Here is a 227770-nt window from a genome sequence, read left to right as displayed (position 1 = left end):
CCGACGATGGTGCCGGTGGTGCCGTCGTCCCGCTTGCAATAATAGCGTCCGTCGCGGTCGCGGTAGATTTCTTCATTGTCGCGGATCGGACGGCGTTGGTAGCGGGGCGGGCCGCGGCGGTCGCCGGGGCGGTCATAGCCGTAGCTGCTGCCGTAATTGTCCGATGCACAGGCGCCCAGCGGCAGCATGGCCAGCAGGGCGACGGCGAGGATGGGTTTGCGCATGGCCTGTCCTTGTTCCTTTGCCCCACAAAAGAGGGCCGCCCGCCGGCCGCCGAGAGAGGGGGGATATGGCGGCGGACGGGCGGCGACCGGCGGCAAGCGGGGGGATATGCCGCCGGAACCGGACAATGAGAAGATCAGTGCGCCAGCGGGGCGGCCGGGCTGGTCGTCGGGCTGATCACCGGGGCGGTGTCGGCGCGCTGGGCGTCCAGGTTCGCCTTGGCATCATGATAGCGGGCGACCAGGTCGTCCTTGAATTCGGTCAGCTTGCCGTCGTCATACAGCTTCTTGCCGACATAACCGGCGATGGCGCCGAAGATCAGGGTGCGGATCATGGGAAGTGCTCCATTTTTTGGGGTTCGGAGCATTAACCGGCAGGGTGCGGGGGAGTTCCGCAGAAATATTGCGCCGCGCCATCGCCGCGACGGGGCGAGCGGCGATCGCCGTCAACTGATCTGTTCGCCCCGTTCGCGGCGGGCGCGGTTGGTGTCGATCAGGTCCTGGCGACGCGCCATGCCGAGAAAGGCGGCTTCGGAACGCAGGCAGCGGTCGCGGACATTGTCCAGCGTGGCGGCGGCGGCTTCGTCATGCGCCCTGGCGGCGAGAGCGAGATAATCGGGGCCGGCCATGGACATGCTCCTGCAAGATAAATGGCCGGACGCCATGAGAGCGACGCCCGGCCGGCCCGCGCCGCCGCGCCCCCGAAAGGAACGCGACGGGGGCCAGCGACCGGGTACGGCAGGCCGAAGCCCGCCGCACCACGGGCCGCTTATTCGGCGTGGGCGATGTTCACAGCCGCCATCTTGCCGCGACGATCCTGTTCCAGATCATAGGTGATCCGGTCCTTTTCACGCAGCGTGGCAAGGCCCGCACGCTCGACGGCGGTGATGTGAACGAACGCGTCCGGGCTGCCATCGTCGGGAGCGACGAAGCCATAGCCCTTGTCGGCGTTGAAGAATTTGACGGTTCCGGTGATGCTCATGAAGAATTCCTTCTTTCGATGCGGCGCGTCCAACGCGGACGAGCCGGGTTGCTAAGGGGCAGGGAAAGAAGGAGATAGGGAGCCGCAAAGCACCGAAAGACCTGTCGATTTGCGACTGTAGCCACACCCATATAGGGCAGCGCCGGGCAAATAGCAAATCGCGTCGTGCAGACAGGCGTGCGGCGCGGTCAGCCGGGGCTGGCGGCGACGCCGGAAGAGGCCCCGGCACCCGCCATCGCGCCCGCCATGCCGCCCGCCGCGACGAAGCCGAAATAGGCGTCGCGCACGCGGGCGGCGGCGACTTCATAGGGGCGGCGCTCGTCCGCCTGCCGCTGCGCCAGGGCGTCCATTTCCTCCGCCGTCAGGTCGCGTTCGTAATAATCGATTTCATAGACATCGTCCTCCTGGTCGCCGGTGAAGCCGGGCGGCGCGGGATAATCGGTGCGCCAGGCGTCGCGATCCTCATCATACCAGACGCCGCGCAGCCGGGTTGCGGCCTGATCGGGCGGCAGGGTGGCAAGATTGACGAGCGGTTCGGGGCGAAGTTCACACCGTTCCTGGGTGCCGTAAAATAGCGGTTTCTGCGCGCCCTGGAGCGGCAGGCGGGCGGCGATGAACAAAGCGACCGAGGCGGCGGGGGAGAGGATGGCGGCGCTGTCCTCCACCAGCGGATCGGGCAGGTCGGGGGGCGCGCCGTCGAGCATATGCGCGTCCTCCATCGTGCGGGCCGACGGTTCGGCACCGGGACGGGGGAGGTCGAGCCGCTCGGCTTCGTCGCGCGCCTGATCGTCCGGGCAGATCAGGTCGAGAAAGGCGACGAAATCCTGCGCCACGACACGGGCGAGCGCGGCGTCGGACCCTTCGGGCGGCGAGTCGGCCATGCGATCGAGCCGCGACAGCATCGACATGGCGAGGCGGTTGTCGTGGCGGTGGCGGGTGACTTCGACATTGTCCGCGTCGCGGCGGATCGTGTCGGTGCAGCCGGTGATGGCGCGCGCCAGCAGATCATCGGCGAGGCGCGCGCGAGCGATGAGGATCGCCGCGTCCCAGCCCAGGCGAAAGGCCGCGCCGTCGCGGCGGATGCGCAGCGTATAGGCCGCGCGCGGGGTGATGCACACCGCTTCGCAGGCGAGGCGGACGACGCCGGTGGCGGCCAGGGTTTCAAGAAAGCGGCGCTGCCGCGCGGGGCTCCAGCCATCGACCCGGATTTGCGGGTGCGCGGTGGGGAGGATAGGGTCGTGATAGGACATAGGTCGCGTGCCTCCGGCTAAAGGGTTTGCCGGCAGGGTAGGCAGATCGGGGGCGTGTAGGACAGAACAAAATGAGAACGATGGGCCGCCCGGCCCGCGTGCGGCGGGCCGGGCGGCGTTTGGCGGCGATTATTGGGTGAACATGTTCTTGTCGGTGACGACCAAGTTGGTGACGCCGCAATAATCGACCGGGCTGTTGAATTCGCTGGCGTCGGCAAAGACGATGCGGGTCTGGACTTCGCAGCGTTCGTCGCCCGCGAAGAATTTGAGCGCGCGGGTGGTGGCGGGCTTGACCGGCAGTTTGAGCCAGTCGTTCGACCAACTGCCATCCTTGCGCTTGGTGAAGAACTGGATCGCGTCCACCGTCGATTTGTTGACGAGGATGAAGGCATTGTCGTCGCCGTCATTGGCGCGCGCGGCGGGCGCGGCCAGCAGCAGGGCGGCGGCGAGCGTGGCGGCGGTGGTGCGGAATGTCATGGTTGGTCCCTCCCCGTTTCTGGCGCGCGAGCGGAGTCGTGGCCTTGGGTCAAGGGGTTAGCGGCTGTCGGGGGAGGGGGCTAGGGATATTGTTGGCGGGTGTGTTTGACCGCCAATATCTCGATGATGTCGTGGACGCGGTATATGATGACATAATTGGGTGTCACCAGCGCTTCGCGCGTGCCAGGGACGCGGCCTGTACGGTACATATAGGGATGATCGGGCAGGCGCTCAGCGACATGGCGGATGGCGTTGCCGATACGGTCAGCCGCCAGCGGATTATGTGTCTCGATGAAATCGACGATATTTTCCAGATCATCCAGGGCCTCGTCGTGCCAGATGAGCGGGAGCATCAGTCTTTCTTGCGCCGATCGATGATGGCCTGCATCCGTGCCATGGCCGCGTCATGCGGGATTCCGGGCCGGTTGGATTTCATGCGCGCTTCGACCGTCGCACGGAACCAAGCGTCATAGGCTTCCGCCTCTTCGGTCGTCGCGAACTCGGACTCGATGGGGGTGAGTTTGGTCATGGAGGGAGGTTATCAGCGAACCAAATTTGTGTCGATTAAAGAATGCAAATTGTAAATGCAATTAAAATTCTAAGTATACGGCAATGGGATCAAGAACAATTTCGCCTGATGACGGTCCAGCAAATGCATCTTCAACGCTATGCATATGCTCGCTTAAAACTCGAATGGCCTTCTTTATATTATCTTGATCTCCAACATTGTTAATATCTCTCGTAATTATATGATCTTTCACCTGTGTAACTGAACCAACAACTGTAAAGTGTTTATGCGGCAATCGTGAATATTTTTGAATTAAAATTGTTTCATTCTCTCTCAAAAATTCGCGTTTTAATGGAGCAGTAAACGAAAATGACGGAAAGGTCATTTCAATTTCGAGCATTCCATTAAGACCAAATTCTATCAAAGTAGACAAGCTACTCAACAGCTTTTGATCCATCTGCATACCCTCTGCTTTAGCTCGATTTTTTAAATCATTATCAGATGGAAATTTCCCGAGAGATTTTTCGGATAGAGATTGAAAATTTATAGCAGTATAAAGTGCCAAACCGATGCTGTTAAAATTGGATACAAGAGCATTGGTTGCTCTCGTGTCATTGATTTTTGTTTGACCGCAGACCTTTAAAAACGGAAGATCTAATATCTCTTGTTCAAATGTGACATTCTGAATCATTTTCGATTCAGATATTTTATCCTCAAATATACTGTATGCATGATCTTCTAGAAACCTTAATTCCGTAGTTGCTCTAGATTCTTTAAATATATCGGCAAGCGTCCTTCCGCTGCCAACCGGCCCTTTTTGTTCGGCACTAGTCTCGTTGTTGCTTTGTTCGGAACGAACTACAAAATCGGCAACACCCTCAAACATTTGAGAAGAAAACGAACGTAATTTATCAGAATCAAGATAGATAAAATTCCGCATTACCGTTTCCTCCGATTCTTTATATAATTATTGTAGTATTTTTTGCGAGTATGAAATATCGACCAGATGCTACCAACAGCACCTGATATACTTGCTATACCTAAGATAATTTCCGGGATATGATGGATTAATTTCATTGAACAATCCCATTTGTATCTCGGAATGGTTTTCCATTAGTTCTATAAAATACCGAAAAGCTAAGCATAAACGAAACTAAACTTAGTAAAATCGACATTATTTTTATTGATTTATAATTTATAATATCAATTTTTATTATAGTTGTGAACATAAGAAGGCTATAAATGACGATAAAAATTGATGAAAGCCCATTATGAACACTTTTCCATCTTCTATCATATTCATCCAAACTATTGACTTGATGAATATTTGAAACGTGAAGAACTAAGCCAAAGGCTATCAAATCACTCACGGCGATTGGATCAACGCCGGAAGTAGATACAATCCACACGCAAAGCCGTGAAAAAACCGGGACCAACCCGATCAGGCACGTGTAGATTAGCCAATTTACCGTATGTTCGCTCACAGAACGAGCTTATGATTTTGGGATAGTTTTAAAAGCATAAATTACTCCGCCGCCAAAGCCTCTAAACCCAGCAGCGGCGCGAGATACCGCCCGGTAAAGCTCCGCTTCTCCTTCGCGACCTTCTCCGGCGTGCCTTCCGCCACCACCTCGCCGCCCTTCACGCCGCCCTCCGGCCCCATGTCGATGATCCAGTCCGCCGTCTTGATGACGTCCAGATTATGCTCGATCACGACCACGCTGTTGCCCTGGTCGACCAGCGCGTGGAGGACTTCGAGCAACTTTCTCACATCCTCGAAATGGAGGCCCGTGGTGGGTTCGTCCAATATATAGAGGGTGTTGCCGGTGGCGCGACGCGAGAGTTCCTTGGCGAGCTTGACGCGCTGGGCTTCGCCGCCGGACAGGGTGGTGGCCTGCTGGCCGACCTTGACATAGCCCAGGCCCACTTCGGCGAGCATCGCCATCTTGTCGCGGATCGGCGGCACGGCCTTGAAGAATTCCACCGCATCCTCGACCGTCATGTCGAGTATGTCGGCGATGCTCTTCCCCTTGAACTTCACCTCCAGCGTTTCGCGATTGTAGCGCGCGCCGTGGCACACGTCGCAGGTGACATAGACGTCGGGGAGGAAGTGCATCTCGATCTTGATGAGGCCATCGCCGGTGCAGGCTTCGCAGCGGCCGCCCTTGACGTTGAAGCTGAAACGGCCGGGCTTGTAGCCGCGCGCCTGGGCTTCGGGGAGGCCGGCGAACCAGTCGCGGATGTTGGTGAAGGCGCCGGTATAGGTGGCCGGGTTGGAGCGCGGGGTGCGGCCGATGGGCGACTGGTCGATGTCGATCACCTTGTCGCAATGGTCGAGGCCCGTCACCTTGTCATGCGCGCCCGCGATGATGCGCGCGCCGTTCAATGCGCGGGCGGACGCGGCGTAGAGCGTGTCGATGGTGAAGCTGGACTTGCCCGATCCCGATACGCCGGTGATGCAGGTGAAGGTGCCCAAGGGGATCGACGCGGTGACGCCGCGCAGATTGTTGGCGCGGGCGTTGTGGACGGTGAGTTTCTTGCCCGACCCCTTGCGGCGCCTGGCCGGCACGTCGATGCGGCGGGTGCCGTTGAGATAGTCGGCGGTCAGGCTGTCCTTGTGGGCCAGGATTTCGGGCAGCGTGCCCTGCGCGACGATGGTGCCGCCATGGACGCCCGCGCCCGGCCCCATGTCGACGATATAGTCGGCGGCGCGGATCGCATCCTCGTCATGCTCGACCACGATGACGCTGTTGCCCAGGTCGCGCAGGCGCTTGAGGGTCACGAGCAGCCGGTCATTGTCGCGCTGATGAAGCCCGATCGAGGGTTCGTCGAGGACGTAGAGCACGCCCGACAGGCCGCTGCCGATCTGGCTGGCGAGGCGGATGCGCTGGCTCTCGCCGCCCGACAGGGTGCCGCTGGTGCGGTCGAGGTTGAGATAATCCAGGCCGACATTGTTGAGGAAGCCCAGGCGCTCCACGATTTCCTTGAGGATGGCGCGGGCGATCTGGTTCTGCTGGTCGTTCAGCTTGTCGGGCATCGCGGTGAAGAAGGCGAGCGCGTCCACGACCGAGCGGCTGGTGGAGAGGGAGATGTCCTCCCCCGCGATCTTGACCGCGAGCGCTTCGGGCTTGAGCCGCGCGCCGCCGCAGGTTTCGCAGGGCATGGCGGTCTGATATTTGCTCAGTTCCTCGCGCATCCAGGCGCTGTCGGTTTGCAGCAGACGGCGATTCAAATTGCCGATGACGCCCTCGAACGCCTTCTTGACCTCATAGCTTTTCTTGCCGTCCTGGAAGCGCAGGGTGACAGGCTTGCCGCCGGTGCCGTGGAGGATGATGAGCTTCACCTCGCCGGGCAGGTCGGCCCAGGGGGTGTCGAGGCTGAACCCGAACTCCTTTGCGAGGGAGCCGAGCACCTGCATATAATAGGGGCTGGGCGGGTTGGACTTGGCCCAGGGGACGACCGCGCCCTTTTTGAGGGAGAGCGCTTCGTTGGGGACGACCAGTTCGGGGTCGAACAGCATCTTTTCGCCGAGGCCATCGCAGGCGGGGCAGGCGCCCTGCGGCGCGTTGAAGGAGAAGAGGCGCGGTTCGATCTCCGCGATGGTGAAGCCGCTGACCGGGCAGGCGAATTTTTCGGAAAAGACGATGCGGTTGGCGGGGATGCCGCTATTCTTCATCTTGCCGACGGATTCCGCTTCATCCGCGCGGCCCGGCACCACGCCGTCGGCCAGGTCCACGAAGGCGAGGCCGTCGGCCAGCTTGAGCGCCTGTTCGAAACTGTCGGCCAGCCGGGTGCCCATGTCGTCGGACACGGCGAGGCGATCGACCACGACTTCGATGTCATGCTTGTATTTCTTGTCGAGCGCGGGCGCATCCTCGATCTCATAGAGTTCGCCGTCGATGCGGACGCGGGTGTAGCCCGCCTTCTGCCATTCGGCCAGTTCCTTGGCATATGAGCCCTTGCGCCCGCGCACGACCGGAGCGAGCAGGTAGAAGCGGGTGCCTTCGGGCAAGGCCGCGACGCGATCGACCATCTGGCTGACGGTCTGGGCGCTGATGGGCAGGCCGGTGACGGGGCTGTAGGGAATGCCGACGCGCGCCCACAGGAGCCGCATATAGTCGTAGATTTCGGTGACGGTCGCGACGGTGGAGCGGGGATTGCGGCTGGTCGTTTTCTGTTCGATGCTGATCGCGGGGGACAGTCCCTCTATATGCTCGACATCGGGCTTCTGCATCATTTCCAGAAACTGGCGCGCATAGGCGGAGAGCGATTCCACATAGCGGCGCTGCCCCTCCGCATAGATGGTGTCGAAGGCGAGGGAGGATTTGCCCGAACCGGACAGGCCGGTGATGACGACAAGGGCATCGCGGGGCAGATCGACATCGACGCCCTTGAGGTTGTGCTCGCGCGCGCCGCGGACGGAGATGTGGGTGAGACTCATAGGGTCGTTCTTTATTTGTTCAGAGGGGACGGGGCAAGGGGGTGCGCTCAAGATGGCGCGCCGTTTCACGCGCGCAAGATGGTCGTTTGCGCCGAAGCGAGATTGACGATCAACGTCCTGATGCTATTTTTGCGCCTGATTCTGGGGGATTATTAGATGGCAAAATATATCGGCACGGGAGCCGACGATCTTCTTCAAGGCGATTATGAAGATGATCGAATTGCGGGTTATGGCGGCAGCGACACGTTGAGCGGCAGCTATGGGAACGATTTCCTGTTCTCCGCCGATATGAATAGTGATTTCTATGGCTTCTTTACGTCGTCGAGCAAACTTCTGTTTGACGCGGGTGCAGAGACCGACCGCCTGAATGGAGGTGCAGGGAACGACATTATTTTTGCCGGTTACAATGATATTGTGGATGGTGGCAGTGGCGAAGACCGCCTTTTTCTTAGCCTAATCGGCGCATCAAGTGGTGTCACCATCGCTTTTGGATATGATGAAGTTACTGCTATCGGAACGGGCAGTTTCAAAGATATAGAGTATGTCGATTGGCTTGAAGGCAGTAATTTTTCAGACAATATAGACTTTACCTATCTGGACGAAAACCAAGTCATTTACGCTATGGGTGGAGATGATCACGTCATCGGTGGACTTGGCACCTATTATATGTCTGGCGGCAACGGTGACGATTATCTCGAAGCCAGAGGGTCAACTAGGCTTTTGGGAGGCGCTGGAGATGATACGTTGGTTGGAAAGCGTTCAAGCGTCGCCATGGGCGGTGCCGGCAACGATCTGATTTACTCGACCTATCAAGCCTATGGCGGTTCAGGCAGTGACTATATTGCCGGCGGAGAAAAGATTTACGGCGAGGACGGCGACGACGAACTTCATGCTGCAGATCAGTTTGGCTACTCGCGGGGCGCTTATATATTCGGCGGAGCGGGCGCTGACCGCATTTTTGGGGGTGATTACGACGACTGGATGGCCTCTGGTGAGTTCGTCGCGCAGAATGTTTCGGCCTATCCCGATTTGAGCACCGAAAAGGACAGGCTTGTTGGGGGGGCAGGCAATGATGTTCTGTCGATCGGATTTGGTGATGATGCAGACGGCGGCGACGGCTTTGACACGCTCTACCTTTCGCTGGGCGGCGCAAGCGCTGGTGTGACGTTCAACTCGATCGGGATTACGGGCGCCGCGCCTTTCCTGTTCAGCGGCAGTACCATCAAGAATATCGAGAAACTTGTTTATCTTCGCGGGTCGGAGTTTGACGATAGACTGACGATCGCCGTTCAGGCTGATCCGATCAAGGTCGAAGCCGGTGCGGGGAACGATATTGTCGAATGGGAGAGCAACTCGGTCAACCTGTCCGGCGGAGACGGCCACGACCTGTTCCTTGCGGCTGGCTCCGGCGCCATTATTGATGGCGGGCAAGGTAACGACACCGTCGATTATCGCAAGGCAGCGGCTGGTGTAACGGTATCGCTGCTGGCGGGGACAGGTGGTGCTGGCGATAGCTTGGCAAATGTCGAGAATGTAACGGGTTCGGCGTTCGACGACATATTGACCGGGGATTTTGGCATCAACCGTATCGACGGCGGCACCGGGGCCGATACGATGACCGGTGGCGCGGGCGACGACACCTATTATGTCGATGATGCTGGCGATGTCGTTATCGAGAATGACGGCGAGGGGTATGACAATATCTTCGCCAGCGCCAGCGTGGACGCTTCGGGCAATTTCGTCGATTATATCTACCTGACCGGCAGCGCGAACGCCAATGTCACTGGCAATGGTCTGAACAACATCATTCGCGCCAATGCCGGCGACAATGTGCTGAACGGCGGCGCGGGCATCGATCAGTTGAGCTATTCGATCGCGACGAGCGGCGTCACCATATCGCTCGCGGCGGCCGGGCCGCAGGCGACGGGTGGATCAGGCACCGACACGGTCAGTAATTTCGAGAATATCGAAGGGTCGCTCTACAGCGATCATTTGACCGGCGATGCCGGCAACAATGTGATCGATGGCTGGCATGGCGGCGACACCATGGCGGGGCTGGGCGGCGACGATATCTTCCTGGTCGACCATGTGCTGGACAATGTCGTCGAAGTGCCCGGTCAGGGCTACGACACGATCTACAGCGCCGTATCCTACAGCCTGGAAGGGCGCGATGTCGAAATGCTGGTGCTGTCGGGCAGCGGTGCGCTGAATGCGACCGGCAATGCCAGTGCCAACACGCTGATCGGCAATGACGATGCCAATATGCTGGACGGCAAGGGCGGCGCGGACCTGCTGGTCGGCGAGGGGGGCGACGATGCCTATGTCGTGGACGGCGCCGGAACGCGGGTGATCGAGACGGCGGGCGAGGGCTATGACAGCGTCAGAACCAGCGTCGACCTGAACCTTTCCGGCCAGTCGATCGAGGCGGTCAGGATGCTCGGAACGGCGCGTGTGCTGGTCGGGGGCAATGTCGACAGCCGGATCGTCGGCAATGACGGCGTCAACCTGATCCTGGCGGGCGCGGGCGACGATCGCGTGTTTGGCGGTGCGGGCGATGACCGGATCGAGGGGGGCGCGGGGCGCGATTATCTGGATGGCGGGGCGGGCGTGGACAGCCTGAGCTATGAACATGCCGCCGCCGGCGTGGTGGTGTCGCTGGGGATCGACGGCGCGCAGAACACGCGCGGGGCGGGTGTCGATGCCGTGACCGGGTTCGAGAATATCCGGGGGTCGGCCTTTGCCGACCGGCTGACGGGCGATGATCATGGCAATGTGATCAGCGGGCTGGACGGCGCGGACGTGATGATCGGGCTGCTGGGCGACGATGTCTATTATGTCGACAACGCCGGCGACAAGGTCGTGGAGAAGGTTGGCGGCGGTTATGATACCGTATTCGCCGTCGTGGACTATCGACTGGTCGGGAATGTCGAGGCGCTGACGCTGACCGGGCGGGGCAATATCGATGCGACCGGCAATGGCCAGGACAATGTGCTGACCGGCAATGCGGGGAACAACCGGCTGAATGGCGGCGCGGGCGCGGACATGATGATCGGCAAGGGCGGGGACGACATTTATCATGTCGCCAGCGCGGGCGATGTCGTGGTGGAGCAGGCGGGCGAGGGGCATGATCTGGTGATCAGTTCGGTGGCCTACACGCTGGGCGACCATGTCGAGGATCTGCGGTTCGTCGGCGGCGAGAATCTGGTCGGCCATGGCAACGCGCTGGCCAACGACATGCGCGGCAATGCTGGCAGCAATACGCTGTGGGGTGGCGCGGGCCATGACGTGCTGACCGGCGGGGCCGGCGGCGACAATTTCGTGTTCGACACGGCATTGGGCGCGGACAATGTCGACAGGATCACCGATTTTTCGGCCACCGACGATCATATCAGCCTGTTCCGGTCGGCCTTTGGCGCATTGGGCGGCGAGAACGGATCGCTCGCATTCGGGGCGTTCCAGACGGGCGCGGTGGCGCTGGAGGCGGACGACCGCATCCTCTTCGACAGCGCGAGCGGCAATATCTTCTACGATGCCGATGGCAGCGGCGCGGGCGCGGCGGTGCTGTTCGCGCAGGTGACGCCGGGGCTGACGCTCAGCAATGTCGATTTTCTGGTGCTGGGCTGACGCATTGCGGGCGGCGGCGCGCATCGCGTCGCCACCCCGCCATGTCGTTCATGGCTGGATGAGCGCCGTTCGTCTGTCGCCCATGCCGCCGGGCGGCAGGGCGCAACCGATCATCGAAGCGGCGGCGCGCGGGCGCGGCATGGCGCTATGCTGGCCGTCATGAGCAGAGAGGCAGCCGCCCGTTAAGGGATGGTTCAGCGCCGATGGCGTCGTCTCTGCCCTGATATATCGCCCGATCCGAGTGCCCGACAGCGCCTGGATACGCCCCCGGCCCTCCCTTGCGCCGGGGGCGTTTTCATATCCGTGCGGCATCGCCCGATTCCCGATTTCCGTTACGGCAGCATGTCGTTTGCGGCGGCGGCCATGTCGTTCGTCGCGCCGTTCGTCCGGTCCGGTCGGCGCTTCGTCGTCCCATCGGTCGTTGGCCGAGCAGGGTCGCCATCGGTCGAAGCGGGCGGGCGGGCGATGGACCGCTCCGCTAGAGAGGATGGGCGAACGGGACAGGCGCCGACCCCGACAGACCCCCGGCTCCCCCGTTCGCACCCGGTGCCCCGTACAGCCCCCCTTGGCGGCGCGCCGGCGACAACAGATTTTGAGGAGATAAGCCCATGTTCGTTTCGTCCAAATGCGCCGCCATCCTGGCGTCCGTCGCCCTGGCTGCCACCGGCGGCGCGGCATCCGCGCAGGAATTCCTGTCCAACGGCCGCACCGCCGAGGTGCGCCATGGCGATCTGGACCTGACCAAGGCCGCCGATCAGCGGCAATTGCGCAGCCGCATCGCCCGCGCCGCCAGCCGAGTCTGTGCCTCGACCGACCTGTCGACCCAGATGGCCTGCCGCGCCCAGGCGATCGCCCATGTCGAGGCGCCGATCAGCGCCGCCATCGCCCGCGCCGAAACGCAGGAACGCTATGCCGATGCGAGCACAAGCCAGGAGGTGCGGCCGGTCGTCGGCAACTGATGCCGCGTCGGTGATGCCTGCGTGACAAGAGGCCCGGCGGGATGCCGGGCCTTTTTGCGTGGGGTGGTGCAGCGGCTTAAGGCGGGATGACGGCAGATCGACCCGCGCCGTCCTTGCCGCGCTGCGCTTGCAAGGACGAAGCAAACCCGTGTCATCGCGCCTAGCGCCCGGTCATCGCCCGCGCGTTGGCGAGGAAGGTGCGGCCGATGCGGATTTCCCCGCCATCGGCCAGCGCCGCGAACCAGACGCCGCTGCCATCGTGCCGCAGCCGGGCGATATGGTCGCGGCGGACGATATGGCTGCGGTGCAGGCGCACGAACTGCTGGGGGTCGAGCCGTTCCTCCAGGCTGCTGATCGTCTGGTGCAGCAGATAGCTGTGCGTTCCCACATGCAGGCGCATATAGTCGCGTTCCGCCTCGATCCGGTCGATCTGGTCGGCGGCGATGCGGATCAGTTCGGAACGGTGCGGCACCCAGAATTCCTCCGCCCATTCGGGCGTCGCTGCGGCCGGGATGGCCGGGGCGTCGCCGGGCGAGGGGTGACGCAGCGCGGCTTCGACCCGGTCGACCGCGCGGGTCAGACGGTCATGCGCGACGGGTTTGAGCAGATAGTCGACCGCGGCGAGATCGAACGCTTCCACCGCGAACCCCTCGAACGCGGTGACGAAGATGATGGCGGGGCGGATGCCCATGCGCCCCACCGCGCGGGCGACGCCGATGCCGTCGAGCAGCGGCATGGCGATGTCGAGCATGACGAGATCGGGCCGCAGCCCTTCGATCAGGCGCAGCGCCGCTTCGCCGTCGGTGGCGGTGCCCACGAGCGCGATGCGCGGTTCGCGCGCGCACAGCATCTGGAGCCGTTCGACCGCGAGCGGTTCATCGTCGACGATCATGGTGCGGATGGACATAGGTTCAGCAGCCCCGGCGGATGATGGGGAGGGTGAGCAGCACGGAGAAGCCGTCGCCTTCACGCGGACCATAGACGATGGTGCCGGAATCGCCAAAGCGGGCGCTCAGCCGGTCGCGGACATTGGCCAGGCCGATGCCGCTGCCCGCATCGCCCGCGCCCGGCGGATTGTCGCCATTATCGGCGACCGCGATGTGCATCAGGTCGCCATCCTCGCGCGCGGTGATGGTGATGGTGACGGGGCTGGAGGTGCGCGACACGCCATATTTGATCGCATTTTCGACCAGCGGCTGGAGGATCAGCCCCGGCACGCAGGCGCCCATCAGCGCGGGCGGAATGTCGATCACCGTCACCAGCCGGTCGGGGAAGCGCACCGCTTCGATATCCAGATAGAGTTTCTGGAGATGCACTTCCTCCTCCAGCGGCACATCGTCGAGCGGATCGCCGGTGAGGCTGGTGCGGTAGAAGTTGGAGAGCGACATGATCATCTTTTCCGCCTCGTCCGGGCGGTTGCGCATGACCAGGGTGGAAAGCGAATTGAGCGTATTGAACAGGAAATGCGGATTCACCTGATAGCGCAGGGACCGCAGTTCGGCCTGCTGCGCGGCCTGTTCCAGCCGGGCGGCGCGCCGTTCGGTGCGCCGCGCTTCGCTGGCGTAGGACAGCGCAAGATAGAGGCCGGCCCAAGCGGCGAGGAAGAAATAGCGGCTGATCGCATCTTCCACGATGGAGATGAGGACATAGCCATGCTCCGCCATCTTCTTCTTCGATTCCGCATCGGGGAAGAGGGTGACGGGATCATAGACGTTGAAGATATAATAGTTGGCGACCGCCATCGCCAGCGCGAAGGGCGCGGCGAGCGAGAAGGCGGCGACGATGCGGACGGCGAGCGGCCTGCCGTCGAAACGGCGCAGGACAAGGTAGAAAATCCAGGTGACGATGATGCCGATCGTCGCCACCACCATGCGCCGGGCGGCCAGTTCCCATTGTGCGTCGAAGCCGATCACGGCCGCGCGCAGGCTGACGATGACGGTATAGAATAACCAGAAGCCCAGTATGGAATAGAGCGCGATCGACGGCGCCACGCCGCGTTCGCCGTCTTCGGCAATATCGTTCATCCGGCCTGTTTACGCGCGTGGGGCGCAAAAGTCTCCAGGCCGCATCGTTGCTGGTCGAACCTGCGTGCATGTTGGTCGAAGCGGGAACCGGGCGACGGGGCCGTCCGTTGATCGGGAAAGGGCGCGGAAGCCCTGAAGGAGAGAGGCCATGACCGACAAGACCAACCACCGTCCCAACAGCCGCGAGGAAGCCGGCGATGCCCGCGAAAGCGACGCGCAGGACCATGTGCTGGACAATGAGGAGAAGCTGGAAGAGGGGTTGAAGGATTCGATGGATGCATCCGATCCGCCGTCCTCCACCAAGCCGGGCGATCATGGCGAGCCGGTGCCGTCCTCCGGCTTCCGGGAGGAGGACCGATAGCAGCGGCCCCAAAGCTATGATATATTGGCGGCGGTAGAGCGAAACCGCCGCCTGTTTGAGAGGAGCATGCCCCCTATGCCGACATCCGCCACCCCCGCCATCGAACGGATCGCCCGTGTTCTGGCCGGTCGCCATCTGAGCCTGAACGGCGAGGGCAGCGATCCCCATGCGGCCGGCGCGGTGGATGCGGCCTGGCCGGCCCATGTCGATGATGCCTATGCGATCTTGTCCACCCTGCGCGAACCCGACGCCCATATGGCGCAGGCCGGCGACGTGGGCGTGTGGCGGGCGATGATCGGCGCGGTGCTGGAGCGCCGGCCGAGCGCGTGACGCGGGCCATGATATTGGCGGGATCGCGGGGCCTGCGCCGGCGGCGCCACTGACGGCGCAGGCGCCACGCATTTCGTCATGGAGGCCGGCCGTCATAGAGACTGGCCATCACAGGCCGGGCATCACAGGCCGGGCGGTCACGCGAACGCCCGATAGGCCGATATAACCGGCCCCTTTGATCGTCCTTCGCATGGTCATGGGGCCGGGCGGGCAGTCAGTCCGGCAATCCCAGCGCTTTGACGATATCGTCCCAGGCCGCCAGCTTGAAATTCTGCGCGGCTGCCCCGTTGTGGCCGTCCTGCGCCACGAACAGCCCGCCGGGATAGGCCGGGCCGAAATCGCCCGGCATCAGGTCGATGCCGTCGGTTTCCTCCGCCCCGCCGATGGCCCCATCGACCACGCGGAAGCGGCCGACATAGCTGTCGTCGCGCAGGCGGTAGGCGACATAGGCATTGTCGCCCTGGCTGGAGACGAGGACATAGCCGTCCTTTTCACCCATGGGCGCGATCGCGACGCCTTCGGCATCCATCACCAGATTCCTGCCGTCGGCCGCCGCGATTTTGACCGGCGTGGTCGATCCGGTCGCGCGCGCGTCGAAGCGCCAGAGGCCGACATCTTCCTCCGCCACATAGAGGATGCCGGTGCGGTCGTCGACGGCGCAGCCTTCGGACTGGGTGCCCAGTTTCAGGGTACGGACGATGCGGCCGGCGGGCGTGGTGCCGGCGGTGTCGAGCGCGACCTGGTTGATGGTGCCGTCCTTCAGCACGATGAAGGCATAGGTTGTGGCGGCGTCGCGGTAGAGGCAGACGCCATAGGCTTCGCCCGCGCCGCCATCGACCTTGCCCAGCGCGGTCAGCCTTGCGGTGGCGGGGTCGAGGCGGAAGAGGGCGAGTTTGGCGTTGGCGATGGCGTTGCGGTCGCTGGCGACGACGAGGATGCCGTCCTGCCCGCCGATGGCCACATGATCGCGCAGGTCGACATTGTTGACCCGGCCGGCGTCGAGGAAGCTGCGCGTCCTGCCATCCAGGCCATAGACATACAGCCCGGCCTTCTTGTCGGTGCCCACGATCAGGCTGGCGGCCGGATCGGCGGGGTTGCGCCAGATCGCCGGATCGTCCGCCGCATCGGCATTGCCGGTGCCGACCGGGGTGGTTTCACCGCGCGCCGTGACCGGGACGGCGGGGGTGGCGTTGGCGATGCGGACCGCGACGGGCATTTCCGTTTCACTTACGGTACAACCGGCAAGTGTAATAAAAGTGAAACAGGAAATCATTGAACTGTAATATACATTACGCATGGCGGTCATGAATAGCTCCTAGCGGCCCTTCTGACGGGTCAGATACAAGAAACGACCCATTGGTCAATTTATCTCTTATTCAACAGGGGGCGTATATGGTCGCGAATAAGTGGCTCATGCTTGGTTGCGCATCGTTGGCGCTGATTTCTTCTCACGCTGTTGCACAGGCGCCTGCCGACAATGATGAAATCGCCAGGAGCAATGGTCCGATCACCCAGGCGAGCGACATCGTCGTCATTGCCGGCATCGGCTATCGCGATCGCACCGACACGCCCGAACCCGTGCTGAAATATGGCACCGACTATTTCCAGCGGTTCGAGCCGCTGACCGCCGGCGATGCGTTGAAGCGCGTGCCGTCCGTCACCTTCCTGTCCGACGTGATCGAAAGCGACGCGCCGCAGATGCGCGGCCTGCCGCCGGGCTATACCCAGATCCTGATCAATGGCGAGCGCGTGCCCGGATCGTCGGCGGACCGCAGCTTCTTCATGGACCGCATCCCGGCCGAGCTGATTTCCAGCGTCGAGATCGTCCGGTCCTCGTCCGCGCGCCGGACCGGCGACGCGATCGCCGGCACGCTCAACATCAACCTGCGCGACGGCTATGAACTGAATGGCGGCTATGTCCGCGCCGGTGGCCTGGTCTATGACGACAATGAACTGGAGCCGAGCCTGGGCTTTGTGTGGGGCGGCGAAGTCGGGCCGGGCCGCCTGTTGCTGGGCGGCAATTTGCAGGGGCGGCACAACCCCAAGACGAAGGCCAGCCTGCGCTACAAGGATTCGCCGGAGAATGTCGCGGACTATGCGACCGAAGAGTTCGACAATCGCGAGGACCAGACCGACACCCGCGATGGCAAGGATTACAGCTTCAACGGCACCTACGAAATCGACGCGGGCGACACCAATTTCAAGCTGAACGGCTTTTATGTGAAAACCGACCGCACCGAGGACGAGCGCAGCTTCGAATATAATCGGGCGACTGGAGTCCATGGCCCTGCCGATGTCGGCGAGGATGACGACACCGCCAAGCTGCTGAGCGATAATGCCAATGTCGCGAAAATCGATCAGGAGAATTTCTCGATCGACGGCAAGCTGACGCAGGACTGGTCGGCGGGCAAGACCTCGCTGCGCGTGGGCTATGCCAAGTTCATCGAGGATCGCCGCGAAACCGAATATGAGATCGGCTTCAAGGTCGAGGAAGCCGGTGATGAGCCTGAGTTCGAGGGCGCGCTGACGCAGACGAACATCAAGGATCAGGAATTTTCCGTCAAGCTGGAGCATGAAATCCCGCTGGGCGAGACGATGAAGTTCGTGTTCGGCGGCTTCTATCAGGACAAGGTGCGTCGCACCGGCATCTTCGAGGCCGAATCGGACGATAATGGCACGGCCGGTTTCGACTGGAACCAGTTCGACCGCAATCCGACCGAACTGGCTGGCCCATTCGGGGAACTGGAAGCGATCGACGGTGGCGACAGCCGCATCAAGGAGCAGCGCCGCGACGCCTTCGCCCTGGTCGAGGGCGACAATGGCAGCCTGAAGTGGGAAGCGGGCGTGCGCTACGAGCACACCAAGGTGCGCGTCACCGACTATACGGTGGATGCCGACATCGCCAGCCAGACCAACAGCTATGGCAAGTTGCTGCCTTCGGCTTCGTTCAAGCTGTCGCTGACCGACCATGACCGGATCATCGGATCGGTCGCGCGGACGCTGCGCCGTCCGCAGTTCGACTATATCCTGCCGTCCACGCTGGAAGAAGAAGTGGGCGACAGCGATCTGCTCGGCAATCCGCGGCTCGACCCGGAAAGCGCCTGGGGCTTCGATATCGGCTATGAGCATCGCATGGGCAGCCGCGGTATCCTGGGCGTCAATGTCTTTTACCGCGACGTGAAGGATCTGATCGAACTGACCAACACGGGTGAAGAAGGGTCGGAAGGCGAGGGCACCTTCGTCTATACGCCGGTGAATGTCGGCAACGGCAAGGTCTATGGCGTCGAGTTCGACCTGTCGACCGACCTGGGCTTCATCGGCCTGCCCAATACCGGCATCTTCGGCAACGCATCCTGGCTGGACAGCGAAATCACCGACGCGCTGGGCAAGCGCCGGTTCAACAACCAGTCGGAATATGTCTATAATTTCGGCTTCATCCAGGACTTCCCGACCTTTGGCGCGGCGTTCGGCGCGACCTATCGCAAGCAGGGCGCGGCCTATAGCCGGGTGATTTCGGAAGAAGTCACCACCCGTTATGGCGCGGAACTGGAAATATTCGTGGAAAAGCGGTTCGGGAAAAAGTTCACGATCCGCGCGGTCGGCTCCAACCTGCTGAACGGCGCCAAGCGCGAGGCGTTCAACAAGTTCGACAATCTGGCCGACCAGATCGATCGCAAGTTCGACGAATATGAGCTGGAAAGCGAGAAGGCCGGGCCGGTGTTCCAGGTCATGGCGCGCATGGCCTTCTGATCCGGTCCAACCTGATCCTGGAAAAGGCCCGATCCTGCAAAAGGGCCGTGCGCTGCGCGGCCCTTTCTTGTGCGTCAGCGCGCGATGTTGAGATAGGCGGCGACGGCGTCGGCATCGTCGCCGACCATCTCGACCGCTTCCTCCAGTTCGTCGCGGGTGACGCCGAAACGGTAGGTCCAGTACAGCACGGCCGCTTCGCACTCCAGCGCGACGCGGCCGTCATCCTGATTGTCGGTCATGGCGCTCCTTCTGTCCCGTGGGACAGAAAGAAACGCATAAATGGCCGGGCTTTTCCGCTTCCCTTTAGGACAGGTTGGCGTTCAGTTCAGCGGGCTGCCGGCCCAGTTTCTGAGTTTGGCGTAGAGCGCGGCGATGACCCCTGCAAAAAGCAGAATGGTCAGCGGCACCGCCCAATCGCTTTCGCCGACCAGCGCGAGCGGCGCGTTGCTGTCAGTGCTGGCGACAATGCCGGCGAAGGCGACGCCGAACAGGCTTTCGCCCACGATGAAGCCGGTCGCCATCAGCACGCCCATGCGCTCGGCAAATTCGGGGTGCGCCTGGCGCAGCGCCCAGCGATTATAGACATGGCCGATCAGCGCGCCGACCGGGATCAGCAGGGTCAGCGCCATCGGCAGATAGATGCCCATGCCGACCGCGAGCGGGGGCAGGCGCAGCTTCCCCGCCTTGCCCAGCAGTTCGTCGATCAGGATGACGACCGCGCCGATCCCCGCGCCGATGCCGATCAGGCCCCAGTCGAGATCGCCGCCCAGCACGCCCTTGGCCAGGGCGGAGATCAGCGCGGCCTGCGGCGCAGGCAGGGCGTTTTCCCCCGCGCCCGGCGCCCCGGCAAAGCCGAAGGCGCTGTTCAGGAGGTCCAGCACCGGCGGGATGACGAGCGCGCCGAAGATGACGCCCAGCACCAGCGCGACCTGCTGCTTCCACGGTGTCGCGCCGACGAGCTGGCCGGTCTTGAGATCTTGCAGATTGTCGTTGGAAATGGTGGCGATGCCGAACACGATGGCGGTGGTGAAGAGGGCATAGGCGATCAGCGCCTGCGTTTGCGCCGGGTCGTTGCCGCCCGACCCGTAAATGGCGGCCAGCATCAGCGACGCGCCCAGCACGGCAAGGATGCCGACGCCCGAAATCGGGCTGTTCGACGCGCCGATCAGGCCCGCCATATAGCCGCAGACAGAGGCGATGACGATGCCGGCGACCAGCACATAGGCCAGCGTCAGGCCGATGACGGGGACCGGATTGGCGGCGATCGGCCCGCCCTGCGCGAAGATCCAGAGCAGCACGGCGATGGGCAGCAGGGCCAGGATGATGGTGCCGCCGACGATGGAGATGGGCAGGTCGCGTTCGGTAATGTCGAGGTCGGCGGCATGGCCCGCCTTGCGCGTGGCATTGGCGGCGAGCGCGGAGCGGATGCCGCTGACGATGGGGCCGAGAATCTTGAGCAGGGTCCAGATCGCGGCGACGCCGATCGTGCCCGCGCCGATGAAGCGCGCCTTCATGCGGAAGGTGGTGCCGACCAGATCGGCAAGGTCCGCGCCGACGGGGACGGGCGTGGTGAGATAGGGGACGATGCCGATCCAACTGATGAGCAGGCCGATGAACATGGCGACGCCGACCGACAGGCCGACCAGATGGCCGACGCCGATCAGCGCCATAGAGAAGCTGGTCGATACCGAGGTCGCCCCTGCGCCGAATTTGAAGAAGGTCGCGGCTTCCTCCGCCAAAATCCTGGTCTTGGCGATGATCGAGAAGCTGGCGGCGGCGAGCGCGCTGGCGAGGATGGCGGACAGGCCGCGCTTGTTTTCTTCCAGCCCTTCGCGGGAACCCGCGCCGACTTTGAGCACTTCGGCGGCCGCGACGCCTTCGGGATAGGGGAGGTCGGAGCCGGTCACGAGCGCGCGGCGCAGCGGCACCGAATACATCACCCCCAATATGCCGCCGGTGGCGATGGTGAAGGCGCTGAGCCAATAGGGAAAGCCCTGCCACCAGCCGATGATGACCAGGCCGGGCAGCACGAAGATGATGGCGGACAGCGTGCCGGCGGCCGAGGCGATGGTCTGGACGATGTTGTTTTCCAGGATCGTGCCGGTCGAAAACAGGCGCAGCACGGCCATGGAGATGACCGCGGCGGGGATGGAAGTGGCGAAGGTCAGGCCGATCTTGAGGCCCAGATAGACGTTCGCCGCCGTAAAGACGAGGGTGATGAGCGCGCCGAGAATGACCCCGCGCAGTGTCAGTTCGGCCATCGGCTGGCCGCCTGCCCCCATGCCTGCTTTTGAGATTGTCACCCTGTCATCCCCTTGCCTTTATGTGCCGCTTGAAGCGTCTGGTAATAATGTTGCTTGGCCGTGGATCAATCGGAAAGTGGTTCAGGAGGCGCTTTCGCCCGCGCCGGGGGGTGAAACGCGGTCGAGCCAGGCATCGACCAGCGCGGTCCAGCGCTGATAGCCGCGCCCGTTCATGTGCAGCCCGTCGGGGCGGAAGAGCGAGGCGTCCGGCAGGCCGTCCGGCGCCAGCAGCGCGCTGCCGACATCAAGATAGGCAAAGCCCTCCTTCCTGGCGCGGCCGGCGATGGCGGCGTTCACCTCCGCCATTTTCGGGCTGAGCGTCCAGCGCATCGGGCTGGGCTTGAGCGACAGGCAGGCGATGGCGGCGCGCGGATAATCGGCCCGCAGCTTGCCGATCAGGGTCAACAGGTCGCGTGTGACGGCCTGGGGCGTCACGCCGGCGGCGAGGTCATTCTCCCCCACATACAGGATGATCGCGCGCGGGGGGAGCGGGGGCAGCAGGCGCTTGTAATAATGCAGCACATGCGCGGTGGTCGCCCCGCCAAAACCGCGATTGACCGTATCGATATCGCGGAAACTGCCCGCTATGTCCCACAGGCGGATGCTGGAACTGCCCAGGAACAGGGTGGCGTCGCGGACCGGCGCACCGGCGCTGTTCGCCCTGGCAAAGGCCGCGATCTCGTTGGAGAAGGGGAAGGCCGGATCGGCGTTGGGAGCAGCGGCCGGCGGGGCCGCCGCCGCCGGCAAGGCGCAGGCAAGCAGCAGCAGCGCCGCGACAGCGCGCCGCAGGCGCTGGCCCCTAGTGGCGATGGCGCGGGCGCAGGCGATATTTGCCATCGGCATAGCCGCCGAACATGCCGGCGATGGCGGGATGGTCGACCGGCTCGTTGCTGTCGTCGGCGACCAGATTTTGCTGACTGACATAGGCGACATAGCTGGATTCGCCATTTTCAGCCAGCAGATGGTAAAATGGCTGATGCTTGTCGGGGCGCGCGCCCTCCGGGATCGCCTCATACCATTCCTCGCTGTTGGCAAAGACCGGATCAATGTCGAACACGACGCCACGGAAGCCGAACATGCGATGCTTGACCACATCGCCAATGCTGAAGCGGGCATGGACGATCGGTGGGGCGGTGATTCCGGCGCCGAAAATCTGAATCGTATCTTTCATCCGTTCAATTTAGGATGCCGCGGCGCGGACACAAGAAAAATACCGGGCTGGCCCCTTGGCAAGCATGATTTCATTCGCTAGTGGCCGCCCCTCGACCGGGAACGCCGCGCTTGGTGAAGCGCTTCGCGAACCTTCTGCGGAGAGGTGGCAGAGTGGTCGAATGCACCGCACTCGAAATGCGGCGTGCCCGCGAGGGTACCGTGGGTTCGAATCCCACCCTCTCCGCCACTTTGCAACCAGCCTGGATACGCCTCCCGCCGCCGCCTTCCAGCCGGATATGCGGGATGTGGTGCTGGTGACATCGCGGCGTATCAGAGCGTGAGCCGGATCGGGCGCAACCTGGCCGACGCCATCGCCTTCGCACGCAGCCGCTGGGGTCGGCGTCAGCAGATCGACATGCAGCCCTGACGGCCTGCAAATGGCGGTTTCTCGCGCTTCCGGTGCTTATCTGCTTTGAGTGGGCTGCGTTGAGGCGAAGTGCGTGACTCGTTTCAACGGTCACGAAAAATCACCATTTCACCTGCGGTGGCCTGCGGCCCGGCTCGTCATCATCTGAATGTCATCCCGCCCTCGTCCGGTTTCCCTGCAATGAAGTCCCGGATGACCCGCATCCCGCGCGGCTTGTCCGTATCGCCTTCCAGCGCCGAGTGGCCGGACGGGAGCGTCACCACCGATAGCCGGTCGAGCGGCACCGCGTTGTGCGTGAAGGCGTAGCGCACGCCCAGCAGGGGAATGACGAGGTCGTAATAGCCGCCGATCAGCAGCGTCCGCACCTGCGGGCGATCGCGCATCAGCTTCGCGATATTGCCGGTGACAGACCAGGCGGCGCCTGACACCAGCGTCAGCGGCGACCAGTCCCAGTTGAAGTTCACGTCTGCCGCCAGCGCATAATATTCGCGCGCCGTGGGCACCTTCAGTTCGTTGCGCAGATAATCGCCCATCGGCTGCGAGACGATGAAGTTGGACTTGGCCGGCGTGATCAACGGATCCTGGCCCGCGTCCGGGCGATCGGGGTTGATCGGCTTTGCCGGTTCTGGCGCGGCGATGCGGACATCGAACCGGCTCGCGATCCTGCCGGACACCAGCGTTTCCAGGAACTGCTGGAGGTCGACGCGCAGGTCGGCGGCCTCGATCGCGGATTGGGGCCAGCCGATCAGGGGAGCCAGTCGCGCCGCCATTGCCGCGCGTTCGGCGGCGGGCAGCGCCGAGCCCTGCTGCAAGGCCAGCGCATAGTCGGACTGGGCGAACGCGCGCGCTTCCTGCCACACCTGATCCACGGTGCGCCGATCGTCGGGGCGCCTGCGATGATGCCATGCGGCGACCGCCATCGTCGGCAGTCGATTGATCGCCTGCTGATCGTCCGGCTCCGCCAAATCCAGCAGGGGCGAGACAAGGATCAGCCCCTGGACGTTCAATCCGTCCATCGCCTTGGCCATGACGCCCAGCCGATAGCCGCCATAGCTTTCGCCCGCGATGAAAAGCGGCGATGCCATGCGCCCGTTCGCGCCCAGCCATTCGCGCACCAGCGTCAGCACGGCGGCCGCGTCTCCTTCGAAGCTCCAATAGGGCTTGCCCCCATCCGCGCGCAGCGGGCGGCTGAAGCCGGTGCCGACGGGATCGATGAACAGCAGATCCGCCATATCGAGCAGCGTGTCGGGATTGTCGCCCGGTTCCTGCTTGCCGGCCGCGTCGCGCTCGCCCAACCGGCGCGGGCCGAACAGGGTGGAATGCAGCGACGAAGAGGATACACCGGGGCCGCCATTGAAGAACAGCGCCACGGGCCGGTTCGCATCGCCCCCATCGCGGACATAGGCGGTGGCGGAGATGGTGGCCTGCGGGGTGCCGTCCGGGCTGCGGAGCACGGTTTCGAACCAGGTCGCGCGATAGGCGATCGCGCCCCGTGGCGTCGTGATGCGATGGCTTGTGGTGACGGCCCTGAGCGGTCCGTCGGGGGCCACGGGGAATGCGTCGGCCCGCGCCGGTGGCGTCTGCGCGACCGCATCGGTGGCGCCCATATGCACCATCATGGCGACCGTCACCGCGCCAGCAAGCCGCTGCATCGACACCGACGGCAGGGCGATGGCGGCGAGGAACCGGGCGATCATCCATGGCTGCTTCATATCGTTTCCCCCATTCGATCATCCCGGACACGGATGCGCCGGACGGCGTAACAGTCCGTCAGTGGCATGGCTCCAGCGCGCGCTGCGTTTGACCGGACACAGGTTGCGCACGCCAGTTTTTGTTTTCGCATCGTTTTTGGCGGAAAACCGGACGCCACTTTCCCGCACCATGCTTTAGCTGGCAATATGATGCAAATCGCGCGCAATCTTCCGGTCCGGGCGCAATCCTTTTGCTGGCGGCATCCTGCGTGGACGGCGCGCCATGCCAAGATGGCTTGACCGGGGCGGGTCGCTTGGCGAAAGCAGCGCCACCTGCCCCGTCAAGGACCATCAACCATGTCCGTTGCTTATCTGAACGGCGCTTTCCTGCCGCTTGCGGATATTCGCATCTCGCCACTCGATCGCGGTTTCCTGTTCGCTGACGGCATTTATGAAGTCGCCGCCGTGATCGACGGCAGGCTGGTGGACAGTGCCAGCCATCTTGCCCGGCTGGAACGCTCCACCGCGGCGATCGGCATCACGCTGCCCCTGTCGCTGCCCGCCATCGAGGCGGTGCAGAAGGAACTGGTCGCGCGCAACGCCCTGGCCGAGGGCCTTGTCTATCTCCAGATCACCCGCGGTGCGGACATGACACGCGATTTCATTGCCCCCGCCGGCCTGCAACCGACCCTGTTCCTGTTCGTGCAGGACAAGCCCTTTCTCGACGTGCCCGCCGTGCGCGACGGCATCGCTGTGGCGACCATGCCCGATCTGCGCTGGGCGCGGCGCGACATCAAGAGCGTCGGCCTGCTCGCCCAGGCGATGGCCAAGCAGGCCGCCAAGGACGCCGGCGCGCAGGAGGCGTGGATGGTCGAGGACGGCTTCGTCACCGAAGGCGCATCCTCCACCGCCTTCATCGTCACCGACGAAGGGATCGTCACCCGTCCCTACAGCCAGGCGGTGCTGGCCGGCTGCACCGGAGCGGCGCTGGCCGCGCTGGCGCAGGAAAGCGGCATCGCCGTCATCCGCCGCCCCTTCACCGTCGCCCAGGCGCTGGCCGCGAAGGAGGCGTTCATCACCAGCGCGTCGACCCTGTGCCAGTCGGTCGTGCGGATCGACGGGCAGGCGATCGGCGACGGCACGCCCGGCCCGGTCGCGATGCGGCTGCGCGCCCTCTACATCGATTTTGCCCGCGCGACGGCGGTGTGAGGGATTTGACTCCATAATGGAGGAATGTTCATTCTTTCCTGGCCCGATCGCGGATTGCCTCCGATACGGTCGGGCCACCGCGCCGGACCGGATGCAAAGCGGACAGGAAAAGGCGGGGGCAAGCGCCGCCCTTGCGCCTGTTGCTCCACCTTGCATCCACAATGGCTGATGATCGGGCTGAACCGATCCGTTCTTGCTTTATTCTTGGGAACGAAGCTAGAACGGGAGTTGGACCATGATGGAAGATTTTTCCTACCCCATGCCTGCGGGCGGTACGGCGGAGCCGATTGCGCCGCGCGACACGCGCGCCGGGCTGCTGGTGGTGGCCGACTGGATCGACGCGGACGAGATCGCGCCGGTGGCGGACGCAGCCGGGCTGCGGCTGCTCGACGTGACCGGACTGGAGGAGGCATCCGCCCGGCTTGACCGGCAGAGCCAGTGCGACACGCTCCTGCTCTTCTGTCCGGCCGCGACGCCGCTGCTGGAACGGTTGCTGGTGCAGGTCGAGACGCAGGCGATCCAGACCGGCATGGCGGTGATCCTGGTCGCGGGCTGGGATACGGTCGAACTGGCCTTCGCCTGCCTCCGCAGCCCCTACACCCAGTTATTGTGCGAACCCGACCGCACCGAACTGGCCGCCGCGCTGGTGGCGGCGGGGGAGCGCCGTCCGCTGTCCGGCAGTGTTCATGAAGCCGGGCGCGAAAGCATCCGGCTGGAGCAGTTGAGCGAGGAGGTCGGCCGTCTTGCCCGCACCATCGACGCGCTGACCCAGCGCGCCCACGCCTCCCCCAGTTTCGACCTTGGCCCGCGCATTTCCGACCGGCCGAGCGATTATATCGGGATGCCCGCGCTCGCCCCGATCGGCACCCCGCTCCAGAATGCGGAGAAGGCCGTGCCGTCGATCACCGCGCAGCAGGTGCGTGACCTGTTGCGGGCGCGCCGCATCCGCGCCGATTTCCTGCCCGGCGACCTGTTCGCCGATCCGGCCTGGGACATGTTGCTCGACCTGCTCGCCGCCCGGCTGGAACAGGAGCGGGTGTCCGTCTCCAGCCTGTGCATCGCCGCCGCCGTGCCGCCCACCACCGCGCTGCGCTGGATCAGGACGCTGACCGACAAGGGCCTGGTCAAGCGCCATGCCGACCCGCATGACGGCCGCCGCGTGTTCATCGCCCTGGCGCAGGACACCGCCGACGCGCTGTTGCGCTGGTTCGGCGCCAGTCGCCGTTTCCTCAGCACCTGACGCGCCACGCGCCGGTCGATGCAGGGGCAAGTTCTGGTCGGGACCATGTCGGGAGTCTAGGTTCCCTTCTGTTCCGCGAACGCCCTGTTGACGGGAGTGAAAAATCGCCTAAAAGCGCCGGAATTCCCTACGGGGGCGATTAGCTCAGTTGGTAGAGCGTCTCGTTTACACCGAGAATGTCGGCGGTTCGAGCCCGTCATCGCCCACCATGGTTCGGTCCGTCAGGGCCGGGGACCCAGGCCCCGGATGGCCATTGGGCGCGGGCATGGAGGGATTTACGCCCTGCGCCTTTGCGCTCGTCCCTTTCAGGCGGCCTTGCCCTTCAGCGCTTTCTGCCGCCGCCGCTGTACCGATGAGCCGATGCCCATCGATTCGCGATATTTGGCGACGGTACGGCGGGCTATGTCCATGCCCTTGGCGCGGAGCAGGTCGACCAGCGTGTCGTCCGACAGGATCGCCTGCGGATCTTCAGCGGCGATCAGCGCCTTGATATGGCTCTTGACCGCTTCGGCCGACACCGCGCCGCCTTCGCCGCCGGACGCCGCGACGCCGCTGGTGAAGAAATATTTGAGTTCGTAGAGGCCGCGCGGGCAGGACAGATATTTGTTGGAGGTGACGCGGCTGACCGTGCTTTCGTGCATCCCGATCGCGTCGGCGACGGCGCGCAGGGTCAGGGGCTTGAGATGCGCGACGCCTTGGCGGAAAAAGGCTTCCTGCTGGCGCAGGATTTCGCTCGCCACCTTGATGATCGTCTTTTGCCGCTGGTCGAGCGCCTTGACCAGCCAGTTGGCGCTGGCGAGGCAGTCGGCCAGCCACGCCTTGGCCGTGCGGTCCTGCCTGCCCATGGACAGTTCGACATAATAGCTGCGGTTGACCAGGATGCGGGGCAGGGTGGCGCTGTTGATCTCTATCGCCCAGCCGTCGCGGGTCGGGCGTATGAACAGGTCGGGCGTCACCGGCGCGGCGCTGGTCCGCGCGAACCGGAGGCCAGGCTTGGGATCATAGCCGCGCAGTTCGGCGATCATGTCGGCCATGTCCTCCTCATCCACGCCGCAGATGCGGCGGAGCTGGGGCAGCGCACCCTTCGCCAGCAGATCAAGATTGGCGAGCAGCCGCGCCATGCAGGGATCGTAGCGGTCAGCCTCCTTCGCTTGCAGCGCGAGGCATTCGGACAGGCTGCGCGCGCCGACGCCGGTGGGGTCGAAGCCGTGGATGACGCCCAGCACCCGTTCGACATCATGGAGCGGCACGCCGAGCGCATGGGCGGTCGCCAGCAGGTTCGCCTCCAGATAGCCGGCGTCATCGATCTGGCCGATCAACTGGATCGCGATGATGAGGTCCATGGCGCCCAGCGCGGCGCGGGCCTGGTCCAGCAGATGTTCCTGGAGGCTGGCGTCGGGCGCGGCGAAACTGTCGAAGTCGGGCGCATCCTCGCCATAGCGGCCTGACAGCGCATCCATGCCGCCACCGCCTCCAGGGCCGTCAAAGGCCGCGCGATCGGCCGGGCCGTCGTCGATGAAGATGTCCGCGCCTGCATCCACGTCGAGCGGGCTGTCCGCGCCGCCCAGCCCCTGCGCGATCAGATCGTCGCTGGCCCCGGTTTCGGCGGCGAGCGTGGGGCGATCATCCGCCCGGTCGATGCCGTCGGGGGCAGGGGGAGCATCATTGCCGCCGGCCTGTTCAAGCAGCGGGTTTTTTTCCAGTTCGCCCGCGACGAACGCCTCGATCTCCAGATTGGACAGCGTCAGCAGCTTGATCGCCTGCTGAAGCTGCGGCGTCATGACGAGCGACTGGCTCTGCCGTATGTCCAGGCGTGGGCCAAGCGCCATTATCGCGCTCCCCGGTCACGAAGGAGAGGCCGCCCTGTCTGCATATCAGAGCTGGAAATTCTCGCCCAGATAGAGGCGGCGGACGTCGGCGTTGGCGACCAGTTCGGTCGGGCTGCCGGCGAACAGCACCTGACCATCATAGATGATGCAGGCGCGATCGACGATTTCCAGCGTCTCGCGAACATTATGGTCGGTGATGAGCACGCCGATACCCCGCGTCTTGAGCTGCTTCACCAGATCGCGGATGTCGGCGATGGATAGCGGGTCGATGCCGGCAAAGGGTTCGTCCAGCAGCACGATCGAGGGGTTGGCGGCCAGCGCGCGGGCGATTTCGCAGCGCCGCCGCTCACCCCCCGACAGCGCCATCGCGGCCGAATCGCGCAGCCGCGCCAGGCCGAATTCGGACAAAAGCTGTTCCAGCCGGGCGGCCCGCGCCGCCTTGTCCGGTTCGGCCAGTTCCAGCACCGCGCCGATATTCTGCGCCACCGTCATGCCGCGGAAGATGGAGGTTTCCTGCGGCAGATAGCCCAAGCCCAGGATCGCGCGGCGATACATGGGCAGGTTGGTGATGTCCTGCCCGTCGAGCACGATGCGGCCATGGTCGGGGCGCACCAGCCCCATGACAGAATAGAAGCAGGTCGTCTTGCCCGCGCCATTGGGGCCGAGCAGGCCGACCACTTCGCCCTTGCCCACGGTCAGCGACACATCGGACAATACGACCCGCTTGTCATAGCTTTTGGCGATCGAGATGACCGAAAGCCCGTCGCCCACTTCATGCGGGATTTGCGGGCGGGACCGGGTCCGGTCGGGGGTCATCAGGTCGTCCATGCATCTTGTCCTTGCGGCCGTTTGCGCAGGCGTCCGTCCATCCAGGAACGCGCGCGGCATTTGGCAAGCTTTGTGCATGGGAAATGCGTCGGGGCAAGGAGAAAATGGCGGGATGGGCGCGCATTCCGCTACCCCTTCCCATCATCGCCTGCCCCGCCAGCCGCCGGGGGCAGGCCATGGATCGTCAGAGTAACCGAACAACGAGTGGAACAGCTTGCGCGCGTTTGAGGGGATTGCGCACCGGCAGGGTGAAGGGCGCGGCGCCGATTTCGAATATGTCGCCTTCTTCCGGCACGATGCCGTCGCTGAACGACAGGGTCGCGGTGCCGAAGAAATGGACATGGACGTCACCCGCGCGGCGGAACAGGCCATATTTGAAATGATGATGTTCCAGATTGGCGAAGCTGTGCGACATATTGGCTTCGCCCGACAGGAAGGGTTTTTCCCAGATGACTTCGCCGTTGCGCAGGATGCGGCTTGATCCTTCGATATGATCGGGCGGCGTGCCGACCAGCAGTTCCGGGCCAAGCGCGGCCTGGCGCAGCTTGCTATGGGCGAGCCAGAGATAATTGTGCCGTTCGGTCACATGGTCGCTAAATTCATTGGCGAGGGCGAGGCCGAGGCGATGGGGGGTGCCGTCGTCCCCGATGATATAGATGCCGGCCAGTTCCGGTTCCTCGCCGCCATCCTGGGCGAAGGCGGGCATGGTCAGCGGCTCGTTCGGCCCGACCAGTTGCGACCCGTCGCCCTTGTAGAACCATTCGGGTTGCTGGCCGGTTTCGCCGGGCGCGGGCTTGCCACCCTCCAGCCCTTCCAGGAACATGCGCATCGAATCGGTCTGCTTTTCGGCGGCGGCCGCCGCGCGGTGCATCTTGTCGCGCCCCTCGGCGGAACCCAGATGGGTCAGGCCCGTGCCGGTCAGCAGCAGATGCGCGCCATCCTCATGATCGATCGGGGCAAGCAGGCGGCCTGCCGCGAATTCGGCGACGATGTCGATGGCGTCGCCCCGGCCAGCGGCCTCGACCGCGGCGGACAGGCTGATCTTCCGCGCGATCGCGTGCAGCGCCAGCGCGCGGATGCTGGTGAAGCCGGGCACGACATGCGCGGTGTCGCCCTGTGCGGCGATGACCGTTCGATCGCCATGGTCCGAACGATGCTGCAACAGGCGCAATGTCATGAAAACTTTCCTCCCGCGCGCCGGGCCGGGCGCGCAATCCAGATCAAAAGGCGTTGTGCCGCGCGCCCGGACAGCCGATCCGAAGGGGCGGGCGGTGGCGATGGTTTTCTCCAATTACTCCGACATATTGCAGGAAGATGGTAATGGCAATGCTTCTATTGTAGCGATAGCCACGCCTTGGCAGGGTGAGGCGAGAGGAATGGACATGGGACAGGAAGATCCGTCCTTGCACGGGGATCAGGCGGGCATTGGCGACGGCGCCAAGGCGGTTCGGGGGCCGGGCAGGCGGCTGCACGGCGCCATCGCGCACAAGCTGGGCATGGCGATCCTGTCCGGCCATTATGCGCCGGGCGATGTGCTGTCGGGCGAGGTCGCCTTTGCCGAGGAACTGGACGTTTCGCGCAGCGCCTATCGCGAGGCGATCCAGGTGCTGACGGCCAAGGGGCTGGTCGAAAGCCGGCCCAAGGCGGGCACCCGCGTGCTGCCGCGCCACCGCTGGAACCTGCTCGACCCCGACGTGCTTGGGTGGGCCTTTGCCGGGGAGCCGGATATCCAGTTCGTGCGCGACCTGTTCGAACTGCGCGCCATCGTGGAGCCGGCCGCCGCGCGGCTGGCGGCGCAGCGGCGCGACAGGGAGGATCTGCGCATCATGAAGGATGCGCTGGCCGCGATGCGCCGGCACACGCTGGCGACCGATGCGGGGCGGGCGGCCGACCGCGATTTCCACAACGCGATCCTGCACGCGACCCGCAACGACGCGCTGATGGTGCTGGCCGCCAGCATCGGCGCGGCGGTGAACTGGACGACGCAGTATAAGCAGCGCGCCCGCGCCCTGCCGCGCAACCCGATCCCCGACCATGTGCGGGTGTATGACGCGATCGCGGCGGGGGATGCGGCGGGCGCGGCCGAGGCGATGGGCGTGCTGGTCGAGCTGGCGCTGGAGGATACGGCGAGCGCGATGGGGGGCTGATCCTGCCCTGCACGGGGAGGCATGAAAAGGGCCGGAGCGGACATGCCGCTCCGGCCCTTTTTGCGCCACGGATGCTTGCCCCCGGCCTTATTCCGCCGCGACCTGCTGGTCGGGCAGCGCATGGGTCGGCTTCGATCCCCAGAGCGCGTAGAAGAGGATGTAGAGTTCGCAGGCGGCGGTCAGCAGGAAGCTGGTCTGGAGGCCATAATGGTCCGCGAGCCAGCCCTGCACCACCACCAGCGCGCCGCCGGCGATCGCCATGATGAGCAGGCCGGAGCCTTCCTCGGTCAGCGGCCCCAGCCCCTTGATGCCGAGGGTGAAGATGGTCGGGAACATGATCGAGTGGAACAGGCCGACCAGGATCAGCGACCACATGGCGACCGGGCCGGTGGTGAACACCGTGACCAGCATGACGACGAACGCGCCGATCGAGAAGGCGGCAAGGACATGGCCCGCATCGAATTTCTGCATGATCGCGGAACCGGCAAAGCGGCCGACCATCATCCCGCCCCACAGGAAGGTAAGGTAGCGGCCTGCCTGCTCATGGGTCAGGTTGGCGATATCGGGCTGGCTGACGAAATTGACGAACAGGTTGGCGACGCCGATCTCCGCGATCAGGTAGATGAAGATCGCCGGGATGCCGAACACCAGGTTGCGATGGTTCCAGAGCGAGTGTTTCTTGCGTTCTTCCTTGTTGTGGCGCTGCGTCGCATTGCCCATGGCGGGCAGGGGGAAGCGGGCGATGACCACGGCGAGCAGCACCAGCACGATGGCGACGAGCACATAGGGCAGAATGACCGATTGTGCGTCGGCCAGCCGTTCCGCCTGTGTCAGCACGACATCGCCCTGCGCGGTGCCGCCTTTTGAGCGTCCGAGAATCAGGTACGCCCCGAACAGCGGCGCCAGCATCGTGCCGGCCGAGTTCATCGCCTGAACGAGGTTGAGGCGCGACGAAGCGGTTTCCGGCTTGCCGACGACCGCGACATAGGGGTTGGCCGCGACCTGGAGCAGGGTGATGCCGCTGGCGATCACGAACAGCATGGCCAGGGTCACGCCATAGGAGGGGATGGACGCCGCAACCGTCATGCCCAGCGCCCCTGCCGCCATGACGAGCAGGCCGATGACAAGCGACTTCTGATAGCCGACCCGCTCGATCAGCTTGGCCGACGGGATCGACGCCACGAAATAGGCGATGAACCAGACCGATTCGATCAGCGTCGTCTGGGTGTAGCTGAGGTCGAACACGCTGCGCAGATGGGGCAGCAGCGTGTTGTTGATGACGGTGATGAAGCCCCACATGAAGAAGAGGCTGGCCAGCAGCGCGAGCGCGGGGCCGTAGCGCGTGCCGGGATTGTGCGATGCGGGCGCCGCAGCGCCTGACGAGATCGGTCCTGCCATTCATCCTTCTCCAGTGCAGTTCCGGCAGCAGACATCCATCAAGGGTTGCGCCTCTATTATTTGTAGGAGTATATATCCCCCAAAGGCTCGTCAATGGGCGCAACCTGCGGGAGGATATTCGTGCGGAAGGCCATTATATCGAATACAACGTTGTCATGCGCGATGCTGTTCGCCTTGGCAAGCGGGACGGCGATCGCCGCCGATGCCAGCCGCGCACCCGCCGGGACCGCCAATGGCGCGGCGGTCGAAAGGATCACGCTGAAAAACGGGACCGGCGTGTCGGCGACCATCCTGACCTATGGCGCGACGCTCCAGTCCCTGTCCGGTCCCGACAGGGAGGGCCGGATCGCGGACGTGCTGCTGGGCTATGACGATCTGGCGGGCTATGTCGACCATCCCAATTATTTCGGCGTGACCGTGGGCCGCTATGCCAATCGTATCGCGGGGGGCAGGTTCAGCCTGGACGGCAAAGCCTATCAGCTTCCCCTGAACGACAAGGTGAATTCGCTGCATGGCGGCGGCAAGGGATTCGACAAGCAGGTGTGGAGGGTCGTGTCGCTGAAGAGCGGGCCCACCGCCAGCCTGGTGCTGGCGCTCACCAGCGCCGATGGCGATGCGGGCTATCCCGGCACGCTGGACGTGACCGTCACCTATACGCTGGACGAGGCGGGCAATCTGGGCATCGCGTTCGATGCCAGGACCGACAGGCCCACCATCGTCAACATGACGAACCATGCGATCTTCAACCTGGCGGGGGAAGGGGCGCCCGACGGTGCGCTGGGGCACAGGCTGACCATTCCGGCCAGGGCCTATACCCCGGTCGACGCCAACCTGATCCCCACTGGCGCATTGCAGCCGGTGGAAGGCGGCGTGTTCGATTTCCGCGCGCCCCGTCGCGTGGCCGACGGCATTCGTGACGGGCGCGACCCGCAGATCGTCGCCGGGCGCGGCTATGATCACAACTGGGCGCTGGACAAGGGGGCGACGAAAACGCCGGAACTCGCCGCGCGGCTGGAGGACCCGGCATCGGGGCGCGTGCTCGACGTGCTGACGACCGAGCCGGGGGTGCAATTTTATACCGGCAATTTCCTGGACGGCACGCTGGTCGGCAAGGGTGGCCACCTGTATCGCATGGGTGACGGCATCGCGCTGGAACCGCAGAAATTTCCCGATGCGCCCAACAAGCCGAATTTCGTGTCGGCGCGTGTCGACCCCGGCAAACCCTATCATCATGCGATGGTCTATCGCCTGTCGGTGGCGCGCTGACGCCGCCATGGCGGTTTTCTGAGGGTGGAGAGCAAGGGATGATAGCGCGGGAGTGATGGCGCGAGGGGGGCGATCGGGTCGCTGGCCCCCTTATTTCTGCCTGTCGCATAAAGATGGTTGCACGCGATGCGCGAATCTCCTAAATCGCCGGGACAGCGTTGCCATGCCTCTCCAAGCAAGGCGGCGCTGCGATCCCGGACGGTCCACTGGCGAACTGCACGCGCCATGGCCGTTCGGGACGATTTTTGCGCTGCCGCTGCCGCCCCCGCCCGACCGATCATCCACCCGATGGCAGGCCATGATGCTGCCAGCGGCGCGCGACCGGCGCCGGCTTCCACAATCCCGGTCCCATCAGCAGCAAGGCTGTCCCCGCGCTGGCGCTCAGGACGCAGAGGACCGCCAGCAGGAACTGGGCCGGGGTGGTCGAGGGTGACGCCCGCACGAGCCGGTGCAACCAGGCGCCTTCCGGCCGGAGGCTCCAGAGCAGCGCGAGGCCCAGCAGGCGCGCGCCGATTCGCGCGGTGAGAGAGGGACGCCAGTGCGTCATAGGATCGCCTCCATGCGACAGGGGAGGCACGCCATCTACCGATGGCCGCATAGCTATTCGAGAGGAGAAAAAGCGCCGATCCGTTGGAATATCGTAGGAATTTGACGGCAATTCCCGGAATCATATGGAAATACTATGCGACTGGGGCATTCCTCCTATGGAAACTGTATGCCGGTCCATGGCATCGCACGGACATGAACGAAGAAATCGACAGGGCCATGCCCGCCGCCGATGCGCAGCCCCATGGCGGGACGCCGCAACAGGGCCTTGCCCCGTTGGCGCTGGGCGCGCTGGGCGTCGTCTTTGGTGATATCGGCACCTCGCCGCTCTACGCGCTCAAGGAAAGTTTCGTCGGCCACCATCCGCTGGCGGTCGATCCGCTGCATATCTATGGCGTGCTGTCGCTGATCTTCTGGACGATGACGCTGATCGTCACGGTCAAATATGTGTTCATCGTCATGCGCGCGGACAATCATGGCGAAGGCGGCAGCATGGCGTTGCTGGCGCTGATCGGGCGGCGGCTGGGGCCGTCGCGCTGGACGCCGTGGATCGCGATGCTGGGCGTGCTGGCGACCGCGCTCTTCTATGGCGATGCGATCATTACGCCTGCCATTTCGGTGCTGTCGGCGGTGGAGGGACTGACCGTGGTGCAGGCGAGCCTGACGCCGCTGGTGCTACCGATCGCGATCGCCATCCTGGTCGGGCTGTTCCTGATCCAGCGCCATGGCACGGCCAGGGTCGGCGCGCTGTTCGGGCCGGTGATGGTGGTCTATTTCCTGGTGCTGGCCGCGCTCGGCATCTTCAACATCGTGCGTCATCCCGACATCATCGCCATTGTGAACCCGCTCTGGGCGGTGCGTTTCTTTGCGTTCGATCCGGGGCTGGCGTTCCTGGCGCTGGGGTCGGTCGTGCTGGCGGTGACGGGGGCGGAGGCGCTCTATGCCGATATGGGCCATTTCGGGCGCAAGGCGATCAGCATCGCCTGGCTCTATGCCGCCTTTCCCTGCCTGTTGCTCAACTATCTGGGGCAGGGCGCGCTGCTGCTGGACGAACCTGCCGCCGCCGCCAATCCCTTCTTCCTGATGGCGCCGGAATGGGCGCGGCTGCCGCTGGTGATCCTGGCGACGATGGCGACGATCATCGCCAGCCAGGCGGTGATTTCGGGCGCTTTCTCCGTCACGCAACAGGCGGTGCAACTGGGTTTCCTGCCGCGCCTGCGCATATTGCACACCAGCGCGTCGGCGGCCGGACAGATCTATGTCCCGCTGGTCAATGTCGCGCTGCTGATCTTCGTCATCCTGCTGGTGCTGAGCTTTGGCAGCTCGACCGATCTGGCCGCGGCCTATGGCATCGCCGTCACCGGCACGATGCTGATCACCGCCTGCATGGTCGGCGTGCTGACCTTTAGCGTGTGGCGCTGGCACCCGCTGGTCGCGGGCGGCGTGACCCTGGCCTTCCTGATCGTGGACGGCGCCTATTTCGCGTCCAACGCGACCAAGATTCCCGATGGCGGCTGGTTCCCGCTGCTGGTCGCGGCGATCGCCTTTGTCGGCCTGACCACCTGGGCGACCGGGCGGCGGATCATGCGCGAGCGGCTGCGCGACGGGGCGATGGAGCTGGACCTGTTCATCCGGTCGACCAGCGGATCGCTCAAGCGCGTGCCGGGCACCGCCATCTTCCTGTCATCCAGCACCGACGGCGTGCCGCCCGCGCTGCTCCACAATGTGAAGCACAACCGCATCCTGCACGAACGCAACATCATCCTGACCGTGCGCACCCAGGGCGTGCCCCATCTGCGCGAGGAGGGACGGACCGAACTGACCCCGCAGGGCGAAGGCTTTTACCGGCTGGTGCTGAACCATGGCTTCATGGAGGAGGTCGACATTCCCGCCGCGTTGAAATCGGTGCAGGATTGCAGCGGGCCGATCACGGTCAAGGACAGCAGCTATTTCCTGAGCCGCCAGACGCTGATCCCGTCGTCCCGGCCCGGCATGGCGATCTGGCGCGAAAAGCTGTTCGCCTGGATGATCCGCAATGCCGAAAGCCCGATGGAGTTTTTCAAGCTGCCGGTGAACCGGGTGGTCGAACTGGGATCGCAACTGGAGATTTGAGGGCGGGCGTCAGGGCTTGCGCCGCCAGCGCCGGAACAGCGATACGCCCAGAAAGCCGCCGCCCACCACCACCGCGATGACCCCGCCCGCCGACGCCAGCGCCCAGGCGCCGGCCGCCAGCAGGCCCGTCAGGAAATCGACGATGATCAGGGTGAGGTGGATCATGCCAGGGGCGGCGCGGCAGTCGATCGTTGCACCGCACCGCGCAGTTTCAGCCTGGCTGAAACGATCAATTCCCCAATTCCCTGGCTTCCTGATATTTCAGTTCCAGAAAACGGTTCTGGGTCGCCAGCTTGTCCAGGTCGCCGCTGGCCAGATGTTCGCTCATCCGGCCAATTTCGGCGTCGATCACCGCCAGCCCGTCGATCAACTGCTTTTCGGGCACGCGGCCATTGCGTTCCTCGCGCCGCAGGGGCTGGGGGATCGACTGATAGCCTGTGACCAGTTCGGGCAGATGGTCGGCCAGCAGCCGGCGGATTTCCTGCGCGGCCGGTTCCTGCTCGTTCAGCCGCTCAAGCTGGGGCGCCAGCATTTCCAGCTTCACGCCGATGCTGTCGACCAGCGTGATCGCCGGGGCGGGCAGCGCCTTGCGCTGGTTTTCCAGCCAGATTTCGGTCTTGAGCGGCAGGGCGGTCAGTTCAGTCTGGGCCAAAGCCTCCGTCCTGACCCTGCTTTCGGCGGGCATCAGCGCGATCAGCAGCAGCGCGGCGATCATCACCCCCAGCGCGATCATCACCCCGGTCACGCCCAGCGGCAGGATGAAGCCCGCCACCGCGCTGCCCAGCACCACCGCCAGCACCGCCCAGAAGGCATATCTGACCTTGCGCAGCAGCCCGGCATTGCGGCGCTGCCGCGCGCGGGTGGACAGGCTCTGCCCGCGTTCGCTGTGGCGGCGCAGAACGGCCTCGGCATCGGCCAGGACGCGGTCGGAGCGGCTCATTCTTGCCTCCCCGCCATGTGGTGGAGCAGGCGCATCACCCCTCGATCGCGCTCAGCAGGGGATTGTCGGCGCGAACCTCCTTTGCCGCCTGCGCCTGTCCTTCGGCGCGGGCGATATAGCCCTTGGACTTTTCGACCTCGTTCGACAGCGTGTTCACCGTCGTTTTCATATTCTCCAGCGCCTTCATCTTGAAGCTGTCGATATTGTCCATCGTATCATAGATATTCTGGAACGCGCGCTGGAGCGTCTCGATCGGGATGGTGCTGGACGCGGCCTGCTCGTGAATCTGTGCGGTCTGGCTTTTGAGCAATTCGCCGGTCCGGTCGATCATGTTGGCGGTGGTCGTGTTGAGCGCGCTGATCTGTTCCAGCACCAGCCTCTGCCCCACCAGCGCCTGCGCCACCGTCACCGCCGTCCGCAGCGCCGCGACGGTCGTGGTACTGGCGCGGTCCACACCCTTGACCAGTTCGACATTATTCTTCTTCACCAGGTCGAGCGCCAGATAGCCCTGCACCGTCACCGCCATCTGGGTCAGCAAGTCCTGCGTGCGCTGGCGGATGTAGAACAGCGCGCTCTCGCGGATCGCCTTGGCCTTGGCCGGATCGGTCGCGTCCAGTTCCAGCGCCTTGGATTCCAGCCGGGCGTCCATCGTCTTGCTGATGTGGATCATCTGTTCCAGACGACCCATGGTGGCCCACATATTCTGCCGTTCCACGTCGATCGCGGCATTATCCTTGATCAGCGTGTCCTTGCCGCTGGCAAGGCTCCCCAGGATGGAATTGATGTGGCTCTGCGCGCTTTTATAGCCGTCGAAATAGTCGCGCATCTTGTTGCCGAAGGGGATGATGCCGAACAGCTTCTTGGGCGCCATCAGGTTGCCGCGCTTGCCGGGGTCCAGATCCTCCACCGTGCGGCGCAGTTCGGCAAGGTCCGCGCCGACCTTGGTATCGCTGTCCATCGCGCGCACCGGGCGGTCGAGGAAGCGGTTGGAGTGGCCGGCGGCCTCGGCGATTTCCTTGCGCCCCATATTGGTGAGCTGGTCGACGCGCGCGCCGAATTCCGGCGAATTGGCGTCCTGCGCGACCAGATCGGCGACGAAGGCATCGACCTTTTCGTCGAGCTTGCTGCGCTTTTCATCCTCTATGGGGACGAGGCCCGCCGCCTTTTCCGGCGCGACCACGGGCACCGGATCGGGCGCGGTCAGGTTCAGCATATCGGCGGTAGCGGTTGGCGCGGTCGAAGCCATGTCATCTCCCAGAAGCCCAAAGCGGCCCTTTCCACTGTCATATGTGCATAAAACAGTCGGGCCGCAAGTCTGCGCAAAGTCTCTCGCCCCGCTATAAAGCCTCCCCCCGCGCCATTGCAATCGTCCCGCGCCCGGTTAGCATGGCGGCAGGACCAGGGAGTAGGCATGAAACAGGAACAGGATGCGGCGCTGGTCGCAGCGGTGGCGGCCGATCCGCGTTACCGGGCGCTGGTGGCGCGGCGTGCCCGGCTGGGCTGGTGGCTGTCGGCGGTCATCTTCGTCGCCTTCGTCGCCTATCTGCTGCTGATCGCGTTCGACAAGGCGTTGCTGGGCGCGCCGATCGGGGATGGCGTGACTTCGATCGGCATCCCGATCGGCCTTGGCCTCATCCTGCTGGCGATCGCGCTGACCGGCCTCTATGTCGCCCATGCCAACCGCCATCATGACGCGCAGATGGCGCATATCCTGAAAGATCATCGCGCATGAGGGCGATGATCGGGCTGATCGCCCTGTTGCCCGCGCCTGCCTTCGCCGCCGCGCTGGAGGGGGAGGCGCAGCGCCAGCCGACCAACTGGGTCGCGATCGCCATGTTCGTGGCCTTTGTCGGGCTGACGCTCTGGATCACCAAGGTGGCGGCCGCGCGTACCCGCACCGCGTCGGATTTCTATACCGCAGGCGGCGGCATCACCGGCTTCCAGAACGGCCTTGCGATGGCGGGCGATTATATGTCGGCGGCCTCTTTCCTGGGCATTTCTGCGCAGATTTTCAACGATGGCTATGACGGGCTGATCTATTCCACCGGCTTTCTGGTGGGCTGGCCGATCCTGCTGTTCCTGATGGCGGAGCGGTTGCGCAACCTTGGCCGCTATACCTTTGCCGATGTCGCTTCCTACCGCTTCGCCCAGCCGCCGGTGCGCAGCTTCGCGGCGATCAGCACGCTGCTGGTGGTCAGCTTCTACCTCGTCGCGCAGATGGTGGGGGCGGGGCAGCTTATCAAATTATTGTTCGGCCTGCCCTATGCGCTGGCGGTGGTGATGGTGGGCGGGCTGATGATGCTCTACGTCCTGTTCGGGGGGATGCGCGCGACCACCTGGGTCCAGATCATCAAGGCGGTGCTGCTGCTGGGCGGGGCCAGCTTCATGGCGCTGATGGTGCTGGCCCAGTGCGGGTTCAGCCTGGAAACGCTGTTTGCCCGCGCGGTCGAGGTCAAGACGCAGGCGGCGCTGGCCGACGGGGCGAGCGCGGCGCAGGCGGCAGAGCAGGGGCGGTCGATCATGGCGCCGGGCAATTTCATCAAGGATCCGGTGTCGGCCATTTCCTTCGGCCTCGCGCTGATGCTCGGCACGGCGGGCCTGCCGCATATCCTGATGCGCTTCTTCACCGTCCCCGACGCGAAGGAGGCGCGCAAGTCCGTGCTGTGGGCGACCGGATGGATCGGCTATTTCTATATCCTCACCTTCATCATCGGTTTTGGCGCGATCGTGCTGGTGGGGACGGACGCCAGCTATCTGGACGGCGAGGGCGCGTTGCGCGGCGGCGGCAATATGGCGGCGATCCATCTGGCCCATGCGATCGGCGGCAATGCGTTCCTGGGCTTCATCTCGGCCGTTGCCTTCGCCACCATCCTGGCGGTGGTGGCGGGGCTGACGCTATCGGCGGCCTCGGCGGTCAGTCATGATCTTTATGCGACCGTGTTCAAGCATGGGAAGGCCAGTTCCGCGGACGAACTGCGGGTGTCGCGCCTCACCACATTGGCGCTGGGCGCGCTGGCGGTGCTGCTGGGGCTGGTGTTCGAGAAACAGAATGTCGCCTTCATGGTCAGCCTGGCCTTCGCGCTGGCGGCGTCGGGCAATTTCCCGGTGCTGATCCTGTCGCTGCTGTGGGGCGGTTGCACCACGCGCGGCGCGGCCTGGGGCGGGACGATCGGGCTTCTGACCGCCTTCATCCTCACCCTGCTGTCGCCGGCAGTGTGGACCACGACCTTTGGCCTGGGAGTCGCGCCCTTTCCCTATAGTTCGGCGGCGATCTTCTCGGTCCCGGCGGGCTTCATCGCCATCTGGCTGATCTCCCGGCTTGATGGCAGTCCGCGCGCGGCGGTCGACAAGGCCGGTTATCCGGCGCAGCGGGTGCGGGCGGAAACCGGCATCGGCGCATTTGCGGCCAGCGACCATTAGGGCGGGCGGCGCGCAATGACGCAGCAAATTTACGTCATCACCTGAATGTCGATCGGCCCTGGCGTTCTGGCTGTACGCCCGGCCGGCCCAGTGCGGGGACGGTGCGGGCCGCGTCCTCCGGCGTGACGCCCGGCGGCGGTGCGGCGGCGACCTGTTCTTCCCCGCGCATGATCCGGCCCGCCCGCCTGATCGCGCCGCGCAGCCGCGGATAAATGCCGCAGCGGCAGATATTGGTGATCGCGCCGTCGATGTCCGCGTCGCTGGGATCATTGGTCCGGCGCAGCAGCACGGATGCCGCCATGATGATGCCGGGGATGCAGTAACCGCATTGGGAGACATTGTCGGCAGCGAACGCCTGTTGCAGCGGATGGCCGCGATCGGGCGACAGCGCCTCGATCGTGGTGACGAAGCGCCCTTCGGTCTTGCCGATCGTCACCTGGCACGATCGCACCGCTTCCCCGTCAATGTCCACGGTGCAGGCGCCGCAATCGCCGGTGCCGCAGCCATATTTGGTGCCGGTCAGGTTGGATGCATCGCGCAGCGCCCAGAGCAGCGGGGTTTCCGGGTCCATGCGATATTGCACCGGCCGGTCGTTGACGGTGAACTTGGTCACGCCGCCTCGTCTTCCTCGGCCTCGACCTTGTGGTAGAGGACTTCGTTGCGGACATGGATGATCTTCGACCCCAGCCGGATTTCCAGGATGAAGGTGGCAAAGCCGCCGGCCTGCAACAGCATCGACAGGCTGAACAGGATGGCGATGGCGCTTCCCAGATGGGCGTCGAGAAGATTTCCGGCGAACAGCAGGATGACGACAAGGCAGACAGCGCAGGCGGACGCGACCGAGAGGAAGATCGAGGCATTGACCACGCTCATCCGCCGGTCGAGCACGCGGATTTCCCCGACCATCCGGTCATGCTCCTTGCCCCGCGATGTGAGTATCAGTTGCTCAACAGACCGTGCGCGGTCGATGATCCGGGCGAGGCGGCCGACGCAGACATTGAGGAACGCGCCGATACCCGCCAGCAGGAACACCGGCGCGAGCGCGAGCTGGATGGTCTGCGCGACCTGGCTGACCTGGGGCAGGGGGATCATGGTCATGCCCGCATTCCTAACAACCACTGGACGAGGAAGAAAGCGGCGATGCCGGTGATCGGCATCGTCAGTATAAGCCATGGCACCAAAGGCCCCCTTGCGGCGCAAGCGGTGTCGGGCGGGCAATCGCCAATAGCGTGAGCGATCAACAGGAGAAGTCGAGCCAGCATCACAGGCGGGCGCCGCGATGCAGCCGCAGCGCCCGCCCGCCTTGTCCGGCCGGTAGTTCAGGCCACGTCCTTGGCCGGCGTGTTCACGCCCATGGACTTGAGATACGCCTTGATGTTGCGCGCCGCCTGCCGCAGCCGCTGCTCATTTTCGACCATGGCGATGCGGACGAAGCCTTCGCCATCCTCGCCATAGCCCACGCCCGGCGCGACCGCGACCTTGGCATGGGTGAGGAGCTGCTTGGAAAATTCCAGCGAGCCCATCTCTTTCAGCGCGGGCGGCAGCGGCGCCCAGCAGAACATCGACGCGCGCGCGGGCGGAATGTCCCAGCCCGCCCGGCCGAAGCTTTCGACCAGCACGTCGCGACGCTTGTGATAGAGCAGCCGGTTCTTCTCGACAATGTCCTGCGGCCCGTTGAGCGCGGCGCAGGCCGCCGCCTGGATCGGGGTGAAGGCGCCATAGTCGAGATAGGATTTCACCCGTGTCATCGCCGCGATCAGCTTCTTGTTGCCGACCGCAAAGCCCATGCGCCAGCCGGCCATGGAGTAGGTCTTGGACAGCGAGGTGAATTCGATCGCGACATCCTTGGCGCCCGGCACCTGGAGGATGGAGGGCGTGGGGTTGCCGTCATAATATAGTTCGGAATAGGCCAGGTCGCTCAGCACCCAGACCTTGTTCTCCTTCGCCCAGGCGACCAGCCGCTCGTAGAAAGCCAGGTCGACCGTTTCGGCGGTCGGGTTGGACGGATAATTGACCACCAGGATCGACGGGCGCGGCACGGTGAAGGCCATGGCGCGGTCGAGCGAGCGGAAATAATTTTCGTCCGGGGTCGTGGGCACCGACCGGATCGTCGCGCCCGCGATGATGAAGCCGAACGTATGGATCGGGTAGCTGGGATTGGGGGCCAGCACCACGTCGCCCGGCTCTGTGATCGCGGTGGCGAGGCTCGCCAGCCCTTCCTTCGACCCCATGGTCACGACGACCTCGGTTTCCGGGTCGACCTCCACGCCGAAGCGGCGGGCGTAATAATTGGCCTGCGCCTTGCGCAGGCCGGGGATGCCGCGCGACTGGCTATAGCCATGGGCGCTGGGTTTTTGCGCCACCTCGATCAGTTTCGCGATGACATGGTCGGGCGGCGGCAGGTCGGGATTGCCCATGCCCAGGTCGATAATATCCTCTCCCGCGGCCCGCGCGGCGGCCCGCATGCCGTTGACTTCGGCGATGACATAGGGCGGCAGGCGCTTCATGCGGTAGAATTCTTCGGACATTATAGGGGCTTTCCTGAAAGCTCTCTGTAGGGAATAGTGTATGACGCGCCGCTGGCGTGTCACATACCGGCTATAACCCGCCAGGTTGCGACGCGCCAGTGAAAGCGGCGCATCCGCGCGATGCCAGGAGGAGCAAGGTGGCCATGGATAAAGCCGATGTCATGGAGCCGCATCTGCCGACCCTGGAGCAAATGCAGCAATGGACGGATGTTCTGGGCCGCGCCCAGCAACTGATGCTGGAGCAGGCGGCCGGCGCCGCCGGGCAGGCATTGCCCTTTGACCCGGCCATCGTCGCGCGCATCCAGACCGGCTTTGCCGATGAAGGGCTGGCGCTGTGGCAGCGCTTCCTCGATTCGGGCGGCCTGTTGCGCGACCAGCCCGACGCCGTGCCCGCGACCAGCCCGGCGGCGCGCAAGGACCGGCGCTTTGCCGACCCGGCCTGGACCGAGCATCCCTTTTACGACCTGATCCGGCAAAGCTATCTGCTGGTGTCGGACTATATGATGAAGCTGGCCGATGCGGTCGACGGGGTGGATCCCCGGCAGAAGGCCAAGCTGCGCTTTGCCACCAGCGGCCTGCTTGATGCGATGGCGCCCAGCAACTTTCCCTTTACCAACCCGCAGGTGGTGCAAAAGACCATCGAGAGCGGCGGCGAGAATCTGGTCAAGGGTTTGAAGCATATGCTGGCTGACCTGGAGAAGGGCCAGCTTACCCACACCGATGGCACCCTGTTCGAACTGGGACGCAATATCGCGGCGACGCCGGGCAAGGTGATCCATGAAACACCGCTGTACCAGTTGATCCACTATGCCCCGTCGACGGAAACGGTGCTGGAAACGCCGCTCATCATCTTTCCGCCCTGGATCAACCGCTTCTACATTCTCGACCTGTCGCCGGAAAAGAGCTTCGTCAAATGGGCGGTCGATCAGGGGATCAGCGTGTTCCTGGTATCGTGGAAATCGGCCGACGCTTCCATGAAGGATCTGGTCTGGGACGATTATATCCTGAAAGGGCAGATCGACGCCATCGACACGGTGCGCGACCTGCTGAAGGTGAAGGCTGTCCACACGATCGGCTATTGCGTCGCCGGCACGACGCTGGCCGCGACGCTGGCCCTGCTTGCGGCGCGGGGGGAGGCGGACAAGGTGGCGAGCGCGACCTTCTTCACCGCGCAGGTCGATTTCAGCCAGGCCGGCGACCTGACCCTGTTCGTCGATGACGAGCAGATGAAGATGGTGGAGCAGCTATCGTCGAACGGGTTTCTGGATGGGCGCTACATGGCCGCGACCTTCAACCTGCTGCGCGGGCGAGACCTGATCTGGAATTATGTCGTCAACAATTATCTGCTTGGGCTGGATTATCCGCCCTTCGACCTGCTTTACTGGAATGGCGACACCACCAACCTGCCGGCGCGGTGGCACCTTGACTATCTGACCCGGCTGTATCGCGACAATCTGCTGGTGGTGCCCGGCGCGATCAGCATCGACGGCACGCCGATCGACCTGACCCGCATCCAGACGCCCGCCTATGTCCAGGCAGGCAGGGAAGATCATATCGCACCGCTGGAAAGCGTGTGGAAGATGACCGAAAATCTGTCTGGCCCCACCCGTTTCCTCCTTGCCGGATCGGGCCATATCGCCGGCGTCATCAACCCGCCCGCTGCGGGCAAATATCAATATTGGGCCTGCGATACGGCACAGCCCTCGCTGGATGCCTTCGTTGCCAATGCGAAGGAAACAAAGGGGAGCTGGTGGCCGGACTGGCGGGCATGGATCGAGGCGCTCGATTCGCGCCATGTGCCGGTGAAGGGTGGCCGGGTGCCGGGCAAGGGCAGGCTGAAGCCGATCGAGGATGCGCCGGGGCGCTACGTCAGGATGCGCTGAGCCTGTTCCCGCGCGGCCTTGCGCCGGGCTGAAACCTGTCTGCGACGAGCCGCAGATGGCACTTTTGTTGCACTGCACAATAAGCCTTGCAAAGGGCCTGCGGACACTGTATTGTGCACTGCAACAAATGGAGAAGGTCATGGCCGTTACGCCCAAGACGCCGAGAAATGCGCCACGCAGCAAGGCAGGTGCGACGACATTGTCAGCCAGCGAGGCGCTCAAGGCGGCCGAAGCGGCGATCAGTGAACCTGCCGGCAAGGCGCCTGCGCCCCGCAAGGCGGTTTCGGCGGCGGTCAAGCCGATCGACACCAATCCGCAGAAGGCGCCGACGCCCGCGCCCACGCCTGCGCCGACCCCTGCTCCGACGCCGACGCCCGCTCCCACGCCCTCGTCCCTGACGGAAAGCGTGGAAAGCCAGGCCGATCCCGTCGCTCTCGTGGCCGCCACGATCGCGGGGGATGCCGCGCCCGAATCTAGGATTACAGAGAGCCTGACCGAAAAGGCCGAAACCATTGCGACCCAGCCGCTGCCCGCAGAAGGAACCAAGAGCATGACCGACGTGATCGAAACCGGAAAGAAGTTCGCCGAAGAAACCAAGGCGAAGCTCGAAACCGCCTATGCCGATTTCAACGAAAAGGCGAAGGCCGGCGTTGAAAAGTCGACCAAGGCGATCGAGGAACTGAGCGACCTGGCCAAGGGCAATGTCGAAGCGCTGGTGGAATCCGGCAAGATTGCCGCCAAGGGCATCGAAACCATGGGGCAGGACGCCGTCGATTACAGCAAGAAGAGCTTCGAAAAGGCGACCGCCTCTTTCAAGACCTTCTCGACCGTCAAGACGCCGACCGAATTCTTCCAGCTCCAGAGCCAGTTGCTGTCGAGCAGCTTCGACGAGTTCACCAAGGAAGCCGCCAAGAGCAGCGAAGCCTTCATCAAGCTGGCCGGCGATGTCGCCCAGCCGCTGACCGCGCGCATGACGCTGGTGACGGACAAGGTGAAGTCGCTGGCCGCCTGAGCCTTCCCGACCCCTATGTCATAGCGCAAGGGCGCCGTTCCCATCCAGGGGACGGCGCCCTTTGCGTCAGGCTATATGCCCTTTGCCAACCCGGCACGACATGGCCCCCCTTTGCCAGGGCAGGGTTGGCAAACCCCAGGATCGTAGTCCGGTCAGGTTGAAATATCGCCGCTGCCGGTTGAATGGGCCGACCCACCCTCTTGCCTTGCGCCGGTAAATCGCCATATCCTCGACCATCATGAACAGTGTCACCACCGCATCTGCATGGTCCGTCAAGATGGCGGGCCGGGATCAGGACGATCAGGGCGAAGGCCCCGGCGGGCCGAATGTCGGCATCGCGACCCGGACGCGCACCCGCACCAAGAAGCCGTCGCTCTACAAGGTGCTGATGCTCAATGACGATTATACGCCGATGGAATTCGTCGTGCATGTCCTGCAAAGTTTCTTTCGCATGGACATGGAGGAAGCGACTCGCGTGATGTTGCATGTGCATCAGCGCGGCGTCGGCGTGTGCGGCATCTTCAGCTATGAGGTCGCCGAGACGAAGGTGAACCAGGTGATGGATTTCGCCCGGCAGAACCAGCATCCGCTGCAATGCACGCTGGAGAAAGCCTGATCGCGCCCTGTCCGTGACCGGGGCCTGCATGCTGGCATTGGCCGCATGGGACCGGATCGGCAGCGCAGCACCCTGTCCATGAAAGTTCCCGCGCCTGAACGGGGCGCGCTTTCCCGGTTTCCTGATGCGCATAACCGTCCTAGACAGGATGTGTGAGCGAGGAGAGCGCAGCCGGTATCCATGACCTGGCCGTTATCGGCGGCGGGGTGAACGGCTGCGGCGTTGCCCGCGATGCCGCCGGGCGCGGCGCGCGCGTGCTGTTGCTGGAACGGGGCGATCTTGCGCAGGGGACATCATCCGCCTCGACCAAGCTGATCCATGGCGGATTGCGCTATCTGGAGCATGGCGAATTCGCCCTGGTGCGCGAATCGCTGATCGAGCGGGAGCGGCTCTGGACAATCGCGCCGCACATCATTCATCCGATGCGCTTCGTCCTGCCCTGGACCAAGGGGCTGAGGCCGCGCTGGTTGTTGCGGCTGGGCCTGTTCCTGTACGACCATATCGGCGGGCGGCATGCCCTGCCGGCGACGGAGGCGATCGATCTGCGTCGCCACCCGGCGGGGCTGGCGCTCAAGCCCGGTTTCGGCCCGGCCTATGGCTATTCCGATGCCTGGGTCGATGATGCCCGGCTTGTCCTGCTCAACGCGCGCGATGCCGCCGATCGGGGTGCGGATGTCCAGACCCGAACCCATGTCGAGCGGCTGGAGCGCGTCGGCGACCATTGGCGGATCACGGCGCGCGGGGCCGGGGGCGAGACGTGCCTGTTCCGCGCCCGCGCGGTCGTCAATGCAGCGGGACCGGCCGTGCTCGACCTGCTCGATCGCGCCGGTTGCCGGAGCGCGCGCCATATGCGGCTGGTGCGTGGATCGCATATCGTCGTGCCGCGCCTGTTCGATCATGACTTCGCCTATTTTTTCCAGTTGCCCGACGGCCGCATCTTCTTCGCCATTCCCTATGAACGCGCCTTCACGCTGATCGGCACGACGGATCGCGACCATCGGGACGGTGTCGATCCGGTGACGGCGAGCGCGGAAGAAATCGCCTATCTGTGCGAAGGCGCGAATCGCTATTTCGTCCGGGCCATCACGCCCACCGATGTCGTGTGGTCCTATGCCGGAGTGCGGCCGCTGATCGATGACGGATCGAACCGGCCCGAAGCGGCGACGCGCGGCTATCGGCTGGAACTGGACGAGGCAGGCGGGCAGGCCCCTTTGCTCAGTGTCTTTGGCGGCAAGATCACCACCTATCGTCATCTGGCGGCCGGAGCGGTGGATCAGCTCCAGCCATATCTTCCGGCGCTGAGCGGCGGGGACTGGACGGCGCGCGCGCCATTGCCCGGCGGCGATTTTCCCAAGACGGGCCTGGCCGCGGTGATCGACCGTCTGGCGGGCGACTATCCGTTCCTGGCCCCCGCGACTGTGGACCGGATCGCGCGCGCCTATGGCACGCAGGCGTGGGACTGGCTTGGCGCTGCCACTGACAGGACCGGGCTTGGCGCGGATTTCGGCCATGGCCTGACCGAAGCGGAAGTGCGCCACATGATGGTGCGCGAATGGGCGCGGACCAGTGCGGACATACTCTGGCGGCGGAGCAAGCTCGGCCTGCGGCTGGATGCGGCGCAGGTCGCGCGGCTGGATCAATGGCTGGAGGAACAGGCATGAGCGAGCGTCATCTGCTGGTGCTGGATGCGGGGACGACATCGACGCGGGCGATGCTCTATGCGCCCGGCGGTGAACGGGTCGCGACGGCCCAGGCGCCCTTGAGCCAATATTATCCCCGTCCCGGCTGGGTCGAACATGACGCCGACGAAATCTGGGCGCGGACGCTGGATTGTGCCCGCCAGATCGTGGACCAGGCCGGTGGCGCGGACCGGATCGCCGCGATCGGGATCACCAACCAGCGCGAAACGGTGGTGGCATGGGACAGGCGGAACGGTCGGCCGCTGGCCAGGGCGATCGTCTGGCAGGATCGGCGCACGGCCAGCCAGTGCGCGCAGTTGCGCGCCAGCGGGCATGAACCGATGATCCAGCAGCGCACCGGCCTGATCGTCGATCCCTATTTTTCCGCGACCAAGATGCGCTGGCTGATCGACCATGTGCCGCAGGTGGCGGAGGCGGGGCGCAATCTTGCCTTTGGCACGGTCGAGAGCTGGCTGATGTGGAAGCTGACCGGCGGCATGCATGTCAGCGATGCAAGCAACGCCAGCCGCACCCAACTCATGGCGCTGGCAGACGCGCGCTGGGATGCGGATCTTTGCGCGCTGTTCGGGGTGCCGCAACAGGCATTGGCCGAAATCGTGGACAATGCCGGACCATTCGGATTCAGCCAGAAGGCGCTGCTGGGTGGCGCGATCGCGCTTTGCGGCCTTGCTGGCGACCAGCAGGCGGCGACGATCGGGCAGGGATGCCTGGCATCCGGCGCGGTCAAGGCGACGCTGGGCACCGGCGCCTTCATCCTGGCGTCGACCGGAGAGGCGCTGCCGCTGTCCCGCAACCGTCTGCTTGGCACCTTGCTCTGCCAGATTGGCGGCCATCGCCATTATGCGCTGGAAGGATCGATCTTCGTTGCCGGCAGCCTGATCCAGTGGCTGCGCGATCAATTGGGGTTGATCGCGGCGGCCGCCGACACCGATGCGATCGCGCGGTCCGTGCCCGACAATGGCGGCGTCTATCTGTTGCCGGCCTTGTCAGGGCTGGGCGCGCCGCACTGGCGGCCGGAGGTGACGGGCAGCATCAGCGGCCTGACCCATGGTGTCGGCCGGGCGCATGTCGTCCGCGCGGCGCTCGAATCGATCGTGCACCAGGTGCATGATCTTGCAACCGCCTTTGCCGCCGATGGCGTTGCGTGGCGGATATTGCGCATCGATGGCGGGATGAGCGCCAATGACTGGATTGCGCAGGACATGGCCGACATGCTGGCGTTGCCGGTGGAGCGGCCCGCCGATGTCGAAACGACGGCGCGGGGCGCAGCGATGCTGGCCGGCGTCGGTGCGGGCATGTTTGCGACATTGGCGGAGGCCATGGCGATGGTGCCCGGAAGGGATCGTTTCGATCCGGCGCTGCCCGATGAAGCGCGTGACCGGCGGCTGGCCGGCTGGCACCGGCTGATCGCGCAGGGCGTGCGGGCTGATCCTGTCGCGACCGGCTGACTATCCTGCCTGTCGCCCGAACCATTCGTCCTGTCATGTGCATCACAAGGACGGGAAAGATAATAAATATTAAGGATGAAGCCTTAGCCCAGTCGCACCATGTTGCGGCCCGCCCTTCGTCATCCTTCCCTGCTCGCTTCGATCGCGACCGGCTGCGTCTATTTCGTGGCGGCGTCGGCCGCGCTGTTGCTGTCGCGCTTCGAGGGCGGGCTGGCCTTCATTTGGGTCGCCAATGCCTTTTTGATGGCGGAATTGCTGACCTCGCGCACCAGTTACTGGCCGCGCACCCTGATGGTTTGCGCCGTCGCGAGTGCTGCGGCGACCGCGTTGTTCGGCATGGGCCTGATGGCGGCCGCGCCGATGGCGGTGATCAACATCCTCGAATCGCTGATCGTGGCGCTGCTGTGCCGTCGCTTCGTGCCTGATCATCGTGTGACCGGATCGATCCGGTCGCTGGCGATATTCATTCTGGCCCTGACCGCCGTTGCCGACACCGTGACCGGACTGTTGGCGGCCGGGGTTGCCGCAAGCCTGACGCCGGTGCCGTTCGCCGCCTCCTTCTGGCAATGGTACACCGGCCATGCGCTGGGCGGCCTGACCTGCGCGCCGATCCTGATCATGCTGTTGCAGGGCGAACTGGGGCGCTGGCTGCGCAAAACGCCGCGGCATGGCAAGGTGGAGACGGTTGTGCTGCTGGCGCTGTTCGCGCTCAGCACCGTCCATATCTTTTATTGGGCGCGCTATCCCATGCTGTTCGCGCCCTTGCTCCCGCTGGTGCTGATCGCCTTTCGCGTCGGCCAGATGGGGGCTGCGGCATCGATCATCCTGCTGGCGCTGATCGGCGGCACGGCGACCATGTCCGGTGTGGGACCGTTGACGATCATCCCGGTACCGCCGGGCGACCGGGTTCAGTTTTTCCAATTCTATGTCGCCCTGAGTTTCCTGCTCAGCATGCCGATCGCGGCGGAGCTTCATGCCCGCCGCCGTCTGTTCCGCATGCTGGAGGAGAGCGAGACGCGGTTCCGCGCGATCGCCGAACATAGCGGCGATATCGTGCTCAACATCAGCGTCGCGGGGCTGATCGAATATGCATCGCCCTCCGCGCATGAGCAGATCGGCTGCGCGCCCGAACTGCTGGTTGGACAGTCGGCCGCCAACCTGGTCGATCCACAGGATCGCGCGGTGGTGATCGCCGCGCACCGCCGCGCCCTGATCCAGCCTGGAAGCATCCACAAGGTGGAGTTTCGCCCGCTGGTGTCGGCAGGCGATCTCGACTGGTGCGAGATGGTGACGCGCGCGGTGGTCGATGAACATGGCGAGCCGAACGGAGTCGTCAGCACGATTCGCGACATTTCCCGGCACAAGGCCCGCCAGAGGGCGCTGCAACAGGTGGCTGCGCGCGATTCGCTGACGGGCGCGGACAGTCGCCGCGCCTTCCTCGACAAGCTGGATGCCGAGATCCAGCGGACACGGATCGGTGCGCGTTCCAGCCTGCTGCTGATCGACATCGATTATTTCAAGGCGGTCAACGACCGTTTCGGCCATGGTGCGGGCGATCAGGTGTTGAGCGCGTTCGTGGCGCGATTGCGGCCCGGCCTGCGTGGCGTCGACAGTATCGGTCGCCTGGGCGGCGAAGAATTCGCCATATTGCTGGCGGACAGCGACATAGACAGGTCGAGCCTGGTGTGCGAGCGGCTGCGCATCTTGCTGGAAGAGCCGATAACCGTGGGCGGCGGACAGGCGATCCGCGTTACCTTCAGTGCCGGGCTGGTCGAGTTGAAGGGCGATGCCGACCGGTCGGTGCTTCTGGAAGCGGCGGACAAGGCGCTGTACCGGGCGAAGCATAGCGGCCGCAACTGCCTGCGCCTGGCCGCCTGATACAGACCGCTTTGATCAGAACCCGTTCGTCGTTGCACGCGCATGGGTCAGATCAACGCCTTCCGGCATAATGCACCAGTCTTTTGCCCGTTCGCTGTCCGTAATCTGTAATGTTATGTTGTAACTTATGCTGGCCTGCCCTATGTAGCGGCGACCATGAGAGTGACTTTGCGCCATGCCCTTCTGAGCGGTCGGATCGACCGCATAGCCATTGCGCTGTCGGGGCTGTGCGTCGCCCATTGTTTTGCAACCGCGGTGATATTGGGATTATTGGCGTCGGCCGGTGGCATTTTTGAAAGCCCGATTTTCCATGAAGTCGGACTGGTGCTGGCGATTGCGCTGGGCGCGATCGCCCTGGGCCATGGCGCGGTCATCCATGGCTATATGATGCCGGCCGCGATCGGATCGCTGGGCCTGGGCGTGATGGCGGGGGCGATGACCATGGACCATGGCATGCAGGAAAGCGTCTATACGCTGATCGGCGTCGGTATATTGGCGCTGGGCCATGATCTCAATCATCGGGCCGGGCGTTAGGCTGCGTTGCAACAGGGGCCTGTCGGTCTGGCCCGTCAGCGTCACAAGCCCTTATGATTGAGGCGATGTTCCCCCTTCACCCAGCGCACGGTGCCGGTGCTGGCACGCATCACCACGCTTTCGGTGGTCAGCTTGCCGCCAGGCAGCCGCTTGACCCCGTTCAGCAGCGACCCGTCGGTCACGCCGGTCGCGGCGAAGATGCAGTCGCCCTTCGCCAGTTCCTTGAGGTCGTAGATCTTGTCGAGGTCGGTGATGCCCCATTTGCGGGCCCGTGCTTTTTCATCCTCATTGCGGAACAGCAGCTTGCCCTTGAACTGGCCACCCACGCAGCGCAGGGCGGCGCAGGCGAGCACGCCCTCCGGCGCTCCGCCTGATCCCATATAGATATCGATCGTCGTTTCAGGGTCGCTGGTCGCGATCACCCCCGCCACGTCGCCATCGGGGATCAGCATGATGCCGCAGCCGATCGCCCGCAATTCGCCGATCAGCCTCTCATGACGCGGCCGGTCGAGCACGCAGACGATCAGATCGTGCGGATCGACCCCCTTGGCACTGGCCACCGCCTCGACATTTTCCCGCACCGACCGATTGAGGTCGATCGTGCCTTCGGGATAGCCCGGCCCAATCGCCAGCTTTTCCATATAGACATCGGGCGCGTTCAGCAGCCCGCCTTCCTCCGAAATGGCGAGCACGGCGAGCGCGTTCGGTCCGGCCTTGGCGGTGATGGTGGTGCCCTCCAGCGGATCGAGCGCGATGTCGATCTTCGGCCCGGTGCCGATGGCGTTGCCGACCTTTTCGCCGATATAGAGCATCGGCGCCTCGTCGCGCTCCCCTTCGCCGATGACGACGGTGCCGTCCATGTAGAGATCGTTGAAGGCAAGGCGCATCGCCTCCACCGCGGCGGCGTCCGCCGCTTTCTCGTCACCCCGGCCGATCAGTCTGGACGCGGCGATGGCCGCCGCTTCCGTGACGCGGACCATTTCCAGGACCAGGACGCGATCGAGAGTCGAGCTTGCCTGCACCATGACTTCCTCTGCCTATTCTTATGATCCGACGCGATAGGAGGTCGTTCCTGCCTTGTCGAGCGAGGACGACAGATTGGCCGTCGGAGCCCTGGTCCCGAAGCGACGGGGTTGTCCCGCGCATTGCCGCCTGGCCCCTGGTATGGGGACGGGCAGCAGCGATCCCACATCAGTCGAGAATGTGCATCACCATCGGTGTGTCGAGCAGGCTGTCGGAACCGGCCAGCCGTTCCAGGGCGTCATGGACGCAGCGTTCTTCGCCCGCATGGGTGACGATCGCGACCAGAACCCCGTCGGCCTGATTCGCGCCGCGCTGGATCATGCTTTCGATCGACACGCCAGCGTCGCGGGTGGCGGCGGCGATTTCGGCCAGCACGCCGGGGCGGTCCTGCACCTTGAAGCGCAGATAGGTGCGGCCGATGCGCGCGCCGGCATCCGCCACATTTTGCGGCGACAGGGCCGCGACCGGCATGGCGAAAGCGTCGCCATATTCATCGCGCGCCACGTCGATCAGGTCGGCGACCACGGCCGAAGCGGTCGGGCCGTCGCCCGCGCCACGCCCCTGGAAGAACAGGCGACCGACGAAATTCCCCTCCGCCACCACGGCGTTGAGGGAACCATCGACATGGGCGAGCGGATGGTCGAGCGGCACCAGCATCGGGTGGACCCGCTGGAACAGACCTTCTGGACCATTTTGCGCCATGCCGACCAAGCGAATGCGAAAGCCCAATGCGGCGGCTTCGGCGATGTCGGCGGCGATGACGTGGCGGATGCCGGTGGTCGCGACCGCGCCGAAATCCAGCTCCGTGCCGAACGCCAGGCTGGCGAGGATGGTCAGCTTGTGCGCGGCATCGACGCCGTCAATGTCGAAGCTGGGGTCGGCTTCGGCATAGCCCAGCTCCTGCGCTTCCTTGAGCACCTCGTCAAAGGCGCGGCCTTCCTTCTCCATGGTGGTCAGGATATAATTGCAGGTGCCGTTGAGGATGCCATAGACACGGGCGATCTCATTGGCTGCGGCGCCTTCGCGCATCCCCTTGATGACCGGGATGCCGCCCGCGACCGCCGCTTCATATTTGAGCGCGGTGCCGCCCTGTTCGGCCAGGCGGGCGAGGTCCAGGCCATGATGCGCCAGCATCGCCTTGTTGGCGGTGACGAACGGCTTGCCCAGCGTCAGGCACTGGCGCGCCAGGGTCAGCGCCGGGCCGTCCGCGCCGCCTATCAGTTCCACCACCACATCGACATCGTCGCGCGTCGCCAGCGTCGTCATGTCGTCCACCCATTCATAGGGCGACAGGTCGACGCCGCGATCCTTGCTGCGGTCGCGCGCGGAGATGGCGACGATCTGGATCGGGCAGCCGGCGCGACGGGCGATCAGGTCGCCATTGGTGTTGAGAAGGCGAATCACCCCTCCGCCCACCGTGCCGAGGCCGACAAGCGCGACACGCAGCGGGGCATGGCGGTGCAGATTGGTCATGGCGGCTTGCTTTCCCTTGCGGCAGACAGATAAACGCCGCGCTGATAGCGGGCCGCGCGCGCCTGTCCAAGCAAAAGCGGGGGCGTGCCGCCGCTTTGGCGTGAATCAGGCCGGCCCGCGCGTCCGGCCACAGGGACCGAGCGCCTGGATCACCACGCCATAATCGGCACGCGCTGCCTCCGCATCGGCCACCGGCAGGGTGCGGACAGCGCGGGCGGGCAGGGCGGCGGGCAGGCTGCATGCCAGTCGATACCAGAGCAGGCTGCCCGGTTCGGGCGGGCGGGCGGCTTCATCCACGATCTCGCCCAGCGCGACCGCCCAGCGCGGGGCCTGGCCGGGGCGGCGCAGGACCGACAGCGACACCGGATCGCCATTTTCGGTCCGCAGGAAAATCTGCGTCTCGCCCTCGCCCTCGATCGTGCCTGCGACATGGAAGGCGTCGCCCAGGCCCAATATGCGTGGCGGCGCGTCGGGCGCGACCAGCGCCGACAGGATCGCCTTCACCCGGCTGCTCTCTTCAGGCGTTGCCGCGATCTGTGCGTCGGGCGCCACCAACTGAAGTTCGCCGGGACGGGTGCCGGGCCGCGCGAACAGGATGACCTGCGCCTTCTTATATCTGGGCAATTTGCCCCGCGCGTCGGTCGGCGCATCATATAAATAGGTGACAAGGGGGCTGATTCCCGATTCGCCGCGAATCAGGCCGGTCACGTCCGCTTCGACAAAAAGGCGCTTATGCCTGGCCGGGACGGTTCCGGCCTGGTCGGGCGTCAGGACGATGATGTTGCGGATACGCACATTGGCTACCAGCGGCGCACGGTCCGCCAGGTCCACGATGTCGGCGTAGGACAGGGTGCGCGATGGTTGCGCTACCATCCGTTCGCTCTGCGCAAAGGCAGGGAAAACTGCGGGCGATGCGGCAGAAATGAGGCACGCCATGCCGAGTTTCAAGAGGCGGATGGGGGATTTCATGAGCAGCTTCGTCCTATGGTTTTAGCTCGTGGCAAGGATGTCACAGGCAAGTCATTCCGATATGAAATGGTAACCGCAAATGAACATATCGATAAAGCGTTTGCGTGCCACGATGCGCCGCGATAGGAGTTTCCGCGGTAGCAAATATGCGGTTAGGGGCCAAAGGTGGTCGGGGTAGCCCGGCCAGCTAGGGTCGTTTTTGGCTGATTTGTATAAACCACTGGTAAGATGAGTTAAGGAGTGTCGTTGCCGAATGGCCTATGCTGACCACTCGCAAGGATCGAGTCGCACGATATCGATCGTCATCGTCGCCCTGATTCACGCTGTTCTCGGCTATGCCTTCGTCACTGGTCTTGGCATGAAATATGTCAAAAAGGCGGCGGAACAGCTGAACGTGATCGACGTGAAGGAGGAGCCCCCGCCACCGGACGAGGAGCCGCCGCCGCCGCCGCCAGACCAGCCGGTCGAGCCGCCGCCGGTCGTCGCGCCCCCGCCGATCGTCCAGACGCCGGCGCCCGCGCCGCCGATCCAGACCGTGAGGACGCCGCCCCCGATGTTCAACCCGGTTCCGGTTGCCGCGCCACCACCGCCGCCACCGGCTCCACCGCCGCCGCCGCAGGCTGCAACGCGCGCTTCGCCGCGCAGCGCACCGGGCAGTTGGTTGAGCGATGCGGATTATCCGAGCCGTGCACAGCGTGAAGAACGTTCGGGCACCGCTGGTTTCCGTCTGGAAATCGGCGCGGATGGCCGGGTGACCAACTGCACCATCACCTCATCGACCGGCCATGCCGACCTCGATGAAGCGACCTGCCGCCTGTTGCCGAAGCGTGCGCGCTTCAAGCCGGCCAAGGGGTCTGATGGTGCGGAAATGCCGGACACCTATAATGGCCGCATCACCTGGCGCCTGCCGGAATAATCGAAACAGGGAGGGTGCGCGCCCGGCGCCGCCCGTCCCACGCTTGATCTCATTGAGAGGGAAGTCTTGAACATGTTGATGTATCTCGCAGCCGCGGCTCCGAAGCCGGAAAACCCCTATGGCCTGATGGAAGCCCTTGAACAGGGCGGCACCATCGCCTGGACCGTGTTCCTCATCCTGTGCGCCATGTCGGTCGGCACTTTCTATATCCTGTTCACCAAGCTGATCGAACAGCAGAAGGTGATCAACCAGGGCAAGAAGGTGCGTGCCACCTTCTGGCGCGCCGGTTCGCTCAAGGAAGCGTCGGCCAAGCTGGAAAAGAATTCGGCCTACAAGCAGATCGTCGACGACGGCATCAAGGCCCAGGAAGAGCATAGCAAGCTGAAGGACCCGGTCGAAGCCCATGACTGGCTGCACGGTTCGCTGGCCCGTTCGGAAGCCGCGATCAATTCGTCGCTGGGTGGCGGCCTCGCCTTCCTCGCGACCGTCGGTTCGACCTCGCCGTTCATCGGTCTGTTCGGTACGGTTATCGGCATCTATCGCGCGCTGATCAAGATCGGCGCTGCCGGTCAGGCCTCGATCGACGCCGTTGCCGGCCCGGTCGGTGAAGCGCTGATCATGACCGCCCTGGGTCTGGCCGTCGCCGTTCCCGCGGTGCTTGCCTACAACTTCCTGCAGCGTCGCAACAAGTCGATCGCCGAACAGTTGAACGGTTTCACCGTCGACCTGCTGGCCTATCTGGTTTCGGACGGCGCCGTGAAGCCTTCCGTTTCCGCCGCGCCGGCTGTGGCAGCCAAGCCGGCTGCTGCGCCGACCAAGGCCTGATCGGCTTAAAGACTCCGGTACGGGAACCGGGTGGCGGCTGCGACCGCCCGGTTCCCCGCCGGACGTGGGCCTCGCGAGACGAGGCGCCATCGACACCAAGGTTAGGATAGTATCAATGGCAATGAGTGTTGGCCCCGGCGGCGGTGACGACAAGCCCTTGTCCGACATCAACACGACGCCGCTCGTCGACGTCATGCTGGTGTTGCTCATCATCTTTCTCATCGCGGTCCCTGTCGTGGTTCAGACGGTCGAGTTGCAACTGCCCAAGGTTGCGTTCGAGCCGACCACGACGAAGCCGGAAAATGTGTCTCTTTCGGTTACGACGGCGTCCGACGGCAGTTGTGCGGTTTTCTGGGGCATGGCTCCGGTCAGTTCGAGCGAACTGCTCGACCGGGCGGTTGCCAAGCTGGAAGCGGATATCAAGAAGGCTGGCGGCGTCGAGAATATGAAGCCTGAGGATCTGCCCGAAGTGCATATCCGTGGCGACATCAACGCACCCTATCGTTGCATCGGCGGCACCATCTATACGATGCAGCGCGCCGGTTTCCCGAAGGTGGGCTTCATCTCCGAGCCGGAACCCGGCACGACGACGACCCGCCTCTGACCGGCTGATTAAGGAGATTTCGCTATGGCCATGAGCATGGGCTCCGATGAAGGTGAGCCGATGATGGAAATGAACACGACGCCGTTGATCGACGTCATGCTCGTTCTCCTCATCATGTTCATCATCACCATTCCGATCCAGACCCACGCGGTGAAGATCGACCTGCCGCAGAACGCGCCGCCTACCGACAGCGTGATCGACCCGGTGAAGAACAAGGTCGCCATCGACGCCGGTGGTGTCATCACCTGGAACGGATCGTCGATCGACCTGCTGACCCTGCGCCAGTATCTGCAGCAATCGCTGCGCTTGCCGGTCGAGCCGGAACTTCAGTTCCAGCCGAACGCGCAGACCCGCTATGTCGTCGTCGACGAAGTGCTGGCGGAGATCAAGCGTGCAGGCGTGACGAAGCTGGGCTTTGTCGGCAATGAGCAATATGGCAATTTCTGACCGCTGAAAGCCGTCGCATCCGTCCGGGGCAAGACTTCCCGGTTTTCCGGGCGATGCGACGGATCAGCCATCAGAATGCCGACAGACAAGGGCTGCCTTCGGGCGGCCCTTTTTTGTGTGCGCCTTTTTCATGGGGCGCTGGGTGCGATGCCGGGGTTATTGCCCCGTCTTAACATTTTGCTTACCGCCATGGTCGATGATGCGCGGACAAGCGACGCGATATTCGGGCCATGGGTGCAGAACGACAGACAGAATATGATCGGAAGGCAAGGGCGGCCGAGCGGCGCCATGTGCAGATTCCGGTAAAGGTCCGGCGACCGGGGGAAACCTGGTTCAGCAGCGGGATCACGGACGTGTCGGTTACAGGTTTCCGTCTGCAGAGTTTCATGAAATTGTCGGTCGGCAGCGATATCTGGATCATGCTGCCAGGGTTTGAGGGCCGGCGCGCGCGGGTGAACTGGACTCGTGCGCATGAAGCGGGCTGTGCGTTCGAACGGCCGCTCCATCCCGCCATCCTGGATCATGTCGTTCGGACGAGCCTGGCTGCTGCGACCCGCTGATCCACCGTCGGGGGATTGTCAGCCGTCCACATGATCCTGGAATTGCAGGCTGGCGAGGCGGGCGTAAAGGCCGCCCTGGGCAACCAGCGCGGCATGATCGCCCTGTTCCACGATCCGTCCTTCGTCCATCACGATGATCCGGTCGGCCGCACGGACGGTCGCCAGCCGATGGGCGATGACGATCGTGGTGCGCCCCTGCATCAGGCGTTCGAGCGCATCCTGCACCAGCCGTTCCGATTCGGCATCCAGCGCGGAAGTGGCTTCGTCCAGCAGCAGGATCGGTGCATCGCGCAGGAGGGCGCGGGCAATCGACAGGCGCTGGCGCTGGCCGCCCGACAGGCGTGCGCCGCCTTCGCCCATGTAGCTGTCCAGCCCGTCCGGCAGGGCGCGCAGGAAGCCTTCGGCATTGGCAGCGCGGGCGGCTTCCCATATCTGGTCATCGCTGGCATCCCAGCGGCCATAGCGCAGATTGTCGCGTGCCGAGGCGGCGAAGATCACGCTGTCCTGCGGCACCATGGCCATCATCGTGCGCAGATCGGCGGGATCGGCATCGGTCAACGGCACGCCGTTCAGGCGGATGCGGCCCGAATCGGGATCGTAAAAGCGTAGCGCCAACTGGATCAGGGTCGATTTGCCCGCGCCCGACGGGCCGACCACCGCCACCGTCTCACCCGGTGCGACATCGAAGGAGACACCATGGAGCGCGGCCTGATCGGGGCGGGTCGGGTAATGGAAATGCACATCGTCGAAGGTGAGCCGGGCGCCATGCGCGCAGGCGGGCAGAGCGACCGGGCGGGCGGGCGGCAGAATGTCCGGCACGGCGGTCATCAATTCGTCCAGCCGGCTTGCGGCCCCCGCGCCGCGCAGCAGGTCGCCCCAGCTTTCCGACAGCGAACCGAACGCGCCCGCGACCAGGCCGCCGGTCAGCACGAAGGCGGCGATGCTGCCGCCCGACAGGCGGCCGGCGGCAACATCAAGCGCACCCTGCCACATGACGGCCGTGATCGATCCGAAAACCAGGGCGATGACCACTGCGGTCATGATCGCGCGCAGGCGGATGCGCTTGCGCGCGGTGGCGAAGCCCGCATCGACGGTCGCGTCGAACCGGGCGGCTTCGCGCGCCTGCTGCCCGAATGCCTGGACGATCTTCATCGCGCCCAGGACTTCGCTGGTGATGCTGCCCACATCGGCCAGCCGGTCCTGACTGGCGCGCGACAGGCCGCGGACGCGGCGGCCCAGGCTGATGAGCACCAGCAGGATGAGCGGAATGCCGAGCAGCAGCAAGGCGGCGAGCTTGGGCGCGAGGACGAAGAGATAGGCGAGGCCGCCAATGCCGGTGACGAGGTTGCGCAACGCGACCGAGACGGTCGATCCCACCACCTGCTCGACGATCGTGGTGTCGGCGGTCATGCGTGACGCGATTTCCGACGGCCGGTTTTCCTCGAAGAAGCGGGGCGCCTGCCGCAGCAGATTGGCCTGGGTGGCGCTGCGAATGTCGGCGACGACGCGCTCGCCCAGCCAGGACACGAAATAGAAGCGCAGCGCGCTGGCGGCGGCGAGCACCAGCACGATCAGCAGCAGATATTCGAACCAGCGGCTGATATCGCCACCGCCCATGAAGCCCTTGTCAATGACAAGGCGAAAGCCACTGGGGATGCCGAGCGTCGCCGCCGAAGAGACGATCAGAGCCGCCAGCGCGGCCGAAATCCGGCCGGGATAATGGCGCGCAAACCGCCACAGCATCGCAAGGCTGCCAAGTGCGGGGCGCGTGCGGGCACGGGGGGCGGGTTGCGGGGCATCCTCCATGGGCGGCGCTTAGCAGGCCACCCGGCCCGCCTCAATGGGACTTGCGCCGCCATGGGGCAATCAGTCCCCCGGCGCGATCGTGCCCGCCAGTTGCATGATGCGCCGTGCCTCACCCTGGCCGGTCAGGGCATAGGCCATCGTGCCCTGTTCCCAGTAAGCGATCGTTTCCCCCGCCCGGCGCGCCATCAGCGGCGTCGCTTCGGCCGGGGTTTCGGCGCGATCGGCGAAGAGGGACAGCGCCTCTCCCTGGGGCGTGGTCACACTCATGGCGATGGCCGGGCTGTCGGCTGTGGGGAAAAGCTGCGCGTCGGTCACGCGCCATCCGGCGGGCAGCGGCGGCAGGATGATTCCGGTCGAACGCTCGATTTCTTGCGCATCGAAGCGGGCGCTTTCCACCTGAGAGGCCATCGTCTGGCGCAGCAGCCCGGCGCGGCGCGATGCGGCGGCTTCATCCAGGAAGCTGCTGGCCTGCGCGGCCTGCGGAAATTCGCCCAGCGTACCGCGCGCGATCCAGCCGGTGGCGACCAGGGCGGCGATGGCGGCGACGCGGCCCAGATGGCGCCAGGTGCGGCCATCCTCATTGTCGTTGGCGACCGGCTGGCTGGTGTCGCGGCGACGACCGACCAACGTGCCCTTGGTCCCGTCCTTCATCAGGCGGAAGTCGATATGCGGCCAGCGCTGCCGCCAGCGCCGCGCGACCATGCGCTCGCCGGGGCGGGCGGCATCATCCAGCAGCACGACGCCATCGGGCGAGAGGCGGGCAAACAGGCTGTCGGCCGCGCCACGCACCAGCGGATGCACGCTCCAGGGCGGCCCGTCGATGATGATGAGGTCGATCTGGTCGGGCAGCCGGTCGATCGCATACCAGCGGCCGGGCCAGTCCGCGCTTTCATGGGTCAGCGGCGCATGGCGAATGTCGACATCCAGCGCATGGTCGGCCAGCCATTGCCGGGTCGCGTCGACAAAGCCGCCATGCTGGTCGAAACTGTGCAGCCGCCCGCCACCATGCAATTGCAGCGCGCGGGCCGCGATGAGGGAGGATGCGCCCGCGCCCAGTTCCACCACATGGGCCGGGCGCAACCGGGCGATTTCCCGAACGATATGGCGCAGGAAGCCGACATCGGCCTTCCAACTGCCCAGATGGGGCAGGGCATCATGGGCGAGGCCCAGTTCATCGAGCAAGGCCCGCTTGTCCGCCGGTCGCCCGCCCGACAGGCTGGCGAGCAGCCAGGGCCAGCCGATCGCCCCGAAGGTCAGGCGCCAGGCCGTGTCGGACAACCGGCGGCGCAGATCGCTATCGACGGGCTGCGCCTCATCCAGGGGAAGGAAGCCGGTCAATTCGCGAGATGTCACGGGGAAAGATGCTCCTGTTGCAAAGGCGGGCTATGCCAACGATCCTGTTTCACGCATATGACGCCGATCGATATGGTCAAATGATGACGCAGGAAAGCCCGATGATCCGTATAATTTCCGCGACGGTCGAACGTTGGCCGGTCGCGGGCGCTTTCATCATCAGTCGCGGCGCCAAAACCCATGTCGACGTGATCGTTTGTACCGTAAGCGATGGCACATATGTCGGGCGGGGGGAAGGCACGGCCATCTATTATGAAGGCGAAAGCGCGGAGAGCTGCGTCGCGGCGCTCCATGCCTATGCCGGGCCGCTGGAGCGGCAGGCGCTGCTGACCCGCATGCCGCGCGGCGCGGCGCGCAATGCGCTCGACTGCGCGCTCTGGGACCTGGAGGCAAAGCGGGCGGGTATGCCGGTCTGGCAACTGGCGGGGCTGGCCGAACCGGAGGCGCTGCCCACCGCCTTCACCATCAGCCTGGGCGATCCGGCGACGATGGAGGCGGATGCGCGGGCAGCGGCCGGACGGGGCTTCGCTTTGCTCAAGTGCAAGCTGACCGGCGAGGGCGACAGGGCACGGATCGCCGCCGTGCGCGCGGGGGCGCCGCACGCCCGGCTGATCGTCGATGCCAATGAAAGCTGGCATGACATGGACATCGCGGCGGAGGCGGCGGCGCTGGCGGCGCTGGGCGTGGAGATGGTCGAGCAGCCGGTACGCCATGGCGACGAAGCGCGGCTGGCCGCGGTGCGCGCGCCGTTGCCGCTGTGCGCCGACGAAAGCTGTCACACCCGCGCCAATCTCGACCGGCTCAAGGATTTCGACGCGGTCAATATCAAGCTCGACAAGGCGGGCGGGCTGACCGAGGCGCTGGCGCTGGCAAGGGAAGCGCGTGCGCGCGGTTTTCGCATCATGGTCGGCTGTATGCTGGGCACGTCGCTGGGCATCGCGCCCGCCGCGCTGGTGGCGCAGGGGGCGGACTGGATCGACCTGGATGGCGCGCTGCTGCTGGCGGAGGACCGGGGCGGCGGGCTGGCGATGCGCGACGGGCTGTTGCAGCCGGGGTCGCTGTGGGGGATGGGCTGAGCGTTTCGCTCAGGAAAAATAATTCTGCCTTGTGGAAAAGTCTCTTTCCTACAGCGCTCCTTCACCCATATCTAGAACAAACCAAGAACAATTGATCGAATCGCCCGGTGACGGTGCCAGTTCGCTTTGGCTCCAAACTCTTGGGATGAACTGTCGCGCATGTCGCAGTTCATGAACGGGATTCATATTTCAGGAGGCAGGTCATGCATAGCTATTCGTCATCATCAGTTTGTAACGATGGTATTGAAGTAGATGCCAATAATTTGAGTATCCTATTCTACCGCATGGGCACGAGTGAACTGCAATCGGTTTATGCGGATTCGGCTAAGGATGTCACTTTGCCTAATCCTGTCGGGCCGGAATCGACGGGAGAATGGCCATCTATCTTCCTCGATGTTTCCAAAATGTATCGGGTCGTGCTTCAGGATGGACATGGAACGACGTTGATCGAAGCCGATCCCTATCTGCCAGGTGTCGTCGATGGTCTTGTGGCAGAATTTCAGACGGCGGGTTTTCTCAACACCGCGCGCGCGATTGCGATGCCTTTTGCAGATGTTGCATCTGCCCTCGATGTGTTGGCTGACGGCGCTTATTTTTCCGTGATTACCGGCTGTCATCGCGCCGTCTATCGCAAAAATGACTGCAAGGCGGAGCTGCTGTATAGCTGTCCTGTGCCTGCCGAACTGGCTTCCTGGGTCATGGATGCCGCCGGCGGGAAGAGCAGCGGGACGGCTGGCGTCGAGACCAAGTCGTTTCTGAGCGCGCCTGTGTTTACGGTCATCTTGGATGCGCCAGCGAACGGCATGGTTGATGCCGGGCCGGATATTCAGGAACTTCATGATACAATTGCGGCGGAAATAGCGGCCGGGGACTATCCTACCGTCATAGTGCAGGTTCCACAGGGCGTGTATCTGATCGATAGTCCGGTAGTTATCGACAAATGTGCAATGCTTTTCGTCGGTACGGGATTTAACGTTGGTCCTGACATCAAATCTGGCACCTGGTTCAAGGTTACTGATCCGAACATTACACCGTTCACATTCAAACGGCTGCAGGTAAGTCCAGACGTATATGATTACCCGGTGCGCGGTTCAGGTTTCAGTAACGTGGCTTTTTTCCAAGAGCATAATGAAGATTTATCGGGAACTTGGTCACCGACTAATTATCCGCATATCATAAAATGCGATAACATGCTTGGAGAATTCTTCATTGAGAATGTTTACGCTCTCCGATGCAATCAATTCCTGAATTCCGTAAGCTCCGGGAGGCTCCGTGTTAATGGCCTATACGGACAATTTTTCAAAAATATCGTCACGATCGACGATAGCCAGGATGTGCCCCATATAGTTGGTGTTCATGCATGGACTTACTGGAGCAATCATAATAAGATCATGAGCTACCAGCAAGAATCGACGGATTTCTTTATATTCGGTAGGGTCGATACTCCATTTGTTGATCGCATATTTTGCCTTGGTGGCCGATCTCTCTTTCATTTTAAGACAGGCTCTGGTTCAACGAGCAAATTCACTGCGGGCAGTATAGTTGCTGATTTTTGTCAGTACGGCCTTTGGATCGAGAGCAACGGCTTCACCGGGGATATCGCAGCCCTGAACAGCCAGCATGAGAGCGTGACCGATCATGGCGTTCCGCTTGCGGGAGCCTACAGCGTCTACGCGCCTGCCAACAGTGACTCCGGTAACGGCCCAAGGTTTAGCATTGCGGGGCATCATGTCCAGGCGGTTCCCGGCGCGGCAATCAAAGTGGAAAAGGCAAATGGCGTCGTAGACATCGGTCGGGCCTATTATGAACGTCTCAACCAGAGCGGAGGCAGCGGTGCGACTGATGTCGTGACGGGATCGGTCGTCCGCTTTGCCATTCCGCCGACGATCGACAATAGCGGAAGCTGTCCTCTTGTCAGCACAGGATCAGCGGCAGCTGAACAATCGATCATGCAGAAAGTGCCGGCGCAGGCTGTCAATTATTTGCAGGCGTCGGCGGCCATCGCCGGTGCCCCGGCTTCGCTTCAACCGATAGGAACAGATACCGACATCGGCGTGGATGTTGCGACCAAGGGGGGAGGCCTGGTTCGCCTAAGGGCTAATGGCAATACCGTTGCGCGTTTCGGCCATATCGCCAACGGCGATACGAGCCTTCTGGTTCGCAAGGGGGTATCTTACGTCGAAATTAAGGCGGAAGGAGCGACCAACGGCGACATGGTGATTTCGCCAACCGGCGCGGGATGTGTGTGGATTCCCAACGGCGGCTGGAATACGCAGCATCTAAGGCTTGGTGCTTACCACATGTGGGTTGATACGTCAGGCAAGTTGCGGATCAAGAATTCTGCTCCGACATCCAGCACCGATGGGGCGGTTGTAGGTACGCAGAGCTGATATGTGCCGTAAGTATAACAGTGTCGAACAAATCTTTGAGCTCCCGGACAAGTCCGGGAGCTTTTTTGTAATGACCGTGGTGCCTTGCCCTATTGCCAGTGGCTTTTTACGCGCATGCTCAACCCTGGCTCCCTACCGGATGCACTTCCGCATAGGGCATGATCGCCCGCCCGTCGGGTGCGGCGGTGAAGCTGGTCTGGGTGGGATAGGCGAACTCGATCCCTTCGGCGTTGAACTTTTTCCAGATGGCGAGGCCGATGCGGTGGCGCATCATGAAATAATCATGATGGTCGGGGTCGGGCACGTCGAAATTGAGCTGATAGTCGAGGCTGCTGGCGCCGAAGGCGATGATGCCGGCGTTGACGAAGATCAGCCCTTCCGCCTCGACGATCTCTTGCAGCATCGCCGGGATCGCCTCCGCTTTTTCTTCCGGCGTCTGGTAGATGATGCCGATCGCGTAGGTGACGCGGCGCTGGGTCAGGGTCTGGAGGCTGGTGATTTCCTTTTGCAGCAGATTGGCGTTGGAAATCACCTTCTTCTCGCCGCTCATGGCACGCAGCCGGGTGCTTTTGAGGCCGATCTTTTCGACCCGTGCGGTGGTGAGGTCATAGGTGATGATCTCGCCCCGGCGGAAAGGCTTGTCGAAGATGATGGAGAGCGCGGCGAACAGGTCGGAGAAGATGCCCTGCGCGGCGAGGCCGATGGCGATGCCGCCGATGCCCAGGCCCGCGACCAGGCCGGTGACGTTGACGCCCAGATTGTCGAGCACCACGATCGCTGCGATCGCGAACAGCGCGAAGCTGACGAGGAGGCGGATGAGGCCCATGGCGTTGGCCAGCGTTTCGCCCCCGCCATCTTCGGCCAGCGTCTTGCGCTCGATCAGGCCCAGGATGATCTCGCGCGCCCACAGCGCCGCCTGCAATACGGCGGCGATGGTGAAGAGGAAGGCGACGGTGCGGTGGAGCGAGGCAGGCGCGTCGGCATAGCCCACCACCAGCCGGGCCGCGACCAGCACCATGAAATAATGGGTGGTGCGCGCCGCCGCGCGGCTGAGCACATTAGTGTAGCCGAGTGCGTCGCCGCGTTCGCCGCGGTGGCGCTTGCCCAGTTCGCGCAGCGCCGCCAGCCCCAGATAGATGAGGATGGCCGCGCCGACCGCAATCAATATCTGCACATAATGGACCTGAAACCAGGCGATGGTGCTGTGCCACATTTCGGCGAGGTTGGGCGCCTTTACCTGGATGGCGGGGAGGGAGGTGTCTTTCTTGTCAGCCATGGGTCCGTTTTGCTGAATCAGGCCGCGACCGCAAGGGGCGTGCAGGCCGCGATGGAATCGAGGAAGGCGATCAGGCCGCGTTCCTCGCGCGTCAGATAGCGGGTCCGGCGCGGCAGGCGCAGCCCGGCGCGCCAGTCATCCTGCCCGTCCTTGCACAGGGCGATGAGGGCGGGGTGGATATAGCTTTTGCGGCTGATCGCCGGGGTGTTGCCCAGCGCCCGCGCGACCGGATCGAGCAATTCCTTCATCGAGACATGGCCGGTAGCGAGTGCTTCGAACGCGATGGTGGACGCGCCCCAGGTGCGGAAATGTTTGGCGGTGAAAGGGCCGCCCATGGCATCGGCGATATAGGCGTTGACGTCACTTGATGTGACCGGGCGGGCATTGCCGTCCTCATCCAGATATTGGAAAAGATGCTGGCCGGGCAGATCCTGCATCTGGCGCACGAAGCGCAGCAGGCGGGTGTCGGTGATCGTCTGCTGCTGTTCCTTGCCCGACTTGGCGCGAAAGCGCAGCGTCAGCGACCGGCCGTTCAGGTCGACATGACGGCGGCGCAGCGTGGTCGCGCCGAAACTCTTGTTGGTGGTGGCATAATGTTCGTTGCCGACACGCAGCTTCGCCAGGTCGAGCAGGCGCACGACCGCGGCGATGGTGCGGTCCTTGCGCAGCCCGCGCCGCGACAGGTCGGCCTCCAGCCGGGCGCGCAGTTTCGGCAGGGCGCGGCCGAAATCGGGGCAGCCGGCATATTTTTCCGCTTCACGCGCGGCGCGAAAGTCCGGGTGATAGCGATATTGTTTGCGGCCGCGATCATCATAGCCGATCGCCTGGATATGGCCAAAGGGGGAGGGGCAGAACCAGCAGTCGCGATAGGCGGGTGGCAGGGCGATGGCGTTCAGCCGGTCGATTTCGTCCCGGTCGGTGATGCGGCGACCATCCGCGTCCCGATAAGCCCAGCCGTGCTTCAGTGCGCGGCGGGTGATTCCGGCAACCGTATCGTCCGCATGCAGGATATTGCTGTTGGCCATCTTGTCCTTCTCATGGCCGAAAACCCGTCGTTCATCGCTTCGTTCCGCAACTTCCCCGGTGGCTGTCGGTTAGGGCCTCTCCCCCCATGAAGGAGTCATCCATGCCCGCAATCACCGAAAGTCGCATCCTGATCGTCGCAACCGACGGGTTCGAGCAATCCGAACTGTTCGATCCGCGCCAGGCCCTGCTGGACGCCGGAGCGGAGGTCGTTCTCGCCTCGCCCGATATCCAGCCGATCCAGGGCATGAAACATGACGAGAAAGGCGACAGCATCACGCCCAACATCATGCTGGAGGCGGTGAGGGTCGAGGAATATGACGGGCTTGTCCTGCCCGGTGGCGTTGCCAATCCCGACACGCTGAGGACGGATGAGAGGGCGATGGAGATCGTGCGGGCGTTTGTCGAAGCGGGCAAGCCGGTTGCCGCGATCTGTCACGCGCCATGGCTGTTGGTGGAGGCCGGCGTGGTGGCGGGCCGGACGGTCACGTCCTGGCCTTCGGTCCGCACCGACCTTCGCAATGCAGGCGCCAAGGTGGTGGATCAGGCGGTCGTGGTCGACGGCCCCATCATCACCAGCCGCAAGCCTGACGACATTCCTGCCTTCGTTGAAGCGTTCAAGGCCGCAATAAGCGAAGCACAGTCGATAGCGGCCTGACTGGCGCTCCGCTCAAATGCCAGGGCATGATCGGACGGCGCAAGACCGACAGATGGGCCAGCGTCCATAGCATGCAGATCGTGAAGCCCGGCGCGGCAAAGGGCCGGGCTTCCGGGAAATACAGGGCTGTGGCGGCCGCGGACAGGCCGCCGCCCAGCGCAATCGCCAGGGTGCGCGGTTCCCCATCGGGGCCGCGCAGCCAGACCATGCAGGCCATCACCCCGGCAAGGAAGCTGGCGACGAGGTGCAGCATGGCCGGACCCGGCAGGCCCGCCGCAGCGATCAGCAGCATCAGGATCGCGACGGTAGCCGGCAGCGTCCGCCGGCAAAACAGCAGGGTGCCAAGCGGATAGGCAAGCAGTTCGCAGGCCAGGGCGGCCAGCATGATGGCTATGGCGAGGTCGGCACGCCCGGCGATCAGGGCAACCACGGCAGCCGCGACCCAGCGGATGAGCCGGGCAGGCGCCATGCGGATATGACTGAACCAGTCCCGGACGCCTGGACGCAGGGTGAAGCGGCGATCGGCGAGCCGCAATTCGAAGCCGCCGACCAGCAGCAAGGCATCGATGCCCCAGGGCAGCAGGCCGGGAGCGACCATGGGGGAGGCGAGCAGCAGTCCGAGCAGCAGGCCATGAGCCAGGCCCAGCGCGCGCAATTCACCGTTCATGCCACCGCACCCTGACGCGCGACGAGCGTGGCGGCAAGATCGCGTTTGGCGGCAGTCTTGCGCAGCCGGGTAAGGTAGGTGTCCAGCCCGATCTGGAGCGCGAGCATCATGAAGATGAACGGCTGGTAGGCGATGCCCACGAACAGCGATCCGATCATGTAGGTGACATGGCCCTGTTGCAGTGCGGAGGCGTAGGGCGCGATCCAGGCTTCATCGGGGCCGTCGCGCTTGCGGTAGAAGCGACGGATCGATTCGGTGCGGATGAAGCAGATCAGGTGGATCAGCACCCAGAGGGCGAAACCGAAATAGCCCTGTTCGCCCAGCATTTCGAAATAGGCGCTGTGATAGGCGCGGCCCTTGTCAGTGACGAGGCGGCGTTCGACGCGCGTGCCGCCGCCATCGGTGATGGTGCTCTGGGCGAAATAGGTGAAGCTGTTCTGGAGATAATTGTCGAAGCCGCCGCCGCCTGGATGGGCCTTCACATAATCGAGCGTCCACATCCACACGGCGACGCGGGTGGCGGCGCTTTCGTCGCCCTGGTGGTTTTCGATCGTCTGCATCCGCTGGGTGAAGCTGGCGGGCAGGAAGGGGATGGAGGCGAGCGCGGCCACCGCGATGAGCGGGCCGTAGATGAATTTGCGCTTCGACCGCACCAGCATCATGCCCATCAGGATGACGAGGCAGACGAGGCCGGTGCGCGCTTCCGTACCGATCGGCATCAACATGCAGGCGAGGCAGAGGGCGTAGCAGAAACCCTTCACCCGCCAGTCGGGCGGGAAGATGGTGCCATGATTGGTGAGCCAGAGAATCAGCGGAATAAGAGAAATGGCGACGCAGGAAATGATGCTGCCTTCGTAAAGACCGCTGTTATTTTCCACCATCAGGTTGAGCACGCCATAGCCGCCGCCCGACAGGGCGGTTTTCATGCCGCCATTGATGATGATGGTGCTGGCGCACAGGATCATGAACACGGTCAGCGCCTCGATCCGCAGCCGGGTGCGCAGCACCAGCGGCAGGAATATGCCGGCGATGATCGCTTTCCACACCCAGTTCCATTTGGTCAGCGCTTCGACCGGGAAGTCGGCGGTCATCGTGGTGTAGCCGCACCAGGCCACCAGAATCAGCATCAGCCCCTGTCGCGCCGAGAATCGGCAATCCTTCTTGTCATCGAGCAGCAGCCAGGAGCCGACCATGGCGGCAAAGGCCATGGCGGAAATGGGAATGGCGTTGAGCAGCACATAGGAGAGCCGTTGCGGCGAGACGATGTCGATATAGCAATAGACCGCGACCAGCAGGAACGGCCGGCGCAGGCCCATCAGCCCGAACACGCCCAGAAAGGCGAGGAAGAAGAGGTCACGCATCCTGCCGTGGCCCCGCTGATTCTGGGCTGCCCGGCTCTGGATCGCGATCGAGATCGGCGCGCGGCAACAGGCGCCACGCGGCGAGCAGGATCACGCCATGGCTGATCAGCAGGGAGAGAGCGTCGATCATCTGGCCTTCGTCCCTAACGCGACAGAGTTGACGGGCCGTTAAACCTTTTCCGGCAGACAGATGAGGCTATGACTCGCATCCTCCATGTGCTGGACCACAGCCTCCCGCTGCACAGCGGCTACACCTTTCGGACCCGCGCCATCCTGCGCGCGCAAATCGCGCAGGGCTGGGAGGTGCGCGGTATTACCGGGCACCGCCATGTCGCGCAGGGACCGCTGGAGGAGGTGGTCGACGGCCTGACCTTCCACCGCACGCCCGGCGCCCCGGCGGAGGGCAATCCGCTGATTCGCGAATGGCGCGACATTTCCGCCCATGCCGACGCGATCGACGCGCTGGTGCGGCAATGGCGGCCCGATGTGATCCATGCCCATTCGCCGGTGCTCAATGCCCTGGCGGCGCAGAAGGTGGCGAAACGCCATGGCCTGCCGCTGATTTACGAGATTCGCGCCTTCTGGGAAGATGCCGCCGTCGGCAACGGCACCGGGACGGAGGGCAGCCCGCGCTACTGGCTGACGCGCCAGCTCGAAACCCATGCCGTGCGGAATGCCGACGCGGTGGCAGTGATCTGCGAGGGGCTGCGCAGCGACCTGATAGCGCGCGGGATCGACCCGGCCAAGATCATCGTGTCGCCCAATGGCGTCGATCTGGACCAGTTCGGCACGCCCGTGGCGCGCGATCCGGCGCTGGCCGCCAGATTGGGGCTGGCGGGGGCGGACGTGGTCGGCTTCATCGGCAGCTTCTATGATTATGAGGGGCTGGACGACCTGATCGCCGCGATGCCGCGACTCGTGCGTGCCCGGCCGAAGGCGAAGCTGCTGCTGGTGGGCGGCGGACCATGCGAACAGGCTTTGCGCGATCAGGCGATGGCATCCCCCTTCGCCGATCATATCATGTTCGTCGGCCGGGTGCCGCATGATCAGGTCGAACATTATTATGCGCAGGTCGATGTGCTGGCCTATCCGCGCAAGGCGATGCGGCTGACCGATCTGGTCACGCCGCTGAAGCCGCTGGAAGCCATGGCGCAGGGCCGGCTGGTCGCCGCGTCGAGCGTAGGCGGCCATCGCGAACTGATCGCGGACGGCGTGACCGGCACCCTGTTCGCGCCCGACGATCCGGCGGCGATCGCCGCGGCGCTGGCGGGCCTGTTCGCCGACCGCGACAATTGGGACGGGCGGCGCGCTGTGGCGCGCGCCTTCGTCGAGCGCGAGCGTAACTGGTCGTCAAACATTTTGCGTTACGAACCTGTTTACCAGCGGCTGCTGGCGCATCCTGACGGGGCGCGGGCGGCGGCCTGAACTGATTTTGGGAACCATCGTGTCAACAGGCGTTCGCAGCGGGAGAGGCAGGATATTGGCGGTGCTGGGCGGCCTGGCCGTCGCATTGCTGGTGCTGTGCCTGCCGGTCGGGCTGATCGAGACGATCGTGGCGTCCAGCGGCCTGAGTGAAGCGGTTCCGGCTGCCGCGCCGCCGCTGGGGATGACGGCCCGGCTGATCGTGGCGGGGTTCGCCGGGCTGATGATGATGGGGTTGATGGGTTTTACCCGCCGCACGCCACAAGAGGTGTCGGCCAGGGACGATGAACAGGGCCAAGACGAACAAGGGCGCATCAAGAGCGCCCAGGGAGCAAAGACTATGGGTTTCGCCTTCTCCAAGCTGACCGCCATGGCCCGCAGACGCGCCGTGCCGGTCGATGTGCCGGAAACGCCGTCGCTGCGCCGCGCCGATGCCCATCCTGATGCACCACCGCGGCCACCGATCTTCGCCAGTCGCGATTTCGATGGGGTGGATATTTTTGCGCGGCCTCAAGCGGGTCGCCGCTCGCTGGTGGCCCATCGCGAGACGGAGCCTGAAGCCGTGTTGCCGACTCCCGGTTTTGTCGCCAGTTTTGCCGCGCCCAACGCGCCTATGCCGCTGGCGGATGAGGCATTGCCGCAGCCTGCATTCTTGCGCCCGGCGGCGCCGTTCGCGCCAATAGCCGATCCGATGGATATGGAGGATGAAGGGGATGAGGCGAAATGGGAAGCGGTAGCGCCCGCGCCCCCGCCCCCGCCGGTTGAGCCACGTCTGGCACCGCTGCCGATGCGTGCGCCGACGCAGGGCCTGTCCGTCCTGCAATTGACAGAGCGGCTGGAGCGCGGCCTGGCGCTGCGATCGCGCGTCAATCCGGCCCAGGCGGCCAGCCATGTGATTGCCGACATGCCGGTGGCCGCTGCCGTTCCGGTGCGCGAAGAAGTCGCCCGCGATACTGATGAAGCGTTGCGTGCCGCGCTGGGCGCGCTGCGGACCATGGCCGGGCGGCGCTGAAGCCGCCCGTCATCCTCTTCACCAATCCTCGATCGTCAGCGCGGACAGGTCCAGACAGGCGTGATCCATGCCGACATGGCCTTCATCCAGGCTGATGTCGGCAACGAAATGCCCCGACAGCGGCCATTGCACCGAGTCGAGATCCTTGGTGAAGGCCGCACAGCGACCAAGATAGTCCGGGCCATCGATACGCAGCCGGATGACATGGCGACGGCCTTCAAACAGGGCGCTGGCCCAGGGCCGGCTGGTCGCCCGTTCGATCGTGGCGGGCAGGCCCGCCCGTGCAAGCAGCAGGTCGAGCAGCCGGGGCAGCGGGTCGCCTTGGCGATTTCCTATTCCTTTATTTCGGATCAGGTTGGATTCACCGAATCCGTGATGAATACTTGTCATTGCCCGATGCTCCTGCGATATGTGTTCATGAAATGTTCTATCCGTCTCCGCACCCTGTCGCCCGGTTCGCGCCCCAGTCGCAAGTCGAACACCAGCCGTGGGTCGCGCGCGCAGTCGCGCCCGAAGCGGGTGGGCGCTATGTTGAAATCGCGCAGAAATCGTTCGATGGTGGGCAGCAACATTCGCCTCAATCTCCCTTCGTTCTGCGACTCGCCGGGTGCGAATCGATAGGCATATTCCTATCTCTGTTCCATTTTCCTACTTGTCTAGGAAAATTCCTATCATTATGGATGCGATATGGATGAATCACAGCAGGCCCGGATCGCGCTGGATCGGCTGATTGCCGATCGAGGGGAAAATTATGCCGATCTGTCGCGGCTGATCGGCCGCAATCCCGCCTATATCCAGCAATTCATCAAACGTGGAACGCCGCGCAAACTGGATGAGGATGATCGTCGCGTGCTGGCGCGCTATTTCGGCGTACCCGAAGCGATGCTGGGCGGTGCCGGGGCTGAAGGCGCGACGGCGTCACGCCTGCGCGCCATGCCATCGGTGGTGGCGGTGCCGCGCCTGGCGCTGGGCGCTTCGGCGGGCAGTGGCACGCTGGACGAGGATGAGCGGGCGGCCGGGGTGATGGCGTTCGACGCACGATGGCTGCGCCATCTGGGTGTACGGCCGCAGCGCGTGTCGATCATCCGTGTCGATGGCGAATCGATGGCGCCCACGCTCAGCGATGGCGATGACATCATGGTCGATCATGACGATGCGGCGGAACGGTTGCGCGATGGCGTCTATGTGCTGCGGCTGGACGGGGTGTTGATGGTCAAGCGCATTGCCATCGGGCCGCTGCGCGGCCGTTTCAGCGTGATCAGCGACAATCCCCATTATCCCGACTGGACCGATATCGATCCGGTGCTGGTCGATATTGTCGGCCGGGTCGTCTGGACAGGGCGACGGTTGCACTGAGCCGCCAGCATCCCCATTCAGGCTGGGTGCAACCGGGAGAATCTGATTGAACGACAATGGGGCGGTGATTGCCAAGGCGATCGCATGGCGCGGTGCGCGGCTTGCGCTGGCGACGGTGGTGTCGACCTGGGGATCAGCCCCGCGCCCGCGCGGCAGCCATATGATCGTGCATGAGGATGGCCGGTTCGAAGGCAGTATTTCAGGCGGTTGCGTCGAAAGTGACGTGCTTCAGCGCGCGGCTGAGGTGATTGCCGGTCGGGCGGCGCATGTCCAGACTTATGGCGTGGCCGATGGCGATGCCTGGGAAGCCGGCCTGCCCTGCGGCGGCGAGATCGCGGTGCTGGTCCAGCCGGTGGGGGAGGGCGGCTTTGCGTCCGCCCTGTTCGACCGGATCGCGGAAGGCAACGCGCGGGGCCGGGCGGTCATACTGGCCACTGACCTGGCGCAGGGCGTGACCCGCGCGCAGGGGGGCGAGGGCGATTTCCTCAACCGTTATGATCCGCCGCGCCGGTTGCTGATCGTTGGGGCGGTGCAGATCGCCCAAAGCCTGGCGCCATTGGCGCAGGCGATCGGCGTGACCCCGGTGGTCATCGATCCGCGCGCCCGATTTCTGACGGCGGAGCGCTTCCCCGGCGTGACGCTGGATGATCGCTGGCCCGATGCGGCGGTGGCGGCCTGGCATCCCGGCGAAGCGACGGCGGTGGTGACGCTCAGCCACGACATCAAGATCGACGATCCGGCGCTGGCCGCGGCATTGCGTGCGCCGACCGGCTATGTCGCGGCGCTGGGATCGCGCAAGAGCCATGCTGCGCGGCTGGAGCGGCTGGGCGCGATGGGCTTTGCGGCGCACGACCTCGCCCGGATCGACGGGCCGGCGGGGCTGGACATCGGGGCGGTCGGCGCGGCGGAGATCGCGCTGTCGATCGCGGCCGGCATGGTCGCCGGGTTCAACGCCCGGCGTTGACAATCAAGACCGCCCCCTGCCGCAAGGGATGGGCAGGGGGCGCATCCCCTACGCTGTCGGGCACAAAGGACCGCCGCGCCCTAGCAAAGCGACTGGACAGATCAATAGCGCATAGGGCTGATTTGTGAAATTTCCTGTCGCTATATGGTGTTTTACAGTCGTAATATTGCAATGTGGCGCATCGCATTTCATCCACGCAATTCTGCCAGCTCAATCAAAGTGCTGTTTTATAAAAGTTTTTCAGCAGCAGCGGCCACCATTCTTGCCGCCATAGCGGGCTTCCTGCCGGTCGCGGAAAAATTGCGTGCGATTCATTGCTGGCTGGCCCGGATGATGCTGGGCCATGTGGCGCAGATAAGCGTCATAGTCGGGCAGCCCGACCATCAGCCGCGCGGTGCGGCGTAGCGTGTCGAGCAGGCCGCTCATTCCGCCGGCACCAGTTGCGAAGGGATTTCCCGCGCGGTCGGTGCGGCGACCCGGCGCGCGGCAAGGCAGGTCCGCACTGTGAAGAACAGGATCGCGATCACCACCGCCAGGAAGATCGCGACCAGCGCCGCGTCGACCCGGTCGTTGAAGATGATGCGCCGCATTTCCGCCATCGACCTGGCCGGTGCCAATATGTCGCCAGCCTCCGCCGCCGCACTGAATTTGCGGGCATGGGCTATGAAGCCGAGCTTGGGATCGGCCGAAAAGAGCTTCAACCAGCCCGCCGACAGGGTGCAGACCAGCAGCCAGGCGGTGGGCAGCATCGTCACCCAGGCGAAACGGTCCCGCTTCATGCGGAAGAGGACGGCGGTGCCGAGCATCAGCGCGATCGCGGCCAGCATCTGGTTGGAGATGCCGAACACCGGCCAGAGCGTGTTCACGCCGCCCAGCGGATCGGTGACGCCCTGATGCAGGAAGAAGCCCCATGCCGCAACGGTGAGCGCCGTGGCGATGACGCCGGGGGCCATGCTTTTGCTTTGCTTGAAGGCCGGGATGGCCAGCGCGATCAGATCCTGCAACATGAAGCGCCCCGCGCGCGTGCCCGCGTCCACGGCGGTCAGGATGAACAGTGCCTCGAACAATATCGCGAAATGATACCAGAAGGCCTTCATCGCCGGACCGCCGACGACATGGGAGAATATCTCCGCCATCGCCACCGCCAGCGTCGGCGCGCCGCCCGCGCGGCTGATGATGCTCTGTTCGCCGACATCCTTTGCCGTCTGGGTGATGAGGTCGGGCGAGATCGGGAAGCCCATGGCGGTGACGGCGGCGGACGCGCTGGCAGCGTCGGTGCCGATCAGCGCGGCGGGGCTGTTCATCGTGAAATAGATGCCGGGGTCCAGGATCGACGCGCCGACCAGCGCCATGATCGCCACGAACGCCTCCATCAGCATCGCGCCATAGCCGATCGCGGGCGCATGACCTTCGCTGGCGATCAGCTTGGGCGTGGTGCCGCTGGAAATGAGCGCATGGAAGCCGGACACGGCGCCACAGGCTATCGTGATGAACAGGAAGGGGAAAAGGCCACCGGCCCAGACCGGGCCATTGCCGCCGACGAACTGGGTGAGGGCAGGCATTTTGAGCGGCGGGGCCATGATGACGATGCCGATGGCCAGCGCGGCGATCGCCCCGATCTTGAGGAAGGTCGAAAGATAATCGCGCGGTGCCAGCAGCAGCCAGACTGGCAGGACAGACGCGACCGCGCCATAGCCGATCAATATCCAGCAAAGCTGGACCGGCGTGAAGGTGAAGGCCGGACCCCAGACGGGCGAGGCGGCAATCGCCTGTCCATAGACGATCGCGGCGAGCAGGCCGACAAGGCCCAGCAGCGACACTTCGCCGATCCGCCCCGGCCTGATCCAGCGGGTATAGGCGCCCATCGCCATGGCGAGGGGCACGGTGGCGGCGACGGTGAACATGCCCCAGGGACTTTCAGCCAGCGCCTTGACCACGATCAGCGCCAGCACGGCGAGGATGATGACCATGATCATGAAGGCGCCCAGCAGCGCGATCGTGCCCGCTGCCTGGCCCATTTCCATGCGGATCAGTTCGCCCAGCGATTTGCCGTCGCGGCGCATGGAGATGAACAGGACCATGAAATCCTGTACCGCGCCCGCCAGTACGACGCCCGCAATGATCCACAGGGTGCCGGGGAGATAGCCCATCTGTGCCGCCAGCACCGGCCCGACCAACGGCCCCGCGCCCGCAATCGCGGCGAAATGATGGCCGAACAGCACGGTGCGGTCGGTCGCGACATAATCGAGGCCATCGGCGCGACGGACGGCCGGTGTCGGTCGCGCCGGATCGAGCCGCATCACATGGCGGGCGATGAAGAGCGCATAATAACGATAGGCGACCAGGAAGCAGCAGAGCGCCGCGACCACGATCCACAGTGCATTGACCGCTTCGCCGCGCGATACCGCGACCACGGTGAGGGCGATCGCGCCAATGATCGCGGTCAATATCCAGGGTAGGTGCCGGGTCACATGCGCTCCAGAGCGATTGGGGTAGGTCGGCACCCTAATCCCCCATGTCCGAAACACAACCGCCTAGCGACGCCGGAACGGCCAGTCGGTGACGCCACTGGCCCAGAGCGCCCACCATATCAGGACCGGCTGCAACGCCAGTCGCGGGCCGTGATACCACCAGCTTAAATGAACGCCACCCAGGGGAATATCGTTCAATGCGTGATTGATGTTCGCCGGCCAGACACACAGCGCATAGAGCGCCAGACCCATGCCCGCCGCTTTGCGCAGGCGTGGCGCCATCAGCCCTGCCGCCCCGGCAATTTCCGCCAGTCCGGTCAGGAGAATGACGGTGGCAGGGAAGGGCACCCAGCCCGGCGTGATGGCCATGAAGCCGCCGGGCGACCGCAGATGCGCCACGCCCGCAATCAGATAGGCCAGCGCCAGCAGCCACCGCGCGATCCGCCGGGCGCGACTCTCGCTCACCGCTTGCGCACGAATTCCGCGCGCAGCACCAGCCCCTTGATGCCGTCATATTTGCAGTCGATTTCCTGCGCGTCGCCGGTCAGCCGGATCGACTTGATCAGTGTGCCGCGCTTCAATGTCTGGCCCGCGCCCTTCACGGTCAGATCCTTGATCAGCGTGACCTGATCGCCATCGGCCAGCAGGTTGCCGACTGAATCGCGTACCTCGACGCCATCATTGTCGGTGTCGCTGTCGCGCTTGCCGCCCGCCTGGGCCGGGGTGATCCACTCACCGCTGGCTTCGTCATAGATATAATCTTCATCGGCCATGGCCATGTGCTCCTGTTCGCGCAGTAGGCCATAGGCGTCATGGCGGCCAAGCGCCAGCGATCAGCCGTCTAAGATCAGCCGCCTAAGATCAACCGCCCAAGATCAACCGACCGTGACGGCTTCCAGCACCGCCGCGCGCAGTTCCGGCAGACCCATGCCCTTTTCGCTCGACGTGGCGATGATGTCCGGGTGCGCGGCGGGGCGCTTGCGGATCGCGTCGGCGGTCGCCTGCGTCACGGCGGCGAGCTCTGATGCCTTGATCTTGTCGCTCTTGGTCAGGACGATGCGATAGCTGACCGCCGCGCCGTCCAGCATGTCGAGCATGTCATTGTCGACATCCTTGATCCCATGGCGGCTGTCGATCAGCACCAGCGCCCGCTTGAGCGAGGCGCGGCCGCGCAGATAGTCGTTCACCAGGAACTTCCATTTGCGGACAATATCCTTGGGCGCCTTGGCATAGCCATAGCCGGGCATGTCGACCAGGCGGAAACGCAGCGGATCGCCGACATCGAAGAAGTTCAGTTCCTGCGTCCGGCCCGGTGTGTTCGACGTGCGGGCCAGGCCGTTGCGGTTGGTCAGCGCATTGAGCAGCGAGGATTTGCCGACATTGGAGCGGCCGGCAAAGGCAACTTCGTTCACGCCCATATCGGGCAGGAAATCCAGCGTCGGCGCGGATTTCAGGAAGGCGATCGGCCCGGCGAAGAGCTTGCGCGCGTCCTCGATCAGGTCGTGGTCGGGTTGTTCGGTCATGATCTCTCTTTCATCCTCCCCTGCAAGAGGAGGGGGACCGCCGGCGAATGGAGGGCGCGCGTCCTGTCATGCGCGTCACACCCCTCCGTCTGGCCTGTGGCCAGCCACCTCCCCTGCAAGGGGAGGATGACGGTTATGGTCACTTCGCCGGCACCGGGGCGCTTTGCACCGGATGCTTGCGATAGAGCCACCATTGCTGCGCCATCGACAGGCAGTTGTTGGTAATCCAGTACACCAGCAGGCCGGCGGCAAAGGGCGCCATGATGAACATCATCATCCACGGCATGATCGAGAAGATCTGCTGCTGCATGGGGTCCATCTGCGCGGGGTTCAGCTTGAACTGGAAATACATGGATATGCCCAGCAGCAGTGCGAGCACGCCGATCGCCAGGAAGGCGGGCGGCTGGAAGTCGAGATAGCCGAACAGGTTCAGGATATGCGCCGGATCAGGCGCGGACAAATCCTTGATCCACAGCACGAAGGGCTGGTGCCGCATTTCGATCGTCAGTTGGAGCACCTTGTAGAGGGCGAAGAAGATCGGGATCTGGATGAAGATGGGCAGGCAGCCGGCGAGCGGGTTGACCTTTTCCTGCTTGTACAGCTCCATCATCTTGACCTGAAGCTGCTGCTTGTCGTCCTTATATTTTTCCTGGAGCGCCTTCATCTTGGGCTGCACCGCGCGCATCGCCGCCATGCTGGCAAACTGACGCTGGGCGACGGGGAACATGATGGCGCGGACCACGAAGGTCAGGCAGATGATCGCCACGCCGAAATTGCCGATATGTTCAAACAGCCAGTGGAGCAGCGCGAAGATCGGCTTTTCGAACCAGTAGAACCAGCCCCAGTCGATCGCGCGGTCGAACAGGGGGATGCCGGCGTCCTGATAGGCTTCCAGTGTCTTGACTTCCTTGGCGCCGACAAACAGCCGCAGCGTCTGCGTCGCTGCCTTGCCGGGGGGCAGCATCGTGGAACCCAAGGCGACATCGGCCTGATATTGGGTGCCGGCGCCTTTGCGGAACTGGCCGGCGAAATCGCCATCGGCGGCGGGGACCAGCGCGGACAGCCAATATTTGTCGGTAAAGCCGATCCAGCCGCCCTTGGACTGGAAGCTCTGGGTCGACGGCCCCTCGTCCAGATCCTTGTAATTCACGTCATAATTGGCCGCGCCGTTGAATACGCCCATGGGGCCGACATGGATGGTCCAGGTGTCTGGATCCTTGGGGATGCCGGTGCGGCTGATATAGGCATAGGGCTTGACGCCGATCGCGCCGGCGGCGGTGTTCGACACCTTCTGCGCGGCGGTGATCATGTAATTGTCGTCGACCGACAGGCGGATTTCGAACAGTTGGCCCGCACCGTTGTTCCATGTCAGCGTGACGGGCGTGGTCGGGGTCAGCGCGCTGCCCCGCGCGGTCCAGAGCGTGTCGCGGGTCGGGGTCTTGAGCCCTTCGCCCTGCCAGCCGAAGCCGGCGAAATAAGCGTCCTGCGTGCCCGACGGACTGTAGAGGCGGACCGAGGGGGAGTTCTTGTCGATGGTGTCCTTGTAGGTCGGCAGCACGATGTCGTCGATGCGCGCGCCCTTCAGGTTGATCGATCCGACCAGCTTGGGCGTGCGGATGGCGATGCGCGGGCTGTCCTTCAGCACCAGCGCACGGTCGCGAATCACGGCCGGGCCATCGGCGGCGTCGGTGCCGGGGGCTGCGACCGGCGTGGTCTTGCCGCCTTCGATCTTCGTGACCGGCGGGTTGGCGGCCGGAAAGACATAGTGCGAGACATAGGGCCAGCCGAACAGGATCGCTGCGGTCAGCAGCACCGCCAGAATGATATTCTTCTTGTCGTCCACTTGGTTCGGCTCCGCCGTCTTATATCTGTGTCAGGGGACCGGGTCGTAGCCCGACCCGCCCCATGGGTGGCAACGCATTAGCCGCTTGAACCCCAGCCAGCTACCCTTGATCGCGCCATATTTGCGCACTGCCTGAATCGCATATTCCGAACAGGACGGGGCATAGCGGCAGGTGGGGGGCAGGATGCGCGAGGGACCAAGCTGCCATCCGCGCGCGATCAGGATGAGCAGCCGGGCGATCATGGCGTTTCGCCTGTACGGTCTTGCGTCCTGGAATCTTGGCCTTCGTGCTCCCGCTTTCGCGGGAGAACGGCGGCTTTCGCCGTGGGCTTGCCCTTGCCCTTGTCCTTGCGCGATTCGCGCGGCGGATCGACCGGCCGGCTCATGATCTTGCCCAGCGCCTTGGCCAATTCCGCGCGCAGCAGCGAAAAGTCGCGCTCGATGCCGCCGTCGCGGCCGATCAGCACATGGTCGGCCCCGGCCACGCCATGGACCGGCAGCAGTGCGCGCGCCAGGACGCGAAAACGGCGCTTCATCCGGTTGCGGATGACAGCGCCGCCAACTTTTTTCGTGACCGTGATGCCGTATCGCATCGCCGGGTCGCCGTCGCCGCGCTCGCGCACCAGCAGGACAAAGCCCGGCATAGGGGCACGGCGTCCGCGATTCGCCGCCAGAAAATCCGCGCGCCGGACCATCATGGCCGGCGCAGCAGCATTTTCAGGCGTTGAAATCAGGCGCTCAGGCTCTTGCGGCCGCGCGAACGGCGCGCGCGGATCACATTGCGGCCACCGGGGGTCGCCATGCGGGCGCGGAAACCGTGACGGCGCTTCCGAACCAGATTGCTCGGCTGAAAAGTGCGCTTCATCGTTCATTCCTCAAAACAAATAGAGAATCAGGCGTGACAAAAAAGGGCCGCCAAAACAGCGGCCGCCAGTCAGGGGCCGTCCGATAAGGAAAAGGGGTAGGTAAGTCAATGGCGGGATGCGCCTGGCTCACACGCTTCGCAGCACCCCTCGCCTTTCCTACTTCCCCCGTGCGCTCGCGACGCCGGCCTTGAGCGCGTCGAAGCCGACCGCACCGTTCAGCAACTGGTCGCCAATGATGAAGGTCGGGGTGCCGGTGGCCTGCAATTTCTGCGCAAGCGCGATGTTGGACTGGATTTCGGCATCATATTTGCTGGACGCCATCGCCGATTCGGCTTCCGATTTGGTGATCCCGGCCTTGGCTGCCGCCGCGATGATCGTGTCGCGCGTTACCTTGCCCGCGCCGTAGAGCGCCATATGATAGGACATATATTGCCTGCGTTCCGCGGCCAGCAGCGAGACTTTGGCCGCATCGGTGCTTTCTTCCGACAGGATCGGCAGTTCGCGATAGACGACCTTCACTTTTGGATCATCCTGCACCAGTTTGGCCAGATCGCCGAGCGAGGCGCGGCAATAGCCGCAGGCATAGTCGAAAAATTCGACCACGGTGACATCGGCATTGGCGGCGCCTTCCCACGCCCCGGCATAGGGGGTTTCGAGCGCGCTGCGGCTGGCCGCGATCGTGCCCGACATCCGCTTGGCCTGAAGCTTCTCCACCGCCTGCGGGATGATTTCGGGATGTTCCAATATATAGTCGTGGACGATCTTCTCGATCGCAGCCTTGTCGGTCGCCGTGACGGCGGCAGGGGCCTGTACGGCAAGCGCGGCGCCGGCGGCGGCGATGAGGGCGAAAGCGCCAAGGGTCATTTGGATCGTCCTGTTGGAAAGGGCGGCGCGAAAGGTCGGCCGGTTCTGGTCGGTCATGTTATCGTTTCTTCCGCTGCTGCTCGATCGCGGCGCGCGACACCATCGCTATGTCCTGCGCGCGCAGATAGTCAACCGTGCCGGGTTTCAATCCCTGCATGGCGGCGTCGGCGCTGCGCAGCGCCATCGGATATTGGCCGATCATCTCATAGCGTTCCGCCGTTGCCAGGGCGGCGCGCGGACTATCCCCGCGCCGTTCATAGACGACGCCCAGTTGATACCAGGCGAAGGGATTTTCCCGATCACGCTGGACCGCCATGCGCAGCACCTGTTCGGCCTCGGCAAAATTCGCTTCATCCTCGGTCGCGATCAGCGCGTGGGACAGCAGCACGGAAATAAGTGGCTGGTTGGTCAGCTTCACGGCTTCGCGCAGCGGGGCAATCGCCTCGGCAGGCTTGCCGCTTTCCAGCAGGATCTGGCCCTTGAGTTCCAGGAAATAGGGATCGTGCGGCGCAGTGGCGAGCAGCGCATCGGCTTCGCTCAGCGCCTTTTGCGGATAGGCGCTTTTATGCCAGGCATAGGCGCGGGCGTAATGGGCCGGGAGCGACTGGTCGCTTTCGGGATATTTGATGAGGGTCTGGGCCGGTTCCGACACGAAGCCGACGAGCTTTGCCTTGATCCGTTCGAACCGTGCCTCCAGCGCCGGATCGACCGGCCGGGTCCAGGCGGGGTCGACCTCATAGACTTCGCGCAGCACATTGATGCGCTCGCCCGACAGCGGATGGGTGCGGCCGTAGCTATTGTCCTGCGGGATAGCGAGGCGATATTCCTGATTTTGCAGCTTCTTGAAAAATTCGAGGCTCCCCCGGCCGCTGATCCCGGCGGTGTGGAGATAGCGTGCACCGGCAAGATCGGCGGAACTTTCCTGCGCGCGCGAGAAGGCAAGATATTGGGTCATCGCCGCCTGCTGGCCCAGGCCCATGATCCCCATGCCCGCTTCCGCGCCACCGGCCGCGATGGCGGCGGCGCCCAGTACCAGGCTGAGCAGGGTGACGCTGGTGGCTTCCTTGATGCCGTCAGTGCGGATGACATGCCCGCCCTCGATATGGCCCAGTTCATGTGCGACCACGCCCTGCAACTGGTTCACATTGTCGGCCTGGGCGATCAGCCCGCTATGCACCCAGACATATTGGCCGCCCGCGACGAAGGCGTTGATCTCCGGGTCGTTGATGACCATGACCTGGACATTTTTCGGCTCCATGCCCGCCGCCTTGACCAGCGGGCCGGACATGTCGGCCATGAACGCCTCCGTCTCCGCATCACGCAATATCTGCTGGGCGAGGGCGGGGCGGGCCGTGCAGGCGAGCGAGGCGAGGATCAGCGCGCAGAGCTTGAGCGAGTGCCGCATCAGGCGGGACCATGAAAGAGAGGGGGGCGGGCCGACACATTTGCGTGGTGCGCGCGCAGCCCTGAACCTGCGGTTAAGCGCTGTGCAACGCAAAGCGCCGCTGCGCGCCGGGGGGAAGCCGGAGTGCAGCGGCGCTTGTGCATGATCCCGTACGTTCCGGCTTATTCGCCGAAGGTCCGTTGCCACCAGCCACGGCGCGGCGCGCCTTCTTCGGCGTCGCCCTGGCTTTCGGTTTCGGCGACGGGCGCCTGGGCGATCGCTACATCGGCTGCGGGTGCAACCTCTGCTTGCGCTGGCGCGACGACCGCTTCGACGTCTTGGGCCACAGCATCGGTGGCTTCGACTTCAGCCTTCTTGCGCCGGGTGCGCTTGGGCTTGGCCGGTGCTTCGGCTTCGGCGGCGGGGGACGTAGCAGGAGCCTCCTCCACGACGGCCTCCACCTTCTTGCGCCGGGTGCGCCTGGGCTTGGCCGGCGCTTCCTCCGCAACGGTGTCGACCGGCTCCGATGTTTGGGCAACTGGCTCCGCGACGGATTCGGTCGCCTCGACTTCGACCGCCGGTGCGTCATCCACCTTCGCCTTGCGGGCGCGGGGACGCCGGCGGGTCTTGGGGGCGTCCTCGGCGGGGAGATCATCGACCGGCGTGGCTTCGACGACCGGCTCGGCAACGTCCGCTACCGGCTCGCTATCGGTTGCTTCGTTTTCGGGCGTCAGGGCTTCTTCACCCCCTTCGCGCCGACGACGGCCGCCCCGGCGACCGCGACGGCCACGACGGCGGGCGCCGCCTTCGTCCTCACCAGCGTCGGTTGCCGCTTCGACAGGCTCTTCGCCGGTGGCCTCTGCGGCGACGGCGGCGTTCTCATCCTCATCCGCTTCGTCAGACGCTTCGGTCGAGCCGTCCTCCGTGCGATGTTCGTCGCGCTGGCCGCCACGGCGGCGACGGCGACGGCGACGGCGACGGCCGCCATCGCGGTCCTCGCCCCGGTCGCCCCGGTCGGCGCGCTCTTCGCGTTCAGGCGTGGCTTCGGCCTCTTCGGCCTCTTCTTCCGCTTCTTCCTCGTCCTCGACGACATCGAAATCATCGTCGTCCGCGGCGAGCGGGGTATAGTCGACCACGCGTTCGGGCCGCGGGCCGCTGGCCTCGACCGACATGCGCGCGCCCTCTATCTCGCCATCGGGCAGGATCGCGATGGTCACGCCATAGCGCTGTTCGATCTCGTCCAGCTCGCGGCGCTTGTTGTTGAGGACGTAGAAGGCCGCTTCCTGGCTGGCGCGCAGGGTGATGAGGCTGCCGCGACCACGCGCCGCTTCCTCTTCCAGCATGCGCAGCGCGCCGAGGCCCGCCGACGATGCGGTACGGACGAGGCCGGTGCCTTCGCAATGCGGGCACTGGCGGGTCGATGCTTCCAATACGCCGGTGCGCAGGCGCTGGCGGCTCATTTCCATCAGGCCGAAGCCCGAAATGCGGCCCACCTGGATGCGGGCGCGATCATCCTTCAGCGCCTCCTTCATCGCCTTCTCGACCTTGCGGATGTTGGAGTTCATCTCCATGTCGATGAAGTCGATGACGACGAGGCCCGCCATGTCGCGCAGGCGCAACTGGCGCGCGATTTCCCGCGCGGCTTCCAGATTGGTCGCCACGGCGGTCTGTTCGATGCCATGTTCGCGGGTCGAGCGGCCTGAGTTGATGTCGATCGACACCAGTGCCTCGGTCGGGTTGATGACCAGATAGCCGCCCGATTTCAACTGGACGACCGGATTGTACATCGCCGCCAGTTGTTCCTCGACGCTTGCGCGCTGGAACAGGGACACAGGATCCGCATAATATTTCACCCGGCGCGCATGGCTGGGCATCAGCAGCTTCATGAAGTCCTTGGCGGCCTTGTAGCCATGCTCGCCCTCGACAATGACTTCCTCGATATCCTTGTTGTAGATATCGCGGATTGCCCGCTTGATGAGGTCGCTGTCATTATGGATCAGCGCGGGCGCATCGGACTTGAGCGTCTGTTCGCGAATCTCGTCCCACAGGCGGGCGAGATAGTCGAAGTCGCGCTTGATTTCAGGCTTGGTGCGCTGAAGGCCGGCGGTGCGGACGATGCAGCCCATGGTCGAAGGCAGCGCCATTTCGGCGATGATCGTCTTTAACCGCTTGCGGTCGGCCGCGTTGCTGATCTTGCGCGAAATCCCGCCGCCATGGCTGGTGTTGGGCATCAGCACGCAATAACGGCCGGCGAGCGACAGATAGGTGGTCAGGGCCGCGCCCTTGTTGCCGCGTTCTTCCTTGACGACCTGGACCAGCAGAACCTGGCGGCGCTTGATGACGTCCTGGATCTTGTAGCGGCGGCGCAGTGCCATGCGCTTGCGGCGCAGTTCGTCGGCAGCTTCGTCGCCGGCCTTGTCGCGCTTGCGACGGCCGCCCCTGGCGGCTTCGGGCGCCTCGCCCTCGACCACTTCCTCATCATCATGATGGTGGGTCGCTTCGACCACTTCGACGCCGTCCTCGCCATGATGACCTTCATCCTCGTCATCATAGTCGGCGCGCAGCGCGGCCTCTTCCTCGGCATGTTCGCGCTCTTCGCGCAGCAATGCCTCGCGGTCCTCGCGCGGGATCTGGTAATAGTCGGGGTGGATTTCGCTGAACGCCAGAAAGCCGTGGCGGTTGCCGCCATAATCCACGAACGCCGCCTGGAGCGAAGGCTCCACGCGGGTCACTTTGGCCAGATAGATATTGCCCTTGAGCTGCTTGTGCTCGGCCGATTCGAAATCGAATTCCTCGATCCGGTTACCCTTGACGACCGCGACACGGGTTTCTTCCCGGTGGCGCGCATCGATCAGCATACGCATTGTCATGTAATAGTCTCCGGCGTGGACGGGCTGCGGCACAGGGCCGCGCCGCCACGCGATAGTGAAGGGACGGCCGGGCATGCGCCGATAAGGGCGCGGCGGTCGGCATCGTCCGGGTTTCAAGGAAAAAGTGCGCGTCTGCTGCGTCGGCAGGGCCGGACAAGTCGCCGGGCCGCACCATCCACGCCGCTACACCCGTGACCGGGGCTAGCGTGGATGGAAATTCATGCCTCATGCAGCGTCAACCTGTTTGCATCATTGGCGAAGGTGCGATTTCGCGCCCGCCAATGCCTATCTCATTGCCCTGAAAGCCTGCCTTACTATGGGCAGACCTGTCAGGAATAGCGATGGGTAGCAGCCAAATACCATAGGGGCAACGGCTGCGCGAAATATTATGTCGAATCTGTGGCGGCGTCCTGTTGTCCGCCTTTCATGCTGAAGTCGTCGTTAACCGTCTCATTTTACGCGACTCAAACGGGCGATGCTTAATCGGGGATTCAGCGTGGGGACGCTCTGGACGGATCATCGTCATGAAATTTGGCTGGACGGCCGAAGCCCATGGGTTGCACAAGCGGCGCATGTTCCTTGGCCTTGCCCTTGCAGGCATGATCGTCGCCGCGCCCGGTAGCGCGGGCGGCATTGCCGGCGTCGATGTGCGGGACGATCATGTCGTCGTGCGCTTCGATGACCGGGTGAACGGGGCGTCGGCCTTTTTGCTGGATTCGCCACGCCGGATCGCGCTCGACATCGACGGCGCGCAGATGGGGCGTGGCCATTTCGCGCCGGGCAGGGGCAGCATTTCCGCTGTCCGTCAGGGGCAGTTGAATGACGATACGGCGCGGGTCGTGCTGGACCTTGCCAGTCCGGCGACGCTTGGCGACCCGCAGATTGCGGCGGACGGGAAATCCCTGAGCTTTTCACTCCAGGGGGTTTCGGATCTGCGTTTCCGGTCGGAAGTCGGCAAGGGGCGCACCCGTTTCGATGCGCCCGCCGACATGGCGGCGCGCCCGCAAAAGCGCATCCATTCGATCAGCGTGCCGATCCCGGCCGCCGCGCGCGGCATCGCCCTGCCCCCGGTTGAAGGCGCACAGGATGGCGCGCGACCGCTGGTGGTGATCGACGCCGGCCATGGCGGGCATGATCCAGGTGCCATCAACAAGGAGAATGGCAAGCGCGAGAAGGATGTGACGCTGGCCATTGCCCAGGCGATTCGCGACCAACTGGTGAAGTCGGGCCGGGTGCGCGTGGCGCTGACCCGCGACGATGACAAGTTCCTCGTGCTCCAGGAACGCTATGGCATCGCCCGCAAGCTGGGCGCGGACCTGTTCATTTCGGTCCATGCCGACGCGGCGGAAAATACCGAAGCGCATGGCGCGACCGTCTATACATTGTCCGAAACCGCATCCGACCGGGAAGCGGCGCGGCTGGCGGCGCGGGAAAACAAGGCCGACATCATCAACGGCGTCAATCTGGGCGGCCAGTCGGGTGATGTGTCATCGATCCTGATCGACCTGACCCAGCGCGAATCGATGAACATATCGGCGAGTTTCGCCCGGCTGTTGCAGCGGGAGGCGACGCCCTTCGTACCGTTCCGCAGCACCTATCACCGCTTCGCTTCGCTGATGGTCCTCAAGGCGCCCGACACCCCATCGGTGCTGTTCGAAACCGGATATATCAGCAATGCCGACGACGCGGCTTTCCTGTCGTCGCGTGAGGGGCAGGGCAAGATCGCCCGCGGCGTCGCCCGCGCGATCGAAGTCCATTTCGCCCGCAAGCTGGCGATGCAGGGCGGCCCGGCGGGAGGGTGATGCAAAACATCCTTCCTTGCCCGGAGGGTGAATGGAAGTGCCGACCTGAAACTATAGCCACTGGCCTTGGCGCTATTTTGACCCTAGAGCCTCTTCCCCATGGAAGAGGCCCGTTCCGAAACCGCCCAGACCTCAATCGCCTATCGCCTGCGTCGCGACGCGGGCGGTATTTTCGGACGCCTGCGCCCCTTGTGGCAGCGCCGCTGGTTCCGCTGGGCGTCGATCCTGCTGGGCGGCTTTGCCCTGTTCTGTGCGCTATTCTGGCTGATCTTCGCGCGCGGCCTGCCTGACGCGGCGACCCTGCTGGAATATGAGCCGCCGCTGCCGACCATTGTGCGCGACATCAATGGCCAGCCGGTCCACAGCTATGCCCGCGAACGCCGGGTCCAATTGCAATATAGCGATTATCCGCCGCTGCTGATCCGCGCCTATCTGGCGGCGGAGGACAAGACCTTCTTCGACCATCATGGCGTCGACTTCCCCGGATTTGCCGGCGCGGTGTTCGACTATGCCAGCAAGCTGGGATCGGGCCAGCGCGCGCGCGGCGGCTCCACCATTACCCAGCAGGTGGCCAAGAACCTGCTGATCGGCGACGAATATTCGCCCACCCGCAAGGTGAAGGAGATGATCCTGGCGTGGCGCATGGAAAATGTGCTGAGCAAGCAGCAGATTCTCGAACTCTACCTCAACCAGATATTCCTCGGTCGTAACGCCTATGGCGTGCAGGCGGCCGCGCGCGCCTATTTCGACAAGGATGTCGCCGACCTGCAACTGCCCGAAATGGCCTATCTCGCCATTCTGCCCAAGGGGCCGGCCAATTATCGCCCCGAAAGCGAAACCGGCCATGCCCGCGCGATCGACCGGCGCAACTGGGCGCTGGGTGAAATGGAGAAGAATGGCTGGATCACCACTGCCCAGCGCGACGCGGCGATCGCCATGCCGCTCGGCACCGTCGCTGCGCACGGCTCCAGCTTCGATGCGCGTGCCGGCGGCTATTATATGGAGGAGGTGCGTCGTCGCCTGATCCAGCAGTTTGGCGAGAAGGCGGCGGACGGTCCCAACAGCGTCTATGCCGGCGGCCTGTGGGTGCGCAGCCCCTATGACCCGGTGGTCCAGGAAAAGACGCAGGATGCGCTGCGCAACGGCCTGCTGCGTTTCGACGCCGGGCGTGGCTGGTCCGGCCCGGTCGGCCAGATCAACGTCGCCAATGGCTGGGAACGGGAGCTGGCGGCCAGCTATATCAGCGTCGATTATGCCAGTTGGCGGGTGGCGGTGGTGATCAGCCGCTCCGCGTCGGACGCGCAGATCGGTTTTGCCGACGGCAGCACCGGCACGCTGCCCGCCGGCGCCGCGCAGACCCCCTATCGCAAGACCGGCGGCCCGGCTTTCTCCGCCATGAAGCCCGGCGACCTGATCGTCGTCGTGCGCAACGGATCGACCTGGGCGCTGCGCAACATCCCCGAAGTGTCGGGCGGCATGATGGTGGAGGATGTCCACAGCGCCCGCGTCCGCGCGATGCAGGGCGGCTTCGATTCGCGCCTCTCCTCCTACAACCGCGCGACCCAGGCGCTGCGCCAGCCCGGCTCCACCATCAAGCCGTTCGTCTATGCCGCCGCGCTCGACAATGGCATGACCCCCGCGTCGATCATCGTCGATGGTCCCTTGTGCGTCTATCAGGGCGCGGGGCTGGGGCAGAAATGCTTCCGCAACTTCTCCGGCGGCAGCGCGGGTCCGCAAACGATGCGCTGGGGCGTCGAACAGTCCCGCAATCTGATGACCGTGCGCGCCGCCAGCCAGACCGGCATGGACCGGGTCGTGCGCACGATCAGGAATATGGGGATCGGCGACTATCAGCCCTATCTCTCCTTCGCGCTGGGCGCGGGCGAAACGACGGTGGAGCGGATGGTCAACGCCTATGCCACGCTCGCCAACCAGGGCCGGCAGATGCCGCCCAAGCTGATGGACTATGTGCAGGACCGGCGCGGCAAGGTGATCTGGCCCGAACGCTGGCGGCCGTGCGAGGGGTGCAACATGGCGAACTGGGATGGCAAGCCGATGCCCCGCTTCGGCATGGAGGGCAAACAGGTGATGAACCCGATGACCGCCTATCAGGTCGTCCACATCACCGAAGGGGTGATCCAGCGCGGCACCGCGACCGTGCTGGCTGACCTGGATCGCCCGTTGTTCGGCAAGACAGGCACCACCAACGGCCCGACCAACGTGTGGTTCGTGGGCGGATCGCCCGACATCGTCGCGGGCGTCTATATCGGCTATGACCAGCCGCGCAGCCTTGGTGGCTGGGCGCAGGGCGGGCGGATCGCCGCGCCGATCTGGAAGGCGGCGATGGCGCCGATTCTGGAAACCATGCCCAAAACGCCGTTCATCGCGCCTGCGGGTATCCGCATGGTCGCGATCGACCGCCGGTCGGGCAAGCGCGTCTATGGCGCCTGGCCCGGTACCGACGCCAAGCCGGCCGTTATCTGGGAAGCGTTCAAACCCGAATCCGAACCCCGCCGCTCTATCCGCAAGGAAGAAGCCGAAGCCCAGGCCAAGGTCGCCGAAAGCCGCGCGGCCCGCGCCACCGCCCGCACCCGCCAGCGCAGCGACAGCGATTTCCTGGAAGGGCAGGGCGGGATTTATTGATCGCTTGTCGAATTGCTGTTGGCAATCAACCGGGCAGGAACATGATGATAGAGGTCGGTGCCTTATACTGAAAATTCGGCGAAAGCGCGCAGTCTTGCGGTGCCGCGCCATAGGCGGCCTTGTCGATACAGCTCAAAGCGGATGCGATGTTCGTCATCAACGCGATTCGTCCGACGCCTACCGTACGGGCTGTGCCGTTCCCGCCCTTGGACTCAGCAGCGGTGCTTATATCTCGCTGGAACAGAAGCTGGCCGTTATCGATTCGGGTTAAGCTCCATCCCATGGTGACGCTGGCACGGCTTGAGAAGGAAATCTTGAATGGCGCATCCATATCGATCCAGCGTGGCGACAAGCGAACCTTGGCTTCGGCGATGGTCGGAGCCAGCATGTTCAGCTTGTCCATCGTTTCGCGCAGCGCCTTCTCAAAGCTGGATCGCTTTGCCGCGCCGGTCAGACCCAGCGTTGCTTTCGCGCCGACAACACCGGGCATATCTGCAACCGGCTCCAATGCTATGCGACGATAAAGCGGGTGGTCTGGTGACAGTGCTTTGGGAACCGACGGAGAGAATGAAAACCCGATAGGCGACAACGGCACATCGTCGGATGCCAGTGCCGATTGCGGAGCCAGGGCCAGAATGGCGAGGATGGGGAGAATGCGCATTCGCTGGCTGCTATCGGCCACACATTGCCATGCCTTTGCGGAATATCATTAACGCGTACGCCAACTGCCTTTTGGCCTCTCTTCTGAAGAAAAGCACTGGAACCGTTCGGGCTGAGCCTGTCGAAATCCTGTTCTTCTTGACGAAAAGCGATTTACTCAAGAAAGGACGGCCTTTCGACAAGCTGAGGGCGAACGGCTAGAGAGCCTTCCCTTTCGGGCCGAGTTTTTGGAGACTTCCCATGCGCGCCGAAGCGCAGCAATATATCGACCGTATCGACGCCGCGCTGGACCTGCTGCGCCGCTTCCTAGACTGGGACCGCGCGCTGCGCCGGCTGGACGAACTGAACGCGCGCGTCGAAGATCCGACCCTGTGGGATAATGCCAAGCTGGCGCAGGAGGTGATGCGCGAGCGTACCCGGCTGGAAAGCGCGATCGGCGCGACTCGCGCGATCGAGGGCGGCAAGACCGACAATGCCGAACTGATCGAAATGGCAGAAGCCGAAGGTGACGAGGAGATGGTGAACGAAGCCATCGCGTCCCTGAAGGCGCTGGCCGACCAGGCGGACGAGGACAAGATCAAGGCGCTGCTGGCTGGCGAGGCCGACGCCAGCGACACCTATCTGGAAATCCATGCCGGCGCTGGCGGCACCGAAAGCCAGGACTGGGCCGAAATCCTGTCCCGCATGTATCGCCGCTGGGCCGAACGGCGCGGTTACAAGGTGGAGCTGGTCGATTATCAGGCGGGTGAAACGGCGGGCATCAAGTCCGCGACCTTCCTCATCAAGGGCGAGAATGCCTATGGCTATGCCAAGACCGAAAGTGGCGTTCACCGCCTGGTCCGCATCAGCCCCTATGACAGCGCTGCGCGCCGCCATACCAGCTTCTCGTCCGTCTGGGTCTATCCGGTGATCGACGACAATATCGATATCGAGGTCAAGGAATCCGACCTCAAGATCGACACCTATCGCGCGTCGGGTGCGGGCGGGCAGCACGTCAACACCACCGACTCCGCCGTCCGCATCACCCACGTCCCTTCGGGTATCATCGTCGCGTCGCAGAATGACCGCTCGCAGCACAAGAACCGCGCGACGGCCATGAACATGCTCAAGGCCCGTCTGTACGAGGCCGAACTGCGCAAGCGCGAGGAGGCGGCCAACACCGACTATCAGGCTAAGACCGAGATTGGCTGGGGCCATCAGATCCGTTCCTATGTGCTGCAACCCTATCAGTTGGTGAAGGATCTGCGCACCGGCGTCACCTCGACCGCGCCCGACGATGTGCTGGATGGCGCGCTCGATCCCTTCATGGCCGCCGCCCTGTCGCAGAAGGTGACGGGCGAATCGGTCGATGTGGAGGATGTCGATTGATGATCGCGCGGGTGGTTCTGGCGGGCGCCCTGCTCCTGCTGGCTGCCTGCGACCCATGGAGCGGAGGCAAGGAGACCGAACGGCCCGCCGCCGCGCAGGATTTTCCGCGCGCAGACCGCCCGGTCGCGCCGATCGTGTCGACCCGCTGGTCGAGCGAGGAGGCGCGCGACCGCGTCAATGAGGCGGAGGATATCATGGACCGGGCGGGCATCCGTCCCGGCATGACCGTGGCGGATATCGGTGCGGGCGAGGGTTATTATACCGTCCGTCTGGCAAAGCGGGTCGGCCAGGATGGGCGGGTGCTGGCCGAGGATATCATGCCCGAAGTGATCGAGGCGCTGTCGCGCCGGATCACGCGCGAAGAATGGGACAATGTCAGCCTTAGGCTGGGTGCGCCCGAAGATCCGAAACTGCCTGAAAACAGCTTCGACCGCATCCTGATGGTGCATATGTATCATGAGATCGCCGAACCCTACGCCTTTCTCTGGCACCTCAGTCCCGCGCTGAAAAAGGATGGCGAACTGATCGTGGTCGACGCTGACCGGCCGACCGACCAGCATGGCACGCCGCCGCGCCTGCTCGCCTGCGAACTGGCTGCCATGGGTTTCCGTATGGAGCAGTTGACGCCCCGGCCCACAGCCGGCGGTTATCTCGCCCGCTTCCGCCGTATCGCCGCGCGGCCCGACCCTGCCAATATCGTGCCCTGCGCCTTTCACGGCTGAAACGCAGCGCGCCTTGTCGTCAACCCTGGCCGCTGCGGCGCATGATAGGCACCGGCGCGCCCTGTAGAAGGGCAAGGCCCAAGTGGCCGCCGGCACCTCTTTTCGCGCTGCGCCGCCTGCCCGCAAGACGCCAAAACACGCTTTCACTGGCGGCATTTGGCCCTATATGGTCGACATGACTGACCAGCCGACACCCATGCCTGCCCTGGCCGATCTTCAGGAAGACTATGCCTTTCTCGACGCGGACGATCGCTACCGGCTGTTGATCGACCTGGGCCGTGAACTGGAGCCGATGCCCGACGCGCTCAAGACCGATGCGACTTTGGTGCGGGGCTGTTCGGCGGCAGTGTGGGTCTATCCCACCGTGCTGGAGGATGGACGGCTGCACTTTCTGGCCGACAGTAATGCCGCGATCACCAAGGGGATCATCGCGCTGGTGTTGCTGGCCGTACAGGACCGCAGCCCGGCAGAGATCGGGGCAACGGACATTGAGGGCGCGCTGGCGCCGTTCGACCTGAAAAATCAGCTCAGTTCCAACCGGACGCAGGGCATTCCCAACATGATTGCGCTGATCCGCGACACGGCTGGTCGCTACGCGGGCTAGGGGGCGAGCAACTTCACGGCCGGTGAAACATTGTCCTTCCATACTCTTATGGAAGGAGAAAGGCGATGCGCGCCATCCTGATGATCGCGGCGACAATGACGGTGACGGCCTGTGCCGATCAATCCGAAGGACCGACCCAGCGCGAGACGATCGGCCAGGTATGGAAATATGAGGGCGGCGAAAGCGGCACTGGAGGCAAGGTCGCCAAAGTCGCCTATATCGGCAGCGTCAATAGCGTGCCGACCATGACCGCGCCGGACACATTTTCAGTGCTGCTGGTCCAGCCGCTCAAGCAAGGCGGGGCCGACGTAACGGTGAAGCTGGTCGGTGCGCCCTTCACCTGCGACCTGTCGGACTGCCGGGTCACTGCCACCACCGACGACGGCAGGCGGCATGCATGGCAGGGGCGGATGGCCACCAATGATGATGGCATCGCCATTGCGCCCTCGCAGGGGGCCTATGATGTGATCAGGGACGCAAAGCGCGTCAAGATCGACCTGGTGGTGGACGGGAAGGCCGGCACCGCCCCGTTCGTGTTCAATGTGGCGGGGCTGGATTTGAAGGGGTGAGGCGCCCGACAAAAGACTTCGCGCCCGCAAAGGCGGTTTACTCCTGCAAAGATACGCCAGGGCTGCGCGGGTCCGCCGCACCCACCCAACGGCCATCTTCTGTCCGCTCGGCGGCGTTGGCCTTGAGGCCCATCCGGTTGACGCTGACGCGATGGCCGAGTTTTTCCAGGGGGGCTTTCATCGCCTCCAGTGACGTGCCCTGTTCCAGCACCAGCCCGTCGCCATTGAAGAAGATGAGGCCGTGGGCGATCGATTCCTGGGCGGACAGGCCCCAGTCGAAATGCGCGATCAGTGCCTTGGCAACCTGCATGATGATGGTCTTGCCGCCTGCCGCGCCGACGGTGAAAATCGGCGTGCCGCTGGCGTCGTAAACGATCGTGGGAGACATGGAGGAAAGGGGGCGCTTGCCCGGTTCCACCCGGTTGGCGACCGGCGCGCCATTTTTTTCCGGGGTGAAGCTGAAATCGGTCAGTTCATTGTTCAGGATCACGCCATTGGCGACCAACTGGCTGCCAAAGAAACTTTCGATGGTCGATGTCCAGGCGGCGATGTCGCCGTTGCGGTCCACCGCGACGAAATGGCTGGTGCCGCTTTCGGGGTGGGGCAGTGACGCGGTGCGCGGCTGCGCGCCGGGCGGTGTGCCGGGCTGATATGTGGTGAGCGCCTTGTTGAGGCGAATGAGCGATGCGCGCTGTTTCAGATAGGCAGGGTCGATCATGCCACTGACCGGCACTGTGACGAAATCCGGGTCGCCCAGCCATGTATCGCGATCGGCATAGGCCAGTTGCATCGCTTCGCCGATGACATGCCAGGAACGGGGATCGTCCTTGCCCCATCGGGCCAGCGGGAAACGCTCGACCATGCCCAGGATTTCCAGCACGGTGACGCCGCCCGCCGATGCCGGCCCCATGCCGCAGACGGTGTAGATACGATAAGGACCGCAGACCGGCTTGCGGTGCTTGGCCTGATAGCCGGCAATGTCCGCTTCTGTCATCGGGACGGGGTTTTTGGGTGCATGGGTGACGGCATCGCTCAGCAGCTTCGCATTCTCGCCCGTGTAGAAGGCGTCCGGGCCTTCCGCCGCGATGCGCTTGAAAAGCGCGGCTAGCGGGAGGTTTTTCAAGGTGGTGCCGACCGGGGGCGGGGCGCCGTTGATCCAGAAGAGCTTCTGTATTGCCGGAAAATCAGCCCAGACGCCCTGCGTCGCGCGCAAGGCGGTGGCGGTGCGCTCGCCAAGCTGAAAGCCGTCCTCTGCATAGCGGATCGCCGGCTGAAACAGGTCTGCCCAGGGGAGCTTGCCCCACTTTGCATGGGCGTCCCACGCCAGGCGCAGATTGCCCGGCACCCCGGCCGAATAGCCGCCCGGCCAGGCGTCTCGGAAAGGCAGCGGCTTGCCGTCCGGTCCCATGAAGCGATCGGGGCGTGCCGCCGCCGGCGCCGTTTCACGGCCGTCGATCGAATCCAGCAGGCCGGTCGTGCCGTCATGATGCATAAGGAAGCCGCCGCCGCCAATGCCGCTATTATGCGGCTCCACCACGTTCAGGGTCAGCATCATCGCGATCGCCGCGTCAGTGGCGCTGCCCCCCTTGCGCAATATCTCCTGCCCCGCCTGCGCCGCGCGTGGATCGGCGGCGGAGACGGTGGCGTTGGTCGATACCGGCGCGCGTGCGGCGGCGGGCAGGGGCGACAGGGCGAGGAGGGCGAGTGTGGCCAGGTGGCCGGAAAGGCGGGCGATCATGGCCATCACCCTAGTCAATGCGTTGCGCGCCGCAACCCTTCGGATCGGGTCAGGTGTCGACGCCGATCAAATCGGTGATGTTTTTCACCCCGTCACGGGCCATGAGGTGTTTGAGACCCTTGTTGATGCGCCGCGCCAGATAGGGGCCTTCATAGACCAGGGCGCTGTAAAGCTGAACCAGCGAGGCGCCGGCACGGATGCGCTGATAGGCCTGTGTGGCGGTGGCTATTCCGCCGACGCCGATCAGCGGTACGCGCGATCCGAGCAGGCGGTGAAAATCCCTGAGCCGTTGATGCGACAGGTCGAGCAGGGGCGCGCCTGACAGGCCGCCTGTTTCTGCGGCATGGGCGGAGCGGAGGGCGGGCCGCGAAATTGTGGTATTGGACACGATCAGCGCGTCGACCTGATGATCGAGGCAGGCCATGGCGATATCCTCGACATCGGCCGGTTCCAGATCGGGCGCGACCTTGAGGAAAATGGGCGTTCGGTCCGCGCCGCGTGCGCTCATCACGGCAGAGAGAAGTGCGTCCAGCGCCGAGCGATCCTGCAACGCGCGCAGGCCGGGCGTGTTGGGCGAGGAGATGTTGACCGTGAGATAATCGGCCAGCGGGGCCATGACGCGCACGCCGGTGACATAGTCGGCGATCCGGTCGGCCGCGTCCTTGTTCGCGCCGATATTGATGCCGATGACCGGGCCTTTGCCGACGGGGCGGCGATAGCGGGCGATGCGGTCGGCCGCCGCACCCTGGCCGCCATTGTTGAAGCCGAAGCGGTTGATGACCGCGCGGTCCTCCGCCAGGCGGAACAGGCGCGGTTGCGGATTGCCCGGCTGGGCGAGCGGGGTCAGCGTGCCCAGTTCGGCAAAGCCGAAGCCCAGGCCGTGCATCTTGTGCGCGACACGGCCATCCTTGTCATAGCCTGCCGCCAGCCCGACCGGGTTGGGAAAGCATATTCCCGCCACCTCGCTCTGCAGCAGGGGATCTGGATTGAGGGGCGCGGCGGTCGGCATCATACGCAGCGCGGCGATCGACAGATTATGCGCGCGCTCTGCTTCCAGCGTGAAGATCAGCGGGCGGAGGAGGCGGTAGAACATGGAGCGGCTATGCCAGTGGCGCAACGATCCGTCGAGTCGCTGTTGCACCATCGCAACAATGACAGGCGCCATCTATTTCATGACAGAAAACGTCATGAATGAGACTGTTTGCTGCCCGAAAATGTCCGATCCATCCAATAATATGCCCCCGATTCGGGCGTAAAGCCCTCCTGCGACCCGAAGGCTCTTAGGCCCATGGCCGAATGAGACCTTTTACTGACCCGGCGGGTAAAACCGCCGGGTCATTTTTATTCCGGTCCCGATACAAGGACATAAAAGTTACCGATCGTTAGCCATAGCTCTTGCGTGGTGCGACTGTTGGCGCATAGTGACGGGCGACGGGGTGAAGAAGATGGGGTCGCATCACATCGACATGGGCGGCGGCGCAGTGGCGCTGCCCGATGAGCGTGGGCCGCTTTCCTATACGGTCGCGGCGGCGCAGGGGCCGGTCGGTCTGCGTTATTTTGCCCCGCCTGCTGATCTGCGCGCCTATTTCGGATCGCTTTATTATTTCACCGTGTCGGCGGATCACTATGCCGATGCCACCCGCGCCGATGTGCCGCAATTGCGTTTCATGCTGGAGGGCGGTGGCGACTATCATTTTCACGACGGGACCGTCATGGCCACGCCGCCGGTATGCCTGTTGGGTCCGACCATGGGTGCGACCCGTTTCCAGCTCGACCGGCCATCGCGCGTTGTGGGTATTTCCCTGCTGCCGGCGGGCTGGGTGGCGCTGCATGGTGACGACGCCAGTGGACTGGCGGACCGGCTGTGCGACCTGGCGGCCGTGCGTGGTCCGGCCTATGACGCGCTGCTGGAACGGTTGCGCGGGCTGGACGATGACGCCGATGGGATGGCGGAATTGTGCTGGGCCGAACTGGGCAAATTGCTGCGGCCATTGCGTCCGGCGATCTGGGACTTGCTGGCAGCGATTGACGCCTGGCTGATGGATGAGGGGTCGCCGCGGATCGAGGCGTTGGTGGAGACGACCGGCCTGTCGCCGCGCCAGCTTGCCCGGCTCGCCAACAAATATTATGGCGCGCCGCCCAAGCTGCTGGCGCGCAAATATCGTGCGTTGCGTTGTTCGGCGCGGATCGCGCTGGATGGGGAAAGCTGGCAGCAATTATGCGACGAGGGCGGTTTTTATGACCAGTCGCACTTCATCCGGGAGATCAAGCATTTCATCGGCCTGACTCCGCACCAGTTGCAGACCGAGCCATCGGCTGTGGCGCAACTGACGTTGTTGCGCCGATCGCTGGGTGGCGATGTGGCGGTGCTGAACCGATTGAGCTGAGAGGCACGGAATCGCGCTCATATCCGCTCGTTCTAGGCTTGCCGGACGGCTGCATCGTCTCAAGGACAGATGGTGGCTTCGGCAGGCTCAGCCCGAAGGGATGTCTTCGAAGCGCGTTGTCCTACGCCTTTTCAAAGCAAAAATATCTTGATTCAGGGGATGCTTGCGACCACATGCGGCCAATCGGATGGAATCGGTCCGATTTGAGAATGGTTCGCAATTGATATGAGATTATCGAGCTTTGCCGACTATGCGGTCGTATTGATGTCCGCTGCGGCCCGCCATTGCGGGGGCGTGCGGATGAATGCGACGACGCTGAGCGCCGAAACCGGCATCCCGTTGCCCACCGCGCAGAAGCTGGTGAGCCGGCTGTCGGCCGCCGGGCTGCTCGAATCAAGCCGGGGCACGGGCGGCGGCGTGCGCCTGTCACGCCCGCCCGCCACGATCACGCTGGCCGATGTGGTGGAAGCGGTCGAAGGGCCGATCGCGATGACCGCCTGCAACGAACTGGGCGCGCATGATTGCAATCTGGAAACCGACTGCCGCATCCGCCCGCATATGAACGTGGCCAATGAAGCGATCCGATCCGCCCTGGCGGGCGTCACCATCGCCAGCCTTAGCAGAGAAATGGCATGACCGAACAAGCAACGACGGTTCGCAACCAGGAAGCGCAGGAGGCGGCCGATCGCGCCTCCACCTACGAACATGGCTGGTCGTCGGCGATCGAGCAGGATTTCGCGCCCAAGGGGCTGAACGAGGACACGGTCCGCTTCATCTCCGCCAAGAAAAACGAGCCGCAATGGCTGCTCGACTGGCGGTTGAAGGCGTTCGCCCTGTGGAAAAGCATGACGCCGCCCGACTGGGCCAAGCTGAACGTGCCGCCGATCGACTATCAGGACGCCTATTATTATGCCGAGCCGAAGAAGAAGGCGGAGCTGGACAGTCTCGATCAGGTCGACCCGGAAATCCTGGCCACCTACAAGAAGCTGGGCATCCCCATCGCCGAGCAGGAAATGCTCGCCGGGGTGAAAGGCAGTCGCCGGGTCGCGGTGGACGCGGTGTTCGACTCGGTGTCCGTCGCCACCACCTTCCGCAAGGAGCTGGAGGAAGCTGGCGTCATCTTCCGCTCGATCAGCGAAGCGGTGCGCGAATATCCCGACCTGGTGAAGAAGTGGCTGGGCAAGATCGTGCCGATGCACGACAACTACTTCGCCACCCTGAACTGCGCGGTCTTTTCCGACGGGACGTTCGTCTACATTCCCAGGGGCGTGCGTTGCCCGATGGAATTGAGCACCTATTTCCGCATCAATGCGGAGAATACCGGCCAGTTCGAACGCACCCTGATCGTCGCGGATGAGGGCAGCTATGTCTCCTATCTCGAAGGCTGCACCGCGCCGATGCGCGACGAGAACCAGTTGCACGCCGCCGTCGTGGAACTGGTCGCGCTGGATGATGCCGAGATCAAATATTCTACCGTGCAGAACTGGTATCCCGGCGATGCGGACGGCAAGGGCGGCATCTATAATTTCGTGACCAAGCGCGCGCTGTGCCAGGGCCGGAACAGCAAGGTGTCGTGGACCCAGGTGGAAACCGGGTCGGCGATCACCTGGAAATATCCGTCCTGCGTGCTGAACGGCGAAAATAGCGTGGGCGAATTCTACTCGGTCGCACTGACTAACAATATGCAGCAGGCCGATACTGGCACCAAGATGATCCATAACGGCAAGGGGTCGCGATCGACCATCGTGTCGAAGGGGATCAGCGCGGGCCGCAGCAACAACACCTATCGCGGCCTCGTCCGCGTGGCGCCCGGCGCGGAAGGGGTGCGCAACTTTACGCAGTGCGATAGCCTGCTGCTGGGCGACCAGTGCGGCGCGCATACGGTGCCCTATATAGAGGTGCGCAATCCATCAGCGCAGATCGAACATGAGGCAACGACGAGCAAGATCAGCGACGACCAGCTCTTCTATGCCATGCAGCGCGGCCTGGACGCGGAAAGCGCCGTCGGCCTGATCGTCAACGGCTTCGCCCGCGAAGTGCTGCAACAACTGCCGATGGAATTTGCGGTCGAGGCGCAGAAATTGCTGGGGATTTCCTTGGAAGGCAGCGTGGGGTGACGCGAAATGCCGCCATTGCGAGTGATATTACTGTGCTTCTGGCAATGATGATTGCAGGGCCGATGATCGGATGGTTTTTCGTGAAAGGCTGGAAGAATGGACTGGTCGAAACCCGCTTTGGCAATTTCGTTAAGTCCGAGCGACCAGCCGCCTTTTGGCTGTCTATGATATTCTATGGCGCTGGCCTTCTGGTCGTAACTGCCGGCACCGTCATGGTTTTGGCTGACCTTTTTGGAAGCTTCGTAGACTGAAAAGCAAATTTGAGAAGTTGAAGGACTGAGACTTGAGCGACGAAGACGATATTCAGGATGCCCTCGCGGATTTCGCGGAGGATGTCGGCAATGGCCAGTCATGGACCGCCGCGATCCGTATCCTGACCGAGGATTATGAGCTGGAAGAGGGCGAGCTGGAGCCGCGCGCCCGCGCCGATTTCGGCGATCTCGACACGTTCGAGGCGCAAAGCCGCGACGCCTTGCAGAAGGCCGATGCGGCGATGACCGAGAAGCTGCGCAAGGACAAGGCGTTCCATAAGGCCAAGGCGCCCAACCTGGCCCGCATGGGGCCGGTCAGCGAGTTCGTCGTCGCGCTGCTGGAAAAAGGCCCGCCTGAAAAGGACGCCGACTGGTGGCCCTATATGCCGATCAAGCGGCATATCGACACACTGTTCCCCGCGCCCGGCGATGTGCGCGACATGGCGTTCTGGACCGCGCGGACGCTCCAGCGCGCGCATGAGGGATAAGAGATGCTGACGATCGACAATCTGACCAATGAAATCGGTGGCAAGGCGATCCTGAAAGGTCTGTCGCTCACGATCAACGCGGGCGAAATCCATGCCATCATGGGACCGAACGGCGCAGGCAAGTCCACGCTGGCCTATACGCTGGGCGGACGCCCCGGATATGAGGTGACGGGTGGCAGCGCCATGTTCGAGGATGCGGACCTGTTCGACATGGCGCCGCATGAGCGCGCGGCAGCCGGGCTGTTCCTGGGCTTCCAATATCCGGTCGAAATTCCCGGCGTGTCGAACCTGCAATTCCTGCGCGAAAGCCTCAACAGCCAGAAGCGGGCGCGGGGCGAGAAGGAGCTGAACGGCGGCGAGTTCATCCGTCTGGCCAAGGACAAGGCCGGGCTGCTGGGCCTGGACATGGACATGCTCAAGCGGCCGGTGAATGTCGGCTTTTCGGGTGGCGAGAAGAAGCGCGCGGAAATGGTGCAGATGGGGATTCTCGATCCCAGGCTGGCGATTTTGGACGAGACGGACAGCGGCCTCGACATCGACGCATTGAAGATCGTGGGTGCGGGCATCAATGCCATCATGCGCAAGCCCGACAAGGCCGTGCTGCTCATCACCCATTATCAGCGGCTGCTCGATTATGTGAAGCCGGACTATGTGCATGTGCTGGCCGGTGGCCGGATCGTAAAGTCGGGCGGGCCGGAACTGGCGCTGGAGCTGGAACGTGAGGGCTATGCCGAGGTCGTGGCGGCGTGAACGCTCTCGCCCTTCCGACGCGCAGGGATGAAGCCTGGCGCTATAGCGACCTGGACGCCGTCGCCGCCATCTGGCCGACCCCCGCGCCGACGCGGATCGACGTGGGCGCGGGCGGGAACGCGCGCCATCATCTGTTGCAGGACGCAAGCGACGGCGCGGCGGCGGTGCATGATTATGTCATCACCATTGGCGATGGCGCGCGGTGCGATTTCCACGTGCTGAACATCGGCGGCAAGCTGGGGCGGGTGACGTTCACCGTCACGCTGGGCAGCAACGCGCATTTCGGGCTGAACGGTGCGATCATCGGCGGCGGCGACCAGACGCTGGAGATCATCACCAGCGTCACCCACGCCCAGCCCGATTCGACCAGCGGCCAGACGATCCGCTCGATCCTGGGCGGTCGCGCCACTGGCAGTTACCTCGGCAGCATCAATGTCGCCCGCGATGCGCAACGTACCGATGCCTTCCAGTCGGTCAAGGCGATGCTGCTGGACCGGACGGCGACCGCCAACGCCAAGCCGGAGCTGGAAATCTTCGCCGACGACGTGAAATGCGCGCATGGCGCGACGGTGGGCGAACTGGACAAGGCGGCGTTGTTCTACATGGCGTCGCGGGGGATGGACCCGGCGACTGCCAAGACGCTGCTGCTGCGGTCCTTCGTCGCGGGCGTGTTCGACGATGTGGCGGACGCGGTGGTCAGGCAAGCGCTGGAGGCGGCGGCGATCGCCAAGCTGGAGGCGCTGGTATGAGCGCGACATTGGCACCTTCGGCGCTGCGCCTGCGCGACGATTTCCCCGGTGTGGGCGACTGGCATTATCTCGACAGCGCCGCCACCGCGCAGAAGCCCAACGCGGTGATCGACGCGATCGCGCGCGCCTATGGTCCCGATTATGCGACGGTGCATCGCGGCGTCTATGAACGCTCGGCGAACATGACGCTGGCCTATGAAGCGGCGCGGCGGAAGGTCGCGACCTTCATCGGCGCGGCGAGCGACAGCGAGATCGTCTATGTCCGGGGCGCGACCGAGGGGATCAACCTGGTCGCGACATGCTGGGCGGGGACGCAGCTCCAGGCGGGCGACCGCATCCTGCTGTCGACCCTCGAACATCACAGCAATATCGTGCCGTGGCAGATGGTGGCGGAAAAGGTCGGCGCGCATATCGATGTCGTGCCACTGACCGGCGATGGGCGGATCGACCTGGACGCGATGCGGGCGATGATCACGCCACGCCACCGCATGGTGGCGCTGGCCCATGTGTCCAACGTGCTGGGCAGCGTGCTGGACGTGCGCCGCGCCGCCGATATCGCGCATATGGTGGGCGCCAAGATATTGATCGACGGGTGCCAGGCGGTGCCACGGCTGGCGGTCGATGTGGCGGCGATGGACTGCGATTTCTACGTCTTTTCCGCGCACAAGCTCTATGGCCCGACCGGCATCGGCGTGCTGTGGGGGCGGTCCGAACTGCTGGAGGCTATGCCGCCCTATCAGGGGGGCGGGTCGATGATCGACAAGGTGACGTTCGAAAAAACCACCTACGCCCCTGCCCCGACCCGATTCGAGGCGGGGACGCCGCATATCACCGGCGTGGTGGGTCTGTCGGCGGCGATCGACTATGTGCAGGCGATCGGGCTGGACGCCATCCACGCGCATGAGTGCGCGCTGGTGGCCAGAGCGCGGGCAGCGCTGGAGGGCATGAACAGCATCCGCCTGTTCGGGCCGGACGACAGCGCGGGCATCCTCTCCTTTGCGGTCGAGGGGGTGCATCCGCACGATGTCGGCACCATATTGGATGAAACGGGCGTCGCCATAAGGGCCGGGCATCATTGCGCGCAGCCGCTGATGCGCCATCTGGGCGTGGAAGCGACGGCACGGGCCAGTTTCGGCCTTTATAGCGATGAGAGTGATGTGGATGCGCTGGTCCATGGGCTGGAGCGCGTGAGGAAGATTTTCGGATGACGCAGGAACGCAAGATCGTGGTGGAAGAAGTGGATGCGGTGGAAACCCCGCCCAAGGCGCGCGTCGAGGATGTGGCGGAGACCGCGCCGCGCCAGCGCGACTATCTGGACGGGTTCCTGGCGCAGAAGCCGGTCGAAGCCGCTGCCGGTGAGCCGGGCGGCAATCTCTATGACGGGATCATAGATGCGCTCAAGGAAATCTACGACCCTGAAATCCCGGTCAACATCTATGATCTGGGGCTGATCTACGGCGTCGATGTTACCGATGACGGCCATGCCGTCGTCACCATGACGTTGACGACGCCGCATTGCCCGGTCGCCGAATCCATGCCGGGCGAGGTCGAACTGCGCGTCGGCGCGGTGCCGGGGGTTGGCGATGCGCAGGTCAATCTCGTCTGGGATCCGCCATGGGACCCGCAGAAGATGAGCGACGAGGCGAAGCTCGAACTGGGGATGCTGTGATGACAGACGTGCAGACCAAGACCCGCGCCCGTCCCGCCGCCGTCATCCTGACGCCGAGCGCACAGGCACGGATCGCCGACCTGATGCGCCAGGCGCCCGACGGGACGATCGGGGTCAAGCTGTCCACCCCCAAGCGCGGCTGTTCGGGCCTGGCCTATTCGGTCGACTATGTGACGCAGGAAGCCAGGTTCGATGAGAAGATCGAGACGCCCGGCGGGGTGCTGTATATCGACGGCGCATCGGTGCTGTACCTGATCGGATCGACGATGGACTGGGTGGAGGATGATTTCACCGCCGGTTTCGTGTTTGCCAATCCCAACGCCAAGGGTAGCTGCGGCTGCGGCGAGAGTTTCACGGTTTAGGGCGCAGCACGGAAGGTCGGTTGCAATGCCCCATCTGCTTGTCATCGGCATGGGCTATACCGCATCCCGCCTTGCCCTGCGCCTGCGGTCGCAAGGGTGGCGGGTGACGGGCATTCGTCGCGCTGCTCAGGCCGATATGCTCGCCTTCGATGACGAGCACGCCGTGTGCGCGGCCATTGCCGATGCGACCCATATCCTCTCCTCCGTCCCGCCTGAGGGGGATGCAGACCCCGTCCTGACCCGCTATGGTGTCGCCATAGCCGCGGCACCCGCTGTCTGGAGCGGCTATCTCTCCTCCACCGGCGTCTATGGCGATGCGGCCGGCGCCTGGGTGGATGAGGGCAGCCCGGTGGGCTTTGGCCGGCGGTCGGCGCGGGTGCGGGCGGATGCGGATTGGGGCGCGTTGCGGGCCGACATGCGCCGCTTTCGCCTGCCGGGCATTTACGGGCCGGGTCGATCGGCGCTCGACCGGGTGCGTGAGGGGCGGGCGCATCGCATCGACCTGCCGGGCCAGATATTCAGTCGCGCGCATGTGGACGACATCGTCGCAGGCGTGATCGCGTCGATCCGGGGTGGGCCGGCGGGTATTTACAATCTGTCGGACGACCTGCCCTGCGCCCAGAACCGACTGATCGAGGAGGCCTGTGCGATACTGGGCCGGTCGCTGCCGCCGCTCCAGACGATGGAGGAGGCGCAATTGTCGCCGATGGCGCGGGGCTTCTATGCCGAAAATCGCCGCGTCGCCAATGGGCGGGCGAAGCGGTTGCTGGGCTGGGTGCCGCTTTATCCCACCTATCGCCAGGGTTTGCGGGCCTGCGACTGAGGCGTTCATCGCGTGGTTTACGGCTTGTTAACCGCGCCTGTCGATGAGGAAGGCATTGCTTCACAAGGGATGCCGCATGACCTGCATTGACAAGAGCTTTGCCGCCCTCAGCCACCGGATGCGCGCCATGGGCGCGCCGGGGCGGGCGGCGACGGCCCATGAGCCGATCGCCAGCCTGATCGACAAGCTCAACGCCGCCAAGCTGCGTTACCAGCCGGGCGCGCGCTAGAGCGGTTTGCGATCCGATTGCATCGGATCAACCGCTCTGGATTATCGATTTTACGCGATTTCCGAGTCATCAGATGATTCCATCTGATTAGAAATCGCTCTAAGCCGCCTTGGACCGCAGCGCGATGGCCATGCCCGCGATCGCCAGCAGTGCGCCGACGATCGACAGGGTGGACCAGGCATAGGCTTCCACCAGAGTCGAGATCAGCATCGCGATCACCGGGATCAGCACGCTGGTATAGGCGGCGCGGCCCGCGCCCATGCGCTGGATCAGGGTGAAGTAGAGCGGGAAGGTGACGACCGATCCGGCAAGGCCGAGCCAGCCGACGCCCGCTATATAGCCCCAGCGCATGTCGAATTGCGGCGGACCGACGGTGGCCCAGGCGAAGGCGGCGTCCACCCCCGCGCCGATCAGCATCGCCCAGGCCAGCACCGCCAGCATCGGCAGGCGGCGGGCGATTTCCATCCCCTGCATGACATTGGCGGCCGATGCGCTCAGCAGCCCGGCGATCGAGAAGGCCACGCCCAGCAGCACCATGTCCGGGTGGGCCCCGGCAGTTTCCAATGGGGCGGCGCGATATTCGTGCAGCAGCATCAGGATGATGCCAGCCACCGCAACCACCGATCCGCCGATGAAGGCGCGGCTGACGGGCTGGCGGAAGATGAGGAAAGCAAGGATCGAATTGGGAATGAGCAGCATCGCATAGATCACCGCGACGACGCCGGAAGTCAGATAATGCTCCGCCCGATAGACGAAGTTGAAGTTCAATACGAACTGGGCGATGCCAAGCAGGGCGGCGTAGAGCAGGCCGCTGCGCCCGATATGGAGCGGCACGCCGCGCCATCTGGCAAAGGCGGCCATGGCGATGCCGGCGAGGAGGAAGCGGTAGCAGACCGACCAACTGGCGGGCACCGATCCGATCTGGTCGCGGATCACGATCCAGGTCGAACTCCAGATCAGGGTGACGAGGATGAAAGGGATGACGACCCCGCCCTGCCTGTCATCAGCCATGGTCAAGGGCTTTCAGCGCCTGTGCCAGCGGGGCGACGCTCTGCGCGTCCTGCGACCAGTTGGTGACGAGCCGGGCGGCGCCGTCGCCCCAGTCGTAAAAGTCGAAGCCCTGTGCGCGCAGCCGGGCGGCTTCGTCGGCGGTCAGCCGGACGAACAGCTCGTTCGCTTCGACCGGATGCAGCAGGCGTTCCGCAACGCTGGCGGCCAGCGCCTGCGCCGCGCCATTGGCGGCATGGGCGTTGCGCAGCCACAGGTCGCCTTCGATCATGGCGAGAATCTGCGCGGCGAGATAGCGGCCCTTGGAAAAGAGATGGCCCGATCGCTTGCGCCAGCGTGCTGCGTCGGCCGCGCGGGCTGGCGCGGCATCGCCGAAGAAGAGCAGCGCTTCGCCCACCATGCCGCCATTTTTGACGCATCCGAAGCTGAGCGCATCGACGCCAGCGCGCCATGTGATGTCGGCGGGCGTGCAACCCAGATGCGCCACCGCATTGGCGAAGCGCGCGCCGTCCATGTGAAAGCCCAGGCCATGACCCTTGGCGATATCGCCCAGCGCGGCGACCTCTGCGGGGGTGTAGGCCCGGCCATATTCGGTGGCGTTGGTGATGCTGATCGCGCGCGCGGGCGATTGATGCACGTCAGGACGGATCATCCTGAGCCGGGCGGTCACGCTGTCGGGCGTCAGCTTCGCACCGTCGCCAGGCAGCGGCATCAGGGTTGCGCCATGGGTGAAGAAACCGGGCGCGCCACATTCGTCGATCAGGATATGCGCTTCTTCATGGCAGATGACGCCGCCATAAGGCGGGCAGAGGGTGGCGAGCGCGATGCTGTTCGCCGCCGTGCCGGTGGCAAGCCACAAGGCCCGGACCGGGGTTTCGAACAGGTCCGAAAAGGCGCCGTCCAGCCGTGCGCTCCAGCCGTCGCCGTCATAGCCATGGTCGGCACGGTCGGCGGCTGCGATGGCGGCCATGACTGCGGGGCAGACGGGGGTGGCGTTGTCGGAAAAGAAATGCATGGCTCCAGCGATAGCGAGGCCGCCGGGGCGCGGGAAGAGGCCAGCGCGGCGCGGCTGGCCCTTTTTGAACAGGAATGGGTCAGTATATATGACCCATTGTTTCATTGACGGCTCTGTGACATAGGCAGCCGCATTCGAGCCATATATAAGGAGACTCACCATGGCCGCCGAGCAGACGTCGCGCTTCACCGTCACCCGCAACAGCCAGGCTGTGGCGGCGGACCAGCGTGCGGTGCTGCTCGAAGATCCCGGTTTTGGCCGGCTCTTCACCGACCATATGGTGACGATTCGCTATACCGAAGGCCAGGGCTGGCACAGTCACAAGGTCGAGCCGCGCGCGCCCTTCATGCTCGATCCCGCCTGTGCCGTGCTCCATTATGCGCAGGAAATCTTCGAAGGGATGAAGGCCTACCGGCTGGAGGATGGCAGCATCGCCATGTTCCGCCCGGAGGAAAACGCCCGCCGTTTCGCGGAGTCGGCCGAGCGCATGGCGATGCCCGCGATCCCGCAGGACCTGTTCCTGGAAGCGGTCGAGCAATTGGTGAAGATCGACGCCGACTGGATTCCGACTGGCGAGGGCAGCCTTTATCTGCGCCCGTTCCTGTTTGCGAGCGAGGCGTTTCTGGGCGTGCGGCCGTCGAACGAATATATTTTCTGCGTCATCGCCTCGCCCGCCGGCGCCTATTTCAAGGGCGGGAAGAAGGCCGTGACGCTGTGGGTGTCGGAACATTATACCCGCGCGGCGCGCGGCGGCACGGGCGCGGCCAAGTGCGGCGGCAATTATGCCGCGTCGCTGGTCGCGCAGAAGGAAGCGACCCGGCAGGGTTGCGACCAGGTGGTGTTCCTGGACGCGGCCGAGAACAAATGGGTCGAGGAACTGGGCGGCATGAACGTCTTTTTCGTGATGGAGGACGGGTCGATCGTCACCCCGCCACTCACCGGGACGATCCTGCCGGGCATCACCCGCAACTCGATCATCACGCTGGCGCGCGCCAAGGGGCATGAGGTGCGCGAGGAACCCTATAGCTTCGCCCAGTGGCGGGCCGACGCTGCGAGCGGCAAGCTGCGCGAAGCCTTCGCCTGCGGCACGGCGGCGGTCGTCACCGCGATCGGCACGGTCAGGAGCACGGACGGCGAGTTCACCATCGGCAATGGCAATGGCGGGCTGGTGACGGAAAGCCTGCGCGCGGAGCTGACCGGCATCCAGCGCGGGATCGTGGCCGATCCGGCGGGCTGGGTACGGACTGTTTAATCGCGTATCATCGACAAGGGGAAGTCGAGGGGAAACCCGGCTTCCCAATCCCTGGCCGAGCGCCTAGATAGCGTGGCATGGAACGCTTCGATGTCGTCATATTGGGGGGCGGGCTGGTTGGCCTGACCCTGGGGATCGCACTTTCGGGCCATGGCGTGCGCTGCGCCGTGATCGACCCGGCCGATCCGGTTGCGACCACTGCCGCCGGGTTCGATGGTCGCGTGTCGGCGATCAGTTCCACCAGCTATGCGATGATGAACGCCATCGGCGTGGGCAGGCATCTGGAAGGCAAGGGCTGCCCGATCGACCGTATCTGGGTGAGCGACGGGCTGGAGCCGGGCGCGCTCGATTTCGCGCCGGATGCGGACGATGGCGTGATGGGGACGATGGTGCCCAATCGCGACCTGCGCGTCGCACTGGCGCAGACGGCGGCGGAGGCGGAAAATCTGACGATCTTCCAGCCCGATCGCGCGATCCATGTCGATCGCAATGTCGATGGGGTGACGCTGACGCTGGCGGGCGGGGCGACGATCCATGGCGCGCTGCTGGTCGCGGCGGAGGGGCGCAACAGCCCGACGCGCGAAGCGGCGGGGATCAACACCACCCGCTGGCAATATAAGCATACCGCCATGGTCACGGCGATCGACCATGCGGTGCCGCACGCCAATACGGCCTATGAGATTTTCTATGTCGGCGGGCCGTTCGCGCTGCTGCCGATGCAGCCGGGCACACGGTCTGCGGTCGTGTGGACGGTGCCGACAGACCAGGCGCCGGCAATGATGAAGCTGGGCGAGCGCGCCTGGCTGGCCGAGGCGCAGAAGCGGATCGGCGGTTTCCTGGGCGAGATTACGCTCGCAGGGCCGCGCTCCTCCTATCCTCTGGGCTTCCACCATGCCGCGCGCATCACCGACACCCGCCTCGCGCTGGTCGGCGACAGCGCGCACGCCATCCATCCGATCGCGGGGCAGGGGGTCAACCTTGGCTTCCGCGATGTCGCGGCGCTGGTCGAGGTGCTGGTGGAGGGTATGCGGCTGGGCCTCGATCCGGGCGATGCGCAGTTGCTGGCACGCTACCAGCGCTGGCGCGGGCTGGATTCGCTGATGACCAGCGTGGCGATGGACGGTCTGGTGCGGCTGTTCGACGTGCCCGGCAAGCTGCCGTCGCTGGTGCGGCGCGCGGGGCTGGCCGCGGTGCAGCGCAGCGGCGCGCTCAAGGGGCGCTTCATGGCGGAAGCGCGCGGGCAGTCGGGGGCGTTGCCAAGGCTGCTGACGGGCGAGATGGTCTAGTTATGGTAGCAGGGGCTGCTACCGATCAGACCACTGGGAGCCAGAACCATAACATGGCTACATCCTTTGTGCGGTGATCTTGCCGCGTAACAGAAGGAGTAGACAAGTGAGTTTCGTAGATGCGTGCATCGCCCTTGTGGTGATGATCGCCTTTGCGACCTTGATCCTCAAGATCGTGGAGGTTTCGCGCTCCAAATAAGGTGTGCGACGGACAGGGGGCGGGCGGCAACCCGCCTCCTGAACGAGCGAACCCCCGCCACGGCAATGACGGGGGTTCTGTAACGAAGGCTGACGCATTCGTTTCGTAGAATGCAGATATAGGCCCGAACCGCTAAAAATTCAACCTGTCACAGCATCCGTCGCAGCACATTGTCCTTCAGCACGAGATGATGGCGCAGCGCCGCGCCGATATGAACGAGGATCAGCGCCGCCCAGGCGAAGCCCATGATCTCATGCCCTTCGCCCGACAGGTCGACGATGGCGTCGCCCTTCGTCACCGCGAATTTGGGCACGTCGAACAGGAAGAACCAGTTGAGCGGCCGCGTGCCGGCCGATGTCATGATCCAGCCCGACAGCGGCACCAGGATCATGAAGGCGTAGAAGAGCGCATGGGTCGCATGGGCCGCGCCTTTTTCCCACGCCGGCATCGCGGCGGGCAGGCGCGGGGCCGGGTGGCCGATCCGCCAGCCGATCCGCACCAGCGTCAGCACCAGCACGGTCAGCCCGATCGATTTGTGCATCGGCATCACCGCCCAGTCCCTGGGCAGTGCGTCATGGCCGATGCCCAGCGCGAGATTGGCGATGATCAGGACCGCCATGATCCAGTGCAGGGCACGGGCGAAGGTGGTGTAGCGGTCCATGATGGCTCCCTTGCGGCTTGTTGTGCCTAACCCTGACGATTGGCGACCAGATTGTCCACCACGGACGGGTCGGCCAGCGTGCTGGTATCCCCTAGCGCCTGCGCCGACACTTCGCCCTCCGCAATCTTACGGAGGATGCGGCGCATGATCTTGCCAGAGCGGGTCTTGGGCAGGCCGGGGGCGAACTGGATCGCATCGGGCGTGGCGATCGGGCCGATTTCGGTGCGGACCCATTTCACCAGCGTCTTGCGCAGGTCATCGGTCGCTTCCTCGCCGCTGTTGAGCGTGACATAGGCGTAGATGCCCTGCCCCTTGATATCGTGGGGGAAGCCGACGACAGCCGCTTCGGCCACGCTTTCGTGCAGTACCAGCGCGCTTTCGACCTCCGCCGTGCCCATGCGGTGGCCTGATACGTTGATGACATCGTCGACGCGGCCGGTGATCCAGTAATAGCCGTCGGCGTCGCGTCGCGCGCCGTCGCCGGTCGTATATTTGCCGGGGAAGGTGGTGAAATAGGTCTGGAAGAAGCGGTCATGATCGCCCCAGACGGTGCGCATCTGGCCGGGCCAGCTCCGTGCGATGACGAGATTGCCTTCGGCCGCCCCCTCCAGCACCACGCCTTCGCCATCCACGATCTGCGGCACGACGCCGGGCATGGGGAAGGTGGCCGAGCCGGGCTTGAGATCGGTGGCGCCGGGCGTGGGCGCGATCATCGCCGCGCCGGTTTCGGTCTGCCACCAGGTGTCGATGATCGGGCAGCGGCCTTCGCCTACCACGCCATGATACCAGCGCCAGGCTTCCGGGTTGATCGGTTCGCCCACCGTGCCGAGCAGGCGAAGCGATTTGCGGCTGGTGGAATGGACGAAACCGTCGCCCTCCTTCATCAGCGCGCGCAGCGCCGTGGGGGCGGTGAAGATGGTCTGCACCTGATGGCGGTCGACAACCTGCCAGATACGCGCGGGTGTCGGGTAGTTGGGGACGCCTTCATACATCAAAGTCGTCGCACCGTTCGCCAGCGGACCATAGACGATATAGCTGTGGCCCGTGACCCAGCCGATATCGGCAGCGCACCAGTAGATGTCGCCGGGGCGATAGTCGAAGCACAGTTCATGGGTCAGGCTGGCCCAGAGCAGATAGCCGCCGGTCGTGTGCAGCACGCCCTTGGGCTTGCCCGTGGAACCTGAGGTGTAGAGGATGAACAGCGGGTCTTCCGCATTCATCGGTTCGGGCGCGCAGTCGGCAGACGCTCTGGCGGCTTCTTCATGCAGCCACAGGTCGCGGCCGTCCTGCATCGTCACCGCGCCGCCGGTGGCCTGGACCACGACGACCTTCTTGACGCTGGGGCAATCCTTGAGCGCGGCGTCGACATTGGCTTTCAGGGGCACGCTCTTGCCGGCGCGACGGCCTTCATCGGCGGTGACAACCAGCGTCGAGTCGCAATCCTGAATGCGGCCAGCCAGCGCTTCGGGCGAAAAGCCGCCGAACACGACGCTGTGGACCGCGCCGATGCGGGCGCAGGCGAGCAGGGCGAAGGCGGCCTCCGGGATCATCGGCAGATAGAGGGTGACACGATCGCCCTTCTTCGCGCCGGCGGCTTTCAGCACATTGGCGAAGCGGCAGACCGCTTCATGCACCTGGGCATAGGTATAGCGGCGCGGCTGTGCATCGGGCGAATCGGGCTCCCAGAGGATCGCGACCTGATCAGCACGGGTTGCCAAGTGGCGATCGATGCAGTTGGCGCTGACGTTGAGCACGCCGTCGGCGAACCATTTGACGCCGAAATCGGCTTCGTCGAAGCTGCTCTCATTGGCTTTGGTCGGCGGCGTGATCCAGTCCAGTCGCTGCGCACGTTCCAGCCAATAGGCGTCGGCATCGTTGATCGAGCGCGCATAATCGGCTTCGCGGGCGGCCCGGTCCATCAATGCCCCCTTGGCCCAGCTTTCGGGCACCGGGAAGAAATCGTCAGACATCAGGCATCCTTTCCATCGCGAAACCATTGTTGCGGCTACTTGTACCGCCCCGATAGCAGGATCGAAAGATCGCGCCATGCCGTTTATCGCCATCCTTTTGGCCAATAGTGTCATCTATCATGGAGGTGGCGAGCGCATTTTGCCGCTTCCCCCGATGCACCGCCGCGCCTAACAGGGATCGCCTATGTGGCTGCTTTATCAATTTCCGCTCTGCCCCTTTTCGCGCAAGGTCCGGCTCCTCCTTGGGGAGAAGGGGATCGGCTATGATCTGGTGCGCGAATCGCCCTGGGCAATGCGCGACGAGTTCCTGGATCTGAACCCGGCCGGCACGACGCCGGTGATGGTGGAGGCGGAGAAGGGCGTCACGCTGATCGACAGCCAGGCGATCTGCGAATATTTCGAGGAGACGGTGGAGAAATTCCCGCTGATCTCCGGCGCGGCCGCCGGGCGGGCGGAGGTGCGGCGGCTGACCGCCTTTTTCGACCAGAATTTCTATGGCGATGTGGTCGGCCCGCTGCTGCATGAACGGATGAAGAAGCGCCTGGTGGAACGGGCATCGCCCGATGCGCGCGTGCTGCGCGAGGCGATGAAGCGGGCCAATGTCCATATGGACTATATGGACTATCTGCTGGACCACCGGAGCTGGATGGCCGGGCCGACGCTGAGCCTGGCGGACATTACCGCAGCGGCGCATCTGTCGGTGGCGGATTATCTGGGCGGCATCGACTGGGCCGGGCATGAGCCGGTCAAGCGCTGGTATGCGGGCTTCAAGTCGCGGCCGTCCTTCCGGCCGCTGCTGTCGGAACGGATGGAGGTCATCACCCCGCCGCCCCATTATGAAAAGCCCGATTTCTAGGGCGAAGGGGGCCTGAGGGCCTCAGTCGGTTTCGGCCGCCAGATAGACGCGGTTGCGGCCATGTTCCTTGGCCAGATAGAGAGCGCGATCGGCGGCCTTGAGCGCCGTGCGGGGATCTTCATAGGCCAGGACGTTGGCGACGCCGGCGGAAAAGCTGACCCGGTCCATCCGTTCGCCATTGGTGCGGTTGACCAGGCTGCGGTTGGCCAGATCCTCTCGCACGTCATCGACCGCTTCGCAGGTTTCGGCCGCGGTCTTGCCACGGAACAGCATCACGAATTCCTCGCCGCCATGGCGGGCGACATGGCATTTGTCGTCCGATACCTTGGCCAGCAGGCCGGCGACGAATTTGAGCACCCTGTCGCCGGTGTCATGGCCGTGCGTGTCGTTGATATGTTTGAAATGGTCGATGTCGCAGAAGGCGATGGAGAGCGTTTCGCCGTTGGCCTGCGCCTGGGCCAGTTCGTCGCGCAGCACGCTTTCGAAAGCGCGGCGGTTGGGCAGGCCGGTCAGATGGTCATGCTCGGCCGCGCGCCGGGCATTTTCCAGGCTGGACTTGAGCGCTTGGGTCTGGCGCTGATTGTCGCGCAACTGGGTTTCGACCTGGCGGGTCTTTTCCACCATCGACCGGGTCAGGCCGACCAGCCGGGCCAGCACCGGCTCGCTGTCGCGGCCTTCGACCAGATCCTTGGCCTGTTCCTGCAAGGCGGCGCCATAATCCTTCGCGCTGTTCCGCGATTCATGCATCAGGCCGGTGAACTGGGTAAGATTTTCCTCGACCTTGTCCAGCATCGAGGCGAGCGATTCGGGCGTGACTTCATCGGCGCGCTGATCGGCCGCGATCGATTCGATCCAGCCATTGGTGATCTTGCCCCGTTCCATCATCACGGCCTTGATCGCCTTTTCGACGCCCAGATTGGCGCCGGTCAGATAATCGAGCGCGACACTGAAATTGATCGGTGTCAGATCCAGGTCATGGGCAAAGAGGAAGTCGCCGATGTCGGCATAAAGCTGTCGCCGCCGGTTGATCTCGCGGTTGGCCGCGCTGCCGGCGCGGGGGCGCTGTTCCTCGGTCGGTTCCTCCCCGGCTTTGCCTGAAATGCCCCTGGCCCAGCGTGCCAGACGGTCGGTCAGTCCATGCTGCGGACTTGCGGAAGAGGAAGTTGCCCCGGTCATGCACCCGATAACGGCCAGCGTGAAACAAGGTTAAGGGCGCGGTGGGAAAAAGAATCCCCGGTCAGATATCGGCCGCCAGCAGCCAGTCGCGGAAGATGCGGACGGCGCGGGTATGGAGCGCGCGCGGGCGGCAGACGAAGAAATAGCGGTAGGGGCTGTCGACATGGATCGGGAACAGCCGCACCAGGCGCGGGTCGCCGGCCTGTTCATAATGGCTGGCGTGCATCACGGCGACGCCCAGGCCCTGCGCGGCGGCTTCCAGCATCAACTGGCCCGAATCATAATTGTCGATGGCGAGCGGTTGCAGGTCGGGCAGGCCCGCGGCTTCCTTCCAGGTTTCGAAGGCCATGGCCATGTCGCGATGGAGCAGGACGGTCTGTTGCGCCAGTTCCTCTGGCGTCTTGAGCGCGTGCGGCCCTTCGAGCAGTTCGCGCCGGCCGATCAGATAGACTTCCTCATGATCCAGTTCATGGGCGTAGAGTGCGGGATCAATATCCTTTGACAGGACGATCGCCGCATCCAGCCCTTCGCCCAGACGCGCGACGGCGTGGGGCGTGGTTTCGATATCGATATGCAATTGGGGATGCTGCTGGCGCAGGCGGCCCAGGTGCGGGAAGAGCCGCTGGGTCGCGAACAATGGCATCACCGCCAGGCGCAGGCGCAGTTGATTGCCGCCGCTCTGGATATTTTCCAGCGCCTGGCTGAGCGAATCGAGCGCCGGGGCGATGTCGTCGAGCAGCCTCTGGCCGTCGGCATTGATCTCCAGCGCCTGATGCTTGCGGTCGAACAGGGGGCGGCCGATGAAGCGCTCCAGCGCCTGGACGCGCCGGCTGAGCGCAGGAGTCGAGAGCGCAAGTTCTTCGGCCGCCGCCTTGACAGAGCCAAGGCGGGCAACCTGAACAAAGGCCTCCAGGGCCGTGAGGGGCGGCAATCTGCGCATAATCTGTATAATTCCGAAGCCGATCTGCTGCGCCGCGTCAATTCTCTTTATCGGGCGGCGTGCACCCCGGTTCCAAGCATCCTGAGGGTAATGAGCAGGAAAAAGCGGAAAATGGCAAGGTGCATTTTTTGCAACTCCCCGAATCATTTCGCACTTGTAAGGAGTCACGCTGCACTGCACACAGGGCAGGCCTTTCAGGCATCCTCTCCTAAAAACTTTCGGGCCGGCCTTTGCGCCGGCCATTTTTTCGTGGCGCGATCGCGATCGCTGCCTCTTTTCCCCGGCTGCTGCGTTCCCTATCTCGTTACGGAACGACAAAGACGGGGATGGCAAGTGGCCGATCAGGAACAAGCAGGACGCCGGATTCAGGTCGCCAATGCGCGGCCGGAAGATGCCGGGCGCGGATTGGCGCGGTTGCCGCTGGCGGTGATGGCCGAACTGCATCTGGCCGAAGGCGATGTGGTCGAGATTGTCGGCAAGCGCGCGACATCGGCGCGGGTGGTGCGCCCCTATAAGGAGGATGAGGGGCTGGATGTCCTGCGCCTCGACGGTTTGCAGCGCGCCAATGCCGGGGTCGGATCGGGCGATTTCGTCCAGATCGCCAAGGTCGAGACGCGGCCGGCGCAGCGGGTGGTGTTCGCGCCTGCACAAAACAACCTGCGCTTGCAGGGCAATCCCGACGCGCTCAAGCGGGTTTTCTTTCAACGGCCGCTGGCGGCGGGCGACATTGTCGCGACCGCCGGGCAGCAGCAGGTGCCGCCCGGCGACATGCCGCCCCAGTTGCGGCAGATGCTGGCCGCGCCCGCCTATGCGTTGCAGGAGATCCGGCTGGTCGTGGTATCGACCGTGCCCAAGGGAATCGTCCATATCGATGGCGACACCGAGGTCGAACTGCGCGCCGAATATGAGGAACCGCGCGAATCCCGGCGCGCGGACGTGACCTATGACGATGTCGGCGGCATGGCCGAGACGATCGACCAGTTGCGCGAGATGGTGGAACTGCCGCTGCGCTATCCCGAACTGTTCGAGCGGCTGGGCGTCGATCCGCCCAAGGGGGTGCTGCTCCACGGCCCGCCGGGCACCGGCAAGACGCGGCTGGCGCGCGCAGTGGCCAATGAATCGGACGCCGAATTCTTCCTGATCAACGGGCCGGAGATCATGGGGTCGGCCTATGGCGAGTCCGAAAAGCAGTTGCGCGAGATTTTCGAGGCGGCGGCCAAGGCGTCGCCATCGATCCTGTTCATCGACGAGATCGATTCGATCGCGCCGAAACGGGGACAGGTGACGGGCGAGACGGAAAAGCGGCTGGTCGCGCAGTTGCTGACGCTGATGGACGGGCTGGAACCGCGCGCCAATCTGGTCGTGATCGCGGCCACCAACCGGCCCGAAGCCATTGACGAGGCGCTGCGCCGGCCGGGCCGGTTCGACCGCGAGATCGTGGTCGGCGTGCCGGACGAGCGCGGCCGGCGCGAGATATTGGGTATCCATACGCGCGGCATGCCGCTGGGCGACAAGGTCGACCTGGCCGAACTGGCGCGCATGACTTACGGCTTTGTCGGCGCGGACCTGGCGGCGCTGAGCCGCGAGGCGGCGATCGAGACGGTGCGGCGCTTCATGCCGCGGCTCAACCTGGAGGAAGGGACGATCCCCGCCGACGTGCTGGAGGAGCTGTCGGTCACGCGCGAGGATTTCATGGCCGCGATCAAGCGGGTCCAGCCGTCCGCGATGCGCGAGGTGATGGTGCAGGCGCCCAATATCGGCTGGTCCGACATTGGCGGGCTGGACGACGCGCAGATGCGGCTGAAGGAAGGGGTCGAGTTGCCGCTCAAAGACCCCGACGCCTTCCGCCGGATCGGTATTCGTCCGGCCAAGGGCTTTCTGCTCTACGGCCCGCCCGGCACTGGCAAGACATTGCTGGCCAAGGCGGTCGCGCGCGAGGCGCAGGCCAATTTCATCGCCACCAAGTCGAGCGACCTGCTGAGCAAATGGTATGGCGAGAGCGAGCAGCAGATCGCCCGCCTGTTCGCCCGCGCGCGGCAGGTGGCGCCGACCGTGATCTTCATCGACGAACTGGACAGCCTGGTGCCTGCGCGCGGCGGCGGGCTGGGCGAGCCGGCGGTGACGGAGCGGGTGGTCAACACCATCCTGGCCGAGATGGACGGGCTGGAGGAATTGCAGCAGGTGGTGGTGATCGGCGCGACCAACCGGCCGACGCTGATCGATCCCGCGCTGTTGCGGCCGGGGCGGTTCGACGAGCTGATCTATGTGCCGGTGCCTGACAAGGCCGGGCGACGGCGCATATTGGGCATCCATACCGCCAAGATGCCGCTGGGCGAGGATGTCGACCTGGATGGGCTGGCGGCGCAGACCGACCGCTTCACCGGCGCCGACCTGGAGGATCTGGTGCGGCGGGCGGGGCTGGTTGCGCTGCGCCAGTCACTGTCGATCGACAGGGTGACGCAGGCGCATTTCGACAGTGCGCTGGCCGACACGCGGGCGTCGGTGACGCCGGAGATGGAACGCGAATATGAGCAGATCCAGTCGCAACTGAAACAGCGGGCGATGCAGGTCGATCCGATCGGCTTCGTCGCGCCGGGCATGTTGCGGCCGCGCGGGTCCGCCGATTAAGCGAGGAAGCGGGGCGGCGGATTGAACCCATCCGCCGTTTCCGCGTTTTATGACCGGCTTGTTGCAAAGCCGCTTGCAAGCCCGCCCCGGATTTGCAAGGCCATGGACATGATAGAGACAGGCGAGGGTTGATGGCCTCCATTCCATTGAAAAAGAACAAGGATAAGGCCAGGGCTGGTTCGCCTGGATCATTTTTCAGCCAGTGGCGCATGTTCTTCCGCCAGTTCGTCAAGCATCCTGGCATGATCGGTTCGGTCATCCCTTCGTCCGCCACGCTGGTGGAGCGGATGCTGGATCAGGTCGATTGGCGGAACACCCGGCTGTTCGTGGAATATGGGCCGGGTGTCGGCACCTTTACCCGGCCGATCCTGGAGCGGCTGCCCGCCGACGCGATGCTGCTGACGATCGACCTCAATCTCGACTTCGTGGCCTATCTGGAAGCGGAGATCGATGATCCGCGCTTGCGCGTGGTCCATGGGTCGGCCGCCGATGTGCGCCGCTTCATCAAGGAAGCGGGCCATTATCAGGCCGATTATGTGCTGTCGGGCATTCCTTTCTCCACCCTGCCCGAAGGTGTCGGCCAGGCGATCTGCGTGGAAACGCAGGCGGCTTTGCGGCCGGGCGGCGCATTCCTGATCTATCAATATTCGCGCTTCGTGCGCCGGTTCCTGACGCCCGTGTTCGGCTGTGTCACGGACTCGCTGGAGTGGCGCAATATTCCGCCCTGCCGTATCATCCGGGCGATCAAGCAAGAGACGCTGGCGCAGGCCGCCTGATCTGTTGCCGACAGTCCGCCGGGCCCCCATGGGGGCTGGCGGATGGTCATGGGCACGCCGGGGTTGCGTGCGGCGGGTTGTACCGCTTTCGCTGCGCTTGGCTTTCATGTTAAGGCGCGCCCGATCCTTCGGCGAGAGCGACTATGAACGACCTGACCCAGACCCCCGAAATGCTGATCGCCATGCTGGGCGCGCGTGCGCGCAAGGCGGCGGCGATCATCGCGCAGGCGAGTGACGCGCAGAAGTCGGACGCGCTGCGCCGCGCCGCGCAGGCGTTGCGGGATCAGGCGCCGGCGATCATCGCCGCCAACGCCCGCGACATGGACAATGCCGCCGCCAACGGCCTGTCGCCGGCGCTGCTGGACCGGCTGCGGCTGGACGCGGAACGGATCGCCGGTGCGGCGGCGGGCGTGGAGCAGGTCGCGGCGCTGGCCAATCCGCTGGGCAGCGTGATCGACCGGCAGGTGCGGCCCAACGGGCTGGAATTGTCGCGCGTGCGGGTGCCGCTGGGCGTGATCGGCATCATTTATGAAAGCCGCCCCAATGTGACGGCGGATGCGGCCGCGCTCTGCCTGCGGGCGGGCAACGCCGTGATCCTGCGCGGCGGCAGCGAGGCGAAGGAAAGCAACCGCGCCATCCATGCCGCGATGATCGAAGGGATCGTCGCCGCCGGCCTTCCCGCCGAAGCGGTGCAACTGGTGCCCACGACCGACCGCGCGGTGGTGGGCGCGCTGCTGCGCGCGGCCGAGTTTGTCGACCTGATCGTGCCGCGCGGCGGCAAGAGCCTGGTCGCGCGGGTGCAGGAGGAGGCGCGGGTGCCGGTGCTGGCGCATCTGGACGGCATCAACCACAGCTATGTCGATGGCGCGGCCGATCCGGCGATGGCGCAAAAGCTGGTGGTCAACGCCAAGATGCGGCGGACCGGCATTTGCGGATCGACCGAAACGGTGCTGATCGACCGCGCCTATGATCAGGCGCCCGCGCTGGTGCGGGCGCTGATCGACGCAAAGTGTGAAGTGCGCGGCGACGTGGCGGTGCAGGCGATGGACGCGCGCGTGGTGCCGGCGTCGGACGCGGACTGGGACACCGAATATCTCGACGCGATCGTGTCGGTGCGGCTGGTCGAGGGCGTGGACGATGCGATCGCCCATATCGCCGCCCATGCCAGCCATCATACCGATGCGATCATCACCCAGGATGCGGCGAAGGCCGAGCATTTCCTGAACGCCGTCGACAGCGCGATCGTGATGTGGAACGCCTCCACCCAGTTTGCCGATGGCGGCGAGTTCGGTCTGGGCGCGGAGATCGGCATTTCCACCGGGCGGCTCCATGCGCGCGGGCCGGTGGCGCTGGAGGGGCTGACGACATACAAGTGGATCGTGCGCGGGACCGGGCAGGCGCGGCCCTGAACATCCTGGGGCTGCCGCCATCCCGCTCTGAACGATACAGCGAAGTGGACAGCTCTGTGCAATTTGCGCAATCGATTAGTTAGCTAACTAATCGATTGCGGGGGCCTGATTCTTGATGATGCGGTCGATGCCCTTGAGCGTTTCCAGCATCGGTCCGACCCAGGCCAGCGGGAGCATGACCGGGCCGTCAGAGGGGGCATTGTCGGGATCGTCATGGGCTTCGGCGAAGATCGCCGCGACGCCGGCCGCGACCGCGCTGCGGGCGAGCAGGGGAGCAAATTCGCGCTGGCCGCCGGACGCGCTGCCCAGGCCGCCGGGCTGCTGCACCGAATGGGTGGCGTCGAACACGACCGGATAGCCGGTCTGCGCCATGGTCGGCAGCGCGCGCATGTCGCTGACCAATGTATTATAGCCAAAGCTGGCGCCGCGTTCGGTGAGCAGGATGCGGTCGTTGCCGGTCGAGGCTACCTTCTGCGCCACCGCCGCCATATCCCAGGGGGCGAGGAACTGCCCCTTCTTGACGTTGATCACCGCGCCGGTCCGGCCCGCCGCCAGCAGCAGGTCGGTCTGGCGGCAGAGGAAGGCGGGAATCTGGAGAATGTCGACCGCCTGCGCGGCGGCCTCCACCTGGCTGGCGTCGTGGATGTCGGTGAGGACAGGGCAGCCGAGCGACGCCTTCACTTCGGCCAGGATGGCCAGCCCCGCATCGATGCCGACGCCGCGCCGGCCCGACACCGATGTCCGGTTCGCCTTGTCGAAGCTGCTCTTGAAGATGAAGGGCACGCCCGCCTGCCGCGCCGCGCGCGCCAGCGCGTCCGCCATGAACAGCGCATGATCGCGGCTTTCGATCTGGCAGGGGCCGGAAATCAGGACGAAGGGCAGGTCGTTGCCGAATGTGACCGGGCCGACCTGAACATGTTTGGGATCAGTCATGGCGGTCATTTGGGCGCTTTGGCGAAACGGCGCAACAATTGCCCGCGCCACAGCCCCTTGCCGGGATGATAATTCCAGCAGAACCAGCCGAATGCGAGGCAGGCGAGCAGGGCGGGCAGCGCCATCGGATCACCATTGGCCTTCATATGGCGATAAAAGGCGAGGTCGGCGCGCCACCGATCCCGCTCACTGCCGCCGCCATTGATGCCGTACATATTGTCATGTTTGCGGCAACCGATGTTTCGGTTGTATTTGCGGTGGTCGATGAAATAGCAATAGTCGCGTTCGGGCGTGGTCATGCGCCGATTAGGGCGGCAGTGTTGGAAAAGTTCAAGCGCAAAGTCTTTTACCTTGGCGGATTCGATCCGCGCGGGGTCCGTTTCTACCATCAGCTCTATCGCGACCAGGCGGCGCGGCATGGCGCGCTGAGCGGGGAGGCGCTGTCGGTCAGCGCCCGGCGCGCGGGGCCGGCATCGTCGGCGATCTGGACCGTCGGCAATGACGCGGCCGGGGTCGAGACGGAGTATGAATTCCTGCGCTGGGAGGATCTGGTCGGCAAGGTGTGGATTCGCAATCCCCTGAAACTCGCCTGGCGGTCGATCGCCACCTATGTCGGCCATGCCCGCTTCATGCAGTTCAAGCGGATGAAGCGGTTGCGGCCGGGGCCGGTGCTGACCATCTGTTACCCGCCCTTCCTGGCGGTGATGATCCCGTTGCTGTTCGCGCTGATCCCCGCATTGCTGCTGTCGATCCTGCTGCCTTTCTGGGCGGCGGCGCTGGCGGGGATCGGGGTGAGCGTGGCGTTGTCGGGCAAGTGGCTGACAAAGCTGGTCGTGCCCTGGCTGCTGCGCTTTACCTATTATCATCACGGGCTGGCGGCGAACGGGCCGGGGCCGGACCTGGACGCGCGGCTGGACCTGTTCGCACGGCGGATCGTGGCGGAGATGGACGGGCCGTGGGACGAGATATTGCTCGTCACCCACAGCGCTGGCACGATCCTGGGCATGTCGCTGATGCGGCGGGTGTTCGCGCTGCGCGGCGACACCCTGCCCGGTCATTTCGCGATGGTGGGGCTGGGGCAGGTGGTGCCGGTGATCGCGCTGCGCACCGACGCGCACTGGTATCATGCGGACCTCAAGGCCCTGGCGGACAAGCATTTCCGCTATGTCGACCTGTCCTATCCGCCCGATGGCGCGGCCTATTTCAACGTCAATCCGCTCACCCTTGTCGCCGATCAATGCGCCGCGCGGGTGGATATGCTGTCACCCCGCTTCCACCTGTTCTACGAACCGGACAATCACAACAAGGGATGGTCGAACAAATATGAGGCGCATTTCGACTATCTGCGGGTCGGCGATCGGTTGTCGCCGGTGGATTTCGTGAGCCTGACCGCCGGGCCCCGGCGGCTGGACGAGGCCGTCGCTCTCTTCAGGGCGATTCCATGACGCAGCCGCTGTTCACCCCGCCCTTTCCGCAGCCCACGCGCAACAAGCGCACGATGATGCGGCGCTTCTTCATCGGCTGGCATAGCTGGATCCATGTGCTGTTCGAGAAAAGCTATACGATGAAGATGGGCGAGGTGCGCGGGCGCGGCCAGACCATGTACATCGCCAACGAACTGGTGCTGGTCGATCGCATCCTGAAAGGGGGGACGGAGTTTCCCAAACATCATGAACTGGTGAAGGGACTGTGGCCGCTGATCGGCAACAGCGTCTTTTCCGCCAATGGCGAGGATTGGGAGCATCAGCGGGCGATGGTCAATCCCGCCTTTGCCCATACCGCGCTGACCAAATCGATGCCGCTGATGGTGGGCGCGGCCGATGCCTTCCTGGCGCGGGTGGAGGCGATGGACCGGCGCAGGGCCATCAACATCGACCCGATGATGACCCATGTGGCGGCCGACATCATTTTTCGCACGCTGTTTTCGCAGACGCTGGATGCGGAGCGGTCGGCGATCATCCACCGGGCGTTCGGCCGGTTCCAGCGCCTGTCCCATTCGGCGTCGATGCTGGGCCTCTACGGCCTGCCCAGCCGCTGGTTCGAGAAGCGGTCGGCCCGCCCGGCCGAAGCGATCCGCGACGTGTTCCGGCCGATCGTGACCGCGCGATTCGAGGCGTTCCATGCCGGTGAACCGGGCCAGCACAAGGATATCCTCCAGTCGCTGGTCGAGGCGAAACATGCGCAAACGGGCGCGCATTTCACATTGAAGGAATTGATGGACCAGGTGGCGACCATCTTCCTGGCGGGGCATGAGACATCGGCCAGCACCATGACCTGGGCGCTTTATCTGCTGGCGGAATGTGGCGCTGTCCAGGACCGTGCGCGCGCCGAAGTGGCGCAGGTGGCGGGCGACCAGCCCTTTACCGCGACGATGCTCAAGGACATGCATGTCGTGCGCAACGTGTTCAAGGAGACGCTGCGCCTCTATCCGCCGCTCGCCTTCTTCCCGCGCGAGGTGCCCTGCCCGATGCAGATGCGCGACAAGCAACTGGAGCCCGGCGCGATGCTGGTGGTCGCGCCATGGCTGACCCAGCGCAACAAGGACAACTGGGCCTGCCCCCACAGTTTCGACCCCGACCGCTTCGCCGATCCGGCCAATGCCGACATGGTGAAACAGGCCTGGTTCCCGTTCAGCCGGGGGCCGCGCGTGTGCGTGGGCGCGGGCTTTGCCCAGCAGGAGGTGATGACGGTGATCGCGACGGTGGTGCGCCGCTACCGGATCGGGGTGAAGCCGGGATGGAAGCCGGAGCCGATCAGCCGGCTGACGGTGCGGCCGCGCAAGGGCATGATGCTGATGCTGGACCCGATCAGCTGATCGCCGCTTCTTCCTCTTCCGGCGCGACATCGACCATCACCGACAGACTCTGCCCCGCGCCGCCGACGAACAGGCCGTCCATCGGCGCGACATCGGCATAGTCGCGCCCCATCGCGACGAACAGATGCCCGTCGCCGGTAATGCAGCCATTGGTGGGATCAAAGCCGATCCAGCCGCGCGTCGGCCCGCACCACAACATGGTCCAGGCGTGCATCGCGTCCGCGCCGACCAGCCGGGGCATTCCAGGCGGCGGATCGGTGCGGAGGTATCCGCTGACATAGGCGGCGGGCAGGCCGGCCAGGCGCAGCGCGACGAGCATGACATGGGCGAAATCCTGGCACACGCCATGGCGCGCGGCGAAGGCGTCGGCGACCGGGGTGCCCGCATCGGTGACGCCGGGCTGATAGGCGAATTCCGCCTGGATACGCAGCGCCAGCTCCAATGCGGCGGCGACGATCGGCCGGTCGGGGGCGAGCGCGTCGCCGACCCAGTCGCCGATCTGCGCCAGCAAGGGCGCGCGGGCGGAGGCGTAGAGATAATGGGCGGGCGCGGATGGCCCCATATTGCGGTCGAGCAAGGCGGCGTCGGCGACCGCGCCGATGGCCGGATCGTCGGGCTGGGGTGCGATCGTGCCGCCCTGCACCCCGGCGCGAAAGCGGCTTTCGATCACCAGTTCGCGGATCGGGCTTTCGATCACCAGCCGCGACACCTGCACCGGCCAGGCGGCGGGGCGCGATTCGATCATGGACGGGGCGGGATCGACCGCCAGCACATGGTCGGATGTCCATTGGCCGGGCCAGGGCGCGGGCTTCAGCCGCAGGTTGAAGCGGGCGACCCGGACCGGCGCGGCGTAGCGCAAGATGCTGCGATGACGGACATGGTAGATCATGACAGCAGATCGGCATCCTGGGTCTTGTGCAGTTGCAGGAAATAGCGCTGGCCGATCGCGTCGGACAGGCCGAGCAGCCGGCTTTCGGTATCGGCGATATCGGCCATCGTTACCATGTCGCCGGTCAGCGGGGCGAGCCGCGCGACCAGGGCATCGGCAAGCCGCCTCGGCTCCTCCGGCATTCCGTCGGCGCGCAGGGTGGGCAGGGCAGCGACATGGTCGGCGAGGCGTTGCGCCTGATAGGCGATGGCGCGGGGGTTGAAGGGTTCGAGCGCGAGCAGGTCGCGCACCGGGGGGAGCGCCGGTTCGGTCAGATAGCGGGTGCGATAGCTGATCTGGCTGTCCATCAGGTCGAGCAGGACGGTCAGGTCGTCGGCCGAGGCATGGTCGCCGCCGAACAGGCCGAGCAGGCGGCAACCGTTGATCGCGCGCTCCATGCGGCGGCCCATGTCGTGGAAGCGCCAGCCGTCGGTGCGGCCCATATTTTCCGCCGCCAGGCCCGCCAGCGCCGAAATCCGCTCGATCATGCGGGATGAGGCGTCGAGCAGGGTTTCCGTTACCGCCGCGTCAAAGGTCGGCAAGGGCAGGCGGACCAGTCGCCAGAAATCGCTCGCCAGCCGATCGCGCAGCCCTTCGCCGATATTGCCGACGATTGCCATCAGCGCGCGGACGCTGCCGGGCTGGCGCGCGTCGCCGAGCGCGGTGGCGCAGAGCGGGCCGACCGCCGCGCCGGGCGCGCCGAAGCGGGCGGGCACCGCGTTCCACTGGACGAGCTGGCCCACGAGGCGCGTCATGGCGGGGGAATCGAGCGAGGGGCCAAGGTCTGCCTCGATCGAGCCGCCGGCGATGGCGCGGACCAGCCGCAGCGTCATTTCCGCACGCTCGATATAGCGGCCCAGCCAGAAGAGATTGTCCGCCGCCTTGGCCGGCAACATGCCGCCGACCCGGCGGATCGCGGGTGCGCCCGAACCGAGCAGCGTGTCGGGCGGCACCGGCCGGGCGTCGATGACGCACATGTCGGCGGACATGTCCCCCCGGCCCATCAGCGCGGCGCGAATGTCACCATGGCCCGCGAGACGGCTGAAGCCGCCGGGCATCACCCGCCACTGGCCCGCGCCGTCGCGCGCGACGAAGAGGCGCAGGGTGAAGGGCAGGGGGGCGAGGCGGCCATCGATCACCGCCGGGGTAGTGGACAGTTTCACCACTTCCTGCCCGACATAATCCATCGGCCGCTTCGCCATCGCCGCCAGCAAGATGGCGCGCCGGGCAGGGTCGAGCGATGCGCCGGGGATGAAATGGCCGTCGGGCAGGCCGGGCACATTCTGGTCAAAGGCGGAGCCGACCATCAGATCGTCGATCCGGGCGCGGACATGATCGCGCTCGCGCGGCTGACCGCACCACCAGGTGGCGATATTGGGCAGGATCAGGGCCTGACCCAGCACCGCCCTGGCCAGTTGCGGCAGGAAGGCGGCGAAGGCGCGCGATTCGATCACGCCCGCACCCGGCCAGTTGCCGATCATCAGGCCACCGCGGGCGCAGGCGTCATGCAGGTCGGGCACGCCGATGCGCGATTTGCCATCGAACGCCAGCGGGTCCAGGAACCGGCTGTCCATCCAGCGCCACAGGCCGTCGATCCGCTTGAGGCCCTGAATGGTACGGACGAACAGCCGACCATCCGACACGATAAGATCGTCCCCTTCGACCAGCAACAGGCCAAGATAACGGGCAAGATGCGCCTGTTCGGCATAGCTCTGGTTGAACCGGCCGGGCGTCAGCAGGCCGATGCGGGGATCGGCGCGGGCGCAGTCGGCGGCCAGCCCCCGGCGCAGCTCGGCGAAGAAGGGGGCGAGCCGGCGCGTGTTCATCGCGCCCAGCAGGTCGCCGGTCGCGCGCGACAGGGCGAGGCGGTTTTCCAGCGCATAGCCCACGCCCACCGGCGTGCGCACCCGATCCGCCAGCACGCGCCATTCGCCCGCCGGGCCACGGCCGATGTCGGCGGCGTAGAAATGGAGATGATGGCCGCGCGGCGGCGGCGTGCCGGTCATCACCCGCCAATAATGCGGGCTGCCGGTGACGATGCTGGCGGGCAGTTTGCCGTCGCGCACCAGTGACTGGGTGGAATAGATGTCGGCGATCACCCGTTCGAGCAGTTCGGCCCGCTGGGTCAGGCCGTTTTCGATATGGGTCCATTCCTCCGCCCCGATCAGCAGCGGGACCGGGCCGAGCGGCCAGGGGCGTTCCTGTTCGTCGCCGGTCAGGCGGAACGCCATGCCCAGGTCGCTCGCCTGCCGCCCGACATGATCGGCGAGGGTGGCCGGATCGCCCTGCGCCTGATGCGACAGTCGCGCCAGCATCGCGCGCCAGTGGGCCGCCATGGCGGGCGATGCGCCGGCGAACAGGTCGCCGCCCGGCGCGGCGGCAAGATAGGCGTCGGCCCAGTCGGGTCGGAGGTCGGCGTCCATGGGATCGCCCTTACGCGCCGGGAGGCCGGAAGCGCAGGTCGAGTGTCATGGGAAATTCGCCGGGCAGTTCGGCGGGCGGCATGTCGACCGGGCCGGGCGTGTGGCCATAATCCTGGAACCGCGCCTTGCGCCGGGCTTCGGCTTCATAGCCGTTGACCGGCAGCGTGTCGTAATTGCGTCCGCCCGGATGGGCGACATGATAGACGCAGCCGCCCAGCGACCGGCCGCTCCAGCTATCCAGCACGTCGAAGGTCAGGGGCGCGTTGGCGGGCAGGTTGGGATGGAGGCAGTTGGCCGGTGTCCACGCCTTGTAGCGGACGCCGCCGACGCCTTCGCCCGGCACGGCGGTCGCGGTCATCGGCACCTGCCGCCCGTTGCAGGCGACGATGTGCCGCCCGGCGACAAGGCCGGTGGCGCGCACCTGCAACCGTTCGGTCGAGGAGTCGACATAGCGCACCGTGCCGCCGATCGCGCCGGTTTCGCCCAGCACGTTCCAGGGTTCGAGCGCATGGCTGATTTCCAGCCCGACGCCGCCCGCATCGACCGTGCCATGGACCGGGAAGCGGAACTGGCGTTGCGCTTCGAACCAGTTGGGGTCGAAATCATAGCCCGCGCCGCGCAGGTCGGACAGCACCTCCAGGAAATCGGCCCAGACGAAATGGGGCAGCATGAAGCGATCATGCAGCGTGGTGCCCCAGCGGATGAGGCCGCCCTGTTGCGGCTGGCGCCAGAACCAGGCGGCAAGCGCGCGGATCAGCAATTGCTGAACCAGGCTCATCCGCGCTTCGGGCGGCATTTCGAAACCGCGAAATTCCAGCAGGCCAAGGCGGCCGGTGGGACCGTCGGGCGAGAACATCTTGTCGATGCAGATTTCGGTGCGGTGGGTGTTGCCGGTGACATCGACCAGCAGGTTGCGCAGCAGCCGGTCCACCAGCCATGGCGGCGGCAGCTTGTCCACGCCGTCCTTCAACGGGTCCGGCACCTGCGCCAGCGCGATTTCCAGTTCGTACAGGCCATCATGCCGCGCTTCGTCGATGCGGGGCGCCTGGCTGGTCGGGCCGATGCAGAGGCCGGAAAACAGGTAGGACAGGGCGGGATGGCGTTGCCAGTAGAGGACGAAGCTCTTGAGCAGGTCGGGGCGGCGGATGAAGGGGGAATCCGCCAGCGTCGCCCCGCCCAGCACGATATGATTGCCGCCGCCGGTGCCGACCGAGCGGCCGTCCACCATGAACTTGTCGGCGGTCAGTTGGCATTCGCGGGCCAGCGCGTACAGTTTTTCGGTGATGGCGACGGTGTCGTCCCAACTGGCGGCGGGCTGGACATTGACTTCGATCACGCCGGGATCGGGCGTGGCCTTGAGCACGTCGATGCGGGGGTCGGGAGGCGGTGCATAGCCTTCGATCCGTACCGGGATGCGCAGCGCCTCCGCCGTCGCCTCGACCAGGGCGATCAGTTCCAGATAATCCTCCAGCGCCTGCACCGGGGGCAGGAACACGGACAGATAATGACCGCGCGGTTCGACCGTGACGGCGGTGCGGACCGCGCCTTCGATGATCACCTGTTCGACCCGGTCCTGCGCGGCGACGCCGCCCTCCGGCCCGGCGACCCGCTGCGACGGCTGGGCACGGACCTGTTCGACATTGGCCTGCTGTGTCACCTGGACACGGAAATCAGCCAGCGGTTCACGCGGTTCGCTGGTGTCGCGGGGGTGGATATAGGGATAGTCCGATGGCGGCACATAGGGCAGCGAACCCAGCGGCAGGCGGTAGCCCAGCGCCGAATCGCCGGGCACGGCGAACAGCCTGCCCCGGCGCAATTGCCAGATCTCGCTCTGCCAGCGGGGTGTCGCTGCCTGGCTTTGCCAGCGCTGCACCGGCAGGACATAGCCGACCGGCTGGTCGAGGCCGCGTTCGAACGTCTTGACCATGCGCGCGCGTGCTTCGGGGTCGCTGATCTTGGGATCATCGGGGCTGGCGTTGATCGGCAGGTCGGCTTCCTTGACCGCCCAGACCGCCGGGTCTTCATAGACGGCATGGGTATAGTCGTCGGAAAAGCCCATGGTGCCAGCCATATGGCTGAGGAATGTGCGGGCATCGTCGGGCGTGACCGTGCGCGCGCCGGGGGGCGGGTCGTCGGGCGCGATCAGGCTGTCGTCGCGCCACACCGGCACGCCGTCCTTGCGCCAATAGACCGCATAGGCCCAGCGCGGCAGGCTTTCGCCCGGATACCATTTGCCCTGGCCATGGTGCAGCAGCCCGCCCGGTGCGAATGCGGCGCGCAGCCTGCGGATCAGCCGGTCGGCATAGGCGGCCTTGGTCGGGCCGACCGCATCGCCATTCCATTCGCCCGCATCGCCGCCCTGTTCCGCCACGAAGGTCGGCTCGCCGCCGGTGGTCAGGCGCACATCCTGCGTCGTCAGATCGGCATCGACTTTGGCCCCCAGCGCCATCACCGCGTCCCAGCGGGTGTCGGTGAACGGCTTGGTGATGCGCACCGCTTCGGCAATGCGGGACACGCGCATCGCGAATTCGAAATCGACCTCGGCCGGTTCGGCCATGCCGCTGATCGGCGCGGCGGAGCGGTAATGGGGGGTGGCGCAGAGCGGGATATGGCCTTCGCCCGCGAACATGCCGCTGGTCGCGTCGAGCGCGACCCAGCCGGCGCCCGGCACATAGGCTTCCGCCCAGGCGTGAAGGTCGACCACATCCTGGGTGACGCCCTTTGGCCCTTCGATCGGTTCCACATCGGCGACGAGCTGGATCGAATAGCCCGACACGAAGCGGGCGGCAAAGCCCAGGCGGCGCAGCAACTGCACCAGCAGCCAGGCGGAGTCGCGGCAGGAGCCGGTGCCGATTTCCAGCGTCTCCTCCGGCGTCTGCACGCCCGCCTCCATGCGGATGACATAGCCCACCTGCTGTTGCAGGCGGCGGTTCACCCCGACCAGGAAATCGACCGTGCGGTCCTGCCGGCCGTCATATTCGGCGACCAGCGCGTCGAACAGCGGGCCTTGCGGTTCGATGTCGAAATAGGCGGCAAGGTCGGTCCTGAGCTGGTCGTCATAGGCGAAGGGATAAACCTCCGCATAGGGTTCCACGAAGAAATCGAAGGGGTTGATGATGTCGAGATCGGCCAGCAGGTCGACTTCTATCCTGAAATGATCCACCGGATCGGGGAACACCACCCGCGCCAGCCAGTTGCCGTGCGGATCCTGCTGCCAGTTGAGGAAGTGGTTCGCCGGCTCGATCTTCAGCGCGTAATTGGGCACCCTGGTCCGGCTGTGCGGGGCAGGGCGCAGGCGAATGACCTGCGGCCCCAGCCGGATCGGGCGATTGTAACGATAGGCGGTGAGGTGGTGGAGAGCGGCCTTGAGCATGGCCGGATCAAACGCCACCCCCTGTTGCAATGCAACAGGCAATCGTTTCAGGGGCGAAGATTCTGCCGGGCGCGGTCCTGCGCGCGCCAGCATGCCATCGGCCTGCACGATCAACCATGATCGTCGATTTCCGCGACGGTTTCCCGCAATTGGCCGCGCAGCCACGCCAGGCCGCTATCTTGCTTGCGTATCTGATGGAACATCATGACGTCCATCATGGTGGGCATCGGCACCGGGACATTCCAGACCGCCAGCGGCAGGTTCCGCTCTGCCGCCCTGACGAGGCGGCTATTGAGGATCGCGATGAGGTTGGTTTCGATCAGGCTGGGCGGGATGCAACTGAAATTCGGGGCGACCAGAGCAATACGCCCTGTGCCACCGTAAATGGAAAGCTGCTGTTCGGACAAGATGCTCGCCAGCCTGACACGGTCGAATTTGACGATCGCCTGGGGCAGCGCCATGATGGTTTCCAGCGTGGGCTGTACCTGTAGGGCGGGATTGTCCCGCCAGCCGACCAGGACCAGGTCGTTGGCGACGAGCGGTTCGATGACATATTCCGGGTCGGAATAGATGCTGGGGGTGAGGACAAGGTCAAGCTCGCCCTTGTGCAGCAATGGCGACGGATCGCCGACAGGGGGACGCACTTCCAGCATCAGGTGGGGCGCATGACGCGACAGGCGGCGCGTCAAAGCGGGCAGGATGACCGGCACAAGATGGTCCGGCATTTCGATCGTGAAGCGCCGTGTCGAGGTCGCGGCGATGAACGAGCGTTCGATCTCGACAACGCCGGTGATTCTGAGGATCGCTTCGCGCAGCGGCTGGCGCATCGATTCCGCCAAGGCGGTCGGCATCATCCGGCGCCCCGTTACGATCAGCAGTTCATCTTCGAAATGCTGTCGCAGGCGGGCAAGCGCCGCGCTCATGGCCGACTGGCCGACATGCATGCGGTTGGCCGCGCGCGTAACATTCTGTTCTTCCAGCAGAACGTCCAACGCCACGAGCAAATTCAGATCCAGGCCCTTTAAACGCATCACGAACCTCCTGCCAGATGCATGTCGAATATCGGTAGATCAGCATCAAAACAATCAATTTTTCATATGAAGGCCATGGTGGCATTATCCCCTCGCTACGAAGGTTCGGCAGCGAACGACCAACATTGAAGAGCCAATAAAAAGGCTGGCTGCCGCATCGTCACGCGATGCGGATGGTCCAGCCCTTCAGGAGGGATGCGAAATGCACAAGCTGATATTCACGCTGTTTCTTGGTGCGGCCACGCCAGCGCTGGCGCAGGCTGATACGGCGAGCCTGCCCGCCCAGGCGGACATGGCGACGGACGGTTCGACCGATATCGTGGTCACGGCCCAGCGCCGCGCGGAGCGCCTGCAGGACGTGCCGGTCAGCGTCACCGCAGTGACCGCCGAAGGGCTTGAGGCGCGCGGCATCAGCAATCTGAGCCAGTTGAGCCAGGCCGCGCCCAGCCTTCAGGTCAGTGGCGAAAATAATTTCACGGTGCGCGGCGTCGGCACCCTGGCATTTCAGCAGGGGCTGGAATCGAGCGTCGCCATCGCGCAGGATGAAGTCAATCTGGTCAGTTCGATCCTGGGCGGCGCGGTCGGCACATTTTACGACGTGGCACAGGTCGAAGTGTTGAGCGGACCGCAGGGCCTGCTGTTCGGGAAGAATGCGTCGGCCGGCCTGCTCAACATCGTGACGCGGCGCCCGGAACTGGGCAAGTTCAGCGGCGACCTTCAGCTTGAGGGCGTTCATCGGCCGACCACGCCAAATAATGGGCTGGGCTTCATCGGCCAGGGCACGATCAATCTGCCGGTCAGCGAAAAATCCGCGCTGCGCATCAATGCGGTCTATTCGTCGCAGGATCCGGTGGTGAAGTTCATCGGCAGCGGCAAGGGCGATTTTGGCCAGACCCAATATGGGGTGCGCGCAAAATATCTGGTCGAATTCAGCGATGCGGTCTCGCTCTACATCATTGGCGACTATAATGAAGAACATGGCATCGCGACCTATTTTGATCGCCCCTATGCCAGCCTGGCGCCCAATGCCCAGGCGCGGGGACCATTGCAGGCTATCGGCATCGAGCCTGGCCTGGGCAACTTGCTGATCGGCGGTGGAGGCGATTTCTACCGGGACGTGAAGCGTGGCGGCATCCAGGCGAAACTGTCGTATGAATTGCCGTCCGGTGTCGAGGTCAGCAATATCGCGGCATGGAAAGCGGCAAGCCGTCGCCAGAATTTCGATACCGACTATACCAATGTGAACGGCGTCGACATCAACCAGTCCAAGACGGATTATAGCCAGTTTACGAACGAATTGCGGGTCGCGCTGCCCGCGGCCAATCGTTTCACCGGACAGATGGGCCTGTTTTTCTACAGCGGCCATACCAAGAACGAAAGTGCCCTTTATGGGTTCAACTTCCTGCCGGCGGTCGTGCTGCCCAATTTCCCCTTCTGCGTCGGTGCGACCAACATCGGCACAGGGCCTGGCCAGTGCCGGCGCAGCAATACGGCGTTCCTGGGGCAGGACGGCAAGTTCGACCTTAAGAGCAAAAGCTACGCCGCGTTCGGGCAATTCACTTATGAAGTGGTCGACAATCTGAAACTGATCGCGGGCGGGCGTGTCACGCACGACCGGCTCAGCGCCGATCTGGCGCAGCATCAAGGCCTGTATTTCGTGACATTGGGCGTTCCGCTTGTCACGTCCGACAAGGTATCGAATACCAATTTCAGCTATCGTCTGGGCGCGCAATATAATTTCACGCCTGACATCATGGCCTACGGCACGTTCGGACGCGGCTATAAAGGGCCGGGCTTCTCGCAGAATGTCCCCCGCCTGGGCGTGTCGCCGGTCGTCCAGCCGGAGATCAACAACAATATCGAAGTGGGTCTGAAGTCGAGCCTGCTGGACCGCAAGCTGATATTCAATCTGGCGGCATTCCGGTCGAAGTTCAAAAATCTTCAGGTGTCGTCCTTCAACCCGGAATTGGGATCGACCATCGTTCAAAATGCGGCGTCGGCCAAGAGCCAGGGCATCGAACTGTCGATCAACGCGCGGCCGCAGCGCGGCCTGACCTTCAACCTGGCGGCAACCTTGCTGGATTCCAAGTTCCAGGATTTCCCCGGCACGGAATGCTATGTCGGCCAGCCTGATGCATCCTGCAATGTGGCAACCGGCCGTCAGTTCAATGCAGGCGGCTTGCGCACGCCCGCCTCGTCCAAACTGGTCGCCACGGCGCAAGTGCAATATGAGTGGGCGCTCGACGCATCGCTCAACGCCTTTGTCGAAGGCAATATCCTGCATCGTTCGTCGCAATGGTTCACGATCAACCAGGCGCCGGGGACGCGGCTGGGCGGCTATGAGACGCTGGGCGCGAGCATCGGGCTGCAAAGCCTGAACGGCTGGCGTGCGTCGATCTTCTGCCGCAACTGTTCCGACAAGTTCGTGCCATCGTCGCTGAGCATCGATCCGGGCGAGGCCAATAACGGCCGATTGGGCACGGCTTTCCTGACCAATTTCAATTCCGTCCGCCAGATCGGCGTCAATTTCGGATTTGAATTCTGATGCGGCCTGGCGGTCCGGCCTGTCGCCGGGCCGCCGGGACGATCATCGCTTTCCCTGTTTTGCGTGTGCTTGCCGGAGGCTGAATACCCATGACTTCCAAAATCAAACGCGGCGTCAGCCTCTACAGTTTTCAGGAGGAAATGTTCCTGGGGCAGATGACGGTGGACGACTGTGTCGCCTTTGCCGCGTCCATCGGCGCCAAGGGGATCGAAATCCTGCCTGAACAGAATATGCCGGCATTCCCGAACATATCGGATCATGACATTGCCGCGTGGCAGGAGATGATGGCGCGGCATGGCGCGGAACTGACCTGTTACGACATGTTCCTGGACACCAAGATCCGCAAGGACCGGTTGATGACCGATGACGAGCAGGTCGCGTCGATCCGCCGCGATCTCCTGCTCTGCAACAGGCTGGGCATTCGCAACATGCGGGTGCTGGTGTTCGTGCGACCGGACATATTGGAACGCTGTGTTCCCTATGCCGAAGAACTGGACGTTCATATGGGGGTGGAAGTCCATGCCCCCTGGCATATGGACCATGCCTGGATCCTGCGCACGGTGGAAGTGGCCGACCGGCTGGGCACCAGGCATCTTGGCCTGTTGCCCGACATGGGCATTTTCATGAAACATTATCCGCCAGTCTTTCGCGACCGCTTCATCCGGCAGGGCGCCCGGCCGGAGGTCGTCGAGTTCATCCTGGACCAGCATGAACAGAAGATCATGGCGGAATATGTCATCTACGAAGTCGCCGTGAAGATGAAGGGCAACAAGGCGGAAGTGGCGATGGCCGAAACGCTGCGCCATCACCCCTATGCCAACCCCAGGCGTATCCGCGATTACATTCCCTATTTCCGCCATATCCAGGCGAAATTCTATGAAATGGATGCAGATTGCACCGATCCGACCCATGCCTATGAGGAGGTCATCAACGAACTCGTCGCGGGTGGCTGGGAAGGCTATCTGTCGAGCGAATATGAAGGCAATCGCTGGGTTCAGGATGTGCAGCCGGTCGACAGCCGCGAACAGGTGCGGCGTCAGCACATCATGTTCGAACAGTTGATCGCCAAGGCCGAGGCGCGGAGCGCTGCGGACGCCGTTGGCTGAGGCCCCGGCGCTATCGCACATGCTGGCCGTTCCCTGCATTTTGAAAGGCAATTGACGCGATGTTCGACAAATATATTCTGGTAGATGGCAGCCTGCGCAGCACCGCGGACGGCTTTTCCTTCGATGTCATGCTGGGCTATTATCGCGGCCTTGGCCTGTCGATGATCGAGGACCTGGTGGTGAGCGTTGACGGCCAGGCCGTGCCCCGCGACGCGATCCTGTTCGATGAAGGCAAGGGGCCGATCGCGCTTTGCGACATGGAACATGCCTATGACCGGCGCTGGCCCTTTGGCAGCAAGGCGACGATCATGGTGCAATGTCCGCAGCCCCTGGCCGCGGGCGATCATCATTTGTCGCTCAAGGAAGTCCTGCGCATATCCTATCTTCCCTTCCCGCTGGTGGCGGAGGACAGCAAGACGCTGACTTTGGCGCCGACCCTGGCGGCATAGGGGCTGATCATGGCAGCGACGTTCCAGCAGGCCAGGCCGCTGCGACACCCGACGGCCAAGGGTGTAACGCTGGTCTTTGCGCAGGTCCTGCCTGTCATGGCCATCGTCGCTCTTTTCCCGGCCATCCCCAAGCTGTTCGCGCATTTCGGCGGATTGCCGCACGCCGGGCTGCTGGTGCCGATGATCGTCACTATCCCGTCCCTGTGCGCGGCGCTGTTCGCGCCGGCGGCGGGATGGATCGCGGATCGCTTTGGCCGCCGTCCGGCCTTTGTCGGTGGCATTGCGCTCTATATTCTGGCCGGCCTGACGCCGCTGGTGGTGGACGATCTGATCCTGATCGTCGCCAGCCGCGCGGTGCTCGGTTTGGCCGACGCCTTTGCGATCACGATTTCCAGTGCGCTGATCGGCGATTATTTCGGCGATCAGCGCTATCGCTGGGTCGCCTGGACCGGGGCGGCGACATCGATCGCCGGCACGGTGCTGATCGCGGCGGGCGGCATATTGGCGGATGCAAGCTGGCGCGGCCCCTTTGCCATCTATGCGCTGGCGGTCCCGCTGCTGCTGATGGCCATCGCCTTCATCGATGAACCTGTGTCCGACGATCGCGGCCGGCGGGCCGGCAAGCCAGCGGGCTTTCCCTGGGCTGCGGCCTTGTCCATCGGGTCGGTCACACTGATCGCGTCGATCATCTATTATGTCGAGCCGTTGAACATCGCGACCATCCTGGCGGATCGCGGCGCCGGATCATCCACCCAGGTCGGGTTGATCCAGGCGGCCACCAGCCTTGCCTACATCGCGGGCGCCTTCCTGTACCGGCGTTTGCATGGTCACAGCATCGGCGCGTTGCTGGGCATCGCCGGCGGGCTGATCGGCGCAGGGATGATCCTGATCGGCCTGACGACCAGCTATTATGGCGCAGTGGCCGGCGCCACCGTCCAGCAGTTGGGCGGCGGCATGGTCATTCCCGCACTGCTGGCCTGGGGCCAGGCACGGTTGCCGTTCGACCAGCGTGGGCGCGGCATGGGGATATGGGCAACGTCCTTCTTCGCGGGCGCCTTCCTGTGCCCTCCCATCCTGTCCGCCATAGTCGGGCGGGCTGGCGGCCTTGATCCTGCGATCCTGATGATGGGCGTCATCGCGCTGATCTTCGCCGCGCTCGTCCGCTTTTCCATGGGGCGCCGACAGGACGCCACCACCGCTTGAAAAGAGCCTCCTCATGACCTCTGCCGATACCGAATTCGACTATATCATCGTTGGCGCAGGCTCTTCGGGTTGCGTGCTGGCCGACCGGCTGAGCGCGGACGGCAACAGCCGCGTGCTGCTGATCGAGGCAGGCGGTCGCAACGAGACCGAACTGGTGAACATGCCGCGCGCCTTCATGAAGATGTTCGGCAATCCGACGCATTTCTGGCATTTCCCGGTCAAGGCGCAGGCCGGGCGGCCGGAGGGCGAGATATGGCCCTATGGCCGTGGCCTCGGCGGCTCCAGCTCGACCAACGGCACCTGGTATCTGCGCGGCATGCCCGCCGACTTTGATGGCTGGGCGCGGGCGGGGCATGGCGAATGGCGCTGGAGCGAAATCGAGCGCTGCTATCGCGCGATGGAAAGCTATCGCGACACTGGCGCTCATCCCTCACGCGGCAAAGGCGGTCCGCTGCAAATCACGCAGCTACCCTATCGGTCGCCGGCCATCGCCGCGACCATCGAGGCAGGGGTCGAAATGGGCCTGCCCCGGCTGGACGACATCAATATGCCGGGCACGACCGGGATAGGCTATACCCAGGCGACCGTGAGCCGGCGGGGGCGCCGGGCATCAAGCTATCAGGCGTTCCTGAAGCCGGCGATGCGGCGGCCCAATCTGGTCGTGCTGACCGATACGGTCGTGGAAAAGGTGGAGATTGAAGGCAAGCGCGCGACCGGCGTGCGGGCCCGCACCGACAGCGGCGTGCAGAGCTTTAGTGCCCGCCGCGACGTGATCCTGAGCGCCGGTGCCATCCAGAGCCCCAAATTGTTGCAGCTATCGGGCGTCGGCCCTGCGGACGTTCTGGCGCAGGCCGGTGTGCCGGTGCTGCACGACCTGCCCGCGGTTGGCCGTAACCTGGCCGATCACGCGATGTTTTCGATATCCTACCGCCTGCACAATGATCCCGGCGCCAATCGCGAATTTTCCGGCTGGCGTCTGATGACTCATGTCGCCCGCTATTATCTGACGCGCAAGGGGCTGATGGCCTATACCTCGCCGGAAGTCACCGCCCTCCTGTCGATGCGGTCCCCCGCCGACTGGCCCGACGTGCAATTTGGCATCGGTCCGTTTTCGATGCGATCGTCCGAGGAGATGAAGGCCGATCCGGGGCGCGGCGCGCTGGAGGACAAGCCGGGCATCACCGTGAACGCCATCGCCCTGCGCCCCAAAAGCCGGGGCAGCGTGTCGATCCGGTCGGGCGATGTCGCCGACATGGTGGATATCGACGCCAACTGGTGGGGCGATCCCGCCGACAAGGCCTTCATGATCGATATGGTGCGGTTGGTCCGCCGATACATGGCGCAGCCGGCGCTCAAACGCTTTGTCGGCGACGAAGTGGTGCCGGGCGCATCCGTCCAAACCGACGATCAGATTGGTGAGGCCCTGGAATGGCTGACCAGCCCTGGCATCCATGCGACCGGCACCTGCCGGATGGGACCAGCGCAGGACAGCGTCGTCGACAGCCGGTTGCGTGTGCATGGCATCGACGGTTTGCGGGTCGTGGATTGTTCGGTCATGCCTGTTCCGCCCGCAGGCAATACCAATGGCCCGGCAATGGTGATCGGATGGCGCGCCGCCGAATTGATCGCGCAGGACGCCCGTGACAACCAGACCTGAACCGCCACGGACGGATGCGCGTCGGGAGAAAGCATCATGACAACGCGCCGGGACGCGATGAGGTTCGCCGTCGCGGGCGTTGCCGCGATGCCCGCAGCCCTTGCTCCCACAGCCCGCGCATCGGCGCATGCGGATGAAGCCAATGCAGCCAATGCAGCCAATGCAGCCAATGCAGCCAATGCAGCCAATGCAGCATGCCGCGCCGATACGCCGCAATGGGCCGGTGGCATCGAAGGTCAGCGCAAGGCGGATCTGGGCAACGGCCTGTATCTCAACCCCGTGATCGCGGGCGACTATCCCGATCCGTCCGTCCTGAAGGACGGCGATGATTATTACATGACCCATTCCTCGTTCGAAGCCTCGCCGGGCCTGCTGATCTGGCATTCCCGCGACCTGGTGAACTGGTCGCCGGTTGGCCCGGCGTTGCACAAGCCGTTGGGCACGGTGTTTGCGCCGGACCTGGTCAAGCATGGCGACCGCTATTTCATCTATATCCCGTTCATGCGGGCGCCCTGGTCCACCGGGCTGGCGAGCTTCGCCAACATCCATGTCATCCACGCCCCGTCGATCGACGGCCCGTGGAGCGACCCGATCGACCTGGGCATCGGAGGGCTGATCGATCCGGGCCATGTCGTGGGCGAGGACGGCCATCGCTATCTGTTCCTGAGCGCGGGCAAGCGGGTGCGCCTGTCGGCAGATGGCCTTCGCACCGATGGCCCGGTCGATACCGTCTATGAAGGCTGGCGCTACCCGGACGACTGGATCACCGAAGCCTATGCGCTCGAAGGCCCCAAGCTGTTCCGGCGCGGCGCCTATTTCTATCTGGTCAGCGCGGTCGGCGGGACCGGCGGCCCTGCCACCGGCCATATGATCGTCGCGTCGCGATCCCGGTCGATCCATGGCCCATGGGAGCATTGCCCGCATAATCCGATCCAGCGCACGCGCAGCGACACGGAAATGTGGTGGTCGCGGGGGCATGCAACCTGTGTCGAGGGCACCGACGGACGCTGGTACATGATGTATCACGGGTTCGAGAACGGCTATCGCTCGCTGGGCCGCCAGACGCTGCTGGAGCCGATCGCATGGACGGTCGATGGATGGTTCAAGGCCACCGGCGGCGACCTGTCCAGGCCGTTGCCAAAGCCGGCAGGACGCGCGCTTGCCCACGGTTTCGCGCGATCGGACGATTTCGCCAAGGCAAGCCTGGGCACAAGATGGAACCTGCATGGCAGCGCCCCCGCCGAAGCCGGGCGCGTATCCGTCAGCCATGGCGCGCTGACCCTGGTAGGGAAGGGGACCGGCCCGCAGGATAGCGCGCCCCTCGTCCAGCAGGTCGGCGACCGCGCCTACGACGTCAGCGTCGCATTGGAACTGGTTGGCGCAGCGACGGGCGGCCTGCTGCTCTTCTTCAACGACCGGCTGTTCCTGGGCATGGGCATCGACGGGCAGACAATGATCACCTATCGCGGTGGCAAGCCAAGCTATTGGGTCGAACCCGCGCCGCCTTCGCGCCAACTGTTCCTCCGAATCGTCAACGCGCATCAGATCGTGACATTCTATTACAGCATGGACGGCGCGACATGGACCCGTCACGGCGTCCGCAACGAAGTGTCGGGCTATCATGCCAATACGATGGACGACCTGCTGAGCCTGAGACCCGCCCTGTTTGCAACCGGGGACGGATCGGTCAGGTTCCGGCGCTTCTTCTACAAAGCATTGGCGTGAGGTGCGAACAGTGACGGCGCCTGCCCTTGCCTCATCCTGCTTCAAGGTTTCATCATGGTAGAACAGGTTCGTTACGCGATGATCGGTGGTGGCGAAGGGGCGTTCATCGGCCCGGTCCACCGCACGGCCGCCGCCATCGCGGGCAATTGCCGCCTGGTCGCGGGCGCATTGAGCAGCGATGCCGAACGGGCGCGCCGATCCGGCGACATGGCGGGGATCGCGTCAGATCGCAGCTATGGCAGCTATGCCGAACTGATCGCCCGCGAATCCGCTCTCCCGCCGCAGATACGCGCCCAGTTCATCGCGATCGTGACGCCCAATCACGTCCATGCGCCCGCGGCCATTGCGGCGCTGGAAGCGGGCTTTGCGGTGCTGGTGGACAAGCCGCTGACAGACACCATGGCGGCGGCGCTTCATCTGGAGCAGGTTGCGCAGCGGACGGGGGGCATGGTCGGCGTCACCCATAGCTATAGCGCCTATCCGATGGTGCGGCAGGCGCGGGCGCTCGTGGCGCAAGGCGGGTTCGGCAAAGTGCGCCGCGTCGCGGTCCGCTACACGCAAGGATGGCTGGCCACGGCGCAGGATGCGGCAGGCAAGCAGGCGCAATGGCGGGTCGATCCGGCCCGATCCGGCCTGGCCGGGGCGTTCGGCGACATCGGCACCCACGCCTTCAACCTGGTCGAATTCATCACCGGGGAAAGGATGACGCGCATCGCCGCCGAAATCCGCGCCGCAGTGCCCGGACGCTTGCTGGACGACGATGGCGCGGCGATGTTCCACCTGGCGGGCGGCGGACGCGGGACGTTGATCGCCAGCCAGATTTGCGCCGGCGACGCCAATGGGCTGGACATATCTCTATGGTGCGAGGAAGCCGGGCTGCACTGGCGGCAGGAACAGCCCGACAGGCTGAGGGTCGCGCGCCGATCCGGCCCGGAGGAAATCTGGCGGGCCGGGACCGATGGCGCGTGGCTGGACCCGTCCGCACTGGCGGCGGTCCGATTGCCCGCCGGGCATCCCGAAGGCTATCTGGAGGCCTTTGCCAATATCTATCATGATTTTGCCGAAGCCGTCGCCGGACGCACGCCCACTCATCCGGCCTATGCCAGCCTGGCAGACGGGATCGCCGGCATGCGATTCATCCAGGCAGCGCATGACAGCAGCGTCGCGGGCAATAAGTGGGTTGATCTGACCGAGCCGGAACAATGAAGGATTCCGCGATCTTCCCGACGCAATCGTCTCGCAATGCCCGCGCGAACAGTCCGGCCGCGCAGACAAGACCAACGAAAGACAGGAACGTGCAATGATGGATCGACGGCAATTCGCGACCGGCCTGGCGATCGCGGGCAGTGCGCTGATATCCCGCCCCTCACTCGGCAAAGCCGCGCCGCGCCGTGCCTTTCCCGAAGGCTTTCTGTGGGGCGCGGCGACCGCAGCCTATCAGGTGGAGGGCAATAATCTCAATTCGGATTTGTGGCTGGTCGAAGGCGCGCCCAACAGCCATTATGCCGAACCAGCCGGTGATGCGGCCAACAGTTTCGAACTTTGGCCGGTCGATCTGGACCTGGTCAAGGCCATGGGCCTGAACACATATCGGTTCAGCCTGGAATGGGCGCGGATCGAACCACGGATGGGCGTGTTTTCGAACGCCATGCTCGACCATTACAAGCGGATGATCGAAGGCTGTCACGCGCGCGGGATAAAGCCGTTCGTGACCTTCAACCATTTTACCACACCGGCCTGGTTCGCGTTGCGCGGGGGGTGGAGCCAGCCGGACGCGCCAGACCTGTTCGCGCGCTATTGCCAAATCGCGGCGACGCATCTGGCTGAGGGGATCAGCGTTGCCACCACGCTGAACGAGCCTAACCTGGCGGGGCAACTGGCAAGCGTCTTGCCCCAAGCCGTGGCCAAATGGTTGCTGCCGGCCGACAAGGCGGTCTGCGAAACGATCGCCAAGGCCCATGGCGTTCCGCTGTTTCTGGCGGGTAATAATATCTGGTATCCCGATCCGGCAGCGGTGCAGGCGCATTTGCTCAAAGGCCATGCCCTGGGGCGTGCCGCCATCAAGTCGGTTCGCGGCGACCTGCCCGTGGGCGTCAATCTGGCGATGATCGACGATCAGGCCGTGGGTCGCAACAGCATGCGCGACGATGTTCGCGAACGCCTGTATGCGCCATGGTTGCGCGCGGCCCGGCAGGATGATTTCGTCGGTGTCCAGAATTACGAGCGGGCGATCTGGGATGCAAAGGGTCGCGTCGATCCGCCTGCCGGCGGGGATCGAAACGCGGCTGGCACCGAAGTCTATCCGGCATCATTGGCAGGCGCGGTGCGCTATGCCCATGCGGTCGCCAAGGTGCCCGTCATCGTGACCGAACATGGCGTGAATACGCCCGACGATCACATTCGCCAGCGCCTCATTCCGGCAGCTCTTGTGGACCTGCACAAGCTCATGGCGCAAGGCGTTCCCGTTCTGGGCTATATCCACTGGTCGCTGATCGACAATTTTGAATGGGGCTTTGGCTACAAACCCAAATTCGGATTGCATGACCTGGATCGCCGGACATTTCGACGGACGCCCAAGCCGAGCGCCGGGGTGTTGGGCACCATTGCACGCAATAACGCGCTTTGACGCGCAGGTCGTGACCGCACCGATGTAAAAAGGGAAATCAGATGCATCGCCCCATGTGGTTGCCCATGCTGCTATTGGCCAGCGCCGCTTCGACGCCTGTGGTTGCCGGTCCTTCGCTGGAGGATCAGTTCCGCAATCCGCCGCAGGCCGCACGGGCGCAGGTCTGGTGGCACTGGATGAACGGCAATATCGACGCGGACGAAGCGGTTGCCGATATCGAATGGATGGCTGACCAAGCTATTGGTGGCATTCATCTGTTCGAAGGCGGCCTGGGTGCGCCAAAGCAGATTGCCGAGTTGAAGCCGTGGATGTCCCCCGCCTGGCAGGATGCCATGCGGAAAAGCGTGCAGCGCGCGCATGAAAGGGGCATGGACTTCAGCATTGCGACCTCGCCGGGATGGAGTGCGACAGGCGCGCCTTTCGTCCAGCCGGCCGATGCCATGAAAAAACTGGTCTGGTCGGAAACGGTCGTTCGCGGGGATGGCGGCAAGATGCCGATCCGTCTGGCCCGGCCCCCGGTGGTAGAAGGCGCCTATCAGGATGTTCCGCTGACCAAGGGCGCAGGCGCGGACTTCTATCGCGATGTCGCCGTGATCGCCTTCCCCGGAAGCCGGACCATATTGAAGGCCGACAACATAGCTTCGTCCAGTGTCATTTCGGCAGAGCGGCTGGCCGATGGCCGTTTTGACGAGCCGCAGGATCTGTTGCCGGACACAGACGGCATTGGCTGGATCATATATCGGTTTGCCCGGCCGGAAACTGTTCGGAGCATCCGCATCGGGATGCCCGCCGCCGCCGGCTTCGGTGCGCCCGCGCCACCTGTCGCCAGGTTGGAAGTCAGCGATGACGGCCTGACATATCGCAACGTCACGACAGTATATGCGTCGAAATCGCCGGTCAGAACCGCAAGCTTTCCGGCCGTTAGCGGACGATATTTCAGAATGGCGATCGCACCCGACGCACAAGGCGAGGGCGCAAGGCTGAACTATGCGCCTGGTGCCATCCCCCTTTCATTCCCGCCGCAAAAGCAAGCCTATGCCGTTTCGGAATTGCTGCTGTCTCCGGCTGGCCTGATCCAGAATGCCGAGGAAAAGGCGGGCTTTGCTGCGGTGCCGGATTATTATGCCCGCGCGACGCACACCGATGGGCCGTCCATTGATCCGGCCAGCATTATCGACCTTACTCCCCGCCTGGGACCAGACGGGACGCTCGACTGGATACCGCCGGGAAAGGGCGCATGGACGGTCCTGCGATTTGGGATGTCCCTGACGGGCCATCGCAACGGACCCGCGCCTGCAGAGGCCACCGGGCTGGAAGTCGACAAATTATCGGCCAGCCGCGTCGGCGCCTATATTGATCGCTATCTGGCCGATCAGCGTGCCGCGCTGAAAGGGGTTGTCGGCCTGAACGGTCTTTTGAGCGATAGTATCGAAGCAGGGGCGCAAAACTGGACGGACGATATGCCGTCGCAATTTCGCAACCGCACAGGCTATGCCCTCGACCGATGGTATCCGGCGCTGGCGGGCTATATCGTCGGGAAACCGGCGCAATCCGATGCGTTCCTGTATGACTTTCGCCGAACGATATCCGACCTGCTGACCGAGGCGCATTATGGCACCCTGGCGGCCCGTGCCAAAGCGGCTGGGCTGACCTATTATGCCGAAGCGCTGGAGGATAACCGGCCCCAACTGGGCAACGACCTGGCGATACGGGCCAAGGCGGACGTGCCTGCCGGCGCCATGTGGTGGTTCGATCCATCGACCGGCCCGAAGCCAACCTATGTCGCCGATGTGAAGGGCGCAGCGTCCGTCGCCCATATTTTGGGCAAGCCCTATATCGCGGTCGAGGCGCTTACCGTTTTTGGCAGACCATGGGGTCTTTCTCCCGCGGACATGCGCCCGGCGGCCGACCTGGCGTTCCTGATGGGCGGCAATCGCCTGATGCTCCACAGCTCCGTGCATCAGGGGACCGGCTCCAACCTGGTGTCAGGCCAGTTTCCAGGGATGACGATGGCCCCGTTGCTGGGCCATTATTTCAACCGGAACGATGCCTGGGGCGACATGGCCAAGGGGTGGACCGACTATCTCGCCCGAACGCAGTTTCTGCTCCAGCAGGGGCGCCCGCAGGCGGGATTCGCCTGGTTCGTGGGCGAGGAAGCGCCAGTCACCGGATTATTCGGCGGCAAGGAACCGGAAGGCGTCCCGTCCGGCCTGGACTATGATTTCATCGACGCGACATTGTTGGCGTCGGGATTGGCCGTTCAGGATGGCAAACTCATCAATCGTTCCGGTAACAGCTATCAGTTTCTGTTCCTGGGCGGCAGCAGCGCGCGCCTGACATTGGCGACATTGAATCGACTGCTTGCCTTTGCTAGGCAGGGCGTTGCTATCGCCGGCGTGCGGCCAGTCGATTCACCAAGCCTGGCGGACGATCCGAAAGCTGTTGCAAAGGCCATCGCTACATTATGGGCGCTTCCCCATGTCGTTGAGGCTGACACGCCGGAGGCCGCGGCAAAATCGCTGCGAGTGGCGCTGGACTGGCGCTTTACCGGCCAGGGCCTTTCCGTGCTGCACCGGGTTTTGCCCGATGGCGACATTTATTTCCTGGTAAATCGCGGGTCTGCGCATGTGGAGGGCGATTTTCAGATCCCTGCAAAGGCCGTGACGACATGGTGGGACGCGGTCGATGGATCGCAGGTCGATGCGGGAGCAAAAGCCGGAGCCGTCCATGTCGCTCTTGCACCCCACCAAAGCCGCTTCCTCGTTGCGCGCGATCTGGCCAGCGCAAAGGCTGTTGCGCCGATCGACCCCGTATCGGTCGTGACCGCCGATGATCGTTGGCATGTCTCGCTGGCAACCCCTGGGTTGGCCACTGACGAACGCCGTGCCTTCTCGCTGCATTGGCTGAATGAGCAATCCGATCCCAGGCTTCGCTATTTTTCAGGCAAGGCGACCTATACCGGCACCATTCGATTGCCAAAGCCATCATGTGCCAGACCCGTTTTCCGGCTTGATCTCGGCGCAATGGCCGATGTTGCCAGAGTCACAGTCAACGGCATCGAGGCCGGCATGATATGGACGCAGCCGCACAGGGTAAATGTTTCAGCCATGATAAGAGCCGGACGCAATCGGCTGAAGATCGAAGTCGCAAATCTGTGGGTCAACCGGCTGATCGGCGAAGCGGCGCACAATCCTTCATCGGCAGGCGCCAAGATGTATCGGCCAGATGCGCCACTTCGATCGGCTGGCCTCAAAGGCCCTGTCCGCCTTTTCACGCATTGCGAACCTTAAGATATCCGCCGCACCGGCAACAACGCATGAGACAAGTGGATAGCGGTCACATGCTGATCCTTTCAAATCGGGATATCTGTCACGGGCGGATGACGCCGGTTGCGCCTTCTGCCGCCATCACCGTGCCGAAAGGCCGAGAGAGCGCCCGGAGTGTCGCCAATATTGGAGTGTCGCCAATATTTCTCGTGCGCGGCCCGGCTATCTGCTCCTGGGTCAACACGCCATGGCCGCCGAACAGAAACGCGCCCAGCCCGTAAAAGATCGGCTTGCCGCTTCCCCTTTTCAGGCAATCTCTCTTCCGCAGCCCGTGTCGACGACCCCCGCCGGCACGGTGCCCGGTTCATATATGACAAGTGGAACCGGGAGCCGCCCTCAGGCGGCTCCCGCACATATCAGAATTTCGCGCCGAAATTCACGCCAAAGTAGCGATTGGATTCCTTCGACGTAAACGCCGCGATATCGAACGGCTGCGCCGGGGTCGCGATCGGCGACAGGTGAATCTTGGCTGCCGCAAAGTGCTGATCGAAAAGATTCCGCACAAAGCCGGTCACATACCAGCGATTGTCCGGTCCCCTGATGCCGATGGAGGCGTCGACCAGCGCATAGGCCTCCTGCTCCAGCAGCGGGTCCTGCTCCAGCGACGTCTGCTGCTTCGACTGGAAATTGATGCCGGTCTGGAACACCGCCGACATGCCGTTATTGCCAAGTGGCATCTCGTAACTGGGCGAGATGGTGAGGCGCAGTTTCGGCGAAACCGGCAGAATGCCGCCGCGAATGTCTTGCAGCGCGCCGGACGTGGCTATGACATTGCCGTTCGTGTCCAGCGTTTGCCGGCGATAGCAGGTGTTGACCGGAAAATTGCCGGTGAAGATGTTGGCCGCCGCCTGGTCCTGAAGCGCGCAGCTCAGGCCATCAACGTCCAGCCGGGTCTTGGCATAGGTCATGCCGAAACTGACCGCGAAGTTGTCGGCAGGCTTCACCGTGGCTTCCAGCTCGATGCCCTTGGTCTGCGATTTGCCGGCGTTGGTCTGAACGAAGCCATACTGGCCAGCCGCAAGGTTGGAGCGGTCCGCGAGCACCTGAAGGTCGGTGTAGTCGGCAATGAATCCAGCCAGGGCCACGGTCAGCACGCCGTCGGCGGTACGGCCCTTGAAACCCACTTCATAGGCGTTGACATGTTCGGGCAGGACGGGGTCCTGGGTTGCGAAATCGGTGCCAAGCTCGGTATTGAAACCAAGCCCCTTGTAGCCGCGCGTGTAGGTGGCATAAATCTGGGCATCGCGGCTGAATTCATATTGCACGCCGGCCTTGCCGGTCACTGCCGTATCGCTGGCGGATCGCTTCCCGGCGTAGGGCGCAGCGAAGGGAATGGTCCCGACAATCGCGGGCGCCTGGGTCGAGCCTTCGACCGAAGTGCTTTCATGCTGCACGCGCAGGCCGCCGATGAGCTTCAGGCCGCCCGCAACCCGCCATTCGACCTGGCCGAACCCGGCAATGCCTTCGGACTTGTTGCGCGAAAGCGATGATGCCGAGAATGTCAGTGGATTGGCACAGGCCACGCCGATCGGCCCTCCGTCCGTCGGGCATGTGGAGGCTGTCCGCAGGAAATCCCGGTCAATCGTTACATTCGAATAAAACAGGCCAAGCACATAGGTGAGGTCGCGTGTGCCATTGGATGCGATGCGCAGTTCATGGGAAAACTGGCGAAGATCGATGCCGCCGCCATTCTGGTCGAATTTGGCGAGCGTCAATCCAGGGCCAAATTGCGCATTGCCCGGAATGTAGACAGGGACCGGATTGTTCAGAAGATCAGGCGGGAAGTTCGATTCATTTTTGTACTTTTGATAGGCGGTGATCGACGTGATGGTCGCGGCGCCCAGATCCCAGTTGGCTTCGAGCGCGGTCTGGAATTGACGGTCATCGTTGAACGCGATCACGTCCTGGCTGATCCGCGTGTTGCCGATCGAAGGCCTGACCGGCGCGATCAGCGCCAACGTATCGGGGTTCTGCGAACGGATGATCACCGCGTTGCAGCAACTGGTGTCGTTCTTGCGATAGTCCATGGTGAGGAGGAAGTTGAGATCAGGCGTGGCCTGCCAGTCCAGCTTGCCACGCAGGCCCCAGCCTTCCGCCTTGTTCACCGCCTCGCCGGTCGGCACGTTGCGAAGATAGCCACCAACGCTGTTGTAATAGCCGCTGACCCGCGCCTTCAATGTGTCGGTGATCGGGCCAGTGACGGTCCCCTTGACACGATATTCATTCTGTTCCGCCACGGTCGCGTCGATGGAGCCGCCAAACACGTCCTTGGGCCGCGCCGTCACGATGTTGATCACGCCAGCGGTCGCATTTTTGCCGAAAAGCGTTCCCTGCGGTCCGCGCAGGACTTCGATCCGTTCGATATCGGCAAAGTCTGCGAAGTTCTGCGTCTGTCGCGCCGCGACGACCCCGTCGACAACCATCGCCACCGACGCTTCGACGCCCAGGCTGAACAGTTGCGTACCGACGCCGCGAATGCGGAACCCGCCGGTGCTGGACGACGCACCCTGCTGAAGCTGGAGCGACGGCACGGCGCGGGTGAGCGACGCGGTATCGTTGATATTCTGCCGGGCCAGGGCATCCGCCGTGACCGCCGTGACCGCCAGCGGCACATCCTGCAGCCGTTCGGAGCGTTTCTGGGCGGTAACGATGATTTCATCGGATGCCGCGCCCGCTTCGGACGTGTCGGCAATTCCCTGCGCGGCCGCCGGCAACGCGACAAACATCGTGCTCGCCAACAGTGCAATGCGTGCAGCCGGCGTGAGTCGTCCATTCAGCATCTTCATCCCCCCTATGTCTTGAATTTTGGCGATGACTGCGCACGGCAGGGCAGGATGTCAACCGCAAAAAGGGAAGCGCTGCTATTTTTGAGCGACTGCCGCACATGCGACGGTTCCGAAATGGCCGGCACCCTTGGGTTTCACAGGGCATATGCGCATATGCGAGCGTTGGGTTGCCATGGTCGGTCCGGCGCGGATTTTCCCGCTTTCGCATTGACAGCCCGCCCCATGTTCGTGCCACTGGCGACATGAGTACCATCGCAGATGTCGCCGCCAGAGCAGGCGTTTCCATTAAGACCGTATCGAAGGTGCTGAACGGGGCCGACACTGTCAGGCCGCGCCTCAAGCAGCGCATTGACGATGCGATTTCGGACCTGGACTACCGGCCCGCGCTTGGGGCCAGGCAGCTTGCGAGCGGAAAATCCTACATTGTCACCCTGCTTCTCGCGGCCGAAGGCGGCGATTATTATTCCCGCATGATCATGGAAATGACCAGGGCCTGTGCCAGATATGGCTATCATGCCATGGTCGAAACCCACGCTTTTGACACGGACTTGCAATCGGACATAGAGCTTCGCCTGTCCTGCATGCCGGACGCGATTGTGGTAGCGCCGCCTTTTTCCAACAATATCAGGCTGATTGAGAAGCTGGCAGGACTCGGCATTCCCTTTGCCCGGATCGAAGCGGGTGATGGCGGCCCCGGCATTCGCGTCCCCGTGCCTGGGCGGGTCGCGGCGCGAGAGATGACGGCGCACCTGATAGCGCAGGGGCATCGGCGCATCGGCATGCTTGCTGCCGTGAGCGAGGATTATCCTGCCGATGATCGGCGTCTGGGCTATCTGGACGCGCTGGAAGATGCAGGGATTTGCCCTGATCCCCGGCTGGTCGTGCGCACCAATTTCAGCTTTCGTTCCGGCGTGATCGCTGCGCGGTCCCTGCTGGCGCTGGCCGACCGGCCCACGGCGATTTTCGGTGGCAGCGACCTGGCGGCCCTGGGCGCGATGGCCTGCGCCCAGGATCTGGGCTTTCGCATTCCCAAAGACCTGGCCATTGCCGGCTTCGACAATGCATCGGACAGCCGGATCGTCTATCCCGCGCTGACGACTGTTCACCAGCCGCTGGAGGAAATCATAAGATATTGCGTGGATGCCGTCCTGGGAAAGGCGCAGGACGCGCCCGACTTCCCGCTCCGCCTGATCGTGCGTGGCTCGACCGGCGGAGCCGAGACAATCGTGGACCATCCTGCCCAGGACTCCGGCGGGCCCTGCGCCTGAGCCATCCATGATGCAGCGCTGGGCGCCTTGTCCAGGCATGCGCCCTGTTTCGCGGGCACGACACGCCGCCCGCCTGTCCGCATGGCCGCCCGACGCCATGGGCAAAGCCTGTTCGTCAGAATAAATGCCAGCGCTACCCTTTTCATATTGACCCTGATGGGGAGGCGGTGCAAATTTGCGCCTGATATTATCAGGGGAGGCCTGTTGATGGCTGGAACGTGCCGCCAGGCGATCCGATCATGATCGCACGACATATGATCGCACGACACGGGCCTTCCGACTTTTCTGCCGCCCACAAACATGCGCCACAAAACTGGCATGGCGCAGCATGCCCCGGTTCCTGACGCGCGGATGCCGATGCGCTGCGAACAGCTTTTCCGGGCCATGGGCCTGAACCAAGGATATATTATGCTTCGCTCTATCATGATGGCTTACCTTGCAACGGCACTCGCGACTGGGGCGGGCGCGCCATTATCCGCCGCGCCGCCCCGTTCCGACGCTGATGAGGCTTCTGCAAAGGCGGAGGCCGCGCTCAGGGCGATGCGGCCGGAGGAAAAGCTTGCCCTGACGCACAGCCTCATGCCGTTGCCGATCGGGCCGAATCCGGCAACGCCGCCGCCCGAAGCCATCACTGGCGCGGGTTATGTGGCCGGGATTCCCCGCCTGGGCATCCCGGCATTGACCGAGACGGATGCCAGCCTGGGCATCGGTTACGTGTTCGGGCTACGCAAGGATGGGGCGACCGCCCTGCCTTCCGGGCTCGCACAAGGGGCGACATGGAACCCGGACATGGTTCGACGCGGTGGCGCGACGATCGGCTTCGAGGCGCGCGCCAAGGGCTTCAACGTGCTGTTGGGCGGCGGCGCCAACCTGATGCGTGACCCGCGCAATGGACGCACGTTCGAATATTTTTCCGAAGACCCGCTGCTCACCGGCATTCTGGTCGGCAATGCGATACAGGGTATCCAGTCGAACAACATCATATCCACAATCAAGCATTATGCATTGAACGGCCAGGAAACCGGCCGGAAATTCGTCAATGTCAAGATATCGGATGCCGCCGCCCGCGAAAGCGACCTGCTCGCCTTCCAGTTGGGCATAGAGATCGGCCGTCCTGGCGCCGTGATGTGCGCCTATAATCTGGTGAATGACGCACCGGCCTGCGCGAGCGATTACCTCCTCAACACCGTCCTCAAGCGGGACTGGCGCTACAAAGGCTATGTCATGAGTGACTGGGGCGCCGTGACCAGTCTGGACGCGGCTCTGAAAGGGCTGGATCACCAATCCGCAGCGGAATATGATCCGGCACGGTTTTTCGAGGTCGACATCGCCAAGGCCGCGAAGCGCGACCCCCGCTATGCCCGGCGGCTGGACGACATGAACCGCCGGATATTGTGGGCGATCTACGCCAATGGGCTGGATAAGCAGCGGGCCAGCCGTGGCGCTCCGATCGATTTCGAGGCCCATGGCCAACTGGCGCTGGAGATGGCGAAGCAGGGCATCGTCCTGCTGCGCAACAGGCAGAATGCCTTGCCCCTGGCGCGCACCGCGAAATCCATCGTCGTTATTGGAGGCTATGCGGATACCGGCGTGCTGTCCGGCGGCGGATCGACGCAGGTGCACGGGCAGGACGGGCCGGCCGCCCTGATTCCGATCGGCGGCGATTCCGGCCTGACCGCCCTTTCCCAGCAATATCACCGTTCCGCGCCCCTGGCTGCGATCCGCAAGCTCGCGCCCGCTGCGGACGTAAAGTTTCGCGATGGCCGCTATGTTGCGCCAGCCGTCCATGCGGCCCGATCCGCCGATGTCGCGATCATATTCGCAACGAAATGGTCAACCGAAGGGATAGACCAGCCCGACCTGACCCTGCCGTCCGGGCAGGATGCCCTGATCGAGGCTGTTGCGGCGGCCAATCCCAATACCATCGTGGTGCTGGAGACTGGCAACCCTGTTCTGATGCCCTGGCTGGACAAGACGGCCGCCGTCATCGAGGCCTGGTATCCGGGCGCCCGCGGAGGCGAGGCCATCGCATCGGTGCTGTTTGGCGAAACCAATCCTTCCGGCCGTTTGCCGGTCACATTCCCGGCCGCTGTCGCAGACCTGCCGCGGCCCGAACTGGATGGCATGAACACGCTGGAAACCAATTTCGTCGGCTCTCCGCCCACCCCGGACGCCAAGCTTTCGGCGAACTACGATATCGAGGGTTCGGATATCGGATACCGCTGGAACGCGCGCACCGGCCGCAAGGCGCTGTTCCCGTTTGGCTTTGGCCTGTCCTATACCAGCTTTTCCGCCACCGGCCTGTCAACCGACGGCCGCAAGGCAAGCTTCACCGTCAAGAATATTGGCAAAGTGGCGGGCGCCACGGTCGCCCAGCTCTATCTGGTGAACCGGGGCGCCGAGCAGAAACAGCGGCTGGTGGGCTTTGCCCGCGTACAGCTTGACGCGGGGGAAAGCCGCATGGTCGATGTCAGCATCGATCCACGCCTTCTTGCCGACTGGGGACAGTCGGGCTGGTCTATCCCGGCCGGCAATTTCGGCTTTGCGCTGGGCGAAAATGCCGAGCGCCTCGGTCCGGTCGTGACGGTCCGATTGCCTGCGCGCGCATGGAAGGATTGAACCACGACAACGCGGCCTCAAGGCGTCTGGCTGGGGGCAAATGGAGGCTGAACATGCCAGTGTCGCTCGATCGCCGACATCTTCTGGCCGGCACGGCAGCCGGCCTCTTGATGCCATCTGCGGCAAGGGCCAAATCACCGAAGATGTCCGCCACTCCTTCGAACGGCCCGTCCTTGCCTGACGTGCCTGCGCAGATCATCCCGTTGTGGAACGACACGCCTCCCGGTGGGGCGCGGCAAAAGGTCGCTAAAGCCCCGCCGGGCAAGCCCGAACTGATCATGGGGATAGCAAACCCCAGATTGCATATGGTGCGGCCCGCCAAACCCAATGGCCAGGCGATATTGGTCATACCGGGCGGCGGATATACCGTCATTGCCTTGCAGCATGAAGGATTCGATGTCGCCCATGCGCTTGTCCAGCGGGGATTTGTCGTTTTCATATTGGAATATCGCCTTCCCGACGAAGGATGGAATGAGCGTGCGACAGTGGCGCTACAGGATGGCCAGCGGGCCATGCGCCAGATCCGGGCGAGCGCGGCACAATATGGTTTTTCACCTGACGCCGTTTCCGTCCTGGGCTTTTCCGCTGGCGGACATCTTGCCGCCAGCCTGCTGACAGGGGCCGATCACAGGCTTTATGAACCGCGTGACGCCATCGACCAATGGGATGCACGGCCGCGCGTTGGCGGGCTCATCTACCCGGTAACGCTATTGCACGATCCATTCGGGGTGCCCTTCGTGACGGAGGCGCTCCTGGGCAAGGCTGCCGCACCGGACCTTCTGCGCCGACACAGTCCGGCCGATAGCATTGGCCCCGATACTCCACCGGCATTCCTTGTGCATGCGTTCGACGATGATGTGGTGCCTTATCAGAATGCGGTCTTGTTCGCGGAGGCGATGCGGGCCAGCCGGCGCCCGGTGGAGCTTCATCTTTTTGAGAAAGGCGGGCACGGGTTTGGCCTTGGAGCACCCGACGCTCCGGCAGGGCATTGGCTGGACCTGTTCACGGCCTTTCTGCGCCGGCATTGACCAAGGCGACCTCATGGCAGGTGCCGCCCTGGCTCCAGCTTCCACTTCCTGCTCAAGAGGATGCAAGACAATCACTCTGACCGCTGGCGTTGCCACGGGCAACAAGCGCGCGTCCGATGTGGCCGACGGCACCCAAATCGATGCGGCTCGCCGGCTATACTCTCCAGGCGGCCGTCGATACTGAGCATCCTCTCATTGTTGCGCGCGCTTTTGAATATCGGGTAGGATCGCGGCCAGCTCTCTTCCATGGCTGCGCACGCCAAGGACGCCATGGGCGTCGAGGGTCAACGGCCGAATGACCCGCGCACCACTCCTAAGGGGCTGCGCCTTCTCGTGTAAATCCGTTTCACACGGCCTGGACCAGCCCAGGACGCGGCAACCGAGTCCGGTGTATGAGAAATGGATGATGGACTGACTGCATTCCCGACCGCGCAGTCGGGAATGCACTGTAAGGAAAGATTGGGTGCCAAGAATGACCAATAAGCTTGCGCCAATATGATTCTTGCAGCCAGTCGACATCGCAGGAGAAACGAATGCTGAGATGCTGGACGAAAGCGGGCTTCGTGGAGACGGCTGTGACTGCCGCCGAATTCCGGGAGGCGCCAAAGCCGGAAGGGCTTTCCCCTGGCGGGGAATTTTTCCTTACCCTGCAAGGACTTGGACTGTCTGGTGCGGTCAAGAAGACTCGAACTTCCACGGCCTTTCGGCCACAACGACCTCAACGTTGCGCGTCTACCAATTCCGCCATGACCGCACATCAAACAGGAAACCGGCGGGGCCGGTGCCTTGGTAGGAGGCGGCCATTAGCAAAGGCTTTTGGGTCATGCAACAAGTGTTCTGCATCCGCGTTGTGATTGACCGGGAAGGTTGGCGCCGGCGTGGCGAGAGGACGCGCCAGGACGCGCCGGACATGGGAGCAGGTGACAATGCCGATGCATTTCTGGATAACGGCAGGCGCGACCATGGCCGTCGCATCCTGCATGGGGCTGGGCCTGGGCCATTATGTCACCAGCCCGCAGGCCCAGTCGCCCGCCGACACGGCGGCGGCGCAGTCGGTTTACGAGACGTTCGACGGCAACGCGCCGGCCGCCGATGCGTCGGTCGCGGCGCAGAATGGGCCAGCGGTGATCGATTGTCGCGGTTGCGGCCCGACGCTGGAGGAACGCCGGTGGAAGGCCGACATGGCGGGGCTGGACGCCGACGGGATGCTTCATGGCAGCAGCGATCCGGTGGTGCGCGATTATCAGGCGCAGACCATCGCGGAGGACATGATGCCCGATGCGGCGCCATCGCCGATCCATGCCCTGCCGCCGCGGATCGCGCGCTTCGCGGCGGGCGAGGGCGCGGAGCCTGCGGCCCTTGCGCAGGCCGCCGCGGAGCGCACGCCGCCGGTGGCGCCGGTGGTGGTGCCGGTGGTGGCGACGGTGGAGCCCCGCTTCTAGAGCGGGATGCTGTCAGATCGATCCGCTCCGTCCTTGCGGGCGCAGCGCAGCAATCCATGGCGCGCGGTGGACGGGTTGGGCTTCACCCGCCTTCGGCCCGCTGCGCTTGCAAGGACGCAGCAAATCTGTGTCCTCGGACTCCGGCTGACGATCATGCAGTTCGCGCCCTGATACGGGTGCCTGCGTTACACTCCATCCTCCCCTTCACAGGGGAGGATTTTCGCGTCGTTTTTTGCCGAAAGCCGGTTCCCACTTTTCCGCACGATGCCTTAGTTTCGGGCGGCTTTAGTTTCAGGCGGCCTTATTCGGCCGCGACGGTTTCGGCCTCCGTGTCGCTCAGCGGATGGGCGAGGCGGTTCACCATTTCCTTGGGGCACACCTGCCAGATATAGCGGCGCCAGCGATCCCAGTCGTCCAGGATGGTGTTCGACCATTTGCTGTCGGTCGCGACCGCATGTTCGGCGATCAGGGCCTTGACCAGCGCCTCCCAATGGGCGCTTTCCAGCCGCTGCCAGACGATGCTTTCGGGGTTCGCCTGGGTCGGGAAGCTGCCATCCTCGTCCAGGATGAAGGCCATGCCGCCGGTCATGCCCGCGCCGAAATTGGCGCCGGTCTTGCCCAGGATCACCGCCGTCCCGCCGGTCATATATTCGCAGCCATTCGCGCCGCAGCCCTCGACCACCACTTGCGCGCCCGAATTGCGAACCGCGAACCGCTCGCCCGCCTGGCCCGCCGCGAACAGCTTGCCGCTGGTCGCGCCATAAAGGACGGTGTTGCCGATGATCGTATTGTCCTTCGACGACAGCGGCGAGGAGACGGTGGTGCGGACCTTGATGATGCCGCCCGACAGCCCCTTGCCCACATAGTCGTTGGCGTCGCCGAACACTTCAAGCGTGATGCCCTTGCACAGGAAGGCGCCGAGCGACTGGCCCGCCGATCCGCGCAGGCGCACGGTCAGATGGCCGTCGGCAAGTGCCGACATGCCGAACTTTTCGGTCACGGCGGCGGACAGGCGGGTGCCCACGGCGCGATGCGTGTTGCGCACCGTGTAGGTGAGCTGCATCTTTTCGCCGCGTTCGAACACGGCGCGCGCGTCCTTCATCATCTGCGCGTCCAGGCTGTCGGGCACCGGATTGCGCCCTTCCAGACTGAAGCGGCGCAATGCGTCGGGGGCGTCCACCTTGGCCAGGATCGGGTTGAGATCGAGATCGTCCAGATGCTCCGCGCCGCGATTGACCTGTTTCAGCAATTCGGTGCGACCGATCACCTCGTCCAGGCTGCGGAAGCCCAGACGCGCCAGGATTTCGCGCACTTCTTCCGCGATGAAGGTCATCAGGTTGATGACCTTTTCGGGCGTGCCAGTGAATTTCTGGCGCAGCTTTTCATCCTGCACGCACACGCCCACGGGGCAGGTGTTGCTGTGGCACTGGCGCACCATGATGCAGCCCATGGCGACAAGGCTGAGCGTGCCGATGCCATATTCCTCCGCACCCAGGATCGCGGCGATCACGATGTCGCGCCCGGTCTTGAGGCCCCCGTCCGTGCGCAGCTTTACCCGGTGGCGCAGGCCGTTGAGGGTCAGCACCTGATTGGTTTCCGACAGGCCCATTTCCCAGGGCGTGCCGGCATATTTGATGCTGGTCTGCGGGGACGCGCCGGTGCCGCCGACATGGCCGGCGACCAGGATCACGTCGGCATGCGCCTTTGCCACGCCCGCCGCGACCGTGCCGATGCCGGCCTGGCTGACCAGCTTCACGCACACCTTGGCGCGCGGGTTGATCTGCTTGCAGTCGTAGATGAGCTGGGCCAGATCCTCGATCGAATAGATGTCGTGATGCGGCGGCGGCGAGATGAGCGTCACGCCGGGGGTCGAGTGGCGCAGCTTCGCGATGAATTCCGTCACCTTGAAGCCGGGCAACTGGCCGCCCTCGCCGGGCTTGGCGCCCTGGGCCACCTTGATCTCGATTTCCTCGGCGCTGCCCAGATATTCGGCATGGACGCCGAACCGGCCGGACGCGATCTGCTTGATCACGCTGTTGGCATTGTCGCCATTTTCGTAGGGTTTGAAGCGGTTCGCATCCTCGCCGCCTTCGCCCGACACCGCCTTCGCGCCGATGCGGTTCATCGCGATCGCCAGCGTTTCATGCGCTTCGGGGCTGAGCGCGCCCAGGGACATGCCCGGCGTCACGAAGCGCTTGCGGATTTCGGTGGTCGCTTCCACCTCGTCGATGGGAACGGCTTCGCGGGCGAAGTTGAATTCCAGCAGGTCGCGCAGATAGACCGGCGGCAGATCGCGCACGCCGCGCGAAAATTGCAGATAGGTCGAATAGCTGTCGGTGCCGACCGCGGTTTGCAGCAGGTGCATCAGTTGCGCCGAATAGGCATGGCTTTCACCGCCGTTGCGCTGACGATAGAAGCCGCCGATCGGCAGGCGCACGGCGGCGCTGTCATAGGCGGCTTCATGGCGCAGCATCGCGCTATAGTGGAGCGAGGCATAGCCTTCGCCCGAAATCTTGGCCGGCATGCCGGGAAAGAGATCGGCGACCAGCGCGCGCGACAGGCCGACCGCTTCGAAATTATAGCCGCCGCGATAGGAGCTGATGACCGCGATGCCCATTTTGGACATGATCTTGAGCAGGCCTTCGTTGATGGCGACGCGATAGCGTTCGACGCACTGATCGAAGGTCAAATCGCCGAACAGGCCGCGCGCATGGCGATCGGCGATGCTGGCTTCGGCGAGATAAGCGTTCACCGTGGTCGCGCCGACGCCGATCAGCACCGCGAAATAATGGGTGTCGAGCGCTTCGGCCGAGCGCACGTTGATGGAGGCGTAGCTGCGCAGCCCCTTGCGCACCAGATGGGTATGGACGGCGGCCGCCGCCAGCACGCCGGCGATGGCGATGCGGTCGGCGCTGACGCCTTCGTCGGTCAGGAAGATTTCGGTGCGGCCTTCGCGGACCGCCTGTTCGGCTTCCTCACGGATGCGGCGAATCGCGGCGCGCAACTGTTCCTGCCCGCCGGTGGCGGGGAAGGTGCAGTCGATTTCCGCGACGGCGGGGCCGAAATAGGCTTTCAGCCGCGCCCATTCGGCGCTTGTCACCACCGGCGATTCCAGCACCAGCACATGGCTGCTCTGCGCGCCTTCCTCCAGGATGTTGTGGAGGTTGGAGAAGCGCGTCTTGAGGCTCATGACATGCCGTTCGCGCAAGGAGTCGATCGGCGGGTTCGTGACCTGGCTGAAATTCTGGCGGAAGAAATGGCTGACGGTGCGCGGCTTGTCGGAAATGACGGCGAGCGGCGTGTCGTCGCCCATCGACCCGATGGCTTCCTTCGCATCCTCGACCATGGGACTGAGGATCAGTTCCATGTCTTCGAGCGTCAGGTTGGCGGCGACCTGGCGACGGGTCAGTTCCGCCTTGTCCCAGGCGGGCAGGGCGGTCGGCGCGTCGGCGAGGTCGGCGACGGTCAGGAAGTCCTTGATCAGTTCGCCATAGGGGCGTTCGCCGGCGATCTGGTCCTTGATCGCGCGGTCGTCATAGAGTTCGCCTTCCTGAAGATCGATCGCGATCATCTGGCCGGGGCCCATGCGGCCCTTCTTGACGATGGTGGTTTCGGGGACGACGACCATGCCGGTTTCGGAGCCGACGATCAGCAGATTGTCGCCGGTCAGCGTGTAGCGCAGCGGGCGCAGCGCGTTGCGGTCCACCCCGGCCACGACCCAGCGGCCATCGGTCATGGCGAGCGCGGCCGGGCCGTCCCATGGCTCCATGACGGAGGCGAGATAGTCGTACATGTCGGCATGGGCCTTGGGCAGGTCTGCACTGGCCGACTGATAGGCTTCGGGCACCAGCATCAGCTTGGCCGTGGGGGCGTCGCGACCCGACCGGCAGATCGCCTCGAACACGGCGTCGAGCGCGGCCGTGTCCGACGCGCCGGCCGGGATCACCGGCTTGATGTCCTCCGACTGCTCGCCAAAGGCGAGGCTGGCCATCTTGATCTCGTGGCTCTTCATCCAGTTCTTGTTGCCGCGGATCGTGTTGATCTCGCCATTATGGGCGAGCGTGCGGAACGGCTGGGCCAGCCACCATTGCGGGAAGGTGTTGGTCGAATAGCGTTGATGGAAGATGGCGACGCGGCTTTCGAACCGCTCGTCCTGCAAGTCGGGGTAAAAGACCGACAGCGATTCGGCGAGGAACAGCCCCTTGTAGATGATCGAGCGGCAGGACAGCGAACAGACGTAGAAATCGTTGATCTGGCTCGCGATGACCTGCTTTTCGATCCGGCGGCGGATCAGGTAGAGATCCTTTTCGAACTCGGCCACGTCGCGTTCTTCCGGCATCGGGCCGGCGATCATGATCTGCTCGATTTCAGGCCGCGTGCGCTGCGCCTTTTCGCCGATGACCGACACGTCCACCGGCACCTGGCGCCAGCCATAGATGGTGTAGCCCGCGTCGATGATCTCGCTCTCGACGATGGTGCGGCAGGTTTCCTGGGCGCTGAGGTCCGTGCGCGGCAGGAAGATCATGCCGACGGCGAGGCGATTGGGCAGCGGCTTGTGGCCGGAGTCCGCGATCGCATCGTCGAAGAAGCGCACCGGCAGGTCGACATGGATGCCCGCCCCATCGCCGGTCTTGCCATCGGCATCGACCGCGCCGCGATGCCACACGGCTTTCAGCGCATCGATCGCGGAGGCGACCACGCGGCGCGACGGACGGCCATCGGTGGCGGCGACCAGGCCCACGCCACAGGCGTCGCCTTCCAGGTCGGGATGATACATGCCCTCGGCCGCGATCCGTGCGCGTTCTTCGGGGCTGGCCATGAAGGGAGTATCAGTCATGATCGCCGTCCTATTCTTCCGTTCGGTTCGAGCCTGTCGGGAACCCTGCGCCACGTTCTCGACAAGCTCGAACCGAACGGGCTGGGATGATGAGGATTTAGGCTGCCACGCTTTCGCGGGTCTTGGCCTTGGCCTTCAGATATTTGTGCATATGCTCCGTCACATCGCGGCCGTCGCGGATCGCCCAGACCACCAGCGATGCGCCGCGCACGATGTCGCCTGCGGCGAATACGCCGTCAACGCTGGTCATCATCGTCTTGTGGTCGACGCGCAGCGTGCCCCAGCGGGTGACGGACAGGTCTTCGCTGCCGAACAATTTGGGCAGGTCTTCGGGGTCATAGCCCAGCGCCTTGATGACTAGGTCGGCTTCGAGCGTATGTTCGCTGCCCGGATCGGGTTCGGGCGCGCGGCGGCCCGATGCGTCGGGTTGGCCCAGGCGCATCTTCGTCACCTTGACGCCGGTGACATGTTCGGTGCCTTCAAAGGCGATCGGCGCGGTCAGCCAGACGAATTCGACGCCTTCTTCCTCGGCATTGGCGACTTCGCGCTGCGATCCGGGCATATTGTCGCGGTCGCGGCGATAGAGGCACTTCACCGACTTGGCACCCTGGCGGATCGCGGTGCGGACGCAGTCCATCGCGGTGTCGCCACCGCCGATGACCACCACATGCTTGCCCGTCGCCAGCAGCGAGCCGTCGGCATGTTCTGGCACGGCGTCGCCAAAGCCCGCCTTGTTGGAGGCGGTCAGATAATCGAGCGCCTTGACCACGCCGGCCGCGCCCACGCCCGGCGCCTTGATGTCGCGCGGCTTATAGACGCCGGTGGCGATCAGGATCGCGTCATGCCGTTCGCGCAACCCGTCCAGCGTGGCGTCGCGGCCGATCTCGAAACTTTCGTGGAAGATGATGCCGCCATCCTTCAGGCGCTGGATGCGGCGCATGACCACGTCCTTTTCCAGTTTGAAGCCGGGAATGCCATAGGTCAGCAGCCCGCCGGCGCGGTCGTGCCGGTCATAGACATGCACCTCATAACCCGCGACGCGCAGATATTCGGCCGTCGTCAGCCCCGCCGGCCCCGCGCCGATGACGCCGACCGACTGGCCGCGTGCCGCGCCGGGGACGAGCGGTTCGACCCAGCCTTCCTTCCAGGCGGTGTCGGTGATGTATTTTTCGACCGAGCCGATGGTGACGGCGCCGTGACCGGAAAATTCAATGACGCAATTGCCCTCGCACAGCCGGTCCTGCGGGCAGATGCGGCCGCAGATTTCGGGCATGGTGCTGGTCAGGTTGGACAGCTCATAGGCTTCGCGCAAGCGGCCCTCGGCGGTCAGGCGCAGCCAGTCGGGGATGTGATTGTGGAGCGGGCAATGGGTCGAGCAATAGGGCACGCCGCATTGCGAACAGCGCGACGCCTGTTCCTCCGCCTTGTCCAGAATGAAACTGCGGCTGATTTCCAGGAAATCGTCGGCGCGGGCGTCGGCGGCGCGCTTGTCCGGGTAGGACTGGCCCAGGCCAACGAATTTCAGCATCGGATTGTCGCCCATAAACCTGTCCCTGACTATGTTGCAGTTGCGCACATAGCAGAAAGACCCACGGAGTCACGCGGATTCTGGCATATAGGTCAGCAATATTGACTAAATAATTTGCGTTTTCCGCGCTTTTTGCGAATGGATTGCAAGTTTTGCGTCTCTAATATGACCGATGCGGGCCTATCGCATGGTCAGCCAGACGAGCGCGGCCGCGCCGGCGATGATTCGATACCAGGCAAAAGGCGCAAAGCCGTGTTTCGACACGAGGCCGACGAACCATTTGATGACCAGCAGCGCGACGAGAAAGGAGACGAGGAAACCAAGGGTGATACTGTCCCAGCCGATGGCCGCGCTGGTGATCCGGTCGCCTTTCTTGAGCAGTTCCAGCGTGGTCGCGCCGAGCATGGTGGGGATGGCGAGGAAGAAGCTGAATTCGGCCGCCGTGCGGCGTTCGACGCCCAGGGTCAGGGCGCCCATGATGGTCGCGCCCGACCGGCTGACGCCGGGGATCATCGAAATACATTGAATGAGGCCGATACCGAGCACGCGGACGACCGGAATGTCGGCGATGCCGTGGAACCGCTGTTCCTTCACCGCACGCTCGATCAGCAATATGGCGATGCCGCCGGCGATCAGCGCCCAGGCGACGACCGTGGGCGCGCCCAGCAAAATCTCGATATAATCGTGCAGCGCCAGGCCGATGATGGCGGAAGGGATGAAGGCCAGGAGCAGGTTGCGCAGGAAACGCCAGCTCACCGGCTCGCGCCGCAGCAGCCCCATGCCGACCGCCCAGAAGGTGCGCCAGTACAGCACCACGACGGCCAGGATCGCGCCAAGCTGGATGATGACGTTGAACATCGCCCAGGTGGCCGCGTCATAGCCCAGCAACTCGCTCGCCAGGATGAGGTGGCCGGTCGAGGAGACGGGGAGGAATTCCGTCAGCCCTTCGACAATGCCCAGCAGGATGACGGTCAGATAATGGTCCATAAGCAGGCAGGCTCCTTTTGGCTCCTCCCCTGTAAGGGGAGGGGGACCGCGCCCGAAGGGCGTGGTGGAGGGGTGTCCCGCTATCGTGAGGGTGACACCCCTCCGTCAGGCGCTACGCGCCAGCCACCTCCCCTGCAAGGGGAGGATTATGGGTCAGGCGCGGGCCCTGCCGGCGAAGCGGCCATGCTTGCGGTAGCGGACCATCCATTTGTCGGCGACCGCGCCCATCGGGGTGGGGGCGACGCCCAGCGCCGCCAGCCCTTCCGAACCGGGTGCCGCGACATTGTCGCGGCCGAGCATGGCGAGCTGGTCGCGGGTGATCGGCCCGCCGGGCAGCAGCGCCAGCAGCGACGCAATGCCATGCGGCACGTCGATGATCGGCCGGTCGCGGCCGATCGCCTTCGCGATCCAGGCGTTGATGTCCTTCATGCTCAGCATCTGCGGCCCGGCGACTTCATAGGTCTTGCCGCCATGGACGCCGGGATGCTCCGCGGCATTGGCGATTCCCTGCGCCACGTCGGCGACATAGACGGGCTGGAACTTCGTCGCGCCGGCGATCACCGGGATGACCGGCGCCATTCTGATGAGGTCGGCGAAGCGGTTGAGGAACTGGTCCTCCGGCCCGAAGATGATGGACGGGCGGATGATCGTCGCGCCGGGGAAGGCGGCCTTGACCGCCGCCTCGCCCGCGGCCTTCGACCGGCCATAGGCGGAAGGGCTGTCGGGGTCGGCGCCGATCGCCGAGACATGGACCAGCGCGCTGACCCCGGCGGCGGCCGCCGCCTGCGCCACATTGGCCGCGCCCTGATGCTGGAAGGCGTCGAAATCACCGGCCAGGATGCCGACCAGATTGATGACGATATCGCTGCCGCTGATGGCGCGGGCGACGGTGGCAGGCTTGCGGATGTCGGCCGCGACGAACTGGCTCTGGCCCAGATTGCCGAGCGACTTCACCTTGACCGCGCTGGCCAGGTCGCGCTGGGCGATCCGCACCCGCGCGCCACGCGCCATCAGCGCCTGTGCGACCTGCCGGCCCAGAAAACCGCCGCCGCCGAAGATGGTTACAAGCTTGTCCTTCATCACGCGCGTCCCATGTTCATGAATAAGGGGAATGACTCTGCCAAACCCCTTGCAACAGCCGCCGCGTGCTGACAACCGCCAGCGGCGCGGCGGCCGTTCTTTTTACCCGATCCAGCCCTGGAAGTCAGCGAGCATCCACAGGCCAAGGGCGAGGAACAGCAAGGCCGCCCCGATCTGGAGCGCGCGCATCGGCACGCGCTTGGCCAGCGCTTCGCCGAACAGGACGGCCGGCACATTGGCGACCATCATGCCCAGCGTGGTGCCGGCGGTAACGGCGATCAGGCTGTCGAACCGCGCGCCCAGCGCCACCGTCGCCACCTGCGTCTTGTCGCCCATCTCGACCAGGAAGAAGGCGACCAGCGTGGTCACGAACACGCCCGCCTGCGACGGCGCCTTCAATGGCGCATCCTCGTCGATCGTGTCGGGCACCAGCGTCCAGGCGGCCATGGCGATGAAGGACAGGGCGACGGCGTAACGGAACCAGGGTTGCGTCAGCACGCCCGCGATCGAATGGCCGAGCAGCGCGGCGAGGAAATGATTGGCGATCGTGGCGACGAATATGCCCAGGATGATCGGCACCGGCTTCCTGAAGCGGGTGGCGAGCAGCATGGCGAGCAACTGCGTCTTGTCCCCCATTTCGGCGAGGGCGACCAGGGCGGCGGAGGTGAAGAGCGCTTCCATCGTGACATTTCCGGGGCCGGGCGGAGGTGAAACAGACACAATGCCACCGTCGCCTTCCGCCCGGCCGGACAGAAAAGCGCCGATGCCATTAGTCTCGCCTTACGCGGGCGTTCCCGCGTCTCCCATGCCATGGCCTCTCGGCCAAATATGTTGACATAGGACCCGTCCCTTCGATCGGAACGGCTGGCTACTCCCCAGATGACGCGCTAATCCCTAGGCGAGGGGCATGGGGAAAGCAAGCCATGGCGAAGGATGCGCACAAGATGGCCGAGACGGCGGCGGACGTAGAGGCGTTTCTGGCACGGGTCGAACCGGCCGAGCGACAAGCCGACGGGCGGGACGTGATGGCGATGATGGCACGGCTGTCAGGCGAGCCGCCGGCCCTGTGGGGGCCGAGCATCATCGGTTTTGGCCGCTACCATTATCGTTATGACAGCGGGCGCGAGGGCGAGAGTTGCCGCATCGGCTTTTCGCCGCGCAAGGCGGAGCTGGTCTTTTATCTGGCGGGACTGGAGGAGGCGGATTTCGTGGCCCTGGGCAAGCATCGGCGCGGCAAGGGCTGCCTCTATATCAAGCGGCTGGCGGGCGTCGACAGGGCGGTGCTGGAGGCGCTGATCGTCAAGAGCATCGCCCATATGGATGCAACCTGGCCGCGATGACGGGACGGCGCGTTCAAGGCTGTCCGGCGCTTTGCTGCATCCGCCGTTCGGCGAACCATTGTTCCAGCATCCTGGCGGTGCAGCCGGTAAACCCGTTGCTGCCGATCACCGAACAACTGTTGGGCAGGGTCTGGCGCTGGGTCTGTTCCATCGTCGCGACCTGGCTGCCCCAGCCGGGGCCGCCGACGATTTCGGGCTTTTCGCGCAGCTTCCTGGGGATGCGATAGCGTTCCGATTCGGGGCGGCGGGCGCATACGACGATTTCGTCGCCCTTGCCCTGCGGACAGGGATCATCGCCATAGACCAGCAGGTTGATGGTGCGTTCGGGCGGCGGTTCGGGCTGGGCGAGGGCGAAGGTCGGCAGGCCGGCGGCCAGCAGGAGGGCGAACAGGGGAAGCATGACGTGACGCCGCATGGCAAAATCCTTCATGGCCCCTGCTGGATGACGGACCTGCCCCATGTCCGGCGATATGGCATCAGGACGCCACCGGCGCCCTGAAACCGTCATGGCTGCGGCGGCGTGGCCGGTGTGGTCGTGGCCTGGGCTGCGGCCTTTTCCTCCGCCTTCACCCGCGCCTCGATCGCGTCGCTGTCCGCATCGATGGTGGACAGGCGCTTGGCGCGTTCGGCCGCGACCAGATCCTTCCAACTGGCGCTGTCTGCCGCCTGCCGTTCCGCCTTGGCGAGGCGGGCCAGTTCGGCAAAGCAGCCGGTCGCCCCGCCACCACCGACCGGCGAGCAGCTTTCGGTGCCGGTGCGGCCGACATATTCCATCGACCGGACCCGTTCGCCCCATGCCTGATGGCTGGGCTGGTTGGGGTCGCCGCGCAGCGGTTCAGGGATGCGGTAGCGTTCCTTTTCATCCTTGCGCGCGCACACGACGATATCATTGCCCTGGCTCTGCGGGCAGGCGTCATCGCCATAGACGATGACGAGATTGACTTTCTCCGACGCCGGATCGGTCACGGCCGTCGGGACGCTGGCGGGCTGGGCCAGTGCGGGGACGGATGCGCCCAGCACCAGCGCGAAGGCTGCGGTCATCGGGGTCCTGATCATCAATCCGTCCTTTTCAAATGCGCTTCGAAAGCGCGATAGCCGCACGACAGCCCAACCGGATGGCGCCGGACAGGAGAGGGTAGGCGGGTGCCTGTTCCGCGCCATGGGCGATCGCCGTGTCGCGATGCTCGACCTCCTCCGCCTGGAAATCCGCGATGGCGGTGGCAAGTTCCGGGTCGTCGGCGCCAAGCTGGTCGAGTTGATCGGCATAATGACGGTCGATCTCCGTCTCGATCGCGGCGGTGCAGGCCATCGCGGCCCTTGGCCCCATCGCGGCGGTGACGGCGCCCAGCGCGAAGCCGGCGACGCTCCAGACCGGGGCGAGCGCGGTCGGGCGGACGCCACGCCGGACGATCATCGCGTCGAAGGCGGCACGGTGCCGTTCCTCCTGCGCGGCCATGCCGGCGATCAGGCGGCCATAGGGATGGCGGTCGCCCATCACGGCAAGCTGGCCGGCATAGATGCGGGTAGCGCCAAACTCCCCCGCCTGATCGACGCGCAGCATGGCGGCGCGGTCGACGGGGTCGGGCCGTTTGCCCGGTCGCGGGAAATCCTGTGGCGCGCTCATGCTTTCCTCGCTTTCAGTAGCAGGGCCAAGATGGCGAGTGCGACGGCGCTGGACAAGAGGCCGTTATAGCCGGCGAGCGAAATGCCCAGCAGGCTCCAGGGCGCGACATCGCAGCGGATGAGCGGGGTCGCCCAGATCTGGTTCAGCAGGTCGGCGGCATTGCCGCCCGCCGTGGTGGAGCAGGTGGTCAGCCCTTCCCACCAGCCATATTCGACCCCGGCATGGAACAGGCCGATAAGGCCGCTGATGCCGATGGCGAGGCCTGCGAGGCCGGCAAACAGTGCGCTGATGCAGGGGCGGGCGCGCAGGGCATAGGCGGCCAGCGCCAGCGGGATCGCCGCCATATGGGGATAGCGTTGCCACCAGCACATCTCGCATGGATGGAGGCCGCCGATATATTGCGAGGCATAGGCGCCGCCCAGCAGCAGCAGCGGGGTCAGCAGCGCGAGGGCGCGGGCGAGAGAAAGGCTCTTCATAGCGCCCGCTTAAAGCCTTGGCCGGCTTTCGTCATGCTGAACTTGCGGAATATCCGTTCGATGCAAGCGGGTCGAGACGCGCGCGGCATGTTCTCGACCGGCTCGAACCGAACGGGGGGCGGATTATTTCGCTGCCGGCTTGCGCGCCTGCGCCGCCGCGATGGTGGCGCCAGGGGTGCTGGCCAGGCGGGCGATGGTCTTGAGCGCATAGTCGAGCTGGAAATCCTCGACGCCCTTCTTCTTCAGCTCCTCGGCCGACAGGGCGAAGCGCGGATCGTCCTTGCTGTCTTCCTCCAGCGCCTTGTCGTCGCTCTTGATTTCATTGATCAGGTGGCGGCGCAGGTCGCTTTCGCGATATTTGGGGCGGTTCTTGTAATCGGGGTCGGACAGTTGCGGCACGCGGATGTCGGGCTGGATGCCGCCTTCCTGCACGCTGCGGCCCGATGGAGTGTAATAGCGCGCGGTCGTCAGCTTGAGCGCGGTGGTGTTGCTGAGCGGGAGCATGGTCTGGACGCTGCCCTTGCCGAAGCTGCGTTCGCCCATCACCAGCGCGCGATGCTGGTCCTGGAGCGCGCCGGCGACGATTTCGGAAGCGGACGCCGAACCTGCGTCGACCAGCACGATGACCGGCAGACCCTTCGCGTCGTCGCCCGGCTTGGCATAATAGCGTTCGACATCGCCCTTGGCGCGGCCCCGCTGCGACACGATTTCGCCACGTTCGAGGAAGGCATCGCTGACGCTGACCGCTTCATCCAGCAGGCCGCCGGGGTTGGAGCGCAGGTCGAGGATATAGCCGGTCGGCCTGTGGCCCAGCGACTTGTCGATGCTGCGGATCGCCGATCGCACGTCCGCCCCGGTATTGGCCGAGAAGCTGACGATGTTGATGACGCCGATATTGTTCTTCACTTCCCATTTCACGGGCTTGAGCTGGATGATCTCGCGCGTGAGGGTCAGGTCGATCGGCTTGTCGCGGCCGGCGCGCACGATGGTCAGTTTGAGGCTGGTGCCCGGCTGGCCGCGCATCTTGTCGACCGCCTCGTCCAGCGTGCCGCCATAGATGAGCTGCCCGTCGATATGGGTGATATAGTCGCCCGCCTTGATCCCCGCGCGCCAGGCAGGGGTATCCTGCGTCGGCGCGATCACCTTGACCGCGCCATCCTCCTGCGTGACCGAGAGGCCCAGGCCGCCATAGCTGCCCTCCGTCTGGGTGCGCAGATTCTGGAAATCGCGCGCGTCGAGGAAGCTGCTGTGCGGATCGAGGCTGGCGAGCATCCCGTCGATCGCGCCCTTGATCAGCTTTTCGTCATCGACCTTTTCGACATAGTCGCTGCGGACCTTCTGGAACACATCCATGAATTCGTCGAGCGCCTTGTAGCTGCTCGCTTCCCCATCGGCGAGCGCCGCGGTGGTGGCGGGGATGAGCGCGAGCGCCCCAAGCGCGAGCGCGCCCTGGAGGAAGGGAGATTTCATGGGCATCCTTGATTCCGGCATCTGCGGTCCACCATAAGCCGATTCGCGTCCTGACGCAAAAGCGCGCTTCGATGGAATGTCGCGCAGGATCGATGAGCGTCGGGTTAACCCAACCCCACCAGCGGCACGATATCCACCGGGCGGCCATTGCGGCGCAGTTCGACGGTGATGTTGGGGCGTTCCGGGCCGGTGAGGCCGACCGGGTCGCCCTGGCGCACAGTATCGCCCACCTGCGCGGTGACGCGGTGGAGGCCGGTGATGAGCGTGGTCCAGCCCTGGCCATGGTCGATGATCAATATCTGGCCATAGTCGCGATAGGGACCGGCGAAGGCGACCCGGCCGGCGGTGGGGGCGATCGCCTGCGCACCCGGCTGCGTCACCAGCGTCAGCCCGCGCGAGCGGACGCCGCCGTCATTGACTTCGCCCATGCCGGTGACGAGTTGACCGATCACCGGCAGGCGATAGGGCGGCGGGCCGGCGGCCGGGGCGGTGCGTTCGGGCGCGGGGGCGCCGGCGCGGTCGGGGCGGGCGGGGCGCAGCAGCGGGCCGGACAGCGCGGCCAGCCGGTCGCGCAGGTCGCCTGCATCCTCCAGCCGGTCCATCAGGTCGACAATGTCGCGCGCCCGTTCGCCCAGCGCCAGCGCGCGTTCGCTTTCGAGTCCCGCATTGGCGCGATAGTCGCGGGCGGCAACACGCTTTTGCGCTTCCAGCGCCGCGAGCGCGGTCTGGCGGTCCTTGCGGTCGGCCTGCGCCTGCGCCAGCGCGTCGGCGGCCTGCTGCGCGGTGGCGCGCAGGGCGCGGCTCTTGTCCAGTTCGGCGCGCAGGCCCGCCGTGCGCTGCTGAATGACGGGCAGAATCTGGCCCAGCATCGCGCGCATATGGACGGCATCGCCGATCGATCCGGGCTGGACCAGGGCCAGCGCCAGCGGGCGGCGCGCCATCATCTGGAGCGCGGCGGTCAGGCGGACGATCGGTTCCTGCTTCGCGGCAAGGCGGGCGGCCTGGGCGCGCTGCATCCGGGCGATGATGGCGATGCGGGCCTGCGCCGCCTGCATGTCGGCCTCCGCCTGCTGGATGCGGGCGGCGAGCGCGGCGGCGCGGCGGCGCGCCTGTTCGGCTTCGTCACGGGCGGCGCTGGCCTGCCGTTCCAGGCGGGCGGAGCGGTCGCGCGCCTCGTCCGACTGGCGGCGGGCGTTTTTGAGCGCCTGCTGTTCCTGTGCCAGGGTGGTGCCGGCGGTGCCCGACAGGATGATCGCGCTGTCGTCGGCAGCAGGCAGGCGCGTGGCGGCGAGGACCAGGAGGCCCGCCAGTCCGCCTGCGATGATGAGAGTGCGCTTCACCCGATGCCCCGACCCGTATCGTCCCTGACTAGGCGGAAAACCGGCCGGGTTCTACCCTTCGCGATGATAGGGGTGGTTTGCGAGGATCGAGCAGGCGCGCCAGAGCTGTTCGGCGAGCATCGCGCGGGCCATCATGTGCGGCCAGGTCATCGCGCCGAAGGCGATCAGCAGGTCGGCATTCGCGCGGTCCGCGTCATCGAACCCGTCCGCCGCGCCGATGAGGAAGCGGCATTCGCGCGTGCCCGTGTCGCGCCAGCCCGCGATCCGGCGGGCGAAGTCGAGGGAGCCGAGCTGCCTGCCCTTTTCGTCCAGCATCACCGTGACGGTGCCGGGGCCGGCGGGGGGCAGTTTGCCACCGCGATCGGGCATTTCGGTGATCTTGTGCGGCATGGTCAGCCGCCTGACATAGCGGTCGACCAGATCGGCTTCGGGCGAGCGCCCGATCTTTCCGCGCGCGATGATGTGGAGGAGCATGGCGCTCCTCCTAACCCGTCATCGCACGCCTGTCGAAGGGTTCAGGCGTTGCCCGCGACCGGCGCGTCGACAAAGCCCCACATCCGTTCCAGATTGTAGAAGCTGCGCACTTCCGGCTTGAACAGATGGACGATCACGTCGCCAGCGTCGATCAGCACCCAGTCGGCGACCGGCAGCCCTTCGACACGGGCGGAGCGGCCCGTTTCCTTCTTGATCCGTTCGGCCAGATGCTGGGCGATCGCGGCGACCTGACGCGAGGAACGGCCGCTGGCGATCACCATATAGTCGGCGATGCTGCTCTTGCCTTCAAGCGGGATGGAGATGGTTTCCTGGGCCTGGTCGTCGTCGAGCGATTGCATGACGAGGGCGTGCAGGGCGGCCACGGATTGCGCGCCGGGCGCGATATCGTTGGCAGGGGCGAGGTTAGACAATGAAACTCCAATCTAGATGACGTACCGGCGCGTGAGCGGATCGCGCACACACGTTGCTTCATATTCGCGATGCCAGAGGGGGTCCGCCTGCCGCAGCAGGGTCGCCGATCTTGGATCAGGGCGAAAGCGCAATAGCACGAGCGCCGGTGGTCTCCAATTCGTCCAGTCTGCACTCTGGCGCGCGGACCGGACGAAGCGCCGCAGCCAGCTCATGGCCACAGAGCCACGGGCGGCACCATCATAGCCCGGACGGGCGATGACGGCAATGGGCATTTGCCGGGCGATGCCGCGCCAGTCGCGCCATTGGCCAAATTGCGCCAGATTGTCCGCCCCCATCAGCCAGATGAAGCGGTTTCCGGGGTAGCGGCGGGCGAGCGCGCGCAGCGTGTCGACGGTGTAGCGGGTGCGTAGCTGGCGCTCGATCGCGGTGGCGCGAATCGGGGCGCGGCGGGCGATTGTGCGGGCATGGGCGAGGCGGGCGGGGAGCGGGGCCATGCCCCTGGCGGGTTTCAGGGGATTGCCGGGGGAGACGAGCCACCAGATTTCGTCCAGGCCCAGCGCTTCTTTCGCGAACAGCGAAATGGCGCGATGCCCGCCATGGGCCGGATTGAAGGAGCCGCCGAGCAGGCCGATGCGTGTCATCGCCCCGCCATGCCAGCGCGTGGACGGGGCGGCAAGAGGCCGATCCGCGCAGGCGGGATCAGCGGCCGCCGAAAGCGGGCTTGCGCGTCCTGTGATAGGGAATCCTGTCGAGCTTCGCCATCAAATCGGCAAAGGGATTGTCCTGTGCGATCCGGTCGTCGCGCGGCGGGGGATCATCCCTGGCCTTGTCCGGGCGCCGCAGCGGGCGGCGCGTCAATAATGACTTCCACATATCATTCTCCGACCCGCGATCCTGTTTGCATGGGATCGCTTATGGAGAAGAGACGCGGGGGAGCCGGGCTTGTTCCTTTGTTTCTGCACTGCGCTCCTGCTTCACTCCGCCGCCGGCAGCGCCCGCGCCTCCTCGGTCTGGGCGTCGCGGGCCAGCAGGTCGAGCGGCTCCATCGCCTCGATCTCCTTGCCGCCGGTTTCGATGTCGAGGTCGCGGAACTTGCGGCCGGTGGACAGGACGCGGGTTTCGAAGCTGCCGATGAAATTATTATAGTTGGCGACAGCGCTGTTGAGCCCGGAGCCGAGCTTGCGAAGATGGGTGGCGGCGATGGCGAGGCGTTCGTAGAGTTCCTTGCCGAGCTGGCCGACCTGCTGCGCCTGTTCCTGCATCCTGGCCTGCCGCCAATGGCCCGCCAGGGTGCGGGCGAGGGGGAGGAAGGTGGCGGGGCCGCAGATGATGACGCGGTTCCTGGCGGCGCGTTCCCACAGGTCCATGTCCGCTTCCAGCGCGGCGGTGACGAAATTGTCGCCCGGCACATACATGATGACGAAGTCGGGCGCCTTGTCGAACTGTTCCCAATAGGCCTTGCGCCCCAGCGCGTCGGCATGGGTGCGCATGGCGCGGGCATGGTCGAGCATATGGGCGTCGCGCAAGGCGGGATCGACCTGATCGACGGCGTTCAGATAGGCGACGAGCGAGCATTTGACATCGACCACCATCTGCTGGTCGCCGGGCAGGTTGATGATGAAGTCGGGGCGCAGGCGGGTTTCGGCGCCATCGGCCTCCACCGCGACCGACACTTCTTCCTTGAAATCGACGAAGGGGGAGAGGCCGGCGGTTTCGATGAGATTCTTGAACTGCTGCTCGCCCCAGCGGCCGCGAGTCTTGGGGGCGGCGCGCAGGGCGTTGACCAGCTTGGCCGTCTCCTCGCGGACCTGCCCCTGGCCCAGATGGACCTGCTGCACCGCTTCGCGCAGTTCGGCATAGCTGCCGACCCGTTCCTTCTCGACGCGGGCAAGGCCTTCCTCATAGCGTTTGAGCGTGGTTTCGACCGGGTTGAGCAACGTCTTGAGCTGGGCCTCGCTCTTTTCGTTCGCCTGGGCGAAGCGCTGGTCGGCGCGGGTCAGGAACTGGGCCTGGGCCTGGTCGAGCAGCTTGCCGCCGATTTCGCTGAACTGGGCGGAAAGCTGTTCCTTGGCGTCCCTGAGCGCGGCGATCTGCGCCTCGAACGCCTGGGTGCGGGCCTGGGTGTCGGACCGGAGCGCGGCGAGATCGCGCAGCGCGGCTTCGCGTTCGGCCTGGGCGGTGTCGAGCCGCTGGGCGAGGGCGGCCTGCGCCGATTCGAGGCGGGCGATGCGGGTTTCGGCCTGGGCGACCCGCTCCTTTTCCACCGCCAGTTCGGCGATGGCGCCGTTGCGCTGGGTCGTGGCAAGGTCGACCTTGCCGGCAAGGTCGGCCTTCTCCGCGGCGAGCGGGGCGGTGGACCGGGCGCTCAGCAGCCAGCCGACCGCGAGGCCGATCAGCAGCGCGGCGAGGGTGAAGATGGCGGCCAGGCTGTCCATGCATATCCTTGTCTGGAACGAAACAGGAACCTAGCCGCCGGACGCGCATGTCGCAAGACTGATACAGCGAGTGGGACAGCTAAAATATCCGCGCGCATTTCATTAGTTAGCTAAGCAATGAAATGCGCGCGGCGTTTCGACCACCGGGCGCGCCGCTTGTGCGCGCGTCAGCCCAGCGTCGTGCGGAAGGCCGCCAGCCGGGCGATCGCCTGATCCAGTGTCGCGTCCGCCTTTGCAAAGCAGAGGCGGACGAGATGCGTGACCGGCGATTGCGGGCAGAAGGCGGACATGGGGATCGCCGCCACCCCGGCTTCGTCGATGATGCGGTCGCAGAAGGTCATGTCGTCCAGCGCGATGGCCGATGCGGGCAGGTCGATCGACAGGAACCAGGTCGCGCCGCTGGGCTGGACGACATAGCCCGCCGCTGCCAGGCCCGCCGCCAGCCGGTCCCGCGATGCCTGATAGACGGCGCGCTGACGGTCGAACCAGGCATCGGGCCAGGACAGTCCCTGCGCCACCGCCCATTGCAGATTGGGCGGGGTGGTGAAGGTCAGGAACTGATGGGCGCGGGCCAGCAGGGTGGCGATCGGCGGGGCGGCGCACATCCAGCCGACTTTCCAGCCGGTGACGGAAAAGATCTTGCCCGCCGAACCGATCTTGACGGTGCGTGCGCGCATGCCCGGAAAAGCCATCAGCGGGCGGTGGGGAATGCCGTCATAGACGGTCTGTTCCCAGACCTCGTCGCACAAGGCGATCAGGTCATGGGTGACGCACAGATCGGCGAGCAGCGCCAGTTCCGATTCGCGCAGGACGATGCCGGTGGGGTTCACCGGATTGTTCATGAGGAGGATGCGGGTGCGCGGCGTGATCGCCGCTTCCAGCAGGGCACGGGTGACGCGCCAGTCGGGCGGGGCCAGGGTCACGACCTTTGCCACGCCCCCGGCCCGTTCCACCAGCGGCAGATAGGCGTCGTAGAGCGGGGCGAGCATGAGCACTTCGTCACCCGGCCGCACCAGCGCGAGCAGGCTGGCGGCGATCGCCTCGGTCGCGCCGGAGGTGACGATCACCTCCTGCGGGCTGAGGTCGAGCTGTTGATGGCGGGCATAATGGCCGGCGACCGCGCTGCGCAGTTCGGGAAGGCCGGACATCGGCGGATATTGGCTGGATCGGGTCAGCAGCGCGTCGGCGGCGGCTTGCAACATGGCGCGTGGGCCGGGGCCTTCGGGAAAACCCTGCCCCAGATTGATCGCGCCGGTTTCGCGGGCGCGGGCGGACATATGTTCGAAGATGGTGGTGGACATGTCCCGATAGACGGGATGGCCAGGCGAAGAGAGGGCCGGGATGGTCATGATCGGGAAATAGGCGGTTCGAGGCGGGCGGTATAGAGGCGGGCGGCATGGAACTGGACAGGATGGAGCATCGTCATGGCTGGCGCGTGCCTGCACGGCGAGGGGATCGTTGCGCAGTGCCGGCGCCCGCATGATCCATCGTCATTTTCGCGCGGGCGGGAAGTCGTCTCCCACGCTGTCATCTTGATCTTATGGCAGGCGATGAGTCCCCGCCTGCGCGGGGATGACGTGGAAATGCCTGAATGGTGCATTGCGCAATGCCCCCTGCCAGGAGAGATGAACTTTGCTCGACACATCATGCGGGGTGGCAAAGGACGGTATCGCCAAAGAAAAAGGGGCCGCTCCTGCGAGCAGCCCCTTGCATCCTCTCCCCTTGTAACAGGGATGATATCAGGCTGGTTCAGTCGGCTTTCGACTGGAGGTTCACCGCGGCATATTTGCCGCGACGATCGACTTCCAGTTCGAAGTCGAGGCGATCGCCTTCGTTCAGGGCGCCCAGGCCAGCGCGCTCGACGGCGCTGATGTGGACGAAGGCGTCCGGCTGGCCGTCATCGCGCTGAATGAAGCCGAAGCCCTTCATCGCGTTGAAGAACTTCACCGTGCCGCTGGAACGCTCGCCGGTCAACTGGCGCTGCGGGCCACGATCGGCGCCGCCGCCGAAGCCGCCGCGATCACCGCGATCGGCGCCGAAGCCGCCGGGCGCGCGGGGTTCGCGCGGGGCGCGTTCCGTCACGGGCAGGGGTTCGCCGTCGATCACCAGATCGGTCGCCGACACCTTGCCGCCACGATCGACCAGGGTGAAGCCCAGTTGCTGGCCTTCGGCCAGGCCGGTCAGGCCGGCCTGTTCGACCGCGCTGATATGGACGAACACGTCTTCGCCGCCATCGTCACGGACGATGAAGCCGAAGCCCTTCTGACCGTTGAAGAATTTGACGACGCCCTTGCCTTCGCCGACGACCTGGGCAGGCATGCCGCGACCACCGCCGCCGCCACCGCCGCCGAAACCACCGCCGCCGCCGCCGAAGCCGCCGCGACCACCACCGCCGCCAGCGCCGCCGCCGAAGCCGCCGCGATCACCGCCGCCGAAACCTCCACGATCGCCGCCGAAGCCGCCACCACCACCGCCGAAGCGATCACCGCCGCCAAAGCCGCCGCCGAAACCGCCACGGTTGCCCGCATCGTAGAAATTGTCGTCGCCGAAACCGTCGCGCTTATCCTTGCCGCGCCCGCCGCGGCGACCTCTATCAAAACTCATGCCCTGTTAGTCACTTTCGCTTCGCCCCAAGACCAATCGGACAAACATGTCGGGCGAATGACATGCAGAATCCACCGCAAAGGCGGGTTTGGGAATCACTATATCAACTTTTCAGGACAGCGCGAATGATTTTCACCGTTGCGATCCTGATCCGTTCTTATAGCGCAAAATCGGCGGATTTGGGACGATCCACCTTGTCCGGGCAACGGTTCGTCCCGCCATGCGCGCCATGCAAAGCGCTGATTGCGGTGCAGGCGGTTTCGCCATAGAGGGGAGCGCATGACCGTTTATTTCCATGAAGAAGATTTGCCCGCCGGCGTTCTTGGCCCCGGCCCGATCGCCATCGACACCGAAACGATGGGCCTTGTCACCCCGCGCGACCGGCTGTGCGTCGTCCAGATCAGCGATGGCCGGGGCGACGAGCATCTGGTGCGCTTCAAGCCGGGCAGCGATTATGCCGCGCCCAACCTGAAAGCGGTGCTGGCCGATCCTGACCGGCTGAAACTCTATCATTTCGGGCGGTTCGACATCGCCGCGATCAAATATTATCTGGGCGTGGTCGCCGCGCCCGCTTATTGCACCAAGATCGCGTCGCGCCTGATCCGCACCTATACCGACCGGCACGGGCTGAAGGAACTGGTGCGCGAACTGCTGGGCCAGGACATCAGCAAGCAGCAGCAGTCGAGCGACTGGGGCGGCCCGGTCCTGTCGGACGCGCAGAAGGATTATGCCGCGTCCGACGTGCGCTATCTCCATGCGATGAAGGCCGAACTGGACAAGCGCCTGATTCGCGAAGGGCGGATGGAACTGGCCCAGGCCTGTTTCGATTTCCTGCCGCACCGGGCCGAGCTGGACCTGGCGGGCTGGCCGGAAATCGACATTTTCGCACATATGTAAAGGAGCCGCCGCTTCGTGTCCGTCCAGGCCGATCAGCAACGCGACGTGCGCCGCCACTGGGCGCGGCCGGGCGGCAGCCATGACCGGATGGTCGGGCTGCTCAAAAACTGGCTGCCGGTGGCGGTCGGCGTGCTGGCCGCGCTGCTGGCGACCGCGCCCTTCACCGGCGGCGACAAGGTGAGCTTCGTGCTCGACAAGAACAAGGTCGAGGTGGCGAAGGACCGGATGCGGCTGACCGAGGCGCTCTATCGCGGGCAGGACAGCAAGGGGCAGCCCTTTTCCCTGCGCGCCGGGTCCGCCGTGCAGAAAAGCTCCCGCGAGCCGATCGTCGACCTGAGCAGCCTGTCCGCGCGCATCCTGCTGTCGGACGGGCCGGCTGTGCTGACCGCCCAGAAGGGGCGGTACGACATGGACAGCGAGCGGGTCGGGATCGACGGGCCGGTGCAGTTCGAGGCGGCGGGCGGATACCGCCTGACCACCCGCGATGTCGGGATCGACCTCAAGACGCGGCGGATGAAGAGCGCGGGGCGGGTCGACGGGCGGATCCCGATCGGCACGTTCAGCGGCGACCATCTGGAGGCGGACATGGCCGCCCGGACGGTGACACTGAATGGCCGGGCGCGCTTGCGCATCGAGCAAAATGGCCTCAAAGGGCGGAACTGATGAAACGCACCCTGATCCTGTCGTCGGCCGGCTTTGCCGGCACCGTCGCGCTGATGTTCGCCGGCGCCAGTGCGCCATCCATCGCGCAGGTGTTCAGGAATCATGACAGCAACGCGCCGGTCAATTTCAATGCCGACCGGATCGAGGTGCAGGACCGCGCCGACCGCGTCGTCGTGTCCGGCAATGTCGAGGTGACGCAGGCGGGCATGACGCTGAACGCCGCGCGCATGACCGTGGCCTACAGCAAGCAGCCAGGCGGCGGGTCGAATGGCGTGGACATCGACCGCATCGACGCTTCGGGCAATGTCGTCGTGACCAAGGCGGACCAGACCGCGCGCGGCAATGTCGCCATCTACGACCTCAACAGCAAGCTGATCACGATGCTGGGCAATGTCACGCTGACGCAGGGGGCGAACCGGCTGAGCGGCGGACGGCTGGTGATGGACCTGAACAGCGGCCGGTCCACGGTCGATGGCCGATCGTCGGCCGGGGGCGTGCCGGGCGCGGCGACCAGCCCCAGCGGGCGCGTGTCGGGCACCTTCACCGTGCCGCAGCGCAAGAACTGATCCGGCCGAACAAAGGGCGGTGGCGCCGGGGCATCGCCGGGCCGCGCGGGTTCGCTCTGCGCGCCGGTCCATGATTGTGCGCCTGTGCCGCCCATGATATAACAGGGCATGGGCGGTGATGCCGGTGGCATCAGTCCGCCTGAAGCCGCTTTGCGGTTCGCCGTTCCGGGATGGCGTTGCCCCGTCCCGTTCCCTGCCTGTGTCGTGCGGAGGTGCCCCATGTCCCTGTTCCGCCCTCCATCCCGTGCCGCCATGCTGTTGCGCGCGCCGCTGGCCGCGATCCTGGTCAGCGGGGGCGCGACGCCGGCCATCGCCGGGTCGGCCGGCCAGTCCACCGCCCAGCCCACTGCCCAGTCCACCGACGTGCCGCCCTTGCCGGCAGGCGCCCATGCGCCGCCCGGAACCGGCGGCATCATGGCCGCGCCCGGCGACGCGGAAGCCGCGATCCGGGCCGAATTCGCGGCGATGGAACAGCGCGGGACCGCCGACGCCTACAGGCTGTTCGCGGCGCGGCATCCGGGCCACCCCCTTGCACGGACGGCGGTGCTGCGCGCCGATGCCCTGGCGGATCAGTGACGTTACGGCAAGGCGGCATTCAGCAGGGCCAAGGCCGTAAAATGGCGGTTTTGCGCGATCCGGGAACCGGTCCGTGCCATTTCCCATGCAAGTAAATATAAATATTGCATATTTTTCATCATCATATCGGCCGGTTTAATGTAAGTCATTGAATTTGCTGGATTGCCTGTCTCTTGGCACGGCAGGCAAATAGTGCCATTACTCAGCCCGCAAAGAAACGGTCGCCAACCGACACAGTGAACGTGTCAGCCTCTAGTCCCTTTAGGAGGATGTATGTTCAAGGTTACAGGCAATGGGCCGATCAAATCAAAGTTAACGTCCGACTCATCTTCCGCGCCATCCGGTGCGGCCTTCGGCGCGGCAGATGCGACTGCCGGGAGCTGGACGCTTGCTGACGGATCGCCGATCCGCAACGAAGTGCTGCTGCTCTATCCGCAGGACGTGATGACCCCGCCCGCCGATGCGACGGCGGGCAGTCTGACCGGACCCCAGGAAAATGGCAGCGCATCGACCGCCGTGGCGCAGGCCGCCACCGGCAACCAGTTGATCGACGGCATATTGAGCGGCGTCAAATGGAGCGGCAGCATCAGCTACAGCGATGTGGACCAGGCTTCGGACTATCAGGCCGGCTATAACAGTGATGGTGACGGCGATTCGATCAGCGCCCAGAATGAAGGCTTTTCGGCCTTCACCGCGGCCCAGACGAAGGCGCTGCACACCGCGCTCAATGCGTCGACCTATACCCAGCTTCCGGGCGCCTACGGATTTTCGGTCGAAGGCTTCACCAACCTGTCGATCACCTATGCCGGGGCGGGCGACGGCACCGCGACCATCCGCGCCGCCAACTCCAGCGACCCCGGCACCGCTTATGCCTATTATCCCAATAGCAGCATCTATGGCGGCGATACCTTCTTCGGCAACGCTTATGACAGCACGATCTACACGCTGAAGAACCCGGTCGCGGGCAATTATGCCTGGCACACGATGATCCACGAGCTGGGCCATTCGCTGGGCCTGAAACATGGTCAGGAAACGGGCGGGTTTGGCGCGCTGCCGACGGCCTATGACTCGATCGAATATACGGTGATGACCTATCGCTCCTATGTGGGGGCACCGCTCAGCGGCTACAGCTATGAGCAATGGGGCGCGCCGCAAACCTATATGATGCTCGACATCGCCGCCCTGCAGACGATGTATGGCGCCGATTACAGCGTGCAGTCGGGCGATACCGTCTATACGTGGAGCCCGACGCTGGGCGAAACCTATATCAACGGCAGCCTGGCGATCGATCCGGGCGGCAACCGCATCTTCGCGACGATCTGGGACGGTGGCGGCACCGACACCTATGACCTGTCCAACTATACCACCAACCTGTCGCTGGACCTCAACCCCGGCGGTCATTCGGTGTTCAGCCAGGCGCAGCTCGCCTATCTGGGCAATAATGGCAGCCCCGTCTATGCGCGTGGCAACATCTTCAACGCGCTGCTCTATGAGGGCAACACCGCGTCGCTGATCGAAAATGCCATCGGCGGCACCGGCAATGACAGCATCATCGGCAACAGCGCCAACAATGTGCTGTCGGGCGGGTCGGGCAACGACTATCTGTTCGGCGGCGACGGCGACGACACGCTGAACGGCGGCGCCGGCGACGATGTGATCGACGGTTCCTATGGCGTCGACACCATCTATGGCGGGTCGGGCAACGACACCATCTATGGTAGCTGGACGACGGACACCGTCTATGGCGAATCGGGCAATGACAGCTTCGTCATCCGCCAGGACAGCATCGGCACCGAATATGGTGACAATACCGATGGCGGCACCGGCATCGATGTGCTGGACCTGAGCGACATCGCGACCACCTATGGCGTCATCGCCAACCTGACCAGCGGCACATGGCAGTATAATCCGCTCTATGGTGGTCCCTGGACCATCACCGGCGTGGAAAATGTCTATGGCACGCAACTGGACGACGACGTCACCGGCGATGCCCTGGCCAATGTGCTGAACGGCAATGGCGGCAATGACATCATTCGCGGCGAAGCCGGCAACGACACGATCAATGGTGGCGATGGCGACGATCTGTTGATCGGCGGCACGGGCAATGACGTGTTTGACGGCGGCAGCGGCCGCGACCTGGTCTATGGCGAGGACGGCAACGACACGTTCAAGCTCGTCAACGGCTGGAACGGCAGCTACGGCGAGATCTTCGTTGGCGGTGCCGGCACGGACACGTTCGACATTTCCGGCACGACCGTCACCACATCGACGATCAACCTGACCGACGGCACGTTCAATTACACGCCCGGCGGATCTGGACCTGTATCGCTGTCGAGCGTGGAGAATGCCATCGGTAATGCCGGGGCGGATGACATCACCGGATCGGGCGAGAATAACAGCCTGACCGGCAATGCCGGCAATGACAGGCTGACCGGCCTGGCTGGTGACGACGTGCTGAATGGCGGCGATGGCGATGACGTGCTGACAGGTGGCACCGGCATCGATGCGATGACCGGCGGCTTGGGCAACGATGTCTTCTATGTCGACAATGTCGGTGATACCGTGGTGGAAACATCGACGGGCGGCACCGCCGACCGTATCAACGCATCGGTATCCTACAGCCTGGCCGGCGCCTATGTCGAAACGCTCCAACTGGTTGGATCGACCAACATCAACGCCACCGGCAACAGCCAGGCCAATACGCTGATCGGCAACAGCGGCATCAACACGCTGAACGGGTCGAGCGGCAATGACATATTGGACGGCAAGGCCGGTTCCGATATCCTGATTGGCGGCACCGGGCTGGACGTGATCCGCTTCACCACGGCATTGGGCGCCACCAATGTCGATACGGTGAGCGGCTATAGCGTGGTCGATGACTCGATCGAAATCGACAATGCGGTGTTCACCGGCCTGGCGGCAGGGGCGCTCAACGCCAATGCCTTCTGGATCGGCACGGGCGCGCATGATGCGGACGACCGGATCATCTACAACAGCGCGACCGGCGCGCTGCTGTTCGACGCCGACGGCAATGGTGCGGGCGCCGCGATCCAGTTCGCGACGCTCTCCACCGGCCTGGCGCTGACATCGGGCGAGTTCCTGGTGATCTGATCCACGGTTGCTGGAAACATATGGAAGGGAGCCATCCGGCCGGATGGCTCCCTTTTTTTGTGTGCGCGATGTGCTGGGCGGTAATAGCCAAGCGCTATGATCAGAACCCATTCGTCATTGCGCTTCGCGCGCAATGACGAGCGTGCATCGGTCAGGATCATCGCCTTCTGCTATGCGTGGCTGTGCGGGGCGCGTTCAGCGGCGGTGTGGGTGCTTGCGGTCGGCGCGCTTGGTTCCGCGCGGCGATGGCCTTCCCGTCGGAAGGGGCGGCTGTAGTGGAGGGGTGTCCTGTCATCGAGAGGCGCCACCCCTCCGTTACGCGCTTCGCGCGCGCCACTTGCCCGGCCAGGGGAGGATGGCTGTTGTGCAGCGCGTCAGCACCGGATTTGCATGGCCTGTCATCGTCCATGCAAAAAAGGGGGGAGCCGTCCGACCGGATGGCTCCCCCCTTTTTGCGTTCGTTGCCGGACGTTGGCGCTTATTCGCGGAAGGCGGTTTCCTTCAGGCGGGTGAGGGGGGTGAGGATGTAGGCGAGCACGCTGCGCTTGTCGCCGAGCAGGTTCGCTTCCGCGCCCATGCCGGGGCCGATCAGCAGCTTGCGGCCGTTGCGGTCGGTGATGCCGGTGGCGCTGGTGCGGACGCGGACCAGATAATGGCTTTCGCCGGTCCGTTCATTGAGCACCGCGTCGGGCGAGATCGATATCACCCGGCCCTCCATCGACCCGTAGATCGCGCTGTCATAGGCGGTGATGTTGACCTTCGCCTTCTGGTCCAGCTTGACCGAGGCAATGTCCTTGGCGTCCACCAGCACTTCGACCAGCAGATTGTCGCGGCCCGGCACCATTTCGAGCAGCGGGTCGCCCGGCCGCACGCTGCCGCCCACGGTGGTGACGAACACGCGGTTGACCCGCCCGTCGACCGGCGCGCGCACGATGGTGCGGTCGAGCTTGTAGGCATAGGCCGGCAGCGTCGCCTGGCGCGTGGCGGCTTCGGCGCGGGCGGCGGTGAGTTCGTCGGCGGCGCGGGTGAGCCAGTCGCGCCGTTGCTGCGCGGCGGAAGCCTGCGCTTCGGCAAGGGCGGCGTGCGAGCGGCCCAGCGCGGCGGCGGCGGCGGCCGCTTCGCTGGCCGATACGCTATAGGCATTTTCCGCCTGGAGCAGCGAGCGGCGCGGCTCGATCCCTTCCTGCACCAGCGGGCGGATGAGTTGCAGGTCGGCCCGCGCGGTGTCGCGGGCGGAAATGCGCGCCGCTTCGGCCGCGCCCGCCTCCGCGATCATGCGCTGGGCCTGGGCGACGCGGGCGGTGCCGACGGCGGCCAGGCTGCTATATTCGGCCATGCGCGAATTATAGAGGCTGCGTTCGACCGCGATCTGGCTGGCCATCGCCGGGTTGCGCGGGGCGGGGAAGCGCGGCGCATGGCCGGCAATCTCTGCCTCCAGCCGCAGGATCTTGAGCGAGAGCGAGTCGGCGCTCGACTGGTTGGAGGCCAGTTCGGCGGTCGGCTGGGTCGGGTTCAGGCGCACCAGCGGCGCGCCCTGCTTCACATCCTGTCCGGTACGGACCAGGATGGCTTCGACGACGCCGCCCTCCAGATTGGAAATGACCTGCAATTGCGAGCTGGGGATCACCTTGCCCGCCGCCCGCACGGTGCGGTCGATTTCGGTCAGGGTCGCCCAGATCAGGAAGAGGATGAAGAAGGCGAGGATCGCCCAGAGGAAGATATTGGCCGGGATGGCGGGCTTGATCTCCGCCGTCGGTTCGATGGTGGTCGTGTCGTTCATGCCGCCTTGCCTCGCGTCAGGCGCTGGAGCACGGTGTCGCGCGGCCCGTCGGCGGCGACCTTTCCGGCTTCCAGCACGATGATCCGGTCGACCAGCCGCAGCAGCGAGGTACGATGGGTGATCAGCAGGAAGCTGCGCCCCTGTATCTCGTCCTGCAACCGGGTGATGAGATCGGCTTCGGTCTGCGCGTCCATCGCGCTGCTGGGTTCGTCGAAGATCAGGATCGGCGGCCGGCCGGCCAGAGCGCGCGCGATCGAGATCGACTGGCGCTGCCCGCCCGACAGGCCATCGCCGCGATCGGTGAGTTTGAGGTCATAGCCATTGGCGATCTGGCCCATGAAGCGATGCGTGCCGCTCAGTTCGGCGGCGCGGATCATCTCGTCCTGGTCGACATGCTCGCGTTCCAGGCAGATATTGTCGCGCACCGTCCCTTGCAGCAGCACATTGTCCTGCATCGCCGCGCCGATATGGCGGCGCAGTTCGATCGGATCGAACTGGCGGATGTCGGTGCCGTCGATCATGACGACGCCCTCCTGCGGCTCGTAAAGGCCCAGCACCATCCGCGCGAGGGTGGACTTGCCCGATCCGACACGACCGAGGAAGCCGATCCGCTCGCCCGGCGTGATCGTGATGTTCACGCCGTCGAGCGCCTTTTCCGGCGCGCCGGGATAGCGGAACGACACGTTGCGCAGCTCGATCCGGCCCTGGATATTGGCCGGGTGCAGCGCATCGCCATCCGGCCCTTCGCTGGGCGTTTCCATCAGTGCGTTGATCTGGCGATAGGCGACGCGGGTGGCCGACAGGCGGGAGAGCAGGGTCGCGATCTGCGCCAGCGGGGCGATCGCCCGGCCGCACAGGACCGAGCAGGCGAGCAGCGCGCCGGTGGTGATTTCATGGCTGCGCAACAGGCCGACGCCCACGATGATGATGCCGCAATAGGCGATCGTGCTGGCGCTGCTGGCGACGGTGATGGCGATCGAGGAAATCAGCCGCTGGCCCAGCGAACTGTGCGAATGTTTGTTGAGCGCCAGCCGCCAGCGCCGGCCCAGCATCGGCCCGGCGCCGATCGCCTTGACCGTTTCCAGGCTGCCGACGGTTTCGACCAGCACCGACTGCTTGATCAGGCCGTCGCCCAGGCTCCTGGCCGAGAGGCGGTCGAGCGCGGGATTGGTGACGAGGCCGGCAAGGATCACCAGCGGGATCATGGCGAGCGGGAGCAGCACCAGGACGCCGCCGAGCAGCGCGATCACCGTCAGCGTCACCAGGATGAAGGGCACGTCGATGATCGCGGTCAGCGTCGCCGAGGCGAAGAAGTCGCGCAGCGTTTCCAGTTCACGCATCAGGCCGGTCAGCGCGCCGGTCGACCCGCGCCTTTTGTCGAGGCGCAGCGCCATCAGCTTGGCGAACAGGGTGTCGCCCACTTCATAGTCGATATTGGCGCCCGCGATGTCGACGAAATAGACGCGCAGCAGCCGCAGCACGAAATCGAAGATGATGACGATGCCAAGCCCGATGCTCAAGCCCACCAGCGAGGAGGAGGCATCGTTCGGCACCACCCGGTCATAGACCGTCATGGTGAAGAGCGAGGAGACGAGCGAGAAGATGTTGATCATCGCGGCGGCCGCGCCGACCTTGATATAGGTCTTGCGGTTGCGCAGCATCGGTTCGATCAGCCAGGGGGCGAAACGGTCCCGCGTGGTGGCGAGCAAGGGCTGGTCGGTCACGGTTTTGCCATCCTGTCGAGAGGGTCGACCCTGATACCGAGTTCGGCGAGCAGCAGGCCGCTTTTCGCCAGCAGGGCGAAGCGCGACACATCCCGTTCGGCGAGCGTCTGGATGAAGATCGTAATGGAGTAGAAATAGCTGTCTTCGGCGTAGAGCAGGTCGGTGACGCTGCCCTGCGCCGCTTCGAACCGGGTGGCGACCACGTCGCGGGCGGCGCGATTGGCGAGATAGCCGGCCTGGGCGGCGGCGAACTGCGCCTCCAGCCCCTTGAGATCGGCCAGCGCCATCTGCGCGTCGCGCAGGGTTTCCTGCCGCACGCGCTCGGCATAGGCGTTCGCGGCGTCGGCGCGGGCGGTCGCCTGGTCCGCCTTGGCATTGATGCCCGCGCCAAGCTGGGCGCGCACGATGATGCGGCCGCGAATGTCATAGTCGCCGGGATTTTCGAACACGCCATAGCGCCCGGCATCGACACCCGCCGCGATGGTCGGCAGCCGTTCGGAGCGGGCGGCGCGGGCGTCCTGGCGGGCGCCGCGTGCTTCCGCCTCAGCCCGCAAGACGACCGGGGATTGCAGCACCAGCGCCTCCAGCGCGTCGGGCGTATCGATGTCGGGCCGGGGCAGGGGCGCGCGGCCCAGACCGGCGGGCGCATCATGCCCGGTCAGCGACCGATATTGCGCCTCCGCGCTCGCCCGGTCGCGGCGGAAGCCGGCGAGGCGGGTCTGGACGTTGGCGATCGAACTGTCGATGCGGGGAAATTCGCCGCGCGCCGAAAAGCCGTTGGCGATCCGCCGGCCGATGGCCGCGCGCAGCCGTTGCTGCCGGTCGACATATTCGACAGCCGCCTGCTCCATCAGGCGTTGCGCCAGGATCGAATACCAGGCGGTGATGGTCCTGATCGCGACATCCTGGCCATAGCCCTGGGTCGCGGAGCGGGCGGCCTCGACCCGCGCATTGCCCGCGTTGATGCGGCTGGATGCGGCGCCGAAGTCGAGCAGGCGCTGGCGGATCGAGGCGGTGGCGTCGGTCCGCCCCTGCGGCCGCGACCGTTCGATGATGTTGCCGATATCGTTGGCGAAGTTGCGGGCGAGCGATCGGTTGGCGTCGACCGACAGGTCCACGGTCGGGAACAGCAGCGAGCGCGCCTGCACGCGGGCAGCCTGCGCTTCCCGTTCGCCGGCGCGGGCTTCGTCGATCAGCGCATTATTCTGGACCGCCGCCTCCACCTCCGACCGGAACAGGCTGTCGGCGGTCGTGCTGTTGGCGAGGGCCAGGAGCGGATCGTCCTGCGCCGGGGCGGAAAAGGGGCGCGGATTGGGCGGCACCACCAGCCGGTCCTGCGCGGCGATGGCCAATGGATGCGCGATGCCCAGCAGGGCGACCAGCGTTGCAGCCTGGCGCACCCGGCGGCGGCCATGGCGAGTCGAAAGATCAAAAATCAACAAACGCACAGTACCCCAACCGCGCAGAAATCCCCGCATTCCGACCAAGGCGGACCCCAATAGGGCTGACCTGACCAAGAATGTCGTTGTCATGCCCGATCAGGGTGGAGAGCGCAACTTGAGCTGCGACCAAATGAAAAAGAAACGGTGAATGTCATCTATGCCGGCCATGCGGTAATTGATCGGCGGTTCTTGCAGGGTCTGGTTTGTTTTCCTTTTCATTGACCATGAAGTCCTTTGCGAACCCGGCACACACATCCTGTCCTGCAAGGCTGGACAGAGGCCCGCGCCTGCTGTCGCAAGGCGGGCCTTTCCGGTCCGGGGCGTCAATGCTTGCCGGGCTTGTTCGACGTGCCGGGCGCGGTCGGGTTGACCAGATGGGCGCCGCTGGGAAGGCCGGTGCCGCCCATGTCGAGCTTTTGCGCCTCGGTCCTGGCGACCCTGGTGGGATCGTCCCGTTCCTTGATCGCGGCTTTGGTTTCCTCGTCCATGTCCGCATCCGCATCATTGCCGCCACCGCGGGTCCAGCCCAGGATGATCGACATGCGCCGGTTGCGCGGGTCATAGGCGTCGGTCTTGATGAAAGGCTCGCGGTCGGCGACGCCTTCTATGCGGGCGAAGCGATCATTGCCGATGCCGGTTTCCGCCAGCGCCTTGCGCGTCGTTTCGGCGCGGGCGGAGGACAGCATCCAGTTGTTCATCGTCCGGCCCGACGCATAGGGCAGGCCGTCGGTATGGCCGCGCACGATCAGCGGGTTGGGCATGGTCTGCAATGCCTGCGACACTGCGGCGATCAGGGCGCGCGCTTCGGGGACAAGCTGGTCGGTGCCCGACCGGAACATCGCGAAATCGGCTTCGTCGATCAGGTCGATGCGCAACCCTTCGCGGGTTTCGGTGAAGCGCACATTCTTGCGCAGCTTCGCCAGGCCCTTTTTGGCCATGCGCTCTTCCAACTGTTTCTTGATGCCTTCGAATTTCTGCCGGTCGGCGGCGCGCAGCGCCTTGCCGCCCTGGTCCTTGGTGCCGGTGGCGTCGCGCGGGATGGTGATGGAGAGGTTCCCCTGACCGCCGGTGGTCGGGTAATTTTCCTTGCCCATGATGCTGTCGCCGCCCATCAGCCCGGTCGAGCCGGCGGACGCCATCTTCAGTTCCACCAGCGTCGGGGTGAAATAGTCGGCCAGCGCCTTGCGCTGCTTTTCGGTGGTCGCGCCCAGCAGCCACATCAGCAGGAAGAAGGCCATCATTGCCGTCACGAAATCGGCATAGGCGACCTTCCAGGCGCCGCCATGATGGCCGCCATGCCCTTCGACGATGATCTTCTTGACGATGATCGGCCTTGGTTCAGGCTCGTTCGCGCCGCGCTTTTTCTCCGCCATGGCTTATTTGTTCCGCATGCCGTCGAACACCTCGGCAAAGCCGGGCTGGTTGGCGTGGATCAGGCTGGAGCGGGCGGCTTCGATCACCAGCGGCTGGGGATGGCCGTGCAGCGAGGCGATGATGATCTGCTTGACGACATGATAGATGGCGCCGTCCTGCTCGATCACCGCGCGGCAGCGATTGGCGAAGGGGTTGACCATGCCATAGGCGAGCAGCACGCCGAGGAAGGTGCCGACCAGCGCCGAGCCGATCATCGCGCCCAGAATCGCGGGCGGCTGGTCGATCGACCCCATCGTCTTGACCACGCCCAGCACCGCCGCGACGATGCCCAGCGCGGGCAGCGCGTCGGCCAGCCCCTGAAGATTGTCGGCGGGCTTGAGCGCTTCGTGATGATGGGTCTTGAGGCTGTTGTCCATCACATCCTCGACCGCGTGCGGATCGAGCGTGCCGGACGACACCACGACCAGGCGCAGCGTATCGCTGATCAGGTGGATCAGCGTCTTGTCCTTCATCAGCCTGGGATATTCGGCGAAGATGGTGGAGGTGCCCGGATCCTCGATATGCGGTTCGAGCGCCACCGGCCCTTCGACCCGCAGCGTCTTCATCAGTTTGGAGACGAGGAAGATGCAGTCGAGAAAATCCTGCTTCTTGTATTGCGGCCCCTTGAACACCTTGGCCAGGCCGCCGCCCAGCGCTTTGAGGTCGGCCCCCGAATTGCCGATGATGAGTGCGCCGACGGCGGCGCCGCCGATGATGAGCATTTCATGGGGAAGCGCGTGCAGGACGGGGCCGATGTCGCCGCCGGTGAACACGAAGCCGCCGAACACCATGCCGAGCAGGACGACCAGGCCGATGATTGGAAACATGAAAATCCCCGAAATAATGACCCGAAGGTCCAGGCCGATGCGGCATCGCGCAGGATGCCCGTCTGATGGTTAATACGGCCTGGTTAGCGTGCGGTTTAGGACACCCCCTGTTTTTCCGTTCATCGGATGAGGTCGAACAGGGTTTGCTGGTTGATCCGGGCGAAGGCCGACTGCGCCGCTTCCAACTGGAGCAGTTGCGACTGCACCCGCGAGATGACTTCGGTAAGGTCGGTCGATTCGATGTCGGCCCGCCTTTCGGTGAGGTCGGTGTCGATGTCGGTGAGGCGATTGCCGATGGTTTCCAGCCGGTCGCTGCGCACGCCCTGCCGGGCCTGCTGGACGGTGATATGGCCCTGCGCCGCCTGCACGCCTTCGAGCGAGGCGGCGATGGCGGTGTCGTCCTTGCTCTGCACCGCGGCGATGCCCTGTGCCAGGATGGCGTCGATCGACATGTCGGTGCCGTTGACGTCGATGCCTTCGGACACTTCCTGCTTCGTGCCGACGACCGCGAGGTTGAGGCCGCGGCTGACCGGGACCAGCACGCTTTGCTGATCGTCGAACACCGATGTGCCCTGATAATCCTTCTGGTTCAGCAATTCGCCGATGGTGGTGCGGATGGTCGACATTTCCTCGACGATCGCGGCGCGGCTGGTATCGTTCAAAGACCCGTTGCGGGCCGATGTCACCAGTTCCTGCGCGCGGGTCAGGAGATTGTTGATTTCCGTCAGATTGGCTTCGGCATTGCCGGCGCGGGTCGTGCCATAGCTGACATTGGCCTTCCAGGCGGCCTGTTGCGCCTGGGCGCGGCCGATATCGGACACCTGCACCCAGGCGAGCGCATTGTCCGACGCCTTGGTCAGGGAAATGCCGGTGGAGATGGCGGTCTGGCCATCGGTGATGCTCTTGGACAGTTCGCGCTGGCGGCGGACTTCGGCGAGGAGGGTCTTGTTGGTGATGGCTACCATGGCTCAGCCCCTTCGCATTACATGATGTCGAGGATGGATTGGATCGTTTCCTTGGCGACCTGCAATATCTTGGCGCAGCCCGAATAGGCCTGCTGCACGCGCAGCAGGTCGGCCGCCTCGGTGTCGAGGTCGACGCCGCTGACCGCTTCGCGCGCGGCGATCGCCTGATCGTTGCGACTGGTCGCGGTCTTATATTCAGCGTTGGTCGAGGACAGGAGGCTGGCATGGGTCGCGACCAGCGCGGTCCAGGATTGTTCGACGCTGCCATTACCGCGCAGCACCGAATTGACCGTCAGCAGGTTGCCGTTGAGCGTGCCATCGGCCGATTTGGTCGCGAACCGGGTCGGATCGGTCAGGATCGCGCTGATCGTCGTCGCGCTGGTGCCCGCCAGCAGCGGGCCGCCGGCCGATCCGTCATCGGTCACGCCCTGCGCATGCCAGGCGTTCATGTCGGTCACGAATTGCGCGGCAAGATCATCGAGGTCGCTGCGGCGGTCCGCCACGGTGCCGGCCGCGGCGGTCAGGCCGCCCAGCGTGCCGCTGGCCGGGGCGGACAGGGCGGTGCCGTCGGCCAGGCTGAACGCCAGGGTGCCGTCGTCATTGGCGGCGACCGACAGGCTGGTGGCGGTGATGCCGCTGACCAGCGTTTGGCCGCCGAAGCTGACTTCCGCACTGTCATGCGCGCCGAAGCTGATGGTGACGTTGAGGTTGGAGGACAGGTCCGACAACGCGGCGTCGCGACTGTCGAGCAACTGGGCATAAGCGGAGGTGCCCGGCTGCGCGCGCAGCAGGCTGTTGTTGATGTCCGCCAGCGAGGCGAGTGCATGGTTGACCGTATCGACCGAGCTTTGTGCTTCGGTCGCGATCCCGCTCGCGATATTCCTGAGGTCGTTGGCGGTCTGGTTGAAGGACTGGGCGACGCGACCGATGCTGTCGAGCGTGGTGACGCGCAGCGACGTGTCGCCGGGGCTGGCGGCCAGCTTGTCGATATTCTGGTACATGTCGGTCATCAACTGGCCGATGCCGGTGCCGGTGTCGTTGAGCGCGGTTTCGGTGTCGCTCAGCCAGCGCTGCCGGGCGACGGCGCTGCCCAGCGCCATGGCGGTGGCGCGCACGCTGGCGTCCAGATAGGGATCGGTCGCGCGGTCGATGCTCGTTACATGGGTGCCGCCGAAATTGGCGCGCGCGGTGTAGGTCGCCATGGTGGCGGTGGACGAACCGGATTCGGAGGTCGTCACCGTGCGCCGGGCATAGCCGCTGGTGCCGGTGTTGGCGATATTCTCCGAAATCGCGGCCATCGCGGTGCGATAGGCCCTGGTGCCGGACGAACCGATGATGAAGAGGTCGCTCATGCGGCGCTATCCCGATACCGGGCGGCTGCATTCGGGGCGTCGGGCGCGGCCGGCGCGTCCTTCACCCGGTCGCCAAATTGCTGGATCAGCAGCGCCGCGATGCCCATCGCGCCCTTGCCGGCCATGGCGTCGGCGGTGCGGGCGTCGGCCATGTCCTGAAATTGCTGGGTGGCGCTGGAATCGCTGATGCCTTCGGCCAGGCTGGCCGATCGCATCGCGCCGATCATCTGGCGCAGGAACACGGCCTCGAACTGCTGCGCGACTTTCTGGAGCGCGGCCTTGTCCGAAAGGCCGGGCACGGGGCCGGTCGCGGAGGTTGTCGTCGTCACCTGCATCACAGCACCACCAGTTCGGCTTTCATCGCGCCCGCCTGTTTCAAGGCTTCGAGGATCGCGACCATGTCCGCCGGGGAAGCCCCGATCGCATTGACCGCCTTGACTATATCGGCCAGCGACGCCCCGCCTTTAAAATTAACCATCGGTTTCTTTTCCTGGTCGATGCTGATGCTGCTCGACTGTTCGGTCGCGGTCTGGCCCTGGCTGAAGGGCGCGGGCTGCACGACGCGGGGGCTTTCATTGACGCTGACGGTCAATTTGCCATGGGCGACGGCGGCCGGATGAATCCTGACCGCGCCATTGATGACGACGGTGCCGGTGCGGGCGTTGACGATCACCTTGGCAGGCGCTTCGGCGGGCGAAATCTCGATATTTTCGATCATGCCCATCATCATGATGCGCTCTTCCGCGCCCGGTATGGCGTCGATCGCGACCGACACGGCATCCATCGCGCGGGCGCGGCGATCGCCAAAGGTGCGGTTGATGCCGTCCGCCACCCGCAGCGCGGTGGTCAGGTCGGCTTCGGCCAGGTTGAAGGTCAGCGTCGGCGCGGTGTCGAACCCGGTCGCGACCGCGCGCTCCACCGTCGCGCCGCCGGGGATGCGCCCGGCCGAGGGGATGTTGACCGATACCTGGCTGCCGTCCGCGCCCGATACGCCGAGGCCACCGACGGCGAGATTGCCCTGCGCCATGCCGTAAATTTCGTTGTCCGCGCCGCGCAGCGGGGTCATGATCAGCGTGCCGCCGCGCAGCGACTTGGCCTTGCCCAGCGCCGACACGGTGACATCGAGCCGCTGGCCGGGCTTGGCGAAGGCGGGAAGGTCGGCCGTGACCAGCACCGCCGCCGCATTTTTGAGCGCCGGGTTGACGCCCTGCGGCAAGGTGAGGCCGAAGCGCGAGACGACGCCCTTCATGCCCTGCGTCGCATAGTCGAGGCTGTCGTCGCCGGTGCCGGCCAGGCCCACGACGATGCCGTAGCCGGTCAACTGGTTGGGGCGCACGCCCTGGAAGCTGCCCAGATCCTTGACCCGTTCGGCATGGGCGGGGGCGGTGACGGCGAAGAGGGCGATGCCGACGGCCAGCCACCTTCCCTGAAAGGGGAGGATGGAACGGAGGCGAGCGAGAAGGGTCAAGATGCGCTCCATCAAAACGGGCTGATGGCCGAGAAGAAACGCTGCAACCAGCCCTGGCGGCTGGCGTTGGCGATTTCCCCCTTGCCCTTGTAGATGATCCTGGCGTCGGCCACGCGGGTCGATGCGATGCGGTTGTCCGGGCCGATATCGGCCTGGCGGACGAGGCCGCTGACCTGGATGAATTCGTCGCCACGGTTGAGCGTCAGTGCCTTTTCGCCGCGCACCATCATGGTGCCGTTCGGGAAAACCTGCGCGATCGTGACCGTGATCTCGCCGCTGAGCGCATTGGACTGGGTGGCGCCGCCCTTGCCGCTGAACTGGTTGTTGCCGCCCATGGCGACATCGCTGGCGGAGAAGAGTTTGGACAGGATGCCGGTGCTGGGCGGGGTCAGGCCCAGCGAGCCGTCGCGGCTGGTGTCCGCGCTGCTGCTCTTGGAAGCCTGCGTCCGTTCAACCAGGACGATGGTGATGATGTCGCCCACGCTGGTGGCGCGCGCGCCGCTGGTGAGCGGGGTGTAGCCCATCGACGCCTGGAAGATCGAGCCATTGGCCTGCGCCACCGGCGGCTGGGCGACGATGGTGGGCGCATAATATTCGCGCTCGACCTCGCGCTTCTTGCGGGCGGCATCGACGGGCGAGGCGGCCAGCGCGATCAGCGAGGCGGCGACGAGGAGGGCAAGGGAAATGCGCATCAGTCCGATCACATATTCTGGTTGGCATATTGCAGCATTTCGTCGGTCGCCTTGATCATCTTGCTGTTGACCTCATAGGCGCGCTGCGTCTCGATCATGTCGACCAGTTCCTCGACGATGTTGACGTTGGACGTTTCCAGATTGCCCGACCGGATGACGCCGCGCCCGTCGAGGCCGGCGGCGCCGACCTGGGGCGTGCCGCTGGCGGCGGTTTCGACCAGCAGGTTGCCGCTGATCGACTGAAGGCCCGACGGGTTCATGAAGCTGGCCAGTTCGATCTGGCCAAGCTGGGTCGGTTCGCTTTGCCCCTGGAGCGTCGCCGACACGGTGCCGTCATTGCCGATGGCGACGGAGGTGGCGCCTTCGGGCACGGTGATCTGGGGAATGAGGGGCAGCCCGTCGCTGGTAACGACGGTGCCTTCGGCGGTAACGCTGAAATTGCCGGCGCGGGTATAGGCGATGGAGCCGTCCGGCCGCTGCACCTGGAAATAGCCCGATCCCTCGATCGCCATATCCAGCGCATTGCCGGTCTGCTGCAACGTGCCCTGCGTGTTCATCTTGCTGGTGCCCTGGAGCGAGACGCCCGATCCCAGGTTAAGGCCGGTGGCGAACTTGTTCTCGCTGTCCGAATTGGCACCCGCCTGCACGATCTGCTGATAGGCCAGCGTCTCGAAATCGGCGCGGTCCTTCTTGAAGCCGGTCGTGTTGACGTTCGCCAGATTGTTGGCGATCACGCGCATCTTCGTGTTTTGCGCGTCGAGGCCGGTGCGGGCGACATGAAGGGCGGCGTTGCTCATCGTTCATTTCTCCGTGGCGCGTCCCCGCAGGGATGCTCATATGGTCAATTAAGCAAGATGCGTGCCAATATTAACCATCCGCTTTAGCTGTCGAGGCGCATCAGCGATGCGCCGCCGTCATCCAGTTGCTTGGCGGTGTCGATCAGCTTGATCTGGGTTTCCCAGGCGCGGCTGGCCTCAATCATCTGGACCAGCGCCTGGGTCGAATTGACGTTCGACCCCTCGATCGACCCGGCCGTGACGCTGGCGAGCGGGTCGGATGGCAGCGCGCCGCCATTGACTTCGCGGAACAGGCCGTCCGTGCCCTTGGCGATGCTGGAGCCGGCGGCGGTGGTCAGTTTCAGCCGGTCGACCTGTTGCGGGTTGGCGGGGTCGCCGCCCAGCGGCACGCCCCAGATGCCGCCATCGGCCGCGATCGATATGCTGTCCATCTGCGGCAGGGTGATGGGGCCGCCTTCGCTCAGCACGGGCAGGCCGTCGCCGGTGGTGAGCAGGCCGCTGTCGGAGACTTTGAGGTCGCCCCGGCGCGTATAGGCTTCGCTGCCATCGGCGGCCTGGACGGCGAGCAGCGTGTCGCCGTTCATCGCCACGTCGAGCGGGTTGCCGGTTTCCGTCACCGCGCCCTGCGTCATGTCGGCGGCGATCACCTGTTCCGATGCCTGGGCGCGGGTGTCGAACGTGTCGCCCTTGATCCAGCGCGTTTCGGCATTGGCGATTTCGGCGCGAAAGCCGACGGTGTTGGCGTTGGCGAGGTTGTTCGCGATCGACGCCTGCCGCGCCATCGCGCCGCGCATGGCCGTAAGGGCCGTGTTGACGAGCCGGTCCATGGGCTGACCTTTCTATGCCGGGCCTGGTATCAGGTACGCATGTTGACGATGGTGGTGGTCAGCGTGTTCGCCGCCTCGATCGCCTTGCTGTTCGCCTGGAAATTCCGCTGGGCGGAGATCAGGGCCACCAGTTCTTCGGTGATGTCGACGTTGGAATGTTCCAGCGAGCCGGAGCTGATCGCGCCGTACATGCCTTCATTGGCGGTGCCCAGGATGGGGTTGCCACTGGCCACGGTCGAACTCCAATGCGCGTCGCCTTCCTGTCGCAGCCCTTCCTGGCTGTTGAAGGAGGCCATCGCGACCTGGCCCAGATAGACGGTGCTGCCATCGGCATAGACGGCCGAAACCAGGCCGTCCTTCGCCACGGCGACGCTGGTGAGCTGCGCGCCGTTGGCCTGATCCTTGTAAGTGGTCGGGACTTGCAGGTCGGTCAGGTCGGCCGGGGTGGTGGTGGCCGTGGGCGTCGTGGTCTTGACGCCGGTGTCGGGATTGACCGCGAAAACCTGAACCCGCGATCCGGTGCCGTCGACGACATAGCGGTCATCATCCACCGCCATCGCGCCGTTGCGGGTGTAGCCGACGGTGCCGTCCTCCGCCTTCACGGTGAAATAGCCTTCGCCGGTGATCGCCAGGTCCAGCGTCTTGTCGGTGGTTTCGATCGTCCCCTGGGTGAATTGCTGGTTCACGCCCTGCACGCGCACGCCCTGGCCCGCGGTCTGGTTGGTGGTCTGCATCGGCGCGGCGGCGAAGATGTCGCCAAAGGACACGGTGCTTTTCTTGAAGCCGGTCGAGCCGACGTTGGCGACGTTGTTCGAAATGGCGGACAGGTCGGTCTGGGCGGCCTTGAGGCCCGACAGCGAGGTATAGAAGGACATGGGCGTTGCTCCCTTGGGTCAGAAGGATGAAGGGTGAAAAGACATTACATCAGGCTGATCGCGTCGGACGGGCTGTAGCTGCCGAGCGCGGTGATGAGTTTGGACGAGGAACCGTCAGCGGGTGACTGGACGGCGGCGATGGTGGCCCAGGTCGCGACCTGGCTGGTGGTGCCGCCATTGACCTTCACCTGAAGGGCGGAACTGGCGACGCTGGCGCCGGTGTCGTCCTTGCCATCCCAGTAGAAGGAGGCGGTCGCGCCGGCATCCTGCGCGCCCAGGTCGATCGTCCTGACGACATTGCCGTCGCCATCGACCAGATCGATGCTGACCGCATCGCTGGCGCCCGCCAGCGTGATCTGCCCGGCATAGGAGCCGGCGGAATCGGGCACGGCGACATTGCTCTGGACCAGCATCGCCTTGCCGATCCAGCTTGCCGCATCGCCCAGCCGCGATCCGCCAAGATTGGCGGCAAGCGACTTGAGCGTGGCGTTCATCTCGGCAATGCCGGACGAGTTGGTGATGGTCGCCATCTGCGACACCATTTCACTGTTGTCGACGGGGGCGAACGGATCCTGATATTGCATCTGCGCCGTCAGCAGGGTCAGGAAATCGGCCTGGCCCATTTCCGACTTGCCGGTGCCTTTCTTGGCGTTGGCATTATAGACCGACAGGCCGGCGCTGTCGGTCACGGTCGATGTCGCGGTCATTTGCCGATCCTTATGGTTTCCAGCATCAGGGATTTGGCGGTGTTGAGCACCTGCACATTATTCTGGTACATGCGGGCGGTTTCGATCATGTCGACCATCTCCGCATTGCTATCGACCGCCGATTCCCAGACATCGCCATTGGCGTCGGCCAGCGGATGGTTGGGATCGTGGCGCCTGGTCGGCTGCGCGCTGGTGGTCACGACATTGGCGACCTTGACCGTGGACACGCCGGGGCTGTCGGTGACGGACTGGAACACCGGCTTGATCGCGCGATAGGCTTCCGCCGCGCTGCCGGTGACATTGCCGGCATTGGCCATGTTGGAGGCGGTGGCATTCAGTCGCACCAGTTGCGCGCTCATGGCGCGGCCGGCGATATCGAAAATGTTCATGGGACCGGAGCTGCTCATGCTCATTCTCCCTTCAGCGCGCGGTTGATGGTATTGATGCGCCCCTCCAGGAAGGAGAGGGTCGTGCGATATTTGACCGCATTTTCAGCGAACAGGGTCTGTTCGGTGCTCAGTTCGACGGTGTTGCCGTCCAGGCTGGGTTGCAGCGGCACGCGATAGCCCATGGCGGCGCTGGCGGCCTGGGCCACATCGGTCGGCGTCTTGCCCGCCTGGCGCGTCGCGTCGCGGAGCGCGGCCTCGAAATCGATGTCGCGGGCCTTGTAATTGGGGGTCGATGCGTTGGCGATGTTGGACGCGAGCAGCGACAGGCGCTGCGACCGGAGCGCGAGCGCCTTTCCATGTATCCCGAACAATGTGTCTTCGACCGACATTGGCAATTGACCCTAAAGCTTTCGATCCATCCGCCGTTCTGAAGCCTGATGGCGTCTTCTGCGGGTGATCCAGCCTGTAATCAGCAAGAGCCGTGCCAATTTGCGTGGGTGACGCATCGGCAGCGCGGAAAGTCGCGGGAAACGGGACGTTTGCGGTGAGGAGCGGCAAGGGCGGCAATTTTTTGCCGGTCGGCGGCAGGGCATTGCCGTGGCCGGTGGAACGATGGGGATTTGGGCTTTCATGATCGCGATTTTCGGCCATTTGTTCGATCCGCTGACACTGTTGGCGATGCTGGGCGGGATCGTGCTGGTGGCGCTGTTCCAGAATGGCGCTGGCGCGCTGGCGCGCGCGGTCGCGGCGCTGGCGCCGCTGCTGACCGCCGATCCTTCGCGTGATCGCGATGCGGCGCGCGCCGCCATGCTCAAGATCGATCAGGTGGCGCAATTGCGTGGCCTGTCCTGCACCGACCGGGTGAAAACCGCCAGCGTGTTCCTGACCGAAGCGGCGCGCAAGCTGGCCAATTGCGACCGCATCGACATGTTCGAACTGTGGGCGGCGCAGTCGCTGGCCGACCGGGCGCAGCGCCATGGCGCGGTGCACAAGGCCTGGCTGTCGATCGCCGACGCCGCGCCCGCGCTGGGCATGGCGGGCACGATCATCGGGCTGGTCGGCATGTTCGCGGCGATGGACGATCCCGCCACGCTTGGTCCCGCCATGGCGCTGGCCCTGCTCACAACCTTTTACGGCGTCGTCATCGCCAACCTGATCGCCGCACCGATCGCCGCGCGGCTGGCTGACCTGTCGGAACGCGAACTGGCCTGGCAGCGCGAGGCGGTGGACCGGATGCTGGGGATCGCGCGGCGCGAACATGCGCCGTTGCGGCGGGCGTCGATCCGCGAGGTCGCATGACCAGCGCGGCCGCAGCGCCCTCATCCGCCACCGCCCGGCGCAACCGCTGGGCGGTGAGCTTTGCCGACCTGCTGCTGCTGCTCCTCGCCTTCTTCGTGCTGCTCCAGGCCAGCGGATCGCGCCGCGACGCTATGCTGGCGCAGGTCAGCCGCCAATTTGGCGGGCGGCCGATGGCGCAGGGCGTCGACCTGCGCGCCGCCGACCTGTTCGCGCCGGGCGAGGCGCTGTTGACGCCGGCGGGCGACGCGCGGCTGGGCGATGTTGCGCGCCGGTTCGGCAAGGGTGCGGGCGGGGTGGACATTCGTAGCCATGGCACCGACCCGTCGCGCCAGCGCTTCGACGAATGGGATCTGGCCGCCGCCCGGCTGGGCGCGGTCGCGCGATCGCTCAAGGCCGACGGCATCGCGCAGGACCGGCTGCTGATCCGGGGGCTGGACCAGGCCGATGGCCAGAGCGGGCAGGGGCAGGTGATCCGCATCGCGCCGGGAGCCGCCAAGGCCCGCTGAGGAAAACTGGCACGGATATTGCTGAGCTGAGCGGCATAGACTGTCCGCCTGTTCAGGAGACATGCCCGTGTTTCGCCTATCGTCCTGCCTTTTCGCTGTCGCCGCTCTGCCGTTTGCGCAGCCTGCGGTCGCGCAGCAGAAATTCGAGAATCTCGACCGGATCGACAGTCTGGTGGCGATGACCGTGGGCGCCAATCTGGGCGAGCCGGGCGGTCCGGTCGCGCCTGTCGATCGTCGTTTGCGCCTGGCCGCCTGCCCGGCCACCCCGACCGTCGAAGGGCCGGTGTTCGGCGCGGCGATGGTGCAGTGCGCGGCGCTGGGCTGGCGCATCCGCGTGCCGCTGGTCGCGGGCGCATCCGCCGCCGCGTCGGGGCCGCTGCCGCGCAGCGCCGCCGCCGGCCGCTTCAACCGCGCCGCCGCGTCGCCCGCGCAACGGGACAATGTCGTGCGCAAGGGTGATCCGGTGCAACTGATGGCCGGCAATGCCGCCTTCAGCGTGTCGCGCATGATGGTCGCGGACGAGGATGGCGCCATCGGGCAGACGATCCGCGTGCGCGAGGACAAGAAAAGTGCGCCGATTTTTGCGCAGGTCGTGGAAATGGGGCTTGTGCAGATTCCAGGATTTAAGGATTTTTGAACTTGTCCGTTATAAGCGGTAGGGACGAGTGAAGGATTTTACCCGATGATCAACTCCGTGGGCCAGAGCATCAGCAACGCGATCGGCGTCACCAGCCTGCGGGAAGGCGGGAAGGCGCGTGCGTCGTCCGCCCCCGGCACGAGTGTGAGCACGGCCGCCGCATCGGAATCGGCCAGCCCCGCCGCACGCATGGCGGCCGAGGGCGCGCCGGTCGACATGGACCGGATCGCCGCGATCAAGGCCGCCATCGCGTCGGGCAATTATCCGGTCGACGCCAACGCCATTGCGGAACGCATGGTCGATCTCGACCTGCCTTCCGCCAGATAGGGACGAAACCCATGCCGCTCGGTCTTGCTGCGCTGGATGATCTGTTCGATGCGTTCGAGGATTTGCGCGAGGTGCTGGACGGCTATGACGCGCTGGCGATCGAGACGGCGAGCAACCGGGTGAGTCACGCGGCGGCGGCTGTCCGCGCGATCGGCGCGTGGCGATCCGACCCGGCGGTGGTCGAACGGCTGAGCGCGATGCTGCCGCTGCTGGAAAGTGCGCGGGTGCGCGTCAATCTGTTGTCCGACCATGTCGGGCAGCGCCTGTCCATCCTGGCCGCGCATGGCGCGCAACGGGCGCCGCTGACCTACGGCCGCTGACGATTTCGATATTGCCGGCTGAATTCACCTTCCTTCCCGTGCCGGGAAGGGGGGATTTTGGCGTGTCCAGCCATCTATGGACCCGGCGGCCCGATGGATGCTGAAACATGTTCAGCATGTCGTTACGGTATACAAAGCCGTGCCACCTTCCCTGCCAGGGGAGGATTTTGCCGGGATGGGCAGAAAAAATTTCTTCGGGCCTAAAACTGCGCGAAGCGCCGCCGTCATATGTTTTGCCCCATTCATTTTCTTGCGGCCGCGTTAACCAAATATTGGCACAAGCCTTGCTCTAATGTCCTCGCTAGCAAGTGAGGATTTTGGAAACAGTGTCGGCATTCGCAGACATATCGGCAACGGCGGGATCGGCCGGCAATCGCGTGACCAACGCGATTGCGATGGCGAGCCGGCGCACGGGTGTCGACTTCAGTTATCTGCTGGGGCAGGCGAAGATCGAATCCGGGCTGAACGCCGCGGCGCGCGCGTCCACTTCATCGGCCACCGGCCTCTATCAGTTCATCGACCAGAGCTGGCTTGCCGTCATCGACAAGCATGGCAGCCAATATGGCCTGGGCTGGGCGTCGGACGCGATCAGCCGGGGCAGCAACGGCCGCTATTCCGTCGCCGATCCCGAATTACGGCAGCAAATTCTGGACCTGCGCAAGCATCCTGAGACGGCATCGGTCATGGCGGCCGAACATGCCGCCGACAATAAAGCCTATCTGGAAAGCCGCCTCCATCGCGAGGCGGCGCCGGTCGATCTTTATCTTGCCCATTTCCTGGGCGTGGGTGGCGCGTCGAAATTCCTGTCGGTCCATGACCGCGCGCCCGACGCGACCGCCGCATCGCTTTTTCCCGCCGCCGCGCGCGCCAACCGGTCGATCTTCTACGATCGTGCCGGCAACGCCCGCAGCTTCGCGGAAATCCGTGATCGCTTCGCCGCCAAGCTCCAGAAAAGCTCCGACAGCCTGGGCGGCCCGGTTCAATATGCCGATGCATCCCTGCCTGCGGGCGCAAAGACGGTCCAGCCCGCCGACTATGTGCGGATCGAAACCCAGCGCCTGAGCGAGCAGCCTGACATCATGGTCAAGCCGCAGCCGCAGACCGCGCGCCTCGCCTATCTCATGCTCGCCACCCTCGGAAGGTAACGGCCCGATATGTCCCCCGCCCAAGTCAAAGCGAAGATCTGGATGAGCGCCGTCAAGGGGGCCGTGCTGCCCTTTGCGACGCTGATGGTCGTGGTGTTCATGATGGTGCCGGTGCCGGCGGTGATGCTGGACATCGGTTTCATCACCAACATCATGATCAGCCTTGCCGTGCTGATGGTGGCATTGAACGCGGCCAAGCCGCTCGACTTTTCCAGCTTTCCTACGGTGCTGCTGTTCGCGACGCTGCTGCGCCTGGCGCTCAACGTCGCCTCCACCCGCGTCGTGCTGGTGCAGGGGCATGAAGGGTCGGACGCGGCGGGACAGGTGATCGAGGCGTTCGGCCACTTCCTGATCGGCGGCGACTATGTGGTCGGCATCTTCGTCTTTGCGATCCTGATGATCATCAACCTGGTCGTCATCACCAAGGGCGCGGGCCGCGTGTCCGAAGTCAGCGCGCGCTTCACCCTGGACGCCCTGCCGGGCAAGCAGATGGCGATCGACGCCGATCTGAACGCCGGCCTGATGACACCCGAAGAAGCCAAGCTGCGCCGCGCCGAAGTCGCGACCGAAGCGGATTTCTACGGGTCCATGGACGGCGCCAGCAAGTTCGTGAAGGGTGACGCGGTTGCGGGCATCCTGATCCTGGTCATCAACATCATCGGCGGCATCATCCTGGGCGTGGTCAGCCATGGGCTGGCGATCGGCGAGGCGGCGGAAACATACATATTGCTGGCGATCGGCGACGCGCTGGTGGCGCAGATCCCGGCGCTGCTGCTGTCGATCGCGGCGGCATCCATCGTCACCCGCGTCAAGAGCGAGGGCGACCTGTCGGGCCAGATCGCGGGCCAGTTCGGCACCGGCAAGGCATGGATTCCGGTTGCCGCGATCCTGGGCTTCCTGGGCGTGCTGCCGGGTATGCCGCACATGATCATCCTGCCCGCCGCGGCGGTTGCCGGCGGCATCGCCTGGCAATTGCGGCAGGCCAAGCAGAAAAAGGCCGCCGAACCCGCGCCGCTGCCGCCCGCGCCCAACCCCGCGCTCATCGAATGGGATGACGTGTCGGACGGCGCGATCCTGGGGCTGGAAATCGGTTATGGCCTGATTGCCTTGGTCGACGAGCGCAAGGGCGCGCCGCTGATGGCGCGGATCACCGGCATCCGCCGCCAGTTGTCGAAGGAATTGGGCTTCGTCGTGCCGATGGTGCGGGTAAAGGACAATCTGGCGCTGGAACCCAACCAGTATCGCATCACCATCGCCGGCGTGGTCGTGGGCGAGGATGAAATCTGGCCCGACGACCTGCTGGCGCTCGACAGTGGCGCGCTGGAGGGCACGGTGCAGGGTCGCGCGGCGAAAGACCCGACCTTTGGCCTGGACGCGGTATGGATCAGCCAGGCCAAGCGCAGCGAGGCTGTGGTCGCAGGCTATACCGTGGTCGATCCGCCGACGGTGGTGGCGACGCACCTTAACCAGTTGATCGCGATGAACGCCGCCGAGATGTTCGGCCTGGACGAGGCGCGCAAGCTGCTCGACAACCTGAAGGACGCCGCACCGCAACTGGTCGAAGGGCTGACGCCGGGGCTGCTGAGCCTGACGCAGATCAGCGCGCTGTGCCGTGCGCTGCTGTCCGAAGGCATCGCGCTCAAGGATTTCCGCCGCATCTGCGAGGCGATGGTCGATGGCGCAAGGCCCGACATGACTCACGAGCAACTGGTCGAAGCCGTGCGCCAGCGCATCGGCGCGCTCATCATCCAGGGGCTGGTGCCGGTGAAGATGCCGCTGCCGGTGATCACGCTGGACGGCGATCTGGAAGCGATGCTGGCGCAGGCGATGCGCGTGGCCGGCGATGCCCGCCATCCGATCGAGCCGAGCCTGGCCAACCGCATCGTCGAACAGGTCGTCCATGCCGCGCGGCCGATGCTGGGGCAGGCGCGCAATTTCGCGATCGTCACGTCGCCGGTGGCGCGTCGTGCGCTCGCCCGCCTGTTCAAGCCGCACCTGCCGGAAACGCCGGTCTTGTCCTTCCTGGAAATTCCCGACGGTAAGGGAGTGGAAGTAGTTGCGGTGGTAGGGAGCGAGTCTCGCCCGGCGCCGCGGCACGATCCGTTGCCGCAGCAGCGCGAACGAGTCGGCTGAAAAGAAATTGGCTGAGGAACAGACTGGGCCATGTATATGAACAAGATCACGGCTGGCGCGCATACCTATGGCAAGCGCGGGGAGAGCAGCCCGGAACGCCTGGCGCGCCAATATATGCCGCTGGTGCGCAAGATCGCCTGGCATGTCCATGGCCGGGTGTCGACCGCGATCGAGGTGGAGGATCTGCTTCAGATCGGCATGGTCGCGCTGGTCGAGGCGGCCAACAGTTTCGAGGATCGGGGGCTGGGCTTTGCGTCCTATGCGCAGTTGCGCGTGCGGGGCGCGATGATCGACCATCTGCGGCGGCAGGCGACGATCTGCCGGTCGGCGATGGCGAAGCGCAAGGATCTGGCGAAAGTGCGCAACCGGCTGGAGCAGCGGCTTGGCCGCCTGCCGACCGAGGCGGAAATGTCCGCCGACATGGGGCTGGAGCCGGCCGCCTATCGCGAGATCGCCGACAGCGTCGAGATGGTCCAGCATAGCAGCATGGACGAGGTCTATTCCGACCAGTCGATGTGGTTCGCCGATGTGGAGGACCGCGCCGACGATGTGCTGGAGCGCGAAGCGCTCAAGCAGGCGGTCGCCGCCTGCATCGGCGAACTGCCCCAGCGCGAGGCGCTGGTGCTGCAACTCTATTTCGTCGAGGAACTCAATCTGGAGGAAATCGGCCAGACGCTGGATATCGGCGCGGCGCGGGTGTGCCAGATCAAGAAGGCGGCACTCGACAAGCTGCGCGAGAAACTGCGCGACTGGAACGATTAGAGATTCTTACTCGTCATTCGCCGCCACCGGGCCGACGCGGCGCGCGTCGGTGGTGGGCCAGCGGAAGCGCAGCGGGCGATAACCCTGGGTGCGCCACCACGGGTCTGCAACCTGGAACAGGCCATTTTCCTGCGCCCGGCGGCCCAGATCCTTGCGCGCGGTGAGCGCGGCGAGCAGCGGCGCGGCGAACAGCCCGGCAATCACTGGCAGGGTCCAGCCCAGCGCGCCGGCGCGGAGCGCCAGCAGGGTCAGGCCCGCGCCCAGCAACACATGCCATTTGAACAGCCAGATGGCGCTATGGATCGCCATGCCGTCGCGGTCGCGGGTCTGGCCGTTCCAACCGCTCTTGCGGCCCATCAATATGCCGAACAGGTTGATCGTCTGGGTCAGCATGGCGACAGGGGCCATCAGGATCGACAGGATGATGTCGACGATCACGCCGCGCGTCATCCGCGCCGCGCCGCCAAAGCCGATGCGCCGCGCCGGATCGGCCATGGCCCAGAGGATGGAGAGGATTTTCGGCCCGAACAGCAGCACCGCCGTCACCGCCAGCAGCCCGCCCGACGGCAGGATCGCCGCAGCCGGCCACAGCCCGCTTGCCGCGCCGCCCAGCACCACCAGGATCAGCGCCAGCCACATGGGCGAGGTGCAATAGGCGCTTGCGCCCACCAGCAACTGGAAGCGGCTGACCGGGTGCAGGCCGACGATCTTCACCAGCAGCGGCACATGCTGGATATTCCCCTGGCACCAGCGGCGGTCGCGGGTGAAGAGGTCGGGCATGGAGGGCGGAAATTCTTCGAAACTGTCGTCGGCCGTCACCATATGCACGTCCCAGCCGCGCCGCCGCAGCAGTGCCGCCTCCAGCATGTCATGGCTCATGATATGGCCGCCAAAGGGGGCGCGGCCGGGCAGTTCGGGCAGGCCGCAACTGTCGGCGAAGGCGCGCACCCGCACGATCGCATTGTGGCCCCAGAACATCCCTTCCGATCCGGCCCACCAGATCATGCCGGCGGCGGAGATCGGGCCGAACAGGCGGCTGGCAAATTGTTGCCAGCGGGCGAACAGGGTCGCCGCGCCCATCACCGTGGGAACCGTCTGGATCAGGCCGACATGGGGATGCCTCTCCATGTCGGCGGCCAGGCGGGCCATGGTCTGGCCGCTCATCACGCTGTCGGCGTCCAGCACGACCATATAGTCGTAGGCGGCGCCGAAGCGCTGCACCCATTCGGCGATATTGCCGGGCTTGCGCCCGATATTGCGGGCGCGGCGGCGATAATGGACCGGGCGCGAGAAGGATTTGCGCATTTCCAGATAGGCGCGCTTTTCCGTCTCGCCGCTTTCGGCGCTGGAATCGGACAGGATGAAGAATTCGAACCGTTCGCCGCCCATCACCTGCGCCAGGGACCGTTCCATGATCGACAGGCGGCCGAGCACGCCCAGAAAATCCTCGTTACAGACCGGCAGCAGGATCGCGGTGCGGCCCCGGAGCGGTTCGGACGCGCGCAGCGGGCGGGGGGTGACGCTGCGCCCCTTGCCCACGGTCAGCAGCAGGAAGCCGATCGTCGCGGTGGCAAAGCCGAAGGCGATCCAGGCGAACAGCGAAATGAACAGCAGGAGATAGACGCCCTCCATCGCGCTGATGCCGTCCAGGCCGATCGAGCGGCGCATTTCATGCGCGGCCATGGCGGCGGGTATCAGCGCCAGCAGCACGACCAGCAGGCGGCGCGCGCCTATGTCGATGTTGAGCGAGCGTGTGGCGATCAGGGGGGGGCGCGTGCGGAAATCCTGTTCCGGCATGGCGAGCGGCGCTTCGGGCGGCACCTGTTCAAAGGCCCGCGTCAATGGCTTGTCCCCGGCCGCGGCATTGGCCGCCGGCACGCCTCCATTCCCCATAGTCCCGATCCGTTATGATAACCCGTGTGTGAGAACCGCCCGTTTCGCCGAGGGTTCCCTTCATGCGCCGAGCGGATAATGCACATATTCGCTGAACGCCCGATTGCCGACGCGCAATTGCAGGCGAATATCGACTGTCTGGCCCGGTTTGCGGCCTATGTCGAGCACGACCCGATAGAGTCCATCCCGGCCCAGCACCCGATAGCCCGCCTGCTTGCGCAGGTCTCCCCCGCCGGCATCGACCCACAGGTCCGGCTTCATGTCCGGCGGCACCCCGGCAAAGTCGATCACCAGACGGTCCGCATCGGGCCGGTCGCCGCGCCCGCGCCAGACATTGGCGACGATCGCCAGGTCCGATGAAGCGGGGGCGCGCGCCGCCGTCCAGTCGAGCCGGTAGCCAAGGTCGATCCGCGCGCCGGGGCGGGGCGGGGCGTCCGGGGTCCAGTAGGCGCAGACATTGTCGCTATATTCGCTGTCGGTCGGGAAGGCGTAGAGCCGGACCTGGCCGCTTCCCAGCGGCTTTGCCGGCGTCGCCCAGAGCGAGGGACGGCGATCGTAAAAGACGCCATCATCCTGATAATGGTCGAAATCGCGGTCGCGCTGGAGCAGGCCGAAGCCCCTGGGGTCGCTCTCCTTGAAGGCGCTGAATTGCGGGGTCGAGGGGTTGACGATCGGGCGGGCATGGGCGGTGCCGTCGACGCTGGCGATCGACAGCAGATCGCTGTCGTGGATTTCCGGCCGCCAGTCGGTGCCCTGGAGGCGGTTGGCCTGATCATACCAGAACATGCTGGTCATCGGCATCAGCCCCAGTTCCGGGATCGGCCGGCGCGGGAAGAGGGCGGCGGTCACATGCTGCCGCACCCCGTCCGGCCCCAGGCTGCTGACGAAGCGATAGGCGCCGCTGATCGATGCGCCGTCCAGCAGCGCGTAGATGGTGACGCTGCTGGTCCCGCTGCGTTCCAGCCAGAAATGGGTGAAGCGGGGAAATTCTTCCTTGCCGGCCAGGCTGGTGTTGATCGCGATCGCGCGGGCGGACAGGCCGAACTGTTTCTGCGGGCCGGGCGCGCGGAAATAGCTGGCGCCCAGGAAGGAGAGCCAGTCGCCGTCGCGCCGGGCGTTCATGATGCGGAAACCGGCAAAGCCCGCATCCGGCCCCAGCGCGGCGACGGCATTGCCCGCCGGCGTGTCGAACATCGCGGGATCATAGCGCAGCGGCGTGGCGCGGCCCTTGTCCAGGATCGCGATCGATACCGGCTGCGCGGCGTTGGCCGACAGCGGGAAGAAACGGATGCCGGTGTCGCCGGGCAGATCGCCCCACAGGGTGCGTTCGTCACGGAAGCGCGCGCCGTGCAGCGCGTCATAATCGACCCTGGCCGCGCCGGGATGGGCCGGGGTTTCGCGAAAGGGCGCGCGCGCCTGCCGCTGCGCCAGAGCGACCAGCCGGTCCCAGGAAAAGGCGTCGCCGATCGCCTGCGCGCGCAATGTGCCGGGGAGGAGGAGGGCGGCGCCGGTGGCGGCGATCATCGCGCGCCGGTCAATCTGGGTCATGGAGGTCATCATGGACGGCGGAAACGGCCAAGCCAAGCCTTGTATCCATCATCCTGTCCCTCTTCCCATGTCGGACGGACGCGATGAAGCCTCCGCCCGGGGGGACGGAGGCTTCGGATTTCTGGTCGTTCGATCGAAGGTGTCGCCCCCGGCGCGGTGGGGACTGTGATGCGCCGGGGGCCACTTGACCGGCTGGCGGTGACCAAGACCTCAGCCGACCAATCGGGTCACGGCTTAGCCGATCAGCTTGAGCACGCCCTGCTGGCTCTGGTTGGCCTGGGCCAGCATCGCGGTCGACGCCTGGCTCAGGATCTGCTGCTTGGCGAGCGCGGTCGTTTCGGCCGAGAAGTCGGCGTCCTCGATGCGGCTGCGGGCGTCGGTCAGGTTGGTGATGTTGTTGGTCAGGTTGTTGACCGTCGATTCGAGGCGGTTCTGCACCGCACCGAGATTGGCGCGGGTCGTGGCGACAGCCGCCAGCGCATCGTCGAAGGTCGTCAGGTCAGCGCTGGTCGCGGTGGTGGCGTCGACGGCCAGGGCGGCAGTGACATCGGCATCGCCGGCCACGTCGTCCAGGGTGATCGTCACCGCGTCGGCGGAATTGGCGCCGGCCTGGATGTTGACCGAAGCGGTCGAACCGTCGAACAGCTTGGTGCCGTTGAATTCGGTGTTGGCCAGCGTGTCGGTGATCTGGGTCTGGAGCTGCGACATTTCCGCCTGGATATTGGCCTTGGCATCGGTGTCGTTGGTGCCGTTCAGCGTCTGGACGGTCAGTTCACGCATACGCTGCAACATGTTGCTGACTTCGCCGAGCGCGCCTTCCGCCGTCTGCGCCATCGAGATGCCGTCATTGGCGTTGCGGACGCCCTGGGTCATGCCCTTGATCTGCGCGGTCATGCTGGAAGCGATCGCGAGGCCGGCGGCGTCGTCCTTGGCGCTGTTGATGCGCTTGCCGGTCGACAGGCGCTCCATGGCGGTGCTCAGCGCCTTGCTGGCCGAAGAAGAGGCGTTGGCCGAGCGCAGCGCCGCAGTGTTGGTTCCGATAACAGTCATGATGTTCCCTTTCCGTTCAATCAGGTCGCTGTCATCCGACGCTTGCGGCCTCGAAAGGGGATAACGGCGGGGCGTCGGGAGGTTTTAGCGGCTCCCGCAATTTTTCCGCAAAACAGGCAAAAACCGCCCCTTCTCGCGCGCGTGCATAATAGAAGCCGGAATTTTTGCCGGTCGGGCGGAAAATAATTGCCGGTCTGCGGCAAGCGGCAGGCGGCATTAACCATCTGATAACCACAGTGGCGTTATTCATTAACCATCGAAGGGGCAGGGGTGCACGGGGGTGCAGGCCAGCCAGAATATGGGGTTTCGTTCATGTCATCACTTGACGTGAGCCGTGGCGTCTGTGCGCTCGTTCCTGGGTTGCAGCACTGGCTCGAAAATGCGCTCTATGTCGTCCGTATCGTCGACGCGGCCAGCCCGCGTGACAAGGACGGCCTGCGGGACAGCCGCCGCGTGCTGCTGGCGACCGAGATCGGTCACGCCACCCATCGCGACATCCTGATCACCCTGACCGACGGCGCGCCGTCGCTGGTCGCGGCCGCCAACGGCCTGCCGGCGCGTGTCGCCTTCGGCATGGCCGACATGGGCTTTGCCTTTGCGCTGATCGCCGAACTGGCGCGCCCGGCTTGCGTCCCGGCGGTCGGCGACGGCGCCAGCGCCCGGTTGATGACGATGGCCAGCCGCGTCTCCCGCAGCGACGCCACCGTCCTGATCCAGGGCGACACCGGCACCGGCAAGGAGGGCATGGCGCGTTTCCTGCACGCCCAGTCCGGCCGCGCCGGTCATGACTTCATCGCCGTCAACTGCGCCGCGCTGCCCGAAACCATGATGGAAGCGATGCTGTTCGGCCACCGCAAGGGCAGCTTCACCGGCGCGGCCAATGCATCGGAAGGGCTGTTCCTGGCGGCTGATGGCGGTACGCTGCTGCTCGACGAAATCGCCGAACTGCCGCTGGCGCTTCAGGCCAAGCTGCTGCGCGCGCTTCAGGAAGGGGAAGTGTTGCCGGTGGGCGCGACCCATCCGGTGCCGGTCAATGTCCGCGTCGTCGCCGCCTGCAACCGCAACCTGGCCGAGGAAGTCGCCGCCGGCCGCTTCCGCGAAGATCTGTACTGGCGGCTCAACGTCATGGCGCTGGAACTGCGCCCGCTGGCCGAGCGCCGGGGCGACATCGCCGCGATCGCCGCCGCCATGCTGCTGCGCCAGCAGGACATGGGCAAGGCCGGCTTCGTCTGGCCGACCGCCGCCGCGCTCGACAAGCTGGCCGGTCACGCCTGGCCGGGCAATGCCCGCGAACTGGGCAATGTGTTGCAGCGCGCGCTGGTGCTGCGCGACGGCGATCGGATCGAGGCGGGCGACCTGCACATGGGTTTCGCGCCGCAGCCGCTGCGCACGGCGGCACCGATCGTGGCGCCGGCATCCATCCCGGTCGAACCGATCCGCCTGCGCGACGTTGCCCGCCATTCCAAGCTGGAGGCGATCCGCACCGCCCTGCGCGAGACGGACGGCCATCGCGCCGCCGCCGCCCGTAAGCTGGGCATTTCCGAACGCACGCTGCGCTATCGGCTCGCCGAAATGCGCGAGCTGGCGGCGGCTTGAAGGGAGGCTAGGACATGACCGGCATTTCCCCCACCGACAGCGTGATGGCGATCCGCAACGCCATCCTGCAAAAGAACGCCGCGTTGCGCGACGTTGCCCAGACCGGCAATGCCGGCGGGGCGACCGGCGCGGGCGCAACCCAGGGCACCCCGCCCGGTGGTTTTACAGAGGCGCTCAACAGCGCATTGAACCAAGTCAACGGCCTGCAAAACCAGGCCGGTGAAGCCGCCGCCGCGTTCGAGCGCGGGGAAACCACGGACATCGCCGCCGTCATGCTGGCCAAGCAGCAGGCGTCGGTCAGTTTCGAGGCGACCCTGCAAGTCCGCAACAAACTCCTGTCCGCCTACAAGGACATCATGAGCATGCCGGTCTAAACCATGAGCGAGAACGCACTCAGCACCAACATCGGCGCTTCGGCGCCTGCGCTCCCCGCCGGTTCGTCCTTCGCGGGCGGGGCCAAGGGGGTCGACGCGCTCAAGGCGCGCCTTTCCGGCTTCATCAAGCAGCCCGCCGTGGCCAAGAGCCTGCCGCTGCTCGGCCTGATCGGCACCGTCGCGGTGGCGGGCGCAGCCTGGCTCGCGCTGCGCGAACCGCCGCAGCGCGACCTGTTCCGCGGCCTGCCCGACGCCGACAAGTCGGCCGTCGCCCAGGTGCTGGACCAGAGCGGGATCCAATATGATTTCGACAGCGCCGGCGCGATGACGGTGGGCGAGGGCGACTATTTCAAGGCCAAGATGATGCTCGCCGCCCAGGGCCTGCCCAAGAGCGCGCCCGACGGCAACAGCATGATCGACAGCCTGCCGATGGGCGCATCGCGCGCGGTCGAGAACGAAAAATTGCGGTCGGCCCGCGAAACCGACCTGGCCCGCACGATCGAGGCGATCGACAGCGTGGAAACGGCCAAGGTCCATCTGGCGGTGGAAGCGCCCAGCGTATTCCTGCGCGACCGGACCAAGCCGTCCGCTTCGGTGATGCTGCGTCTGGCGCAGGGCCGGTCGCTGACCGACGCGCAGGTGAGCGCCATCGTCCATCTCGTCGCATCGTCCGTCCCGGAACTGAACCCGGAGGATATTTCGGTGGTCGACCAGAATGGCCGGCTGCTCAGCAATAATGACGGCAATGCGGGTGACGATCGCCAGATCGCGATCCAGACCCGGATGGAGGATCGCTATCGCCAGTCGGTGATCGCGCTGCTGACCCCTATTCTGGGCGCGGGCAATTTTTCGACCGAGGTGCATACCGAACTCAACTTCGCCGAACGGCAGGCGACCCGCGAAACCTATCCGCAGGATGAAGCCCGGCTGCGCGTCGAACAGGGAAGCTGGTCGTCCGACGAGCGCGGCCAGAAGGCGGGCGAAGCGACCGGCATCCCCGGCGCGCTCAGCAACCAGGCGCCGGTCAACCCGACCGTCACCCAGACCAATCCCAACGGCCAGGCGGTGGCGCAGGGTCAGACGGCGGACGGGGCGCAGCAGACGCCCGCCACGCCGGGCCTGCCGCCGATGAAAACCGAAGAAACCTTCAACCGCAGCTTTGAACTGGGTCGTGAAGTGTCCGTCACCAAGGATGCGATCGGCACCGTCAAGCGGCTGTCGGTGGCGGTCGCGCTCGACAATGGCGCCGATGGCAAGCCGCGCAGCGCGCAGGAAATCGCCGCGCTGGAGGCGCTGGTCAAGGGTGCGGTCGGTTTCGACCAGGCGCGTGGCGACGTGGTCGCCCTGTCGTCGCGCAGCTTCGCCAAGCCGACGGAGGTCGTCGTCCCCTGGTATGAAGCCGACTGGATGGCGCCGCTGGTGCGCAATGCATCGGCGCTGCTGGTCGCGCTGCTGGTCATATTCGGCATCGGCCGTCCGTTGCTCAAGCGCCGTGCCGCTGCCGCGCCCGCCGCCAACGCCATGACCGATGCCGCCAGCGCCGAAACCGGCCAGCGTATCGGTCGCGAGATTTCGAGCGAACTGACCAAGCAGGCCGCCGTCCTGACGCCGGACGGGGCCGAACCGAAAGTGACGCTCGACATGATTTCGTCCACTTACGACTATGCACAGCGCGCCGATCTGATCCGCAATTTCGTGAAGCAGGACCCGGACCGGGCCGCGCTGGTCGTCCGCGACCTGCTGCGTGACGGCAAGAAGGAAAAGGAAAATGCCTGAGATCGTCCCCGGCCGTCCCGAAGCGCTCAAGGGCAGCGCCGCCGCCGCCGTCCTGCTGATGCTGTTCAACGAGGATGAAGCCGCGCAGATCCTGTCGCGCCTGGAACCCGACGAAGTGCGCCAGCTTGGCTATGCCATGTATGACGTGCAGGATGTCGACCCGGAAGAAGTCAACGAGGCGCTCGACCATTTCGTCACCAAGGCGAAGAAGCGCACCACCATCGGCTATGGCGCGACCCGGCATATCCGCGGCGCGATGACCAAGGCGCTGGGCGAGGAACGCGCGGAAACCATATTGGCGCGGATCACCCCGCCGACCCGGTCCACCCAGCTTGAAATGCTCAAATGGATGGATGCCAAGGAAATCGCGGTTTTGATCGAGGCGGAGCATCCGCAGATCATGGCGATCGTGCTGGCCCATCTGGAAGCGCCGGTCGCTGCCGATGTGCTGCAATTGCTGCCGTCCGAATATCAGGAAGAGATCGTCTATCGCATCGCCACGCTTGGCCCGGTGTCGAACGAGGCGCTGGAGGATCTGGAGCAGTTGCTGCTGCGCGGTCCGATGAGCAAGCAGGGCGCGGCGTCGCAGCGCGGCGGCACGATCGAGGCGGCCGCGATCATGAACAATGTCCGCAAGGATAATGAACAGCGGATCATGAAGGCGGTGGCCAAGCGCGACAAGATGATCGCGCAGACGATCGAGGAGGAGATGTTCGTCTTCGACAACCTGATCGACATGGACGACAAGAATTTGGGCACGCTGATGCGGACCGTCGACAGCCAGGTGCTGGTCGTGGCGCTCAAGGGCGTCAACGACATGCTCAAGGGCAAGATTTTCAGTTGCATGTCGGCCCGCGCGGCCCAGGCGATCGCCGACGAGATCGAGGAGCGCGGTCCCATCCGTCTGGCCGAAGTGATCGACGCGCAGAAGCTGATCATCGCCACCGCGCGCCGCATGGCCGACGCCGGCACCATCATGCTCGGCGGAAAGGGCAATGACTTTGTCTAAGATATGGGGTGCCGAAGCGGTGCAGGATTTCGCGCCGGTGACGGTCGCCGGTTTCCGTCCGGCCGACACGGGTGGTTTTCGCAGCCTCTACACCGCGCCTGCGGGCCAGCAGACCGCGACGATGCGTGCGGTCGCGGACGAACCGGAAGCCGATCCGGTCGAGGAAGCCCGGATCGAGGCGTTCACGCTGGGCTTTGATGAAGGCTGCCGTGTCACCGCCGAAGCGGCCGCGGCCGATGCGCAGGCCGGTGAACGGCTGGCCCAGGCGCTGGAACTGCTGGCCCCCGCACCGAGCGGGATGCTGTCCACCATGTTGTCGGCCACGGTCGTGCGGCTGGTCGAGCAGATTGTCGGCGAGGTCGAGATCGACATGGAACGGCTGGTCCAGCGCTGCGACACCGTGGCCGCCTTCATCGAAAGCAATCAGGACAAGAGCGCGCTGCATCTGCATCCCGATGATGCCGCGCTGCTGAAGGACGAGGCGATCGGCGTCGCGATGATCGCCGACAAGACGATGCAGCGTGGCTGCGTGCGGCTGGAAACCGCCGATGGCTGGGTCGAGGATGGCCCGGACGTGCGGCTTGCCCGCCTGCGCGCGCTGATGGACGATATGGAAGGCAAGGCATGATCCGCGCCGCGCTGGCGCAGGCCGAAAGCCTGTTCGATCACCTGCAGGTGCAAAATCGTGCGCCGCGCCATGTCGGCCGCCTGGTCAGCCATGATGCGGGCATGCTGGAAGTCACCGGCTTTCGCCGCCCGATCGGGTCCGGGGCGCGGGTGCTGGCGAGCGACGGATCGGTGTGCCGCGCCGAAGTGGTCGGCTTTCGCGGCGACCGCACGCTGCTGGTGCCGCTGGACGCTGATGCGCCGCTGGAAAGCGGCATCCGGGTCGAGCCGGACAGCCAGGCGAACATGGTGCAGGTCGGCGACGGGCTGATCGGCCGGGTCATCGACGCGATGGGCCAGCCGCTCGACCGCAAGGGACCGATCATCGCCGGGGGCACCTGGCCTTTGAACGGGGTGAAGGGCAATGTGCTTGATCGCGGGCGCGTGACCGAACCGTTCGACCTCGGCGTCCGCGCCGTCAATGCGTTGCTGACCGCCGGGCGCGGCCAGCGCATTGCCATCATCGCCGGGTCCGGCGTCGGCAAATCGGTGCTGATGGGCCAGATGATCGCCGGGGCGGAAGCCGACATCGTCGTCGTCGGCCTGATCGGCGAACGGGGCCGCGAAGTCAGCGACTTCCTGGAAACCAAATTGAAGCACATGATGCACAAGAGCGTCGTCGTCGCCGTCCCCGCCGATCATCCCCCGGTACTGCGCCTGCGCGCTGCCGCCCGCGCCACCGCTATCGCCGAATATTTCCGCGCGCGGGGCAAGAAGGTGCTGCTGCTGATCGACAGCCTGACCCGCTGCGCCCATGCGCAGCGCGAAATCGGCCTGGCGCTGGGCGAACCGCCCGCGATGAAGGGCTATCCGCCCTCCGCCCTGGCGCTGATCCCGCGCCTGGTCGAGCGGGCCGGGGTGGACAGCCGCACCGGCGGATCGATCACCGCGCTCTACACCGTGCTGGCCGATGGCGACGACACCGACGATCCGATCGTGGACGCCGCCCGCGCCATCGTGGACGGCCATTTCGTGTTGTCGCGCCATCTGTCGGAACAGGCGATCTTTCCCGCCATCGACATCGGCAAGTCGCTGTCGCGCGTGATGGCCGATGTGGTGGATGACGACCATCGCGCCGCCGCCGCCGGCTATCGACGCCTCTGGGCCGCCTATGAGGAAAATCGTGACCTCATCCTGATGGGCGCCTACCGCCCCGGCAATGACCCGGTCATCGATGAAGCGGTTCGGCGTCGGCAGGACATCCTCGACTTCATCCGGCAGGACCAGAAGAGCCGCATCGACCTTGGCACCAGCGCCGCCGCGCTGGTCGCGGGCTTTGGCGCGTGAAGGGGCTGGTCGGCCGCCGGCAGCGCGTCTTGCGCGTGCGCCATGTCCAACATGCGATGGCGGTCGCCGAAACAGCGCGTGCCCGCGACGAAGCGGCGGGCATCGCCCATAATATCGAGCGGTTGAGCAAGGTGCGCCGCGAATTGTTCGAAACGCAAGGGATGGCCACCGGCGCGTCCTTCGCCGCCATGCAGGAACTGGCGACCCGGCTGGAACAGGCCAGTCGCCAGCTCGACGGCGCGCTCTATGACGCGAACCGCAAGGTGGAGGCGCAGGAGGGGCTGACGCTGGCCGCCAATCGCGAGAAGGAAATCGCCAGCCGCCTGAAGGAACGCGCCCGCGCGAACCTGGAGGAATGGCGCGAAAACAGACTGGCGGCGCTGCCGCGCTATCGCCGGATGCAACGGACGGGGGACGTGTGACCATGACCATGCTGCACGGCGTTACAGCGGTCGTTGCGCCCAATGCCCCGCCTGCCGCAGGCAAAAGCGGGCAGGCGTCGGCGGAAGAGACGGCCGGTTTTGCCGAAGCGATGCAGGCGGCCAATGCCGATCCGGCGCCGGAGGGGGCCGGACCGTCCGGCGCGGCGCCTGCCGTCCGTGCCGATGCCGTCCGTGCCGATGCGGTCCAGCGCGCCGATGGCGGTGCGCCGGTTGTTGGCAAAGCGCCTGCGCCCGAAGAAACAGGCCCGGTCCGGGCACAGGGCGGCAAGCCTGTCCAGCCGACCGCTGCAAGCGATGCCATAGCGTCAGGCAAAGCCGGCGCGACGGAGCAGACTGGTACAGAAGCGCCCGGTGACGGGGATGAGCCTGATCGCGATGATCAAACCGTGGCGGATGCGGCCGACCCGGTACAGCCGCCTGTCATGATCGTCCCGTCGCAGCCTGCGCCAACGAGTACGGCCGTGGAGACGGACAGGATCGCGACAGATGGCGTCGCCGCCACCGATCCGGCAACCGGGGCGACACATGCGCCCGCGTCGCAGCCGGTCCTGCCGGGGACTGGCGCGCCGGCCACGGCGGAGGCGGCGGCCTTGCTGCAACTGGTGCGTGATCATATGCGCGGGGTTGCGGGACAAGGTGGGGACGGATCCCCGGCCGACGACCCGGTCGCTTCGGTCCCGGATGGGACGGCGGATGCCGGCCAGGCGACCGGCTCGTCATCGACCATGATCGCGCCCGCCCCGTCACAGCAGGGCGGTGCGCAGACCAGTGTGCAGGGTGGCGCGGCGCTGCCGACCGTGGACCTGTCCGCCAGCCTGGGCGACCGGATGGTCGACATGGGCGTGTCGGGCCAGTGGCTCGACGGGCTGGCCCGCGACATTGCGGGGCTGTCGGCGCGGGGCGCGCAGGGGCGGTTCCAGATCAACACGGATCAACTGGGGCAGGTGCAGGTCGACATTCGCCAGGGGGCGGAGGGTGCGGCCGTCAGCCTGACCGTCCTGACCGAAGCTGCCGAACAGGCGCTGCGGCAGGACAGTGACCGGCTGAAGCTAGACGCGGGCCTGTCGGCGGTGCGGATCAGCGAGGTGAAGGTGGAGCGTGCGCCGCAGATTGCCGAAGCCGCCCGGCCCGACACCGCCGGCAACCAGAGCGGTGCGCAGCAACAGGGCCAGGCGGCGGGCCAAGGTCATGCTGCTGGGCAGGGCATGGGCCAGTCGTCCGCCCAGTCGCAGATGCGCGGGCGCGGGCAGGCGCGTGAAAATATCGCCCCGGTCCATAAAGGAAGCGGCGACGCGGCCGTTCTTAACCATGAACAGACCGGCGACGCAGGCGCCGACCTGCCGCGCGCGCGCTATGCGTGACCGCCGCTTTGCCTAGGGGACAAAAATTATGAGCGACGAGCCGAAGGCCAAGAAGAAGAAAGGCGGGGGCATGAAGATGATCCTGCTGCTGGTCGTCGGCGTCGTGCTGGGCGGGGCGGGGGCGGCAGGCGGGCTCTATGCCGCCGGCTTCTTCAACGCCAAGGCCGAAGGGCCTAAGGAGGACCCCAACAAGCCCGTTCTGGTGCTGGCCGGTGAGGACGCGCAGGCGGTCGCCACCGCCCATGGCTGGGCCGGCGAAGCCGGTGGCGCAGGTGGTGGCCATGCCGCCGGCGGCGATCATGTCGCGTCGGCCGGCCATGCGCCGGGCCATGGCATCGACCTGCCGGCGCCGGCCAATCCGGCTGCCTATCAGGCGACCTATTTCCAGCTTCAGGCGCCCTTCACGTCGAACATGTCGGACACCGACGCCTTCGCCCAGATCACCATCGCCGTGTCGACCTATTATGACTATCGCGTCATCGCCGCGATCAAGCAGCATGAGATGCCGGTCCGCAGCCAGGTGCTGATGATGCTGGCGCAGCAGCCGCAGGAAATGCTCGACACGCCCAAGGGCAAGCAGATTTTGCAGAAAAAGATCCGTGACATCGTCAACGACATATTGAAGCAGAAAACCGGCTATGGCGGCGTCGACAATGTCTATTTCACGAATTTCGTGATCCAGTGACGCGGCCCCGGCTGCACCTGATTTAACCGGAATTTTACCATTTTCGTTATTTATGGTCCTGCCTGAAAGGGATCGGGACGTCCCCTGATCCGATACGGGCAGGGGGCCAAGATGACCGAGGTACAGACCTACGCCTTCGGGCGCGGGGAAACACAGGCGCCGATCATGTTGTCGGGCCTGGACCGGCTGGGCGAAAAGCTGGGCCGGCGTATTCGCGCCCTGATCGAGCCGATCGCCGGCGTGCGTCCGCTTGTCACCGCGCAGGAGACGTGCGTGCTGGACTTTGGCACATGGTCGGCCGACGTTCCGGCCTTTTGCAGCCTGTCCATCTATCGCCTGCTGCCCTTGAAGGGGCAGATGCTGCTGCGCATGGACGCGGCGATGATATCTACCCTGGTCGATTGTTTTTATGGCGGCATCGGCAACCGCCCCTTGCCCGCGCGGTCCGAATTCACACCGACCGAGGACCGGCTGATCGCCCGCCTGGCCGACACCATCACGGCGCGCCTGATCGAAACCTGGACCGATATATTGCCGCTGGAGCAGGCGCTGATCCTGCGCGAGAGCGCGGTCGGCTATGCCGCCGCCGCCCAGCCTGGCGACCAGATGGTGCTGCAACGTTTCACCGTGTCGCTGACCCGCGAGCAGGAATGGCCCATCGACCTGCTGTTCCCGCTGTCTGCGCTGCGCGCGGTCGAGGCGCTGACCGGCGCCAATATCCCCACTGACGAGGAGCATCGCGATCCTGTCTGGCAGGCGCGCATCGCCCGCCGGATGCGCGACATCCGCATGCCCGCGCGCACCGTGCTGGCGCGCCCCAACCTTTCCCTGGCCGACCTGATGCAACTCAAGGTCGGCGACGTCATTCCCGTGACCATCGGCCGATCGCTGCCGTTGATCGTCGGAAACCGCATCGTCGCCCATGGCACGATCGGTGAACAGGACGGCCGCGCCGCCTTCCAGATTGAAAAGCTTGCACAGGAACCCGATCAATGAGCGACATGAGCGAAGCCCCCCGGATGGAACGGGCCGATGATCCGGTCAGCCGGATGACCAATAATCGCCAGTTCAAGCTGCTGGCCGACATTCCGGTCCGCATGTCGGTGGAGGTCGGGTCCACGTCGCTGCGCCTGGCCGAAGTGATGGACCTGGCCGAAGGCAGCATCGTCGAACTGGACCGGCAGGCGGACGACCTGCTGGACATCATGGTCAATGGCGCGCTGATCGCCAAGGGCGAGGTGGTGACGGTGAACGGCCGTTATGGCATTCGCATCATCGACATTGCCGCGACCGAAAACCGCCTGGCCGGGATCGAACGGCGCGGATGACGCGCCCGGTTTGATTTTGCGCTTGCCTTCGGTCGCGAAACTGCGGATCGCAGGCGCTGTTAACCATAGCTGCGGGCAGGCCATTTCATGTTCTGGTATTTCGTCAAACTGCTGATCCTGCTGCCGCTGGTGGGTGGCATGGCCTTTGGCGCGCTGTGGCTGTGGCGCAAATATCAGCCCGGCATGATGGCGGGGCAGGGGGAACGCTCGCTCAAGCTGCTCGAAGCGTTGCCGATGGGCGCATTCGGCAAGCTGGCCGTGGTCGAGTTCGAGGGCAGGAAGATATTGGTGGCGGTGACGCGCGGCCGGATCGAGAAGATCGCGGAAGGCGACCATGTCCGCCTGCGCTGATTCCCGAAACATCGTCATCCCCGCGAAGGCAGGGAGATGGATCTCCGCCTTCGCGGGGATGACGCTGGTTGTTGTGCTGACGTTGATCTTCACCATCCCCGCCTTTGCCCAGGCCGCGCCCGCCGCGCCGGTCGACAATGGCGGCGCGCTGAGCCGGGCGATGGGCCAGATTTCGGGTGACGGCCGCTCCATGTCGCTGTCCCTGCAAATCCTGATCCTGATGAGCCTGCTGACGGTGTTGCCGTCGCTCGTGCTCATGATGACCAGCTTCACCCGCATCATCATCGTCCTGTCGCTGCTGCGCCAGGCGCTGGGCCTGCAACAGACGCCGCCCAACCAGGTGCTGGTTGGCCTTGCCCTGTTCCTGTCGCTGTTCGTGATGCGCCCGGCGATCGACGCGATCAATGCCCAGGCGTTCGACCCCTATGGCAAAGGGCAGATCAGCATCGAGGAGGCGGTCGGCCGGTCGGGCAAGGTGCTGCACGGATTCATGACCAGGCAGACCCGCGAAAGCGACCTGAAGCTGTTCCAGAGCCTGGCCAAGGCGCCGGCCTTCCGCACGCCTGACGATATTCCCTTCTCGATCCTGTTGCCGGCGTTCGTGACCAGCGAACTCAAGACCGCGTTCCAGATCGGCTTCATGATCTTCCTGCCTTTCCTGATCATCGACCTGGTGGTCGCGTCCACGCTGATGGCGCTGGGCATGATGATGCTGTCGCCCACGATCATATCGATGCCGTTCAAGCTGCTGCTGTTCGTGCTGGTGGATGGCTGGGCGCTGACCATGGGGTCGCTGGCGGGATCGTTCGCGACATGATGCGGCCCCTGCGTCCGTTCGCCCTGGGCCTGATGCGGTAGAGCGCATGGAAAACGCCGATTTCTTCATGGGACTGGCCCAGCAGGCGCTGTGGATCACGGCGCTGGCGGCCGCGCCCATCCTGATCCCGGCGCTGATCGCGGGCCTGATCATCGGCATGGTGCAGGCGGCGACATCGATTAACGAACAGACGTTGAGCTTCATTCCCAAGATTCTGGTGGTGGGCGGGATGCTGGTGCTGTTCGGCGGATCGATCATGGTGCTGATCGCCGATTTCACCCGCGAAATCTTCGAGCGTATCCCGGACCTGCTGCAATGACGGGGCCGTTGCTGCGCCGTGACGGGACAGGGGCGGCGTCATGATCGCGCCCGGTTTCACCGGCGTCGAAACGCAGTTGTGGATCTGGCTGATCGCCATGATCCGGCCCGGCGCGGCCTTCATCGCCGCGCCCGTGTTCGGCGCGCCCGGCGTGCCGTTGCAGTTGCGCCTGATCCTGTCGCTGGCGCTGGGCGTCGCGGCGCTCAACAGCGTGACGATCCAGTTGCCCCAGGATGGCATCGCCAGTTTCGAAGGCGTGATGCTGGTGATGGGCGAAGTGCTCGCGGGCCTGGCCATGGGGTTCGCGGTCCAGATCGGCTATGCCGCCGCCTTCGTCGCGGGGGAGACGATCGGCAACGCCATGGGCCTCAATTTCGCCGCCATGGTCGATCCGGCATCGGGCCAGTCGACCCAGGTGGTCGGCACTTTCCTGTCGATCCTCGCCACCTTCCTGCTGCTGGGCATGGACGGCCATCTGCTGCTGATCAGCTTTGTCGTGCAAAGCTATGTCGCGATCCCGCCGGGCGGGGCGCTGCTGTCCAACGATGCGATCTGGCACCTGATCGCATTTGGCGGGTCGCTGCTGGGCGCGGGCGTCACCGTGGCGCTGCCGGTCGCCTTTGCGCTGGTGCTGGTCCAGATCGTGATGGGGATGCTGTCGCGCGCGGCCCCCGCGCTCAACCTGTTCGCGGTGGGGATGCCGGTCGCGATGATGGCGGGGCTGGTGCTGCTGGCGGTCGCCGTGCCGGTCATGGCCGAAGGCATCACGGCCTCGCTCAAGGCGGGGCTGGAACAATCGCGCTTCATTGCGGAGGGCCGCTGACATGGCCGGCGGGAATGAGGGCGGCGAAAAGACCGAAAAGCCGACCCAGAAGAAATTGCAGGATGCCGCCAAGAAGGGCGACATCCTCCAGTCGCGCGAACTGGGCACGGCATTGGTGGTGATGGCGGGCATCGGATGCATCGCCGTCATCGGTCCCGCGCTGATCGATGCGCTGTCGACCATGCTGATCGAAGGGCTGCGCTTCCGGCGCGACGACATTGCTGACTTCGCGCCGGTGGATCGGGGTTGGGCGTTGCTCAAGGGGATCGCCCTGCCGGTGGCGGGCGTCATGCTGGCGACCTTCCTCGCGGCGATCGCCGCGCCCGCGCTGCTCGGCTCGCTCGGCTTCCGTCCCGGCGCCTTCGCGCCCAAGCCGGAAAAGCTCAATCCGCTGTCGGGCATCAAGCGCATCTTCGGGATGCAGGGGCTGATCGAACTGATCAAGTCGATCGCCAAGGTCGGGTTGCTGGGCAGCATCGGCGTGTGGCTGATCTGGGATCGGCTGACCGAGATTGTCGGCCTGGGCAAGGCGGGGATCGCGCCGGCGATGGCGGACCTGGGCCATATCTTCATCTTCACCTGCCTTGCCATGGCGGGCGGGCTGTTCCTGATCGCGGGCATCGACGTGCCGGCGCAGATGTTCCAGCGCGCCAAGCGGCTGGGCATGAGCAAGCAGGATATCAAGGACGAGAACAAGGAAAGCGAAGGATCGCCCGAACTCAAGGGGCATATCCGCCGCCGGCAGTTCGAGGTGCTGAGCGGCTCCACCCGCAAGGCGGTGGCGGAGGCGACCGTGATCCTGACCAACCCGACCCATTTCGCGGTCGCGCTGCGTTACCGGCCGGGGCAGGACGGCGCGCCGGTGGTGGTGGCGCGCGGATGCGACGCGATCGCCGCGGCGATACGCGAACTGGCGGACAGCAATGGCGTCACCGTGCTGCAATATCCCGAACTGGCGCGCGCCATCTACTTCACCTCGCGCGCCGGGCAGGTGGTCAATGAAGGGCTGTTCATGGCGGTCGCGACCGTGCTGGCCTTTGTCTATCGGGTCGAAAACCGGATGGCGAGCGAGATCGACCGGCCCTTCGTCACGGTGCCCGACGATCTGCGCTTCGATGCGGATGGCAAGCCGCTCTGACGGCGGAGACGGATGCGCCTTGATGAAGGGCATCTTGATGAAGGGCATCCCAAAAAAAATCGCGACATGGATTAAACTTTGGCCGCGCGCGGCCGTAATGGGTTTTCGGGGACGCATGAAAGGTGTGCGTCATGGACGACTATATATCCCGCGCGGAATTGTCGCCGATCGACCGGACGGTCGTTCGCGCGCCTGTGGCCGCGCAGGCGGTGCAGCCGGTGTCGGCGAGTCGCGCGAGCGACGCGCCTGATCGTGATTCGCGCGCGGCGGCGCCGCCGCGCGATGTCGCGGCGGTCGACCAGGACCTGGCCAGCGTCGCCGAATATGTCGAGGTCCACACGCGCATCGCGGAAATCCTGGCCAAGCTGGATGCCGGCGCCACGAGCGTCGCTGACGCGGCCAGCGCCGTGCAGGCGATGATCCCCAGGCCGATCGTGCTGGTGCCATTGCCGCCAGCCAGCAAGGAGGCGGTCGAACATGCCGAGGCGGTCGCCCGGCGGATCGTCGAGAAAGCGTCATGGGGGCATGCCGCACAGGCGCACCTGACCCGTGCGACGGTGGAACAGATCGCGGCGTCAGCCAACTGATTTCCATGGCGTTTCGGGCGATGTCCCGAAATGAAAATCATTCCTAAACATCTTGTCGCTACCGCCGTTCTACCCCCTCGAAAGGACGGCGCATGACGAAGGTAGGCAGCAGCATCTTGACAGCGCTCGGCGCGGGATCGGGGATCGACACCTCGGCGCTCGTCGCCAGCCTGGTCAGTGCGACGCGCGAGCCGAAGCAGATGGCGATCACCGATCGCCAGAGCCTGAACACATCGCGCATTTCCGCCCTCGCTTCAGCGATCAGTTCGCTCAACACCTTTGCCGATGCATTGAGCAGCGTGCTGTCGGGCAGCGACTATACCGGCACCCCCAACAGCGCCGACGCCAGCATCGCGTCGGTCAGCCTGCTGAGTGGCGGCACCCCCGCCGGCCTGCCCGCGCAATTGACGGTGGAGCAGCTTGCCACCGCCCGTGTCCTGTCATCCACCACCACGGCCGGCGCGACCGGCAGCACGGCGGTCGGCACCGGCAGCCTGACGATCACCACCGCGTCGGGGACGAAAACGGTCACGATCGATTCGACCAACAACAGCTATGCGGGCCTGGCTGCGGCGGTCAATGCGTCGGGCAGCGGCGTGACCGCGCGGGTCGTGACCGATGCGCAGGGCACCCGGCTGGTGTTCAAGGGCGAAACCGGCGCAGACAATGATTTCAGCCTGAGCGCCACGGCCGACAACGGCGGCAGCGCGCTTGCGGGCCTGTCCTGGAGCACGGCGAGCGCAGGCACGATGACTAGCACGTCCGATCCCCGGAATGCGCAGATCACGCTGGATGGCGTCGCTTATGAATATGCCGGCAACTCGATCGACGATGCGATCCCCTATCTGCGGATCGACCTGAACAAGGCGTCGCCGGGCACCACCGTCAACCTGTCCATGACACAGCCGACGGCCGGCCTGTCCGACCTGCTGAAGGAATTTGTCGACGCCTACAACACGCTGATGAAGGCGCTGAACACCGCAACGGCGACGGGCAGCGATTCGTCCAGTGCGGGCGTGCTGAACGGCGTGTCGGGCGTGCGCGACATGAAACGGCAACTGGCGACGCTGACATCGACCGAACTGGGTTCGACCGGCGCTTACAGGACGCTGGCCGACATCGGCGTCACGACCAATCGCGATGGCACGTTGAGCCTGGACACCGACCGGCTGGCGTCCGCGATGGAGGCGGATCCCGAAGGCATCACCAACATGGTGAACCCCAAGACATCGACCACCACCAGCCCCGGCCTGTCCAAGCTGATGGACAGCGTGCGCGACAGCATCGAGAAGGATGACGGTCCGATCAAGACCGCGCAGAAGCTGTACGATGCGCAGGCGGAAGAATTTACCAGGCAGCTTGAGAAGCTGGACGATCAGATGACCAATTATGAGCAGCATCTGACGTCGGTATATGCGGCGATGGAAACACGCCTCAGCGCGCTCAAGGCGACGCAAAGCTATCTG

At 64.8% G+C, this 227770-nt stretch carries 210 protein-coding genes, 3 tRNA genes, 2 pseudogenes and 1 riboswitch (2 of these 216 cut by a window edge); of the genes and pseudogenes, 106 read left to right on the top strand and 109 right to left on the bottom strand.

Going from position 1 to position 227770, the window contains the following annotated elements; translation table 11 throughout:
• The 11 genes from Q4610_RS04400 to uvrA all read right to left on the bottom strand — a co-directional run.
• A protein-coding gene (locus Q4610_RS04400) for a glycine zipper 2TM domain-containing protein (RefSeq protein WP_304534772.1) crosses the window boundary here: on the bottom strand, positions 1-224 show its 5' portion. Its footprint begins 133 nt before the window's first position; 224 of the gene's 357 nt are visible here — the first part of the coding sequence; it begins with the start codon at positions 222-224; the stop codon falls past the left edge of the window.
• Between the two features lie 134 nt (positions 225-358).
• Positions 359-556: a hypothetical protein gene (locus Q4610_RS04395; protein ID WP_304534771.1), complete on the bottom strand. Its 198-nt coding sequence runs from the start codon at positions 554-556 to the stop codon at positions 359-361.
• Positions 557-667: 111 nt separating this feature from the next.
• Positions 668-850 carry a hypothetical protein gene (locus Q4610_RS04390; protein ID WP_304534770.1) on the bottom strand — a complete coding sequence of 61 codons (183 nt, stop codon included), beginning with the start codon at positions 848-850 and terminating at the stop codon, positions 668-670.
• 140 nt (positions 851-990) lie between these two features.
• On the bottom strand, positions 991-1203 hold the full coding sequence (locus Q4610_RS04385; protein ID WP_093022591.1) for a cold-shock protein: 213 nt from the start codon (positions 1201-1203) through the stop codon (positions 991-993).
• Between the two features lie 188 nt (positions 1204-1391).
• Entirely contained in the window at positions 1392-2453 is a 1062-nt protein-coding gene (locus tag Q4610_RS04380) for a hypothetical protein (RefSeq protein ID WP_304534769.1), read from the bottom strand.
• A gap of 129 nt (positions 2454-2582) precedes the next feature.
• A complete protein-coding gene (locus Q4610_RS04375) occupies positions 2583-2930 on the bottom strand; it encodes a hypothetical protein (protein WP_304534768.1) in 348 nt (115 codons plus the stop codon).
• An 80-nt stretch (positions 2931-3010) separates the two neighbouring features.
• On the bottom strand, positions 3011-3283 hold the full coding sequence (locus tag Q4610_RS04370) for a type II toxin-antitoxin system RelE/ParE family toxin (RefSeq protein ID WP_304534767.1): 273 nt from the start codon (positions 3281-3283) through the stop codon (positions 3011-3013).
• The gene (gene relB / locus Q4610_RS04365) at positions 3283-3459 is read right to left on the bottom strand and encodes a type II toxin-antitoxin system RelB family antitoxin (RefSeq protein ID WP_304534766.1); all 177 of its coding nucleotides are present in this window, start codon (positions 3457-3459) and stop codon (positions 3283-3285) included. The genes Q4610_RS04370 and relB overlap by 1 nt, the downstream gene beginning before the upstream one ends.
• 61 nt (positions 3460-3520) lie before the next feature.
• Entirely contained in the window at positions 3521-4378 is an 858-nt protein-coding gene (locus tag Q4610_RS04360) for a DUF6414 family protein (RefSeq protein WP_304534765.1), read from the bottom strand.
• A 133-nt stretch (positions 4379-4511) separates the two neighbouring features.
• A complete protein-coding gene (locus Q4610_RS04355) occupies positions 4512-4922 on the bottom strand; it encodes a hypothetical protein (protein WP_304534764.1) in 411 nt (136 codons plus the stop codon).
• A 41-nt stretch (positions 4923-4963) separates the two neighbouring features.
• Positions 4964-7879 carry an excinuclease ABC subunit UvrA gene (gene uvrA, locus Q4610_RS04350; protein WP_304534763.1) on the bottom strand — a complete coding sequence of 972 codons (2916 nt, stop codon included), beginning with the start codon at positions 7877-7879 and terminating at the stop codon, positions 4964-4966.
• Between the two features lie 156 nt (positions 7880-8035).
• Here uvrA and Q4610_RS21765 point away from each other — a divergent pair.
• The 4 genes and pseudogenes from Q4610_RS21765 to Q4610_RS04335 all read left to right on the top strand — a co-directional run.
• Positions 8036-8311: pseudogene (locus Q4610_RS21765) on the top strand (hypothetical protein); the annotation flags it as partial.
• Positions 8312-8623: 312 nt separating this feature from the next.
• Complete coding sequence (locus tag Q4610_RS04345; RefSeq protein WP_304534762.1) at positions 8624-11503, top strand: beta strand repeat-containing protein; 2880 nt, start codon at positions 8624-8626, stop codon at positions 11501-11503.
• Positions 11478-11666: a hypothetical protein gene (locus Q4610_RS04340; protein ID WP_304534761.1), complete on the top strand. Its 189-nt coding sequence runs from the start codon at positions 11478-11480 to the stop codon at positions 11664-11666. The genes Q4610_RS04345 and Q4610_RS04340 overlap by 26 nt, the downstream gene beginning before the upstream one ends.
• Positions 11667-12111: 445 nt before the next feature.
• Positions 12112-12462, top strand: a complete 351-nt coding sequence (locus tag Q4610_RS04335) for a UrcA family protein (RefSeq protein WP_304534760.1) — start codon at positions 12112-12114, stop codon at positions 12460-12462.
• Between the two features lie 160 nt (positions 12463-12622).
• Here Q4610_RS04335 and Q4610_RS04330 read toward each other — a convergent pair whose 3' ends face one another.
• Both Q4610_RS04330 and Q4610_RS04325 read right to left on the bottom strand, forming a co-directional pair.
• Complete coding sequence (locus Q4610_RS04330; RefSeq protein ID WP_304534759.1) at positions 12623-13369, bottom strand: LytR/AlgR family response regulator transcription factor; 747 nt, start codon at positions 13367-13369, stop codon at positions 12623-12625.
• 4 nt (positions 13370-13373) lie between these two features.
• Positions 13374-14486: a sensor histidine kinase gene (locus tag Q4610_RS04325; RefSeq protein ID WP_304534758.1), complete on the bottom strand. Its 1113-nt coding sequence runs from the start codon at positions 14484-14486 to the stop codon at positions 13374-13376.
• Between the two features lie 148 nt (positions 14487-14634).
• Between Q4610_RS04325 and Q4610_RS04320 the strand changes: the two genes are divergently transcribed.
• Complete coding sequence (locus Q4610_RS04320; RefSeq protein WP_304534757.1) at positions 14635-14847, top strand: hypothetical protein; 213 nt, start codon at positions 14635-14637, stop codon at positions 14845-14847.
• 75 nt (positions 14848-14922) lie between these two features.
• A complete protein-coding gene (locus Q4610_RS04315) occupies positions 14923-15177 on the top strand; it encodes a hypothetical protein (RefSeq protein WP_304534756.1) in 255 nt (84 codons plus the stop codon).
• A gap of 214 nt (positions 15178-15391) precedes the next feature.
• On the opposite strand, the gene Q4610_RS04310 is transcribed toward Q4610_RS04315, so the two are convergent.
• Complete coding sequence (locus tag Q4610_RS04310; protein WP_304534874.1) at positions 15392-16450, bottom strand: phytase; 1059 nt, start codon at positions 16448-16450, stop codon at positions 15392-15394.
• Between the two features lie 119 nt (positions 16451-16569).
• On the opposite strand from Q4610_RS04310, the gene Q4610_RS04305 reads away from it, so the two are divergent.
• Positions 16570-18927: a TonB-dependent receptor plug domain-containing protein gene (locus Q4610_RS04305; protein ID WP_304534755.1), complete on the top strand. Its 2358-nt coding sequence runs from the start codon at positions 16570-16572 to the stop codon at positions 18925-18927.
• Positions 18928-19001: 74 nt separating this feature from the next.
• On the opposite strand, the gene Q4610_RS04300 is transcribed toward Q4610_RS04305, so the two are convergent.
• The 4 genes from Q4610_RS04300 to hspQ all read right to left on the bottom strand — a co-directional run bounded on the left by Q4610_RS04300 (position 19002) and on the right by hspQ (position 22401).
• On the bottom strand, positions 19002-19166 hold the full coding sequence (locus tag Q4610_RS04300) for a DUF3606 domain-containing protein (RefSeq protein ID WP_304534754.1): 165 nt from the start codon (positions 19164-19166) through the stop codon (positions 19002-19004).
• 81 nt (positions 19167-19247) lie between these two features.
• Entirely contained in the window at positions 19248-21188 is a 1941-nt protein-coding gene (locus tag Q4610_RS04295) for an OPT family oligopeptide transporter (protein WP_304534873.1), read from the bottom strand.
• Positions 21189-21311: 123 nt separating this feature from the next.
• Positions 21312-22073 carry a GDSL-type esterase/lipase family protein gene (locus tag Q4610_RS04290; RefSeq protein WP_304534753.1) on the bottom strand — a complete coding sequence of 254 codons (762 nt, stop codon included), beginning with the start codon at positions 22071-22073 and terminating at the stop codon, positions 21312-21314.
• Complete coding sequence (hspQ, locus tag Q4610_RS04285) at positions 22030-22401, bottom strand: heat shock protein HspQ (RefSeq protein ID WP_304534752.1); 372 nt, start codon at positions 22399-22401, stop codon at positions 22030-22032. Before hspQ ends, Q4610_RS04290 begins: the two co-directional genes overlap by 44 nt.
• 138 nt (positions 22402-22539) lie before the next feature.
• Here hspQ and Q4610_RS04280 point away from each other — a divergent pair.
• Positions 22540-22629: transfer RNA gene (locus Q4610_RS04280), tRNA-Ser, on the top strand.
• A 320-nt stretch (positions 22630-22949) separates the two neighbouring features.
• Here Q4610_RS04280 and Q4610_RS04275 read toward each other — a convergent pair.
• A complete protein-coding gene (locus tag Q4610_RS04275; RefSeq protein ID WP_304534751.1) occupies positions 22950-24521 on the bottom strand; it encodes a S10 family serine carboxypeptidase-like protein in 1572 nt (523 codons plus the stop codon).
• Positions 24522-24857: 336 nt separating this feature from the next.
• Here Q4610_RS04275 and Q4610_RS04270 point away from each other — a divergent pair, with 336 nt between their 5' ends.
• The 3 genes from Q4610_RS04270 (at position 24858) to Q4610_RS04260 (ending at position 27158) form a co-directional block, all read left to right on the top strand.
• Positions 24858-25709 (top strand): D-amino-acid transaminase, encoded by an 852-nt coding sequence (locus Q4610_RS04270; protein WP_304534750.1) that lies wholly within the window; start codon positions 24858-24860, stop codon positions 25707-25709.
• A gap of 235 nt (positions 25710-25944) precedes the next feature.
• On the top strand, positions 25945-26949 hold the full coding sequence (locus tag Q4610_RS04265) for a winged helix DNA-binding protein (protein ID WP_425262522.1): 1005 nt from the start codon (positions 25945-25947) through the stop codon (positions 26947-26949).
• 133 nt (positions 26950-27082) lie between these two features.
• Positions 27083-27158 (top strand) — tRNA-Val (locus Q4610_RS04260).
• Between the two features lie 96 nt (positions 27159-27254).
• Here Q4610_RS04260 and rpoN read toward each other — a convergent pair.
• From rpoN to araD1, 3 genes are all read right to left on the bottom strand, one after another.
• A complete protein-coding gene (rpoN, locus tag Q4610_RS04255) occupies positions 27255-28778 on the bottom strand; it encodes an RNA polymerase factor sigma-54 (protein ID WP_304534749.1) in 1524 nt (507 codons plus the stop codon).
• A 45-nt stretch (positions 28779-28823) separates the two neighbouring features.
• On the bottom strand, positions 28824-29606 hold the full coding sequence (gene lptB / locus Q4610_RS04250; RefSeq protein ID WP_304534748.1) for an LPS export ABC transporter ATP-binding protein: 783 nt from the start codon (positions 29604-29606) through the stop codon (positions 28824-28826).
• Positions 29607-29790: 184 nt separating this feature from the next.
• Entirely contained in the window at positions 29791-30783 is a 993-nt protein-coding gene (gene araD1, locus Q4610_RS04245; protein WP_304534747.1) for an AraD1 family protein, read from the bottom strand.
• A 205-nt stretch (positions 30784-30988) separates the two neighbouring features.
• On the opposite strand from araD1, the gene Q4610_RS04240 reads away from it, so the two are divergent.
• Positions 30989-31753, top strand: coding sequence for a FadR/GntR family transcriptional regulator (locus Q4610_RS04240; protein ID WP_304534871.1), 765 nt, complete (start codon positions 30989-30991; stop codon positions 31751-31753).
• A gap of 87 nt (positions 31754-31840) precedes the next feature.
• Here the strand turns inward: Q4610_RS04240 and Q4610_RS04235 are convergent, their stop codons facing one another.
• Positions 31841-33151 carry a sugar MFS transporter gene (locus tag Q4610_RS04235; protein WP_304534746.1) on the bottom strand — a complete coding sequence of 437 codons (1311 nt, stop codon included), beginning with the start codon at positions 33149-33151 and terminating at the stop codon, positions 31841-31843.
• A 162-nt stretch (positions 33152-33313) separates the two neighbouring features.
• Between Q4610_RS04235 and Q4610_RS04230 the strand changes: the two genes are divergently transcribed.
• Positions 33314-34417, top strand: a complete 1104-nt coding sequence (locus tag Q4610_RS04230) for an aldose epimerase family protein (protein WP_304534870.1) — start codon at positions 33314-33316, stop codon at positions 34415-34417.
• 277 nt (positions 34418-34694) lie between these two features.
• Here the strand turns inward: Q4610_RS04230 and Q4610_RS04225 are convergent, their stop codons facing one another.
• Positions 34695-34964: a hypothetical protein gene (locus tag Q4610_RS04225; protein ID WP_304534745.1), complete on the bottom strand. Its 270-nt coding sequence runs from the start codon at positions 34962-34964 to the stop codon at positions 34695-34697.
• Between the two features lie 194 nt (positions 34965-35158).
• Here Q4610_RS04225 and Q4610_RS04220 point away from each other — a divergent pair, with 194 nt between their 5' ends.
• Entirely contained in the window at positions 35159-37075 is a 1917-nt protein-coding gene (locus Q4610_RS04220) for a potassium transporter Kup (protein WP_304534744.1), read from the top strand.
• A 9-nt stretch (positions 37076-37084) separates the two neighbouring features.
• Here the strand turns inward: Q4610_RS04220 and Q4610_RS04215 are convergent, their stop codons facing one another.
• The 3 genes from Q4610_RS04215 to Q4610_RS04205 all read right to left on the bottom strand — a co-directional run bounded on the left by Q4610_RS04215 (position 37085) and on the right by Q4610_RS04205 (position 39261).
• Positions 37085-37240, bottom strand: a complete 156-nt coding sequence (locus Q4610_RS04215) for a hypothetical protein (RefSeq protein WP_304534743.1) — start codon at positions 37238-37240, stop codon at positions 37085-37087.
• Between the two features lie 64 nt (positions 37241-37304).
• Entirely contained in the window at positions 37305-38015 is a 711-nt protein-coding gene (locus tag Q4610_RS04210; RefSeq protein WP_304534742.1) for a hypothetical protein, read from the bottom strand.
• Positions 38016-38049: 34 nt separating this feature from the next.
• Entirely contained in the window at positions 38050-39261 is a 1212-nt protein-coding gene (locus Q4610_RS04205) for a toxic anion resistance protein (protein ID WP_304534741.1), read from the bottom strand.
• A 165-nt stretch (positions 39262-39426) separates the two neighbouring features.
• Here Q4610_RS04205 and Q4610_RS04200 point away from each other — a divergent pair, with 165 nt between their 5' ends.
• Positions 39427-39747 (top strand): DUF485 domain-containing protein, encoded by a 321-nt coding sequence (locus Q4610_RS04200; protein ID WP_304534740.1) that lies wholly within the window; start codon positions 39427-39429, stop codon positions 39745-39747.
• Positions 39744-41435, top strand: coding sequence for a cation acetate symporter (locus Q4610_RS04195; protein WP_304534739.1), 1692 nt, complete (start codon positions 39744-39746; stop codon positions 41433-41435). The genes Q4610_RS04200 and Q4610_RS04195 overlap by 4 nt, the downstream gene beginning before the upstream one ends.
• Before the next feature lie 37 nt (positions 41436-41472).
• Here Q4610_RS04195 and Q4610_RS04190 read toward each other — a convergent pair whose 3' ends face one another.
• From Q4610_RS04190 to Q4610_RS04180, 3 genes are all read right to left on the bottom strand, one after another.
• Complete coding sequence (locus Q4610_RS04190) at positions 41473-42048, bottom strand: (2Fe-2S)-binding protein (RefSeq protein ID WP_304534738.1); 576 nt, start codon at positions 42046-42048, stop codon at positions 41473-41475.
• Positions 42045-42527, bottom strand: coding sequence for a DUF2721 domain-containing protein (locus Q4610_RS04185; protein WP_304534869.1), 483 nt, complete (start codon positions 42525-42527; stop codon positions 42045-42047). Before Q4610_RS04185 ends, Q4610_RS04190 begins: the two co-directional genes overlap by 4 nt.
• Positions 42528-42754: 227 nt before the next feature.
• A complete protein-coding gene (locus Q4610_RS04180; RefSeq protein ID WP_304534737.1) occupies positions 42755-43963 on the bottom strand; it encodes an LL-diaminopimelate aminotransferase in 1209 nt (402 codons plus the stop codon).
• A gap of 143 nt (positions 43964-44106) precedes the next feature.
• Between Q4610_RS04180 and Q4610_RS04175 the strand changes: the two genes are divergently transcribed.
• From Q4610_RS04175 to Q4610_RS04145, 7 genes are all read left to right on the top strand, one after another.
• Positions 44107-45846, top strand: a complete 1740-nt coding sequence (locus tag Q4610_RS04175) for a PHA/PHB synthase family protein (protein ID WP_304534736.1) — start codon at positions 44107-44109, stop codon at positions 45844-45846.
• Positions 45847-45985: 139 nt separating this feature from the next.
• Positions 45986-46858, top strand: coding sequence for a phasin family protein (locus tag Q4610_RS04170; protein ID WP_304534735.1), 873 nt, complete (start codon positions 45986-45988; stop codon positions 46856-46858).
• Positions 46859-47096: 238 nt separating this feature from the next.
• Entirely contained in the window at positions 47097-47474 is a 378-nt protein-coding gene (clpS, locus tag Q4610_RS04165) for an ATP-dependent Clp protease adapter ClpS (RefSeq protein WP_304534734.1), read from the top strand.
• Between the two features lie 152 nt (positions 47475-47626).
• Entirely contained in the window at positions 47627-49135 is a 1509-nt protein-coding gene (locus Q4610_RS04160; protein WP_304534733.1) for a glycerol-3-phosphate dehydrogenase, read from the top strand.
• Positions 49132-50622 carry an FGGY family carbohydrate kinase gene (locus Q4610_RS04155; protein ID WP_304534732.1) on the top strand — a complete coding sequence of 497 codons (1491 nt, stop codon included), beginning with the start codon at positions 49132-49134 and terminating at the stop codon, positions 50620-50622. Before Q4610_RS04160 ends, Q4610_RS04155 begins: the two co-directional genes overlap by 4 nt.
• Positions 50623-50721: 99 nt before the next feature.
• A complete protein-coding gene (locus tag Q4610_RS04150) occupies positions 50722-52500 on the top strand; it encodes a sensor domain-containing diguanylate cyclase (protein WP_304534731.1) in 1779 nt (592 codons plus the stop codon).
• A gap of 156 nt (positions 52501-52656) precedes the next feature.
• Positions 52657-53034, top strand: a complete 378-nt coding sequence (locus tag Q4610_RS04145) for a MerC domain-containing protein (protein ID WP_304534730.1) — start codon at positions 52657-52659, stop codon at positions 53032-53034.
• Positions 53035-53075: 41 nt separating this feature from the next.
• Here the strand turns inward: Q4610_RS04145 and glpX are convergent, their stop codons facing one another.
• From glpX to Q4610_RS04130, 3 genes are all read right to left on the bottom strand, one after another.
• Positions 53076-54059 carry a class II fructose-bisphosphatase gene (gene glpX, locus Q4610_RS04140; RefSeq protein ID WP_304534729.1) on the bottom strand — a complete coding sequence of 328 codons (984 nt, stop codon included), beginning with the start codon at positions 54057-54059 and terminating at the stop codon, positions 53076-53078.
• Between the two features lie 166 nt (positions 54060-54225).
• Positions 54226-55530: a homoserine dehydrogenase gene (locus tag Q4610_RS04135; RefSeq protein WP_304534728.1), complete on the bottom strand. Its 1305-nt coding sequence runs from the start codon at positions 55528-55530 to the stop codon at positions 54226-54228.
• A 105-nt stretch (positions 55531-55635) separates the two neighbouring features.
• Positions 55636-56499, bottom strand: a complete 864-nt coding sequence (locus Q4610_RS04130) for a hypothetical protein (RefSeq protein ID WP_304534727.1) — start codon at positions 56497-56499, stop codon at positions 55636-55638.
• A 253-nt stretch (positions 56500-56752) separates the two neighbouring features.
• Between Q4610_RS04130 and Q4610_RS04125 the strand changes: the two genes are divergently transcribed.
• The 5 genes from Q4610_RS04125 to Q4610_RS04105 all read left to right on the top strand — a co-directional run bounded on the left by Q4610_RS04125 (position 56753) and on the right by Q4610_RS04105 (position 59851).
• Complete coding sequence (locus Q4610_RS04125; RefSeq protein WP_304534726.1) at positions 56753-57415, top strand: energy transducer TonB; 663 nt, start codon at positions 56753-56755, stop codon at positions 57413-57415.
• A gap of 72 nt (positions 57416-57487) precedes the next feature.
• Positions 57488-58240: a MotA/TolQ/ExbB proton channel family protein gene (locus Q4610_RS04120; RefSeq protein WP_304534725.1), complete on the top strand. Its 753-nt coding sequence runs from the start codon at positions 57488-57490 to the stop codon at positions 58238-58240.
• 115 nt (positions 58241-58355) lie between these two features.
• The gene (locus Q4610_RS04115; protein WP_304534724.1) at positions 58356-58844 is read left to right on the top strand and encodes an ExbD/TolR family protein; all 489 of its coding nucleotides are present in this window, start codon (positions 58356-58358) and stop codon (positions 58842-58844) included.
• A 24-nt stretch (positions 58845-58868) separates the two neighbouring features.
• Complete coding sequence (locus Q4610_RS04110) at positions 58869-59291, top strand: ExbD/TolR family protein (RefSeq protein WP_304534723.1); 423 nt, start codon at positions 58869-58871, stop codon at positions 59289-59291.
• A 230-nt stretch (positions 59292-59521) separates the two neighbouring features.
• Complete coding sequence (locus Q4610_RS04105) at positions 59522-59851, top strand: PilZ domain-containing protein (RefSeq protein WP_304534722.1); 330 nt, start codon at positions 59522-59524, stop codon at positions 59849-59851.
• Between the two features lie 18 nt (positions 59852-59869).
• On the opposite strand, the gene Q4610_RS04100 is transcribed toward Q4610_RS04105, so the two are convergent.
• Both Q4610_RS04100 and Q4610_RS04095 read right to left on the bottom strand, forming a co-directional pair.
• A complete protein-coding gene (locus tag Q4610_RS04100; protein ID WP_304534721.1) occupies positions 59870-61657 on the bottom strand; it encodes an ABC transporter transmembrane domain-containing protein in 1788 nt (595 codons plus the stop codon).
• A gap of 60 nt (positions 61658-61717) precedes the next feature.
• Entirely contained in the window at positions 61718-63010 is a 1293-nt protein-coding gene (locus Q4610_RS04095) for a class I SAM-dependent methyltransferase (protein ID WP_304534720.1), read from the bottom strand.
• 101 nt (positions 63011-63111) lie between these two features.
• Between Q4610_RS04095 and dgcA the strand changes: the two genes are divergently transcribed.
• Positions 63112-64086, top strand: coding sequence for an N-acetyl-D-Glu racemase DgcA (gene dgcA / locus Q4610_RS04090; protein ID WP_304534719.1), 975 nt, complete (start codon positions 63112-63114; stop codon positions 64084-64086).
• A 203-nt stretch (positions 64087-64289) separates the two neighbouring features.
• Positions 64290-66476, top strand: coding sequence for a hypothetical protein (locus Q4610_RS04085; RefSeq protein ID WP_304534718.1), 2187 nt, complete (start codon positions 64290-64292; stop codon positions 66474-66476).
• A 118-nt stretch (positions 66477-66594) separates the two neighbouring features.
• On the opposite strand, the gene Q4610_RS04080 is transcribed toward Q4610_RS04085, so the two are convergent.
• Both Q4610_RS04080 and Q4610_RS04075 read right to left on the bottom strand, forming a co-directional pair.
• Complete coding sequence (locus Q4610_RS04080; protein ID WP_304534717.1) at positions 66595-67752, bottom strand: mechanosensitive ion channel family protein; 1158 nt, start codon at positions 67750-67752, stop codon at positions 66595-66597.
• Between the two features lie 17 nt (positions 67753-67769).
• Entirely contained in the window at positions 67770-68777 is a 1008-nt protein-coding gene (locus tag Q4610_RS04075) for a DNA topoisomerase IB (protein WP_304534716.1), read from the bottom strand.
• Positions 68778-68878: 101 nt separating this feature from the next.
• Between Q4610_RS04075 and Q4610_RS04070 the strand changes: the two genes are divergently transcribed.
• A complete protein-coding gene (locus tag Q4610_RS04070; protein WP_304534715.1) occupies positions 68879-69433 on the top strand; it encodes a type 1 glutamine amidotransferase domain-containing protein in 555 nt (184 codons plus the stop codon).
• Here the strand turns inward: Q4610_RS04070 and Q4610_RS04065 are convergent.
• The 3 genes from Q4610_RS04065 to Q4610_RS04055 are packed head-to-tail and all read right to left on the bottom strand — an operon-like array spanning position 69393 to position 71591.
• On the bottom strand, positions 69393-70100 hold the full coding sequence (locus Q4610_RS04065; protein ID WP_304534714.1) for a hypothetical protein: 708 nt from the start codon (positions 70098-70100) through the stop codon (positions 69393-69395). The genes Q4610_RS04070 and Q4610_RS04065 overlap by 41 nt on opposite strands.
• On the bottom strand, positions 70097-71461 hold the full coding sequence (locus Q4610_RS04060) for a putative O-glycosylation ligase, exosortase A system-associated (protein ID WP_304534713.1): 1365 nt from the start codon (positions 71459-71461) through the stop codon (positions 70097-70099). The genes Q4610_RS04065 and Q4610_RS04060 overlap by 4 nt, the downstream gene beginning before the upstream one ends.
• Positions 71454-71591: a hypothetical protein gene (locus tag Q4610_RS04055; protein ID WP_304534712.1), complete on the bottom strand. Its 138-nt coding sequence runs from the start codon at positions 71589-71591 to the stop codon at positions 71454-71456. Before Q4610_RS04055 ends, Q4610_RS04060 begins: the two co-directional genes overlap by 8 nt.
• A 68-nt stretch (positions 71592-71659) precedes the next feature.
• Between Q4610_RS04055 and Q4610_RS04050 the strand changes: the two genes are divergently transcribed.
• Together Q4610_RS04050 and Q4610_RS04045 are read left to right on the top strand one after the other, a co-directional pair.
• Positions 71660-72886 (top strand): TIGR04063 family PEP-CTERM/XrtA system glycosyltransferase, encoded by a 1227-nt coding sequence (locus Q4610_RS04050; protein WP_304534711.1) that lies wholly within the window; start codon positions 71660-71662, stop codon positions 72884-72886.
• A 19-nt stretch (positions 72887-72905) separates the two neighbouring features.
• Positions 72906-73895 carry a hypothetical protein gene (locus Q4610_RS04045; protein WP_304534710.1) on the top strand — a complete coding sequence of 330 codons (990 nt, stop codon included), beginning with the start codon at positions 72906-72908 and terminating at the stop codon, positions 73893-73895.
• An 18-nt stretch (positions 73896-73913) separates the two neighbouring features.
• Here the strand turns inward: Q4610_RS04045 and Q4610_RS04040 are convergent, their stop codons facing one another.
• Both Q4610_RS04040 and Q4610_RS04035 read right to left on the bottom strand, forming a co-directional pair.
• Positions 73914-74285, bottom strand: coding sequence for a hypothetical protein (locus tag Q4610_RS04040; RefSeq protein WP_304534709.1), 372 nt, complete (start codon positions 74283-74285; stop codon positions 73914-73916).
• Complete coding sequence (locus Q4610_RS04035) at positions 74282-74467, bottom strand: hypothetical protein (RefSeq protein ID WP_304534708.1); 186 nt, start codon at positions 74465-74467, stop codon at positions 74282-74284. The genes Q4610_RS04040 and Q4610_RS04035 overlap by 4 nt, the downstream gene beginning before the upstream one ends.
• Positions 74468-74582: 115 nt before the next feature.
• On the opposite strand from Q4610_RS04035, the gene Q4610_RS04030 reads away from it, so the two are divergent.
• Positions 74583-75251 (top strand): S24 family peptidase, encoded by a 669-nt coding sequence (locus Q4610_RS04030; RefSeq protein WP_304534707.1) that lies wholly within the window; start codon positions 74583-74585, stop codon positions 75249-75251.
• Between the two features lie 46 nt (positions 75252-75297).
• Positions 75298-76215, top strand: coding sequence for an XdhC family protein (locus Q4610_RS04025; protein WP_304534706.1), 918 nt, complete (start codon positions 75298-75300; stop codon positions 76213-76215).
• A gap of 240 nt (positions 76216-76455) precedes the next feature.
• On the opposite strand, the gene Q4610_RS04020 is transcribed toward Q4610_RS04025, so the two are convergent.
• The 12 genes from Q4610_RS04020 to Q4610_RS03965 all read right to left on the bottom strand — a co-directional run bounded on the left by Q4610_RS04020 (position 76456) and on the right by Q4610_RS03965 (position 88024).
• Complete coding sequence (locus Q4610_RS04020; RefSeq protein ID WP_304534705.1) at positions 76456-76641, bottom strand: YbdD/YjiX family protein; 186 nt, start codon at positions 76639-76641, stop codon at positions 76456-76458.
• Positions 76638-78686, bottom strand: a complete 2049-nt coding sequence (locus Q4610_RS04015; RefSeq protein ID WP_304534704.1) for a carbon starvation CstA family protein — start codon at positions 78684-78686, stop codon at positions 76638-76640. Before Q4610_RS04015 ends, Q4610_RS04020 begins: the two co-directional genes overlap by 4 nt.
• Before the next feature lie 63 nt (positions 78687-78749).
• Positions 78750-79151, bottom strand: coding sequence for a DoxX family protein (locus Q4610_RS04010; protein ID WP_304534703.1), 402 nt, complete (start codon positions 79149-79151; stop codon positions 78750-78752).
• Positions 79148-79459: an alkylphosphonate utilization protein gene (locus Q4610_RS04005; protein WP_304534702.1), complete on the bottom strand. Its 312-nt coding sequence runs from the start codon at positions 79457-79459 to the stop codon at positions 79148-79150. Before Q4610_RS04005 ends, Q4610_RS04010 begins: the two co-directional genes overlap by 4 nt.
• 102 nt (positions 79460-79561) lie before the next feature.
• Positions 79562-80209 (bottom strand): ribosome biogenesis GTP-binding protein YihA/YsxC, encoded by a 648-nt coding sequence (gene yihA / locus Q4610_RS04000; protein ID WP_304534701.1) that lies wholly within the window; start codon positions 80207-80209, stop codon positions 79562-79564.
• A 139-nt stretch (positions 80210-80348) separates the two neighbouring features.
• On the bottom strand, positions 80349-82052 hold the full coding sequence (yidC, locus tag Q4610_RS03995) for a membrane protein insertase YidC (RefSeq protein ID WP_304534700.1): 1704 nt from the start codon (positions 82050-82052) through the stop codon (positions 80349-80351).
• 30 nt (positions 82053-82082) lie between these two features.
• On the bottom strand, positions 82083-82295 hold the full coding sequence (gene yidD / locus Q4610_RS03990; RefSeq protein WP_066696547.1) for a membrane protein insertion efficiency factor YidD: 213 nt from the start codon (positions 82293-82295) through the stop codon (positions 82083-82085).
• A complete protein-coding gene (gene rnpA, locus Q4610_RS03985) occupies positions 82292-82747 on the bottom strand; it encodes a ribonuclease P protein component (protein WP_304534868.1) in 456 nt (151 codons plus the stop codon). The genes yidD and rnpA overlap by 4 nt, the downstream gene beginning before the upstream one ends.
• A 35-nt stretch (positions 82748-82782) precedes the next feature.
• Positions 82783-82917, bottom strand: a complete 135-nt coding sequence (gene rpmH / locus Q4610_RS03980; protein WP_021317369.1) for a 50S ribosomal protein L34 — start codon at positions 82915-82917, stop codon at positions 82783-82785.
• A gap of 157 nt (positions 82918-83074) precedes the next feature.
• Positions 83075-83839, bottom strand: a complete 765-nt coding sequence (locus Q4610_RS03975; RefSeq protein ID WP_304534699.1) for a DsbA family protein — start codon at positions 83837-83839, stop codon at positions 83075-83077.
• A gap of 1 nt (position 83840) precedes the next feature.
• A complete protein-coding gene (locus Q4610_RS03970; protein WP_304534698.1) occupies positions 83841-85187 on the bottom strand; it encodes a M48 family metalloprotease in 1347 nt (448 codons plus the stop codon).
• Positions 85188-85348: 161 nt separating this feature from the next.
• Positions 85349-88024 carry an Rne/Rng family ribonuclease gene (locus Q4610_RS03965; protein ID WP_425262527.1) on the bottom strand — a complete coding sequence of 892 codons (2676 nt, stop codon included), beginning with the start codon at positions 88022-88024 and terminating at the stop codon, positions 85349-85351.
• A 536-nt stretch (positions 88025-88560) separates the two neighbouring features.
• Here Q4610_RS03965 and Q4610_RS03960 point away from each other — a divergent pair.
• Positions 88561-89838: an N-acetylmuramoyl-L-alanine amidase gene (locus Q4610_RS03960; protein WP_304534696.1), complete on the top strand. Its 1278-nt coding sequence runs from the start codon at positions 88561-88563 to the stop codon at positions 89836-89838.
• 99 nt (positions 89839-89937) lie between these two features.
• Complete coding sequence (locus Q4610_RS03955; protein WP_304534695.1) at positions 89938-92481, top strand: penicillin-binding protein 1A; 2544 nt, start codon at positions 89938-89940, stop codon at positions 92479-92481.
• Positions 92482-92506: 25 nt separating this feature from the next.
• On the opposite strand, the gene Q4610_RS03950 is transcribed toward Q4610_RS03955, so the two are convergent.
• Positions 92507-93163, bottom strand: coding sequence for a hypothetical protein (locus Q4610_RS03950; RefSeq protein WP_304534694.1), 657 nt, complete (start codon positions 93161-93163; stop codon positions 92507-92509).
• Positions 93164-93381: 218 nt separating this feature from the next.
• Here Q4610_RS03950 and prfB point away from each other — a divergent pair, with 218 nt between their 5' ends.
• The 4 genes from prfB to Q4610_RS03930 all read left to right on the top strand — a co-directional run bounded on the left by prfB (position 93382) and on the right by Q4610_RS03930 (position 96404).
• The gene (prfB, locus tag Q4610_RS03945) at positions 93382-94509 is read left to right on the top strand and encodes a peptide chain release factor 2 (RefSeq protein WP_304534693.1); all 1128 of its coding nucleotides are present in this window, start codon (positions 93382-93384) and stop codon (positions 94507-94509) included.
• A complete protein-coding gene (locus Q4610_RS03940) occupies positions 94509-95231 on the top strand; it encodes a class I SAM-dependent methyltransferase (protein ID WP_304534692.1) in 723 nt (240 codons plus the stop codon). The genes prfB and Q4610_RS03940 overlap by 1 nt, the downstream gene beginning before the upstream one ends.
• Before the next feature lie 166 nt (positions 95232-95397).
• Positions 95398-95835 (top strand): SufE family protein, encoded by a 438-nt coding sequence (locus Q4610_RS03935; protein WP_304534691.1) that lies wholly within the window; start codon positions 95398-95400, stop codon positions 95833-95835.
• Positions 95836-95900: 65 nt separating this feature from the next.
• Positions 95901-96404, top strand: a complete 504-nt coding sequence (locus tag Q4610_RS03930; RefSeq protein ID WP_304534690.1) for a hypothetical protein — start codon at positions 95901-95903, stop codon at positions 96402-96404.
• Between the two features lie 37 nt (positions 96405-96441).
• Here the strand turns inward: Q4610_RS03930 and ggt are convergent, their stop codons facing one another.
• Both ggt and Q4610_RS03920 read right to left on the bottom strand, forming a co-directional pair.
• Positions 96442-98142, bottom strand: coding sequence for a gamma-glutamyltransferase (gene ggt / locus Q4610_RS03925; protein WP_304534689.1), 1701 nt, complete (start codon positions 98140-98142; stop codon positions 96442-96444).
• A 49-nt stretch (positions 98143-98191) separates the two neighbouring features.
• Positions 98192-99235, bottom strand: coding sequence for a quinone-dependent dihydroorotate dehydrogenase (locus Q4610_RS03920; protein WP_304534867.1), 1044 nt, complete (start codon positions 99233-99235; stop codon positions 98192-98194).
• A gap of 352 nt (positions 99236-99587) precedes the next feature.
• On the opposite strand from Q4610_RS03920, the gene Q4610_RS03915 reads away from it, so the two are divergent.
• From Q4610_RS03915 to Q4610_RS03860, 12 genes are all read left to right on the top strand, one after another.
• On the top strand, positions 99588-100529 hold the full coding sequence (locus Q4610_RS03915; protein ID WP_304534688.1) for a helix-turn-helix domain-containing protein: 942 nt from the start codon (positions 99588-99590) through the stop codon (positions 100527-100529).
• A gap of 225 nt (positions 100530-100754) precedes the next feature.
• Positions 100755-101165 carry an RrF2 family transcriptional regulator gene (locus Q4610_RS03910; protein ID WP_304534687.1) on the top strand — a complete coding sequence of 137 codons (411 nt, stop codon included), beginning with the start codon at positions 100755-100757 and terminating at the stop codon, positions 101163-101165.
• On the top strand, positions 101162-102646 hold the full coding sequence (gene sufB, locus Q4610_RS03905; protein ID WP_304534686.1) for a Fe-S cluster assembly protein SufB: 1485 nt from the start codon (positions 101162-101164) through the stop codon (positions 102644-102646). Before Q4610_RS03910 ends, sufB begins: the two co-directional genes overlap by 4 nt.
• Complete coding sequence (locus tag Q4610_RS03900; protein WP_304534685.1) at positions 102643-102897, top strand: hypothetical protein; 255 nt, start codon at positions 102643-102645, stop codon at positions 102895-102897. Before sufB ends, Q4610_RS03900 begins: the two co-directional genes overlap by 4 nt.
• 32 nt (positions 102898-102929) lie before the next feature.
• Positions 102930-103385: a hypothetical protein gene (locus tag Q4610_RS03895; RefSeq protein WP_304534684.1), complete on the top strand. Its 456-nt coding sequence runs from the start codon at positions 102930-102932 to the stop codon at positions 103383-103385.
• Between the two features lie 3 nt (positions 103386-103388).
• Positions 103389-104135: a Fe-S cluster assembly ATPase SufC gene (sufC, locus tag Q4610_RS03890; RefSeq protein ID WP_304534683.1), complete on the top strand. Its 747-nt coding sequence runs from the start codon at positions 103389-103391 to the stop codon at positions 104133-104135.
• Positions 104132-104884: a SufD family Fe-S cluster assembly protein gene (locus Q4610_RS03885; protein ID WP_304534682.1), complete on the top strand. Its 753-nt coding sequence runs from the start codon at positions 104132-104134 to the stop codon at positions 104882-104884. The genes sufC and Q4610_RS03885 overlap by 4 nt, the downstream gene beginning before the upstream one ends.
• Entirely contained in the window at positions 104881-106092 is a 1212-nt protein-coding gene (locus tag Q4610_RS03880; RefSeq protein WP_304534681.1) for a cysteine desulfurase, read from the top strand. The genes Q4610_RS03885 and Q4610_RS03880 overlap by 4 nt, the downstream gene beginning before the upstream one ends.
• Complete coding sequence (locus Q4610_RS03875; RefSeq protein WP_304534680.1) at positions 106089-106553, top strand: SUF system Fe-S cluster assembly protein; 465 nt, start codon at positions 106089-106091, stop codon at positions 106551-106553. Before Q4610_RS03880 ends, Q4610_RS03875 begins: the two co-directional genes overlap by 4 nt.
• Positions 106553-106915 carry a HesB/IscA family protein gene (locus Q4610_RS03870; RefSeq protein WP_304534679.1) on the top strand — a complete coding sequence of 121 codons (363 nt, stop codon included), beginning with the start codon at positions 106553-106555 and terminating at the stop codon, positions 106913-106915. Before Q4610_RS03875 ends, Q4610_RS03870 begins: the two co-directional genes overlap by 1 nt.
• A gap of 25 nt (positions 106916-106940) precedes the next feature.
• Complete coding sequence (locus tag Q4610_RS03865; protein WP_304534678.1) at positions 106941-107738, top strand: Rossmann-fold NAD(P)-binding domain-containing protein; 798 nt, start codon at positions 106941-106943, stop codon at positions 107736-107738.
• 76 nt (positions 107739-107814) lie between these two features.
• Positions 107815-107967: a hypothetical protein gene (locus Q4610_RS03860; RefSeq protein WP_304534677.1), complete on the top strand. Its 153-nt coding sequence runs from the start codon at positions 107815-107817 to the stop codon at positions 107965-107967.
• Positions 107968-108066: 99 nt separating this feature from the next.
• Here the strand turns inward: Q4610_RS03860 and Q4610_RS03855 are convergent, their stop codons facing one another.
• The gene (locus tag Q4610_RS03855) at positions 108067-108978 is read right to left on the bottom strand and encodes a DMT family transporter (protein ID WP_304534676.1); all 912 of its coding nucleotides are present in this window, start codon (positions 108976-108978) and stop codon (positions 108067-108069) included.
• Complete coding sequence (locus Q4610_RS03850) at positions 108971-109990, bottom strand: threonine aldolase family protein (protein ID WP_304534675.1); 1020 nt, start codon at positions 109988-109990, stop codon at positions 108971-108973. Before Q4610_RS03850 ends, Q4610_RS03855 begins: the two co-directional genes overlap by 8 nt.
• Positions 109991-110150: 160 nt before the next feature.
• Here Q4610_RS03850 and Q4610_RS03845 point away from each other — a divergent pair, with 160 nt between their 5' ends.
• Together Q4610_RS03845 and Q4610_RS03840 are read left to right on the top strand one after the other, a co-directional pair.
• A complete protein-coding gene (locus tag Q4610_RS03845; RefSeq protein WP_304534674.1) occupies positions 110151-111242 on the top strand; it encodes a branched-chain amino acid aminotransferase in 1092 nt (363 codons plus the stop codon).
• 77 nt (positions 111243-111319) lie between these two features.
• On the top strand, positions 111320-112528 hold the full coding sequence (locus Q4610_RS03840; protein WP_304534673.1) for a UbiH/UbiF/VisC/COQ6 family ubiquinone biosynthesis hydroxylase: 1209 nt from the start codon (positions 111320-111322) through the stop codon (positions 112526-112528).
• A gap of 347 nt (positions 112529-112875) precedes the next feature.
• On the opposite strand, the gene Q4610_RS03835 is transcribed toward Q4610_RS03840, so the two are convergent.
• Both Q4610_RS03835 and acs read right to left on the bottom strand, forming a co-directional pair.
• Complete coding sequence (locus tag Q4610_RS03835; RefSeq protein ID WP_304534672.1) at positions 112876-113388, bottom strand: cytochrome b; 513 nt, start codon at positions 113386-113388, stop codon at positions 112876-112878.
• Positions 113389-113414: 26 nt separating this feature from the next.
• Positions 113415-115358 (bottom strand): acetate--CoA ligase, encoded by a 1944-nt coding sequence (gene acs, locus Q4610_RS03830; RefSeq protein WP_304534671.1) that lies wholly within the window; start codon positions 115356-115358, stop codon positions 113415-113417.
• Between the two features lie 184 nt (positions 115359-115542).
• Between acs and Q4610_RS03825 the strand changes: the two genes are divergently transcribed.
• Positions 115543-116214, top strand: a complete 672-nt coding sequence (locus tag Q4610_RS03825) for a glutathione S-transferase family protein (RefSeq protein ID WP_304534670.1) — start codon at positions 115543-115545, stop codon at positions 116212-116214.
• Positions 116215-116235: 21 nt separating this feature from the next.
• Here the strand turns inward: Q4610_RS03825 and Q4610_RS03820 are convergent, their stop codons facing one another.
• Both Q4610_RS03820 and Q4610_RS03815 read right to left on the bottom strand, forming a co-directional pair.
• Entirely contained in the window at positions 116236-117390 is a 1155-nt protein-coding gene (locus tag Q4610_RS03820; protein WP_304534669.1) for a GGDEF domain-containing protein, read from the bottom strand.
• Between the two features lie 61 nt (positions 117391-117451).
• Positions 117452-118330 (bottom strand): LysR substrate-binding domain-containing protein, encoded by an 879-nt coding sequence (locus tag Q4610_RS03815; RefSeq protein WP_304534668.1) that lies wholly within the window; start codon positions 118328-118330, stop codon positions 117452-117454.
• 333 nt (positions 118331-118663) lie between these two features.
• Here Q4610_RS03815 and Q4610_RS03810 point away from each other — a divergent pair, with 333 nt between their 5' ends.
• From Q4610_RS03810 to Q4610_RS03800, 3 genes and pseudogenes are all read left to right on the top strand, one after another.
• On the top strand, positions 118664-120958 hold the full coding sequence (locus tag Q4610_RS03810) for a CDC48 family AAA ATPase (protein WP_304534667.1): 2295 nt from the start codon (positions 118664-118666) through the stop codon (positions 120956-120958).
• A gap of 131 nt (positions 120959-121089) precedes the next feature.
• Positions 121090-121734 carry a class I SAM-dependent methyltransferase gene (locus tag Q4610_RS03805; protein WP_304534666.1) on the top strand — a complete coding sequence of 215 codons (645 nt, stop codon included), beginning with the start codon at positions 121090-121092 and terminating at the stop codon, positions 121732-121734.
• A 137-nt stretch (positions 121735-121871) separates the two neighbouring features.
• A pseudogene (locus Q4610_RS03800) lies at positions 121872-123143 on the top strand (glutamate-5-semialdehyde dehydrogenase); the annotation flags it as partial.
• 87 nt (positions 123144-123230) lie between these two features.
• Here the strand turns inward: Q4610_RS03800 and kdsA are convergent.
• Complete coding sequence (gene kdsA, locus Q4610_RS03795; RefSeq protein ID WP_304534866.1) at positions 123231-124076, bottom strand: 3-deoxy-8-phosphooctulonate synthase; 846 nt, start codon at positions 124074-124076, stop codon at positions 123231-123233.
• A gap of 5 nt (positions 124077-124081) precedes the next feature.
• Entirely contained in the window at positions 124082-124375 is a 294-nt protein-coding gene (locus Q4610_RS03790; protein WP_304534664.1) for a hypothetical protein, read from the bottom strand.
• 21 nt (positions 124376-124396) lie between these two features.
• Here Q4610_RS03790 and Q4610_RS03785 point away from each other — a divergent pair, with 21 nt between their 5' ends.
• Together Q4610_RS03785 and Q4610_RS03780 are read left to right on the top strand one after the other, a co-directional pair.
• The gene (locus Q4610_RS03785; protein ID WP_304534663.1) at positions 124397-125521 is read left to right on the top strand and encodes a hypothetical protein; all 1125 of its coding nucleotides are present in this window, start codon (positions 124397-124399) and stop codon (positions 125519-125521) included.
• A complete protein-coding gene (locus Q4610_RS03780) occupies positions 125518-126891 on the top strand; it encodes a cytochrome P450 (RefSeq protein WP_304534662.1) in 1374 nt (457 codons plus the stop codon). The genes Q4610_RS03785 and Q4610_RS03780 overlap by 4 nt, the downstream gene beginning before the upstream one ends.
• Here the strand turns inward: Q4610_RS03780 and Q4610_RS03775 are convergent.
• The 4 genes from Q4610_RS03775 to Q4610_RS03760 all read right to left on the bottom strand — a co-directional run bounded on the left by Q4610_RS03775 (position 126884) and on the right by Q4610_RS03760 (position 134646).
• Positions 126884-127780, bottom strand: a complete 897-nt coding sequence (locus tag Q4610_RS03775) for a transglutaminase family protein (protein ID WP_304534661.1) — start codon at positions 127778-127780, stop codon at positions 126884-126886. The two genes, Q4610_RS03780 and Q4610_RS03775, sit on opposite strands and share 8 nt — an antisense overlap.
• A complete protein-coding gene (locus Q4610_RS03770; protein ID WP_304534660.1) occupies positions 127777-130242 on the bottom strand; it encodes a circularly permuted type 2 ATP-grasp protein in 2466 nt (821 codons plus the stop codon). The genes Q4610_RS03775 and Q4610_RS03770 overlap by 4 nt, the downstream gene beginning before the upstream one ends.
• 10 nt (positions 130243-130252) lie before the next feature.
• On the bottom strand, positions 130253-133615 hold the full coding sequence (locus Q4610_RS03765) for a transglutaminase family protein (protein WP_304534659.1): 3363 nt from the start codon (positions 133613-133615) through the stop codon (positions 130253-130255).
• 110 nt (positions 133616-133725) lie between these two features.
• Positions 133726-134646, bottom strand: coding sequence for a LysR family transcriptional regulator (locus Q4610_RS03760; protein ID WP_304534658.1), 921 nt, complete (start codon positions 134644-134646; stop codon positions 133726-133728).
• A gap of 202 nt (positions 134647-134848) precedes the next feature.
• On the opposite strand from Q4610_RS03760, the gene Q4610_RS03755 reads away from it, so the two are divergent.
• The 9 genes from Q4610_RS03755 (at position 134849) to Q4610_RS03715 (ending at position 149247) form a co-directional block, all read left to right on the top strand.
• Entirely contained in the window at positions 134849-137191 is a 2343-nt protein-coding gene (locus Q4610_RS03755; RefSeq protein WP_304534657.1) for a TonB-dependent receptor, read from the top strand.
• Positions 137192-137280: 89 nt separating this feature from the next.
• Positions 137281-138297 (top strand): sugar phosphate isomerase/epimerase family protein, encoded by a 1017-nt coding sequence (locus tag Q4610_RS03750; RefSeq protein ID WP_304534656.1) that lies wholly within the window; start codon positions 137281-137283, stop codon positions 138295-138297.
• 59 nt (positions 138298-138356) lie between these two features.
• A complete protein-coding gene (locus Q4610_RS03745; protein WP_304534655.1) occupies positions 138357-138746 on the top strand; it encodes a C-glycoside deglycosidase beta subunit domain-containing protein in 390 nt (129 codons plus the stop codon).
• Between the two features lie 9 nt (positions 138747-138755).
• Positions 138756-139949, top strand: coding sequence for an MFS transporter (locus Q4610_RS03740; protein ID WP_304534654.1), 1194 nt, complete (start codon positions 138756-138758; stop codon positions 139947-139949).
• Positions 139950-139962: 13 nt separating this feature from the next.
• Positions 139963-141606: a GMC family oxidoreductase gene (locus tag Q4610_RS03735; protein ID WP_304534653.1), complete on the top strand. Its 1644-nt coding sequence runs from the start codon at positions 139963-139965 to the stop codon at positions 141604-141606.
• A gap of 36 nt (positions 141607-141642) precedes the next feature.
• Positions 141643-143331 (top strand): family 43 glycosylhydrolase, encoded by a 1689-nt coding sequence (locus Q4610_RS03730; protein WP_304534652.1) that lies wholly within the window; start codon positions 141643-141645, stop codon positions 143329-143331.
• 54 nt (positions 143332-143385) lie between these two features.
• A complete protein-coding gene (locus Q4610_RS03725) occupies positions 143386-144537 on the top strand; it encodes a Gfo/Idh/MocA family protein (protein ID WP_304534651.1) in 1152 nt (383 codons plus the stop codon).
• Positions 144538-144631: 94 nt separating this feature from the next.
• Complete coding sequence (locus tag Q4610_RS03720; protein WP_304534650.1) at positions 144632-145957, top strand: family 1 glycosylhydrolase; 1326 nt, start codon at positions 144632-144634, stop codon at positions 145955-145957.
• A gap of 41 nt (positions 145958-145998) precedes the next feature.
• Entirely contained in the window at positions 145999-149247 is a 3249-nt protein-coding gene (locus Q4610_RS03715; protein WP_304534649.1) for a glycosyl hydrolase, read from the top strand.
• Positions 149248-149639: 392 nt separating this feature from the next.
• On the opposite strand, the gene Q4610_RS03710 is transcribed toward Q4610_RS03715, so the two are convergent.
• Positions 149640-152021, bottom strand: coding sequence for a TonB-dependent receptor (locus tag Q4610_RS03710; RefSeq protein WP_304534648.1), 2382 nt, complete (start codon positions 152019-152021; stop codon positions 149640-149642).
• 290 nt (positions 152022-152311) lie between these two features.
• Between Q4610_RS03710 and Q4610_RS03705 the strand changes: the two genes are divergently transcribed.
• The 3 genes from Q4610_RS03705 (at position 152312) to Q4610_RS03695 (ending at position 156984) form a co-directional block, all read left to right on the top strand.
• Entirely contained in the window at positions 152312-153337 is a 1026-nt protein-coding gene (locus Q4610_RS03705) for a LacI family DNA-binding transcriptional regulator (RefSeq protein ID WP_304534647.1), read from the top strand.
• A gap of 408 nt (positions 153338-153745) precedes the next feature.
• Positions 153746-155956, top strand: a complete 2211-nt coding sequence (locus tag Q4610_RS03700; RefSeq protein WP_304534646.1) for a beta-glucosidase family protein — start codon at positions 153746-153748, stop codon at positions 155954-155956.
• Positions 155957-156099: 143 nt separating this feature from the next.
• A complete protein-coding gene (locus Q4610_RS03695) occupies positions 156100-156984 on the top strand; it encodes an alpha/beta hydrolase (protein ID WP_304534645.1) in 885 nt (294 codons plus the stop codon).
• Positions 156985-157651: 667 nt separating this feature from the next.
• Here Q4610_RS03695 and Q4610_RS03690 read toward each other — a convergent pair.
• Positions 157652-157738: transfer RNA gene (locus Q4610_RS03690), tRNA-Leu, on the bottom strand.
• 208 nt (positions 157739-157946) lie between these two features.
• On the opposite strand from Q4610_RS03690, the gene Q4610_RS03685 reads away from it, so the two are divergent.
• Positions 157947-158426 (top strand): hypothetical protein, encoded by a 480-nt coding sequence (locus Q4610_RS03685; protein ID WP_304534644.1) that lies wholly within the window; start codon positions 157947-157949, stop codon positions 158424-158426.
• A gap of 301 nt (positions 158427-158727) precedes the next feature.
• On the opposite strand, the gene gltB is transcribed toward Q4610_RS03685, so the two are convergent.
• The 5 genes from gltB to Q4610_RS03660 form a co-directional block, all read right to left on the bottom strand.
• Positions 158728-163263: a glutamate synthase large subunit gene (gene gltB / locus Q4610_RS03680; protein WP_304534643.1), complete on the bottom strand. Its 4536-nt coding sequence runs from the start codon at positions 163261-163263 to the stop codon at positions 158728-158730.
• A 97-nt stretch (positions 163264-163360) separates the two neighbouring features.
• Positions 163361-164806, bottom strand: a complete 1446-nt coding sequence (locus Q4610_RS03675; protein WP_304534642.1) for an NAD(P)-dependent oxidoreductase — start codon at positions 164804-164806, stop codon at positions 163361-163363.
• 165 nt (positions 164807-164971) lie between these two features.
• Positions 164972-165778, bottom strand: coding sequence for an undecaprenyl-diphosphate phosphatase (locus tag Q4610_RS03670; RefSeq protein WP_304534641.1), 807 nt, complete (start codon positions 165776-165778; stop codon positions 164972-164974).
• Between the two features lie 153 nt (positions 165779-165931).
• A complete protein-coding gene (locus tag Q4610_RS03665) occupies positions 165932-166858 on the bottom strand; it encodes a complex I NDUFA9 subunit family protein (protein ID WP_304534640.1) in 927 nt (308 codons plus the stop codon).
• 102 nt (positions 166859-166960) lie between these two features.
• The gene (locus Q4610_RS03660; RefSeq protein WP_304534639.1) at positions 166961-167539 is read right to left on the bottom strand and encodes a TMEM165/GDT1 family protein; all 579 of its coding nucleotides are present in this window, start codon (positions 167537-167539) and stop codon (positions 166961-166963) included.
• 14 nt (positions 167540-167553) lie between these two features.
• Positions 167554-167748: riboswitch (yybP-ykoY riboswitch) on the bottom strand.
• A gap of 33 nt (positions 167749-167781) precedes the next feature.
• Between Q4610_RS03660 and Q4610_RS03655 the strand changes: the two genes are divergently transcribed.
• Complete coding sequence (locus Q4610_RS03655) at positions 167782-168198, top strand: DUF1801 domain-containing protein (protein WP_304534638.1); 417 nt, start codon at positions 167782-167784, stop codon at positions 168196-168198.
• Between the two features lie 13 nt (positions 168199-168211).
• Here Q4610_RS03655 and Q4610_RS03650 read toward each other — a convergent pair whose 3' ends face one another.
• The 13 genes from Q4610_RS03650 to Q4610_RS03590 all read right to left on the bottom strand — a co-directional run bounded on the left by Q4610_RS03650 (position 168212) and on the right by Q4610_RS03590 (position 179053).
• A complete protein-coding gene (locus Q4610_RS03650) occupies positions 168212-168613 on the bottom strand; it encodes a hypothetical protein (RefSeq protein ID WP_304534637.1) in 402 nt (133 codons plus the stop codon).
• 89 nt (positions 168614-168702) lie between these two features.
• The gene (locus Q4610_RS03645; RefSeq protein WP_304534636.1) at positions 168703-169254 is read right to left on the bottom strand and encodes a hypothetical protein; all 552 of its coding nucleotides are present in this window, start codon (positions 169252-169254) and stop codon (positions 168703-168705) included.
• 13 nt (positions 169255-169267) lie between these two features.
• Complete coding sequence (locus Q4610_RS03640) at positions 169268-169822, bottom strand: demethoxyubiquinone hydroxylase family protein (RefSeq protein WP_304534635.1); 555 nt, start codon at positions 169820-169822, stop codon at positions 169268-169270.
• Positions 169819-170298, bottom strand: a complete 480-nt coding sequence (locus tag Q4610_RS03635) for a disulfide bond formation protein B (RefSeq protein WP_304534634.1) — start codon at positions 170296-170298, stop codon at positions 169819-169821. The genes Q4610_RS03640 and Q4610_RS03635 overlap by 4 nt, the downstream gene beginning before the upstream one ends.
• Before the next feature lie 123 nt (positions 170299-170421).
• Complete coding sequence (locus Q4610_RS03630) at positions 170422-171768, bottom strand: S41 family peptidase (protein WP_304534633.1); 1347 nt, start codon at positions 171766-171768, stop codon at positions 170422-170424.
• A gap of 104 nt (positions 171769-171872) precedes the next feature.
• The gene (locus Q4610_RS03625; protein ID WP_304534632.1) at positions 171873-173108 is read right to left on the bottom strand and encodes a murein hydrolase activator EnvC family protein; all 1236 of its coding nucleotides are present in this window, start codon (positions 173106-173108) and stop codon (positions 171873-171875) included.
• Between the two features lie 51 nt (positions 173109-173159).
• Positions 173160-173582, bottom strand: coding sequence for a 23S rRNA (pseudouridine(1915)-N(3))-methyltransferase RlmH (locus tag Q4610_RS03620; RefSeq protein WP_304534631.1), 423 nt, complete (start codon positions 173580-173582; stop codon positions 173160-173162).
• 41 nt (positions 173583-173623) lie between these two features.
• Positions 173624-174013, bottom strand: coding sequence for a ribosome silencing factor (gene rsfS / locus Q4610_RS03615; RefSeq protein ID WP_304534630.1), 390 nt, complete (start codon positions 174011-174013; stop codon positions 173624-173626).
• Positions 174014-174025: 12 nt separating this feature from the next.
• Positions 174026-174655 carry a nicotinate-nucleotide adenylyltransferase gene (locus Q4610_RS03610; protein WP_304534629.1) on the bottom strand — a complete coding sequence of 210 codons (630 nt, stop codon included), beginning with the start codon at positions 174653-174655 and terminating at the stop codon, positions 174026-174028.
• 58 nt (positions 174656-174713) lie between these two features.
• The gene (locus Q4610_RS03605; RefSeq protein WP_304534628.1) at positions 174714-174872 is read right to left on the bottom strand and encodes a hypothetical protein; all 159 of its coding nucleotides are present in this window, start codon (positions 174870-174872) and stop codon (positions 174714-174716) included.
• A 116-nt stretch (positions 174873-174988) separates the two neighbouring features.
• Complete coding sequence (locus Q4610_RS03600; protein ID WP_304534627.1) at positions 174989-176449, bottom strand: DNA recombination protein RmuC; 1461 nt, start codon at positions 176447-176449, stop codon at positions 174989-174991.
• A gap of 167 nt (positions 176450-176616) precedes the next feature.
• Positions 176617-177798 (bottom strand): aminotransferase, encoded by a 1182-nt coding sequence (locus Q4610_RS03595; RefSeq protein ID WP_304534865.1) that lies wholly within the window; start codon positions 177796-177798, stop codon positions 176617-176619.
• A gap of 400 nt (positions 177799-178198) precedes the next feature.
• Entirely contained in the window at positions 178199-179053 is an 855-nt protein-coding gene (locus Q4610_RS03590) for a cold-shock protein (protein WP_304534626.1), read from the bottom strand.
• A 279-nt stretch (positions 179054-179332) separates the two neighbouring features.
• Here Q4610_RS03590 and Q4610_RS03585 point away from each other — a divergent pair, with 279 nt between their 5' ends.
• The 4 genes from Q4610_RS03585 (at position 179333) to Q4610_RS03570 (ending at position 181755) form a co-directional block, all read left to right on the top strand.
• A complete protein-coding gene (locus Q4610_RS03585; protein WP_304534625.1) occupies positions 179333-179950 on the top strand; it encodes a ribonuclease D in 618 nt (205 codons plus the stop codon).
• 15 nt (positions 179951-179965) lie between these two features.
• The gene (locus Q4610_RS03580; protein WP_304534624.1) at positions 179966-180613 is read left to right on the top strand and encodes an LPS export ABC transporter periplasmic protein LptC; all 648 of its coding nucleotides are present in this window, start codon (positions 179966-179968) and stop codon (positions 180611-180613) included.
• A complete protein-coding gene (locus tag Q4610_RS03575) occupies positions 180613-181179 on the top strand; it encodes an LptA/OstA family protein (protein ID WP_304534623.1) in 567 nt (188 codons plus the stop codon). The genes Q4610_RS03580 and Q4610_RS03575 overlap by 1 nt, the downstream gene beginning before the upstream one ends.
• A gap of 219 nt (positions 181180-181398) precedes the next feature.
• Positions 181399-181755 carry a hypothetical protein gene (locus Q4610_RS03570; protein ID WP_304534622.1) on the top strand — a complete coding sequence of 119 codons (357 nt, stop codon included), beginning with the start codon at positions 181399-181401 and terminating at the stop codon, positions 181753-181755.
• Between the two features lie 2 nt (positions 181756-181757).
• On the opposite strand, the gene Q4610_RS03565 is transcribed toward Q4610_RS03570, so the two are convergent.
• Positions 181758-181904, bottom strand: coding sequence for a hypothetical protein (locus Q4610_RS03565; protein ID WP_304534621.1), 147 nt, complete (start codon positions 181902-181904; stop codon positions 181758-181760).
• A 124-nt stretch (positions 181905-182028) separates the two neighbouring features.
• Between Q4610_RS03565 and Q4610_RS03560 the strand changes: the two genes are divergently transcribed.
• A complete protein-coding gene (locus Q4610_RS03560; RefSeq protein WP_304534620.1) occupies positions 182029-184866 on the top strand; it encodes a M10 family metallopeptidase in 2838 nt (945 codons plus the stop codon).
• Positions 184867-185344: 478 nt separating this feature from the next.
• Here Q4610_RS03560 and Q4610_RS03555 read toward each other — a convergent pair whose 3' ends face one another.
• The 16 genes from Q4610_RS03555 to flgB all read right to left on the bottom strand — a co-directional run bounded on the left by Q4610_RS03555 (position 185345) and on the right by flgB (position 200513).
• Positions 185345-186646, bottom strand: a complete 1302-nt coding sequence (locus Q4610_RS03555) for an HlyD family type I secretion periplasmic adaptor subunit (RefSeq protein ID WP_304534619.1) — start codon at positions 186644-186646, stop codon at positions 185345-185347.
• A complete protein-coding gene (locus Q4610_RS03550) occupies positions 186643-188370 on the bottom strand; it encodes a type I secretion system permease/ATPase (RefSeq protein WP_304534618.1) in 1728 nt (575 codons plus the stop codon). Before Q4610_RS03550 ends, Q4610_RS03555 begins: the two co-directional genes overlap by 4 nt.
• Entirely contained in the window at positions 188367-189818 is a 1452-nt protein-coding gene (locus Q4610_RS03545) for a TolC family protein (RefSeq protein ID WP_304534617.1), read from the bottom strand. Before Q4610_RS03545 ends, Q4610_RS03550 begins: the two co-directional genes overlap by 4 nt.
• A gap of 317 nt (positions 189819-190135) precedes the next feature.
• The gene (locus Q4610_RS03540) at positions 190136-191185 is read right to left on the bottom strand and encodes a flagellar motor protein MotB (RefSeq protein ID WP_304534616.1); all 1050 of its coding nucleotides are present in this window, start codon (positions 191183-191185) and stop codon (positions 190136-190138) included.
• Positions 191186-191188: 3 nt separating this feature from the next.
• Positions 191189-192052 (bottom strand): flagellar motor stator protein MotA, encoded by an 864-nt coding sequence (gene motA / locus Q4610_RS03535; RefSeq protein ID WP_304534615.1) that lies wholly within the window; start codon positions 192050-192052, stop codon positions 191189-191191.
• A 119-nt stretch (positions 192053-192171) separates the two neighbouring features.
• Positions 192172-193017 (bottom strand): flagellin, encoded by an 846-nt coding sequence (locus tag Q4610_RS03530; protein ID WP_304534614.1) that lies wholly within the window; start codon positions 193015-193017, stop codon positions 192172-192174.
• Between the two features lie 17 nt (positions 193018-193034).
• Complete coding sequence (flgK, locus tag Q4610_RS03525; RefSeq protein ID WP_304534613.1) at positions 193035-194369, bottom strand: flagellar hook-associated protein FlgK; 1335 nt, start codon at positions 194367-194369, stop codon at positions 193035-193037.
• Positions 194366-194704, bottom strand: a complete 339-nt coding sequence (locus Q4610_RS03520; RefSeq protein ID WP_304534612.1) for a rod-binding protein — start codon at positions 194702-194704, stop codon at positions 194366-194368. Before Q4610_RS03520 ends, flgK begins: the two co-directional genes overlap by 4 nt.
• Positions 194704-195849 carry a flagellar basal body P-ring protein FlgI gene (locus Q4610_RS03515; RefSeq protein ID WP_425262521.1) on the bottom strand — a complete coding sequence of 382 codons (1146 nt, stop codon included), beginning with the start codon at positions 195847-195849 and terminating at the stop codon, positions 194704-194706. Before Q4610_RS03515 ends, Q4610_RS03520 begins: the two co-directional genes overlap by 1 nt.
• A complete protein-coding gene (locus Q4610_RS03510) occupies positions 195849-196529 on the bottom strand; it encodes a flagellar basal body L-ring protein FlgH (protein ID WP_304534610.1) in 681 nt (226 codons plus the stop codon). The genes Q4610_RS03515 and Q4610_RS03510 overlap by 1 nt, the downstream gene beginning before the upstream one ends.
• 8 nt (positions 196530-196537) lie before the next feature.
• Positions 196538-197326: a flagellar basal-body rod protein FlgG gene (flgG, locus tag Q4610_RS03505; RefSeq protein WP_304534609.1), complete on the bottom strand. Its 789-nt coding sequence runs from the start codon at positions 197324-197326 to the stop codon at positions 196538-196540.
• A gap of 83 nt (positions 197327-197409) precedes the next feature.
• Positions 197410-198153, bottom strand: a complete 744-nt coding sequence (locus Q4610_RS03500) for a flagellar basal body rod protein FlgF (protein WP_304534608.1) — start codon at positions 198151-198153, stop codon at positions 197410-197412.
• Between the two features lie 29 nt (positions 198154-198182).
• Entirely contained in the window at positions 198183-199028 is an 846-nt protein-coding gene (locus tag Q4610_RS03495; RefSeq protein WP_304534607.1) for a flagellar hook-basal body complex protein, read from the bottom strand.
• Positions 199029-199072: 44 nt separating this feature from the next.
• Entirely contained in the window at positions 199073-199735 is a 663-nt protein-coding gene (locus Q4610_RS03490; protein WP_304534606.1) for a flagellar hook assembly protein FlgD, read from the bottom strand.
• The gene (gene flgC / locus Q4610_RS03485) at positions 199732-200142 is read right to left on the bottom strand and encodes a flagellar basal body rod protein FlgC (RefSeq protein WP_304534605.1); all 411 of its coding nucleotides are present in this window, start codon (positions 200140-200142) and stop codon (positions 199732-199734) included. The genes Q4610_RS03490 and flgC overlap by 4 nt, the downstream gene beginning before the upstream one ends.
• Positions 200143-200144: 2 nt before the next feature.
• On the bottom strand, positions 200145-200513 hold the full coding sequence (gene flgB / locus Q4610_RS03480; protein ID WP_304534604.1) for a flagellar basal body rod protein FlgB: 369 nt from the start codon (positions 200511-200513) through the stop codon (positions 200145-200147).
• Positions 200514-200754: 241 nt separating this feature from the next.
• Here flgB and Q4610_RS03475 point away from each other — a divergent pair, with 241 nt between their 5' ends.
• From Q4610_RS03475 to Q4610_RS03440, 8 genes are all read left to right on the top strand, one after another.
• Positions 200755-201423, top strand: a complete 669-nt coding sequence (locus Q4610_RS03475) for a MotA/TolQ/ExbB proton channel family protein (protein WP_304534603.1) — start codon at positions 200755-200757, stop codon at positions 201421-201423.
• Entirely contained in the window at positions 201420-201929 is a 510-nt protein-coding gene (locus Q4610_RS03470; RefSeq protein ID WP_304534602.1) for a flagellar motor protein MotB, read from the top strand. The genes Q4610_RS03475 and Q4610_RS03470 overlap by 4 nt, the downstream gene beginning before the upstream one ends.
• A gap of 67 nt (positions 201930-201996) precedes the next feature.
• Positions 201997-202566, top strand: coding sequence for a flagella basal body P-ring formation protein FlgA (locus tag Q4610_RS03465; RefSeq protein WP_304534601.1), 570 nt, complete (start codon positions 201997-201999; stop codon positions 202564-202566).
• Positions 202567-202611: 45 nt separating this feature from the next.
• Positions 202612-202893, top strand: a complete 282-nt coding sequence (gene flgM / locus Q4610_RS03460; protein WP_304534600.1) for a flagellar biosynthesis anti-sigma factor FlgM — start codon at positions 202612-202614, stop codon at positions 202891-202893.
• A gap of 11 nt (positions 202894-202904) precedes the next feature.
• Positions 202905-203213: a hypothetical protein gene (locus Q4610_RS03455; protein ID WP_304534599.1), complete on the top strand. Its 309-nt coding sequence runs from the start codon at positions 202905-202907 to the stop codon at positions 203211-203213.
• 326 nt (positions 203214-203539) lie between these two features.
• Positions 203540-204358, top strand: a complete 819-nt coding sequence (locus Q4610_RS03450; protein ID WP_304534598.1) for a lytic transglycosylase domain-containing protein — start codon at positions 203540-203542, stop codon at positions 204356-204358.
• Between the two features lie 9 nt (positions 204359-204367).
• A complete protein-coding gene (gene flhA / locus Q4610_RS03445) occupies positions 204368-206491 on the top strand; it encodes a flagellar biosynthesis protein FlhA (protein ID WP_304534597.1) in 2124 nt (707 codons plus the stop codon).
• A 30-nt stretch (positions 206492-206521) separates the two neighbouring features.
• On the top strand, positions 206522-207253 hold the full coding sequence (locus tag Q4610_RS03440) for a sigma-70 family RNA polymerase sigma factor (RefSeq protein WP_304534596.1): 732 nt from the start codon (positions 206522-206524) through the stop codon (positions 207251-207253).
• 6 nt (positions 207254-207259) lie between these two features.
• Here Q4610_RS03440 and mdoH read toward each other — a convergent pair whose 3' ends face one another.
• The 3 genes from mdoH to Q4610_RS03425 all read right to left on the bottom strand — a co-directional run bounded on the left by mdoH (position 207260) and on the right by Q4610_RS03425 (position 211744).
• The gene (gene mdoH / locus Q4610_RS03435) at positions 207260-209146 is read right to left on the bottom strand and encodes a glucans biosynthesis glucosyltransferase MdoH (protein WP_304534595.1); all 1887 of its coding nucleotides are present in this window, start codon (positions 209144-209146) and stop codon (positions 207260-207262) included.
• A gap of 60 nt (positions 209147-209206) precedes the next feature.
• Positions 209207-210694, bottom strand: coding sequence for an OpgD/OpgG family glucan biosynthesis protein (locus Q4610_RS03430; RefSeq protein WP_304534594.1), 1488 nt, complete (start codon positions 210692-210694; stop codon positions 209207-209209).
• Between the two features lie 234 nt (positions 210695-210928).
• Positions 210929-211744: a flagellin N-terminal helical domain-containing protein gene (locus tag Q4610_RS03425; RefSeq protein WP_304534593.1), complete on the bottom strand. Its 816-nt coding sequence runs from the start codon at positions 211742-211744 to the stop codon at positions 210929-210931.
• Positions 211745-212056: 312 nt separating this feature from the next.
• Here Q4610_RS03425 and Q4610_RS03420 point away from each other — a divergent pair, with 312 nt between their 5' ends.
• The 18 genes from Q4610_RS03420 to fliD form a co-directional block, all read left to right on the top strand.
• A complete protein-coding gene (locus Q4610_RS03420; RefSeq protein WP_304534592.1) occupies positions 212057-213340 on the top strand; it encodes a sigma 54-interacting transcriptional regulator in 1284 nt (427 codons plus the stop codon).
• Positions 213341-213354: 14 nt separating this feature from the next.
• Entirely contained in the window at positions 213355-213714 is a 360-nt protein-coding gene (fliE, locus tag Q4610_RS03415; protein WP_304534591.1) for a flagellar hook-basal body complex protein FliE, read from the top strand.
• A 3-nt stretch (positions 213715-213717) separates the two neighbouring features.
• On the top strand, positions 213718-215490 hold the full coding sequence (gene fliF, locus Q4610_RS03410; RefSeq protein ID WP_304534590.1) for a flagellar basal-body MS-ring/collar protein FliF: 1773 nt from the start codon (positions 213718-213720) through the stop codon (positions 215488-215490).
• Complete coding sequence (fliG, locus tag Q4610_RS03405; protein WP_304534589.1) at positions 215483-216499, top strand: flagellar motor switch protein FliG; 1017 nt, start codon at positions 215483-215485, stop codon at positions 216497-216499. The genes fliF and fliG overlap by 8 nt, the downstream gene beginning before the upstream one ends.
• Positions 216486-217127, top strand: coding sequence for a FliH/SctL family protein (locus Q4610_RS03400; RefSeq protein WP_304534588.1), 642 nt, complete (start codon positions 216486-216488; stop codon positions 217125-217127). The genes fliG and Q4610_RS03400 overlap by 14 nt, the downstream gene beginning before the upstream one ends.
• Complete coding sequence (locus Q4610_RS03395; protein ID WP_304534587.1) at positions 217124-218452, top strand: FliI/YscN family ATPase; 1329 nt, start codon at positions 217124-217126, stop codon at positions 218450-218452. The genes Q4610_RS03400 and Q4610_RS03395 overlap by 4 nt, the downstream gene beginning before the upstream one ends.
• A complete protein-coding gene (locus Q4610_RS03390) occupies positions 218449-218874 on the top strand; it encodes a hypothetical protein (protein ID WP_304534586.1) in 426 nt (141 codons plus the stop codon). The genes Q4610_RS03395 and Q4610_RS03390 overlap by 4 nt, the downstream gene beginning before the upstream one ends.
• Positions 218875-218876: 2 nt before the next feature.
• Positions 218877-220256 (top strand): flagellar hook-length control protein FliK, encoded by a 1380-nt coding sequence (locus Q4610_RS03385; protein WP_304534585.1) that lies wholly within the window; start codon positions 218877-218879, stop codon positions 220254-220256.
• 28 nt (positions 220257-220284) lie between these two features.
• Entirely contained in the window at positions 220285-220941 is a 657-nt protein-coding gene (locus Q4610_RS03380) for a flagellar basal body-associated FliL family protein (RefSeq protein ID WP_304534584.1), read from the top strand.
• Positions 220942-221052: 111 nt separating this feature from the next.
• Entirely contained in the window at positions 221053-221937 is an 885-nt protein-coding gene (locus Q4610_RS03375) for a flagellar motor switch protein FliM (protein WP_304534583.1), read from the top strand.
• Positions 221934-222269, top strand: a complete 336-nt coding sequence (gene fliN, locus Q4610_RS03370) for a flagellar motor switch protein FliN (RefSeq protein ID WP_304534582.1) — start codon at positions 221934-221936, stop codon at positions 222267-222269. The genes Q4610_RS03375 and fliN overlap by 4 nt, the downstream gene beginning before the upstream one ends.
• Positions 222270-222356: 87 nt before the next feature.
• Positions 222357-222620 (top strand): FliO/MopB family protein, encoded by a 264-nt coding sequence (locus Q4610_RS03365; RefSeq protein ID WP_304534581.1) that lies wholly within the window; start codon positions 222357-222359, stop codon positions 222618-222620.
• 58 nt (positions 222621-222678) lie between these two features.
• On the top strand, positions 222679-223437 hold the full coding sequence (gene fliP, locus Q4610_RS03360) for a flagellar type III secretion system pore protein FliP (RefSeq protein ID WP_304534580.1): 759 nt from the start codon (positions 222679-222681) through the stop codon (positions 223435-223437).
• A 46-nt stretch (positions 223438-223483) separates the two neighbouring features.
• Complete coding sequence (gene fliQ, locus Q4610_RS03355) at positions 223484-223756, top strand: flagellar biosynthesis protein FliQ (RefSeq protein ID WP_304534579.1); 273 nt, start codon at positions 223484-223486, stop codon at positions 223754-223756.
• A 40-nt stretch (positions 223757-223796) separates the two neighbouring features.
• Positions 223797-224579, top strand: coding sequence for a flagellar biosynthetic protein FliR (gene fliR / locus Q4610_RS03350; RefSeq protein ID WP_304534578.1), 783 nt, complete (start codon positions 223797-223799; stop codon positions 224577-224579).
• Position 224580: 1 nt separating this feature from the next.
• The gene (locus tag Q4610_RS03345) at positions 224581-225717 is read left to right on the top strand and encodes an EscU/YscU/HrcU family type III secretion system export apparatus switch protein (protein ID WP_304534577.1); all 1137 of its coding nucleotides are present in this window, start codon (positions 224581-224583) and stop codon (positions 225715-225717) included.
• Between the two features lie 131 nt (positions 225718-225848).
• Entirely contained in the window at positions 225849-226304 is a 456-nt protein-coding gene (locus Q4610_RS03340) for a hypothetical protein (RefSeq protein ID WP_304534576.1), read from the top strand.
• Between the two features lie 92 nt (positions 226305-226396).
• A protein-coding gene (fliD, locus tag Q4610_RS03335) for a flagellar filament capping protein FliD (protein ID WP_304534575.1) crosses the window boundary here: on the top strand, positions 226397-227770 show its 5' portion. It continues 39 nt past the right edge of the window; the window shows 1374 of its 1413 coding nt (coding positions 1-1374); its start codon is at positions 226397-226399; its stop codon lies off the right edge, out of view.

The sequence above is a fragment of the Sphingobium cyanobacteriorum genome (genome assembly GCF_030580935.1).
In the GTDB taxonomy this organism is placed as follows: Bacteria; Pseudomonadota; Alphaproteobacteria; order Sphingomonadales; family Sphingomonadaceae; genus Sphingobium; species Sphingobium cyanobacteriorum.
This window is presented reverse-complemented; position numbering and strand designations above follow the sequence as displayed.

Excerpts from the sequence above, each read along its gene's own strand:
- Q4610_RS04395 (WP_304534771.1), bottom strand. The coding sequence starts at position 556 with ATGATCCGCACCCTGATCTTCGGCGCCATCGCCGGTTATGTCGGCAAG.
- Q4610_RS04390 (WP_304534770.1), bottom strand. The coding sequence starts at position 850 with ATGGCCGGCCCCGATTATCTCGCTCTCGCCGCCAGGGCGCATGACGAA.
- Q4610_RS04385 (WP_093022591.1), bottom strand. The coding sequence starts at position 1,203 with ATGAGCATCACCGGAACCGTCAAATTCTTCAACGCCGACAAGGGCTAT.
- Q4610_RS04380 (WP_304534769.1), bottom strand. The coding sequence starts at position 2,453 with ATGTCCTATCACGACCCTATCCTCCCCACCGCGCACCCGCAAATCCGG.
- Q4610_RS04375 (WP_304534768.1), bottom strand. The coding sequence starts at position 2,930 with ATGACATTCCGCACCACCGCCGCCACGCTCGCCGCCGCCCTGCTGCTG.
- Q4610_RS04370 (WP_304534767.1), bottom strand. The coding sequence starts at position 3,283 with ATGCTCCCGCTCATCTGGCACGACGAGGCCCTGGATGATCTGGAAAAT.
- relB (WP_304534766.1), bottom strand. The coding sequence starts at position 3,459 with ATGACCAAACTCACCCCCATCGAGTCCGAGTTCGCGACGACCGAAGAG.
- Q4610_RS04360 (WP_304534765.1), bottom strand. The coding sequence starts at position 4,378 with ATGCGGAATTTTATCTATCTTGATTCTGATAAATTACGTTCGTTTTCT.
- uvrA (WP_304534763.1), bottom strand. The coding sequence starts at position 7,879 with ATGAGTCTCACCCACATCTCCGTCCGCGGCGCGCGCGAGCACAACCTC.
- Q4610_RS04340 (WP_304534761.1), top strand. The coding sequence starts at position 11,478 with ATGTCGATTTTCTGGTGCTGGGCTGACGCATTGCGGGCGGCGGCGCGC.
- Q4610_RS04335 (WP_304534760.1), top strand. The coding sequence starts at position 12,112 with ATGTTCGTTTCGTCCAAATGCGCCGCCATCCTGGCGTCCGTCGCCCTG.
- Q4610_RS04330 (WP_304534759.1), bottom strand. The coding sequence starts at position 13,369 with ATGTCCATCCGCACCATGATCGTCGACGATGAACCGCTCGCGGTCGAA.
- Q4610_RS04325 (WP_304534758.1), bottom strand. The coding sequence starts at position 14,486 with ATGAACGATATTGCCGAAGACGGCGAACGCGGCGTGGCGCCGTCGATC.
- Q4610_RS04320 (WP_304534757.1), top strand. The coding sequence starts at position 14,635 with ATGACCGACAAGACCAACCACCGTCCCAACAGCCGCGAGGAAGCCGGC.
- Q4610_RS04315 (WP_304534756.1), top strand. The coding sequence starts at position 14,923 with ATGCCGACATCCGCCACCCCCGCCATCGAACGGATCGCCCGTGTTCTG.
- Q4610_RS04310 (WP_304534874.1), bottom strand. The coding sequence starts at position 16,450 with ATGATTTCCTGTTTCACTTTTATTACACTTGCCGGTTGTACCGTAAGT.
- Q4610_RS04305 (WP_304534755.1), top strand. The coding sequence starts at position 16,570 with ATGGTCGCGAATAAGTGGCTCATGCTTGGTTGCGCATCGTTGGCGCTG.
- Q4610_RS04300 (WP_304534754.1), bottom strand. The coding sequence starts at position 19,166 with ATGACCGACAATCAGGATGACGGCCGCGTCGCGCTGGAGTGCGAAGCG.
- Q4610_RS04295 (WP_304534873.1), bottom strand. The coding sequence starts at position 21,188 with ATGGCCGAACTGACACTGCGCGGGGTCATTCTCGGCGCGCTCATCACC.
- Q4610_RS04290 (WP_304534753.1), bottom strand. The coding sequence starts at position 22,073 with ATGCCGATGGCAAATATCGCCTGCGCCCGCGCCATCGCCACTAGGGGC.
- hspQ (WP_304534752.1), bottom strand. The coding sequence starts at position 22,401 with ATGAAAGATACGATTCAGATTTTCGGCGCCGGAATCACCGCCCCACCG.
- Q4610_RS04275 (WP_304534751.1), bottom strand. The coding sequence starts at position 24,521 with ATGAAGCAGCCATGGATGATCGCCCGGTTCCTCGCCGCCATCGCCCTG.
- Q4610_RS04270 (WP_304534750.1), top strand. The coding sequence starts at position 24,858 with ATGTCCGTTGCTTATCTGAACGGCGCTTTCCTGCCGCTTGCGGATATT.
- Q4610_RS04265 (WP_425262522.1), top strand. The coding sequence starts at position 25,945 with ATGATGGAAGATTTTTCCTACCCCATGCCTGCGGGCGGTACGGCGGAG.
- rpoN (WP_304534749.1), bottom strand. The coding sequence starts at position 28,778 with ATGGCGCTTGGCCCACGCCTGGACATACGGCAGAGCCAGTCGCTCGTC.
- lptB (WP_304534748.1), bottom strand. The coding sequence starts at position 29,606 with ATGGACGACCTGATGACCCCCGACCGGACCCGGTCCCGCCCGCAAATC.
- araD1 (WP_304534747.1), bottom strand. The coding sequence starts at position 30,783 with ATGACATTGCGCCTGTTGCAGCATCGTTCGGACCATGGCGATCGAACG.
- Q4610_RS04240 (WP_304534871.1), top strand. The coding sequence starts at position 30,989 with ATGGGACAGGAAGATCCGTCCTTGCACGGGGATCAGGCGGGCATTGGC.
- Q4610_RS04235 (WP_304534746.1), bottom strand. The coding sequence starts at position 33,151 with ATGGCAGGACCGATCTCGTCAGGCGCTGCGGCGCCCGCATCGCACAAT.
- Q4610_RS04230 (WP_304534870.1), top strand. The coding sequence starts at position 33,314 with ATGCTGTTCGCCTTGGCAAGCGGGACGGCGATCGCCGCCGATGCCAGC.
- Q4610_RS04225 (WP_304534745.1), bottom strand. The coding sequence starts at position 34,964 with ATGACGCACTGGCGTCCCTCTCTCACCGCGCGAATCGGCGCGCGCCTG.
- Q4610_RS04220 (WP_304534744.1), top strand. The coding sequence starts at position 35,159 with ATGAACGAAGAAATCGACAGGGCCATGCCCGCCGCCGATGCGCAGCCC.
- Q4610_RS04215 (WP_304534743.1), bottom strand. The coding sequence starts at position 37,240 with ATGATCCACCTCACCCTGATCATCGTCGATTTCCTGACGGGCCTGCTG.
- Q4610_RS04210 (WP_304534742.1), bottom strand. The coding sequence starts at position 38,015 with ATGAGCCGCTCCGACCGCGTCCTGGCCGATGCCGAGGCCGTTCTGCGC.
- Q4610_RS04205 (WP_304534741.1), bottom strand. The coding sequence starts at position 39,261 with ATGGCTTCGACCGCGCCAACCGCTACCGCCGATATGCTGAACCTGACC.
- Q4610_RS04200 (WP_304534740.1), top strand. The coding sequence starts at position 39,427 with ATGAAACAGGAACAGGATGCGGCGCTGGTCGCAGCGGTGGCGGCCGAT.
- Q4610_RS04195 (WP_304534739.1), top strand. The coding sequence starts at position 39,744 with ATGAGGGCGATGATCGGGCTGATCGCCCTGTTGCCCGCGCCTGCCTTC.
- Q4610_RS04185 (WP_304534869.1), bottom strand. The coding sequence starts at position 42,527 with ATGATCCCCCTGCCCCAGGTCAGCCAGGTCGCGCAGACCATCCAGCTC.
- Q4610_RS04180 (WP_304534737.1), bottom strand. The coding sequence starts at position 43,963 with ATGTCCGAAGAATTCTACCGCATGAAGCGCCTGCCGCCCTATGTCATC.
- Q4610_RS04175 (WP_304534736.1), top strand. The coding sequence starts at position 44,107 with ATGGATAAAGCCGATGTCATGGAGCCGCATCTGCCGACCCTGGAGCAA.
- Q4610_RS04170 (WP_304534735.1), top strand. The coding sequence starts at position 45,986 with ATGGCCGTTACGCCCAAGACGCCGAGAAATGCGCCACGCAGCAAGGCA.
- clpS (WP_304534734.1), top strand. The coding sequence starts at position 47,097 with ATGAACAGTGTCACCACCGCATCTGCATGGTCCGTCAAGATGGCGGGC.
- Q4610_RS04155 (WP_304534732.1), top strand. The coding sequence starts at position 49,132 with ATGAGCGAGCGTCATCTGCTGGTGCTGGATGCGGGGACGACATCGACG.
- Q4610_RS04150 (WP_304534731.1), top strand. The coding sequence starts at position 50,722 with ATGTTGCGGCCCGCCCTTCGTCATCCTTCCCTGCTCGCTTCGATCGCG.
- Q4610_RS04145 (WP_304534730.1), top strand. The coding sequence starts at position 52,657 with ATGAGAGTGACTTTGCGCCATGCCCTTCTGAGCGGTCGGATCGACCGC.
- glpX (WP_304534729.1), bottom strand. The coding sequence starts at position 54,059 with ATGGTGCAGGCAAGCTCGACTCTCGATCGCGTCCTGGTCCTGGAAATG.
- Q4610_RS04135 (WP_304534728.1), bottom strand. The coding sequence starts at position 55,530 with ATGACCAATCTGCACCGCCATGCCCCGCTGCGTGTCGCGCTTGTCGGC.
- Q4610_RS04130 (WP_304534727.1), bottom strand. The coding sequence starts at position 56,499 with ATGAAATCCCCCATCCGCCTCTTGAAACTCGGCATGGCGTGCCTCATT.
- Q4610_RS04125 (WP_304534726.1), top strand. The coding sequence starts at position 56,753 with ATGGCCTATGCTGACCACTCGCAAGGATCGAGTCGCACGATATCGATC.
- Q4610_RS04120 (WP_304534725.1), top strand. The coding sequence starts at position 57,488 with ATGTTGATGTATCTCGCAGCCGCGGCTCCGAAGCCGGAAAACCCCTAT.
- Q4610_RS04115 (WP_304534724.1), top strand. The coding sequence starts at position 58,356 with ATGGCAATGAGTGTTGGCCCCGGCGGCGGTGACGACAAGCCCTTGTCC.
- Q4610_RS04110 (WP_304534723.1), top strand. The coding sequence starts at position 58,869 with ATGGCCATGAGCATGGGCTCCGATGAAGGTGAGCCGATGATGGAAATG.
- Q4610_RS04105 (WP_304534722.1), top strand. The coding sequence starts at position 59,522 with ATGGGTGCAGAACGACAGACAGAATATGATCGGAAGGCAAGGGCGGCC.
- Q4610_RS04100 (WP_304534721.1), bottom strand. The coding sequence starts at position 61,657 with ATGGAGGATGCCCCGCAACCCGCCCCCCGTGCCCGCACGCGCCCCGCA.
- dgcA (WP_304534719.1), top strand. The coding sequence starts at position 63,112 with ATGATCCGTATAATTTCCGCGACGGTCGAACGTTGGCCGGTCGCGGGC.
- Q4610_RS04085 (WP_304534718.1), top strand. The coding sequence starts at position 64,290 with ATGCATAGCTATTCGTCATCATCAGTTTGTAACGATGGTATTGAAGTA.
- Q4610_RS04080 (WP_304534717.1), bottom strand. The coding sequence starts at position 67,752 with ATGGCTGACAAGAAAGACACCTCCCTCCCCGCCATCCAGGTAAAGGCG.
- Q4610_RS04075 (WP_304534716.1), bottom strand. The coding sequence starts at position 68,777 with ATGGCCAACAGCAATATCCTGCATGCGGACGATACGGTTGCCGGAATC.
- Q4610_RS04070 (WP_304534715.1), top strand. The coding sequence starts at position 68,879 with ATGCCCGCAATCACCGAAAGTCGCATCCTGATCGTCGCAACCGACGGG.
- Q4610_RS04065 (WP_304534714.1), bottom strand. The coding sequence starts at position 70,100 with ATGAACGGTGAATTGCGCGCGCTGGGCCTGGCTCATGGCCTGCTGCTC.
- Q4610_RS04060 (WP_304534713.1), bottom strand. The coding sequence starts at position 71,461 with ATGCGTGACCTCTTCTTCCTCGCCTTTCTGGGCGTGTTCGGGCTGATG.
- Q4610_RS04055 (WP_304534712.1), bottom strand. The coding sequence starts at position 71,591 with ATGATCGACGCTCTCTCCCTGCTGATCAGCCATGGCGTGATCCTGCTC.
- Q4610_RS04050 (WP_304534711.1), top strand. The coding sequence starts at position 71,660 with ATGACTCGCATCCTCCATGTGCTGGACCACAGCCTCCCGCTGCACAGC.
- Q4610_RS04040 (WP_304534709.1), bottom strand. The coding sequence starts at position 74,285 with ATGACAAGTATTCATCACGGATTCGGTGAATCCAACCTGATCCGAAAT.
- Q4610_RS04035 (WP_304534708.1), bottom strand. The coding sequence starts at position 74,467 with ATGTTGCTGCCCACCATCGAACGATTTCTGCGCGATTTCAACATAGCG.
- Q4610_RS04030 (WP_304534707.1), top strand. The coding sequence starts at position 74,583 with ATGGATGAATCACAGCAGGCCCGGATCGCGCTGGATCGGCTGATTGCC.
- Q4610_RS04020 (WP_304534705.1), bottom strand. The coding sequence starts at position 76,641 with ATGAGCGGCCTGCTCGACACGCTACGCCGCACCGCGCGGCTGATGGTC.
- Q4610_RS04005 (WP_304534702.1), bottom strand. The coding sequence starts at position 79,459 with ATGGCCGATGAAGATTATATCTATGACGAAGCCAGCGGTGAGTGGATC.
- yihA (WP_304534701.1), bottom strand. The coding sequence starts at position 80,209 with ATGACCGAACAACCCGACCACGACCTGATCGAGGACGCGCGCAAGCTC.
- yidD (WP_066696547.1), bottom strand. The coding sequence starts at position 82,295 with ATGATCGCCCGGCTGCTCATCCTGATCGCGCGCGGATGGCAGCTTGGT.
- rnpA (WP_304534868.1), bottom strand. The coding sequence starts at position 82,747 with ATGGTCCGGCGCGCGGATTTTCTGGCGGCGAATCGCGGACGCCGTGCC.
- rpmH (WP_021317369.1), bottom strand. The coding sequence starts at position 82,917 with ATGAAGCGCACTTTTCAGCCGAGCAATCTGGTTCGGAAGCGCCGTCAC.
- Q4610_RS03975 (WP_304534699.1), bottom strand. The coding sequence starts at position 83,839 with ATGACCGACCAGAACCGGCCGACCTTTCGCGCCGCCCTTTCCAACAGG.
- Q4610_RS03970 (WP_304534698.1), bottom strand. The coding sequence starts at position 85,187 with ATGCGGCACTCGCTCAAGCTCTGCGCGCTGATCCTCGCCTCGCTCGCC.
- Q4610_RS03965 (WP_425262527.1), bottom strand. The coding sequence starts at position 88,024 with ATGCTGATCGATGCGCGCCACCGGGAAGAAACCCGTGTCGCGGTCGTC.
- Q4610_RS03960 (WP_304534696.1), top strand. The coding sequence starts at position 88,561 with ATGAAATTTGGCTGGACGGCCGAAGCCCATGGGTTGCACAAGCGGCGC.
- Q4610_RS03955 (WP_304534695.1), top strand. The coding sequence starts at position 89,938 with ATGGAAGAGGCCCGTTCCGAAACCGCCCAGACCTCAATCGCCTATCGC.
- prfB (WP_304534693.1), top strand. The coding sequence starts at position 93,382 with ATGCGCGCCGAAGCGCAGCAATATATCGACCGTATCGACGCCGCGCTG.
- Q4610_RS03940 (WP_304534692.1), top strand. The coding sequence starts at position 94,509 with ATGATCGCGCGGGTGGTTCTGGCGGGCGCCCTGCTCCTGCTGGCTGCC.
- Q4610_RS03935 (WP_304534691.1), top strand. The coding sequence starts at position 95,398 with ATGGTCGACATGACTGACCAGCCGACACCCATGCCTGCCCTGGCCGAT.
- Q4610_RS03930 (WP_304534690.1), top strand. The coding sequence starts at position 95,901 with ATGCGCGCCATCCTGATGATCGCGGCGACAATGACGGTGACGGCCTGT.
- ggt (WP_304534689.1), bottom strand. The coding sequence starts at position 98,142 with ATGATCGCCCGCCTTTCCGGCCACCTGGCCACACTCGCCCTCCTCGCC.
- Q4610_RS03920 (WP_304534867.1), bottom strand. The coding sequence starts at position 99,235 with ATGTTCTACCGCCTCCTCCGCCCGCTGATCTTCACGCTGGAAGCAGAG.
- Q4610_RS03915 (WP_304534688.1), top strand. The coding sequence starts at position 99,588 with ATGGGGTCGCATCACATCGACATGGGCGGCGGCGCAGTGGCGCTGCCC.
- Q4610_RS03910 (WP_304534687.1), top strand. The coding sequence starts at position 100,755 with ATGAGATTATCGAGCTTTGCCGACTATGCGGTCGTATTGATGTCCGCT.
- sufB (WP_304534686.1), top strand. The coding sequence starts at position 101,162 with ATGACCGAACAAGCAACGACGGTTCGCAACCAGGAAGCGCAGGAGGCG.
- sufC (WP_304534683.1), top strand. The coding sequence starts at position 103,389 with ATGCTGACGATCGACAATCTGACCAATGAAATCGGTGGCAAGGCGATC.
- Q4610_RS03880 (WP_304534681.1), top strand. The coding sequence starts at position 104,881 with ATGAGCGCGACATTGGCACCTTCGGCGCTGCGCCTGCGCGACGATTTC.
- Q4610_RS03875 (WP_304534680.1), top strand. The coding sequence starts at position 106,089 with ATGACGCAGGAACGCAAGATCGTGGTGGAAGAAGTGGATGCGGTGGAA.
- Q4610_RS03870 (WP_304534679.1), top strand. The coding sequence starts at position 106,553 with ATGACAGACGTGCAGACCAAGACCCGCGCCCGTCCCGCCGCCGTCATC.
- Q4610_RS03865 (WP_304534678.1), top strand. The coding sequence starts at position 106,941 with ATGCCCCATCTGCTTGTCATCGGCATGGGCTATACCGCATCCCGCCTT.
- Q4610_RS03860 (WP_304534677.1), top strand. The coding sequence starts at position 107,815 with ATGACCTGCATTGACAAGAGCTTTGCCGCCCTCAGCCACCGGATGCGC.
- Q4610_RS03855 (WP_304534676.1), bottom strand. The coding sequence starts at position 108,978 with ATGGCTGATGACAGGCAGGGCGGGGTCGTCATCCCTTTCATCCTCGTC.
- Q4610_RS03850 (WP_304534675.1), bottom strand. The coding sequence starts at position 109,990 with ATGCATTTCTTTTCCGACAACGCCACCCCCGTCTGCCCCGCAGTCATG.
- Q4610_RS03845 (WP_304534674.1), top strand. The coding sequence starts at position 110,151 with ATGGCCGCCGAGCAGACGTCGCGCTTCACCGTCACCCGCAACAGCCAG.
- Q4610_RS03840 (WP_304534673.1), top strand. The coding sequence starts at position 111,320 with ATGGAACGCTTCGATGTCGTCATATTGGGGGGCGGGCTGGTTGGCCTG.
- Q4610_RS03835 (WP_304534672.1), bottom strand. The coding sequence starts at position 113,388 with ATGGACCGCTACACCACCTTCGCCCGTGCCCTGCACTGGATCATGGCG.
- acs (WP_304534671.1), bottom strand. The coding sequence starts at position 115,358 with ATGTCTGACGATTTCTTCCCGGTGCCCGAAAGCTGGGCCAAGGGGGCA.
- Q4610_RS03825 (WP_304534670.1), top strand. The coding sequence starts at position 115,543 with ATGTGGCTGCTTTATCAATTTCCGCTCTGCCCCTTTTCGCGCAAGGTC.
- Q4610_RS03820 (WP_304534669.1), bottom strand. The coding sequence starts at position 117,390 with ATGACCGGGGCAACTTCCTCTTCCGCAAGTCCGCAGCATGGACTGACC.
- Q4610_RS03815 (WP_304534668.1), bottom strand. The coding sequence starts at position 118,330 with ATGCGCAGATTGCCGCCCCTCACGGCCCTGGAGGCCTTTGTTCAGGTT.
- Q4610_RS03805 (WP_304534666.1), top strand. The coding sequence starts at position 121,090 with ATGGCCTCCATTCCATTGAAAAAGAACAAGGATAAGGCCAGGGCTGGT.
- kdsA (WP_304534866.1), bottom strand. The coding sequence starts at position 124,076 with ATGACTGATCCCAAACATGTTCAGGTCGGCCCGGTCACATTCGGCAAC.
- Q4610_RS03790 (WP_304534664.1), bottom strand. The coding sequence starts at position 124,375 with ATGACCACGCCCGAACGCGACTATTGCTATTTCATCGACCACCGCAAA.
- Q4610_RS03780 (WP_304534662.1), top strand. The coding sequence starts at position 125,518 with ATGACGCAGCCGCTGTTCACCCCGCCCTTTCCGCAGCCCACGCGCAAC.
- Q4610_RS03775 (WP_304534661.1), bottom strand. The coding sequence starts at position 127,780 with ATGATCTACCATGTCCGTCATCGCAGCATCTTGCGCTACGCCGCGCCG.
- Q4610_RS03770 (WP_304534660.1), bottom strand. The coding sequence starts at position 130,242 with ATGGACGCCGACCTCCGACCCGACTGGGCCGACGCCTATCTTGCCGCC.
- Q4610_RS03765 (WP_304534659.1), bottom strand. The coding sequence starts at position 133,615 with ATGCTCAAGGCCGCTCTCCACCACCTCACCGCCTATCGTTACAATCGC.
- Q4610_RS03760 (WP_304534658.1), bottom strand. The coding sequence starts at position 134,646 with ATGCGTTTAAAGGGCCTGGATCTGAATTTGCTCGTGGCGTTGGACGTT.
- Q4610_RS03755 (WP_304534657.1), top strand. The coding sequence starts at position 134,849 with ATGCACAAGCTGATATTCACGCTGTTTCTTGGTGCGGCCACGCCAGCG.
- Q4610_RS03750 (WP_304534656.1), top strand. The coding sequence starts at position 137,281 with ATGACTTCCAAAATCAAACGCGGCGTCAGCCTCTACAGTTTTCAGGAG.
- Q4610_RS03745 (WP_304534655.1), top strand. The coding sequence starts at position 138,357 with ATGTTCGACAAATATATTCTGGTAGATGGCAGCCTGCGCAGCACCGCG.
- Q4610_RS03740 (WP_304534654.1), top strand. The coding sequence starts at position 138,756 with ATGGCAGCGACGTTCCAGCAGGCCAGGCCGCTGCGACACCCGACGGCC.
- Q4610_RS03735 (WP_304534653.1), top strand. The coding sequence starts at position 139,963 with ATGACCTCTGCCGATACCGAATTCGACTATATCATCGTTGGCGCAGGC.
- Q4610_RS03730 (WP_304534652.1), top strand. The coding sequence starts at position 141,643 with ATGACAACGCGCCGGGACGCGATGAGGTTCGCCGTCGCGGGCGTTGCC.
- Q4610_RS03725 (WP_304534651.1), top strand. The coding sequence starts at position 143,386 with ATGGTAGAACAGGTTCGTTACGCGATGATCGGTGGTGGCGAAGGGGCG.
- Q4610_RS03720 (WP_304534650.1), top strand. The coding sequence starts at position 144,632 with ATGATGGATCGACGGCAATTCGCGACCGGCCTGGCGATCGCGGGCAGT.
- Q4610_RS03715 (WP_304534649.1), top strand. The coding sequence starts at position 145,999 with ATGCATCGCCCCATGTGGTTGCCCATGCTGCTATTGGCCAGCGCCGCT.
- Q4610_RS03705 (WP_304534647.1), top strand. The coding sequence starts at position 152,312 with ATGAGTACCATCGCAGATGTCGCCGCCAGAGCAGGCGTTTCCATTAAG.
- Q4610_RS03700 (WP_304534646.1), top strand. The coding sequence starts at position 153,746 with ATGCTTCGCTCTATCATGATGGCTTACCTTGCAACGGCACTCGCGACT.
- Q4610_RS03695 (WP_304534645.1), top strand. The coding sequence starts at position 156,100 with ATGTCCGCCACTCCTTCGAACGGCCCGTCCTTGCCTGACGTGCCTGCG.
- Q4610_RS03685 (WP_304534644.1), top strand. The coding sequence starts at position 157,947 with ATGGCCGTCGCATCCTGCATGGGGCTGGGCCTGGGCCATTATGTCACC.
- gltB (WP_304534643.1), bottom strand. The coding sequence starts at position 163,263 with ATGACTGATACTCCCTTCATGGCCAGCCCCGAAGAACGCGCACGGATC.
- Q4610_RS03675 (WP_304534642.1), bottom strand. The coding sequence starts at position 164,806 with ATGGGCGACAATCCGATGCTGAAATTCGTTGGCCTGGGCCAGTCCTAC.
- Q4610_RS03670 (WP_304534641.1), bottom strand. The coding sequence starts at position 165,778 with ATGGACCATTATCTGACCGTCATCCTGCTGGGCATTGTCGAAGGGCTG.
- Q4610_RS03665 (WP_304534640.1), bottom strand. The coding sequence starts at position 166,858 with ATGAAGGACAAGCTTGTAACCATCTTCGGCGGCGGCGGTTTTCTGGGC.
- Q4610_RS03660 (WP_304534639.1), bottom strand. The coding sequence starts at position 167,539 with ATGGAAGCGCTCTTCACCTCCGCCGCCCTGGTCGCCCTCGCCGAAATG.
- Q4610_RS03655 (WP_304534638.1), top strand. The coding sequence starts at position 167,782 with ATGGCGAAGGATGCGCACAAGATGGCCGAGACGGCGGCGGACGTAGAG.
- Q4610_RS03650 (WP_304534637.1), bottom strand. The coding sequence starts at position 168,613 with ATGCGGCGTCACGTCATGCTTCCCCTGTTCGCCCTCCTGCTGGCCGCC.
- Q4610_RS03645 (WP_304534636.1), bottom strand. The coding sequence starts at position 169,254 with ATGATCAGGACCCCGATGACCGCAGCCTTCGCGCTGGTGCTGGGCGCA.
- Q4610_RS03640 (WP_304534635.1), bottom strand. The coding sequence starts at position 169,822 with ATGAGCGCGCCACAGGATTTCCCGCGACCGGGCAAACGGCCCGACCCC.
- Q4610_RS03635 (WP_304534634.1), bottom strand. The coding sequence starts at position 170,298 with ATGAAGAGCCTTTCTCTCGCCCGCGCCCTCGCGCTGCTGACCCCGCTG.
- Q4610_RS03630 (WP_304534633.1), bottom strand. The coding sequence starts at position 171,768 with ATGAAATCTCCCTTCCTCCAGGGCGCGCTCGCGCTTGGGGCGCTCGCG.
- Q4610_RS03620 (WP_304534631.1), bottom strand. The coding sequence starts at position 173,582 with ATGCTCCTCCACATCATCGCGCGCGGAAAGATCGGGCGCTCGCCCGAA.
- Q4610_RS03610 (WP_304534629.1), bottom strand. The coding sequence starts at position 174,655 with ATGACACGCATCGGCCTGCTCGGCGGCTCCTTCAATCCGGCCCATGGC.
- Q4610_RS03600 (WP_304534627.1), bottom strand. The coding sequence starts at position 176,449 with ATGGACAGCCTGGCCGCCATCTTCACCCTCGCCGCGCTGCTGATCGGC.
- Q4610_RS03595 (WP_304534865.1), bottom strand. The coding sequence starts at position 177,798 with ATGACCATCCCGGCCCTCTCTTCGCCTGGCCATCCCGTCTATCGGGAC.
- Q4610_RS03590 (WP_304534626.1), bottom strand. The coding sequence starts at position 179,053 with ATGAGTTTTGATAGAGGTCGCCGCGGCGGGCGCGGCAAGGATAAGCGC.
- Q4610_RS03585 (WP_304534625.1), top strand. The coding sequence starts at position 179,333 with ATGACCGTTTATTTCCATGAAGAAGATTTGCCCGCCGGCGTTCTTGGC.
- Q4610_RS03575 (WP_304534623.1), top strand. The coding sequence starts at position 180,613 with ATGAAACGCACCCTGATCCTGTCGTCGGCCGGCTTTGCCGGCACCGTC.
- Q4610_RS03570 (WP_304534622.1), top strand. The coding sequence starts at position 181,399 with ATGTCCCTGTTCCGCCCTCCATCCCGTGCCGCCATGCTGTTGCGCGCG.
- Q4610_RS03565 (WP_304534621.1), bottom strand. The coding sequence starts at position 181,904 with ATGACTTACATTAAACCGGCCGATATGATGATGAAAAATATGCAATAT.
- Q4610_RS03560 (WP_304534620.1), top strand. The coding sequence starts at position 182,029 with ATGTTCAAGGTTACAGGCAATGGGCCGATCAAATCAAAGTTAACGTCC.
- Q4610_RS03555 (WP_304534619.1), bottom strand. The coding sequence starts at position 186,646 with ATGAACGACACGACCACCATCGAACCGACGGCGGAGATCAAGCCCGCC.
- Q4610_RS03540 (WP_304534616.1), bottom strand. The coding sequence starts at position 191,185 with ATGGCGGAGAAAAAGCGCGGCGCGAACGAGCCTGAACCAAGGCCGATC.
- motA (WP_304534615.1), bottom strand. The coding sequence starts at position 192,052 with ATGTTTCCAATCATCGGCCTGGTCGTCCTGCTCGGCATGGTGTTCGGC.
- Q4610_RS03530 (WP_304534614.1), bottom strand. The coding sequence starts at position 193,017 with ATGGTAGCCATCACCAACAAGACCCTCCTCGCCGAAGTCCGCCGCCAG.
- flgK (WP_304534613.1), bottom strand. The coding sequence starts at position 194,369 with ATGAGCGACCTCTTCATCATCGGTTCGTCCGGCACCAGGGCCTATCGC.
- Q4610_RS03520 (WP_304534612.1), bottom strand. The coding sequence starts at position 194,704 with ATGCAGGTGACGACGACAACCTCCGCGACCGGCCCCGTGCCCGGCCTT.
- Q4610_RS03515 (WP_425262521.1), bottom strand. The coding sequence starts at position 195,849 with ATGGAGCGCATCTTGACCCTTCTCGCTCGCCTCCGTTCCATCCTCCCC.
- Q4610_RS03510 (WP_304534610.1), bottom strand. The coding sequence starts at position 196,529 with ATGCGCATTTCCCTTGCCCTCCTCGTCGCCGCCTCGCTGATCGCGCTG.
- flgG (WP_304534609.1), bottom strand. The coding sequence starts at position 197,326 with ATGAGCAACGCCGCCCTTCATGTCGCCCGCACCGGCCTCGACGCGCAA.
- Q4610_RS03500 (WP_304534608.1), bottom strand. The coding sequence starts at position 198,153 with ATGGACCGGCTCGTCAACACGGCCCTTACGGCCATGCGCGGCGCGATG.
- Q4610_RS03495 (WP_304534607.1), bottom strand. The coding sequence starts at position 199,028 with ATGTCCTTCTATACCTCGCTGTCGGGCCTCAAGGCCGCCCAGACCGAC.
- Q4610_RS03490 (WP_304534606.1), bottom strand. The coding sequence starts at position 199,735 with ATGACCGCGACATCGACCGTGACCGACAGCGCCGGCCTGTCGGTCTAT.
- flgC (WP_304534605.1), bottom strand. The coding sequence starts at position 200,142 with ATGAGCAGCTCCGGTCCCATGAACATTTTCGATATCGCCGGCCGCGCC.
- flgB (WP_304534604.1), bottom strand. The coding sequence starts at position 200,513 with ATGTCGGTCGAAGACACATTGTTCGGGATACATGGAAAGGCGCTCGCG.
- Q4610_RS03475 (WP_304534603.1), top strand. The coding sequence starts at position 200,755 with ATGATCGCGATTTTCGGCCATTTGTTCGATCCGCTGACACTGTTGGCG.
- Q4610_RS03470 (WP_304534602.1), top strand. The coding sequence starts at position 201,420 with ATGACCAGCGCGGCCGCAGCGCCCTCATCCGCCACCGCCCGGCGCAAC.
- flgM (WP_304534600.1), top strand. The coding sequence starts at position 202,612 with ATGATCAACTCCGTGGGCCAGAGCATCAGCAACGCGATCGGCGTCACC.
- Q4610_RS03455 (WP_304534599.1), top strand. The coding sequence starts at position 202,905 with ATGCCGCTCGGTCTTGCTGCGCTGGATGATCTGTTCGATGCGTTCGAG.
- flhA (WP_304534597.1), top strand. The coding sequence starts at position 204,368 with ATGTCCCCCGCCCAAGTCAAAGCGAAGATCTGGATGAGCGCCGTCAAG.
- Q4610_RS03440 (WP_304534596.1), top strand. The coding sequence starts at position 206,522 with ATGTATATGAACAAGATCACGGCTGGCGCGCATACCTATGGCAAGCGC.
- mdoH (WP_304534595.1), bottom strand. The coding sequence starts at position 209,146 with ATGGGGAATGGAGGCGTGCCGGCGGCCAATGCCGCGGCCGGGGACAAG.
- Q4610_RS03430 (WP_304534594.1), bottom strand. The coding sequence starts at position 210,694 with ATGACCCAGATTGACCGGCGCGCGATGATCGCCGCCACCGGCGCCGCC.
- Q4610_RS03425 (WP_304534593.1), bottom strand. The coding sequence starts at position 211,744 with ATGACTGTTATCGGAACCAACACTGCGGCGCTGCGCTCGGCCAACGCC.
- Q4610_RS03420 (WP_304534592.1), top strand. The coding sequence starts at position 212,057 with ATGTCATCACTTGACGTGAGCCGTGGCGTCTGTGCGCTCGTTCCTGGG.
- fliE (WP_304534591.1), top strand. The coding sequence starts at position 213,355 with ATGACCGGCATTTCCCCCACCGACAGCGTGATGGCGATCCGCAACGCC.
- fliF (WP_304534590.1), top strand. The coding sequence starts at position 213,718 with ATGAGCGAGAACGCACTCAGCACCAACATCGGCGCTTCGGCGCCTGCG.
- fliG (WP_304534589.1), top strand. The coding sequence starts at position 215,483 with ATGCCTGAGATCGTCCCCGGCCGTCCCGAAGCGCTCAAGGGCAGCGCC.
- Q4610_RS03400 (WP_304534588.1), top strand. The coding sequence starts at position 216,486 with ATGACTTTGTCTAAGATATGGGGTGCCGAAGCGGTGCAGGATTTCGCG.
- Q4610_RS03395 (WP_304534587.1), top strand. The coding sequence starts at position 217,124 with ATGATCCGCGCCGCGCTGGCGCAGGCCGAAAGCCTGTTCGATCACCTG.
- Q4610_RS03385 (WP_304534585.1), top strand. The coding sequence starts at position 218,877 with ATGACCATGCTGCACGGCGTTACAGCGGTCGTTGCGCCCAATGCCCCG.
- Q4610_RS03380 (WP_304534584.1), top strand. The coding sequence starts at position 220,285 with ATGAGCGACGAGCCGAAGGCCAAGAAGAAGAAAGGCGGGGGCATGAAG.
- Q4610_RS03375 (WP_304534583.1), top strand. The coding sequence starts at position 221,053 with ATGACCGAGGTACAGACCTACGCCTTCGGGCGCGGGGAAACACAGGCG.
- fliN (WP_304534582.1), top strand. The coding sequence starts at position 221,934 with ATGAGCGACATGAGCGAAGCCCCCCGGATGGAACGGGCCGATGATCCG.
- Q4610_RS03365 (WP_304534581.1), top strand. The coding sequence starts at position 222,357 with ATGTTCTGGTATTTCGTCAAACTGCTGATCCTGCTGCCGCTGGTGGGT.
- fliP (WP_304534580.1), top strand. The coding sequence starts at position 222,679 with ATGACGCTGGTTGTTGTGCTGACGTTGATCTTCACCATCCCCGCCTTT.
- fliQ (WP_304534579.1), top strand. The coding sequence starts at position 223,484 with ATGGAAAACGCCGATTTCTTCATGGGACTGGCCCAGCAGGCGCTGTGG.
- fliR (WP_304534578.1), top strand. The coding sequence starts at position 223,797 with ATGATCGCGCCCGGTTTCACCGGCGTCGAAACGCAGTTGTGGATCTGG.
- Q4610_RS03345 (WP_304534577.1), top strand. The coding sequence starts at position 224,581 with ATGGCCGGCGGGAATGAGGGCGGCGAAAAGACCGAAAAGCCGACCCAG.
- Q4610_RS03340 (WP_304534576.1), top strand. The coding sequence starts at position 225,849 with ATGGACGACTATATATCCCGCGCGGAATTGTCGCCGATCGACCGGACG.